Origin of the sequence: Variovorax palleresanus (assembly GCF_051144945.1) — a bacterium.
In the GTDB taxonomy this organism is placed as follows: domain Bacteria; phylum Pseudomonadota; class Gammaproteobacteria; order Burkholderiales; family Burkholderiaceae_C; genus Variovorax; species Variovorax paradoxus_S.
Genome location: NZ_JBJNVP010000002.1, coordinates 4864792 through 5076811, shown reverse-complemented (window position 1 = coordinate 5076811; position 212020 = coordinate 4864792). Strand labels below are relative to the sequence as shown.

Sequence of the window (212020 nt, the reverse complement as noted above, 5' to 3'; positions counted from 1 at the left end):
CGGCTCATCACCTCCAAGCCCATGAGCCGCCAATGAGTGCCTTGCCCAAGCTTCCAGATCCCGCCGTCAACCCGCAAAAGGCCCGCAAAGGCCTGGAGCGCGTGTGGCATGCCACGCTGATTTCCCTGCATGGGCTTCGCGCGGGCTGGAGCGAGCCGGCCTTCCGCCAGGAAGCCGTGATGGCGATCGTGATGATTCCGGCGTCGTTCTGGCTCGGCCGCAGCTGGGTCGAAGTGGCCCTGCTCGCCGGCAGCGCCATCCTGGTGATGATCGTCGAGCTGCTCAACACCGCGGTCGAAGCCGCCATCGACCGCATCGGGCCCGAATGGCACGATCTCTCCAAGCGCGCCAAGGACATGGGCAGCGCCGCCGTCTTGTTGTCGCTCACCCTGTGCGGCGGCATCTGGCTGGCGGCTCTGTGGCAGCACTTCGCGTCATGAAGACGCCCGCCGCACGAGGCATGATGGCGGCATGAATCCTGAATTTTCGATCTGTGTGTATTGCGGCTCGCGCCCCGGCGAGCGGGCCGAGTTTTCCAAGGCCGCGGAAGCGGTCGGCCAGTGGATCGGCGCGCACCGCGGCCAGCTGGTCTACGGCGGCGGACGCACCGGGCTGATGGGTACCGTGGCCGAGGCCACGCGCAATGCCGGCGGCCGCGTCGTCGGCATCATTCCCAAGGCCCTGGTCGACCGGGAGCTGGCCAACCCGCTGTGCGACGAACTCCACGTGGTCGACACCATGCATGAGCGCAAGGCCATGATGGGCGAACGCGCCGATGCTTTCATTGCTTTACCGGGCGGCATAGGCACCTTCGAGGAATTGTTCGAGATCTGGACCTGGCGCCAGCTCGGCTACCACGACAAGCCCACCGGCATCCTGAACACCGCCGGCTACTACGACGGTTTGCTGGGCTTCCTCGCGCACAGCGTGCGCGAAGGCTTCATGGGTGAATGGCAGATGGAGTTGGTCCGTACCGGCACCGACCCCACCGAACTGCTCAGTGCGCTGCGCGCCGAAGTGCCGCTCCATCCCCGCGGCAACAAACTGGCCGAAAACCTGTAGCCCGGCAGTCAGGCAGACCTGCCTCTTTCCGGAAACACCGCGGAACCGGCTTTGCCGGGCCGCTGATGTTGCCCCTGGTAGGGGGTTGGCGAAGCGACACGAAGTGCGCGAAGACTGGGGGCGAGCCGTCAGACGGCGTTTTCGTTCTCTTCGCCGGTGCGGATGCGCACGATGCGGTCCACGCTGGTGACGAAGATCTTTCCGTCGCCGATCTTGCCGGTGCGCGCGGAATTGACGATGGCCTCGATGCAGCGTTCCACGTCGTCCTCGTTGACGACCACTTCGACCTTCATCTTCGGCAGGAAGTCGACCACGTACTCGGCACCGCGATAGAGCTCCGTGTGGCCTTTCTGGCGGCCGAAACCTTTCACTTCGGTCACAGTGAGACCGGTAACGCCCACTTCGGCCAAGGCTTCGCGCACGTCCTCGAGCTTGAAGGGTTTGACGATGGCGGTGATCTGCTTCATGGTTTTTGCGCTCCGGCGGTTTCGTTGAATTTGCTGGTGATAGGGTAACGCCAATCCTTGCCGAAGCTCCGATGGGTGACCCGGATGCCCACTGGCGCATGGCGCCGTTTGTATTCATTGATCTTGATGAGCCGCGCAACCCGCTCGACCACCGCGCGTTTGTAGCCCGCGGCGATGATCTCGTCGATGCCCTCATCGTCCTGCATGTAGCGTGCCAGCACGCCGCCGGGGGTCTCGGCTTTCACGGCATCATCGGAGGCTCCGGTGAAGGTGCCGGCCGAGTCGCCCACCACAAAATCGAGTTGCGCCATGGCGAGCGTGAGCGTCATACGGAAGGAAGAAAAAGACTTGAACGATTATGTCATTCGGGTGATGGCGTCGCTGTCGGACCTGAGCCCGAAAGCATGGAACGCGCTGCTCTCGGCCGAAGCCGAGCCGTCGCCTTTCATGCGCTACGAATACCTCGCGGCAATGCAGGAGAGCGGCAGCGCCTCGCCCGAGAGCGGATGGACCCCGCAATTCATCACCCTGTGGCGCGGCGAAGAGCTGCAGGCCGCCTGTCCGGCGTACATCAAGACCCACTCCTATGGCGAATACGTCTTCGACTGGGCCTGGGCCAATGCTTACGAGCAGCATGGGCTTGCCTACTATCCCAAGGCGGTGGTGGCAGTGCCGTTCACGCCGGTGCCCGGCGCGCGATTGCTGGCACGCGACGCGCAGGCCCGCACACTGCTGGTGCAAGCATTGGTGGCCTGGTGCAAGCAGGAAGAACTTTCATCGCTGCACCTGCTGTTCGGTGCAGACGCCGACATCGCCGCCTGCACCGAAGCGGGCCTGATGCTGCGCAACACGGTGCAGTTTCACTGGATGAACGCGGTCCAGCAGGCGCCGGGCGGAACCACCGGTTACGCGGACTTCGAATCGTTCCTTGCCAGCCTGTCCCACGACAAGCGCAAGAAGATCCGCCAGGAGCGCCGCAAGGTGGCCGAGGCCGGCGTGACTTTTCGCTGGTCCCGCGGTGCCGACATCACGCCGACGGACTGGGATTTTTTCTACCGCTGCTATGCACGCACCTATCGCGAGCATGGCAATCCGCCCTATCTTTCGCGCGATTTCTTCCAGCGCATGGCCGACACCATGCCCGAAGCCTGGCTGCTGTTCGTCGCCGAACGCGCGGGCAAGCCCATTGCCACGAGCCTGATCGCGCTGTCCACGCACGCGGACGACGCGCTGGTCGCCTACGGCCGCTACTGGGGCGCCATTGAACGCGTCGACTGCCTGCATTTCGACGCGTGCTACTACCAGCCCCTTGCCTGGTGCATTGCGCACGGCGCCAAGCGATTCGAGGGTGGCGCGCAGGGCGAGCACAAGATGGCCCGCGCATTGATGCCGGTGAAGACCACCAGTGCCCATTGGCTCGCGCACCCCGCGTTCGCCGACGCGGTCGAGCGCTTTCTGGAGCGCGAAGGCGAAGGTATCGAAAACTACCTGGACCACCTGGGCGAACGCAGCCCCTTCAAGGCCGGTTGAGAGGCGGATCGCAGTCGGTTTGGCGCCATCAGGGGCTGCTATAAACGCGCCCAACATCCAACAACAGAAAGAAGTCGATGCCATTCGTCGGATTGGGGCTGCACATCCTCATTGCGCTGTTCTTCGCGGTACACGCGATGCGCCATGGCAAGCAGATGTACTGGCTCATCATTCTTTTCAGCTTCCCCCTGTTGGGCAGCATCGTGTATTTCGTGGTCGAGTACCTGCCCGCCTCGCGCATGCAGCGCACCGCGGGCAAGGTGGCGAGTGCAGCCATCGGCTTCATCGACCCCGAGCGCGAATACCGCGCGGCCACCGAAGCCTACGACCTCGCACCGACGGCCCAGAACAAGCTGCGCCTCGCCAAGGCCGCGCTCGACAAGGGCCAGGCCGCCGACGCGGCTGGGCACTACCGCGACGCCCTGAAGGGCCCGCTCGCGTCCGATCCTGAACTGCAGTTTGGCCTGGCCAGCGCACTGCTGGCGGCGGGTGGCCCGGCTTCTGGCCGCGAAGCGCTGCAAGCGCTCCAGGCCCTGCGCGCCACGCGCGGCGACTACCGCAGGGACGAGGTGGCCGTGCTCACCGCCCGAGCACTCGCCGCCGATGGGCGCCACGGGGAGGCGCGGGAGGCCTTCGAGGCGGCGCTAAGCCAGTACAACACGGTCGAGACCCGTGCCCGCTACATTGCCTGGCTCGCCCAGCAAGGCGACGCCGCCGGCGCACAGCGCCAGTGGAGCGAACTCCAGCAGGCCGCGCGCCACTGGAACTCGCACGCCCGCTCCGTCAACCGCGAGTGGATGCGGCTGGCGGGCGATGCGGTTCAGGGCTGAGGCACCGCTGCCCCTGGCCCATGTTTCGCACGGAACTGTTTTTTACTTCTTGTAGGCAGCGATGCCGTCGATGACTTCCTTCTTGGCCGCGTCGATGCCTTCCCAGCCCAGCACCTTGACCCACTTGCCCGCTTCCAGGTCCTTGTAGTGCTCGAAGAAGTGGCTGATGGCCTTCAGGCGCATCGGGTTCACGTCGTCGACCGACTTCCAGTGGCTGTAGATCGGCAGCACCTTGTCGGTGGGCACGGCCAGCACCTTGCCGTCCACGCCGGCTTCGTCTTCCATCATCAGGATGCCGAGCGGGCGGCACGGCACCACGACGCCGGGCAAGAGCGGATACGGCGCGATCACCAGCACGTCGACCGGGTCGCCGTCGCCAGACAGCGTCTGCGGCACATAGCCGTAGTTGGCCGGGTAGTACATCGCAGTCGTCATGAAGCGGTCCACGAAGATCGCGCCCGATTCCTTGTCGACTTCGTACTTGATCGGGTCGGCGTTCATCGGGATTTCGATCACGACATTGAAGGCGTCGGGGATGTTTTTACCGGGGGAGACTTTGTCGAAGGACATGACGTTTTCGAGTAGTTGAAAAGTATGAGGGGAGATGGGGACAAACCCGGAGTTTACTTTCCGTGTCATGGCGCGGTCGCACACGCCCGCGCTTTTGCCTGTAAATTGCAACCGTTGGCCAATCGGCTCCGCACTTCGGTGCAGCGAGCTTCGAGGAAGCAACGCGACGGAAAACCTGGGTCCCGTACGCGTTGCGCGCAGGATCCATGCTGTCCGTCTCCACAAGTCACAACGAACGAATGGAGAAGCAAAGCATGATCGGCAACACCCCCCTGATACTCGCCATCGTCTGCGGCCTCGTGGCCGTCGGCTACGGTTTCTGGGCACGAAGTTGGATTCTCGCCAAGGACCCCGGCAATCCGCGAATGCAGGAAATCGCGGCGGCCATCCAGGCCGGCGCCTCCGCCTACCTCGCCAAGCAATACACCACCATCGCGGTGGTCGGCCTGGTGCTGGCCATCCTCATTGCCATCTTTCTCGACGTGACCACGGCCGTCGGCTTCGTGGTGGGTGCGGTGCTCTCGGGCGCCTGCGGGTTCATCGGCATGAACGTGTCGGTGCGCGCCAACGTGCGCACCGCGCAGGCGGCCACGCAAGGCATCGGCCCGGCGCTCGACGTCGCGTTTCGCGGCGGCGCCATCACCGGCATGCTGGTGGTGGGCCTGGGGCTCCTGGGCGTTTCGGTCTTCTACTGGTTCCTGGCGGGCAACGGCAACCTCACGCCGGACCGCAGCCTTTCGAACATCCTCAACCCGCTGATCGGCTTTGCCTTCGGCTCCTCGCTGATCTCGATCTTCGCGCGGCTGGGCGGCGGTATCTTCACCAAGGGCGCCGACGTGGGCGCCGACCTGGTGGGCAAGGTCGAAGCGGGCATTCCCGAAGACGATCCGCGCAACCCCGCCGTGATCGCGGACAACGTGGGCGACAACGTCGGCGACTGCGCCGGCATGGCGGCCGACCTGTTCGAGACCTACGCGGTCACGCTCATCGCCACCATGGTGCTGGGTGCGCTGATGGTCACGGCGGCGCCAGTCAACGCGGTGCTCTACCCGCTGGCTCTGGGCGGCGTGTCGATCATCGCCTCGATCATCGGCTGCTTCTTCGTCAAGGCCTCGCCCGGCATGGTCAACGTGATGCCGGCGCTCTACAAGGGCCTGGCGGTGGCGGGCATCCTGTCGCTGATCGCGTTCTGGTTCGTCACGAGCTGGCTCATCCCCGACAACGCCATTGCCCCGAGCGGCAGCCAGCTCAAGCTGTTCGGCGCCTGCTTCGTGGGCCTTGCGCTCACGGCCGCCCTGGTGTGGATCACCGAGTACTACACCGGCACCCAGTACAAGCCGGTGCAGCACATTGCGCAGGCCTCGACCACGGGCCACGGCACCAACATCATCGCGGGCCTCGGCGTCTCGATGCGCTCTACAGCCTGGCCGGTGATCTTCGTCTGCATCGCCATCATGGCCTCGTACACGCTGGCGGGCCTGTTCGGCATTGCGGTGGCTGCGACGGCCATGCTCAGCATGGCGGGCATCGTGGTGGCGCTCGACGCCTACGGCCCCATCACCGACAACGCCGGCGGCATCGCCGAGATGAGCGAGATGCCCGCCAGCGTGCGCGACATCACCGACCCGCTCGACGCAGTCGGCAACACCACCAAGGCCGTGACCAAGGGCTACGCCATCGGCTCGGCCGGCCTCGCCTCGCTGGTGCTCTTTGCAGACTACACCCACAAGCTGGAGAGCTTCGGGTTGAACATCAGCTTCAACCTGAGCGACCCGATGGTGATCGTCGGCCTCTTCATCGGCGGGCTGATCCCCTACCTGTTCGGCGCCATGGCCATGGAAGCCGTGGGCCGCGCGGCCGGTGCCGTGGTCGAGGAAGTGCGCCGACAGTTCCGCGAGATCCCCGGCATCATGGAAGGCACCGGCAAGCCGGAGTACGGCAAGGCCGTGAGCATGCTGACAGGCGCGGCCATCAAGGAAATGATGATTCCGTCGCTGCTGCCGGTGGTGGTGCCGATCGTCGTCGGCCTCGTGCTCGGACCCAAGGCGCTGGGCGGCCTGCTGATGGGCACCATCGTCACCGGCCTGTTCGTCGCCATTTCGATGTGCACCGGCGGCGGCGCATGGGACAACGCCAAGAAGTTCATCGAGGACGGCCACCACGGCGGCAAGGGCTCCGAGGCGCACAAGGCCGCCGTCACCGGCGACACCGTGGGCGACCCCTACAAGGACACGGCCGGCCCGGCCGTGAACCCGCTCATCAAGATCATCAACATCGTGGCGCTGCTGATCGTGCCGCTGGTGGTCAAGTTCCACGCCGGCGACGCGGGCGCAGCCGTACCGCACAAGATCGAGACGCCCCCGGCCGCCACCGCACCGGCGGCCTCCGTCGCGCCGGCGCCGGCCCCGGTACAGGCCTCCACCCCGGTCCCACCCGCGGCATCGGTGGCTTCAGGCCCCGTGGCGGCGGCCGAAGGCGCGGCCGTGAAGGTCGAGAACGGCGTGGTGAAGTTCTATTTCGAGAGCGGCAAGGCCGAGGTCGCGCCCAATGCCAAAGAGGCGCTGGCCGACGTGATCAAGGCCGTGCAGAGCGGCAGCACGGTGCTCGTGAGCGGCTATCACGATGCCAGCGGCGATGCGGCGGCGAACGCCGAGCTGGCCAAGCAGCGCGCAGTCGCGGTCGGCGATGCGCTCAAGGCCGCCGGTGCACCCGCTGACAAGGTCGAGCTTGCCAAGCCCGAACAAACCCAGGCCGCAGGGCCGGCGAGCGAAGCCCGCCGGGTCGAAGTGAAGGTCAAGAGCTGATGCCTTCCGCGGAAAGACTCGAGGCCTTCATCGCCGCGGTGGAAAGCGGCGCGCATGCCAAGGCCATCGAGAACTACTACACCGAAGACGCGACCATGCGCGAAAACCAGGCCGAGCCCCGGCGCGGCCGCGGCACCCTGGTCGCCCACGAGCAGGCGGTGCTCGACCGCGTCGAATCTGTCGTCTCGACCTGCGTGCGCCCCGTGTTCGTGAACGGGGACCACGTGGTGATCCGCTGGGTTTTCGATTTCCGGTTCAAGGGCGGCAAGGCCATGCGCATGGAAGAGCTCGCGTGGCAGCGCTGGGCGGGAGACCGCATCGCCCAGGAAGAGTTCTTCTACGATCCCGCGCAAAGCAAACCGGCCTGATCGGAAGCGCGGGTTCGAAGACCGCCCTGCCCTGCGCCACCCGGCGCGCTACCCGAGGCTTTCGGCCGCCACCGCGCGCACCAGGCGCGTGGCCGGAGATACCAGCTGGCGCAGATCGCCCATGCGGTCCTGCTCGATGGCCTGGAGCACCAGTTCGTTGATGCCGCCCACGACCGTCAGGGCCATTTCGCTTGTCAGGTGCGCGGCGGGGCCCTGCGCACCGTTGTTGCTGCTGCTGTTGATGGCCACCTGGATGAAGCTGGCGATTTCGGCGTTCACCCGGCGCCGCGCCACAAGCCCGGGCATTCCGAGGCCCAGTATCTCGACGAAGAGCGTACGCAGGAGCACCGGATCCTGCGCCAGATAGTCGAGGTACGCCGTCATGGCCTGCTCCACTTGCCGGTGCCAGGGTTGCGCCGGATCGAAGGCCTCGGCAACAGCCCGCAGCGCCCGCTTGCTGGCAGCCTCGTAAAGCGAAACCAGGCATTCGGCCTTGGTCGTGAAATGCTCGTAGAAGGTGCGCCGCGAAACGGCCGCCTCGCGCACGATATCGGCGATGGTCGTGTCCGCGTAGCCCTTGGCCGCCACCGCGCGCGCCATGCCTTCCAGCAGTCGGGAATAGTGCTCGTGCGCCGGTGGTGCGGAAGAGCTGGCCACTGCCGGGTTTTCAGTTGCTGTGTTCATGGATGGCACATTTTCCTACGCATTGGTACTTGACGGTACCGAGTGTTGTGCGCACCATGCCGTCAATCGGTACGAATGTGTACCAACTCAGTTCCTCGAGGACTTCTTTCATGACCGACCTTGTCGTGCGCCGCCTTCTGATCGATCTGCAAACGCCGTTCGGCCGCAACTGGTGCGGCGGCGATTCATTCTCGACTGCCTTCTTCAATGCGCTGTCGATGAGCTTTCCGTTCGGCGAGCAGTTCTTCATCGACGCGGTGCGCGACGTCATGGCCACGCTGCCGCCGGAGGCGCAGGAAAAATACCGCGCCGACGTACGCGGCTTCATCGGCCAGGAAGCCACGCATCGCCGCATCCATTCGCTTTTCAACGGGCATCTCGAGAACCAGGGCTTGAAGGATGGCTGGTCGCCACGGGCGGCCAGGCGCATGCAACTCATGGAAGGCGCCGACCCTCGCCACGCACTGGCAGTGACCGCGGCCACGGAGCACTTCACGGCCATGTTCGCCGAATGGCTGCTGGCCCACCCCCAAGTGCTCGAAGGCGCCGAACCGCGGCTGCGGACCATGTGGCTTTGGCACAGCGCCGAGGAGCTGGAGCACAAGGCCGTCGCCTTCGACCTCTACAAGGCCGCAGGGGGCTCGGACCCATGGCGCAACCGATGGTTTCGCCGCGTGACGCTCATGTTCCTGGGCGATTTGATGCGGCAGACAGCCGCCAACCTGCGCCATGAAGGGCAGTTGTGGAAATGGGCGACCTGGAGGAGTGCCGCGCGCATTCTGCTCGGCCGGGGCGGCCTCTTTCAAGGCAACTGGAGCGCTTGGCGCAGCTATTTCCGCGCCGATTTCCATCCGGCGCAGCAGGACAGCAGCCTTTCGGCCCGCTGGCTCGAGGACAACCGTGCGCAGTACACGCCCGTGGGCTCGGCTACCGAGGCAGCCGCCGCGCTTCAGTAAAAGGTGGCTCGGTGCGTGGACGCGCCGGCGCCGGCGCGCTGCTCGGGCCGCAGCGTCAGTTCGTGCAGGGTGTCGAAGTCGGACGGCGCATCCGGCACGCGCATCACCACCTCCTCCTCGGTCAACGAGGCCACCCACAGGCCTGCAGGCGAATCGGCAGGCTCGTCGTTGGCGAAGGTGCCATCACGGATATAGAGGGTCTCGCCCTCCGGGCGCTCGGTATGAAGGTCGACGAGGCGCGAAATTGAGAAGTTGTAGGTCACGAGCTTTTCGCGCGTGTTGCGGTCTTTGCCGCCGCAATTGAAAGAGCCCTCAGAGGCAATGACGATACAGGAGCCTTCCACGCCATTGTCGACTTGGCTCCCGGTGCGCCAAATGGCGTTCGGAAGCCTCACACGCACCTTGTCGATCACCAGGTCGCGCTGTTTGTTGAGGCTGCCGAGAGGCGGAACCAGCGAGCGCAGTTGGCGCAGGCGCTCGGCAAAGTTGTCGTCCATGAGGAATTCGACGTGGTGCGTTGCGCTGCCAGAGGAGCGCTTGACCACCTGCATCACGACATGACGCGGCTTACTCATTGCAAGTCCTTCCGCAGATCGTCCGGCGCTGGACGTCATTGCCTGTGTACAAAATCATTTGTCGTCGACTACAAATTAGAACTATTTATCTATGCAATTAAATGCATCATATGTTTCTAACTGTATATCGATTTCAGGCGCTTTGGAAAGAAAATCTGCAATGCGCGCGCAGGGCATGTCGCAAAAGCGACGCGGGACCTGTCGAGGGACGAAGTTCGATTTATTCGAGCGATTCGTCGAGCGCCTTGCACGAAGGCGCGCACACCGTCTGCGACTTGCCAAGCACCTGGCGGGTACGCAGTTGCGAGCGCACCCGGTGTTTTCCGCACATGAAGCAGGACATGGTCGCGCCGCTGAACGACGCCGAAGCGCGGAACGGCGAACCGGGTGTTTTTGACTTGTAACGCAGGCCGTCGGCCACAACGGCGGTCTTGACCTCAGCTTTGGCCATCGGCTTTATCCTTTTTGGGTTCGGTATTGCGCATCGCGCGTTCAATGGCTTTCCTGGCGCTGACTTCGGCTGCAAGTGCCGCATCGAGCGCCGAGCGGCACAGGCCGGCATGCTGGTAATTGAGATTTTCGTACACCTCGGCCGCGGCCGGGTACGCATCGAGCAGGCGGCCCAGGTCGGCGCCCGGTTCGACGTCGCTGAATTCGTGCACCAGGTGCTCGACCACCGAGCGGTATTGCTCGGCGCTGACGGGAACGGCGCTGTGCTCGAGCCGTTCCAGCAGCTGAGCCAGCACGTGGGTCACTGCCAGATCGGTCTTGGGAGACGGATGGTCGGTCGTGTTCATGGTTTGCATCTGGGGGCAGCATACGCCTATGCAAGTGGCTGCTCCGGCCGTGGGGCCGTCTCCTGGGCAGTCCGCATGCGCTGAAGCAGGCTGTGGAGCATTTCTGTCGACAGCCCGTGAATCACCAGCCGGTGGCCGGCGCGCAGGGTCGACAGCGGTACCAGCGGATGCTTGTTGTTCACCAGGATCAGGTGCTCCGGGGCACCGAGCAGGGTGGCCGCGTAGATGCCGATGGTTTCATCCAGTTGCAGGGAATTGGCGGCGCGCCAGAAGTCGTTGTCCGTCAACATCAGCTGGTACAGCGGCGTGAACAATTCGATGGCGCTCTGCAGGTCCAGAAAGTTGAGCCGGCCGTGCGGCATGTCCGATAGCCGCAACCCAGGGTCCTTGATCATCGAAAAGTCGACAGCCGGCGCCTTGCCCAGCACCAGCCCCTTGTCGCGCAGCGCCTGGTTGAGGCGAATCACGAAGTTGAAGAGGTTCAGGTCGTGCTTCAGGAACATCTCGTCCTTGAGCGCATCGATGTCGGCCGGCTCCAGCGGCGAGGTGCCCACCGGCGCGGGCGAATTGCGACCGATGAAGCCCAGGACCTGCGACCCCAGGTGAAAGTGCCGCAGGATCAGCCAGTTGGCCTCTGGCGACACAAAGCGTTTCAGCCCCCAGGCCAGCAGCCGGTGCAGCAGCTTCGAATGCGACCAGTTGCGCGGCACGAACACCTTGACCACCTGGATCAGGACGATCGTCAGCCGCGCCACCGGCCGCAGGAACGGCAGCAGGTACTGGCGCGAACCCGAACTGGAATCGGCGAGCCATGCCGCCTTGACCTCGTCCGGCAGCGGCGTGCTCTGGTCGAGATAGAGCGCGAGCCAGGGACTGGGATCGCGCTCGTCGTGCCCCTGCGTGAGGAAATCAGGCATTCGGCTCATGTGGCATTCGCTCCGTGATGTGCTGAAACTGCATCAGGTACAGCGCCGCCGTATGGCGCGCTGTATCGATGATCTGGCGGGCCGCCCTGCCCCGTCCGGTGGCGTCTTGACCTTCTTTGCCTGCCTCCACCGCCATCACCATCTCGACCGCGGCGAGCCAGCGATTCAGGTGGTTCTCGTCGTTGTGGCCGTGGTACTCGAGAAAGCGGAATGCATCGGGCGGCAGCTTCAGGCCGGCCTTGATGAGTGGCAGCAGCGCGGGCACGATGCGCTGGCCCGTTCCTTCGATGATGTAGATGGCACCCAGCAGGCCGATGGGGTCGCGCGTGGCCGCCAGCCCGTGCAGGTAGGCATTGAGCGCCTCCCCGCCGGGGTTGCGGCGCAGGTCGTCGATCCGCGCCACGGTGCCGCCCGCTTTCCTGTAGTCGCTGAAGAGAATGTTGAAGTCGTCCTGCTCCTCGCCCGCATGCACGTCGATCAGTGCGGCGAGCGTCTTGTATGGACCGGTCAGCGAAGCGGCGCCTTCGCGCATCCAGCGGCTGCCTTCGCGCACCTGCGGAACCCATTGCTCCATCCAGTTCAGGTAGTCGGGCGCTGCAAAACGGCGCTCGCGGATCTGGCGGATCAGCGGCGTGCGCCAGACGTTCGAGCGGTAGTCGTGCCAGATGCCGGCCAGTTCGGTCAGCAGTGCGCCCAGGCCTTCAGGCGCGGCGGCCGGATCGTGCGGCGGCGCAATTGCTGTCTCGTCTTCGGGCGCTGCCTCGGCCGTCTTGTGAGATACGGCCACCGCCCGAGCAGGCGCATCGGATGCCTCGACCTCCAGCAGCATGTAGGCGGCCATGAAGCGCCCCGATTCCGGTACGTAGCAGAAGATCTGCTCTCCAGGCTTCAGCGTCTTGGAATGCAGAAATTCCGACAGCATGATCAGGATCGACGCCGCACCGGTATTGCCGCGCCAGGCCAGATTGCTCCACCACCGCTCGCGGGGAATTGCGAGATCGGCCTTGGTCATCAGGTCTTCGACCACCGGAATGAATTTTTCCGACGAGTAGTGGCACAGGAAATGGTCGACCCGCTTCGGATCGACCCATCCGTCTCGCACCAGCGTCGCGTATTCATGGATGCCGATGTCGAACAGATGCGGCAGCAGGCGAATGTCCTGCCGCAGCGACAGGGCGCCGGCCGCCTCCGCCTCGGCCCAGGAGCCGAAATCGAGATGGCCGCGGGCGCGGTCCTCGGTCAGCCCCAACTGCATGCACACGGGGTAGTCGCCCGAGAACGCGCGCTGGTGCACCCATTTCAGCCTCAGGCGCAGCCCCGGGTTGCCAGCCAGCGCGGGCCTGCCGTCGGACAGCAGCAGTGCGCCCGCGCCGTCGGAAAGCATCCAGCGAAGAAAGTGCGAATCGAAGTCGGTTTCGTAACCGCGCGCCGCAAAGCGCGAGCGCTTGAAAAGGCGCGACGGCATTTCGCTGGCCACCGCGAGCGCAGTGCGGTGCGCGCCCAGTTCGATGCCCTGCGCGGCCGACTGGATGGCCGACACGCCCGCGGCGCAGATGCCGTGCACCGACAGCGTTTCCATTGGCGGCGCCGCCAGCTCGCCCTGGATCATGTTGGCAAAGCCCGGCATCAGCGTATCGCCGCCCGAAGATCCGCTGGCCAGCAGCGACACGCGCGACAGCTCGGCTCCGCCGCGCTGCAGGCAATCGCGAATCGCGCCTGCGGCCAGTTGCGCATTGGTGTGGCGCGTCACGCCCTCTTCGTCGATCGCATAGTGCCGCGTGAGGATGCCGTTCTCGGCCAGGATGCGCCGCTTGATGCGCTCCGACATGCGGTTGAGCGGCGCGATGTAGGCGTCCATGCGCTCGTTGGGAATGGGCTCGCCAGGCATGAAATAGCCGGCGCTCTCGATGTAGACGCGTTGAAATGGAACAGGCATGGTTCAGTGGGTTGAAGACTCCGGCGACACGGACGGCACGGGTGACATCAGCGAGCGGCTGCGAAAACGCGGCCACAGGGCGCCCAGCACGAACACGCGAACCATGTAGGGCACCAGCCCTTGCTCGTTGAGCGCGGGATCGACCCGCGCGCGGTAGCGCGTGCGGTGCAATTGCGTGAGCTCGGACCAATGGACATGCGGGTTCTCGTGATGTGCGGTGTGCAGGCCGATGTTGAACAGCAACGGGTTCACCAGCCCCTCGAAATTACGTGCGTAGTTCAGGCGGGTACCTGCGGTATCGCGCGGCGCCTCCGCATCCGCCGCGGACCGGCGTCCGTCGGCGTGCGCGTGCTGCAGATAGTTGGTCGCCAGCAGCCAGTGCAACCCGTGCAACTGCGGCAAGATCACCAACAGCAGGGCCTTGCGCCAGTCGAGCATCAGCAGCGCGCTCCAGCTGCCGAGCCACAGCGCGTACTGCGCCATGCAGTAGCGCCACGGGCCCGGCCGGTGCCTGCGAAGCCGCCCGAGCCAACCGCAGAACACCGGCACCAGCACCCACACGGCCTGGAACGGATGCAGCAGGTAACCCCGCAAATGATTGGTGTCGCCACCAAAGCGGTAGGTGCGCGCCACGTCCCGCGGCCCGTGCCGGTGGCGATGGTGATTGGCCACGTGCGCAGGCCAGAAAACGAAGGTCGGGTGTCCCTGCAGCAGCGTGATCCAGAAGTCGGTGAGCCGGTTCATGCGCCGCCCCCGCCACATGCGCAGATGCACGTGGTTGTGGTGGATCACACCCACGCCAAGCGTGAGGAACAGCATCGGCCCATAAAGCAGCACGGAGAAGCCATGCATCCATTGCCATGCCGCCAATGCCGGGAGCGCCGCCAGATACGCAAGGCTCTGCCAGTCGCGCCCATGGCGCAGCCGTGCCAGCCGACGGGGCCCCTCAGGCCGGCGTGCCATGCTCTTGCTGGGGTTGCCGTTTTGAGCGAAATGCCTGGAACTGCGGCTCCGCCGCATCGGCGGCAATGCGCGTGCCGAACAGCCGGTCCATGAACGTGAACTGGAATCCGTAGTTGCCGCCGTGGCAGGCATGGTGCAAATGGTGGCGGCGGCTGGCAGCAAACCAATGGCTGTAAGAGACCCGGGGAAAGAAGTCGTAGTTCGAATGCCCGACGCTGTTGAAGAACAGGCTGAAAAGCGGCACCGAGGCAAGCGACCAGAAGCTGAAATCGTGCAGCAGCATCGGCAGCAGGATCACGTTGCCGAGCATCGCCGCCTCGATCGGATGAAAGCTGTACGTCGCCCAGGGCGTGGTCACGACCGAGCGGTGATGCGGCCCGTGAAAGCGCCGCAGCCAGCGCGTGTGCAGCAGGCGATGGTTGAGCCAGAAGTGAACGTCGTTCCAGATCGCGAGCACCAGGACTTCGGCCCCGATCTGGCGCCAACCCGCGTCGGCGTCGAGCCGCGCCCAGCCCAGTTGAAGCAGGCCCCAGGGGAACACCATGCCCAGCCCGAATACGAGCACCGACACCCCCGACTGCGCCAATTCGCGGCGCACCTGCCCCGGCTGCAGCGGCCGCGGGTCGAGCACGCGCCCGATGCCGAGCGCCGGCAGCACGCGATGGGTCAGCAGCCAATTGAGAGCGCCGAACCCCAGATAGATGCCGCCGAAAAAGACCAACCCCCACAACATCACCTGGAGGGCGGACAACGAAGTAAAGGTTTGCGCCATCCCCCGAGGCTACAGCAGCATTTCGGGAACCAGCGGCGCAATGAGCAGGTTGTGGAGACGTTGGAAGAAGCTCGATTCCGGCTCCGACGTCAGGATGACTTCTTTCTCGCCATCGTTCGTGAGCCACTGCAGCGTGCCGGTTTCCTTGGCGAGGCGCAGACGATACGAGTTCTGCAGCTTGCTGATGTTGATGACGCGCAGCATCTCCCGCGCCAGCTGCGGACTGTCGACCACCACGCCCATCTCGGTGTTCTGGCTCGCCGAGCGCGGATCGAGGTTCATCGAGCCGATGAAAATGCGCGTCTTGTCGATGGCAGCGGTCTTGGAGTGCAGCCGTCCCAGCGATTTGCCGAACATGCCGAAGCGCTCGCCCGCGGTGGTGCGCTGCGGGCTCAGCTCGTACAGGTCGGCCCCGCTCCTGAGCATCCGCTCGCGGTAGCGCGCATAGCCGGTATGCACCAACGGCTCGTCGTTGGCCGCCAGCGAATTGGTCAGCAGCGTGAGCTTGACCTTGCGCTTGGCCAGATCTTCGAACGCCGCCATGCCGCGCTCGCCCGGCACCAGGTAGGGAGAAGTCAGGTCGACTTCGAACTTGGCATCCATCAACAGCGTCCAGACCTTCATCGTCACGCTGGTGGCAATGGCCTCGTCCGCCGTCATGGTGGTCGGCTTGGTCGGCGGATCGGCGATGGCGTGGGCCTCGCCCCACAAAAGCCCCATGCGGCCACCGTCGAGTTCTTCCGCAATCGGGCCATAGCCCAGGACGTCGGAAGGCGGAAGCACGATCTTCGGCGGCGCTGCCGCCATGCCGATCGTGGCGTCGAAGTCGGCGGCCGTGGGCGTGCGGCCGCCCTCGCCGCGGACGATGTCGGCAACGGGCCAGACCTGCTCGCTGTTCCAGTAGGCATCGAAAATCGACTCGAGCTGCGGCAGCACCTTGCCAACCACCAGCGCGTCCATGTCGATGAAGTTCTGCGCCTCGCTCAGCACAAAATATTCGTCTGCAATGTTGCGCCCGCCGACCACCGCCATCACCCCATCGGCGATGAAGAGCTTGTTGTGCATCCGGTGGTTGAGCCGCCCGATCTCGTGCGGCGACGCCGCAAAGCGCGACAGGAAACCATTGCGCCCACAACAGAAGGGATTGAACAGCCGCACGTCCACGTTGGGCGTCTGCGAAAGCGCCAACAGCAGCTGCTGGCTCTTGGCGGTGTAGAGATCGTCCACCAGCAGCCGCACCTGCACCCCGCGCGCGCCAGCCTCGCGCAGCGTGCGCATCAAAAGGCGTCCGGTGGCGTCGTTTTCGAACTGGTAATACTGCACCACCAGCGAGCGCTGGGCGCGTTGCGCAAGCTGCACGCGCGCGTCCAGCGAATAGACGCCGAGCGGCATCAGCCGGAAGCCGGAGTGCTCGCCGGGCGGCGTCGAGGCCGCTGCGATCTTTGCGAGCGTGGTGGTCGGATCGACCGCGGTCGCATTCACCGCCGCCCGTTCGCGCGCTGGGGGTAGCGAGCCGCAGGCCGCCAGCGCCGCGAGCATGGCGCCGGCCAGGCAGATTCGCAGAAGTTGTGTCCAGGCATTCATGATGGATCGATCTCGCAGACCTGCTTGTTTTTGGGCTCCCTGCCATGGGTACGCGCGCCAGTACATGTCGGTTTCGGTTTCATCCGGACTGCAATCCAAAAAACTGGCTCACCGTCCTAGAATTCGTTCTACACCTGTCCGGAGTTACACCATGGCAAGACCGATCCTCTCACGCATCGCACCGATGCTGGTCACAGCCGGGCTGGCACTCCCCGCCTCGGCCGCCCTGGACATCGGCGATCCGGTGCCCAAGTTCACCGCCAATGCCGCGCTCGCCGGCAAGACCTTCCGCTATTCGCTGGCCGATGCGCTGGCCAAGGGCCCGGTGGTGTTGTACTTCTTTCCGGCAGCCGACTCCAACGACTGTTCGATCGAAGCCCATGCCTTCGCCGAAGCCATCGACCAGTTCGCCGCGCTGGGTGCCACCGTCATCGGCGTGTCGGCCGACGACATCGAAACCCTCGCGAAGTTTTCGGTCAAGTCCTGCCAAAGCCGGTTTCCCGTGGCGTCGGACGAATCGAAGGCGGTGATCAACGGTTTCGACGCCCTGATGCAAACCCGGCCGGACTTCGCCAACCGTCTCTCGTACGTGATTTCCCCGGACGGCAAGGTGGCGTACTACTACCAGAACCTGAATCCGGACAAGCATGTGGAGCGCATGCTGAATGCGGTGCGGGCGCTGCCGCGAACGCGTTCGCCCAGGTAGGAGCAGGAGCGCGCGCGGCGTGGCTGCCCCGCTTCGCGCAAAATCCGTTCCATGCAACTCAACTTCATTGCCAACGCCGACGTCCCGTCTTCCTCCGGCCGCACCCTGCAAGTGCTCGATCCGTCCGACGGCCAGCCTTTCGACGACATCCAGCGCAGCAATGCCGCCGACATCGATTCGGCCGTGCGCGCGGCGCGCGATTGCTTCGATGGCGTGTGGCACAAGGTGAGCGCGGCCGACCGCGGCCGCCTGCTTTACAGGCTGTCGCAGAAGATCGCCGAACACGTCGACGAGCTTGCACTGATCGAGCAGCGCGATTGCGGCAAGCCGGTGAAGCAGGCGCGCGCCGATGCGGTGGCGCTGGTGCGCTATTTCGAGTTCTATGCCGGCGCCTGCGACAAGCTGCACGGCGAGACCATTCCCTACCAGGACGGCTACAGCGTGTTCACCTGGCGCGAGCCGCACGGCGTCACGGGGCACATCATTCCCTGGAACTACCCGATGCAGATCTTCGGGCGCAGCGTGGGCGGCGCCCTGGCGGCCGGCAATGTGTGCGTGGTGAAGCCGGCCGAAGACGCCTGCCTGTCCCTGATCCGCGTGGCGCAGCTGGCGGCCGAAGTCGGCTTTCCGCCCGGCGCACTCAACATCGTGACGGGCTACGGCCATGAAGTGGGCGACGCGCTGGCGCGGCACCCCGGCATCGACCACATCAGCTTCACCGGCAGCCCCAAGATCGGCACGTTGATCCAGCAGGTGGCGGCCGAGCGGCATTGCCCGGTCACGCTCGAACTCGGCGGCAAGAGCCCGCAGATCATCTTTGCCGACGCCGACCTCGACGCGGCCATTCCGGTGATCATCAACGCCATCGTGCAGAACGCCGGCCAGACCTGCTCGGCCGGCTCGCGCGTGCTGATCCAGCGCGGCATCTACGAGCCGCTGCTCGAGCGCCTGGGCCACGCCTTCACGGCCCTGCGCGTCGGGCCGGCAGCCATGGACCTCGACGTCGGCCCGCTGATCCGCCAGACGCAGCAGCAGCGCGTGTGGGATTTCCTGAGCGACGCCCAGGTGGCCGGGATCCCGATGGTGGCCCACGGCGTCGTGGTCGACGAAGCGCCCGAAACCGGCTTCTACCAGGCCCCCACCCTGCTGCGCGACGTGCCCTTCAACCATCGTCTTGCGCAAGAAGAAGTGTTCGGGCCGGTGCTTGCAGCAATGCAGTTCGCCGACGAAGACGAAGCGGTGGCGCTCGCCAATGCCACGCAGTTCGGTCTCGTCGCCGGGGTGTGGACGGCCGACGGGGCGCGCCAGTTCCGCATGGCCAAGCGGGTGCGAAGCGGCCAGGTGTTCATCAACAACTACGGCGCGGGCGGCGGCGTGGAACTGCCGTTCGGTGGCGTCAAGTCGTCCGGCTACGGGCGCGAAAAGGGCTTCGAAGCGCTTTACGGTTTCACCACCCTCAAGACCGTCGCCATCAAGCACGGCTGAAGCCGTATCGGCGGCCGCTTCGGGGGCGTTCGGCGCCGGGCCCCGATACACTGCCCGCAGCCCCTTTTCAGGAGACAGACGTCGAAAGTGCGGTCCCGTCGAGTAGCCCTTTCCGGATCGGCCCTTGCTCCATGGAGTAAATTGGCCGTTGCCCCATGAAAAGCAAAAGCACCACCGTCATCCCGGTCTCCGAAATCGGCCGCGCGCGACCCACCGTGTCGGTGCCGGAGATCGCCGTGCCCGCCACGGGGCGCCTGCTCGACCGCCTGGGCCGCCCGCTGACCGACCTGCGCATCAGCGTGACGGACCGCTGCAACTTCCGCTGCAGCTACTGCATGCCGAAGGACGTGTTCGACAAGGACTACCAATACCTGCCGCACAGCGCGCTGCTGAGCTTCGAGGAAATGACGCGGCTCGCGCGCCTGTTCGCGGCCCATGGCGTGCGCAAGATCCGGCTCACAGGCGGCGAGCCATTGCTGCGCAAGAACATCGAGGGGCTGATCGAGCAGTTGTCCGAGCTCCGCACCCCGGCCGGCGAACCGCTGGCGCTCACGCTCACCACCAACGGCTCGCTGCTGCAGCGCAAGGCGGCGGCGCTGCGGGCCGCCGGCCTGCAGCGCGTGACCGTGAGCCTCGACAGCCTGGACGACGCGGTGTTCCGCCACATGAACGACGTCGATTTTCCGGTGGCCGACGTGCTCGCCGGGATCGACGCGGCCTTGGCCGCGGGCCTTGGGCCGCTCAAGGTGAACATGGTCGTCAAGCGCGGCACCAACGAGCAGGAAATCCTGCCGATGGCGCGCTACTTTCGCGACAACCATGGCGGCAAGGTGGTGCTGCGCTTCATCGAATACATGGACGTGGGCGCCACCAACGGCTGGCGCATGGACGAGGTATTGCCCTCGGCCGAGGTCATTGCGCGCATCGGCGCCGAGTATCCGCTCGTGCCGCTCGAGCCCAGCGCGCCGGGCGAAACCGCCCAAAGATGGGCCTATGCCGACGGCGGCGGCGAAATCGGCGTGATCAGCAGCGTCACGCAGGCCTTCTGCCACGACTGCAGCCGCGCTCGCCTGTCTACCGAGGGCAAGCTCTACCTCTGCCTTTTTGCCAGCGCGGGCCACGACCTGCGGCCCCTGCTGCGCGGCACCGCCACCGACGAAGACATTGCCTCGGCCATCGGCCACATCTGGCAAGGCCGCGCCGACCGTTATTCCGAACTGCGCGCGCTTCGCGGCCCCGACAGCGCCGAGCACGACGCCAACGACAACAACAAGGCGCCGCGCCGCGTCGAAATGAGCTATATCGGCGGATGACCTCCACACAAGAATCCATTTCCCCCAGCGAGATCACCGGGCTGCTGCTGGCCGGAGGACGAGGCTCGCGCATGGGCGGCATCGACAAGGGCCTGCAGAACTTCAACGGCTCGCCACTGGCCATGCATGCCGTGTTGCGCCTGGGTATGCAGGTGGGCGAGGTGATGATCAACGCCAACCGCAACCTGGCCGCCTACGAATCCTTCGGCGTGCCGGTCTGGCCCGACAGCCTGGCCGACTACGCGGGTCCGCTGGCAGGCTTTCTGACCGGCCTCGAACGCTGCGAAACACCCTATCTCCTCACCGTGCCCTGCGACACCCCGCTGTTTCCGCTCGATCTGGCCAGCCGTCTGGCCGAGGCCATGGTGGCCGACAACGCGGAGATCGCCATGGTCAGCGCGCCCGAGGCCGCTGACGAACCCGGCGCGGCGCCGGTGCTGCGGCCTCAGCCGGTGTTCTGCCTGCTGCGCACCGCGCTGCTCGAAAGCCTGGTGACCTTCACCCAGTCCGGCGGCCGCAAGATCGACGCCTGGACAGCGCAGCACCGCACGGTGCTCGTCCCCTTCGACCGGCCCGGCGATGCGCCCGACGCCTTTTTCAACGCCAACACGCTGGCCGAACTGCACGCCCTCGAAAACCGATGAGCCGCATCGCCGACATTGCCGCCGCCCTTGCGGGCTATGACCCCCAGGCCCTGAGCGTCGGCGGCGTCCAGGCTTTTCTGGCGCAGCTGGCGGCCCCGGCCATCGTTTCGGAACGCGAGGAAGTCGGGGTGCGCGAAGCACTGGGCCGCGTGCTGGCCGAAGACATCATCTCGCCCGTCAGCGTGCCGCCGCACGACAATTCCGCGATGGACGGCTTTGCCTTCGACGGCGCCATCCTGCGGAATGATGCGCGCACCGACGAGTCCATCGACCTCCGCGTGGTGGGCACGGCCCTGGCCGGGGCGGCGTGGCGCGGCACCCTGGCTGGCGGCGAAGCGGTTCGCATCATGACGGGCGCCGTCATGCCCGACGGGCTCGACACCGTGGTTCCGCAAGAGTTCTGCAAGGTCGACGGCGACCGGGTGAGCTTTCCCGCCAAGGTGCTTCGCCGCGGCGACAACCGCCGCTTTGCGGGCGAGGACCTGATGCAGGGGCAACCGGCCTTGCGGTGCGGCGAGCGCCTGTCGCCCGCCGCGCTCGGCATGGTCGCAAGCCTGGGGCTGCCCGCGGTGTCCGCGCTGCGGCGTCTGCGCGTGGCCTACTTTTCGACCGGCGACGAGATCCTGAGCCTCGGCGAGGCGCCGCGCGAAGGCGCCGTGTACGACAGCAACCGCTATACCGTGTTCGGCCTGCTCACGCGGCTGGGCTGCGAGGTCATCGACCTGGGCCTGGTGCGCGACGACCCGGCCACGCTCGCCGCCACGCTGCAGCGTGCCGCAAGCCAGGCTGACGCCATCATCACCAGCGGCGGCGTGAGCGTCGGCGCCGCGGACCACACACGCGCCGTGATGCAGCAACTCGGCGACATGGCCTTCTGGCGCATCGCCATGCGTCCGGGGCGGCCGATGGCGGTCGGGCTGGTTCCGCGCGATCCGGCTTCTTCGTCGCCGCCGGGCTCTGCGGTGCTCTTCGGCCTGCCGGGCAATCCGGTGGCCGTGATGGTGACTTTTCTGGCCTTCGTGCGACCGGCGCTGCTGCGCATGATGGGATGCCACGACATCGCCGCGGCGCCGCCGCCCTTGCTGCGCGCGCGCAGCGTGAGCGCCATCCGCAAGAAGGCCGGCCGTACCGAATACCAGCGCGGCTTCGTGCAGGCCGTGTCCGGCGCGCTGCCCGAGGTTCGCATTGCGGGCAACCAGGGATCGGGCGTGCTGAGTTCGATGGTCGAGGCCAACGGGCTCGTGGTGCTGCATCACGACCACGGCAACGTCGCTGCGGGCGACGAGGTCAATGTGATGATGTTCGAAGGGGTCATTTAGCTCGCCCCCAGTCTTCGCGCTCCTCAAGGGCTCAGATTCGGCCCAGCGCCTTGTCCACGCCTTTGTTCGCGAGCATGTCCGCGCGTTCGTTGCCGGGGTCGCCGGAGTGGCCCTTGACCCATCGCCATTCGATGACGTGGCCGCCCTCCGCCACCAGCTTGTCGAGTTTCTGCCAGAGTTCGACGTTCTTCACCGGCTGCTTGGTCGAGGTGCGCCAGCCCTTGGCTTTCCAGCCGCGGATCCACTCGGTGATGCCCATGCGCACGTACTGGCTGTCGAGGTAGAGAATGACCTTGCAGGGCCGCTTGAGAGCGGCCAGGCCCTCGATCACGGCCGTCAGTTCCATGCGGTTGTTGGTGGTGGCTAGCTCGCCACCGAACAGTTCCTTCTCAGTGGCACCCGACTTGAGCCAGGCGCCCCAGCCGCCAGGGCCGGGATTGCCTTTGCAGGCGCCATCGGTGTAGATCACGACTTCGTTCAAAACTATCTTTTCCTTCTCTCTCGATCCATCGATCATTCGTTCATTCAGTCGCTGCGGTCGGCCTTGTGCATCTTGCCCGCAATCGACACCGGAGCCGTCGCGCGCGCCGCGGCGCGGCGCCAGTCGGCGCTCAACAGGCGCATGCCACGCACCCGCTTGACCGCCACCACGAAATACACGGCGCCGAAAATCGGCCACCAGCGCTCGCCGGCGGTATCCATCCAGCGGCAGCGCTCCAGCCAGGCTTCGCTGCGCACCGCGGGCCGATAGACGCCAAAGCGCCCCGACTCCACCTCGAAGCTCAGGAGCCGCAGCCAGTCCCGCATGCGCCAGTAGCCGATGAACTCGCCGCCTTCGGGCAGAAAGAGATCGCCGAACCCGAGCTTGCGGTACAGGTGCGCGCGGCGCTGCCGCATGCCCCACAGGCTGGCCGGGTTGAGCCCGCAGATCACCACGCGGCCCTCGGGCACCAGAACCCGCTCCACTTCCCGCAGCGTGGCATGGGGGTCGTCGCTCAGTTCCAGCGCGTGCGGCAGCACCACCAGATCCAGGCTGTTGGCTGCAAACGGCAGCGCCGCAAAATCGGTGAAGAGCGCAGCCTTGCTGCCCTGCACAAGCTCAGGCAGCGCCAGCCAGCGGTGCGGCATGCGGTTGGTACGCAGCCCGTCGACCCCGGCGGCGCCCAGCTGCAAGGCGTGATAGCCGAAGATGTCCGCAACCGCCTGGTCGAACTGGGCTTGCTCCCACCCCAGGAGGTACCGTCCGGGAGGGGTCGCGAACCAATCCTGCAAACCTATAATTTGACCGCTCATGACCCTCGTTCCGCTGCCCGCCTTCGCTGACAACTACATCTGGATGCTGCAGGACGGCTCCAACGCGATCGTGGTGGACCCGGGCGACGCTCAACCGGTGTTCGACGCGTTGACGCGCGACAAGCTGCAGCTCGCCGCGATTCTAGTCACGCACCACCATCACGATCACACGGGCGGCGTCGCTGCGCTTCATGCGGCCACCGGTGCACCGGTCTTCGGCCCGGCGCGCGAGCGCATTCCCGAACCCTTCACCCCGCTCTCGCACGGCGACAGCGCCGAAGTGCTCGGCAAGCGCTTCGCGGTCATCGACGTGCCCGGCCACACGGCGGGCCACATCGCCTACTTTCTTCCTGCAGGCGAAGGCCAGGCGCCACTGCTCTTCTGTGGCGATACGCTGTTCTCCGGCGGCTGCGGCCGGCTGTTCGAAGGCACGCCCGCGCAAATGCTGGCCTCGCTCGACGCGCTCGCAGCGCTGCCGGGCGACACCCGCGTATGCTGTGCCCACGAATACACACTTGCTAACCTGCGTTTCGCCCACGCGGTGGAACCCGGCAATGCCGATCTGACTCACTACACCGCGCGCTGCGAAAGCCTGCGCGCACAGGGGCAGCCCACGCTGCCCTCGCAACTGGCAACCGAACGCCGAATCAACCCCTTTCTTCGCAGCCGCGAAGCCACTGTCCTTAGAGCGGTGCGCGAGCACGCCGAGCTTTCCGCCAATGCGGCCGAAGCCGACGTGTTTGCTGCGCTGCGCCAATGGAAAAACGACTTCCGATGAAACTTATCGCTGCTGTCTGCCTTGCTGGCTCACTGTTGCTCGCGGGCTGCGCGAGCACCACGAGCGGCCCCTCTTCGTCCTCTTCCTCCTCTTCGACTCCCGCCTCGCAGCAGCCTACCGCGGGAGGCACCGGCTCCAAGACTTCGAGCAGCGCCGCGCCGGTCTATCCAGGCGGCCCCCTCACCCCCATCACCAGCAGCGAGGCCCACTCGCAGAGCGTGGTCACGCTGGCGCCGCCCGCCGACATGTGGGACCGCATCCGCCGCGGCTTCAAGATGCCGAACCTCCAAAGCGACCTGGTGCGCGACCGCGAGCAGTGGTATGCCAGCCGGCCCGACTACATCCAGCGCATGACCGAGCGCTCGAACAAATACATCTTCCACATCGTCGAAGAGCTCGAGCGGCGCAACATGCCGACCGAACTCGCGCTGCTGCCGTACATCGAGAGCGCGTTCAACCCGCAGGCCATCTCCAGCGCGCGTGCCGCGGGCATGTGGCAGTTCATGCCGGCCACCGGCACCGACTTCGACCTGAAGCAGAACATCTTCCGCGACGACAGGCGCGACGTGGTGGCCTCGACCCGCGCCGCGCTCGACTACCTGCAAAAGCTCTACGGCATGTTCGGCGACTGGCAGCTTGCCCTGGCGGCCTACAACTGGGGTGAAGGCAGCGTGAGCCGCGCCATCGCCAAGAACCAGCGGCTCGGCCTGCCCACCACCTACAGCGATCTTTCCATGCCGGCCGAAACGCGGCTGTACGTGCCCAAGCTGCAGGCCGTGAAGAACATCGTCGCGAACCCGCAGGCGTTCAACACCGAGTTGCCGCTGATCGCCAATCACCCGTACTTCCAGACCGTCACGCTGACGCGCGACCTCGACGTCGAACTGGCGGCCAAGCTGGCCGACATCCGGCTCGAAGATTTCCGCGCCCTGAACCCTGCTGCGCACAAGCCCGTGCTGCTGGCCGCCGGCACGCCGCAAATCCTGCTGCCCTGGGACAACGCGGCCGTGTTCCAGCGCAACTTCGACGCCTACTCGCAAGGCCAGTACGCAAGCTGGACGGCATGGGTCGTTCCCAACACCATGACGGTGGCCGATGCGGCCCAACGCTCGGGCATGAGCGAAACCGATCTGCGCGCGCTCAACAGCATTCCGCCGCGCATGCTCATCAAGGCTGGCTCCACGCTCATCGTGCCGCGCGGCGCCCGCGTCAAGGAGGACGTGACGGCGCTCGTGGCCGACAGTGGCCACCTGAGCTTCCAACCCGAGATCGTCAACCGCCGCACCACCGTCAAGGCGGGGCGCAACGACAGCGTGGCCAGCATCGCGCGCCGCTACAAGCTCAAGCCGGACAGCGTGGCCGAGTGGAACGACGTCAATCTCAACCACTCGTTCAAGCGCGGCTACAGCGTGGTGGTGTACCTGCCTGTTCGTGCGGCACCCGCGGCTCGCGTAGGCTCGGGCGCGGCGCCGGCGCGCGGACACGCGGCTGTTGCCGGCAAGCGCGGAGGCGGCAGTACGGCAAAGGCCGTGGCCGCGCGCGGCACCAACATCGTGAAGTCGCCGGCCGGCAAGCAACAGCAGGTGGTACGCGAAAAGCGCGGCGGCACGCCGGTAAAGAAGAAGCGCTAAGAAGCGCTGAGCCGAGGAGCGCTAGAGCTTCTCGGTTTCTCCGCTGCGCGGCTGCCACTTCATCAGGCGTTTTTCGATCAGGCCGACGAGGCCGTCGAGCAGCAGCGCGAAGGCCGTCAGCACCACGATGCCGGCAAACACGGTATTGACGTCGAAGGTGCCTTCGGCCTGGAGGATCAGGTAGCCCACGCCGCGCGCCGAGCCCAGGTATTCACCGACCACCGCTCCGACGAAAGCCAGCCCCACCGAGGTGTGCAGGCTCGAGAACACCCAGCTGGTGGCGCTGGGCAGATACACGGTGCGCAGCAACTGCCGCTGGTTGGCGCCGAGCATCTTCGCGTTGGCCAGCACCACCGGGCTCACCTCGCGCACGCCCTGGTAGACGTTGAAGAACACGATGAAGAACACCAGCGTGACGGCCAGGGCCACCTTGCTCCAGATGCCCAGGCCGAACCACAGCGCGAAGATCGGCGCGAGGATCACACGCGGCATCGAATTGGCGGCCTTGATGTAGGGGTCGAGGATCAGGCTCGCCGTGGGCGCCAGCGCCAGCCAGAGCCCGCACGCCAGGCCGAGCACGGTGCCAATGCCGAAGGCCAGCACCGTTTCCAGCAGCGTGGTGCCCAGGTGACGATAGATGTCTGCATTGCCCTTGAGACCCTCGGGAAACAGCAGGTTCGGCGGCACCTCGAACGGCAGAAACCAGCTCCAGATGCGCCCTGCCACCTGGATCGGTTCGCCAAGAAAAAAAGCGATCTGCTGGTTGCGCGACGCCACATGCCAGCCCACCAGGATGACCGCCAGCAGCACCAGCTGCCAGAAGCGCGCATTGCGTTCGTTGAGGCTGGGCATCATGCGGCCTTCCGGAGTTGCTGCGCGTAGCCCTTGAGCACCTCGTCGCGCAGCACCTCCCAGATCTGCGTATGCAGCTCGACGAAGCGCGGCTGCGTGCGCACCTCGGCCACGTCGCGCGGGCGCGCGAGGTCGATGGCAAACTCGCCGATCGGATGCGTGGCCGGCCCCGCCGACAGCACCACCACGCGGTCGCTCATGGCAATGGCCTCGTCGAGGTCGTGCGTGATGAAGAGCACCGCCTTTTTCTTTGCGCTCCACAGCTCGAGCACTTCGTTTTCCATCAGCTGCCGCGTCTGGATGTCGAGTGCGCTGAAGGGCTCGTCCATGAGGATGATGTCGGGATCGAGCACCAGCGTCTGCGCCAATGCCACCCGCTTGCGCATGCCGCCCGAGAGCTGGTGCGGATAGCGGTCGCCGAAGCCCGAAAGACCCACGCGCGACAGCCAGGCCTCGGCCTGCTCGCGGGCTTCGGCGTCGGGCACGCCGCGGTATTGCAGCCCCACCATCACGTTGTGAATGGCGCTGCGCCACGGCATCAATGCCTCGGTCTGGAACATGTAGCCCGCGCGCGCATTGACTCCTTGCAGCGCCTGGCCGAAGACCTTGATGGTGCCCGACGACGGTTCGAGCAAACCGGCGCCGACGTTCAGCAAGGTGGACTTGCCGCATCCCGTGGGGCCCACAACCGATACGAACTCCCCGGCCCGCACGCGCAGCGTGGTGTCGGCCACCGCGGTGTAGCGCTGGCCCGGATCATCCTTCGAGTGAAAAGTACAGCTGATGGAGAGAAGTTCGAGTGCGTAGTCGGACATGTCTGGCAGGAATTCTGGCATCGGCCGCCACAAGAAAAAACCCGGCCGAGGCCGGGTCGCGGGGACGTTCGGAGTCAGGCTTTGAACCTGTCTTTCGCGCGCCTAGCAAAATCGTTGGTGTAGGTTTTCGTGAGGTCGATCTTGTCGGGCTTCACGGAGGTGTCGAAGCTGGCGATGGCCGCGAGCGCGGTCTTGGGGCCTTCGGCCGGCACGAGGCCGTCGGTGGCGATCGATTCGCGCACCTTGTCGAAAGACGCAAGGTACAGCGCACGGTCACCGAGCAGATAGGTCTCCGGCACCGTCTTGATGATGTCGCCGGGCCCCGCCGTCTGCAGCCACTTGAGGCCGTGGACGATGGCGTTGGCAAGTGCCTGGCAGGTGTTGGGGTTCTTCTGGATGAAGTCCGTCGGCGCATAGAGGCAGGCTGCGGGCATCGGCCCGCCGAACACCTGCTGCGTGCCCTTGAGCGTGCGCGTGTCGCTGATGATCTTCACGTCGCCCTTCTGCTCGAGCATGGTCATGACCGGGTCGGTGTTGCTGATGGCGTCGATCTGGCCCGAGCGCAGCGCCGTGAGCGCGCCCGCTGCCACGCCCACGCCGATGTAGCTCACGTCGCTGGCCTTGAGGCCTCCGCGCGACAGCACGAGGTTGGCCACCATGTTGGTCGAGGAGCCCGGCGCCGACACACCGATCTTCTTGCCCTTCAAATCCTGGATGCCGGTGTAGCCCGCCATGTTCTTGGTCGACACGCCCACCGCGATCTGCGGCGCACGCCCCTGCAGCACGAAAGCCTGGAAGAACTGGTTCTTGGCCTGCAGGTTGATGGTGTGTTCGTAAGCGCCCGAGCACACGTCCGCCGAACCGCCGACCACCGCCTGCAATGCGCGCGCACCGCCGGCAAAGTCGGAGATCTCGACATCGAGGCCCTCGGCCTTGAAATAGCCGAGCTGCTCGGAGATGGTGAGCGGCAGGTAGTAGAAGGCGGCCTTGCCACCGACCGCAATGGAAATTTTTGTCTTCTCGAGCTTGGCTTGCGCAAAAACCCGCGGCAGCGCGATCGATGCGGCAGCGACTGCGGAGGCTGTGATGAGGGTTCTGCGAGGGAGCATGGAACGGACCTGCGGGCTCATTGATTCTTTAGACCGAATCGAGCTTAGGGGTGCGCCCCTGTCGGCTGCATCGGGGTCATCCCGTGCGGGTTTTCACGTAAGCATGAAGGCCTCTTCGGCCTGTGCCAAACGGCTTATCGCGCGAGGAAAAGAATCGCGATGTTGACGAGAAATCCGAGCGCCCAGACCGCGCTGCGTACGCTGCCGATGCCCGTGATGTAGGCCGCGATGTAGATCAGGCGCAATACGACATAGGCCACCGCCAGCACGTCGAGCCGCGCCTGGTTGGCGCCGAGCTGGTGCGCAATGATCACCGCGCCAATGAAGAACGGCAGCCCCTCGAAGCTGTTGGACTGCGCGCTGTTGGCGCGCGCGCGCCAGCCGCTCTGCTTCGCGGCCCAGTCGCGCGGATGCGTGTTGTCGCGCGGACCGAAGCTGCCGGCTTTCGCGATCCATGCCGCGAGATACGGCAGCCCGCAGGCGATGAACACGCACCAGTAGGCAACGGTGAGCAGTGAAAGAGTCATTTGGGTTTGTTGTCTGCGTTCGCCAGCGGCTGCAACGGCCGCGGCACGTTATCGACGGTCCACCAAAGCATGCGCGATGGTGCCGAGATCCACGTATTCGAGTTCGCTGCCGGCCGGCACGCCGCGCGCAAGGCGCGTCACGCTGAGGCCGCGCTGCCTGAGCGCCTCGCCGATCACGTGCGCGGTGGCCTCCCCCTCCGCCGTGAAGTTGGTGGCCAGGATGACCTCGCTCACCGTGCCGTCGAGCGCACGGTCGAAGAGCTTCTGCAGCCCGATGTCCTTGGGGCCGATGCCGTCGAGCGGGCTGAGCTTGCCCATCAGCACGAAGTAGTAGCCGCGAAAGGCCCCCGTGCGCTCGAGCGCGGCCTGGTCGGCGGGCGTCTCGACCACGCAGAGCTTGGTCGCGTCGCGGCGCGCATCGAGGCACACGTTGCACACAGGCGCCTCAGTGAAGGTGTTGCAGCGCTCGCAATGCCGCACGTTGCCCGCCGCCTGCTGCAACGCGCGCGAAAGCAGCTGCGCGCCTTCGCGGTCGTGCTGCAGCAAATGAAACGCCATGCGCGAGGCCGACTTGACGCCGACCCCGGGCAGGCGGCGCAATGCATCGACCAGTGCGTCGAGCGAACTGGCGTCGGCCATCAATGGCTCAGAACGGCAGCTTCATGCCGGGCGGAAGGCCAGGCATGCCGGCCGTGAGCTTGCCCATCTTCTGCTCGCTGGTTTCCTCGGCCTTGCGCACCGCGGCGTTGAAGGCGGCAGCCACGAGGTCTTCGAGCATGTCCTTGTCGTCGGCCAGGAGGCTCGGGTCGATGGTGATGCGCTTCACGTCGTGCTTGCAGGTCATCACGACCTTGACGAGGCCGGCGCCCGATTCACCTTCGACCTCGATGGTGGCCAGCTCTTCCTGGGCCTTCTTGAGGTTGTCCTGCATTGCCTGCGCCTGCTTCATGAGGCCGGCCAGTTGTCCTTTGTTGAACATCGTTGGTCCTGATTGGTTGGAATGGGGGAAGGATAAGAGAGATGGCGGTCGAACCGGAATGCCGCAAGTGCCGGCACGAGTTTTCAGTAGCGTTCTGTCAGGCCGGCTTGAGGGTTCCGGGCACGATCTTCGCATCGAATTCACGCATCAGCATCTGCACTTCGGGATCGCTGCGAATGGCTTCCTCGGCCACGCGCTGGCGTTCGTCCGCGGCCTGCTTGTTGCGGCGCGCGGGGCTGTCGACCACGCCGCCGATCTCGATGGCAAGCTTCACGCCGTGGCCGAGCGCAGCGAGCGCGTCGGTGAGCTTCTCACGGGCCGAAGGCTGGTTGAGCAACTCGCGCTCCACCCGAAGTATCCACTGGTCGACGTCGCGCGCCACCAGCTGCGACTGCAGCGCGAGTTCGCGCGCCAGGGCATTGATGCTCTCGGCCGCGACCATCTGCGTGACCGTGGCGTGCCAGAAATCGCCGTCTTCGCTGGGCGGAATAGGTGGTGCCGGGCTGCGCTGCTCGTCGGGGCGCGGCACGTCGCGCTGGCTCGGAGGCGGCTGGACGCGCATCGGGACGGCAAGCACCTTGGCGCCCGTCTCCCACGGCGGAACCTCTGCCGTGGCGGGTGGCCTGGCCTCGCCCTGCCGAAGGGGCTCGCTGACCACGGCAAGGCGCTGTCCCGCTGGCGCCGCAGGGGCCTGCGGGGCCACCGGTGCGGCAGCCGCAACGGGCGCCGCGGCAACTTCTACCGCCCGGGCCGGCGCTACGGCCGCAGGGGCCGAAACCGCCTTCCGGGCTTCATTCAGAGTTTTTTTTTCCGTGGAGGCCGAGGAAGCAGCCGCGTTGGAAGGCTTGAAGGCCAACAGCCGCAACAGCACCATCGTGAGCGCCGCGTACTCGTCGGGCGCCAGGCCCAGTTCTCCGCGGCCGTGCAGGCACAGGCTGTAGAGCAATTGTGTTTCGTCGGCCGGCATCAGCGCCGCAAGCCGTGCCGTGTCGGCCGCATCGGGGTCGGTGGCCGAATCGGCCGACTCGGCCCGCGAAGGCACCGCCTGCAGCACGGCCATGGCCTGCAGCACCGCCGTCATTTCTTCCAGCGTGGAGGCGGCGGACATGCCGTCGCGCCGCAGCGCCTCGGAGGTGTCGACCACCGTCTTGCCGTCGCCCTCTGCCAGCGCCTCGATCAGCTTGAACACATGGCCGCGGTCCACGCTGCCGAGCATCTGGCGCACGCCGGTTTCCAGCAGTTCGCCGTTGCCGAAAGCGATGGCCTGGTCGGTGAGCGACAGCGCATCGCGCATCGAGCCACGTGCGGCACGGGCGAGCAGACGCAGCGCCTGCGGCTCGGCCGGCACCTGTTCGGTCTGCAGCACGCCGGTCAGATGCTCCAGCACCGTCTCGGGTGCCATCGGCCGCAGGTTGAACTGCAGGCAGCGCGACAGCACCGTGACCGGCACCTTCTGCGGATCGGTGGTGGCGAGCACGAACTTGAGGTATTCCGGCGGCTCCTCGAGCGTCTTCAGCATCGCGTTGAACGCGGTGTTGGTGAGCATGTGCACTTCGTCGATCATGAAGACCTTGAAGCGCCCCTGCACCGGCTTGTACACCGCCTGCTCGAGCAGCGACTGCACCTCGTCCACCCCGCGGTTCGATGCCGCGTCCAGCTCGGTGTAGTCGACGAAGCGGCCCGAATCGATGTCCTTGCAAGCCTGGCACACCCCGCAAGGCGTGGCCGTGATACCGCCCTGCCCGTCCGGGCCCTGGCAATTGAGCGACTTGGCCAGAATGCGCGAAACCGTGGTCTTGCCCACGCCCCGGGTGCCGGTGAAAAGATAGGCGTGATGCAGCCGCTGCGTGGTCAACGCGTTCTCGAGCGCCTGCACCACGTGCCCCTGGCCAACCATCTCACCAAAGGTTTTCGGACGGAACTTGCGAGCGAGCACTAGATAAGACATTGCGGGCATTCTAAAAGGCGCCGCGCCGGTCCTCGGCCCCGTCCCGCAAATCAAAAAAGACCCGTCTTCCCGAGGGACACCGGTGACCCGGCTTTGCCGGGCCACCGGGTTACAATGCGTGCTGACGGGCCTCCCTGCATGGTGAAGTGGCCAACCGGGTCAGGTGGGGAACCAAGCAGCCCTAACTGCGTAGTCAGTGCCAGGGGTAAGGCTCGTCAACCTAACATCAAAAAGCCGTGAGTTCTCAAGGACTTGCGCGCTGAAATGGGGGCGGCAAGCCCCCCACTCCCACCCTCACGTGCTTCCGCCGCCAACGAGCATCTCGCATGGCCCGACGAAGCCTTCGCTGCCTTCGAACTGTCGCAGCGCCTCTTCAATGGCATCCCAGGTGCTCGCACGCTCGGCCTCGTCGAGCCCGACCATCATCTGGTGCAGCGCTCCGAAGGACTCGCGTTCGAAGCGCACGCATTCGGCTGCGCTTGCCAGCCGCACCGGCGACGGCACCCGGCGTACCTCGATGTCGTGCAAACCGGCTTTGGCAAACGCGGCTTCGAGCGCGCCTTCGGCACCAAGCGAAAACGGCCCGGGCTGTCCCGGCAGCGGCGCGGGAAGCCGCGCGCGTTCGCGAATGATCTTCACGGGGATCGAGAAAAATGCATTGCGCTCGGGGGTCGAGTAGACGACCGCCGACACCCGCCCGCCCGGACGCAAGGCCCGCCGCATGCCGGCGAGCGCGCGCTGCTGGTCGGGAAAGTAGATCAGGCCCACGCGGCTGATCGCGGCGTCGAAGCTTCCGGCGGGCAGGGTGTCGAGCGCCTCGCCATCGAGTTCAAGGGTCTCGAGGTTCGACAGTCCCGCGGCCTTGGCATCCGCAGCCGCGCGCTCGAGCAAGGCCGGCGCGATGTCGGTAGCGAGCACGCGGCCACTGGGGCCTGCGCGCCGCGCCGCACCGATCGACTGCTCGCCCGCGCCGGCCGCGACGTCGAGCACCCGGCTGCCGGGCTCGATGCGGGCCAGATCGAACATCGTTTCCGTCGCGTCGCCCAGCCAGCGGCCGAGAAACGGCCCCCAGCGATGCCAGGCCTCGGCGGCAGCCTGCCATTGAGCGCGGGTGGTGGTCTTGAAGGCGGCGGCGTTGAATGCCGGCGGGGCTGTGACGGTGGTCATGATGGATCTCCATCGAGTGAGGGAGTCTCAAGGATGGCAGCGCGGCCGGAAGTTCTCCAGTCCAGAATCTGTACTGGCCTCGGATCGCCGCAGCGACTAAATTGGCGCCATGATCGACTACGGCCAGTTTTGTACCGTGGCGCGCGGCGCCGAGGTGCTGTGCGAGCGCTGGACGCCGCTGGTGGTGCGCGAGCTGCTGTGCGGCAGCACGCGCTTCAACGACATCCGGCGCGGTGTGCCGCGCATGTCGGGCTCGCTGTTGGCACAGCGCCTGCGCAAGCTGGAGGAAGTGGGTGTCGTCAAGCGGGTTCAGGGCGACGGCAGCACGGCCGAATATCACCTGACCGCAGCGGGCGAGGAGCTGCGCCCGATCGTGATGGCCCTGGGCCATTGGGGTGCGCGCTGGATCGGCAGCCGGCTCAAGCGCGACCAGCTGGACGCCGGCTTCCTGATGTGGGACGTCCGCCGCTTCGTGCGGATCGACGAGTGCCCGCGCGCGCGCTGCATCGTGATCCACTTCCGCTTCACCGACGCAGCCGAGGGCGAGCGGCGCTGGTGGCTGGTTGTCGACCAGGGCAGCGCCGACCTCTGCCGCGACAACCCCGGCGACGAACCGACGCTGATTGTCGAATCGACCGTGCGAACCCTGACCGAGATCTGGACCGGCGACCTCGACGCCGAGGCTGCGTTGCGCGAGCGGCGCCTGCGCGTCATCGGCACGGAATCCGATACCCGCAACCTCTGGCGCTGGCTCGGGCGCAGCGTTTTCGCCGACACCCGGGTCGCAGCGCGGCTCTGAGGCCTTCCCCGCCGCAGCCGCGCGAAGCCGTCAGAGGCCCAGCCGCTTGACAGCGCCACGCGCTGTGGCCGCAGCGCTGGCCATGGATGCCTTTAGCAGGTAGCCGCCGGTCGGTGCTTCCCAATCGAGCATCTCTCCCGCAACGAACACGCCCGGCTCGGGCAATTCAAAGCAGCATGAATGCCGCAGCCGCCACGGCCGTCGGCCCGAGCGCCCCAGCAACAGCCCACCGGCGCCGATGGTCTCGTCCGAGAACCCGCGCTTCAGAATAGCCACAGTCGCCCCCATCAACCAACGAAAGGAAATTGCATGACAACGATCAAGAAAAACCAGGCCGCCGGTCGAATGGCAGTGGCGGCAATACTCACCATGGGTGTGGTGGGCTGCGCTGCGGTGAACACCCCACCCGCATCCGTCGCCGCGCCGGGGCCTCAAGGCGCACCGGGCACGGCGGAGGGCTGCAAGGCCGACCGCCTCGGAGACAACGCGCTGATCGGCAAACCCGAGCGCGAAGCGGTGGACCTGCTGGCGGGCTGCCCATGGCGCATCGGGATGCGAGACGGAAAGCGGTTTCCCGGAACCATGGATTACCTTGAAAACCGCCGCACGTTGAGCATCGTCAATGGACGCGTGGTAGAGGTCAAGCGCGGATGACGTTCGGAACCTGTAGCGCAAGGAGCCGTCAATTCGGATTGGCGGGTGGCACTGGGGTTTGCGCATTCTTGCTGGTGTGTGCGTCGGCACAGATGCTGCGCACCGACCTTGACTGGCTTCGCGCGCCTTTGAGCTTTTATCTGATCGGCCCGCACGCCTTGTGGGTGCGCGGTGCGTACTTCGCTTTGGCTACCGCACTTCTGGCCTTGGGCGTTGGCTACTACCGCGCCCTGTCGCCCCGCGCCCGCAGCGCCGCCCCCCTGCTTATGTTCGCATGCGGGAGTCTCGGGCTTGTGGTCACGGCCTTGGCCGAAACGAACACGTATCTGTCGCCGCCGACTCTTGAAGGCTTCATTCACGGCGTTGCGGCCCAAACGGCGTTTCTTTGCACGACCACGGCGATGCTGTTGCAGTCCTGGCGGCTGCGCGAAGACCCGCTGTGGCGGCCTCGCTTCGTCGCCGCATTTGCCCTGGCGGCGTTCTGTTTCATTGCGCTCTGGGTGCAGACGCTATGGCGGGACGTACCGCGGGGCCTGACTCAGAAGTTGCTGATTCTTGCCATCCTCTACTGGCTCGGTTTTGCCGCATCCTGGTTGAGGAAATCCCCAGCCCCGCGCGCCGCGGCTGCGCCGCTGGCCATGGCAGGCGGCCCCTCACCGGCGCTGAATCCGCAGCCGCTGCATCCAACTAACCAAGCTGCCGTAGTCCGGCCATGACCTCTTCGGTCGGCGGCAACTCGCTGGTTCGCCAGACCAGCCGGGCGTGACGATCGAACAGATAAACCTGGCCGGTATGGCGGTCGCCCGCTGCCGCGCCTCCCGTGAACAGCGAGAGCATCGACTCAAGTGCCTCGGGGGCTGGCGCCGCCGCGCTCCACGTTGGCCTTGCGCCGAAGCGCCGCAACCAGGCGCTCAGTGCAACAGGGTCGTCGGACAGTGGGTCGATGCTCAGCGACAGCAGGCGCACCGCCGTGTAGCGCTCCGACAGCAATGCCGCCTGCAGCGTCGAGAACAAGGCCCCCTGAATCGGGCAGACCGTGCTGCATCCGGTAAACATCAATTGAACCGCGGTTGGGGCGCCTCGCAACTGCGCAGCGAGCATCGGTGTGGCGCCGTCGTGGCGCCGCAGCGGCAGGGCCGGAGCCGACACCGCCGGCAGCACCGGGCCGATGCTGGTGTTTGCGCGGGCCGGAGGCACACCCAGCCACGCCAGTGCACCGGCGGCAAGCAGGCGCCGGCGCCCGCGGGATGCAACCCGCGAGGGTATGAAGGAGCCCCGCGCGTTCATTGGGTTCATTGAGAAAGGGCTTGCGTCAGGTAGTCCCACAACGCCGCGCACTGGCCTTCGTCGGCATCGAAGCGCGGCATGGCTCGGGGCAGCGCGACATGGGCCGGGTCGATGCCGGTGCGCAGCGTGCGGCAGAAGGATGCGCGCTCGTACGCGACGGGCGGGCCGCCGCGGCGCGGGAGGACTTCGCGCAATTGGCGCCGGTCGAGCGGCGGCGCGAAACCGGAGACAGCGGCAGTGGACTTGCCGGGGCCCGCGTGGCACTGGATGCAGCGAGTCGCTGCGCCCGGCAGCGGCGCGCTGTGGCCGGACAGCGTGCCGGCGAGTGGCTCGGTGCCATCGAACAGGCGCGCGCCATGCGCCACCGAGGAAGGCATGGCGGCTTCAGGCGTTCCGGACCACGCCGGGCCAACGGCCAGTGCGGTTCCGAGCGCCAGCGCCAGCATCATCATCGAAAGCATCGGCTTCGCGAAGCGCGCCGGCCGCTACCGGATGTTGATGGTGCGCGCCACGCTCGGCACGCCGCTGCTGTCGAGTGCGAACAGCATGTAGTTGCCCGGCAGCACCGTCCCGCGATCGGTCGGAATGCCCAACTGGTAGTTGCCTGCCGTGCCCGTGAATGACAGCGGGATGCGGCGCTGATCGGTGTTGACCGAGTGAGTGGCCGATGCCATGCGCACCAGCGCAAAGCGGGCCGCCGCGCGGTCGGTTGTCACGGCGATCTGGCTCCCCCATGTGGCGCTGGCCGGCGCGGCCGTGATGGCCGGGCGGGACGCCGGCGAACCGTCGCTCGCCAGCAGGTACGGTGGCGTGTAGATCTCCGCATCCGGGTGGTCGCCCGCACAGTCGCACAGCCCGCCGCCGCCCGCCAGCACGCGTCCGTCCGGCAGCAGCAGGGCCACGCTGTGATAGTTGCGCGGTTTCTGCATCGGCGGCACCGTGATGAAGCTCTCCAGCGCCGGGCTCCACAGCTCGGCCGCCAGCACACTGTAGGAATCGGAAAACGGAACGGGCTGCGTCTGTCCGCCTATCACGAACACCTCGCCGTTAGGCAGCACCACGCTGTTGACAAAGGTTCGGCCATAGGCCATCGGCGAAAGCTTGCGCACCGTGGGCGCCGTCGGCGCGCCCGCGCTGATGTCGATGATGTAGGCGGTCTTGAAGGCGTTGCCGCTGTCGTGGTTGGGCGCGCCGCCAAGCTTGAGGATCTTGCCGATGTCGTACATCACGGCGCTGGCGGTCATGGCATAGGGGTCGTCGCTGCGTAGCCCGGCCTGCAGGATGGCGCCGCTGCCGCGCGTGTCGATCCAATGCATTGCGGCAGCAGGCCCGGCGTGGAATACCCAACCGTTGGCAGCGCCGAACAGCCACATGTGGTTGTCGCCCCGGTAGACCCCGGCCGCGTCAGGGCCGGCCAGCGGCGGGTTCGAGACATTGCTCGCATCGGGCATGTTGGCCGGTACGCCGGACAGCGTGCGCCAGGTCTTGGTGGCGGCCGACCACACCTCGCCGTACTTGCCGCCCTGCCCGCCGTTCCACGACCCGCCGACTGTGAACACGGAGCCGTCGGACATCGTCGTGCTCGACTGGTAGGCACGTGCAATGCCGAGTTGCGCACCCGTCACCCAGCCGCCCAGCGCCGGGTCGTAGATCGAGGTCTTCGTCGCATCGCTGCCGCCGCTGACCAGCACGCTCCCATCGTCCAGCATGCTCAGGCCAGGGCAGAACATCTGGTGGCCGGTGGCCGTGACAACCAGCGGGCTGGCTGTTCGCGTGACGGGGTCGAACACCGAGGTGTAGGTGTACGCCTCGCTGCTGCTCGTGCTGAAGCTGGTGGGCGAGCGGGCTGCCCACAGCAGCAGCTTGCCGTCGGGGAGGTTGGCGGCCGATGCGGGCACGAGTGGCAGCGCGATCAGATCGGACCAGGGCTTCACCGCGGCGGTCGATTGCGCCGCGGTGTATCCGGCTGCCGTGAACAGGTATTCGTTGGCCGGCAGCCACTTCCCCTTGAATCGGGAGCGCAGCCGGACCACGAGCCCCGCGCCGTCTATGGGAAGGTTTGTCACCGTCAGCGTTGTCGCATTTGTCGATGTGTCCACCACGGGTGTCGCCGAAGAGGCCGACAGGATCGTCAAGCCGTACTGGTTGGCACCCGTGTTGTTCCAGACGAAGGTCGCGCTGCGGCTGGCGAACTTGGTGCCGGGGGACGGACTGGTGAGGGACGCCGGCTGTCCGTCTGGTGGCGCCGGCCTGCTTGCCGATGCGGACGTGCCCGCCAGCGTCGGATTCGCGCCCTGCGCGCGGGCGCCACCTCCTGCGTCACCGCCGGACCAAACCAGGAACACCAGGGATGCATAAGCAAGCCCGCGCGCGGCGCGCGGCGATGGAACGCTGGTCATCGCTGCTCCTTTATTTTGTCTGATTGCAGCTTATTCCTTGTACGTGCAATAAACAATACAAAAGTATTCAGTTATACCCTCAAAGGCCCAGCTGCTTGATCGCTCCGCGCGCCGCGGCCGCCCCGCTGGCCATCGACGCCGTCAGCAGGTAGCCGCCGGTCGGCGCCTCCCAGTCGAGCATTTCTCCCGCCACGAAGACGCCCGGCACCGCGCTGGCCATGAGCCGTTCGTCGAGCGCCTCGAAGCGCACGCCGCCCGCCGTGCTGATGGCTTCGTCGATGGGCCGGGTTGCGACCAGCCGCAGCGGCACGGCCTTGATGGTTGCCGCCAACTGCTCAGGATCTTGCATTGCGTCGCGGCTCAGCACTTCGTGCAGCACACCGGCCTTGATGCCTTCCAGGCCGAGCCTGCTTTTGAGATGACTGCTGAGCGACCGTGCGCCGCGCGGATGCTTGACGGCAGCCAGCACCTGCTCGGCGCTGCGGTCGGGCAACAGATCGAGCAGCAGCGTCGCGCTGCCGTGCGCGGCGATTTCGTCGCGCAGCAGTGCCGACGCCGCGTAGATCAGGCTGCCCTCGATGCCTGTGGCCGTTGCAACGAACTCGCCCTTGCGCGCAAAGCGGCGCCCCTGGCTGTCGGTGAAAGAGATCGCGACCGACTTGAAGGGCTGGCCCGCAAAACGGCTGGAAAAATGCTCGCTCCACCCTGCCCCGTCGAATCCGCAATTGGCAGGCAGCAGCGGCGCGATATCGACACCACGCTCTTGCATCCATGGCGCCCATGCGCCATCGGAGCCCAGCCGCGCCCAGCTCGCACCGCCAAGTGCGAGCACCACCGCATCGGCCTTCACGGCGATCTCGCCGGCCGGAGTTGCGAACCGCAATGCAGCCGCGTCGAATGCCCCATCTCCAAGCCAGCGATGGCGCATGTGAAACTGCGCGCCCGCCGCGCGCAGGCGGTGCAGCCAGGCACGCAGCAAAGGCGCGGCCTTCATGTCGGTCGGAAACACACGGCCCGAGGTGCCCACGAAGGTCTCGATGCCAAGGCCGGCCACCCATTCGCGCACCTGCTGCGGCCCGAACTGCGCGAGCATGGGTTCGAGCTGCGCGCGGCGCTCGCCGAAGCGGCTCATGAACACATCGAAGGGCTCGGAATGCGTGAGGTTGAGCCCGCCGCGGCCGGCCAGCAGGAACTTGCGCCCCACTGAGGGCATGGCGTCGTAAACGTGCACCTGTGCGCCGGACGCGCTCAGGACTTCAGCCGCCATCAGGCCGGCGGGTCCGCCGCCGATCACGGCGACGGTATGGGAAAGAGTCATTCGAGATTTACCAGTTCGCCCTGCCCGGTCAGGAACGCGACGCGTACCGAGGTACCGGGATAGGCATGTTGCACTGCCGCGCGGTAGCGCTGCATCTGTGCGATCAACTCCGCGTCCCGTTCAGGGCGCGCGGCAGATTTGTAGTCGAGGATCCACCAGGCACCGCTGGCGCGCTCGCGCACCAGCCGGTCGATGCGCAGCGTTTCGCCTTCGTGGACCAGGGTCACTTCGTTGCCGTGCCAGTCGATCATGCGCTCGTCCCACGCCCATGCGCCAGCACCCGCGCGGATGCGCTCGGCCAGCACCGCGGCGCCGCGGGCCTGTTGCGCGTCGAGCATGAACTCGCGGGCGGCGGCACGCACGTGCGCGGGTGGCAGCGCCTCGCCCGGCACGGCCCATTCGAGCAGCCGGTGCATCGCTTGGCCGAACGCGGCAGCCCGGGCATCGACAGTGCCGCCAGCGGCTTTCTTGACGGCGGGCAGTTCGGCGGCGGGCGCGACGGGCATCTTCTTCATCGAAAAACTGCCAGCCGCTGTTCCCAGGGGCAGCGCGAGCAGCGGTTCGTCGGCTTGCGCCGGTTCGCACATCGACTCGAGCCGCGACCACCAACTGCCCTCGTTGGCGCGGGCCGGCTGCACCGACGACAGCACGAGACGCTCGCGCGCCCGCGTGGTCGCGACATAGAGCCCGTTGAGCTCTTCGCGATGGCGCGCCCGCTGCTCTTCTTCGAGTAGCGTGGCCGCGCAGCCCGGCGGCGTTTTCTCGCTGGCCAGGAACACGAAGCGCGTGGGCGCGCTGTCGCTGCCTTTCCATTCGACCAGCACGCCCATGGTCTGCGCGCGCGGCGGCGGAGCATCGCAATCGAGCATGAGCACGGTGTCGGCCTCGAGACCCTTGGCGCCATGCACGGTCAGGAGCTGCACCGCATCGGGTACGGCGACCGAGGGCGCCCGTACGCCCCCGGCGCGCAATGCGCGCACCAGCGCGTAGGGCGTGGCAAAGCGCGCACCCTCGATGTCGAGCGATGCCGCGACCAGCCCGCGCAGATTGGCCAGCGCGCTCTGCCGCATGGGGGCAGGCACGGCGGCGCCGAACCTGGCCAGCACATCGCCATCATGAAAAATCGCGTCCAGCGCGTCGTGCGGCGGCAGCGCGGAGAGCCACCGCTGCCATTGCTTGAGCTTGGCGCCGGCTTCGACCAACTGCGGCGGCAAGCCTTCTCCTTTCTGGATCAACCCGAACCAGCTCAGGGCGGGTTGCTCGCGCTGGCGCAGCGCCAGTTGCACCAGCGCATCGTCGCCAATGCCGAACAGCGGCGACTTGAGCGCGCGCGCCAGCGAAAGATCGTGCGCGGGCGACACCAGCGCATCGATCAGCGCCACCACGTCCTGCACCTCTGGTGCGTCGTGCAGTTCGTTCTTTTCGGGCTGCTGCACGGGAATATGGCGCTGGCGCAGCGCGTCCTGCATGGCGGCCAGCCGGTTGCGCCGGCGCGCCAGCACCATGATCTGCCGCGGCGGCGTGCCATCGGCAATGCGCTGCGCGACCCAGCGCGCGGCCTGCTCGCATTCCTTTTGCAGCAATTGTTCTTCGGGCAACACGCGCGGAGTAACAAGGCTGTCGCGCCAGTGCAGCATGCCGTCGTCGGCCGGCGCAGCCTCCGCTCCCGTATTGAGGGCGTCGCGGTCGATGGGCGGCAGCTTGAGCAATTCGCCATCGTCGTTGCGCTCGGTGGTGTGGGCGCGATAGCCGTCGAACTCGCCGGCTTCTTGCGCCGCCAGCATGGCGCTGTTGACCAGCCCGACCACCGCACGCGCATTGCGATGGGTATGGTCGCAGTTGAGCAGCTCGCCACCCAGGCCTTCGCGCACGAACTTCTTCGCGGCAATAAACACCTGCGGCTCGGCGCGGCGGAAGCGGTAGATGCTCTGCTTCGGGTCGCCCACGATGAAGACGCGCGGCGCGCTGCCGCCCGCGCCGGTGTAGGCGCTGAGCCAGCCGTAGAGCGCCTGCCACTGCAGCGGGTTGGTGTCCTGGAATTCGTCGATCAGCAGGTGCGCGATGCGCGCGTCGAGCCGCTCCTGCACCCATCCCGACAACGCCGACTGGCCGAGCAGCAGCTGCGCGGCCTGTTCGACGTCGTTCATGTCGACCCACCCATGCGCGCGCTTGACCTCGGCAAAGGCGGAGATGAGGATGCGCGTGAGCCGCGTCATGCGCTGCTGGTAGAGCCAGGCCGCGTGCTGTGCCTGCGCGGCGCACAAGGTTTGGAGTTCGGCCTCGGCCTCTTGCGCTGCAGGGTATTTCTGCAGGTTCTTGGTAAGCCTGTCTTCAGCGGCGACGAAGAAGTTCTTGCGCAGGTGCGCCAGTGCGGCCGAGCGCGACTCGCGCGGCGGCTCACCGGTGCCGAACACGTCGATGATCGCCTCGGCGGCCTTCTGCGGCGTCTTGTTGGCTTCGCGGCCGAGCGCGGCAGCACGGTCGAGCCAGCGGTGCCTGACCGCCTCTCCCCTCAAGGCATCGGTCGGATCGTCCATGCCTTCGAGCGCGGGATGCATGGCGCTGAAGTGCTGCACGGCGGAGGCCGGATCGGACAGAAAGAACTCGACGCGGCGCGTGAGCGCTTCGCCCAGCGCCTTGGCGGTCTGCGACCGGCCATAGGTGGCGACGACAGCGTAGTAGTCGGCCAGGGCCTCCTTGTCGGAGGTCACGGCTTCGAAGAAGGGCCGCCAGGTGCGTGCGCGCGCCTCGGCATCGTCCTCGAGCAGTTCGTAGTTCGCAGGCAGGCCGAGTTCGCGCAGCACTGCCAGCGGCGCGTTGCGCAGCAGGCCCGCAAACCAGGCATGGAAGGTGCGAAACTGCACCGGCCGGCCGCCTTCGAGCAAGCGCCGGTAGAGGCCTTGCAGGCGCGGTACGGCAGCAAGCGCGGTATCGGGCCTCACGCCGCGAATCACGAGTTCGCGCACCAGCTCTTCGGGGCTGCGCTCGGCGAATTGCTCGAGCCACTGGTCGAGCCGCTCGCGCATCTCGCCGGCGGCTTTCTTGGTGAAGGTGATGGCCAGGATCTCGTGCGGCTCGCAGGCGGATTCACCCTCTTCTAGCAAGGCGCGCAAGATGCGGGACACCAGCATCCAGGTCTTGCCCGCGCCTGCGCAGGCCTCGACGGCAACCGATCTCCGCGGATCGCAGGCGACGGTGTAGAAGGCCTCGCGCGTGACGTGCCGGCCGTTGTGTTCGTAGGCGGCGCCGTTCATTTGGCCAATCCTCCGGCCACCGGAGAAAGCGGAGGTTGTTCGACTTCCCAGAAATCCTTGCGGCAGAGGCCACGCGCCGCACAGTAGTCGCAAATGGCGCCTTCGCCCAACGGCGGCAGCGCCGCGCCTTGCGCAATGCGGGCAAAGTCGTCGAGGATGCCCGCCACCAACGCATCGCGCGCTTCCACCACCACGGGCTGTTCGACGGTCTGCGTGCCGGACGACTTCTCGCCGACGTTGACGTAGGCCGCGCGCAGCGTGTCGTCGGCCACCAGCGCGGCATAGAAGGCCAACTGCGTGTCCTCGGTCGGGTCCTTGACGCGCTCCTTGGTCACCGCGGCGGACTCGGTCTTGTAGTCGATCACGAAGGACTGGCCGTCGGGCATGCGGTCGATGCGGTCGAGCCGGCCGACCAGTTGCAGGCCGCCCAGCGGCTGCTCCTTCCAGGGCTCTGATTCCATGAAGACGGCGCCGCTGGCCTCGTGTCCGGCAAGCCACTGAAGGTAGCCGTCCCGCACGGCCGGCCACGCCGCGGCGAACGGCAGGAACTCGGCATCGGACAGCCCGAATTCGCGCGTGGCGTGCTCTGCCGCCGCGCCGATGAGCGACACGCGCTCGGCAACATCGTTGGTCGGCGTCTCTCTCAGCGCATCGTGGAAGTGGCCCAGCACGGCATGCAGCCAATTGCCGAAGTCGCGCTTGTCGACTTCGGCGTCGAGCTCATCGGCACTGCGCAGGCCGAGTTGCCGCAGCGCAAAGAAGCGGTACGGGCAGCGGCGCAGGTCTTCATAGACGCTGGTCGAGATGTTCCGCAGCGGCAGCAGCGCCCCGGAGGGCATGGGATACGGCGTCGGCTGCAACGCCACTTCGCGCGGCGTGCGCGGGTCTGCCGCCGGCTGCAGGGCGTGGTCGAGCTGCAGCGCCTGCACCAGCGGGCTCGGGCGAACGGGCTCGCCGCTGGCATCGGACTGCCGCCACAGAATTTCGCAGCAGGGGTTGCACAGGGCCGCGGCCCAGGCTGCGCGTTGCGCGGCCTCGAGGGTCTCGCGCGCGGGCAGGCCCAGCTCGGCGCGCTGGGCGGCGCTCCAGTTGCCTGGCGGCTCGGGAGAAGCCGGCAGGCGCCGGTCGTCGCAGCCGGGAATGACCACGGCGCCGAACGCGCGGCCCAACAACTGGTGCAGCGGCAGCACCACCACCTGGGGCGTGTCGCTGCCGGCGGGCGGTACAAAGCTGGCGTCTTCCAGCACGTCACGCACCCAGGCCGTGAATTCGGCCAGCGTGTGGCGTCCGCCGGGAAAGTCGTCGCCGCCGCCGTGCGCATCGGCATCGAGCCACAGCGCGCCGATCACCTTGGCGCCGGCCATGTCGGCGGCGAGCGACTCCCATTGGGCACCGGCCTCCAGCAGCTCGCGCAGCGCGCGCAGCCAATCGGCCAGGGGCCGCGACTTGGCCATGGCCATGCGGCGGCCTTCGATGGCTTCGGTGAACGGCAGCAGCGCGATGTCCTGCGGCTTCTCGCTGCGCGCCACCTGGCCGCACCAGGCGGACCACTCGCGCACGCCTTCGCGCCGCAGTCGGGACTCGAGCGCCTGGACGGCCATGGCATCGCCGTCGGCGCCGCTCTTGAGCCAATCGAGCACCTGGTCGCTGCCCGCGTCGTGCGCACAGGCGCGCAGCCCGCTCATCAGCGTGGCGGCGGCGCGTGTGGTGGAAAGCTTCCAGCCGGTTTCGTCGTGCGCCGCGATGCCCTCGGCCTGGAGCTGCGCACCGATGCGCCGGGTGAGCGCTCGGTCGGTGGTGATCAGCGCGACCGGCGCACGGCCTTCGGCCAGGTGCCGCAGCACGCAGGCGGCCGCGAGCTCCGCCTCGTCTTCGGGGTCGGCGGCCACATGCGCGCTGGCGGCCGCGGCTGGCCGAGCCGTGGGCACCAGCGAGAGATGAATCGCGCGGTCGCCCCACAAGGTGCAAAGTGTCTGCGTGAGCGGATCGGTCTGGAAGCCCTCGAGCACGATGAGCGCATCGACCTGCGCGCGCACGTTCTCGCGCAGCAGCACGTCGGTGGCGTAGCCCGAGTTGGCGACCCAGGCCACCGCGACGCGGATCAGCGCGCTTTCGATGCGAAACCATTCCGACTCGCTGCCCGCCTCGGCCACCTGGGCCGCCCGCTGCGCCCATTCGCTGCCCCGCTCTTCGGGCAGCGCTGCCGCTGCCAACGGGGCCAGCTGGTAGGCCAGCTCGACCACGCGCCCGGCCAGCGCAAAGCGCTCGGCGGCAAAACCGGCCTGCGAAAGCAGCGCCTGGGCCGTGACCAGGTCTTGCGCCATGTCGAATGCGATGTCGTAGCCCGAGGGCAGGAACCCACCCGCGCTGCGCGCCCAGTTGCGCGTGGTTTCGAAGCGCGGCACGAAGCCCGGGCTCCCGCAGCGCGCCCACATGCTGCGCGCCACGCCCATCAATTGCGCATACGGCACCAGCACCACGGTGCGCGCCGCGTGCAGCCCGCGCTGTGCAATGGCCCCGGCAATGCGCGCCACCACGCCGTCGGCGGGGTCGCACCACAGGGCCTGGACGGGGTGGCCTTCGTTCATGATCTATCGAGGGGTTTGGGAGCATGGAGGCGCGACGCGCAAAGGGCTTTTGCTATCGGTGTCATAGCGTTCCCGCATGGCACCCCACCCCTTGGTTTCTGTCACAATGACCAGCACTTTAGCTGCACCGAAACTCTCCGCGCACAAGGACACATCTCATGGCCAGCGACCTGATCAAACACATCTCCGATTCTTCCTTCGAAGCCGACGTGCTCAAGTCCAGCCAGCCCGTGCTGGTCGACTACTGGGCCGAATGGTGCGGTCCCTGCAAGATGATTGCGCCCATCCTCGATGAAGTGTCGACCGCCTACGAAGGCAAGCTGCAGATCGCCAAGCTCAATGTCGACGAGAACCGCGACATCCCGGCCAAATTCGGCATCCGCGGCATTCCCACGCTCATGCTGTTCAAGGACGGCCAGCTGGCCGCCACCAAGGTCGGCGCCATGAGCAAGGCGCAACTCACGGCCTTCATCGACCAGCAGCTCGCCTGAGACATTTCAACCGGCCAGCGCGCAATGCGTTGGCCGGACGGTTTTTTGCTGTCATAATCTCCCACAGATCACCGGTCCCTTCGAGGTAGCCGGTTCGAGTTCCCCGGTTTGTGAGGCAGCTCTCGCTTCACATCAAACCTCCCCCCGTTTTTCCGATCGATTGCCCCGCAAGGGGTCATTCCATGCACTTAAACGAACTCAAGGCACTCCACGTGTCTGAAGTCCTCAAGCAGGCTGAAGCGCTTGAGATCGAAAACGTCGGCCGCATGCGCAAGCAGGAGCTGATGTTCGCGATCATCAAGAAGCGCGCCAAGGCCGGCGAGCAGGTCTTTGCCGACGGCGTGCTCGAAATCCTGCCCGACGGCTTCGGCTTTCTGCGCAGCCCCGACACCAGCTTCACGGCCAGCACCGACGACATCTACATCTCGCCGAGCCAGGTGCGCCGCTTCAACCTGCACACCGGCGACATGATCGAAGGCGAAGTGCGCACGCCCAAGGACGGCGAGCGCTACTTCGCGCTGACCAAGCTCGACAAGGTCAACGACGGTCCGCCCGAGCAGAACAAGCACAAGGTGATGTTCGAGAACCTGACGCCGCTGTTCCCCAAGGAACAGATGAAGCTGGAACGCGACGGCATCAAGAGCGACGAGAACATCACGGGCCGGATCATCGACATCATCGCCCCCATCGGCAAGGGCCAGCGCGCCCTGCTGGTGGCGCCGCCCAAGAGCGGCAAGACGGTGATGATGCAGCACATCGCCCACGCCATCAGCGCCAACTACCCCGAAGTGCACATGATGGTGCTGCTGGTGGACGAGCGGCCTGAAGAAGTGACCGAAATGCAGCGCACCGTGAAGGGCGAGGTCATTGCCTCGACCTTCGACGAACCGGCGGCGCGCCACGTGCACGTGGCCGAAATGGTGATCGAGCGCGCCAAGCGCCTGGTCGAGCTCAAGAAGGACGTGGTGATCCTGCTGGACTCGATCACCCGCCTCGCCCGCGCCTACAACAACGTCGTGCCCTCGTCGGGCAAGGTGCTGACCGGCGGTGTCGACTCCAACGCGCTGCAGCGCCCCAAGCGCTTCCTGGGCGCGGCGCGCAACGTGGAAGAAGGCGGCTCACTGACCATCATCGGCACCGCGCTGATCGACACCGGCAGCCGCATGGACGAAGTGATCTTCGAAGAGTTCAAGGGCACCGGCAACTCCGAAATCCACCTGGACCGCCGCCTGTACGAAAAGCGCGTGTTCCCGTCGATCCAGCTCAACCGCAGTGGCACCCGCCGCGAAGAGCTGCTGCTCGCCCCCGAGATCCTGCAAAAGACCCGCATCCTGCGCCAGCTCATGTACAACATGGACGAGATCGAGTCGATGGAGCTGATGCTCAAGAACATGAAGGCGACGAAGACCAATGTCGAGTTCTTCGACATGATGCGCCGAGGCGGCTGAGCCCCCTCGCGATCGTCGCCCGAAAGCGCGTCGTCCCATTGGGGCGACGCGCTTTTTTCATGGCACCAAGGCCTGGCCCTCGCGTGCGCTGCGAGCGCCCAGGTCGAGCAGTTCCATGAGCGCCACCGCCTCCGACGGCGGCACTGGGTTGAGTCCGATGCCCAGGATCGCGTCGCGCACCGCGGCGTAGTAATCGACGTAGTTGCCGCGGCGGTTGGGCACCGTGCTCTCGCGTACCCAGTTCTCGACCGCCACCGTCTTCAGCTCACCCGGCAACGGGTCCATGCCCCAGTCGTCGCCGCCCGGGCGACCACCGGCGCGCAGCGCGTCTTCCTGCGGATCGACCCCATGCTTGACGTAACTGCCGCGTGTGCCGTGCAGGATGTAGCGCGGCGCGGCATGGGCGGCTAGCGTGGTGGCGTGCAGCACCACGCGCAGCGGCGCATGGGGACCGCTTTCGTAGCGCAGCACGGCATGAAAATAGTCCTCGACCTGCGCGCCCTCTCGCAGGACCGCGGTGTCGAGCTGCAGCGTGTCCGGCTTGCCGAACAACTGGACCGCCTGGTCGACCAGATGGGCCCCCAGGTCGACCCAAAGACCGGACCCGGGCACTTTCTGCTCACGCCAGCGGTCGCGCACCTCGGGGCGGAAGCGGTCGAAATGCGACTCCAGGTACACCGGCCGGCCCAGTTCGCCGCCCGCCAGCACGTCCTGGAGGGTGAGGTAGTCGGCGTCGAAACGGCGGTTCTGGTAAACCGAGAGCACGCGATTGTTGCGCTCGGCCAACAACTCGAGTTCGCGAGCTTCGGCGGCATCGAGCGTGAAAGGCTTGTCCACCACCACGTGCTTGCCGGCTTCCAGGGCCACCTTGGCAACGGGGCAATGCTGGGCATTGGGCGTGGCCACCACCACCAGGTCGATGTCTTCCCGGGCGACGAGCGCTGCCACGTCGGGCACCACCGCCACGCCGGGCCATTCGGCGTGGACCTTGTGCGGCTGCGAGCTTGCCACCGCCGCCAATTCGAGCCCTGGAACGGCCGAAAGCACCGGCGCGTGGAAAGTCTGGCCGGCAAAGCCGTAGCCGACGAGGCCGGCACGCAACGTTCTGGAGGTCATCTGAGAGGCCGCCTTTCGCTCAAAACGGCCAGTATGCGATAATCGCTGGCTCCGCGAAAAGTGCGGCTGGGCGTTTTGCCCGGCGATTCCCTCCCCGGAATGGCTTGCCCTCTGTAGGCACGCTTGTGGCTCTCGCATCGACCCCAAAGGAAATACCATGGCAAAAGAAGGCATCCACCCGAATTACCGCGAAATTCTGTTCGTCGACATGTCGAACGGCTTCAAGTTCGTGACCCGTTCGTGCGCGAACACCAAGGAAATGGGCAAGACCGACGACGGCCGCGAACTGCCGCTGTTCAAGCTCGACACCACGAGCGAATCGCACCCGTTCTACACCGGCACGCAAAAGTCTGTCGACAACATGGGCGGTCGCGTCGAGAAGTTCCGCAACCGCTTCGGCAAGACCACCGGCGCTGCTTCCAAGTAAAGCACGCGCTTTCGCATCGAGGGCAGCCCGGTTTACCGCGCTGCCCTTTTTCTTTCCCAAGACTGCCCGCCCGAACTTCCTCGTGAACCAGCCCACTCCAGCAATCGTTGCCCAGAGCGCCGTGCGCCGGTTGCCGCGCATCGCATTGCTGTTGTTGTGCGCCGCCTACCTTCTGCCGGGCCTCGTGGGGCGCGGCCCCTGGAAGAGCGCGGACATCACCTCCTTCGGCTACATGGCCGAGCTGGCGCGCAACACCGAAGGCATCGCTCGCTGGTTCGACCCCATGCTCCTGGGCCTCAGGCCCGAAACCCCGGCGCTCATTCCATACTGGATCGGTGCCTGGGCGATCAAGATCGCGCCCTCGTGGCTGCACCCCGACCTGGCAGTGCGCATCGTCTTTGCGCTGCTGCTCTGGGGCACGTTCACCGCCACCTGGTACGCCGTCTATTACCTCGCCCGCACCTCGCGGGCCCAGCCGGTGGCCTTCGCCTTCGGTGGCGAGGCCCGGCCGACCGACTATGCGCGCGCCATCGCCGACGGCGGGCTGCTGGCGCTGATCGCCTGCCTCGGACTCGCGCAACTCGGCCATGAAACCACGCCGGCCCTGGCGCAACTGTATTTCGCCTCGCATCTCTTCTACGGCGTGGCTGCGCTGCCGTACCGCCGGGTCGGGCCGGTCATCGCGCTCTTGGTCGGCACCGTCGGCATGACGCTGAGCGGCGGCCCCACGGTCGGGCTGGCGCTGGCAGTGGGCAGCGCGCTCTTCATGGCCTACGAACGGCGCACCGCCCGGGCCAACGCCAACGCCGACACCCACACCACGGCCGATGAGAGCCCGGGCTACAGCAAAGGCGCGCTGGCCACGATGATTGCGGCGGCGCTGGTGGCCGCGGCGCTGGCCGCAGGGCTGGGGCTGCTGCAGTGGAAGATCCAGCTGCCGGGCCATCATCCGAACAGCACCTCCGTGCTGGGCGACGTGCGCAGCCAGGCCAAGCTGCTGGTGTGGTTCACCTGGCCCGTCTGGCCCCTTGCCATCTGGACGCTCTGGCGCTGGCGCCGGCAGCTCACTGCGCGCCACGTGGCGCTGCCGTTCTGGTTCGCGCTGGTGCCGCTGGCCGCCACCTGGACCACCGACTATTCCGACCGTTCGCTGCTGCTGGCGCTGCCCGCCCTCGCCACGCTGGCGGCCTTCGCGCTGCCCACGTTCCGGCGCAGCGTGGCGGCGCTGATCGACTGGTTCAACGTGCTGTTCTTCAGCGGATTGGCCGTGCTGGGCTGGATCTACTGGGTCGCCATGCAGACCGGCGTTCCGCCCAAGCCGGCGGCCAGCGTGGCGCGGCTGGTGCCCGGCTTCGTGCCGGAGTTCTCGGCCATTGCGTTCGTCCTGGCGCTGGCCGCAAGCCTCGCCTGGTGCTGGCTGGTGCGCTGGCGCACCGGGCGCCACCGCGCGGCACTCTGGAAAACGCTGGTGCTTCCGGCCGGCGGCACGGCCCTGTGCTGGATGCTGCTGATGACCCTCTGGCTGCCCTCCATCGACTACGCGCGCAGCTATGTTCCGCAGGTGCGCGCGGTGGCCGAACGGGTCGGCCAGCCGAGCTGCATCGCCGAACTGGCGCTCAGCCGGGCGCACATTGCGGCCCTGCAGCATCACGGCCGTTTCAACCTGCAGCCGCTGCTGCTTGGCACCAACTGCCCCTGGCTGCTGGTCAGCCCGGAAACCATCGAGCGGCTGCACACCATCATTCCGCTGGATCGGTGGCGTTTCAGCGGCACGCTCCGCCGGCCGAGCAGCGCAACCGACGACCTGCTGCTCTACCAGAAGATCGTGCCGTAGCAAGTGATTGGCGAACGAGGCCTGATCGCACGGCACGCCGGCACGGTGCTGGTCGGCCAACTGGCCGTGATGGCGTTCGGCGTGACCGACACCATCGTGGCCGGGCGCTATGCCGAGAGCGCGCTGGCCGCGCTGTCGGTGGGCGCGGCCATCTTCATCAGCGTGTTCGTCTCGCTGATGGGCGTGCTGCAGGCGCTGCTGCCGGTGTGGGCCGAACTGCACGGCGCCGACCGCCGAAGCGAATTGGGCCGCTCCGTGCGGCAGTCGCTCTACCTGAGCGCCATCACCATCGCCATCGGCATGGTCGTGCTGCTGTTCCCCGGTGCCGTGCTGCGGTGGACCCAGGTGCCTCCTGAGATGCGCGCCGGCGTGGAGGCATACCTGGCGGTGCTCGCCTTCGCGCTCCCGCCCGCCCTGCTCTTCCGCTTGTTCAGCACACTGAACCAGAGCCTCGGCAAACCGCAGGTCGTGACCTGGCTGCAGCTGGGTTCGCTGTTCGTGAAACTGCCGCTGTCGATCTGGTTCACCTTCGGTGGCGCCGGCCTGCCGGCCATGGGACTGGTGGGCTGCGCCTGGGCCACGCTGTGCGTGAACTGGGCCATGCTGGCCTGCGCGGTCTGGCTCCTGCGCGGCAGTTCCTTCTACAAGGACTACCGGCTCTGGGAGCGCATCGAGGCTCCTGATTGGCGGCAGATCCGGCAGTTCGCAAACCTGGGCATTCCGGGCGGGCTGGCGGTGCTGGTGGAGGTGACCTCGTTCACGCTGATGGCGCTGTTCATCGCTCGCCTGGGCACGGCGGCGGCGGCCGCGCACCAGATTGCCTCGAACCTGCTGGCGGTGGCCTACATGGTGCCGCTCTCGCTCGGCATTGCCACCAGCGCGCGCGTGAGCTTCTGGCTCGGTGCCGGGCAAGCGGCAAGGGCCCGCCGCGCTTGCCGCCTGGGCTTCGAGCTCACCGCCCTCTGCGCACTGTTTTTTGCCGGCGCGATGGTGGCGCTGCGCTTCAAGCTGGCCCATGTGTATTCGGACAACCCGACCGTGATAGCGCTGGCCGCGGCGCTGCTGCTGGTGGTCGCGGTCTACCACTTCGCCGATGCGCTGCAGACGCTGTGCGTGTTCGTGCTGCGCTGCTACCGCGTCACGCTCGTGCCGCTGGTCATCTATTGCACCCTGCTCTGGGGCTTCGGGCTCGGCGGGAGCTACCTGCTGGCCTACCGGGGCCTCGGGCCCTGGCCCGCAATGCAGTCGCCCTTGGCGTTCTGGCTCATGAGCGCGGGCGCGCTCGCCGTCACGGCCCTGTTGTTCGGCGCGCTGCTGCGGTGGACGATGCGGCGTTCACTTCGCTAGCACCCGCGCTTCACGCACCCGGGTTGCCGGGAACACCAGCGCAAAGCGCGAGCCCTTGCTCACCGTACTCTGGATGCGCAGCTCGGCGCCATGCCGCTGCGCGATGTGCTTCACGATCGCCAGGCCCAGCCCCGTGCCGCCGGTCTCGCGCGAGCGGCTGCGATCGATGCGATAGAAGCGCTCGGTCAGCCGTGGAATGTGCTCGGCGGCAATGCCGGGGCCGGTATCGCGCACCGCGAATTCACCGCGCCCGTCGGGCAGCAGCCGCCAGCTCACCACCACCTCGCCGCCGCCTGGCGTGTAGCGGATGGCATTGCTCAGCAGGTTCGACATGGCGCTTTGCAGTTCGGTCGGCGCGCCCGAGATTTCGGACTCGGCCTCGACGCTGAAAGAAAGGCGATGGCCCTGCGGCGCCAGTCGGCCCGACAACCCGCGGGCCTCGTCCTCGCACTGCGCGAGCAATGCGCGGATGCGGATCCACTGGTTGCCCGTCGGCCCCGCACTGCCCTCGAGGCGCGAGAGCGTCAGCAGGTCGTTCACCAGCGTTTCCATGCGGTGCGACTGCTGGCCCATCAGCGAGAGATAACGGGCGCGCTCCTCCGCGTCGAGGGGCAGGTTCTGCAGAGTTTCGACAAAACCCGCCAGCACGGTGAGCGGCGTGCGAATTTCGTGCGAAACGTTGGCGACGAAGTCGCGCCGCATGGCCTCCGCCTGTTCCAGCGCCGTGATGTCGCGCGTCAGCAGCATGCGGCGGTTGCCCGCATACGGATGCACCTGCACCGACAGACGCACCGGGTGGCTGCGCTGCTGCGCCTGGCGCAGGCCGGAGGCGTCGATGACGACGTCGCGGCTGTAGTTCCACGACGCCAGATAGGCCACGAAAGCCGGGTCGCGCACGAGGTTCGCAAGATGCTGCAGAAGATCCCGCTCGGCGTCGATGCCGAACTGGCTTGCCGCCGTCTGGTTGCACCATTCGATGCGGCCCTGCTCGTCCAGCAGGATCACGCCGTTGGGAGACGCCTGGATGGCCGCCAGGAACTCCTGCAGCCGGTCTTCGGCCTGCCGCGTCTGTTGCTCGCGCTCGCGCAGCAGCTTGCGGATGCGCTCCGAGAGTTCGCCCCACACGCCGGCTCCACGCGTCGGCAGGCCGGCGGCGTTGTTGCGCAGCACCTGCAGCAGGCGCTCGGCCCGCCACGCATCGAGCACGAGCCAGAGCACCGCGCCCAACCAGGCGCCCAGCCATCCGAATCTCCAGCCAAAAATGGCTACAGCGCCCGCTCCCATTGCAAGGGACGCTATGAGAAAAGTAGCAATACGAAAAGGCATGGCGGGCGATTATCCGCGCCCGCGGCCGATGGACACGGCGCTGGTCAAACCGTGACTTGGGCGGTCAGGCGATAGCCGGCTCCGCGCACCGTCTCGACCATGGGCGACGCGGCACCCAGCGATTCGCGCAGGCGCTTGACGTGCACGTCGACCGTGCGCTCCTCGATGTAGACATGGTCGCCCCAGACCTTGTCGAGCAATTGCGCACGGCTGTGCACGCGCTCGGCGTGTTGCATCAGGTAGGCGAGCAGCTTGAATTCGGTCGGCCCCACCTTGAGCGCGTTGCCCTGCCAGGTGACACGGTGCGTGGCGGTGTCGAGCGCGAGCTCGCCGATTTCCACGCGTTCGGTGACCACCTCGGGCGCGCGCCGGCGCAGCACCGCGCGGATGCGCGCGAGCATTTCCTGCGTGGAGAACGGCTTGGTGATGTAGTCGTCGGCGCCCGCGTCGAGGCCGGCCACCTTGTCGGGCTCGTCACCGCGCGCGGTCAGCATCAGGATGGGAACGGCCTTGGTGCGCGCGTCCTTGCGCCACTGGCGCGCGAGCTGCAGGCCGCTTTGGCCCGGCAGCATCCAGTCGAGCAGGATCAGGTCCGGCAGGAAGGCGTCGATCTCGCGCTGCGCTGCGGCGCCATCTTCCGACCAGATCGGCTCGAAGCCGTTATGGCGCAGGTTGACGGCGATCAGCTCGGCGATCGACGACTCGTCTTCGACGATCAGGACTCGGGGTTTCTTCATGCTTTCCTGTGAGTCTTGCCGCGCGGGTTACTGCAGCGCGGACTCGATTTCCTGCATCGAAGTGTGCCGCACATCGGCACCCTTGACGATGTAGATGATGAATTCGGCGATGTTCTTGGCGTGGTCGCCGATGCGCTCGATGGCCTTGGCCAGGAACAGCAGGTCGAGGCTGGCCGAGATCGTGCGCGGGTCTTCCATCATGTAGGTGACCAGCTTGCGCACGAAGCCGTCGAACTCCTTGTCGATCAGGTCGTCGTCCTTCAGGATCGACAGCGCGGCGGCCGTGTCCAGGCGCGCGAACGCGTCGAGCGCCGTACGCAGCAGGCCCGAAGCCAGGTCGGCGGCAATGCGCAGTTCGTTCGAGGGCAATGCGCGGGCCGAGCCGCTCTCGATGATCGACTTGACCATGCGCGCGATCTTGTTGGCCTCGTCGCCCACGCGCTCCAGGTTGGCGGTGGTCTTGGAGATGGCGATCAGGAGGCGCAGGTCGCGCGCGGTCGGCTGGCGCCGCGCAATGATCGACGACAGCTCGCGGTCGATCTCGATCTCCATCGCGTTGACGCGCTGCTCGGTTTCCATCACGCGGTCGGCCGCGTCGGGGTCGAACTGCAGCAGCGCATACACCGCCTGGTGGATCTGCGCCTCGACCATGCCGCCGAGCTCCATCACGCGCGACGAAACCCCGTTGAGTTCGCTGTCGAACTGGCTGGAGAGATGTTTTTCAGTCATGTGTGCCTCCTTGGCATCAGCCGAAACGGCCGGTGATGTAGTCCTCGGTCTCCTTGCGCTGCGGCTTGAAGAACATCTGTTCCGTCGCGCCGAACTCGATCAGGTCGCCCAGGTACATGTAGGCGGTGTAGTCGCTGCAGCGTGCGGCCTGCTGCATGTTGTGCGTCACGATGACCACGGTGTACTCGTTTTTGAGCTCGGCGATCAACTCTTCGATTTTCGCGGTCGAGATCGGGTCGAGTGCGGAGCAAGGTTCGTCGAGCAGCAGCACTTCGGGCTTGATGGCAATGCCGCGGGCAATGCACAGGCGCTGCTGCTGGCCGCCGGAAAGGCCTGAGCCGCTTTGCTGCAGCTTGTCGCGCACTTCGGTCCAGAGAGCAGCCTTCTTGAGCGCCCACTCCACGCGGTCGTCCATTTCGCTCGCGCTCAGATTCTCGAACAGCTTCACGCCGAAGGCGATGTTGTCGTAGATCGACATCGGGAACGGCGTGGGCTTCTGGAACACCATGCCGACCTTGGCGCGGATCAGCGCCACGTCCTGCTTGGAGGTGAGCAGGTTCTCGCCGTCCAGCGCAATGGTGCCCTCGGCGCGCTGCTCGGGGTAGAGCTCGAACATGCGGTTGAAGGTGCGCAGCAGGGTCGACTTGCCGCAGCCCGACGGGCCGATGAAGGCCGTGACCTTGTTTTCGGGAATCTCGAGGTTGATGCCCTTGAGCGCGTGGAACTTGCCGTAATAGAAGTTCAGGTCCTTGACCGAGATCTTCGAGCGCGACGGTTGTGCGACGGTATTTGGCATGGTTGCTTTTCTTGAATCAGTGTTTGTTGCGCGTGAGGACCCGCGCCAGGATGTTGAGGGCGAGCACGGCCACGGTGATCAGGAACACACCGGCCCAGGCCAGCTGTTGCCAGTTCTCGTACGGGCTCATCGCGAACTTGAAGATCGTCACCGGCAGGCTGGCCATCGGCTGGCTCACGTCGGCGGTCCAGAACTGGTTGTTCAACGCGGTGAAGAGCAGCGGCGCGGTTTCGCCGGCGATGCGCGCCACGGCAAGCAGCACGCCTGTGACCACACCGGCACGTGCAGCGCGCAGCGTAATGCTCAGGATCACTTTCCACTTCGGCGCGCCGAGGGCGTAGGCCGCTTCGCGCAGGCCCGGCGGCACCAGCTGCAGCATGTTCTCGGTGGTGCGAATTACCACCGGAATCACGATCAGCGCCAGCGACAGTGCGCCCGCAAGACCCGAGAAGGTCTTGAAATAGGCCACCACCACGGCGTAGACGAACAGGCCGATCACGATCGACGGTGCCGACAACAGAATGTCGTTGACGAAGCGCGTGACCGAGGCGAGCCAGCCCTTGGTGTTGTATTCGGCCAGGTAGATGCCGGCCATGATGCCGATTGGCGTGCCCACGAAGGTGGCAAGCCCCACCATCACGAACGAGCCGAAGATCGCGTTGGCGATGCCGCCCGCCTCGTTCGGTGGCGGCGTCATCTCGGTGAACGTGGCAAGCGCCAGGCCGCCGAGGCCGAGGCGCAGTGTCTCCCACAGGATCCAGATCAGCCAGAACACGCCGAACACCATCGCCGCGAGCGACAGCGTGAGCGCGATCTTGTTGACGCGGTTGCGCGCGGCAAACTTGGCCTGGCGGGTTTCGGCGAGCGCCTTCGCGCTCAAGAGGCTTTCAGCAGTGCTCACGACTTCGTCCCTTCGCTCTTCTTCATCTGGGCCAGCAGCACCTTCGAGAGCGTCAGCACGACGAAGGTGATGAAGAACAGCACCAGGCCGAGATACATCAGCGCAGCCTGGTGCAGGCCCGCGCCGGCTTCGGCAAACTCGTTGGCAAGTGCCGAGGTGATGCTGTTGGCAGCCTCGAACACGGAAAGCGAATTGAGCTGGTTCATGTTGCCGATCACGAAAGTGACCGCCATCGTTTCACCCAGCGCCCGGCCGAGGCCGAGCATGATGCCGCCGATCACGCCGGCCTTGGTGTAGGGCAGCACCACTTTCGAGACCACTTCCCAGGTCGTGGAGCCCAGACCATAAGCCGACTCCTTGAGCAGCGGCGGCGTCACTTCGAACACGTCGCGCATCACCGAGGCGATGAACGGGATGATCATGATCGCGAGGATGATGCCGGCCGAAAGAATGCCGATGCCCACGGGCGGACCCGACACCAGCGCGCCGAGGTACGGCACGCCGGCAAGCAGCTTCTGCAGCGGCTGCTGCACCCAGGTCGACAGGATCGGGCCGAACACCAGGAGGCCCCACATGCCGTACACGATCGAAGGCACGGCGGCGAGCAATTCGATGGCCGTGCCCAGCGGGCGCTTGAGCCAGTTGGGCGACAGCTCGGTGAGGAACAGCGCAATGCCGAAGCTCACCGGCACCGCGATCACCAGCGCGATGATCGACGTGGCCAGCGTGCCGTAGATCATGACCAGGCCGCCGTACTCGTTCTGCACCGGGTCCCACACGCTGCTGGTGAGAAAGCCGAGGCCGTACTTCGAGATGGCGGGCCAGGCGCCGGCGATCAATGACAGCAGGATGCCGATCAGCATTGCGAGCGTGAGCAGCGCGGCGCCCTTGGCGGCCCAGCCGAACAGGCGATCGGCCATGGGGCCCGAGCGCGGCGCCTTGGCGGGCGGCGGGGCGGTGGCGCGGCCGCGTTCGGCCGCGAGGTCGAGCGAGGATGCGGAAGCAGGAAAAGTGGATGACACGGGTCGCTCCGGCAATGACGAATGCGGCGCATCCTGGAGCGAAGAGCTGCTCATGGATGCGCCGTTCTTGACTTGAAAGTTGATGGGCTTACTTGAAAGCGACCGGCTTGCCCGACGCGTCCTTCACTTCACCCCATGCCTTGGCGATGGTGGCCTTCACGGCATCGGGCATCGGCACGTAGTCGAGATCGTCGGCCGTCTTGTCGCCACCCTTGTAGGCCCAGTCGAAGAACTTGAGCACGGTGGTCGCGTTGGCGGGCTTGTCCTGCACCTTGTGCATCAGGATGAAGGTTGCGCCGGTGATGGGCCATGCGCCCTTGTCGGCCTGGTTGGTCAGCACCTGGTAGAAGCTCTTGTTCCAGTCGGCGGCGGCGGCGGCGGCCTTGAAGGCGCTGTCGTCGGGCGAGACGAAGTTGCCGGCTGCGTTCTGCAGCTGGGCATAGGTCATCTTGTTCTGCTTGACGTAGGCGTATTCGACATAGCCGATCGAATTGGGCAGGCGGTTCACGAAAGCGGCGACGCCTTCATTGCCCTTGCCGCCCGCACCGGTGGGCCAGTTCACGGCCGTGCCTTCGCCGACCTTGGTCTTCCACTCGGCGTTGACCTTGCTCAGGTAGTTGGTGAACAGGAAGCTGGTGCCCGAGCCGTCGGCGCGGCGAACCGGCGCGATGGCGGCGTCAGGCAGGGCCAGCGAGCCGTTCAGCGCCTTGATGGCGGGGTCGTTCCACTTGGTGATCTTGCCCAGGTAGATATCGCCCAGCACCTGGCCGTTGAGCTTCAGTTCACCCGGCTTGATGCCGGCGATGTTGACCACGGGGATCACGCCGCCGATGACGGTGGGGAACTGCATCAGGCCCTTGGCCTGGAGTTCGTCGTCCTTCAGTGGTGCATCGGAAGCGCCGAAATCGACCGTCTTGGCTTCGATCTGCTTCAAGCCCGCGCCCGAACCGACCGACTGGTAGTTGATCTTGACGCCGGTGGCCTTGTTGAAATCGGAGGCCCACTTGGCATACAGCGGCGCCGGAAAGCTGGCGCCGGCGCCGGTCACGTCTTGTGCGTATGCGGGAACATGGGCGAAGACCGAGGCCACGAGGCCGGCGGCTGCAAATTTGAGCGTCGTTTTCATAGAGCTTCCATTAGAAGTAAGAAGTAGTCCCTTTTCGGGCTTGGAACGGACTCTAGGAAGCTTGTGTGACATCGGTGTGACACCCCGCCATAGAGGGAAAATGGCGCCGTTTCCCCTGCGGCTTGTGTGACGCTGTCACACAATCGTCATTTCCCGCGCCTAGCCTCTGGACCCTCGCCGCCGACGATCCGGGAGTGGCGCGCCTGTCACGGCGCTACGATCAGAGACACCGCCCTCTTCACTACAACTACATGCAAAACGGCACCCGCCTCGCCGCAGTCGATCTCGGCTCCAACAGCTTCAGGCTCGAGATCGGACAGGTCGACCACGGCCAGATCCACCGCACCGAATACCTCAAGGAGACGGTGCGCCAGGGCAACGGCCTGGACAGCGCCCGAAACCTCACGCCGGAAGCCATGCAGCGCGGCTGGGACGCGCTTGCCCGTTTTGGCGAGCGGCTGGCCGGCTTCAAGCGCTCGCAGGTGCGCGCCGTGGCCACCCAGACCTTGCGCGAGGCCCGCAACCGCGAAGAATTCCTGTTGCGCGCGCGCACCATCCTGGGCTTTGGCATCGACGTGATTCCAGGCCGGGAAGAAGCCCGCCTCATCTACCAGGGCGTGGCGCACATGCTGCCGCACACCGACGCCTCCGACCGGGAACGCCGGCTGGTGGTGGACATCGGCGGTCGCTCCACCGAAATGATCATCGGCCGCGCGCTGGACGCCGAGCTGATGGAGTCCTACCGCGTCGGCAGCGTCGCCTGGTCGATGAAGCACTTCGCGGAAGGCCTCTTCACCCCGGCCGCATTCCGGGCCGCCGAGGTGGCCGCCAAGGCGGTGCTCGACGACGCCCTCTCAAGCTACACCCGCGACCAGTGGGACGTGGCCTATGGCGCATCCGGCACCATCGGCGCGGTGGGCGACGTGCTGGCAGCGGCCGGCGGCGAGCCGGGCCTGATCACGCGCGACGGCCTCAACTGGCTGGTCGACCGCCTGCTCAAGGCCGGCAGCACCGACAAGCTGCGCATCGACGGCATGCGCGAAGACCGCAAGCCGGTGATCGGCGGCGGCGTGAGCGTGCTGCGCGCGGTGTTCGAACTGCTCGACATCGACGAAATGAAGGTGGCCCAGGGCGCGCTGCGCCACGGCGTGCTCTACGAATTGCTGGAGCGCGACGAAAGCGTGGCCGACATGCGCACCGCCACCGTGGCGCGGCTGGCCACCCGGTTCTCGGTCGATACGGCCCAGGCCAGGCGGGTGGGCGAAACGGCCGCGGGATTGTTCGTGCAGCTCGCACCTGCCGCGCGTGGCGGCAGCGCCGGAAGCCGCGCCGGCCGCGCGCTGCGCAAGCTCGGCTGGGCGGCCCAGCTGCACGAGATCGGCACGCTGGTTTCCCACAGCGACTATCACAAGCACGGCGCCTACATCCTCGACAACACCGACGCGCCCGGCTTTGCCGTCAACGAGTTGCATGCGCTCGGCCAGCTGGTGCTGGGGCAGCGCGGAAAGCTGCGCAAGCTCGACGTCGCGCTGGAAGACGAGACCTTCGTGATGCAGCTGCTGTCGCTGCGCCTTGCGGTGATCCTGTGCCACGCGCGCCGCGATCCCGACCCGCAGGCGCTGCATCTCGCGGCGCTGGGTGCCAGGGCTTTCACGATCGCTTGCGCGCCCGACTGGGCCGACGCCTATCCGCAGTCCGCGCACCTGCTGCGGGAAGAGGTGCTGGCCTGGCAGAAGACCAGCAGCTGGCGCGTGGAACTCAGCGGCTGCTGAGGCGCTTCACTTCACTTCACTTCACGTTGCGCCGAGGCTGCGTCGAGGCCGGCCGTCCGCGTGGGCTCGGCAGCGCCGGCCAGGTGCGGCTCGTCTTCGCCGAACATGACGGAATAGGCGGGCCGCACAGCCTGGGCGAAGCCCTGCCTCAGCCCTTCCCGGGCCCCTTTGACGTCCTGGAGCAGGCCGTCATACATGAAGTAGGCAGGCTCCTCCAGGTCGGCGGTGTGGGTCGAGTGGTACACGACGGCCTGCTGCTCGTTTCTCAGCAATTGCTCGACCGCGACGAACGGCTTGAAACTCGACGTGGCATCGGGTGCGCCGTACGCCGCGGTGATCCGCATCGTCAACGTGCTGTAGCCGGGCGTGGGCCGATGTCCCAGTGCCTGCATCTCGGCGAGTGGCCCGTTGACGCGGAAGGCGGGCGTCAGCTTCACCTCGCGGCCGCTCTCCCGCAGGCGCGCTGCGAATTGTTCCGCGAACTGCCGGCTGAGGGTGGGAGACGTGGCCGCCGTGCCGTCGCTCTTGACTGCCGCCATGAACTCCTTGCTGCGCCGCTCCGTCCGGCCAGCCAGGGTCGCCCGGCTGCCGACTTCGAAACCGAGCGCCACCAGCGTGCCGACCGGCCCCAGAAGCCCGGCGAAGCCCACTATGGCGGAACCGCCGCCATCCACGACAGTGAACTGGTCTTCCTCGTTGTAGAAGAGTTCGATCTTGGCAAGCGACCGGGTGGTATCGGGGCGTGCGGCCTGCGGTGCATTCGTCGCACACCCCGCCAGGAGGGCCGCGGCAACGAACAGAGGAAGAAACGTTTTCATGGGTACTTGGAAGGCGCCTGCTGCGCAATCGCTGTGGGTTTGTAAGTTATATATGAAATTTGTGACCAAATGCATCACTCGCCGGCAAGTATGCCACTGGCACCGCACTGCGGCGCAGCTGAGACGGGTGGCATTCAGCGGGCGCGGGGCGCGTCAATTCGCACCGAGGGCAGCGGTCTGGGTGTTGGCCGAGCGGGCCGTGCGCGGCTCGTCATCCCCGAACATGCCTGCATAGGCCGGCTGCACGACCCGGTCGAGACCCTGCTTCAGCCCTTCATGGGCACCTGCGGTGTCCTTGAGCAGGCCCTCATACAGAAAATAGGTCGGCTCGGTCACGTCGGCGAAGCTGGATGTCTGGTGAACGACGGACTGCTGCTCGTTCCGGAGCAACTGCTCCACCAGAACGAACGGCTTGAAGCTCGATGTCGCATCGGAGGCCCCATACGCCGTGGTGATCCGCAGGATCAACGTGCTGTAGCCCGGAGTGGGCCGGAGTTCGGGCACCTGCATCTCGGCGAGCTGTCCGGTCGCGCGCATGAAAGGCGTCACCTTCACCTCGCGGCCGCTTTCCCGCAGGCGCGCCGCCAGCCGTTCAGCGAACTTCCTGTTGAGTGCCATGGCCGCTCCGCTGTTCCTTACGGCGGCCGTGAACTCCTTGCTGCGCCGGTCGGTCCGGTCGGCCATCGTCATTCGGCTGTTGGTATCGATGGTGAGGGCCAATATCGCGCCAATGGGCCCCAGGAGCCCCGCGAAGCCCGTCAGCCCGGACCCGCCGCCGTCCGTGACGATCAGCTGGTCCTCCACGTTGTAGATGAGCTCGACCTTCTCGATCGCCCGGGTGGCTTCGTGGCGGGCCTGCAGCGCAGGCTGGGCGGTGTTCGTCGCGCACCCCGACAGGAGGGCTGCGGCAACAAGCAGAGGAGTCAGCGTTTTCAATGACATGCTGGCGTCTTCGCGCAGCATGCTCATGAAGCTTCTTGATAGCGGGTGGAGCAGTTTCATGCGTGTTCCCCAGTGAGGTGGCCGACCGGCACCGCTTCTTTCCCGTCATCGGGTCAGGGCGTTTTTGCCGTGGAGTCACTGTAGAAATTGCACCGCATGCGCACATGAGCGGTGCGCACCTTTTCCCGGGAGACAAGCGCCCCGCCACCTCTGCCCCCCGCCATGACAAAGCGCCTGTCTTGGAGCGCCGGTATGGAAAACCGCCCTGAAGGCGGCTCCAGCAGCTAGAGAAGCTCGGGCGACTGCACCGTGACTACCACGGTCTGCACGTCGCCGTCGCGTTCGCGGGTTCGGATCCACCAGAGGGAACCCTTGCGAACCGGGCAGCTGTCCTGCTTCAAGCCAAGAAGCAGCGAAATGGCCTGCCCCACCGATGGCTGGTGACCGACCATCAGCACCACCGACTTGCCATTCGGCCAGCCGGCCGCGCCCAGCATGGCCTCTGGCGTGGTGTCTGGCGCGAGTTCGGAGCGCAGCTTGTATTTGCGGCCGAGCGCGAGCACGGTCTGCTCGCAGCGCCGCGCGGGGCTGCAGATGATGCGTGTGCCGTCGGGCAGTTGCCGGTCGAGCCAGCTGGCCATGCGCTTGGCCTGCTTTTCGCCACGCGCGGTCAGGGAACGCTGCAGGTCGTCGCAGCCCTCGGTCCAGTCCTCGGCTTCGGCATGGCGCCAGAAGATCAAGTCCATGCTCGTCGTCTTTCGATCGTCAGTTGCTGGATGCATCGGGGTGATGGCCTCGCGATGCATATCGGTTCATCAGTGCGGCTTGTGCGCCGTGCGCTTCGACGATGGGCGACTCTCCCGCCTCGCCGCGGTGGGTGTCGTGGTCGACGCGCGTGTAGATCCCGTCGCCTCCCAGGTCCCAGGCATCGCGGCCGTCGTGCAGGTAGGCCACCAGGCATTCGTCGATCAGCCGCTGGCGCAGGCCGGGGTCGGTCACCGGCCAGGCCAGTTCGATGCGCCGCATCATGTTGCGGTTCATCCAGTCGGCGCTCGAGAGGTAGAGCGACTCTTCCTCCCCGCTCCGAAAATAGAAGACCCGCGAGTGCTCGAGAAAACGTCCGATCACCGAACGCACGCGGATGTTGTCGGTCAACCCCGGCACCTGCGCCGGCAAGGTGCAGGCGCCGCGCACGATGAGGTCGATCTTCACGCCGCTCTGGCCCGCACGCATGAGCGCGGCGACCAGTTGCTCGTCGGTCAGCGCATTCATCTTGGCCACGATGCGCGTGGGCTCGCCGGTGGAAGCGGCCAGGCCCAGCGCATCGATCTGCGAGACGAGGTTCTTGTGCAGATCGAACGGCGCCAGCCACATGCGGTTGAGCTTGGGCAGCCGGCTCTGGCTGGCAAGGTGCACGAACACCGCTTCCATGTCGGCCGTCAGCAGCGGGTCGGCCGTCAGGTGGCTGATGTCCGTGTAGAGCCTGGCGGTGCGCGGGTTGTAGTTGCCGGTGGAGAGATGGCCGTAGCGGCGCATCTGCTTGCCTTCGCGGCGCGTCACCAGCAGCATCTTGGCGTGCGTCTTCAGGCCGACCACGCCATACACCACTTGCGCGCCGATCGACTCGAGCATTTCAGCCCAGTTGATGTTGGCCTCTTCGTCGAAGCGCGCCTTGAGCTCCACCACCACCGTCACTTCCTTGCCGCGGCGCACGGCTTCGCGCAGCAGGTCCATCAGCTCCGAGTCGGTGCCCGTGCGGTAGATGGTCTGCTTGATGGCCAGCACCTGCGGGTCTAGCACCGCTTCGCGCAAGAAAGCGAGCACGCCGTCGAAGCTCTCGAAGGGCTGGTGGATCAGCACGTCGCCGCGCTGCAGCCGCTCGAAGAACGACTGCACAGGAGACAGCGTGACGGGATACGAGGCGGAGTACGGCGGAAAGAGCAACTGCGGCTCCTCCAGCAGATCGATCAGTTGGGTCAGCCGGGCCAGGTTGACCGGGCCATGCACGCGGTAAAGCGCTTCTGCGGGCAGGTTGAACTGCGCCAGCAGAAAACTCGCGAGCGATTCGGCGCAGCTGGCAGACACCTCGAGCCGAACGGCCTGTCCGTAGTGCCGATGCTGCAGCCCCTGGCGCAGGGCCGTGCGCAGGTTCTTGACGTCTTCCTCGTCCACTGCAAGGTCGGAGTGCCGGGTGACGCGGAACTGAGAGAAGTCGCCCACTTCGCGGCCCGGGAACATGCTCGAGAGGTGCGCGCGCACCACGCTCGAAAGCGCCACGAACAGCGTCTTGCCGTCGGACACCTTGGCCGGCATGCGGATCACGCGCGGCAGCACACGCGGCACCTTGACGATCTGGATCGGGTTTTCGCGCCCGAAGGCGTCCTTACCACCGAGTCGCACAATGAAATTGAGCGACTTGTTGGCCACCTGCGGAAACGGGTGCGCCGGATCCAGGCCAACGGGAATCAGCAGCGGGCGCACTTCGCGCTCGAAATATTCGCTGACCCATTTGCGCTGGGCCGCATTCCGTTCGCCGTGCGAAATGATGTGGATGCCGTGCTTTGCAAAGGTCGGCATCAGCTCGTCGTTGTAGAGCGCGTACTGGCGCGCCACCAGCGTGTGGGCCGCCTCGGCCAGGCGCTCGAACGACTCGATCGTGTAGCTGCCCTTCTGGTCTCCGGCGCTGCTGGCAATCAGGTGCGGCGCCGCACGCACTTCGAAGAACTCGTCGAGATTGGAAGAAACGATGCACAGGTACCGAAGCCGCTCGATCAGCGGGACCTCGGGCCGATGGGCCCAGTCGAGCACGCGCTCATTGAAAGACAGGATGCTGTGATCGCGGTCGAGCAGCGGAAGCGCCGATGCCGCGACCGTGAGCGTCCGGTCAGCGGGAGCAGATTGCATGGGCACTGATTCTGGAGCAAGGGGCACGGGAGCACACGTAGGCTGAAATATGACAGTGTCGCCCTCGTTTGTGACGTTTCCGTGACGATCCTGTGACGCCGACTCCTCCGCGCCCGGCTCCCCCGCGCTGGGCGACGAGGCGGATGGCCTGGCAGCGGGCCGGGCAACCGCCGGTTTCATGCGCCCAGAAAGTGCTTGCGGTAGCGCGACGGCAGGTCGTCGATGCGCATCAGCATCGGCAGGTCCGCGGTGTTGAAGTCCGGGTCCCAGGCCGGCGCACCCAGCACCTTGGCGCCCAGGCGCAGGTAACCCTTGATGAGCGCGGGCGGCTCGACGTCGAGCGCGCCGTCGAGCCTTTCGACCGGCAGCGGCAGGCGCGGCTGCACCTGGTACTGGATCGGCGCCATGTGGCTGGCCGACAGCTGGCGCCAGATGCTGGCCGCCGCATCGCCGCTGGTCACGCCGTTGTGCGACATGGGGATGCTCGCGCAGCCGATCATGGTGTCGAGCTTGTTGCGATGCATGAACCCGGCCAGGGCACCCCACAGCGCGAGGATCACGCCGCCCTGGCGATGGTCCGGATGCACGCAGCTGCGGCCCAGCTCGACCATGCGCTCGCGCAGGTCTCGCAGGCGGGTCAGGTCGAACTCGGTGTCGCTGTAGGTGCTGCCCACGCGCCGGGCCTGGGCCGGCGTGAGCACGCGGTAGGTACCGATCACTTGCTGCGTCAGTTCTTCGCGCACCAGCAGGTGTTCGCAGAAGTCGTCGAACAGGTCGATGTCGTGGCCCGCCAGCGGCGTGCTCACGCGCGCCCCCATTTCGCCGACGAACACCTGGTAGCGCAGGCGCTGCGCGGCGCGCACCTCGTCCAGGTGGCGCGCCCAGCTCACGGTGATGCCTTGCCTGGCATCGACGACCGGCGGCACCAGCACGGCAGCTGGCGCCTCGGGCAGCGTTGGGCGCGCAGCTGCGGGGGCCGGCCACAGGGCGGCGCGCAGTCCGATCTGCGACAGCGGAAATGTCGGGTTGGGCAGTTCTTTCATGGGGAACCCTTTCTGCCGATGGAGTCTCAGCACCTGCGGTGAAACGGGCATGTCAGTGGCATTGCATTTGCATGACGGCGGTTACAGCGTGTTCGGGCCGCAGGAAGGGCCGCTTGGTTGTCTAATGCGATGGGTCCGCGACAAGGAGCTTCTGCAAATGGCCACAGCCGCAAACAGCAATTTGGACAACCGTCTCCACCAGACCTTTCCCGTTCTCAGCGACACCGAAATCGCGCGCATTGCGCACTTCGGAACGGTGCAGCGCTTTGCATGCGGAGAGCGCCTGTTTACCGCCGGGGAAACGAGCCCGGGCATGTTCGTTCTGCTCAAGGGCGTGGTGGCGGTCACGCAACGCGACGGCCTGGGGCACGTGGTGCCCATCGTGCGCCAGGGCCCGGGCGAATTTCTTGCCGAAGTGGGCCAGCTGAGCGGCCGCCCTGCCCTGGTCGACGGCCATGCCGAAGAAGAAGTCGAAGCGCTGATCGTGCCGCCCGCGCAGTTGCGCGCGCTTCTCGTGGCGGAGGCCGATCTGGGCGAGCGCATCACCCGGGCGCTGATCCTTCGGCGCGTGGCGCTGATCGAATCCGGCGCCAGCGGGCCGGTGCTGATCGGCCAGCCGCAGTCACCCGACATGGCCCGGCTGGAGAACTTTCTTCGTCGCAACGGGCACCCCTATCACCTGGTCGATGCGGCGGAAGACCCGGATGCCGCGGCACTGCTGCAACAGTACGGCACCTGCAAGCTGCTGGCCGTGTGTCCCGACGGCTCGGTGCTGGTCAACCCGGCCGAAGATGCGCTGGCGCGCTGCCTGGGCATGGTCGACACGGCGGAGCGCAACGAGCTGTTCGACGTGGCCGTGGTCGGCGCCGGCCCGGCCGGGCTGGCGACCGCGGTGTATGCGGCCTCCGAGGGCCTGCGCGTGATCGTGCTCGACTGCCGCGCCTTTGGCGGCCAGGCCGGCGCGAGCGCGCGCATCGAGAACTACCTGGGCTTTCCCACCGGTATCTCGGGGCAGGCGCTGGCCGGCCGGGCCTTCGTGCAGGCGCAGAAGTTCGGCGTGGAGATGCTGATCCCGGCCAAGGTCAAGTCGCTGGACTGCACGCGCAACAACCCCATCGGCAGCCTGCGCATCGCCCTTGCCGACGGCCGCACCATCAACGCACGCACGGTGGTGATTGCCAGCGGCGCACGCTACCGCCGGCCCGACGTGCCGAGGCTCGCCGAATTCGAGGGGCGCGGCATCTGGTACTGGGCGTCGGCCATCGAAGCCAAGCTCTGCTCGCAGCAAGAAGTTGCGCTGGTCGGCGGCGGCAACTCGGCGGGCCAGGCGGCGGTGTTCCTGTCGCACCATGCGGCCAAGGTCAACGTGCTGGTGCGCGGCCCCTCTCTCGCGGCCAGCATGTCGCGCTACCTGATCGATCGCATCGAGGCCACGCCCAACATCGAACTGCATCCACACACCCAGCTGGTGAAGCTGAACGGCGGTTCCGAGCAAGGCCTCATGGGTGCGACCTGGCGCTGCCAGGCCACGGGCAACGAGCACGACTGCGCGGCGCGCAACATCTTTCTTTTCGTCGGGGCCGAGCCCGAGACCAGCTGGCTCGAAGGCTGCGGTGTCTCGGTCGACAAGCACGGCTTCGTGCTGACGGGCGGCGCGGCGAGCAGCGGCTTTCCGGCACGCGCCGCCGCGGCGCTCGAATCCAGCGTGCAGGGTGTGTTTGCCGTGGGTGACGTGCGCTCGGGCTCGGTCAAGCGCGTGGGTGGAGCCATCGGCGAAGGCGCTGCCGTGGTGGCGCTGATCCACCAGCATCTTTCATCCAGCTCGGCCGTGGCCTGACGGGAGGCGCGCCGCTTGTTGCCTGAGCGGCGAATGCCCGGCGCTGCGCGCGTTTGAATGGCCGCGTATATGCTGCCTCCCTCGAATTCCCACCCCCACCACATTGGAGCCCCGCGACATGCCCGCATCGCCCATCGAGGTCTATTCATGGCCCACGCCCAACGGCCACAAGATTCACATCATGCTGGAGGAGTGCGGCCTGCCGTACAACGCCCGGCCGATCAACATCGGCAAGGGTGACCAGTTCGCTCCCGACTTCCTGCAGATCAGCCCCAACAACAAGATTCCGGCCATCACCGACCCCGACGGTCCGGACGGCAAGCCGATCTCGCTTTTCGAATCGGGCGCCATCCTGGTGTACCTGGCAGGCAAGACCGGCAAGCTGCTACCCAAGACCGATCGCGAGCGCTACGACGTCCTGCAGTGGCTCATGTTCCAGATGGGCGGCGTCGGCCCCATGCTCGGTCAAGCGCATCACTTTCGCATGTATGCCCCCGAGAAGATCGGCTACGCGATCGAGCGCTACAGCAACGAGGCCAGGCGCCTCTATGGCGTGATCGACAAGCAGCTGTCGAAGAACAAGTTCATCGCCGGCAAGACCTATTCGATTGCCGACATCGCCATCTTCCCATGGCTGCGCAGCTGGGAAAACCAGGGCATCACCCTCACCGACTATCTGCACCTGAAGGCCTGGTTCGACGCCATCGCCGCGCGCCCCGCCGTGCAGCGCGGCGTGAAAGTGCTGGCCGACCTGCGCCAGCCGATCACCGGCGACAAGGAGCGCGAGATCCTTTTCGGCAGGACTCAATACGAGAAACGCTGAGAGGCCCGATATCCGGGCTAGAATAGAAGGCTTGTCGGGGTGTAGCGCAGCCTGGTAGCGCATCTGGTTTGGGACCAGAGGGTCGAAGGTTCGAATCCTTTCGCCCCGACCAAAAAATCGTAATGCGGACAGTCACTTAGGTGGCTGTCCGCATTTTCGTTTCTGGGCCGCGTGTCTAACGGTGCGGCACTTGTCTAACGGGATGCGCTCACGCGGCGACGAGCGGCCCCGCTTCGAACAGCTCGACCGGTGGCACCTTCAGCATCGTTTTCGCCTCCTCGACAGTGCAGGTCAGCCAACGGTCGAAGTCGTGCGCCTCGAGTGGGATGAGGCTGCGCTTGTCCTGCTGGTCGGGGGGCAACTTCGGATCCGGCTTGTGCATGCGCCCCATCAGTGCGTGGCCGTCGGCGTTCAGCGTCAGCATCGTGTAGTTGTCCCAGACCGCGCCGGTTTCCTTGTCGGTCCAGGTGTTCCAGAGCCCGGCCAAGCCCCAAGGCGCACCGTCCCCGCGCCGGAAGCGCCACCACACGTTCTTGCCGGTCTCCCAGTTCGGCTCGTCGAAGCTGGCGGCCGGGATGATGCAGCGCTTGCCGCGGGCCCAGGCATCCTTGTACGTCGGCGATTTCTCCATGCCCTCGGTGCGCGCGTTGACCGTGCTCAAGCGCGTGCCCCGTGCGGTTGTCGGCACATGGGTCTTCGACCACGGCGGAATCATTCCCCACTGCCCGACTACGAGTTCGCGTGCGAATTCCACCTCGTCGACCCGCCGAATGAAGCTGGCCAGCGACAGCGGAAACACCGTGAGCAGGTTCTCCCAGTCCTTGCGCTGGTTGGACTTCCGGTCGATCTTCCAGAAAGCTTCCATCTCACGCTCTTCGGGGCTGATGTAGCGGGTGCACATCGGACGATTCTTGCCGTGAGGCCTCCGCTTGTCGAGCGTTTCGCAAAGGGCATGAATGCTCGGCAGTGGCCGACGCTTGAGCTTTTTTGGGTTGGTCTGCGCGGCGGTTCTGGATTGAGCGCCCCCTGAGAAAGCGGACGGCCAATTTTGTGCATTTGTTGTCACTCCCAAGGGAATATTTGACTCCCTATGCGAAATATCGTACTTAACACTACATTTTTTAGCCCAAAAGAGCCGGCATTTTTGGGCACAGCTAGCGCCGGCGACCGGAGGATCGAATGCCGCTCTTGTTCTTGATGAGGCTTCTGCGCACCCAACTACCGGTACAGGTCGTTGAACCAGAGGAAATAAGAGATGTGTCCGTGCTCATGGCCACGGGGTTGATCGAGGCCAAAATTTCAGCGCTTCAGCCGGCCGGGCTGTACGCCAAGGCTTCGATGGCGACGGTGGAGGGCATCACCGACGAGGGCCTCGCAGAGATTGCCAAGATGGGCGACGCGCCCAGGTTCGCGAAGACTTCGATGCGATTCGCCGGAGGGTTGCGATTGATGTGACCTTCGGATCACGCGGGGTGTGCCAGCCTTCGCTCTGCGGCTTGACCTGCTCTCGTGCTCCATTCCTCGATGAAGCGAACGGCACGGTACTTCATGCACTCCAATGCCGCTTCTCGGCTCGGCTGCTGGGTCACCACCAGCACGCAGCGCCAAGTGGATTCGAGTCGCAACTCGGCTCGTCCGGCGTAGACCCCGTCAACGGCGCGTTCGAGCTCAACCGAGCAGCTCCAGCCCTCCGGCAGATCAAAATCCATCGACACGTCGGCCATGGTCATGATTGCAAAAGCATACGCCCCGCCCCGTGGCAATGGAACTACCTCATGAGTACCCATCTCGGGCCCCACTGCGGTAGCCCAGTTCCTGCATCTGTGCACAAAGCACCAGGTCAATGAAATAGGGTTTCATTGAAAGGGCCCGCGCAAGGCCGACGGTCTACCCTCTGAACTGCACCGTATAGGGGCCAGAATAAGCCGATCTATCACGAGGAGAAGCACATGTTGGAAAACGATGCCTTGGTGCGAGGTCGTTTGTTGCAGATCGACGCGGGTGCTTGGAGGGGCGTCCCCGATGCGGAGCTGCGGGTGCTTCTGGAAAACGGTCTGATCGAAGCATTCGACGTTATCACCCATCAGATCGTCGTTGATCCCAAGCGGCGCTTCGACTACCGCCTGACGGCCGCAGGCAAGTTGATGGCCTGGCCGGAGAAGCGATAAAAAGCCCACTCAGGCAAACCTGCGCGGGCCGAATAGCTCTTCTGCCGATTGATACCGCTCCAGCGCTGGAGTAGCATTTCTCACATGTGGAAACCCGACAAGCCGATCACGGTCGCCGACATGACGTTGCCTCCTGCCGAAGCTTGGCGTCACGAGTTCATCAGCGAGTTGTGCGATCGTTGCAACGGCGCGGTCGATCGCGAATGGGTGGAGAAACTTTTTGCAGCGCTCTTCCCGCTGAGTGCCAACTGTGCGCCGCGGGAGGCGGCCCAGATTGCGTTCGCCACGCTCAAGTTTCAACTTTCGAGCGATGGCGAAAGCTAGGGCTTCTTCACCTTTCGCATTCGGTGCTGGAGCCGTCTTCTGATTTGTTGCATTTGTAGCAGCATTTTTTCTCGACCAGTGCGGCTCTAGGCTACCCCGCGACGCTGTTCGGGCTTCCAGAGTTGGACGAAGATCGGACCACCGTGTCCCAACAGGATCGGTAGGTTTTCTCGACTGCGACGCACGACAGCGCGGTGCTAGCCGACCATCCAAGCCCGCCGAGAAGACCCCTCAAAGCCTGCAGTGCCCAAAGCCTGAAGGCTTTGTTGTTTGTGACTCGGCCAGCTTCGAATTCGGGGCACACAGGCGGCAATCCGCCGGGTTGCGGGCACGTTTTCCATGCGCGCATGGTAGTACGAATGCTGTATATTTGTACAGTATGTTTTTCGCTGAAGTCACCCTGTTGAGGCGTCAAGGCCTGCGCCTTCGCAAAGGCGAGCGCGATGCGCCGCGCCGCCTCATGGTGACCGTTCTCGAATCCGACCGCGACCACAACAACGTAGGGCGCAACACGGTCGAGGCCAGTTTGTATGAAGCTTACGGAACCGCCAGGATGTCGGGTCGCGGGCGGATGATTGACCCCGTGATCGTGCCGTACAAAGGGCTGGGCGTGCTGTTTGCCGGCACTGAGATCGAAGCCGAGACCATAGACGGCCAGTTGCTGGTCAGGGAGTTCCGACAGGCTTGGCTATGCGTACCGGTAGAGCGCCGAGAGATGGAGTAGCGTGAGCGAGCCCGCTGGAATCTCGATGTCTTTCCGGCTGCCTGCCAGTTGTCGCTGACAGGTATTACCAATTGTGTGCAACTTTGCTCGATGCCGCCCCAGAATGGATCAATCACAGAGGGCGAGTTCTGCACCATTGCGGTGGATAAGACGGTGGATAAGCATGTGCGCATCGCCAGAGAGCGTTGTCCTGCCTGCGCCGCGACGTTGTGCCTGCAAAAGGGGCACCGCAGCGCCCTGGGGCACCGACGGGGTAACTATGTCGGGCCGCCCCACTCTTCGCGGGCAACTTCAGTCGGGTTTCGCGCGCCGTACCGGGCATAAAGCTCCGCGGCGGCTTCGGCCGTTTGAGCCGCATCGGCGCATCCTTCCGCCAGTCGCGCCCACTCCGCCACAAAGGCACATCGCCACTGTTCTTGCGGATATGGATGCGTGCCGAGCACATCGAAAGGAGATTTCTGCTGCTTCATCGTTCCTCCTCGCAGGCTGCTGGCCTAGAGGCCGTTTTGCAGATAACCGATAAGGCAATAGTAGAGGCAATCGCAGAAATGCGAACTTTTAACATACCGACACGTGGGGCATTCAGGGTGTCAAGCCTTCTTCGACGTGCGGCCAATTTGAGCGGAGCCTCGCCCGACAATCTCAGCATGAGCCAATCTGAATTTTTTATCGAGCCCGCCACCATCCTCCGCGTGCCGTCATGGCTGGGTAGCCAGGTGCACGAAGACCGCGAGCTGCCGCTGGCGCCCGGCGACTACAAGGTGACGCCCGGCGACCGCTGGACCATCACCTGCCTGAAGACCGACGCGACGATCTATAGCGGCATCGGCCCCGTCGAGATCCTGCGCGAGCGCGCCACCGCCTGAGTCGCGACGATGGCAACTCTGTATCTACCGATGACCGACGCGCTGATCAAGCACTGGCGCGCAAACGGCAACGCCTACCCTCAAAAGTTCATCCTCACGCCGGCCCAGCACAGGGAATACGTGGAGACCCGCCGCACGGGCATCGGCGGTCCCAACATCGACGGCAGCGTGCACATGGGCGTGCCGATCGAGATCGCCGAGAGCACGCCCGGCGTGATGGTCAATGCCGACGGCACCGAGGTCTCGCTGCAGTGAAGGCGCTCCACCCTCTTCTTCTGGCCGGTTTGCTCGCACTGCCGGTGCTGGCCCAGGCCGCCGAGCCCCGCACGTGCCTGGTGGTGGGTGTCAGCGACGGCGACACCCTCACCGCGCGCTGCGGCACCGCGGGTGACTACGAACAGATCAAGGTGCGCTTCAACGGCATCGATGCGCCCGAGAAGCGCCAGCCGTTCGGCCAGCGCGCTAAGGAGGCGCTGTCCGATCTGGTCTACATGAAAGAAGCCGCGCTCGACTGCCCGAAGGTCGACCGCTACGGCCGCAGCGTCTGCAAGGTGATGGTGGCGCCCGCCTCCGCGCCACGCGGGCCCAAGACGCTCGACGCGGGTCTGGCCATGGTCACGGTCGGCATGGCCTGGTGGTATCGCGCCTATGCGCGCGAGCAGAGTGCCGAAGAGCGCGGGCAGTACGAATTCGCCGAAGCCGAGGCCAAGGCCAAGCACGTCGGGCTGTGGCGCGATGAAGAGCCCGTGGCGCCATGGGACTGGCGCAAGGCGCAGCGCGAAGCTTCCCATTGAACCTGCAATCGAACCCTCTGATTTCTCAACATTTTTGTTTAGAAACACTTGCAAGTATTCAACAATTTTGTTTATAATCACCCATGTTCAAAACATGGAGGGTCGATGAAGCAAAGCGAGTTCAAGAGACAGCTCGCTGACCTAGGGGCCACCTTCGAGAATGGCAAGCGCCACTTGAAGGTCAGGCTCAACGGAAAGCAAACAGTGATGCCCCGGCATCCGAGCCACGAAATTGGCGAAGGTCTCCGGAAAGCGATTCTGAAACAGCTAGGTTTGTGAGAGAGGCCCCGAAAGGGGTCTCTCGCAGCTTCAAAGATTTTCCGCGGCTACCTAGAAAGGAGTCTCGTATGCGTTACTTGGTTGAAATTGAGAAAGATGGGGACGGCTTTATGGCCTCGTTCCCCGATATCCCGGAGGCGTTGACGGGCGGTGCAACGCGCGAGGAAGCGCTCGATATGGCGCGCGATGCACTGGTCACCGCGCTCGAGTTCTACTTCGAAGATAAGCGCGAGGTTCCAGCCCCGCGCAAGGTGCCGAAGGGCAAGGAAGCGATCGAGCTGCCGGCCAGCCTGTGCGCGAAGGTGCTGCTGCTCAACGAGATGATCCGGCAGAAGGTGCGTCCCGCAGAACTCGCGCGCAAGCTGAACACGACCGCCCAGGAAGTGAACCGGCTCACCGACCTTCACCACGTGACGAAGGTCGACACCGTGCAGCAAGCGCTGCACGCGCTTGGGAAGCGGCTGGAGTTTGCTGTCGCCTGAGCTGCATAGCAGCTGAACGGGGCCGGCGGGAGCGATCTCACCGGCCCTTTTTCCATTGGTCGGCTACATTTCGCGATGGCCGCGACCAAAGGAGCACTGTGGCAATTTCTAAGTACGAATGGGCCTGCATTCACGAGCGCCTGGAGGCGGCGAAAGCTGAAGCCGCGGAACTCGCTGGGGGAGCAATGGCGGTGGCCGTGTTGATGGCCGGCTTGCTCTTTGGCCAGATTCACTACAAGGACTCTGTGCTGCTTGTATGGCTGCTTTCGATAGCGGCGGCGTACTTCACCTTCCGCTCGGTCGTGAAGCCTTTCCGCAAGCGACATACTGCTTCATTGGAGACGCTCCACCTGACACCTCCCGACGAGGATTAGCGGCTGGCCTCGCGCCCTGATACATTCCGCACATGGCCAAGGACCCCAAGAACTTCACCGGCGAGGACTTCAGACTCCTGCTCAAGGCTGAGGAGCACCGACTCCGGTTCTGGGAAGACACCAAGATATCGGTGCAAGTAATTGCCGCTCTGCTCGGAGCGGCCGTGCTCATCCTTGGAGGCCTGGGCCTCTTCGTCTACAGCCTCTTTCGCTGATCCGTGGGCACGAGCCGATTGATCGGCTGCTTCAGGTCTCCGCTCTTCAGCCATTCGCGCAAGCGGGGCAGCGCCATCTCTTTCACCGGTCCGACCCGGAAACCCTGCGGGAAGTGTTTCGCATAGGCGGCCTTGGCCTCCTCGCGGCTCGCAAAACCCAGCAGCAGTTTGTGTTCGTCAAAGCGCCCTTTCGCATCCACCTGATCGACGATGAAGGCGCGCAGCGAGCGATGGTGCGGGCCGATGTAGACGTCGACGTGCTCGCCGTCTGCGCCTTCGGTGCGCAGCACATAGCCGTAGTGCGCGCTCATCTGGCGTTGCCACGGCCTACCGTCCTTGCTGACGCCCTTGCGCGTCGAGCCCTGGGGCCATTCGATGGTGACGTCGAGGCCCGCGATGGTCACGTGTCCCATCTGGAAGTTGCCCGCGGCGATCTGTGCATCGGTGGGAAGGGGCAGCGCGCTGAGCGGCGAGGTGGCGGCCTCGTGCGCACCGCTGTCGACATTGCTCATCGCGCGGCACCTCGCAGCACCACGAAGCCGCCGTTGGGCGCCGGCATGACGGTACCGCCCTGCTCTCGCGCGACGCGGCCAGCCTTGAGGCGGTTCTGGAAGGGCTTGCCGCCGTCCATGATCGCTCCCTTGCCGTTGTCCGTCGGTTGAGCAGTTCGCGAGGCAGCTGCGATGGTTGAGGCTGCGAGTCCTTGAGGAACTTCAGACTTGCCAGCTGCGAAGCGAACCACCTGCGGGCTTGTGGCCACCTTTGCCGCGAGTTTCGCGCCCACCGGCACGGCGATGGCACCAGCAATACCAGCGGCGTTTCCTGTGGCAATCGCGCTGCCCAGCGCGGCGACCCACCCGAACAGGCCCGCTTGGCGTGCGGTGCCACTCGGGTTCGCGAAAACCTGAGAGCCTTCGCGGCGAACCGAAGCCATGCGCCCCATTTGCGCAATGCGCTGCTCCAGCCCTGGGAAGCCCGACGTGTTGAACAGCGCCTTGCGCGCCGGCGCCGACAGGTTGGCCAGGTTGGTCAGGAAGGTCTCGCTGGAGAACGCATCGCCGATCTCGTTCTGCTGGCCCGGGCGTGCGCGGCCGAGGCGCTGCAGCACGGCTGCGGCGACCTCTCGGCGGTTCTCCACGGGCATGCTCTTCATCAGCCGGTTGATCTGGGTGCCGCCATCGGCGAGCCCGGTGGTCGCGGCTTTGAAGATCTTCTCGGGCGCGTCGCGGTTCACGATGGACGAGATCTGCTCCATGCGCTCGCTGGCCAGCCGCGTGAAGGTGTTCGCACGCGACCATGCTTGCTCGGCCTGCGGGCCGGCCGCCTTCGCCGTGGCGCCGAGGTCTTCGCTCAGCGCGGCATAGAGCTTGGACCACTTGTCGCGGTTGATCTCGGACGTGAAGTTCGCATCCGACATTTCGCGCCCGACCAGCGTGCGCATCTTCTTGATGCTCTCGTAGGGCAGCGCGGCGGTGTTGAGATTGGGGCCTTGCGCGTTCGTCAGCCCGCTGCGCGCGCCGGCCTGCGCCTGCGCAGCTGCGGCCTTCTCAAGGTCCGCCACCAGCGACTTTTCGAGGTCGTTGAGCCGCGCATTGCGAAACCACGCTGACAGGTTCTCGGCGCCGTCGATCCCCGCATTGAGTTCCTGCATGGCGGTGCGCGTGTTGCTCACCGTGATGGGCGCATCGGGCGCGATGTGCTTGTCGAGCGCGTTGTACAGGCGCTGCTGCGTGGCCCGCACGTTGTCGCGGAAGGTGTTCACGCCGCGCGAGATGGCCTCGCCGGCGTCCACGCCGCTGGCGTTGGGCGAGAGCGACTCGGTGATCTTCTGCACGCTGTCCTGCAAGGCCTTGGCCTGCTGCTCTCCCTTGCGGATCATGACGCCGGATCCGCCGATGACGTTGGACAGGCCGGTCTCGGCGCCCTGGGCCGCGCGGCTCTGCGTGGCCTGGCCGAGCGTAGGCGTGGTGCCCGCGGCTTCCTCAAAGGTGGCGATGTTGTCGACCATGCGCTGGCGAGTGGCTTCACCGCCTCGCAGCGCACCGCGCACGCCCGCCTGCGCTGCATAGGGCACGGCCGTCGGCGCCAGCGCGCCAGCAAGGCCGGCCACGGTCTGCGCCACCGCACCGCCGCCGCTTTCGCGCGTGACGCCCGCGGCACCGCCGCCCGTTGCGCCGCTGACGGCCTGTGCGGTCGGAGCGGCCGCCAGCGCATTGCCCACGGCTTTGGTGATTGGCCCCGCCGCCTTGGCGACGACCTGCCCTGCCCCCACGCCAGTCAGCGCGGTGGCGGCGCCCGTGGCTGCATCCTGCACGACGCGCTCGGTGGCGTTCTCCGGCTTGGCCACGCCCGTCTGGTCCATGATGTTGCCGAGCGCGCTGGAGAGCTTCTGGAAGCGGAAGCCGTTGCCCTCCCCTGCGACAGTGTCCAAGCCCGCATTGATCGGGCCCGTGATGGCATCGGAAACCACGCCTGGCAGCGCGGCTGCCCCCTGCACCGCCGCACGTGCCGTCAGACCCACCTGGTGGCCGATCTCGCCCAGCACCGACCGCTCGGGCTTGCCGGGCTCGGGCGCCGGCACGTTCGGCACCGCAGCGGCCGGCACAGGAGCAGGCGAAACGATCTCGTCCTTTGCCCAGAACGAATCCGCGGCAGCGGCCGGCGCCGACGTGGCAGCAGCAGCTGGTGCCGGCACGGCGACGCTGGCAGCGGCGGGCGCTGCCGGCGCTGCCGCGGGTGCCGGCGCGATGATTTCGTCGCTCTCCCAGAACTCGGCCATTACTGCTTCCTCCGCGTGCTGCCGTCCGGCGCGATGTAGGTGGCGCCTGCGGGCAGATTGGCGTGATCGGCTGGGCTCGCGACGGCGGCCGGCTGCGCAGTCCGCGTGCCGCTGGTGCGAGCGATCTGGTCTGCCATTGCGGAGCCGGTGGGCCCAGCTCTCAGGCGGGCGGTCTCGATGATCTTGTTGAGGCGCGCCTGTTTCTCCGCGACGGTGGTGTCGCCGTCGTTTGGCTGCGCGAAATACGAGCGGCTCAGCCCGTGCAACTGCTCCTTGGTGTAGGCCGCGCCCGTCGCCAGAGTGAGCGCTGCATCGAGCGCATCGAGCTGCGCGGCTTCGACGCGCTGGCGGTCTTCGGGGCGAAGCGCATTGGCGATGCCCTCCGGCAGCATGTTGATCGCTGCAGTGCCGACACCTGGCCGCGTGGCGCCCGGGTTGGTCTTCGCCACCTCGCTGATGGTCTTCAGCGCGTCCTCCATGCGGATCGCATAGCCAGCGGATTTCGCCTGATCTTCGGTCAGCGCCTTGTTCGCCTTAATCCCTGGATCTGCCGGGCCTCCCGGGATGGGTTCCGCGCGGGTTCCATCGGCAGACCAGCGATAGTTCGCCGGTGGCGCATTGCCGCTGACCTCGCGCCCTTGCAGCGCCGCCAGCTGTCCTGTCGCCATCTTCTGCTGCGCCGGCGTGCCATTGAGCACCAGGTCCTGCAGCTTGGCCGTGCGCGCTTTCTGCGCCTGCTCGACCTCGGCGGAAGCCGCGGCACGGTCATCGCGGTTCGCGTCCAGCGTGACCTTCTTGCTGTCGAGGGCCAGGCGCTGCTGATCAACGCCGAGGGCTTGCTGGGCGCGGGTGTCCGCCAGCCTGGCGCGCGCATCGGCGCCGCGCTCCTGAATGCTGGCGCGCTGGGTGTCGCCGGCCTCCTTCGCAGCGACCTGCGCCATGCGTGCACGGGCATCGATAGGCGCCATCGCGGCAGCCACCGCAGCCTCGTTCGCCTGGGTGCCGCGGCGCGGCGACCACGAGGTGCGCGCGAGTGCATTGCCGAGGTTCGCCTGCTCGTTGAACTGGGCCCGCCGATCGGCTTCGGTCGCAGCGCTGTCGATGATCGGGGAGCCACCTTGGGGCACCGCAGCGTTCGAGGCCTGCAGATTGGCCAGCTGCGCGTTCGTGTCGGCCAGGCTGCCCAGCGGATTAGCGCGCTCGGGCGCGGCAGCCGGCATGGCTGCCAGCTGCATCTGAGCTGGTGCGGGAGCCTGCACAGCGGCCGGTGCCGGCGCTGGGGTCAGTGGTGCTGCGGGAGCGGCCGCGGGTGCAGCAGCCGGTGCTGGGCCGGTCGTCGCAGGCTCCGGCCACGGCGCCGCCGATTCATAGCGGCCGCGCGGGATCTCCGCCACGTAGGACGCTGGGGCCGACGAAGCTGCGGCAGCCTTGGGCGAGAGGGATGCAAACTGAACCGCCGCGGCACGCTGCATATCGTCTCGTGCGTTGCCGGCCATGCCAGCGAGGGCCTGTGCCGCTGCATCGGGAGAAGCGAAGGTCGGCACCGGCTTGCGGGGGTCTTCGATCTCTCCGCCATCGGCATAGCCCACCACGGACTGAACCGGCTCGAGGGGCTTCACGGGTGCCGCAGCGGGTGCGGGAGGCGCTGCAGCGGGGGGAGCGGCTGCAGCCGGGCGCCGGGTGCCGAAGTTCTGCGAGGAAAGGGCTGTGCGCGCGTCGGCCGCGGCATTGAAGCCAGCGTTGCGATTCGCGTAGTCGAGCGGTGCCGGTGCCGCTGCAGTGGGTGCTGCTGCCGGCGTTGGAACGGCTGCAGCCGCTGGCACCGCAGTTGGAGCTGCAGGCTTCGCGAACACCGGCATTTGCGCGGCGGGCGCGCCGAGGACTGGTGGCTTCGCCGGCGGGGGCGGCGCGCGGAACGCATCGGCAACGCTCACGGTACCGCCCGGGGCCTGCCCGTTCACCGAGATCGGGCCGCTGACATTGCCGCCAGAGTACGCATTGCCCACGCGGATGACGGCTCCTGGATCGTCGATCACGCCGCCGTCGGCACGCGCCAGGCGGCCCATCTTCTCGGCGGACTTGTTCGTCGGCTTGTGCGTGGCTTCGACCAGCGCCTCGAGCTTTTCCTTGCCGATCGCTGCGGTGGTGTCGGCCGGCAGCATGAACTCGCCGGCGGAGCCCCAGAGCGGCACCGAGTCGGAGGTGGGACCGCCGGGCCCGCGGACCTCGCCGCCGTGCTCGATCGATTCGGCGCTGGCGTGCGAAGGCGGCATTTGCGCCATCTTCGCGGCCGCCCCACTCGGCTTGGCGAAGTGTCGAACGGTGGTGCACCGCACCGAGCCGCCGTCGGCGAAGTGCTGGATCTCGGTGCGCTTCGTGCGCGCCAGCATGGCGGCTGCGCTGCCTTGCGGGGTGTCGGTCATGGAGGCCTCTCAGAGTACTGAGACGGCATTCTTCGCGCGACGGCGGTGGTCGCGAAACCCCAGTGGGGGGCGCTCAAATGTTGTCCAATAGCAGAAAGAGGACGGAGCATTCATGGCGAAATATCGCGAAGACCCTATGAGCGCAGCCGATTTGCGCAAGTACTTGGAGAGCCAAGACGATTTCGGATTGGAGTTGGCCATCTACGCCAAAGCACGGGCGCTCGGATTGCCAGCGACCCACGGTGGCACCTACGAAGATTCGGTAACCAGCAAGTCGCGACAATACGACGTGAGGGCATTCGCCATACAAAACGAATGTCGCATTGATCTGGCAATCGAATGCAAGAGCCTAAAGAGCGCCTATCCACTTGTCCTATCTCAAATTCCCAGGATCGACGAGGAGAGCTACCACCAGGTCATTTGGTCATACACCCGTAGTGCTGATTTTCCCTTCAGAGAAATTGGGCCGCCTTCCAAAACATTGACGCTAAGGCAGACGGACGGCATGTACCCGATTGGAGCGATGGTCGGCAAGTCGACTTCTCAAGTAGGCATGACCGAAAAGGGCGACTTCACCGCTGGAGACTCCGAGGTCTACGAAAAATGGACGCAAGCGCTCGGCTCAGCAGCAAGCCTGGTTCAGGACGCTGCGTACTATGAGGAAGCGAGCGAGGGCACATTTAGCACGGTCGTCCTTCCCTTTCTTGTCGTCGCAGATGGCACCCTCTGGACAGCCGACTACTCCAGCGACGGACTATTGATGGGAGATCCGGTGCAATGCACGCACACGACGTTATTTGTCGGCCGCGATTATTGGCGTGCAGGAGGAATTTCTTACCAAATAAGCCATCTTCACGTCTGCACCCGAAAAGGCATGGAAGAGTTCCTGGATAGGGTGGCTCTCGATCAGGGTCTTTGGGATCTGCTGTTCCCAGCGGTAGAGATATTCGAGGCTGCCGCTGCCGGGTAGCTTCGAATACCTCACTTACTGTGCAATCAATTCTGCCCGGCACGACGCATACGCCGCGCTCATCGTCTCAACCTCGGTCAGGGCGTCTGCAAGGCGTCGAGCACCTTCTTTCGAAAGTACCCCACTGGCCGCGCCGGTGTCTTCTGCACCAGCTCCGGCGGCAGCGGCGGCTTCACCTGGGGCGCGTCCACCACCACTCCCGGCATCACGGGTGCAGTCGTGCACCCGGACGCGCACAGGAGCAGCACGCTGCTGCTTGTCGTCAGCGCCAATCTGAGCCACAGCTTTTTCATCGGTCTTCCCCTGCGCCGCGGCGCGTTCCTCCAGTTTCTTCTGCAGCGCATCGCGCTCGATGGTGCGCTTGGCGAGCAGCTGCTCAGCGACTTTGTTCTGCGCCTTGATGGCGTTGTTTTGGACGGCCAGCGCGAAATCGGTGGCGGCATACATGCGCTTGTACTGCCAGGTCGATAGGCCCAGCGCCACTACGAGCACCGACAGCGCCAGCAGCGCCCAGTTGCGGAGGTCAGGTAGCACCATGCTGCGCCTCCTGGGCGGCGGCCGCATCGCGTTGCGCTTGGAGCTCTTGCAGCTGCTCGACGAACAGCATCTTGAGCCCGATGCGCGCCAAGGCCACATGCGGCTCTTCGGTGCTGACGTCGCAGGCGGTCAGCAGCGCGGTGCACTCGGGCTCGGTGATGGCCCGGCCCACGCTGTTGCACAGCATCGCCATCAGCGCGGGATCTGCGAGCACAGCGGCGAACTGCTCCTCGATCATCCCGGTGCTGACGTAGTGGGTGAAGGGAATGTCGCCGGTTGCCGAGAGGCCGGTGGTGAACATGTTGGCAGCGGGGGCGCCTGCCAGCGTGACGACAAGCTCTCTGGCCAGGGGCGCCTGCGCGGCCGGCACGATCATGCAGCGATGGACGTAGCTCATAGCGCGATCCCCATTTTTTGGCCCACATAGCGCTCGGACACGAACAACTCGTCGGGGGTGAGCGCGCGACCGATGACCATCAGACTGTAGAGGCGGCCGTTGAAGCGCAGTGACGTGCCGGCGCGGCTGCCGACGTACAGCGGATAGCTGCCGAAGTTGCCTGCACCAGCCGTGCTGTTGCCCGCAGCGGCCAGGGTAGGCAGGGCGCCATTGATCCGCGGGAAGATTTCCGAGGTCCGGTTGGCGCCCGCGATGTCGCAATACATGCTCAGCACATTCGAGATAGGTGCGGTGAATGTAGTTGCCCGGTATCCGGTGCCGGGCGGTGCGTCTCCTGCCACGTCGAAGCGGTAGTTTGCGGTGGTCGTGTCTGCCGGAGCTTGAAGCAAGAACGTTCCTGCGTTCGACGCTTCAGACGCGCTGAGTTCGGCGATCACGCCGGCAACAGCATCACTCGCCTTGTGGACACCAGCGAACACGCTGACCTTGTCAGTTCCCGACAGATCGAAGTTGACCGTACCTCCTGCGCCGCCAGTAGCCATGCCGTCATCTGTGCCATCGGTGCGCAGATACAGCGGCCAGCCGAGCCAGTCGTAGTCCGTGGCCGTGTCGATGCGTTGATACGCACCGAGCACAGGGTCGGCCTCAAATTGAGCGCCCCACATCGACACGTCAGCACTATCAGCGGTAGCTTCATTGCCGCGAAGACGAACCCGGATCGGGCTAAGGGACGTACCGACGGCCACTTCCGTGCACGAGAACCTTTGCCATGTCGGTGTGACAGAAATCAAATGCAGTCCGCCTGCCACTCCAACCAACATGAATACCTTGGTAGTTCCATCGTTGGTCTTCATCCAAATCGAACTGGTGTAGGAGCCACCCACTACACCTGTGATACTGGCCGCAAACGAGAATTGCGACAAGTCATTCGAAGTGGTGCCACCGTTCAAAGCGAAGACGACGCGATCAGCAGTCGAGGTTCCATCAGGCGCAACCGCTGTGTCCGCAGTTACTACGGGTGCCGTAGCAGTCCCCGTCGCAGCTTTCGCCCACGCAGCGTCATCCAGCTTTTCACTTTTCGTAAACAGGTTCACACGCGCCGACAACACCGGACGTGCAGTGCTCGTGGCTTGCGTCAATGGGATGACTGTTGGCAATTCCTGCACATAGACAGAAGCGACCGTACCATTGAAGGCGTTGCTGTAGATGTAGAGACTGGTGGTCGTAGCTGTGAAGACGCGCCGATACGTGCTGACCGTGGAAACGATGATCGCGTTCGGCCCCACCCCGTCATAAGGCACATAGAAGGTTCCGGCAGTGCGGGCTGTGACACGAACGAATGCTTCGTAGGTTTTTCCGATAACCAACCTGTTGGTGTACCCAATCGTGCCGGTGTTACCTGCATTGGTGTAGCTGCCATCGGCGTTGTCAACCCAACTGCCATTGTTGACAGTGGGGGCACCTGTCCAAAGGTTCGCGCCGCTGATTGGCTTGATCGTGAGGTTGTCAACAGTGAACGTGGTCTGCGTGGTCGTGGAGCCGCAGAAAAACGCGATGCCGAGCGTCGTGCTTGAGACATAGATAACCCGGCGCGCGGTGCCCACAGTGGATGCGCTGATTGCGAGGTACTGCGAGCCGCCCGACAGGTCGGAGCCGAGCGCCAGCTGTGCATTCCCGGCGAGACCGCTGAAGGCGCTAATGTCGAACGTCACCTCGTACCAGCCGATTGGGACGGTCAGAGCCTGACGCAAGCGCGCCGTGCCACCGCTGCCGGCCGCGCCGCTGTCGAGCACGACGCGAGAGCCAACCAAGGTAGTCGTGCCGGGTGCCGCGTTGGGTGTCGTCCAGCTCGTGAGGCCAGAGTCGAAGCCGCCGTTGAGCACGACCTCAGCGCCACGAGGCGCACCGCCCTTCGACTTGTCCATCATGAACCCGACAGGCTGCTCCACCGCTGTCACGGCGGTCTGAGCAAAGTTGTCCTGGTACATCGTGGACAGGTCGCTCGGGTCGTACCAAGCGCTCGCAGGGGTCGAAGCAAAGATGCCCGCGATCACGTCCGCAAGCGCCGTAGGCGCGCGGTGGCCACCCATCCGGGTCGCGCGTGCCTGCATTACGCAAGCTCCGTCAGTTCCAGCGTGCAGTCCGACACGCCGCCGCGCATCACGGCGATATTCGGCGTGGCGGGCACGGCGACGTCCAGTCGCTCGCCCTGAGCGATGAAGTGGGCCGTGGCCGAGGCGGTCTGCGCGGTGCTTCCGATGGCATAGCGCCCGTCGCCGGCGCGAGCGTAGATGGAAATGCGGCGGCAGGTGGTGGTGAGCGGCGTGTTCACGCTGGCGGCACCAGCGGCCAGCTGGCGCGCCACGAGCGGCTGCTTGATGTTCTCCACCGGAACCGCGCCAGTGGACAGCGCAGGGATGCGCGCCAGCAGCGTGGTCCAGTTCTGCATCCCGCGCTTGATGAACGCGACGATGCTGAAGGAACCGATGTCGGAGGCTGCGGGCGCATCGTCCTTGTCGCCCTGCGTCGCATCGGCGCCATCAGCGACTGTGACCGCGCTGCTGCTACCACTACCCGCAGCAGTCGAGATCGTCACTTCGGCGCCCAGCGGGCTCGCATACACGCCAGGCGCACGCCGGGAGACGCGGAAGGTCACCGGCCCATGAACTTCCGCTTTCAGCTTGTTCGGGCCGCTCAGGATGACCAGATCGTTCCATGCGCTGGTGGAGCGCTGCAGCTGGATGAACAACGGGCTGTCATTCGGAATGCCCGAGCCGCTGTCGGACGTCAGGAAGACGGTCGCGGTCTGACCATCAGCAAGAACGGTTTCCGCAGAGATGGCCGCAGCAGTGCCGGGCGCGAGAAGTTCGGTTGGCATGGTCGTTGGTCCTGATTCGCTTCAATGGGAGGCATTGAATCGATGACCCTCTGCACGGCCAAACCCTACTGGGTGGCGCGTCTCAGGCGAGCCCCAGCGCCTTGCGTGCGCCGTTGTAGAGCTCGAGGCGCTCGGCCCATCCGTTGGAATCCCCCACCCCTGGGGTGGCGCGGCCGCGGTTGATGATGTCGCATACCTTGTCGAAGTCGCCGGCATCAGCCCAGGTGTTGAGCTTACGCATGTCCCAGTAGTCGCACGCCGACAGCGCGGCCCACTGCGGCTCCGCCAGTTTCTCCGGTTCGGCTTCGAAATCGGGAACATCGGGAAAGCGTTCGCGGAGCCGGTCGCGCGCGGCGGCGTGATTGGCCCGCCCGGTCGTCTGGATCAGGCCGTGGCCAGCGTACCGCTTGCCGTCGCCCGGTTGGGTGTTGCCGAGGTCGACGCGACCCTCGTAGCGCCGCTGCGCCGACGTCGGCCCCCAGAGCTCGGTCGTGTAGACCAACCGGCCGGACTCGTGCCCGATGTTGGGCAGGAACATCGCTTGCCGCAGCGGCGTGGTGATGTTGTAGAAGGCCATGCCGGCCGACAGCACATCCGCGAATCGCTGCGCTCGGGAAAGCTGGGCGCCAGTGCAGCGCGCCAGAAGCTGCGCGTCCACGGTCAGCCCTTTCCCACGTTGATCTGCACCTCCTCGGAGCCGGCGACCGTGCTGACCTGCCCCGTGCGCACCGCCTGTTCAAGCGCCGCGGCGCGCATCGCCTTCTGCTGCCATGCCTTCGCGATCGGCAGCAGCACCAGCAAGATGAACGCTTGCAGCACTGCCTTGCCATCGGGCGAGAGCTTCGGGATCAGCACGCTGGCCAGGTCCCAATGGTCGAGAGCCAGCTGCAGCCAATCGGGGATGTACGGCACGATGGTGGCCGACATGCCGACGTAGAGCGCGACACTGCGGTACCAGGCCGCCACGACGTGCGCGTTGTACCAATCGACGAGACGTTGCTTGAGCGTGGTCATGGGATCTTCCTCGGTGGGGGGTAGTTCGGGGCCACAGGCGCGCCTTGGCTCGACTTCATCGCTCGCATCTCGCCCTCGATGTTCTCCATGCGAAAGCGCAGGAGGGCCTGTTCGCCCGCCAGGGTGGTGACTTGGGTATTGCCGGCCTTCACGGTGATCTGCAGCTCGCCCACGTCGCGCACGAGCTGGTTCACGTTGAAGTACATGCTGACCAGCGTGAAGCCGACGGTGATCAGTCCAGTGAGCACCCATGGCAAGGGGATGCGCAGATCGATGATCCGCGTGGTGCGTTCGGTGTTCGGTTCGTCGCTCATCGATCGACGCCCATCTGAATGGTCATGGGAGGCTCCTTGAATTGCCGGCATCGTGCCGGCCCAAGGAGCCCGGGGCGAACCCTACAGGGGGGACGCCGCCCCCCGGTTCGATCAGGTGTTCGTGGTGTCCGACCCGCTGATCGAAGCGCTCGAATTGATCGCGTTGAGGCCTGCGGCTGCCTGCTGGCCGACGAGCTGCGCGCCGGCGATGGCCGCCCGCACCTTCGACTCCAGCGAGTTCATCTGCGCCTGCAGGTTCGCCTGCTCGCCGCGCATCTTCAGGTCCGCATCAGCGATGGCCAGCTGCACCCGCGGCTGAAGCGCCGCGGACTCCGCGCTGTACAGGGCGACCAGCGCGCGCGAGGCCTCCGAACGGATGTTCGCGAGACCCGTGGCCAGCGACATGGCGGTCTGCGGGCCGAGCATGATGGTCTTGATGTAGTCGCCCGTGGCGTCGAGCGCGACCTTGCGCTGGTCGAGCACCTGCTTCACGGCAAAGCGCACGTTCTCGATCTCGGTGTCGAAGGACTTGATCGAGATGTCGCGGCTCTGCTCGGCCAGCTTGCGGCCGGCGTCCAGGCGGATCTGGTTGATCTGGTTGGTCAGCGCGCCTGGCGGCACCGGCCAGCGGCGATTCGCCCAGGTCGCCGTCGCCTCGTCTTCCGCGCGCTGGCTGTCGGCCAGGATCCGGGCCCGGGCACGCTCCCACAGCTGCTGCTCGACCACAGGGCTCAGCCCGGAACCGCCCGAGGTGAACGCGGTATGGCACCAAGCCAGCGCATCGTTGTAGAAGCCCGGGTTCGGGAAGTAGGTGCTGATGAAGTCCGCCCACGAGTCGGTGATCAGGTTGATCATCTGGTCGCGCTGGGTGTTGTACATCGCCTCCGCGTCGTTCGGACTGTCCGGCGGCAGGTCGGGCTTCAGCGGCGGCAGGTAGGTCGTGTCCAGCGTTGGCGTGAGCACGTGCGGCGCCGGATCGGCGAAGCCGATGGCCTGGCCGATGCGCAGGTCCCCAGATTCGGACTTGCTCTGCGCGTTCGCCCACATCGCGTTGATGATCTGGGTCGTGGTGACCGGCGCGCCGGCGCCGCCGCTCGTCGGATCGGGGATGGTGACGATGCCACCGGGGGGAATAGTTGCCATCAGATCCTCCGTGAAAGGTCGGCGACGTGGAATTCGACGGTGTCGAGTTCGAAGTCCGCGCCGTCTTCGTTGAAGAGCTCGAGCTCCACATAGTTCGTGCGCAGGCCCTTGCCAAACGTCACGCGCTGCTGCCTCAGCTTGTCGCTGTAGCCGCGGGTCTTGTAGACGAACTCGCGGCCCTCGGCGATCAGCTTGACGAACAAGTGGCCAGTACCGGACATGCCGACATAGCACTCGCTGACCGTCTTGAGCATCGGATTGCCGAAGTCCAGCTCACCCAGGCTGATGCGGGAGCGGATCAGCGCGCCGTCGTCGGTGTCGCCGTCGAGTTCGAAGATGCCGGCGGCGCTGGCGCCGTAGTACTTGCTGCCGATGCGCGCGAAGCTGTTGAAGGCGTAGTTCGAGTAGCTGGTGTTGCCGCCGCTGTCGAGATTGATCACCCAGGTCTCGTTGTCGCTCTCGGGCACGCCCAGCACGGTGCCGCTGCTGGCCAGGCTCAACATCACAGCATCGACCACGGCATTTGCGGCGAAGGTCGAGCCGAGGGCGGCTTCGGAGAGCATCTCGGCAGAGACCGCGGTGTGCACCACGAGCGTCGAGGCCACGGTGCCCGTCGACAGCATCGACACCACGAGGAAGCTGGCCAGGGTCATCGACGCCCCGGCCACGGCCACCGAGCCGATCGAGGCATTGAAGTTGCCTTCGTAGGCCGACAGGTTCGCCGTCAGCGGCGGCAGCGTCGCGAACATCTCCGCATACGGATGGTCGGCGGCCAGCATGCGCAGGCCCAACAGCGTGCCCGCGAGCGTAGCGGTTTCGCCCGTCAGGCCATTCAGGCTCATCGCCAGCGGCGGCAGCTGCCAATCGCCTACTGCGTAGTTCGGCAGCACCACGCCCGATTCCATCTGTGCGGTCAGGGCCGGCAGCACGCCCGACAGTTCCGCAAAGGGACCCTGCGTGCCGAAGAAGGTCAGCGGCAGCAGCACGCCATCCAGGGTGGCAGTCTGCGCGGTCAGGTCAGGCGCGCTGACCTGCACCAGCGACGGGTTGAACACCTCGTCGTCGCCCGAATACAGCGACACCTCGAGCCAGGCCGGCGCGGTCGGCGCGCTCGTGGCGGTCGCCACCGACACGCCGGCCATGTAGTAGGTGATGGTCGTGCCGGTGCGGTCGATCTTAAAGACCGTCGCATCGGTGTAGGTGCCCAGGTAGGCGCCCTGCACTCCGTTCTGAATGACGCGCGCCACGCCGTGGGACAACAGGAAGGCGTAGTCGGTGGTGTTGCCGCTGTAGTGCGCGTCCACGCCGTCATAGACGTTGAGGCCGGCGATGATGCCCACGGCGCTGGCGCGCGCTTGGAACTGCACGTAGCCGTTGGCCGTGAACATGGCGATCGAGCGGCCGCCGGCGTTCCAGCCAAGGTTGTAGTTCGAGGAGACGGTGCCGCCCGACCCTGGCGAGCCCGGCACCGCGAGTTGCTCCGCAGTGGCGGGATAGGTGACAGGCACCAGCTGGTCCCAGCAGCCCCAGGTGCCGACCTGAATCGGCGTGCCAGGATCAGGCACCCAAATGGCCGTGATCGCGCCCGAGGCCTCGGTCACGTAGGTGTAGTGGCCCGAGCCGGTCTGCTGGAAGCCGCAGACGCGGCGTGTCTCGTACACCGTGCGCGCGGGCTGCGCCGGCACATACGGAATCGCGGGAATCTCCATCACCTCGACCGTGGTGTCGATGGTGGTGTTCTTGATGAGGGAGTTCGTCATGGTTCGGCGGCCCGGCAGTCGTACAGCCACGGCGTGGCGGGAGCGGCATTGGCTGGCAGATCGTCCTTGCGCAGCATGGTCACGAGGGAGAAGTTCCCCATCACCGGCAGCCCGGTGGCGGGCGGTACGCCGTTCTCCGTGATGGCGGCCCGCAACGTCCAGGTCGCGCCCCAGTCCTTCGACTGGTAGAGGTTGTAGGCACCGTCGAACATCGGGCAGATGAGGGTCTTGGTGTCGATGCCCGAGGGCACGCCGGTGCAGTACTCGGGCAGTGGCATGTAGCCGCGCTCGTCGAACCCTGTGCCGTTGTTCGTGAACCGGATCCGTGCCGGCGCGTTCCACTCGGCGCCGCCGGCATCGTCTCGCGTGAAGACCAGCACGCCCTCGGGGACGGCCAGCAGGTCGCGGCTCAGGAAGCGTGCGGCGCCGATCGGCAGGCCGTCATACAGGGTGGTGCTCGCCGACAGCGCGCAACCGGCGCCTGTGTTGATGAGGCCCATCTTCACCTTCACCTTCACCACGGGCGTGGTGCCGTCCATCTCGATGTAGGGCACGTGCCCGATGGCCACCGACAGCGTGCGCGACAGCGGCGCCGTGCGGAGGTTCGCTTCGGCGATCGCGTCGTTGAAATAGCCGGGGTGCCCAATGTCCAACCCGGTGATGGTCAGCAGCTCGGCCGCGAACATGCTGTCCGTGGCGCTGGCCCAGCCGAGGCCGCCATCGGTCGTGTAGTTGAAGCGCAGGCCAGGGCATGCAAGGGGATCGATGGTGGTCACCACGTCCGTCGGCCGCAGGTAGCGGTCCATCTTCAGAATCACGCCTGGTGCGAGCACGCTGGGGGTCGCGTACCAGCCGATCTGCCCGGGCAGGTATTCGGTCCCGCCGAGCGTGCGCGTGGTGCCGTCGTCATGCACGAAGGCCTGCAGGTACTGGCCGCCGCCGTCGAGCCCGGTGAAGGTCAAGCCGGTGTAGAAGGTCGGCGTGGTGCCGACGTAGCGGTAGCCGCCGCGCACGATGAACGACAGGGTGCCCGAGGCCTCCTGCGGCACCGCGGGGTTGTAGTCGTACAGATCCGCCAGCACCCGACCGTTGCGGGTGCGCGCAAGGGTGTTGGCAAAGACCGTGGCCGGATCGCCGTCGAAATCCGTGTAGACGGTGGACGGCCCATTCTTGAGGATCGACCCCCAGCCCTTGCCGTAGAAGCCGACCTCCGACAGCACGAAGCCGCCGTTGTCGGGTGCCAGGCCGCGATCCGAGAAGGTGCCGCGCGCCGTGGCCGAGCCGAGCACATGAGTGCCGGCGCCCACCAGGTCGCCGAGAACGTAGTAGCCGTCCAGCGCGAGATCTGGCTTCTGGAAGATGTTGGTGAATTCGCCCGCTTTCCGCACCAGCGCATTGCCGCGGCGGCGCGTCGTGAAGTCCGCGCTGTCGCCCTGCACCCAGTTGGCGGCCTGGCGCCCCTGTGAGGTCGGGCCGTTGCGGAACTTGCCGTAGGCCATCAGACAGCCTCGCGGGTACCGGTCAAGGAAGTCCAGAACGGTGGGATCGCGCTGATCACCTCGAAGGTGGCGAACTTGTTGCTGTTTCCAATGCAGGCGAACTTGCCCGGCGCATATTGGCAGGGCTTCCAATCCCAGAAGAAGCCGGAAGCGCCCGTGCCGCCGAGGTTCACGGGAATCGAGGTGAAGACCGTCGCGTCAGTACTGGTCGAGAAGGTCGAGGCCGTGTCCTGCGATACGAAGTCGCTGCCGCAAGTGCCGATGACGCCCCCGGAAGTTGTCGAGTTGCTCCAGGTGATGCCGTCCGGACTGAAAGCTGGGTTTGGGTAGCGGTTGATGACGAGGTAGAGCGCGCCGTTGTAGAACATCCGGTCTGCGCCATCGCCCGACGACACGTTCATCTTGCCGCGCTGGGTCCATGTCACCCCATCGGGGCTGGTCATGAAATAGTTATCGTAGGGCGTGGCGAATTGCTGCTCCACATCCATGCAGAACCGCGCACCGTCCCAGATGACGTCAGTACAGAGCCAGTTGACGCCCAGCACCGTGACCGCGTTCCAGTTCTCGCCATCCGTGCTCCACAGCTGCTGGTTGGTGTTGTACGCGGTCATGCCGAGCACCCAGCGCGTGCCGCTCCAGGCCAGCATCGAGTGCGAGGAGCCGCCCGCAATCGTGCCGTTCGTCCACGTGATGCCGTCCGTGCTCTTAGCCCAGCGTGTGTTGTAAACGACGAGGAAGTACGAGCCGTTCCACGCCACAGCATTGTGGTACCGCTGACCCGCAGGTAGGGGATGCGTGTAGGACGTCCAGGTCGCACCGCCGTCGCCCGAGCGATAGTAGGTGCTGCCGTTGTCCGGCATCACCACGAACACCGTTCCGTTGCCCGCGATGTGCGTGGAATAGCCGCCAGTTGCGCAGTTGCCGGGCAGCGTGCTCGTGACGATGTTCAGCGTGGGCATGGCTTAGAAGGTCGGCAACGTGATATTGGCGGCGTCGATGGTCTGCACGGCCGTGGCGGTCAGATTGACGCTCGACATGTTCAGGTCAGCACCGGCGGTGCCGCAGGTGCCCTGCAGACGCGATTGCGTGGTGCTGAGCACGCCGGTGTCGCCCGCGGCCACGAAGCGGAAGTAGGTCGCGGTGCCGGTGGCCGCGTTGACCCCGCTCCAGACCTCGACCGCCTTTGGCAGCGTGCCGTTGGCGGCCGTGCCCAGGCTGAGGCCCGTGGCCGTGCTGTTCAAGGTGATCGTGGTCAGCAGCGTGCCAGTCACGGCCGCGTCGGCATCGGCTGGCACGGCGCCGCCGTAGATCATGATTTTGCCCAGCGCGAGCGCCGTCTTCAGCGAGCTGCCGCTGAGAACTGCATTGCGCAGGCCGGTGGAGGCTTTGAGAGTCATGGTGGTTCCTTACGCAGAGACGAGAGAGTTGCCGGCGGTCACGCTGAGGACGTCGCCGGTCGTGAGTACCTTGGGCGAAGCGAAACGCACGGCGCTGATGAGCACGCCCGTGGTGGCCCCCTTCGGCGAGGCCGAGCCGATGAAGCCGCCGTAGATGGTCTTGTCGGCCGTGAAGGTGAATTCGGCCTTGCTGGCCGAGTTATCGACGGCGCCCGCGGCCACGGCACCTTCAACGAACTCGACACGCGCGCCCGGGGTGTACGCCGTGCACTCGGTGGCGGCCGCGGCGATGGTGGCCGCGCTGGTCGTCGGCACCGGCGTGTAGTTGCCCTCGAACAGTCCGATGAACCAGGTCGCGACCTGCGTGGCGCCCTTGAAGGTCACGCCCATCATGTGGTTGAGGCCTTCCGTGGGGATGAGGTTGTGCACGACCTCGCGCTGCGAGCGCCGGCCGTCGGGCGAGACGACCTCGACCACGTAGGTGAAGCCGCTCTCGGCTTTGGATGCGAGGCTGTTCATAGGATGGTGCCTTTCCGGACGATCTCAGCGTCCATGAAGCTGGTCGCGGCTGCGACGGAGGGCTCCACGCCGAAGCGGGTGGAAACGATGTGGTGCATGCCGTCGCGCTCGCGGTACAGCGAGGCGCCCGTGGCGGCATTCGAAAGCTCCAGCGCGTCTTCCTGCACGTTCTTGGCTGCGCCGGTCGCATCGCCGATGACGAGGCCGCCAGGTGCCTGCCAGAACACCTGCAGGTCGTTCGGCGAGCTCCCGCTGGTGCCGGGGATCGCGCCGTACGGGAGCACCGTCTGCAGCGACTCGTTGAACAGGTCGTCGATCCAGTAGGTCTTGTCGGCGCAGATGTACACGCCGCCCTCGGTGGGCTCGACGACGGTCACCGGTGCCGGGAACGGGAAATAGGACTTCGACGGGTCGGTGATGCCGTAGCTGTAGGGCTCCGAGACGCACAGGGTGTTGCCGCTGGCCACCAGCATGCGGCCGCGGTGGTGGCGCACGACCGTGCCCGCGGGCATCAGCGCCATGTTCAGCGTCTCGCAGCGGCGGCCGTCTTCGGCGTGGGTGACGATGGCGACGTTGCCTGCGGCACCGGTGGCCTGCCGCGTCAGGATGTCGCCGTTCGGGCCGGACATGTAGACCTCGACCGCCGTGGGCGCGGTGAAGGCGATGCCGCCGCCATCGGGCACCTCGAGCTGCGCGACCGGTGTGGCAGGCGATTCGCCGTCGACGGTGCGCACGGTGAGTGCGATCAGGTAGCGGCCTTCGCGCAGCGCACCGGCCGTCAGAGTGAAGGCAGGCACGGCGGCGAGCGGCTCCGTGGCGATGGGGCGGTCCACGCCCTCAGCCACGCGGCGGATGACCTGGCCGTTGGACCAATACACGTCACCGTCGGCGCCGCGCGAATAGGAGATCGGGAGCGCCGGCAGGCCTGCGCGCACCGCCGAGCTGGCCAGGGCCGCGCCGCTGGCGGCCAGCGCCGTGAGCGAGCCGTTGATCACCGCGAAGGCGCCCTGCTTGTCGCTCCAGATCGAATGGGACTGCCCGGCGATGGTGCTGGCGGTGCCGCGGCGGCGCTTGAGATAGCCCTTCTTGTTGATGTCGACGTTGTCGGCACCGTAGAGGAAGGTCGCCTTGCTGCGGTCGGGCAGGACCGTCTGCAGCTGCGTGGGCTCCAGCCGGTTGTTGATGCCGGGGGCGAGAGAGCCGACTTTGACGGTGCGCACCATGATCAGAACCGCATCCGCACCACAGGCGGCCGCTTGTCGCGGCGCTTGCGCTGCACGTTGGCATCGGGGCGCTGGCCGAAGCTGGCCGTGAAGGCGGCCTCGTGCTTGGCGGCGGCGTTCGCGTCGAAGGTCTCGGAGTCCTTCTTCAGGTAGGCACAGCGGTACATCCACTGCATCAGCCGGTCGTGATAGAACGTCTTGAGCTCCGGCACTTCGGTGAGGTCGTTCACGCTGTACGGTGCCAGCGGCGTGCGGTAGACGGTGAGCGCGAGGGTTGGCGCCACCGCGATGTCTTCGGCCCGCGGGATCCGGTAGAGCCGCAGGGTGTCGGAGCCCGAGTGCACGTAGCGGCACGGCCGCCCGGCCAGGGTCTCCCAGGCCACGTGCTCTTCGTCGAGTGCCTCGGTGCTGGTGACGTCGAGCGGCCGGCCGTTCCAGGTCAGGCGCTTGATGCGGAGCACGGACGGGTGCAGCGTGTATTCGCCGACGCCCGCCAGCAGGGTGATGGAGCAGACGGCCGGCGTGGTGTGATCCTCGATCAGCAGCGCACGCTCGGCCACCTCGTTCACCGCCTCCGTCAGGTAGCCGACGATCTCCTCGTCGGACCACAAGACGTCCTCGCTCCCGCCGCCGAAGCTGCCGGCCTTGTCGTCGAGGACGCTGCGGAACGTGGCGATGAACTGCTCGACGTCCATCAGTCGCCTGCGCCTTCCTGGCTGATCTCGGTGAAGATCGCGTCGGCTTCCTCGCGCTGAACGGCGAAGCCGACACGCTTCTGCAGCGCGTTGAGGTTCGGCGTGCCATCGTTTTTGAAGTCGCCTTCGTTGTCACCGTCGAGCATCAGGCGGATGGCGTCGCCGATGACCTTCTTGCGATCGAAGTTGGCTTCGTCGTCGGTCTCGACCACCTCGTCGGGCGACGTCAGGCAGCCGCGGGCAATGGCTTCGCGGCGGAACATCGGCGGGACTTCGGTACCGGCGCGCTCGATAACGAGCATGTGGCCGCTGGTGAGGCCGATCGAGACGGCCTCTTCGGTGGGTGCATAGAGCTTCATGGTCAGTTTTCCTTTGTGCAAAAAACCCGGCGGAGATCAAGCCGCCGGGGGTTAAAGAGCCCTCGCGGGCCCGTCCACTTCACCAGGAGAAAGCCGTGGCTCAGCCTTGGTTCGTCAGGCCGCGGCCGGCGACGATGTACTCGACCTCGAGTCGTGCGGCACCGGCCGTGGCAGCGGCACCGGTCTGGGCGATGAGGGCCTTGAGCCATTCGCCGACGGTGTGCTTGTAGCCAGTGAGGGTGAGCGCCGTGCGCGCTGCCGTCTTCAGGTCGACGGCGTTGGCGTAGCGCGTGGCCAGCGTGGCATCGCCGAGCGACAGGGTCGCGGTCGTGGCCGAGTTCCAGGCGGTCAGCACGGTGAGCGCACCGCCCACCACGATGGCATTGCCCGGCAGGCTGATCGCGTTCTCGGCCGTGCCGTACGCGGCGGGGTCGGCAAAGCCGATGTCGAGGATCGCCACCAGGCGCGGCTGGCGATCGGATTTGCGTTGGAGCGACATGATTCTGTCCTTTCAGTGACAGGGTGTGCGGAGGGTGTTCGGGGAGATGTGGAGGGCGGAGCCGAAGCCCCGCCCTCGCCTGCTTACTGCAGGTAGTGGTCGACGGTGACGATGCCGAAGTCTTCGACCGTCTTGGCGTAGATCGAATAGAACTTCGGCTTGAGCAGGCCGAACATCTTGTCGACGTTGATGCCCTGCTGGCTGCCGTACTGGAAGGACTTCTCGTCCCATTCCGGCACACCGATGTCGGCCATGCCCAGCGCTTGCGAACCGCACAGCAACGTGCGGGTGCCGTTCACCAGGCCGGCGGCGCCCCACTTCGAGCCCGAAGCCGCGCCCTTGGTGTTGTAGACCAGGCGGTGCTCGTGGATCACGGCGCCGTCGACGGTGATCGTCGCACCGGTGAACCACGGGCTGTCGAGGCCCGACTTCGTGGCCACGCCCACGACGGCGCGCTGGTAGTCCGGATCCTTCTTGAGCTGCGCCAGAGTGCCCGGCTGGACGAAGAGCACGTAGTACTCCTTGCCCTCCGACATCAGCGGCTTGACGTAGTTCTCCTTCGCGTAGGCGATGAGGTCCACGATCATCTTGTAGCTGACGGTGAAGGCGGTGGTGATCGAAGCCGTGTTCGACGTGGCCAGCGCCGTGCCGTCCCACATCAGGGCGCGCTTGGCGGTCGGGGCCGACACGTCGGCAGCGAATGAGAGCGTCGGGAAGGCTGAGCCCACGCGCGGCGCACCGTTGTTCATGAAGGCATACGAGATGCCCGACATGGTCAGCAGCGCCAGCTGGTCGACACGGTTGGCCAGCCAGTAGCTCAGGCGGCTCTTGCCCATCTCGCGGAAGTTGATGACCGTCTTCTGGTCGGCCAGCTTGCCCTTGTTCTTCACGCCGTGGTTGATCAGGTCGATGTTGAGCACCTGGCTGTAGCTCTTCATCTCTTCTTCGTTGCCTTCGCGCTCGTTGTCGCCGACACCGCCGTCTTCGACCAGGTCGGCCACCAGATGCATGAGCACCTGCTCGCCCTTCTCGGTCTTCGTCAGCTCGGTGATGCGCTGGATCACCGAGTTGTCACCGGTGCCCAGGAAGCGCTTGATGAACATCTGGTCGCGTGCGGCTTGCCACACGTCGCGGGACCAAACGATCTTTTGTTGCGGCGTGAGTGCCGCGAAATTGGTTGCAGCCATTTGGCATGCTCCTTTTGCTTTGGTTGGAACGTCGGTTGAGGCGTTGCGCTGCCAATGCGGGAACATGACGTTGGAGGCGGTCAAGGCGCCGGGCTGCTTTTCCGTCCTGCCGTGTGGACGAGGTCACCAGGTGGCGCCTGAGGGGCGGTGAACTCCCTCAGGCCCGGTCGCTGCGGAACTAGTCGCCGCGCAGCTTCTTCTTCTCGGCTTCCGGGAGAGCTTCGAACTGCGCCTCGGTCATGGTGGTGACGTCGATGCGGCCCTGGGTGGCCCGGTTGCCGATGCCGTTCACGATGGCGGGAGGCTGCAGGTTTGAATCTGCTGCACCTCGCTTCAGTGCGTCGGCGGTGCGAGTATCAATTGGCGGTGTAGCCGTGGGCAATTCCCTACTGGGGGGCACACCAGGTGCTGCAGCAGTCGCAGGAGCCGGTGCAAAGCGCGGGGCGACCTCCGAGGCGGCTTTCTTCAAGGCGAGGTGCGGCTTCATGCCGTCGGCGATGTAGGCGTCGCGCGTGGCCACGATGATGCGCAGCGCGGTGGCACCCTCCGCCGTATTCAGGTACGGGAAGTCGGCGATGGCCTGATCCGAGGCTTCCTCGAGCGCGGTGGCCTGCTGCGCCTGCGACAGCTCGCCGCGCACCCGCACGCTGGCGCGCTGCTCGGCCGTGGCCAGGATGTGGTCGTTGATCTCGCCGCGGATCTTGAGCGCCTTGTCGGTGTCGCCATCGAGCAGGGCTTCGGTGTACGCACGCTCCTGGGCGTTGATGTCGAACGACGGTACCGCCGGCGCGGCCGCAGGTGCAGGCGCAGGTGTCGGGGTTGCAGCTGCAGGAGCTGCAGCGGCTGCCTTGAGCCGCGCGTTCTCGGCCGCCAGCTCGTCGGCCCGCAGCTTCTCGGCCTTGCGACGCTCGTTCACCTCGTTGAAGCGCGACTTCGGGATCTGGCCGCCGTTCTGGCGTTCGATCTCGTCGCCGTCGAGGTCGTCGGCAGCTGCAGCAGGTGCCGCGACAGGCGCGGCCGTCGGAGCGGCTGCCGGCGCGGGCGCAGGGGTCGGAGCATCGGCCGCGTCGATGCTGTTGCCGTCGTTGTCGAGCAGCGGCTCGTCGTCAGTGGGGGTGAAGTTGTCGCCGCGGTCTTCAGCGGTCTTGGGATCAACGGTCACGGGGACGTTGGTGACGTTCACGAGTTCTTCGGTAGCCATGGTGGTTCTCTCTGGTGGTGGTGGATTGGGGGATCAGGCGGCGGCGTGCAGCTGCTGCTTCAGCGCGTAGCCCATGAGCGGCCAGATCTTCTGCACTGCGTTCTCACGGGCGATCTTTCGGCCGATCTCGGCGTCGAAGTTCTCCGGGCTGGCGCATGCGCTCTCGCCGGTTACGGTGAAGCCGTTGCGCAGCACCAGCACGCAGAAGGTGAGCAGCTTGAGTGCATCGGCATCGCACATCGACATGTCGCGGCCGGCGTCGGTCATGAAACCGTTGTAGGCCGTGAAGTACGTCTCTGCGCTGATGTTCGCGGCGATGTCCGCGGGCGTGACGCGCGGTGCGGTCTTGCCCTTGGCCTGAATCTCCTGCTCGATGGCGCCGTCGTCGGTTCGGGGCGAATGGATGTGGTTCATGGATGCTCCTTGGTGGTGGTTGCGGTGGTGGTGATCAAGCGGGCATCTGCGCCATCGGGTTCGGCCGCACGCCGTCGGCCTCCGGTGTCTCGATGCCTCGGTTCACGCCTAGCTCGGGGCTGGCCGGCGTGAGCGGGTTGGTGTTGTTCGGGATGAGGCCCTCCGGCGCCACGGCCATGCCGGGTGCGGCTTCGGGCACCAGCGGGCCGCCGTCCATGTCCTGGAAGCCCTGGGAGCCCAGCAGCGCATCGGCAAGCGCGCTGGTCTCAGGCGTGGCGGCGATGACCTGCGCCGTCTGGATGGCGCTGTACATCGTGCGGCCCTTGGACTCGACGGTCTCGGCGTCGGTCTTCGTGGCTTGGGCCAGAGCGAGCTTGGCTTTGGCCTCGGCCACCGGATCGACGGGCGGCGCCTTGGCAGCCGACATGCCTTCGATGATTTCCTGCTTGTCCTGCAGGTTGGAGTAGCGCACCGGGATCTGATCGGGGATGGCGATGCCCGCCTTCTTCATCTCCATCGCCTGCGTGAACTGGCTGTTGTTGAAGGTGATCTGCATCGGCTGCTCACTGACCACCACGTCGTATTCACCGATCGTGATGTCGTTGAAGTAGCTGCCGTCGGGCATCGGCTTGTTGATCTCCAGCACCTCCTCCTTTTCGTTGCCGAACTCGTCGGTCTCGGTGATGCGGAAGATGCGGTGGCTGTCGTAGTAGCGCTGGATCATCTTGGCCAGGCGGATGGCCAGCAGCGCGCGGGTGTAGCTGAGGTTGTCGAGAGGCACTGCGAGCTGCTGCTGGCTGGCGAACTGCTTGGACTGGATGGCCACGCCCGACACCTCGGCGCCCTGGGCACCGCGCATGGCCTCGGGCACGGTCACGTCCTTGAGCGCTTGGGTGGCGCGGTCGATCAGGCGATCGATGCCGGTCGGCACCTGGTTCGGCTCGATCTTCTTGGGGGGCGTGGAACCCTTCTTGAACTCGATATGGAGGCCCGTCTGGCCGCCGACCGTCTCGAGCTCGCCATCTTCCATATTGGTGATGGACTCCTCTTCGGTGATCCACCCGCTGTTGGCCGCCGTGTTCACGATGGCCACGAACTGGCTCACGCCCTTGTTTAGTGCCTCCTGCGGGCCGATGGCGTTGTCCACCATGCCCCGGGTCTTGCCGCGGCGGAAGTAGGCGAAGTACGGCACTACCGTGAAGTGCTGGTGCGGGCTGTACTGATCGAAGATCAGCGCGCAGTAGGTGCTGACCGTCCACTTGATGCGCCGGCGCATGCGGCTGGCCCTGATCGCGCCCTTCTCGGTGGCGGCCGCGACCTGTTCCGCGGTCATGTCGTCGATCGCTTCGATGTCGCCGGTGTCCGGGAACACCATGCACTTCGTGTTCATGTAGACCCACTTCTGCCGGTCGACGATGCGGTACCGGCGCAGGAGCTTGCCTTCCAGCGTGTTGTAGGCGTCGAAGGTGCCGCTGCTGCTGCGCAGGCGGTCGCCGAAGCGGTTGCGCCGCGTCTCGTCATCCATCTCGCCCCAGTCGGAGCCGTCGTCGCCGGAGGCCTCGGCCTTGGTGCGAGCGTCCTTTCCGTACAGCTGCTCGATCTCGTCGAGGGTGAGCCAGCGGGTGATGATGACGTCGCCCCACGAGTCGGGGTCGTAGGACTTCGCATCCGGATCCGGCACCACGTCGAGCGGATCGAGCGTCTCGACTTCGACCTCGCCCTTCATGTTGGTGTCGAAGTTCATCCGCAGGTTGAAGTAGCCGCGCTGCTGGATGACGCCATCGCCAAACACCTGCGTCTCCTTCCAGTGCAGCTGCGCCTGGTCGGCGATCTGCATGGCCACCTTGGACAGGATGCCGGCCGTCTGGAGGTCGCCCTTGTTGCCGCGCGGCTTGAAGGCAATGTCCATGCGGTTGTGGATCTGGTAGCCGATCGCACTGTTGATGCTCGGCATGATCTCGTTGAACTCGTAGAACGGCCGGCCCTCCTCTCGCAGGATCGCCTTGTCGTCTTCGCTCCACTGCTCGCCGCCGCCCAGGTACATGCCCTCGCACTTCTGCGCCTGCGCCATGTAGTCGAGGTGGCCCTGGTCGCGGCCGTACAGGTAGCGGTACCAGTTTTCGCGCGCGATGGCGTCGCCCTTGGGCTCGGGGGTGTTCTTCGAGGGGTAGACAGCAGAGGCCATGGTTTATGCGGCTTGCGCCGATCGGTTGCGGGCGGCGTGCGTCTTCAGCCGGTCGCGCCAGCTGGTTGGCTTCTTGCCACCCTTGTAGATTTCGCGGTAGCCCTGCGCGAACTGCCGGAAGGCGTCGGACGGGTTCGAGGCCCAGTCGTGGAGCGGCTCCTGCTTGAAGTCGCCGAGCTTCTCGTCCCACTCGCGGCGGTAGGCTTCCAGGCCGGCGATGCCGTCGGCCGTGCGGTCTTCGTCGAAGTAGCAGGACGGGATGACGGCGCGCGTCTGGTTGATCGCCGACACCAGGCTGTCGGTGCGCGGCACCACCTCGAACTTGTGGGCGGGCAGCAGGCCCTGCAGCAGCATGCGGACACTCTTGCCGCCGCTGGCCAGGGTCTTGTTGTCGGCGTCGTGCGGCAGGTAGTGGCGCGCGTAGGTGTAGCTGCGGCCCTGGATCTCGGCGGCGAAGAACTGCAGGTCCTTGCCGCTGGCCTCCATGTAGTCGATGAAGCGATGCTCCATGCCGACACGCTGGTGGAACCACACCGCGGTAGTGTCGTTCCAGCCCAGGTCCCAGAAGGTGTTCACGGGCACGTGCGGCAGGCGCGGGATCTTGCGGATGCGCCCCTCGAGGCGCGCGGCTTCCATCTGCTCGGCGTAGTAGGCGCCGCGGATGTTCGGCGTCTCCCAGCGGCCCATCAGCAGCGCACGCTGTTCCTCGGCCGAGAGCAGCAGCAGGGTCTGGCGGTAGCCACTGTCCGCCAGGTGGGGGTTGTCGCTCAGGCGCGCCGAGATGAAGCGGCGGCCGTGCTCGTGCACCTCGCCGGTCTCGGGGTCGGTGACTGAGACCTTGAAGCGGGTCGACAGGCCCTCGGTCTGGATCCTGAAGTACTCCTTCACCCAGCGGAAGCCGGGCCCGTCGGGGTTCGTGGTCGCCCGCACGTAGCAGATGATCGCCGGGTCCTTCGACCGCAGGCGCGAGAGCATGTACCGGTACGGGATGTCGGTCGGGAACAGCGTCAGCTCGTCCCAGCCGATGTACTGGAAGGCCCGGCCGCGGTATTTGAAGCGGTCCGAGTCGTACTGCATGTGCCCGAATTCGACGCGCGCGCCGCTCGGGAAGGTCCAGATGTGGTGGGTCTTGTCGTACTTGCCGCCGAACGCCGGGTAGAGGTCCTGCGAGCGGTCGATCAAGTCGCGCAGGTCAGGGAACGTGCGCCGGAACAGGATGGCCTGGTAGTTCCGGTTCTGGATCGCGTTCTGCTGCAGGCCCAGGGCGTCGATCAGCAGGCAGTCGGACTTGCCGGCGCCCGCGGCACCGCCGTACAGCACCTCGAGGTCGATGGCCGACAGCAGCATGGCCTGCTTGGGGGCGGGCTTCCAGAGGATGTCCTCGCCGACGTCGGGCAGCTTCACGCGATGTCCTTCGCCGGCACGATCACGGTCTTGGCGCCGCCGCGGTTGTCGCCACCTTCATCGGTGCTGATCCCGAAGGCCTCGCGCTCCATGCGCACCAGCTTCTCCAGCATCTCGACCAGGCGCTTGCCTGAGTCGATGCGGGTGGGCAGGGCCTGAATCTCGCTGAGCAGCTTGCGGTTGCGGGTCTGGCGCCGGCGGGCCGCGTCTTCGGTCTCGCCTTCCTCGGGACCGTTCAAGCTCTCTATCAGCTGGTCGACCAGGTGCTGCCCGTCAGGGGTGCCCACCGCCTCCAGCTCGCCGAGCAAGTTCTGGAACAGCACGCGCGAGCGCTTGATGTCCGCCCGGTGCTCCATGCGCACCGTGTACTGGATGGTCGCGGCAGCCTCGACGATGGCCTGTTCGGTCACCTTCTTGGCGCTGGCAACCTCCTTGGTAACCGCCGCCTTGGAAACCAGTGCATCGGCCTTGGCCTGGATCTTGGCTCCGAGGTCTCGGGACCACTCGTCACGCTTGGCCCGCTTGTTGATTGCGGCGTGGCTGATCCCCTGCTCTTCCCCAATGAGGCGCAGGGGTTTGATGCCGGCGCGGTACTCGGCCTCGATGACGGCCCAGTCGGGTTTCTTTGCGGGGGTGTCTTCACTCATGGGCCCGGATGGTTACCGGGGGCTTGGATACCGACAAACCCTACGGGGGGGGACGCCTGATGGCGGTCAGAATCGCTGCATGGCCACACCTCCAAACACCCCTTTTCCTGCTCAAATGGTTCCACGTCACTCAGAAATTGATGACGTTTTGAAAGGCGTCATGGAGCACGAGCACCGGAAGTCCAACCCGGTGATCCGCACAGCGGAGAACATCCGAAAGTACATAGAGGACTTCGAGGCGCAGCTCGATGCGGACCACGAGGTTGCGCTGCGGATTGCGTCATTCGGTGGGGTCATCCTCTTCCACGCAGAGACCATCGGCTTCGCCAAGCCCGATCTCGTGACCTTCATCGGCGTGACCGATGAGGGAGAACGCGTGCAGCTGGTCCAGCACTACACCCAGTTGAGCTTTCTTCTCAAGGCCGCCAAGAAGCTGCAGCCGGAAGCCCGGCGTATCGGCTTCATCTAAACGCCCCGCAACGACAAACGGACCCCGAAAGGTCCGTCTGAAGTGCAGCGCTTCCCTGCAGGGGCCGTTATTTCAGGCCGTGTGGGTCGATGGTGGCCGGTGCTGATCTCCGGCTTGCCTGACTGCTTATCGTTGCGCCAGGGCTTCCCGAGTCGAACGGGCTTCGGTTGTCGCGGGGACACCTTTGTCCAACGTGCGCGCATCAGCCTGCGCATTCACCATCACGGCTGCGGACTGCTCCGGTTTGGCTTGGCAACCGAGGTTGCTGCTTTCTCAAACCCTGCGTTCCGCATGCGTGATGGTCCTCGACGATGCGAGGCTGGTGGGCGCTGCTGGCCGCGCCCCAAGGGATCAATATCCCTGCCATTCCCCTTTCGCCAGACCGCAGGTTCACGGCCGAAATTCTCCGGCCCACTACACCCTGGGCCGCGCGCTGGCGCGCGAAATGGAAGGTCCGCTGGCGCTGCCTGTTCGGGCCATCAGTCCGACCTAGGCGTGGAGGAGCAACGCTGCGCTTGTCATAGATCTGCTGACGGTGCCGGTTGCCTCCGGCGCTGCTCTTGCGGCAGCGGCTTGCCCTTGGAGAGGGTTAATCAGGTCAGGTGGAGGGGCACATGCGCCAGCCGGGCGTCACGCGGGGGCGTTCGCGCTTGGCCAGAGTGAGCGCGTAGGCGCATGCCTGGAGCATCTCGACCGGGCGGGCAGCGAGGCGCAGCACTGGCTGCTCGAACTTCTCGACGGCGCTGGCTAGGAAGTCGGTGGCCACATGGAAAGCGTAGGTGCACGCGGCACTGACGCGATCGACCGTGAAGGTCACAGCGGTTGACGCGATCGCAAGCGCAGCGACGGCGAAGGCCAGGAAGCCGGAACGGGTGGATTTCATGCGGGTCCTCAGGGGATGGAGTGAAGGAGCCCGCATCTTCTGATCGCCCTGCTGGGCGTCCAATCCCTACTGGGGTGCCTAGCGCTTGCCGGAAGTGCTTTCGAGCATGTCGATTTCGCCAACGCGCAGGACGATGATGTCCCCTTTCCGCAATCGGGCGCGTGGCAAGCCGACACGCTTCGTCGTGTAGACGTGCTCACCGTCCGGCGTGAAGATCTCCACGCTGGTGGCGACGCCCTCGGCAATGATGGGGATTTCCGCTATGCCGACGAGCCGAACCCCTCCTGCTCGGAACTCCCAGGTGCATGGAACCACCGCCGATATGCGATTCCCGTGTTGATCTACGGCTGCGATCAAGGCGTTCATCGGTCGTCCTCAATGGTGTTGCCGAAGCGCGCGGCCACGATGGCCCGCGCGACGGCGATGCGCGGCGTGGCGCCTTCGATCCACCCACCGCGGCCTTCCGGCAACCGGCCGTTGGGCCGGCCGACGACGATGGCGCACCACGTGAAGTTCTTGCCGGCCATGGGCGCGACGTGGATTGCATCGCGCTCAAGCACCTGGTCGAAGTTTGGCCAGGCGCTGGTGTAGGCCGTCCCGGGCTGCTCTCCCAAGGCTTTCGCCACCCAGGCCTCAAGCTGCTTGCCCACCAGCTCCGACGCCTTCAATCAGGCACCTCATCACCGAACTTCGACGCCACGTGGGCACGCATCGCAGCGATCAATGCGGTGCGTCCAGACCAGATGCGGCTGTTGGGATTATCAGAGGCATCGTTCGCGCCAGAGATCCAATGATCCACGTTCCAGGAAATCATGATCTTCTTGCGTTCGATGATCGGGCCGCCGTGAGCCCAATCCGTCGACGGGTTCATGGGACGGCTGTCCGGCTGGTCGATCATGCAGACGCCCCACTCGATCCGCGGGCGCATGAAGCCCTCGGCCATCGCCACCCAGTAGTCCAGTTGCGCTCCAATGAGGTCGGAAGTCTTCACGTTTTCGGTCCTCGCAGGGTCGCCTTGACAGCGGCTCTGGCTTCCTTCGCACGCTGCCGCAACTCCGGCCACACCTCGATCTGCTGAGCAGTTGCCGGCGCCGTGGCGGCGAGCACGAACTCGACCTGTTCGAGAAGGGCGAGCAACTGCGACAACGGTGCAGCGGGAGGCTCTGCGGTCTTCATGCTGGTTGATTCTCCAGTATCCGAATGATCATTCTGCAACAAGAGACGCGCGGATGATGCGCGCCACCTGGGCGCGTCGGTCCGGCGGGTGCGGAAAGGTCTGGTCAGCCTGGATGCTGAGCCGCACCTGCAGGCAGGCCAGCACCCAACGCTGGTACGCCGGGTCCGCGTCGCGAGGGTCGGGCCCCGCTCCAACGACGAACGGCGACGGTTCATCGATGAGCAACGCCGGCGCGCCCACCGGGTTGATGCGCCTGAAGATCACAGGATGCGCGCCTTCATCATCGACTCGGCCTTGAGGTAGCGGATCCGGGCCTCGGCGTCACACCACCACTGGATGGCCTTGCCGGGATTCGCCGGCCAGTCCGGCGGGTCTTCACCCATCACCGCCGTGGCGCTGAGCGTCGAGATGTTGCCGGTCGAGTCGCGACCGATGGCTGCGGTGCTGGCGAAGTGATCGAGCAGCGCGGCGTCGCGCGTGGCCGCGTCAATGTGCGAGCCGATCCACTGAAAGGCTTGCTCCTGGGTGCAGTCGCCCTTGGCGAACATGGCGAGGATTTCTTCGATGGTTGGGATCATGGTGGTGGTGTGACGTGGATGGTGATGGTCTGGATCAGGCAGCCGGCCGCGCCAGGCGGCACTTCAGCTCGTATCCCATGAGCGGCCAGACCTTCTGCACCGCGTTCTCGTGGGCGATTTTTCGGCCGATCTCGGCGTCAAAGTTCTCCGGGCTGGCGCAAGCGCTCTCGCCGGTGACGGTGAAGCCGTTGCGCAGCACCAGCACGCAGAAGGTCAGCAGGCCGTAGGCCGGGCTGTGAGCGTCCGTCCCTTGGTACACGTCCCCGTGCCGCTTGTACGCACCGAGCACGCCGTCGGCTGCGGTGAAGTAGGTTTCGCCGACGATGTTCGCGGCGAGATCTGATGGCGTGACGCGCGGAGCGGTCTTGCCCTTGGTCTGGATTTCCTGTTCGATGGATGCGTTGGTGCTCATGGTTTTCCTTGGGAAATGGGCTCTCGCCCGGGTTGTGGCCTCGCGGCCGGTTATGCGAATGGCATTTCGTCTTGCTTGGGCTGGCGCTGCAGCCGGCGGATCACTTCGTCTTGCTGGTCGGCGCGGCGATGCGCCGCGGTCAACTGGCGCTTGAGCTCGGCCACGCCGTCGGCGAGTTCGCGCGCGCCCTGCAGGCCCGTCAGCTCTTCGCAACTGCCACGAAACAGGCTGCCGATCCGGCGGCAGTCGGCCGGGTTGAGGTCCAGGCACACATCGCCGACTTCCAGCTTGGCCATGCCGCTCGGCAGCACGGTGAGCGAGATCGCCTGCGCCGGCGGCATCTCCTCGACGGGTTCGAAGACACCGGGCGCGACGCGCCGCAGCCGGCCGTCTTCCAGCATCCGCTTCACGTGGTCATCGACGACGCTGTAGCTCTGGCCGGTCATCGCCACGACGACGGGCCGCGTGGCGATGCGGCCGGCGTTATGCAGGTCCTGGATCGTCTGGAAGACCAGGTCGCCGGCACCTCGGCGGACGGGTTGAGGCTGCGTAGGGGTCATTGGGCTCCTGTGTGACTGGGGGTGCCGATGCACACCTTGACGCTCGGGTGTGCACTGCGGATCCGATTGCTGGTGCGCACGATGGCGGCTTCGTAGACCGAGCGCGCGACGCTCGTGCGCTGGAGGTGGTGCCATTCCTGAAGGTGGCGCATGGCGTCCAGGCCGACACCGGTGGTGCCCATGCGGTTGGTGGCCAGGTAGCGCTCGTGCGCTTCGCCGAGCACGCTCTCGACCTTCAGCGCCGGCTCCAGCACCTCGGGACCGATACCCATGCCGCACATGGTCTGCGCGAGATTGCACAGATCGGCGACGGTGCGCCAGTCGTCGACGGTGGCGGCGCCCGTAGCGAAGGAATGGATAGCCGACAGTTCGCGCGTGCGCAGCTGGTCGAGCAAGCAGTCTTCGGTGATGCGTGCGCCGGCGATGGCCAGGGCCACCGGGTTGGTCAGCGCGTAGTGCTGGCGGCGGGTGCGCTTGCGCATTCCGAGCTCCTGGTGAAACGGTACCTGCCGACCGCATTGCGCTCGACGTAGCCCTTCCGCTCGAGCGCGGAGATGTACTCGGCGCCTGCGTTGGGGCTTCGGAAACCGAAGTGGCGGGCGATATCTGGCCCACCGGGTAGGTGGTCGTTCTCAGCGAAGAACCCGCGCATGAAGGCGAGCACTCCGGCCTGCTTGGCAGTGAGTTCAGCGGTCATGGTTGGCCCACGGGTGTTGCATTGAGGTGGTCGAGCGCCCACTGGGCCGCGGCGCGGTCCTTGGGCGGCTGGGCGGTGTCGGCGACCACGGCGCGCCAGTAGTCGACCTGCTCGAGGTGTGCACGCATGAAGGTCATCGCCTTCAGCACGCCATCGGCGGGGCCCTGGTCGAGCCAACGGTGGCAGGCGAAGCAGCCCGGGGCGTGGTACTCGTCGTTCGCTTTGCGCGCGCCAGCCTTGCCGTGAATCGACAGGTTCGAGTGGCAGGCCACGGTCGTCTCGGTGCCGCCGATGCACACGCCGGGCACGCGCAGCAGGCAGTAGCGGCCGCGCGCCATGCTGAGGAGGTACGGGTTGCGGTGCGCTTCCGATTTCGGCCGGGCCGCGGGCGCGGCGGAGACCCGCACGATGACGCCGGCGCGCTCTACGCGGCGCTGCGGTGCTACCGGCGGCGCGCTGTACGCGCGGCGGGCGAAGCCGGTGCCGCGGGACATGGGCGAGCGTTTCATCGCTGCATCTCCTCGTACTGGGCCCGCTGCGCGCGCGATGGCGTCCACTGCACGCTGTTCTCAGCGCCATACGCCAGCAGCCATTCGATGAAGCCGGCCGCAAGCGTCGTGTTGAAGCTGCGCGTCTGCTCGCCCACCATCACGAAGCCCGGATGGTTCAGCGCCGGTACCAGTTCGATGTCGCCGAACCTGGCCCAGTGGTCACGGAACTGCGGATCGTCCTTCGTCTCATGCTTGAAGGCATCGACCAGCACGCGCTTCCACGAGATAGGCGGCAGCTGCTTGCCGAACAGCCGGCACTGCCTGGCGATGTCGTTGAGCATCGCGTGGTACTTCTCCTCCTGCAGCCGGCTCTTCGTGTCTTTCCGGCGCTTCAGAGTGAGCTCGATGGAGTGGCCGGCCTGCAGGTCCTCGGACACGTCGGACGCATACCATGCGCGCACGACCGCCTTGTATTGCTCCGAACTGGTGATGGTCACGGTCTTCATGGTGCGGCCTCGGTGAAAAGGTCTGGCTGGCGGGCATCGACGCTGGGCGTGCGCCCGGCGCCGCGGCGCGGCTTCGAGCCCGAGATGGCGGTGGCGCACTTCGGGCCGTACGCCGAGCCGGCGAGATAAACCGGCTGGCGCAGCAGCGCGCGATGGCAGCGGGCACAGATGGTCATGCGTGCCTCCGATTTCGATTCGGGAAAGCTGCCCTCAGTCCGTTGATCGACCTGCAGAACAATCGGAGCTTTTCAACAAACGAGATGCCATCATGCAGACCGAGTACCGCGCAGTCGCCAGTTTTCAAGTGGAAGACGAGGCAACAGGCAACCGCCAAACCCTGACCCACCTGAAGAAGTTCGAAGTCCGTCATCCGCATCCCGGCATGGAGACTGCCGGCGAAATTGGTGGTCGACTTGAACTGGCCGACGGTGAAATCGCCGCCCGCATTGATGACAACCGTTTCCGTGCCGGCGAGCGAACTTTCCGGCGAGTGCTGGCGTAGATGACAGGTGTTCGCCCTCATGCTTTGTTCCTCAGGCCCCAGTGGGCGATAAGGACCGCTTCGGCGCGGTTGTGATGCTTCACCAGGCTTAGCGGTGCCGCGGGGTACAGGCCGCGCGCGGTGGCCAGCGCCTTTTTCTTGTCCGCGTCGAGCCCGTAGAACCGCTTCCACTTCTGCGGGCCCAGCATCGTGGGCTTGTAGCCCAGGCACTCCAGCACCGTTTCGATGGCACCGAGAGAGCGCATCAGCGAGCCCTGCGTCTGGACGGCGTTGTTCTTGCCGCCCATGGTGCTGACCTGCTCGAGGTAGGCCTCGGCGGTCTCGCCGATGGGCACGTTGGCGCGGATCACCTTGACCAGCGTGCGGCCGTCGATCTTCCGCGTGATGAGGCCATTGCCGGGCAGCGGCATGGTGGGAAGGTCTTCGACGACGCACGAGCGTTCGGTCACGAACGAGATTGCGCCGCTGAGGCCCGGGTCGATGCCGATGTAGATCACAGGTCACCGCCTTTCGCCGCGCGCGCGGTGCGCACCTGGCTGGTCGGGATCGGCGTCTCGGCTGGCCAGTTCTGAAACCGGGTGTTCTCCCCGACGTACATCAGGTCGACGAAGCCCGGCTCGCCGTCGCGCAGCTTGGCCACCGACAGCTTGGCGTAGTACTTCCACTCGTCGGACAGATCCGGCTTGGCCTTGTGCGGCCGGTGCACGAAGATCACGATGTCGGCGTCCTGCTCAACGGAGCCCGAGTCGCGCAGGTCGGAAAGCACGGGCATCTGGTCGATTCGCTCCTCGACCTTCCGGTTCAGCTGGCACAGCAGGAAGATCGGGCAGCCGAGCTCCTTGGCCAGGCTCTTCAGGCCCTTGGTGATCTCCTCGATCTGGTAGACCCGCGGCATCTTCGGATCGGTGCCAGCCATCAGACCGAGGTAGTCGACGATGAGGCATGCCAGCTTGCCGTGGCGCCGGCGCAGGCCACGCGCGGCGGCGCGCAGCTGGTTGATGTTCAGGCCGCTGCGGTCGTTCACCTGGAAGTTGACCTTGCGCAGCCGGTCCACGGCCGCGGTGATGGCCGGCCAGTCGTAGTCTTTGAGCCGTTCGCCGCGCTTGATGCGGCTCAGATGGATGCGCGACAGCAGCGACATGGCACGGCTCACGACCTGCGCCTTCGGCATCTCCATCGAGAACATGCCGACCGTCTTCCCGCTCTCCATCGCCATGTGCATGCCGGCCGACAGGGCCAGCGCGCTCTTGCCCATGCCGGGGCGCGCGCCGATCACGATCAGCTCGCCATCGCGGGGGCCGCCGTCGAGCCGAGCGTCCAGGTCGTACAGGCCCGTGGCGGTAAAGTCGTCGACCGCGGTGCCCTCGGCCTGGGCGTTGATGCGGTCCAGCAGCAGCACGACGCCATCGTCCATGCCCTGCCACTCGCCGCCCTTGCCGCCATCGAACAGGCCTGTCAGCAGCGACGTGGCCTGCTCGAGCGTCTCTTCGAAGCCGATGCCGCGCTGACAGGCCAGCTCGTGAATGTCGCTGCTGGCCGTCATCAGCTTCCGGCGCAGCGCGAAGTCGCGCACGATGACCGCGTACTGCCGCACGCTGGCTGCGCTGGGCACGTACTGCGTGAGGCTGTTCAGGTAGGTCAGCCCCACCAGGTCGGCCTTGCGGTCGCGCTGCAACTGGTCGAAGGCCGTGAACACGTCGACCGGCTGGCCGGCGTTCACCATGCTGCTGACGGCACCGAAGATCAGCTTGTGCTCGGTCTTGAAGAAATCAGCCTCGGCAACCATGTCGCCCACCCGGTCCCACAGGCCGTTGTCCAGCAGCAGCGCGCCGAGCAGCGAGGTTTCAGCCTCAGGGCTCCACAGCACCACGGGCGCCAGGAGGGATTCATCGACACGGTCGTTCATGCTGTGGCCTCAAGATTGGTTTTCTCCAGCACCTGCTTCAGCCCTTGCGACTTCATCAGGTACTCGATGTCGGGTTTCCAGTTCGCGTGCTCGCCATTGCGGGGCGTGCGCCCCATCAGGAAGTCGTTGCTGCGGGCTAGATCGAAATAGCGGCGGAACCACTCCAGCGCTTCGTCGCTCGTCGTCGCGCGACGCGAGCCATCCGGCTTCTCGGAGGTCAGCACCCATTGCCAGCGGTCACGGATGGCCTTCTCACGGGCCTTGTCCATGACTCGAACGCCCGGCAGTTCAGGCAATACCTCGTGGTAAATCGCCACGACCTGCTCGGGCCGGCAGGTCGGCAGCCTCGCTGTCGACGAGGAAGCGTCAGCTTCCGGAAATAACCCCGAAGGTGAAGATGAAGATGAAGAAGAAGGGGGGGGTTTCTCGAACCCCGGGAGGGGGGTTTCAGAACCCCCCTTGCCATGCTTCGGCCTACCCCCCTTGGAACCCGCCTCTGCACCCTTGATGCCATGCTCGGCACCCTCTTTTCCGCCCGCTGCCCGGCGGTTGCGGAGGTCTTCGTCGCGGACCATGCGGCGGCTGTAGATGGCGCCGTTGTCCGCTCGTGACAACACGCCGTTCTCCTCCAGCTCGGCAATCAGCTTGCGGCACAGGGAAGGCCCAATCTTGCAGAGGTTGCCCAGCTGCAGGGGTTCCATCGGCTTGCCGTTCGGCATGGTCAGATGACCGTAGGGCTCGCCCTGATGCATCAGGCAGTTCATCTCGTGCCAGAGGCCGCGGGCCGGCAGCGAACAGGTCTGCAGGGCCACGTCCTTGAACCAGTCGCCCCAGTAGTACTGGGACGCCGGCCGCTTTGTCTTTTCAGCTGAGTCGGTCACGCGCTCACCGCCCTCCGCGCTTCAGCCTGAATGCTGGCCACCGTGCCGGAGATGGCGAAGTAGCTCTCGCCCTCTTCCTCGGCTTGCTGGATTGCGGCATCGCGCGCCGCGATCTGCGCCTCCATCTCACGGCGGTGCCGGTGGGCGCCATCGCGGTCACCCAGTGCCATGCAGATCTCGATGCCCAAGCCCTCGGCGAGGATCAGATGCGCGCGCTGGCGGTGAACCAGCATCTGGACAGGCGTCATGCAGCCTCCGGTTCGGTTTGGAGCGCTTCGAAGTCGAACAGGCTCGGCATGCTGGCGTCGCGCTCGGCGGCCCGCAGGTAGTGCAACTGGTCAAGGAAATAGGCTGGGTTGAGTTCGGAGCCACCACCGCGGCGGCCGGCCTTGATCGCGCGTACAGGCACCGTGCCGAGCCCGCAGAACGGGTCATAGATCAGGTCGCCCTTGTTGCTGTAGCGCTCGATCAGGCGGTCGACGATGTCGAACTGCAGCGGGCAGACGTGCTTCTCGACCGCGCGGCTCGATTGCTCCCCATTCAGCGTCAGCATGCGCACCACGTCGTGCCAGACCTCGCTGTGATGGCTGCCCGGAGCCAAGCTCATGAAGGTGCTGGGCAGCGCCTGGCGCTCGAGCAGTTCCTCGCCGATGCGCACGTGGAAATCGAAGTCGTAGACGTTGCGCAGGCTGTGCTCGGTAAACAGCTTGGCCAGCTTGGCGGGCCCGTAGCTGGCCATTTCCTCGGCCGTCAGCAGGCGGTCGCCGCTGGAGCGCCAGAAGGCGTGCGCATCAACCTGCCAGCGCGCCAGGCTGTATTCGGCCTTCGACTTCACCACCGGTACATCGGCGTAGCCGCGCGAGCGGTCGGACTGCGGCTTGTGGAACAGCAGGACGTATTCCGGCGAGCCGACACCCATCTTCGTGCCGTCCTTGCACATTTCCGTGTAGCCGAGGCGGTAGGTTTGGTTGTTCTCCCGCACCACGTCGGTCACGACCGTGATCATCCCCAGGTAGTCGAAGCCGTGCTTCAGACCGTGGAACAGCGCTTCGGCATGGAATGGGCTGACCGTGGGCACGCCGGCGCCGGTGACGTTGCCGAAGTTGATCCGGTCCTTGACGTGGCAGCAGTAGATGCGGCCGGGCCGCAGGATCCGCAGCAGCTCGGGCGTCAGAAAGTCCATCTGCTCCCAGAAATGCTCGTTGTCCTGGGTGTGGCCGAAGTCGTTGTAGCTCGGTGTGTATTCGTAATGGTTCGCGAACGGGATGCTTGTGATGATCTGGTCGACCGAGTTCTCCGGCTGCAGCCTCGCCTCTTCGACGCAATCGTTTTGCGCCACCGTGAACAGGTCGCTGCGCACCTCGATGCGCTTCACGCCGATGGAGCGCGCGAGCGCGTCCTGCATGGCGAGCTGGCTCAGTCCGTACTTGCGAATGATGTCGGTCATCTTCTGACTCATTTCTTCGTGTTGTGCCCACTTCGCAAGCAGGGTGCGCAGCACCTCCCGCTCGGCCTCGGTGTGCACGATGTCGATGCGCACCCGGTGGGCCTGGCCGAAGCGCTGGACCCGATGGATGCTCTGGATGAAGTCGTTGAACTTGAAGCCGATGCCCGCGAAGACCTCGCGGTGGCAGTGGCGCTGAAAGTTGCAGCCGCTGCCGGCGATCACCGGCTTGGTGGACAGCACGCGGTACTTGCCCTTGCCGAAGGCGACGATGCGGTCTTCACGTTCGTCGAGGTCGAGGGAACCCCAGACACTGACGGCCGCGGGGATCGCCTGCTGGATGGCGTGGCGCTCGTCTTCGAGGTCGTGCCAGACCACAAAGTGATCAGCAGGATCCGCGCTGACGATTTCCTGCACCTTGGCCACGCGCGCGGCCATGCTGCCGCGCTTCTCGCTGGCCGCCGCCGAGAGGCCCATGGCCACGTCAGGGATCAGCAGGCCCTGGCCGTTCTTCTCGGTGCCGGCTGCGGCATAGTCGCTCGGCACCTCGTGGTACCGCACGTCCAGCTCGGGGAGCACGTAGCCTTCGTCGGAATGGCCGAGGTCGCTGGGGCGCTGGATGAACACCGCCCAGCTGGCCACCCAGAGCCAGAACTCCTCTTCCTTGTGCGGGTAGAGGGTCAGGTTGCCGGCCTTTTCGCTGTCACGCTGGAAGAAGCGTGTGAGCGCCTGGCCAGTGTCCATCACGCCGAGGTAGCCGGCGTAGTGGATCAGCTCCTTGAAGCGGTTCGGGCTCGGCGTGGCCGTGGCCACGAACTTGAACTCGACGGGTGCAAAGGCCGGCAGGAACTCCTGATAGGTCTTGCTGCCGTAGCTGCGCAGCACGCTGGCTTCATCCAGGCTGGTGGCGCCGAAGCGCGGCACCGTGATGTTGCCCTCGCGCACCGCCTCGTAGTTAGTCAGGTACAGCGTGGCCGGGTCATCGATCTCGCTGTCGCGGCGCACGAAGCGCATGTCGATCGCGTGCTCGCCTTGAAAGCGTGCTTCGATCTCGTCGCGGAACTCCTGCCGCACGCCGAGCGGCGCAACCTGCAGGCGGTACAGCTCGGGCCGGGCCCGGCCGATCTGCCGGAAGATTTCCAGCTGAGTGGCGGTCTTGTGCAGGCCGAAGCTCGCGAAGATGGCGCGCTGGCCGCCCTGCACTGCCCACTTCACGATGTCGCGGGTGTGCGGCTTCAGGTGGCGGTTGATCTGCTCGAGCGGAACGTCGAAGCCCTTGAACTGAGCCATCCGAATCTTCGCGCGCAGGAAGTCGGCGTACTCCATCACGCGGCACTCCACACGGTGGCCAGCGGCGGCCGCGCCTGGATGGCACGCTGCACCGTCGTCATGACCACCACCGGGAACGGTTCGAGTTCCGGCTCAGGTTCGGCGTCCATCAGGCCGTCTCCCGTCGCAGTGCGGCGGAAGTACGCGATCTCGCACTTCGGTGCGCCCTCGTTGATGCGCTCGACGTAGCCGCGGCGCTTGAGGTGCGCCACGTTGGTCATCAGCAGCTTGGCGTCGATGCCGGTGGCTGCTGCCATCTCGCTGTAGGTGGTGGACTGACCGATCGCGCCGAGCGTCCGCATCATCTTGCTGTCGGCATTCATGCGGTCGCCCTCCCGTGGAAGGTTTCCATCAGCACGCGGACCTTGAGCTCTGCTTCGGCCGCTCGCTTCTCGGCGGCCTCGGCCCGGCGCTCGGCCTCAGTCTTGAGTTCGACCAGCGTGCAGCCGAGCTGAAAAGCGCACCACTCGGGATAGATCCGGTTGTTCACCGCGTAGCAGAACTTGGCCAGCTGGTCGGCCTGCAGCGTCGCGATGCCCTTCTTGATCTTGGAGAAGGTGCCAGCGTCGATGCCGATGAAGCTGTAGATGCTCTGGTCGTGCAACCCGGAGGACGTGCACGCCAGGGTGAAAGCCGCGCCGGCGTTGGCCTGCTTGCGGACCAGCTCGAGAGGAACCTCGTTCGGCGCCGGCTGCCGGAAAAGGTCCAGTTCGCGCTGTGCTTCAGCCTGGCTCAATTCATTTGACTTCACTTGACTATCCCCTCCGGGCACATAAAAAAGACCATCGGTCCCATGTTTCAAAGCCTTCACGAACTAGCCGTTGAACTCGTCGAGCGCCTGCGCATCGAGCGCGCGCTCACCCTCCAGAACCAGCCAGAGAGCGATCGCGCCGGCGGCGATTGCGATGAGTGCGGCGGCCGGGCGGCCGACGAAGAAAGCGCCCAGGGCGAGCGCAGCGGTCACCAGGAACAAGGCGTAGGCGAGCACCAGAGCGAGGGTGTTGGCCAGAGGCTCGATTGCATCGGGTGTCTGCCCACCCGCGGGGTAGAGTCCGAGTTCCTCAACACGGACCCCGCGAGGGGCAGACAAAATGGACGCAGATATCGCAGCATCGAAGGCCGATACCTTGTTGGCGCTGCTAATCACGAATCACCCCGGCCTGTTTGGAGCGCACCCGATGCGCTCGGAGCGAGCATCCCAGGAGATCGCGAAGTACATTGCTGCAGCGCGACTTCAGCTTGTCGAGGAGTTGAAGAAGCAGGAGACCTGACGGGTTGTGAGGTCGAGGCAACTGCTTCGGCCCTCAGTGCGGCGGGAGGCGCACCGCAAGCGCGCTTCCTGGAGCTGTCTCGAGAGATCGCCCTTATGCGCTGCCATTCCGATGGCGTACTGCGCATATCAGGCGCCCTCCCCGGCCGGCTCCGACTTGCGCTCCGCTTCTCGCTGCGCCTTGAGAAAGAGCAGCTGGTTGTCGAGCTTCACCTGAGCAGGAATGCCGCGGGTCAGCCAGTTCTGAACACGTTGCACCCCACCGTTGGACTTGTCGTAACCCAACAGCTCGGCTACCTTGGTTGGCCCGCCGAGAGCCTTGATCAGTTCGATATCAGTCATGGGCGGGATTAAACATGGTGTTTATTAAAGTGTCAACACCACGTTTATCAACGCCCTGTTTAGTGCCTCAGAATTCCCGGATGCACCCCTCCGTGAGCCGCCTCCTCGACTACGCAAGAAAAAAGACAAAGGGTGCAGCGCATCAGGTCAGCGACTTCGCTGCTCTCCAGGTATTGCTGCAAGTCAGTTCGGCCACGCTGACGAACTGGAAAAGCCGCGGCATGTCCAAGGAAGGTGCGATCCGCGCTGAAAGAGAGCTGGGCTGCTCCGCGAACTGGCTACTTACCGGCGAGGGCGACGAAGATGCAGCAGCGAAGCACCGGCCACCAGCCGCGAAGTCGGGCGGCACCCCAGAAACTAGCGAGCTCTATCTCCCTGGCTTCGAGGCACTGAGCATTCCCGTGCTGGCGCAGCTTGCTTCGATGGGGCCAGGTGAGGATCAGTTGCACGATGAAGTGGTCGTCGGCCGCCTCACCGTGTCGCCCCAGTGGGTGAGCCGAACCATCAAGCCGCTCACGAAGATGGAGAACCTACGGTTCATCCACGGCTACGGCGATTCGATGGACCCCACCTTTGCCGATGGCGACGTCCTGCTGGTCGACATCGGCGTGACCGCACCCAAGATCGATGGCGTGTATGTCATGGAAGCCAACGACCGGATCTACATCAAGCGCGTGCGTCAGCGCATCGACGGCACGTTCGAGATCAGCAGTGACAACCCTACGGTGAAAACAGTCGACGTGCTCGACGGCTCCCGTCCGGTGGAAGTCCGCGGGCGAGTGGTCTGGGCGTGGAACGGAAAAAAACTGTGAGGGGACCGCAATATGAGCTGCTCAAAAGCGCTGGTTGCCACAACTTTGCTCGCAGCGTCCTTTGCCGCCTGCGCCCAGGTCCACCGCTGCACTGATGCTGCAGGCAAGGTGTCGTTCAGCGACACCGCATGCCCCACCACTGCAAAGCAGGCGGCTCGAGTACTCGGAGCTGATGCGACCGATAGACGCTGGGAGAACGAGGTCTACGGCAGGCAGCGCAACATGGAGAGCATTGAGAACGCCGCGCGACTCCTGAGGGAGCCCACAAGTGATGCCGTGGGTGACGCAGGTGGCGGGATCATTCAAAGCGATCCCAATGAACGAATCCGAGCCCAGGACGAACGCAACATGCAGCGTCGCATGGCGACGATGGATGCGGACCGCGCCAGGCGAGCCGAACGCGACGCGCGCGCCGACGAAGCTCGCCAAGCCGGCAGCGGCGCACCCACCACCATCACGAACTGCAACGCCAGTGGGTGCTGGGACAGCGCTGGCAATCGATACAACCGGACGGGCGACGGGCGAAACTTCTGGCGGGCGGACGGCAAGTTCTGCCGTGCCAACGGCAATACCTTCAGCTGCAACTGATTGGACGGCAGCTACAGCAACACCATGAGAAGGCCGCGCCCATGCGGTTCGTGGGTTGTACAGAGGAGAAGCCATGGCACAAAATGTGCAAATTCAGTGCATCAACAAGACACCGCGCCAAGATGCGCACGAGAGGATCGCTTTCGTTGGAGGTGTCAACGCGGATGGGACCCCATGGAAGCTGCCGCTGGAGGCGGCTATCGCGGGTATCGAGCAGGGCAAGTGGAATTTTTATGTGAGCGTCCGCGGGACATCCGTCTGGGTCGTAATTGCTATCAGCGCCAGAGGCAACAAGTACCTCAAGACCGAGAACGACGGGGAGCAGCCCAACAATCTGCTCAGTCTTCCAGAGTGCCCATAGGGGCAGCTTCTATCGATCCGATCTGCATGACCCGTCTCTGGTGAGGGTTCGGTCTAAAGACGGAATTCTCCCCATGGCAGGAATACCCCTCGCCCACGGCTTGCGCGTTGGCGACGATCCATAGCCAGCGTTGCAGTTCTTCGAGGCTTTCGGCGACGATGGCAAATCGCCTGTCGTAGGTGATGCGCCAATGGCCGGTTGCCGGGTCTTCGAGGACTTCAATGCGCGGCACTGCGTAGCCATTGATGGTTGCCTCCCGCCCCCCGGTCCGTTGCGGTAGAAGTTCCAGCATCGCGCTCTCCTTCAGCTTGAATGATTGCCTAGCCTACGCCCGCAAACACCAAACAAAAATCCCCACTGGGGGCACCACCACCAAGCCCGCCTCGCGCGGGCTTTTTTGCGCCCTTCGGCAACCGCTCCGAGAAATTTACACACCACGATTAAACATGGTGTTGACAATCAGATAAACACCACGTTTAATCGAGCCCATCAACACAGGAGATGGGCATGCAAACCAAAGCAAAGCAAGACTGGTCAGTCGGCGCCACCGTCAAGGTCGGCTTCCTGTCGCTGACGGTCGTGGCCAAGGTCCCGACGCACGGCGACTTCAAGCCGGACGCCTACGTGCTGGCCAGCGCCACGAAGGGCACCTTCTACGAATTCGTGCCGCACAACGGCCTGAACAAGATCGAAGCGCACGAAGCGCGCAAACTGGTTGCTGAAGGCCGCCGCGTTGCTGAGCAGGGGGCCGCCGCCGCGATCACGAAGGCCTCGGCCAGCGCCGCGCACGCCGCAGAAGTCACCAACCTGATGGCGGCCGCGTGATGAGCGCCCTCACCCGCTCCAACCTCGCCAGCCGACGCAGCGTGCGCCGCGAGCGCGTCGAAGCCAAGCACCACCCCGAAGCGGTGTTCGTGCCGACGGAAGACCAAGCGCTGGCTACCGATCTGGCTGTCAACGAAGCCAAGGGCACGCCGGCGTACTTCGCCCTCTCCGACCACTTCGCGCTCGAGCAGCAGAACGGACGGGCGTGGTGAGCAGGCACGACGTGAATCTCGACCTCGTGCCGATCCACAACAGCCGGTTCGAGCGGCGCCTGCCGCCGGTGACGCGCGAGGAGCTGGCTTCGATGGATCGCACCCGCTGCGCCGACCTCGTGCCGGCAGGCTGGGTGTTCTACAGCGCCGACTTCGCGCTGCAATCGGCCGACCCTACGCAGCTCGGCACCGTGATGCTCATGCGCGATGCGGCCGGCACGAAGGATTGGCTCGCCCTCAGCGAAGCAGACCGCGCTGCAAAGCAGCTCTTTCAATTCGGCAAGGGCATGACGGTCAACGCTGCCATCGCCGATGCCGCCGCCAAGATTCGCGGGAGCGCCTCGTGAACGGCCCGCACTTCCTCTTCGATGCGGAGCACGTGCTGCCCATATTCCCGAAGCAAGACCTCGACGTGCAGATCGTCGACGGCGAGCACGCAGCACGCCTTCTCGCGCAGCACTTCGCCCTGTGCGATCCGGAGTCGGCCTCGTGAGCGCGCTCTTCCACACCCCGCTCTCTGCGCCCGCCCTGTTCGTCGGCAAGGTCGATGCCACGCACGAGCGCACCACGCCCTGCCCTCGCACGCTGGAACAGGCCTTCGGCCCTGCCGCAGTCGGCGGCGTGATCGTGCCGCTTCCGGAGCCGGCCCACCCGCACCGCGCGGCAGATCTCACCCTTTACATCGTCGCCGTGATCGGCATCGCCGCGGCCCTCGTCTTCAACAACTTCCAGTGAGGCAGTCCATGAGCCGCGCACATCCCCATGGCTTTCCCGACGACACGCCGGAGCCCGTGGCAGAGCCCTACGGCGCCATCGACGAGCTGCTGCAGCTGATCGTGGTCTGGCTGCAGGTCGCGGCCGGGTGCTGCGTCGTGGCCGCTGCGATCGCCTTCCTGCGCCCCGACTTCCTTCTCACCTTCTTCCCCTGAAAGACCAACCGTGAACGCAACCACTGTCGAAGAGAGCCAAGTGCTCGAACTCGCCCCACGTGTAGAACACCCGACGCCTGCCGCGCGCGCTGGCGGCGGCCTCGTGGACAAGTCGCCCGTCGGCATCATGATGGCCGCCATCAATAGCGGCGCCACGCTCGAGCAGTTCGAGAAGATGATGGAGCTGCAGCAGCGCTGGGAAGCGAACGAAGCGCGCAAGGCCTTCGTGCAGGCCATGGCCGACTTCAAGGCCGAACCGCTGGAAATCTTCAAGCGCAAGCACGTCGGCTACACCACGAAGGACGGCGACTTCGTCGGCTACAAGCACGCCGAGCTCTCCCACATCGCCGATGTCGTGGTGCCCGCGATGGCGCGCCACGGCCTGTCGCATCGTTGGGACCTGCAGCAGACGGGCGGCCGTATCGTGGTCATTTGCACGATCACGCACCGCCTCGGGCACGCCGAATCCGTTTCGATGGACGGCTCACCCGACGCAAGCGGCAAGAAGAACAGCATCCAGCAGGTTGCCTCGACGATCACCTACCTGCAGCGCTACACGCTGCTGGCCGCGACTGGGCTGGCCACCAAGGACGATGCCGACGATGACGGGCGCGGCGGTGGTGGCAGCGATGGCGCCGACGAACAGAAGCGCGCCGGCGCGCCGCCACCTCCGGCCGCGCCAACCTGCTGGCCAGCCGACCTCTTCGCGCAGCGTCTCCCCGAGTGGCGTGCCGCCATCGCGGAGGGTCGCGCCAAGGCCGACCAGGTCATCAACAAAGCGCGCACCAAGTTCCCGCTGAGCGACGAACAGATCGCCGCCATCCGCTCTCCGGCTTCGGCCACGGGTCCGACCTACGCCCACGTCGCCGACCAGCTGAACAAGGCGGCGAACGACGACGCGCTGGCAGTTGCCGCCGACCTCATCAAGGACGTGGCCGACCCGGCCCACCGCACCGAACTCAACGCGCTCTTCGACAAGCGCCGCGCCGAACTCAACGCCTGAAGGACCACCACCATGAAGCAAACACACGACCTGGTGCAGGGCACCGACGCCTGGGACCAGTTCCGCCTCGAGCACTTCGGCGCCAGCGAGGCAGCCGCCATGCTGGGCCTGTCGAAGAAGACCACGCGCAACGAGCTGCTGCGCATGAAGAAGACGGGCATCGCGAAGACCTTCAGCGAATGGCTTCAGGTCAACGTGCTGGACCACGGCCACGAAGTGGAAGCGCTGGCGCGGCCGCACATCGAGAAGCTGATCGGCGAGGAGCTCTACGCAGTCACCTGCTCCGACGGAAAGGAGTCGGCATCTTGCGACGGTCTGTCGATGGATGACCGCATCGCCATGGAGCACAAGCAGTGGAACGAAGCGCTTGCCGCGATCGTGACCGCCGGCCAGGTGCCCGATGAGCACATGCCGCAGTGCCAGCAGGTCCTGAAGGTGACGGGCGCCGAGAAGCTGATCTTCGTTGTGTCCGACGGCACGCCCGAGAAGATGGTCTACGTGTGGGTGTTTCCTGACCCGGCATGGTTCGCGCGCCTCAGCGCAGGCTGGGCGCAGTTCGAGCAAGACCTCGAAACCTACGTTCCGACCGATCCGGTCGTCGAGGCGGTGGGTCGCACGCCCGAGTCGCTGCCCGCGCTGCGCATCGAGGTCACGGGCATGGTGACGGCCAGCAACCTCGCGCAGTACCGCGAGCACGCGCTGGCCGTGTTCGCCGGCATCAATCGCGACCTGAAGACCGACCAGGACTTCGCCAATGCCGACAAGACGGTGAAGTGGTGCGGCGAGGTCGAGAGCCGACTGGCCGCCGCCAAGCAGCACGCGCTCAGCCAGACCGAGAGCATCGACGTGCTGTTCAAGACCATCGACGACATCACGGCCGAGGCACGCTCCACGCGGCTCGAACTGGACAAGCTGGTCAAGGCACGGAAGGAAGCGCGCCGGGGCGAAATCGTCGCCGGTGGCGTCAAAGCGCTGGCCGATCACATGGCGGCGCTCAACGCCCGCTTCGGCAAGCCCTACATGCCCGCCATTCCCGCGGACTTCGGCGGTGCGATCAAGGGCCTGCGCACGTTCGACAGCATGCAAAACGCCGTCGACACCGCGCTGGCCAACGCCAAGATCGCGGCCAGCGCGGCGGCCGACCGCATCCAGATCAACCTGGGCACCTTGCGCGAACTCGCGGCCGGCCTGCAGCAGCTGTTCCCCGACACCGCGCAGATCGTGCTCAAGGCACCCGAAGACCTGACCTCGCTCGTGAAGACCCGCGTGGCCGAGCACCGCGCGGCCGAGGCGAAGAAGGAAGAAGAGCAGCGCGAGAAGATCCGCAAGGACCTTGCGTTATCCGAAATTCGGGGCATCCAGCAGCAGGTGATGATCGCCACGCTCGGCCGCGCCGGCGTGCGCACTGGCGGCACCATCGACTGCATCCGCGAAACGCTGGCTGAAACCGAGGCCTGGCCTATCGACGCCGAGCGCTTCGGCTCTCTCGCGGACATGGCGCAGCAGGCCAAGGAAACGGCCGTCACCGAGATCCGCGCGCTGCTCACCAAGGCCGAGATACGTACCGCCGCCGCGCCGGCGCCCGCGGCTTCCCCAACTACGACGCCTGCCGCTGTCGCGGCGCTAGCGGCAACGCCAAGTGGCGCCTCCGCCGCAGCACCAGCGCCCACCGTAATCCCCATGCCCGTGCGTGCGGCCGCCGCGTCGAGCGCACACCCGACGCTGAGCCTCGGCCAGATCAAGGAGCGGATCGCCCCGCTGCTGATCTCGGCCGAAGGCCTCGCCACGCTGGGCTTCGTCGGCCTCAAGGAGCGTGGCTCGGTGCTCTTTCACGAAGCCGACTTCCCTCACATCTGCGCCGCTCTCGTGGCGCACGTGCAAGCCATCCAGGCCAAGCAGGCCGCCTGATCCATCAACCACCAGAGGACCACCACCATGCCCAAGACCTTTGCCGAACCCCAAGCCTTCTCCGAAGCCGAGTACGTCGCCATTCCCATGACGCCGGTCGAGTCCAACCAGGTCGCGGCCGTCGGCTACGACGCTGCCCGCAAGACGCTGGCCGTCACCTTCGCCCGCGGCAATGGCTCGATCTACCACTACCCGAACGTCGACGCGAAGGTGCATGCCGAGTTCGTCGGCGCCGAGTCGATCGGCAAGTACTTCGGGCAGCACATCAAGCAGCTGCCCTTCGAGAAGTTCCGCGCTCCCGCTCCGGCTGCGGCCTGACCATTTTTCGGGCGCTGCTGGCCGGGCTGAACCCTCCTCCTCCCTCCCTCAATTCCCAGCCAGCGCCGTGAGAGCGGCCGCCCTCTTTCTTTCCTCACTCATCGGAGCACCGACCCCATGTCTTTCCAGCTCGAAAAGCCCACGCAGATCGCCATCACCAATGCCAACCCGCGCCGCGAGCTGCACGGCGAGGAGAAGGTGCGCGCGATCGACATTGCCTTCTCGCTCACCGGCGAAAACACCCTGCTCGACATGATCGAGCCCGGCCTGCGCGAGCACCACTACTGCAACAACGCGCTAAAGGCAGGCCAAGAGCTGCTGCCAGGCGTTGCGATTCCGCTGCCCAACCTGCGTCACTCCAAGCTGCCCACCAGCTACCACTACGCCAAGGGCGAGAAATGGCGCGGCTACCGCTTCATCTGGGACTGGGGCACCGACGACGCGCATGTCGACTTCACCGACGTGGTCCTGGCCAACCTGCACTACGAGGTCAGCGAAGGCGGCAGCGTCACCATCATGGGGACCATCCAGTACAACGGCGAAGAGCTGCAGGACAACGACGTCTACGGCGAGCTCTCCGGCCTGGCTTCCGAAGGCGAGATCTCGGTGACGCTGCTGGCGCCGGCCGAACTGATCCCGGTGAAGAAGGGCTACCGCGCGGGCAAGCCCGACACGCCGACTGCACCTGACGCTGACGGCAGCGCAGCACCTGGCCCCGACGCTGGCAACATCTTCGCCGCGCAGCACGGCGGCCCCGACGGCGACACCAATCCGGACAGCGCGCCCGACGCAGATGCGGACGGCGAAGGCAAGGACGCCTGACGCATGGACTTCACCGTCATCCCCATCGAGAAGGTGAAGGCCGCGTTCGCGCGCGCCCTTGCACTGAATCCCGACCGCGAGGCAGCCGCCCGCGCCGCAGCGCAGGCCCTCGGCATCACCGTCGAGGCGGTGCGCGAGGTCATGGTCATCAGCGACGACGCGCCTGCTGCCGATGCGCTCGCCGCCGTGGCACCGCAACCGCTCAAGCCAATCATCGATTGGCAGGTCGACGAGGTGCGGATGATGTACGAGTCGCCCCCGTGCGCCGGCTTCGCGCGCCCCCTCAGGGAACGCACGGAGATCGATGCATGAGGCGCGACGACTTCACGATCCCTATTGGCTTCGCCGATGAGCTGATCATCGACAACTTCGCCGGTGGTGGCGGCACCAGTGAAGGCCTCGAGCGGGCATTCGGCCGCCCAGTCGACATTGCGATCAACCACGACCCGGTGGCGCTGGCGATGCACGCCATCAATCACCCTCGCACCCTGCACCTGTGCGAGAGCGTGTGGGACGTGGACCCGATCAAGGTCACCCGCAATCAGCCGGTGGCCCTCGTGTGGCTGTCGCCCGACTGCAAGCACTTCTCCAAGGCCAAGGGCGGCACGCCGGTCAGCCAGTTCATTCGAGGCCTCGCTTGGGTCGCGCTGCGCTGGGTCGTGCGGTGCAAGCCGCGGGCAATGATGTTGGAGAACGTCGAGGAATTCCAGACCTGGGGCCCTCTGATGCTGAGCACCGACGGCAAGTGGTATCCGAATCCTGCGCGTCGCGGAGAAACCTTTCGTGCCTTCGTGCAGATGCTGCGTCAGGGCATCCCCTTGGAAGAGCGCGAAGGCAACGAAGCCATCGCCGAGATGCGCGCGGTTCTGTGCGCCGAGGGCGACCCGCTGGCGCTCACTGAAGCCGAGGTGGCACAGCTGCTCGACGGCATGAAGTACGACCTGGAATGGGACGAGTTGCGGGCCTGCGACTACAACACGCCCACCATTCGCAAGCGCTTCTTCATGGTGGGTCGCCGTGATGGCCTGCCCGTGGTGACCCGCCCTGACCCGACACACGGCGCGCCGATCAGCAAGGCTGTCAGCGGCGGCCAGGTGTTGCCATGGCGCACGGCTGCTGAGGTCATCGACTTCACGATCAAGGCGAACTCCATCTTCGGGCGGAAGAAGGACCTGGCGAAGAACACCCAGCGCCGCGTGGCGAAGGGCCTGTGGCGTCACGTCCTGAACACCGACAAGCGCTTCATCGTTGGCGCGGGCGGTCCTGCCTACTCCGGCAAACCGGCTTCCGCCGAGCAGCCCCTGGGAACCCTCACGACCGAAAACCACCGAGCCGTCGCGCAGCCGGTTCTGGCTCCCTTCGTCAGCGAGCACGCCAACGCCAGCAACCAACGCAATATGGCTGCCAACGAACCGTTGCGCACCCAATGCGCCCAGGTGAAGGGTGGTCATTTCTCGCTGGTCGCGCCCGCGCTCGCTCCGTTGCGCGGCACCAGTGAAGCCCACCTGAACGGCGACGCCGTCACCGAACCTGTTTCGACGATTTCCGCCAGCGGCACGCATCACGCGCTCGCGGCGGCTCACCTCATCACGATCGGTTATGGCGAGCGGCCCGGCCAGGATGCACGGACCCAAGACATCCAAGGTCCCGCTGGCACGGCGGTGGCAGGCGGCATTAAGCAGGCGCTGGTCGCCGCGCATCTGGTCGACATGGGCCACGGCGAGTCGAGTGCCAGCGGCGCGGTCCGCTGGAGCCATGGCAACCGCAGCATGGAGCAGCCCTTGCCCACGGCCACAGCGAGCGGCGTTGGGAGCGCCGTGGTCGCCTGCCACCTGACGCACCTCACGCATCACGGCGATCGACCTGGTCGGATTCCCGACGAGCCGCTGCCTGCCATCACTGGCGCGCATCGCGGCGAGCAGGTTCTGGTGGCAGCCTGCCTCGAGCAGGCCAACGGCGGTTTCTACGACGGCGAGGGCCGCAGTGCCGACGCGCCGGTGTCCACCATCACCGCCGCCGGCAGCAACCAGCGGCTCGTGATGGCCTATTGCGTCAAGTACTTCGGTGTCGGCGAAAACAGCCGGTCCATGCTGGATCCCGTATCCACCGTCACCAGCAAGGACCGCATCGCGCTGGTCGAGACGATGCAAGTTCCCACTGACTGCCTGGCGCTGGAACATCGCGAGAAGGCGCGTCTGTGCGCCGCGCTACTGCACGAGCACCTGCCCGAGCACTTCCCCGAGGAAAGCGACATGGTGCTGGTCTGGGAAGCCGGGCAGTGGTGGGTCCTGGTCGACATCACACTGCGCATGCTCAAGCCGCTGGAACTGTTCCGCGCTCAGGGCTTCCCTGCCACCTACATCATCCACGAGATTCCGGATCCGGCTCTGCTGTTCAAGGGTGGCGTGCAGGCAGAAGACCCGCTGTCAGTGCCGCGCATCCCGCTCTCAATCACGGCCCAGGTGCGCATGTGCGGGAACAGCGTGTGCCCGCCGCTCGCCGAGGCACTGGCCCGCGCGAACTTCGTGCACGAAGCGCAGATTTACGGGAGGGTCGCTTGATGTTTCCCATGCACGACGAAGCAGATGGGCTATTTGGGCGCAACCAAGTCAACGCGCTGACGCAAGTTCACGTAGTGAACCTCGCATGCGTCTGCGGCTTGCGCCAAGGCAATGAAAGCGTTCTCAAACATTTGCGCATCCAACACTCGATGCAACCGGAGGAGGTCGTCTACCAAGCCACTCATCTTTCGCGCGCTATGAAGAAGGGAAAGAACTTCATTGGCAACCGTCGGATCCTCAAGCTCATGCAACGGGATCGCAGACAACAGTGTTCCAAGTTCTGCGACGACCCGACGATCAAGGTACAGCCTTCCTTCGGCAGTGTCGTGCACCGTTTCCCTATCCATCAGCTGCTGTTGGACCCATCGCACGCTCGACTTGGTCGCTCGCGAGAGCTCGACTATGACTTCGAGCCTTCTTCGTCGCGCCTGAAGGTCTTCGATCCCTTTTCGCTCGACTTCGAGCTGGTGCTGCCATTGCACGTAGATGCCCGTCGCGATGATTGCGGCGACCGACCCAACCGCCTGCACCCAAGCTGCGAGCTCAGCATGCGTTTTAAGCCAGTCCGACAGCGGAGCCCAGCCAGCGATTACGGCGATGACGCATCCAGCCAGCGTCCACAGACTCAGCATCCTCAGTCCGCTCATTCCCACCTCCAATTGTTTGGGGTCGGAGTATCGCGCGCTTCAGTCCTCCAGGTCGAACTGCCCCTGCAGTTGGCGAATGATCCGCGCGATGTCGGCGCGGTGCGTGCCGCGGTCACTGACCACGCGGACGGTCCAGTTCGGGCCACCCTCCTCGGCCGGGATGCCAACCACACCGCCGCGGTGCACGTCGGTGACCTGGCCGCGCAGGTCCGAGATGGCTTCTATGCGCTCAAGCAGAAGTTGCTGCAGCTGCTCGGCGGTGCGGGTGGGCTTGGACATCCTCGCTCAGAGCGTTCCGTACCAAATCTTCTTTGCCGCCTCCACGGCCTTCGAAACCTCGTTGTAGGTGTTGTCGTCGTCGGAAAGAGGCGGCAGGCCGTGTCGCTCGATCGCGTGAATGGTGATGGCGTCCGCGGCGTACTGATACAGCACCGCCACTGCGCGGTGCACCCCCTTCTCCAGCTCGATTCGAAGCTCATTCGGTTCGGGTTTATCCATCTCTGCCTCCGGTTGTTAGGAGTCGCATTTTGAACCCAATCACCATCCAGCCCGTCGAGCTGTGTGCCTCCATCGGGAAGTGCATGGCCAGCCCTTCGAGCTACGCCAGTTACGTGGGCCGGTACCAGCAGGAGAATCCGCGCGCGGTGGCGGCGCATGCGCTGCGCGAGCTCGAATCGGCCCGTGCACGCGACATCTCCACGCACGAGAAGAACCTGCCCGCCATCGAGGCGAACAAGGCCGTGGCCGCGCGCATCGAAGCCCTCATGGCCGAGATCGGCATGCCGAAGTCGTACAGCGAGCGCGACACCAAGTCGCGCGCCCGGTACCCGAAGACCATCCGGCACGACGCCGGCTACCTGGGCGACCTGCGCCGGCACTGCCTGACAACCGATGGTTTCGAGGCCGCCACCCACACCTATGAGCGCCTGAAGAAGGACTACGACGCCTACGCCGCACGCGCCGAGGAAGAAGCCAAGCAGTCCGACGCCAAGAAGGAACGCGAAGCCGCGGCCCTGGTCGAAAAGCGCAAGGCCGACATGGAGCTGGCGGCCGTGCTGCTGCGCTACGAGCTACCGATCGACTCCAGCTGGTCGGATGTGCTCGAAGCGCTGCGCTCCAAGGATCAGCGGCTGGACCTCGCCATAGCGATGCAGCTCACGCGCGGCGACTGGAGCGAAGGCCCGTACCGCGTGCGCAATGCCCTCGATCGCTTCCAGATCGAAACGACCGAGGACAAGGACATCGCGAACGACGTGCTGTCGTGCCTCGAAGACTTCGAGGACGGCCGCGTTTTCCGCGACACCAGCTGGAACTACGGCCGACTGTTTGCCAGCGTGAAAGACGAGGTGCTCTGCGCCGACGCGCAGAAGGCCCTGCAGCACTCGGGAGACGAATGATGGAAGCCAGCCTCCTCGACACCTCCCCCGACCGCATCCGCGCCAAAGAGATCCAGGCGGTGCAGATGCACGCCCAGCAACTGGTCGACTACGCGCGCCAGCACGGCTTGGTGGTGACCATCGACCTCAAGCCCCAGCCTCCGCTGGCCATGGGCAACTACCTGCCCGTCATCGACATCAGGGAGGCACGCCATGGCAGCTGACACCAAGATCGAATGGACCGATTCCACCTTCAATCCCTGGATCGGCTGCACGCAGATCTCGCGCGGGTGCGATGGCTGCTACGCCGCGGTGAGTACGCCGGCCCGAACGATGAAGGTGGGCTGGGGCGCGCATGAGCCCCGGCACCGCACGAGCGCCGCAAACTGGGCTTTGCCGAAGCGCTGGAATGCTCAGGCTACGGCATTCTTCGCGCAGCACGGCCGCCGCCAACGCGTGTTCTGCGCGAGCCTCGCTGACTGGCTCGACAACGCCGTCGACATCGAATGGCTGATCGACCTGCTCGCGCTGGTGCGGCTCACGCCCGACATCGACTGGCTCATGCTGTCGAAGCGCATCGGCATCTGGCGCAGCCGGCTCGAAGCCGCCGCGGCGACACTCCGCGGCCGGCTCGAACGCGCATCCGAGGCAGCCGTCGCGCTGCTGCGCTGGATCGAACGCTGGCTGGCCGGCGATGTACCCGCCAACGTTTGGGTCGGCGCCACTGTGGTCGACCAGCCCGAAGCGGACCGCGACATCCCGAGGCTGCTGGCTGTTCCCGCTGCGAAGCGCTTTCTCAGCATGGAGCCGCTGCTGGGGCCGGTGAACCTGTGGCGCGTCATCGCTCCGCACTGCGAGCGCCATCCGGGCGAACTGGATGCCGATGGGAAGTGTCCTGTGTGCGAGGGGCGCGGCATCTGGGAGATCAGTGAACCTCTGTCGAAAGACGAGAAGGCGCTCATCCGCCCCGGGATCGATTGGGTCATCATTGGCGGTGAAAGTGGCCCCGGCGCGCGGCCGATGCATCCCGACTGGGCGCGAGATCTGCGCGACCAGTGCGAGGCACACCACGTGCCGTTTCTGTTCAAGCAGTGGGGAGAGTGGGCACCGTACGACCGAAGCCGCGCAGACGGAGCGGTGTTTGCGTCGCCGAAGTCGCTCGACGAACCGATTCAACGCTTCGGCAAGAAGCTCGCCGGCCGTCTGCTCGACGGCCGCGAATGGAACGAGGTGCCCCATGGCGCCGCCTGAAGTGGTCAGCACTACGCCGTTCCCTGTGCACCAGGTGCCGGACACGCATCACTCGGAACGCGTGCCGCACTGGTCCGAAGGGATCGAGTGGCGTCCCGGCCGTTGGGACCCGTTGGCCAATGCGCCGAGCCGCGGCTCCAAGATCCTGCACGTCCGCGGCCGCGACGAGAAGGGAAACGTCTTCGAGCCCATGCACTTCGCCGATGGCGGCGGAGAAGAGCAGCCTCCCTTCAAGGGCTGGTTCGTACCGTACTCCGGCGGCGGCTCGGGCTTCTACGAGGTGCGGCCGGTCGAATGGCAACCGTTGCGCGCCCAGCCCGCTGAGGACGCTCGCTGATGGGCTACATCAACCCTCTGCTGAGCCTGCCGGCCGGCCGCAAACTGCTTGAGCTGCCGGCCGAGCAACGCGCCCCCCTCGAGGCGGTGCTACGGGAACTGCGTGACCAGGCCAACACCGAGGCCGAAAAGTCTTGGCTGAAGCGCAAGGGTCCGATGGCCGCGTACTGGCGCGCCGTCAGCACCTATGCGCGGCATCTGGCGCACGCGCTGTCGACCGCGCCTGTCTGCGGCCGGAAGTCCAACGGCTTCGCTTGCACGCTGCCGAAGGGCAACCGCTGCCCGGACTGCTCAAGCGTCGCCATCGATGCTGGAGATCCGCCATGACCACCCCCGGCTTCGGCGCCTTCGCCAGCGCGGTGGCGCGCGCAATGGCCGAGGTGCGCAAGCAGCACTGCCAGCCCCCTCACTTTCGCCCTGCCGAGACGCAGCGCGGCTCCATCCGCTGTACGAAGTGCCGCGGGCTTCTCACCTTCGTGGTCTCGGCTGTCGATGGCCGGACCTCTGGCCGCTGCTCGAGCGCCGGCTGCATCAAATGGACGGACTGAACATGAACGACACCCCACGCGACCCCGCCGAACAAGCACAAGGCGAAATGTCCCCTAGCGCGAAGCAACAGCGGTTGCTTGACCTGGCCGACCGCATCGACCATGAGCAGCTGTGGCGCTGGGCGGGCATGGATCACCACAAGATGACCCCGGAGCAGCGCGACCGCATGAACGCTGGTGTTGCGCTGCGCCGATACGCGAACCTGTGGGCTCCGGGTCATTGGGTCGTGTTTCCGCCGGTTGGCCCCGTTCACTTCAGCGCCAGCACCCTCGACAAGGCGGTCGAGATGGCAAAACGTGACGACAGCCGGAGAAACGCCAGCAGCCAAGCGAGTATCCGAATGGATGACGGCCGTTGCGGCGTCTGCGGCGGCGACTGGTCAGTGTGTGGGTGCGATGGCATGTTGCGCCGCGCAGCTGCGTCGAAACCCGACGACGCGCCGCTCGAAACCGGTGAAGGAGACGCCAGGTGAGCGCCGAAGCCTATCCACTGCAATGGCCCGTCGGCCGGCCGCGCACCGAACGCTGGCGCCGAGAGCGCGCCAAGTTCGATGTGACCTTCGCTCGCGCTCGAGACAACATCGTTGCCGAGATCGGCCGCCTGGCCGGCCGCTACCCGGATCCGGCCATTGTCATCAGCACGAACACCGCGCTCCGGCGGGATGGGCTGCCGCTCGCCAACCAGCGCCAGCCGGACGATCCGGGCGTCTCGGTCTACTTCACCTACAAGAAGCGGCAGATGTCCTTCGCGTGCGACCGGTGGGAGAAGATCGAGCACAACATGCAGGCCATCGCCAAGACCATCGAGGCGCTGCGCGGCATCGCCCGCTGGGGTACCGGCGACATGCTGGAAGCTGCGTTCACCGGCTTCTCGGCGCTACCACCGCCCCAGCAGCAGACTGCGATGGGCCCGCGCTCATGGCGGGACGTGTTCGGCACCGGTGTGACGAACCGTGCGCAGCTGTCCGAGATCTATCGGCGCCTCGCCTCGGCCTACCACCCCGACCGCGGCGGCGACCTCGGCAAGATGTCCGAATTGAACCGAGCGCGCGACGACGCGCTGAAGGAGATTCAATGACCACGGCCGAAACTCCCCTGGCGTCGAGTGCCGAGGCGCAGCAGGCGAGCGCGATCCTGACCCGCGCCGAACTGAAGCAGCTCACAGGCTACAAGCGGTCAGCCGAGCAGATGGCCGAGCTGCTGCGCCAGGGCTTCTACCGGGCGCGCCGGTCGCGGGTTGACGGTAGTGTCATCCTCGAGCGGCCGCACTACGATGCGGTCAGCGCCGGCGCCAGCATGCCGGCGAACGAGCCCAGACTTCGACCGGTCACAAGGAAGAGAGCATGAAACGCGACCTCCCGCCGAGGGTCTACGAGAAACACGGAAGCTACTTTCACGTCGCTGCAGTTGGCGATGAGCGGAAGTGGACGAAGCTCTGCCGAATCAAGGAAGGCCTTTCGGCCATGTACCTGGCGCTGGCCAAGATCGAGACCGACAAGTCGCTCGACGACATGATGCCGAAGCTCTGCGCCGCGTGGATGAAGGAAATCGGGAGCAAGCACACCGAGAAGACCCAAGCCGACGACAGGACGCACAACAAGGCGATCTCGGAGGCGTTCGCCGAGTTCCGGGCCCGCGACATCACGCCGCCCATCGTGATCGACTTCCTGGAGACCTGGGACGCGCAGCCGCGCAGTTACAACGCCTACAGGGCCGCGCTGCGCGAGCGCCTTCGATTCGCCGAAGTGAAAGGGTTCCGACCGGCAGGAAGCAACCCCGTCGACCCGGTCAAGACGAAGAAGGTGAAGGCGCGCACGCGCTACATCACGGACAGCGAGTTGCGGCGCATCAAGGTGGCAGCCTGCTATGGGGACGATGGCAACCGCACGAGGTCGGGCCACACGATCTGCTGCCTGATCGACATGGCCTACCTGACGGGCCAGCGCATCAGCGACTTGTTGACGCTGGAGTGGGCGCAGATTCGGAAGGAAGGGATTCTCTTCGAACCGGCGAAGACCGCGGACTCGACGGCCGTGCGAATTCTCATCGAGTGGACGCCAAAGCTGAAGGCGGTCATCGAGCGGCTGAAGCACCCGCCGCCAGTGCCCGGCCAACAGGGCAAGGCCGGAAAGGCGAAGCCGGTCAGCATGCGCTACGTGTTCTCCACGCTAAAGGGCGAGCCCTACACCTACGACGGCGCCTCGACCGCCTGGACTCGCGCTCGAGAGCGGGCCAAGGTCAAGAACGCCCACTTCCACGACCTGCGCGCCAAGGCGCTCACGGACATCGACGGTGTGACCGACCGCGGCATCGGCCAAGCCCAGACCATGGGCGGCCACAGCACCCAGACCCAGACCGCCGATTACGTGCGCCACAAGCGGGCAAAAAAGACCAGCGCGACGCGCTGAAATCCGTCTAACGGCGTTTACTCGTCAGAGGGAAAAACAACTCCAAAGCGCCGAACTTGCGTTAGACAAAATGGCGCCAAGTCGTTGATTTTTATGGATTCTCGGTCTGTTTTGGGACCAGAGGGTCGAAGGTTCGAATCCTTTCGCCCCGACCAAAAAAAGTGAACGCCTGCAATAACGTAAGTTGTTGCAGGCGTTTTGCTTTTCAAATCCGTTGTGACAACTGCTCCAGAATGGCCGGATTCTCCAGCGTGGACGTGTCCTGCGTGATCGCCTCCCCCTTGGCAATGCTGCGCAGCAGGCGCCGCATGATCTTGCCGCTGCGCGTCTTGGGCAGGTTGTCCCCGAAGCGGATGTCCTTGGGCTTGGCAATCGGCCCGATCTCCTTGGCCACCCAGGCGCGCAGCTCGTTGGCGATCTGCTTGGCCTCCTCGCCGGTCGGGCGGCTGCGCTTGAGCACGACAAAGGCGCACACCGCCTCGCCCGTCACGTCGTCGGGCCGGCCCACCACGGCCGCCTCGGCCACCAGGTCGGTCTTGGACACCAGCGCCGATTCGATCTCCATCGTGCCCAGCCGGTGGCCCGAGACGTTCAGCACGTCGTCGATGCGCCCGGTGATGCGGAAGTAGCCGCGGTCGGCACTGCGTACGGCCCCATCGCCGGCCAGGTAGATGGTGCCGCCCATCTCCTCGGGGAAGTAGCTCTTCCTGAAGCGCTCGGGGTCGTTCCAGATGGTGCGGATCATCGAGGGCCAGGGCCGCTTGATGACCAGCATGCCGCCCGCGCCGTGGGGCAGGTCCTTGCCGGTCTCGTCCACGATGGCGGCCATGATGCCCGGCAGCGGCAGGGTGCAGGAGCCGGGCACCAGCGGCGTGGCCCCGGGCAGCGGCGTGATCACGTGGCCGCCGGTCTCGGTCTGCCAGAAGGTGTCCACGATCGGACATTGCTCGCGGCCGATATGGCGGTGGTACCACATCCAGGCCTCGGGGTTGATGGGCTCGCCCACCGAGCCGAGGATGCGCAGGCTCGAAAGGTCCCAGTTCTTCGGATGCACTTTCTCGTCGCCTTCGGCGGCCTTGATGAGCGAGCGGATGGCGGTGGGGGCGGTGTAGAAGACGCTGACCTTGTGCTTCTCGATCATCTGCCAGAAGCGCCCGGCGTGCGGGAAGGTGGGGATGCCTTCGAACACCACCTGGGTGGCGCCGGCGGCCAGCGGGCCGTAGGCCACGTAGGTGTGGCCGGTGATCCAGCCGATGTCGGCGGTGCACCAGAACACGTCTTCGGGCCGGATGTCGAAGGTCCAGTCCATGGTGAGCCGGGCCCACAGCAGGTAGCCGCCGGTGGCGTGCTGCACGCCCTTGGGCTTGCCGGTGGAGCCGGAGGTGTAGAGGATGAAGAGGGGGTGCTCGGCGTTCACGGGCACGGGCGGGCAGTCGGTGCTCTGGCCCTGGAGGGCCTCGGCGAAGCTCTGGTCGCGGCCTTCGACGCGATTCCAGGCGGTGGGGGTGCGCTCGTAGACGAACACGGCCCGGATCGACTCGCAGCCGCCCATGGCGATGCCGTCGTCCACGATGGCTTTGAGGGGCAGCTCCTTGCCGCCGCGCAGCTGGTAGTTGGCGGTGATGACGGCCACGGCGCCGGCGTCGATGATGCGCTCTTGCAGGGCCTTGGCCGAGAAGCCGCCGAACACGACGCTGTGGGTGGCGCCGATGCGCGCGCAGGCCTGCATGGCGACGACGCCTTCGACGGTCATGGGCATGTAGACGATGACGCGGTCGCCCTTTTGGATGCCGGCGGCCTTCAGGGCGTTGGCGAACTGGCTCACGCGGGCGAGCAGTTCCTTGTAGCTGACGCGGGTGACGGCGCCGTCGTCGGCCTCGAAGACGATGGCGGTCTTGTGTTCGACGGGGGTGCCGATGTGCCGGTCCAGGCAGTTGGCGCTGGCGTTGAGTTCGCCGTCGCCGAACCATTGGTAGAAGGGGGCGTTGGATTCGTCCAGGGTCTTGGTGAAGGGCTTGGTCCAGGTGAGGTTGTCCTGGGCCAGGCGGGTCCAGAAGCCTTCGAAGTCCTGCTCGGCTTCCCGGCACAGGGCCTCGTAGGCGGCCATGCCGGAGATGCGCGCACCAGAGCTGGCGCGGGCGTCGGGTGGGAATACGCGGTTCTCGACAAGGACGGATTCGATGGAATTGGGCATGTTCATGGGGTCTTCGGACGCGTGGTCCGTCGTTGGTGTTGCTCGTTGGTATCCGCTGGAATGCGCAGGATCGCTGCCATCGCTCGTCGACTCACGGCGCCTGCCAGTCGACGTTTCCCCCCTCGAACATCGTGCGCAGCCGCCCGCCTTGAACGAGGGCATTGACGCTGGCCTGCAGCGCCTGGGCCAGGTCGGTCGCGTCCTTCCTGACCGCCATGCCCACCGCCCAGCCGTTGCCCTGAATGCGTGGCGAAGGCAGCGGCGCAATAGCAAAGCGAGCGTCGCCGCGCAACACCGACTCGATCTCGGAGGCGAGCCCCGCGGCGGCGGCCACCTCGCCGCGCTGCAGGGCGCGGGCGGCCTCGGCACCGTCCTTCGGCTGGGTGTCGAGCTGGTCGCGGTAGGCGCCGTTGTCGGCGCCGATCATGAGCCAGCCCGCCAGTGTCTTGCCGGACACCGCCACCTTCGCATCGCCCAGCGCGGAGAGCGTGTCCAGTTGGGGCAAGCGGTCGAGCCGCCGCGCCAGCACCACGCGCTCGCGGTAGTACGGCGCGAAGATGAGCGCCTGCGGCGTTTCGTTCATCAGCGGGCGGTCCACTGGAACGTGCAGCATCACGTCGGCCGGGCCGAAGCCCAGGTAGTGGCCGCGCCACACCATGTTGCGCAGGTCGTCGCCCATGTTCTCGTCGGCCAGGAACGGCAGCAGCGAGAGCTTCACGTCCAGCGCGCCGGCCAACGCGCGCGCCAGTTCGATGTCGATGCCCTGGCCGGCCACGTGGAACGGGGGCATGTCTTGGTAGATCGCGACGCTCAGCGTGCCGCGTGCGCGGATCCTGTCGAGCGTGCCCGCGCGTGCCGTGCCAGAGAGCACGGCCACGCCGGCGGCCGCGGCCCATCGCAGGCATTCGCGGCGCGACAAGAAGGAAGGAAGTGTGTGCATCGCAGCCGCCTCACATCGGCTTGTCGCGCCGCGTCTCCAGGTAGGTCTTGATCGCCCAGATCGCCTCCTGGTTCATCGCTCCTTCGAACGGCGGCATGTAGACGGCACCGTTGCGCGTGCGGCCACGCCGCACGGTGGTGAGGAAGAAGTCGTCGATCTCCTTCACGCAGGCCGCCTTGCGCGCGGCGTCCTTGAGGGCGGCGCAATCGTTGTCGAGCTTGCGCAGGTCGGGTGCGATGCCGCCGGAGATGGCGTCGATGCCGTGGCAGCGCGCGCAGTTCTGGTTATAGGCGGAGGTGCCGATCTGCATGGCCCCGCTGTTGCCGCGAAACGGGTTCTCTGCGCGCCACTGATCGCCCAGCTTCGGCAGCGACGACGTGTCCACGGCCTGCGGCGTGACGTCGCCGTGGGCCCAGGCAGCGCCGGAAGCGGCCACGCTCAGCACCGCCGCAAGCACCGCTTTGCGCAGCCTCGGCGGACGGACCAGGGGCCGCAGGATTCTTGGATCGGGATTCATCATGTCGGGTCTCCGTTGTGGTGATTGGGAACCCCCACAAATTTGCAATCGCTGTGCCAACGGTCTGTTGCTGCAAGCGGGAACACAAATTGCCTTCCCTGTACCGTCCCGACACCGGGACAGTGCCCACAAGGGCCGGTTGCTGTGGCATCCTTGCCTCTGCAGCGTCGGCTCGGAACACCGCGCTCCCTGGGGGTGTTCCAGAATGAAGCAACCCAGTGAGAGCATTCCTCAAACTGGCCAGAGACAAGTTGCCCGCTCAAAGAAGCAGGACAGGAGACAGCAGATGGTTGACGCCTTTCATGCCCCAGCCAGCCCTCCACAGGGCTGGACCAAGCCATCGACGCTGGCCGTCACGCCACCCCGAGCAGGCCGCACCGAGCTGATCGAGCAGTGGCACCAGCGCTGCGCCGCGCTGGGCCTGTCGCGCATCGAGCGGCCGGACTTCGATCCGCTGCGGCGCAGCGACCTCGTGGTGGCGCGCGAGCGCAACCAGCGGCTGTTCACGCACGCGGCGCCGGTGATGGAGATGCTGCTCGAGCAGATCGTCGACACCGACAGCATGATCGTGCTGGCCGACACCACCGGCACCATCCTCCACTCCGTCGGCGACGACAAGTTCCTGCAGCGCGCCAACAAGGTGGCGCTCACGCCGGGGGTGAGCTGGGCCGAGCATTCCAAGGGCACGAACGCCATCGGCACCACGCTGGTCGAGGAAACGCCGACGGTCGTGCATGGCGGCGAGCACTTCATCCACGCCAACAACTTCCTCACCTGTTCGGCCGCGCCGATCTTCGATCCCCGCGGCGAGATGCTGGGCGTGCTCGACGTCACCGGCGACCAGCGCTCCTACCACCAGCACACCATGGGCCTGGTGCGCATGTCGGCACGCATGATCGAGAACCAGTGGTTGTCGGACGACTACGGCAACCGCCTGCGGCTGCACTTCCATGGCCGTGCGGAGTTCATCGGCACGCTGCTCGAGGGGATCATCGTCGTCGGCGTCGACGGCAAGATCCTGGGCGCCAACCGCGGCGCACTGGACCAGCTGGACATGAGCATCGCCGCGCTGCGCATGCAGAGCCTGACCAGCCTGTTCGGCATCACGGCCTCGGCCGTGTTCGACCATTTCCGCGCGCCGCTGCCCACGCCGATGATGCTGCATGCGGCCAATGGGCAGCAGTTCCATGTCAGCGCCCGATTCAACGGGCCGCAGCGTGGGGTGGTGCTGGACATGCCCGTGACCTCGGTGGAGCCGCGCATGCCCGGCGAGGCGAGTGCTCCTCGGGCGCACGCGGCGGGTGATGGCGCCGCCGCGGCGACACGGAACCCCTGCCCTTCCTCGCAGCCTCCTTTCTCCGGCCTGCACTACCTGGACACCGGCGACGCCCAGATCGCGGCCACGCTGCAGAAGGTGCGGCGCGTCATCAACCGCGACATTCCGCTGCTCGTCCTCGGCGAGACCGGCACGGGCAAGGAGCTGCTCGCGCGCGCCGTGCACCAGGATTCGAATCGCGCCCGGCAGCCCTTCGTGGCGGTGAATTGCGCCTCCATTCCCGAATCGTTGATCGAGGCCGAGCTGTTCGGCTACGAGGATGGCGCCTTCACCGGCGCGCGCCGCAAGGGCGCGGTGGGGCGCATCGTGCAGGCCAACGGCGGCACGCTGTTCCTGGACGAGATCGGCGACATGCCGCTGTCCCTGCAGGCGCGGCTGCTGCGGGTGCTGCAGGAGCGCAACGTCAGCCCTCTGGGCAGCCTCAAGTCGATCCCGGTGGACATTGCCGTCATCGGCGCCACGCACCGCAACCTGCGCGAGATGATCGACGCAGGCACCTTCCGGGAAGACCTGTACTACCGCCTCAACGGCCTGGTGGTGCGGCTGCCGGCGCTGCGCGAGCGCAGCGACCTCGACGTGGTGGCGCGGCGCATCCTGCTGGCCGAATGCCCGCAGGACACGCCCGAGATCGACGCCTCGGTGCTGGCGCTCTTCAAGGCCTATGCCTGGCCGGGCAACCTGCGCCAGCTCGCCAACGTGCTTCGCACCGCCGCCGTGATGGGCGCGGGCGAAAGGCACATCTGCGAACACCACTTGTCGGACGACTTCCTGGAGGATGTCCGGCGCGTGCGGCCCCAGGCCGCGCCCGCTGCAGCAGCACAGGCAGCGGCGCCGCTTCCCCCTGGAGCGCCCGCCCTGCCGGAGGCAGCGCCAGCTGCTGCCGTACCCGAGCACACGATGCTCCCCTCGCGCGACGCCGAGCCCTCGCCCGACGCTCCACCAGACGTTCCGCGCACCCTGGGGGAAGCCGGGATCGACATGATTCGCAGCGCCCTCGCGGCGGCCGACGGCAACATCTCCGTCGCCTCCAAGCGCCTGGGCATCAGCCGCAACACCATCTATCGCAAGCTGCGCTGGAACAAGGGCGATTGACGGGGCGCGTGCGAAGCCTCGGGTAAACCCCTGTGCCAGCGCCGCACGGCGCTGTACCAGCCTGGAGCATTTCGCGCGCGCTCCCAAGGGAAACCACCTGTATTTCGGCGCGCCTCGCGCATCGCGCCGCGTGGGCATGCGATTTGCGGAATTCCGCCGCCCGGCAATTCCGCCCGGACCGGCACAGCCCACACAAGGAGACTTCATGCAATGGTCGACCCCCGCGTTTTTTGAGGCCTCATGAAAATCCTTGTCCTCGGCTCCGGCGCGGGCGGCGGCTTTCCTCAATGGAACTGCAACTGCCCGCTGTGCGCAGGCCAGCGCCAGGGCGTGCTCGATGCCTGCGCGCGCACGCAAAGCTCGATCGCCGTCTCCGCGGACGGCGAATCGTGGGTGCTGCTCAATGCATCGCCCGACATCGGCCAGCAGATCCGCAGCCACGCCCAGCTGCATCCGCGCCACGGACTGCGCGACACGCCGATCAAGGCGGTGGTGCTGATGGATGCGCAGATCGACCACGTCGCCGGCTTGCTCGGCCTGCGTGAAGGGCCCTGCATCGACCTCTATGCCACGCCCTGCGTGTTCGAGGACCTGACCACTTCCTTTCCCGTGCTCAGCGTGCTGGAGCACTACTGCGGCACGCGCTGGCACATGCTGGCCGTGGCCGGCACCCAGACCCTCGTCGACTTCAGCGTCGCGGGCTTCCCCTCGCTGCGCTTCACCGCCGTGGCCATACCCGGCAAGGCTCCACCCTATTCGCCGCACCGCCGCGAACAGACGGTGGGCGACAACATCGCCCTCCTGATCGAGGACCTGCAGGGCGGCCGCCGCCTCTTCTACGCGCCGGGCCTTGCAGAGGTGGGCCCGGAGGAACTGCGCTGGATGCACGACGCCGACTGCCTGCTGCTCGACGGCACCTTCTGGGCCGAGGACGAAATGCGCCACGCAGGCCTCGGCACCAGGTCCGCCAGCGACATGGGGCATCTGCCGCAGACTGGCGCCGGCTCGCGCGGCGGCATGGTGGACGCGATGCTGGCCACGTCGGCGCGGCGCAAGGTGTTGATCCACATCAACAACAGCAACCCGATCCTCGATGCCGCCAGCGCGCAGCGCCAGGTGCTCGAAAGCCATGGCATCGAGGTGGCCTACGACGGCATGGAGATCTCGCTGTGAAGGCGGCCGACCCGTCGTTGCGCTGCGCCGGCAGGCAGGGCGCAATGCCCGCCTGCCACCGTGCGTCCCCGCGCTGAAGGGCACGGAGACGCGCTCCGCCGCTCACGCGGGCTTGGGCGCCCAGGCCATGCACCAGCCCTTGGCCGCGACCTGCTTGCGCCCGAACATCGCGCAGCCCGCCCACCCATCCGTGGGTGTGCCCTGCCACATCGCGCAGTTCACGCATTCCTGCGTGGCCGCATGGCGGGGGTACTTCTTCTTGTCGACGTTCTTCGTGTCGTGCTTGTAGCCGAGCTGCACCGACGTCTCGTCGTTCTCCTCGGCCCGCGGCGGCGCGGCCAGCACGCGCACCGGCACTGCCGCCAGCAGGCAGGCGCCGCCGACCGCGCGGCCGACGAAATCCCGGCGGGAGGCATCGCGGCTCCCTTCGCTGTTGCGATTCGTCATGGCGCCTCCTCAGTTGGATGCGGTGCGGACATCGCCCGCCCGTGCGGTGCGCGTGCTGCCGGTGGAGGGGATCTTGAAGACCCACACCATGCCGCCCTGCTCCAGCAGGTTGACCTTCTTGGCCACCTCGCCGCCCCACAGCGGCACCGCGCCACCCCAGCCGGAGACCACGGCCACGTACTGCTCGCCGCCCTGCTGCCAGGTGACCGGCGGCGCAACCACGCCCGAGCCGGTCTGGAACTCCCACAGCACCTTGCCGGTCTTGGCGTCGGCCGCCTTCAGGTAGCCCTCTGGCGTGCCCCAGAACACCAGGTTGCCGCCGGTGGTGAGCACCCCGCCCCACAGCGGCGCGCCGTTCTTGACCTCCCAGGCGATCTTGCCGGTCTTGGGATCGACCGCGCGCAGCGCGCCGATGTAGTCCTCGTTGAGCGGCTTGATGGTGAAGCCCGAGCCCAGGTAGGCCGCGCCCTTCTTGTAGGCCACCGGTTCGTTCCAGATGTCCATGCCCCATTCGTTGGCGGGCACGTAGAACATCTTCGTGTCGGGGCTGTAGGCCATCGGCATCTGGTTCTTGCCGCCCAGGAAGCCCGGGGCCGCGAAAACCGAACTGCCCTTCTTGCCACCGTCGCCGTCGACCGGGTTGCCCGGACGGTTCGCGGCCACGAAGTTCGGCCGGCCGGTCTTCAGGTCGATGCCGTCGGCCCAGGTCGTCTTCCTGACGAAGGGAAAGGCATTGAGGAGCTGGCCGGTGGTGGCATCGTTGACGTAGAAGTAGCCGTTGCGGTCGGCCTTGCCGCCCACGCGCCGGCCGTCCATGTCGAAGGTGACGAACTCGTTCACGCCGTCGAAGTCCCAGCTGTCGCTGGGCGTGTTCTGGTAGTGCCACTTGATCTGGCCCGTCTTCACGTCGATGGCCACGGTCGCGCATGAAAACAGGTTGTCGCCCTTGCGCAAGTGGCTGTTCCACGGCGCCGGGTTGCCGGTGCCGAAGTAGGCCAGGCCGGTCTTGGCATCGAAGGTGCCGCCCAGCCAGGTGGCGGCGCCTCCGGTCTTCCAGAGGTCGCCCGGCCAGCTGTTGTTGACGGTGCCCGAGATGCCCGCCTCCTGCTTGTTGCCGTCCTTGTCGTAGGTGTAGCCCATGTGGCCTTCCACCGTGGGGCGCGACCACACCATGCGGCCCGTCTTGGCGTCGCGCGCCTCGACGCGGCCGACGATGCCGAACTCGCCACCCGACACGCCGGTGAGGATCAGGCCGTTGGCGATGATCGGCGCGGCGGTGGCCGAGTAGCCGGCCGCGTAGTCGTCGATCTTCTCCTTCCAGGCCACGTCGCCGGTGTTCTGGTCGAGCGCCACCAGCTGGGCGTCGAGCGTGGCGAAGATCACCAGGTTGTCGTACAGCGCCGCGCCGCGGTTGACGACGTCGCAGCAAGGCATGATGCCCTCGGGCAGGCGGTGCTCGTACTTCCACAGCTTCTTGCCGGTGGTCGCGTCGAGAGCGTAGATGCGCGAGTAGGAAGCGGTGACGAACATCTTGCCCTTGTGGATCACGGGCTGCGCCTCCTGGCCGCGCTGCTTCTCCCCTCCGAAGGAAAAGGCCCATGCCGGCGCCAGCCGGGACACGGTGCCGGTGTTGACCTGCTTCAGCGGCGAGTAGCGCTGGCCCTGGGTGTTCACACCCCAGGTCAGGACGTTGCCGTTGGTGGTGGCTTCGGACTGGATCATCTTGTCCGTGACTTGCGCGCCGGCACTGCCGGCCGCGGCCAGGCCGATGGCCATGAGCGCGTTCAAGAGCTTCAATTGCATGGGGTGTCTCCTCGTGGGTGTGGATAGCGGCTCGGGCGTGCCTGCAGGCATGCCTTCACGAGGATTGGGGGCAATGTCTGTGCCACGCGCCAAGCCGCCTTTCAGGCGCCATCCAGGGCGTCGTCGGGGCTTTCGGTCGCGGGTTTTCCCGCTGCACTGCTACAAGGTCGAACGTTGCGGGAGCTGTGACCGTTGCATCTCGCCACAGTGGCCATCGATCGCTACAACGCCGCGGTGCCCATGACAAAACGACCAGGCAGAAATGGCTGAAGCGCCCATGCGCGGCCCGGCACCCAGGGCTACCGTGGTGCCATGTCTACTTCGACATGAACGCCAAGCCCAGGAGCCAGCCAATGAAGGATCGCATCAATCCCCATGCCGCCCCGACTGCCCACCTGATTCGCCGCGTTGCGCGCTCCACCGCCGTGTTGACCATCCTCCTGTCTTCAGCCTTAGCTGGGGCGCAAACAGGTGGAAGCCAGAAGGCGAACAAGGGCGAGATCCAGCGCGGCCGCTACCTGGTGATGATCGCGGGCTGCAACGATTGCCACACGCCCGGCTACGCGCCAAAGAACGGCGAGGTGGACGAGAAGCTGTGGTTGACCGGTGACGCCTTGGGCTGGTCCGGCCCGTGGGGCACCACATACGCGGTCAATCTGCGCTTGTTCATGGCTGACATGAGCCAGCAGCAGTGGGTGAAGCATGCGCGCGTCATGACGCCCCGCCCGCCCATGCCATGGTTCAACGTGCGCGCGATGACCGACGCAGACTTGAAGGCCATCTACACCTACACCCGCTCGCTCGGCCGCGGCGGCGATCCGGCGCCCGCGTATGTTCCGCCGGGTACCAAGCCTGGCGGCCCGGTGGTGCAGTTTCCGGGATGAACGACTTTCGCCGCAGGCAGGGCTGCGGCAGAGGTAAGGCTGGGTGAAGGTGCGAGATGGCCTGCCCGGAGGGGATCGAACCCCCGACAACCTGCTTAGAAGGCAGGTGCTCTATCCAACTGAGCTACGGGCAGATTCCGGGCCGGACAGAAGAAGAAAGAAGCTTGGCTGGCACACAAGGTCTTGAACCTTCGCACCCGCGGCCCCAAGCAGGGGCCACACCAGGCAAATCAGCGGCTTGGCCGCTTCTGCTTCCGCCGGGAAGGCCGAATTCTACCCACACATCCACGTACGGGCCTGCCGGTCCGCTGCCTGCTCGCAACCGTACGGTTGATGCCACTCGTCGCCTGAAGGCCTACACCGCTGCGCGCGAGCGGCTGTCGCGGCATGATGCTGCCATCTGCAATCTTCAGCACATGCACACCGCAGAACCGGACCCTCGACCGCTCTTCCCTTCGTGGTGGCGCCTGGGCGCGCTCGCCTATACGGCCGCGGGCGCGGTGTGCGTGGTTTCGTCCGCGGCTTTCCCCGAGAGCGAGACGGCCATGCTGGCGGCCATCGCGGGGGCGTTGCCGTGGTCGCTGGCGTTGGTGACGCTCGATCTGGCGCCGGGCGTCGCGCAAACCGCACTCATCGTTCTTGCGGGAGGATGGGCCGTCAATGCGGCGCTGCTGTGGTGGTTGGCGCTCAGGCGCACCCCGCGCCGAACACCATCGCGGGGCGACTGACGGCTTTCTCTTGCGCCGGCGCGGCAGACGCAAGGTGCCGTCAATCAGAATGAGAATGCCTTTCGGTGCGATCATTTCGCCGTTCGATTCCGCGTTCCTCGTCCTCTTCCCCAACGCAGACGCCCTTCCCGCATTTGAAAGTTGCTCATGCTTCCTGACACGCAAGTCAATACACCGCTGATCGGCATTGCCGGCGGGCGGCAGTCGCTCGATACGCCGGCGCTCCTGCTCGACCTTGGCGCCCTCGCGCGCAACATCGAGCGCATGGCCGCGTTTGCCAACGCGCGGGGCGTGGGGCTCCGGCCGCACGTCAAGACGCACAAGTCCGTGGAGATTGCGCGGCGCCAGGTGGCTGCGGGCGCCATCGGCGTGAGCTGCGTCACGCTGGGCGAGGCGGAGGTGATGGTCAAGGCTGGCATTCCGGGCGTGCTGATCACCTCGCCCGCCGTCACCCCGAGCAAGATCGCACGCGTGGTCAAGCTCGCCAGGCTCGCAGGCCCCGGCGGAATGATGGTGGTGGTGGACGACCCGCGCAACGCGGCCGACCTTGCCGAAGCCACGCTCGGGCTGACGCACCCGCTCGATGTGCTGGTCGACTACGGCGCCGGCTACAACCGCACCGGCGCCGCCACCGAGGCGCAGGTGCTCGAGCTCGCACGCCGCATTGCGGCCGAGCCGCGCCTGAAGCTGCGCGGCCTGCAGGCCTATGCCGGCAATCTGCAGCACATACCCGACCGGCAACAGCGCAGTGCCGCGGCAGCCAGTCTGCGCGAAACCATCGCGCACATCGTGGCCGAAGCCAAGCGCGGCGGCATTCATTTCGAGATCGTCACCGGCGCGGGTACCGGCACCCATGACCTCGACGCAGAGCGCGACGCGTTCACCGAACTGCAGGCCGGCTCCTATGTCTTCATGGACGCGGAATACACGCAGGTGCTCGCTGGCCCGGCGCAGCCTTCGCCCTTCGAGGTGTCACTGTTCGTGCAGACGGCGGTGGTGAGCACCCATGCGGCGGGCTGGGTCACCGTCGACGGCGGCACCAAGTGCTTTGCCACCGACTGCGGCGTTCCGGTGGTGGCGCGTGGCGCCGATCCGGCGAGCCGCTACGCCTTCTTCGGCGACGAACACGGCAAGTTGATGTTCGCGGCGGAGCGCCCCGCGCTGGGCGATCGCATCGAGTTCGTCACGCCCCACTGCGACCCGACCGTCAATCTGCACGACGCCTACCACGTGGTCGACGGCGATACCCTGGTTGCGATCTGGCCGGTGGACGCCCGCGGCAGGCACTAGGCGCGCGCGGCCGGGTGATGGGGCCTGCTTGCCCTCAGACGCGGGGCAATGCGGCAAGGAACGTGGACACGACGATGGCAGCCGCACGGTCCAGCTGAAGAATGTCTGCCACTTCGAAGGAGTGCGGCACGGTGCGCCCGCTCGTGCCAAGCGGCTTGCGGATTTCGACAAGAACTTCGGCCGCCAGCTCGCGATCGCTGCGCGGGCCGCCGCCGGGATGCATCACCCACTCATCGACCTGGTCGAACGGAATGCTGCGAAAGACCCCGACGACGGGGACGTACTTGTAGCGATCCTCGCCCACCAGGATGGGCACATTGAGGTTGCAGGAAAACGTGGTCGACATGCAGGAACGCCGTCGCAGACAAAAGAATTAATTGTTAAGGAATGTGACAGCAGCCACCACCCCTCCCCTACCCTTAATTCAAGGCAGACGTGACCTTCATCACATAAAGAACAACTCTTTTGTGGCGATGGTCAGACGCCTGAAATAAAGATACTTAATTCTTACATATTGCAGGAGATCGAGCCCGATTCCCGTGCTATTTGGCTGCAAGGCGCCAAAAAATGCCGAAAAACGCCCGCCGTGACGCCCCCTCCCGGGGCCACCCTCAGGCCGGCGGGTCGAAGCGCGGCGGACGCCGCTCGATGTTGGCCTGCACGGCCTCGACCTGGTTGCGGCTCCCGATCAGCGCCTGCTGCTCCACCGATTCGGCAATCAACAAAGCGCGCGCCTCCTGCGACAGCGACGCATTGAGAAGACGTTTGCCGGCGCGGATGGCGTCAGGGCTCTTGGCGGCGATGTCGTGTGCCATTTGCAGCGCTTCCGCCAGCGGGTCGGCTGCCAGCCGGGTGGCAAAGCCCAGCTGCAGCGCCTCCTCGCCAGAGAAGACGCGTCCCGTGAAGGTGAGTTCGCGCACCACATCGCTGCGGGCGAGCCCGCGCATCAGCACCATGCCGCCCATGTCCGGCACCAGGCCCCATTTGATTTCCATCACCGACAGCTTGGTGTCGGGCGCGACGATGCGGATGTCGGCGCCCAGCGCCACTTGAAGGCCGCCGCCGAAAGCCACGCCATGCACCGCCGCTATGACGGGCACCGGCACCTCGCGCCAAGCCATCGCCACGAACTGGGCCGCATTCGAAATGCCATGCGTGCGGGCGGACAGATCGGCACCATCCGCGGCCGCGCCCAACACCGCGCTGGCAGCGCCCTGCCCCATGCGCTCGAAGGAGGCCATGTCCAGGCCGGCGCAAAAAGCCTTGCCCTGGCCCGACATCACCACCGCGCGCACCGTGGCGTCGCCGCACAGGGCCCTGCCCGCGTCGATCAGCGCGTCGAACATCGCGGGATCGAGCGCGTTCATCTTGTCGGCGCGTGCGAGCTGCAGTTGCACCACGCCGTCGGGGTGGCGAGTCCATTCGATTCGGTCGAGCATGCGATGTCTCCTTGGGTTTCTTCGCGCCAGTATCGCCCCGCACGGGCACTCGGCGATGATGGCGGCTGTCGCCTACCCAACACCCTGGACTCAGGCCCCTGGGCCGTCGCAAGAAGAGAAGGAACCGCACATGAGCATCCGCATCGTTCGCCTCGGTACGCCGCGCGCCGGCGGCGAGGGCCTTCGCATCGGCACCGTGCGACGCCCGCCGCGCGGGGTCCCGAAAACCGAGTTCGCCTCGCAGAACTGGTATGACGTGTGGTACCCGAATCTCGCCCCGTCCGCGGAGACCATGAAGCTGGGCCAGGACGCGGCAACGCCCGCGCAATGGAACGCCTTCATGCGCAAGTACAAGGCCGAGATGGCCGAAGCCGACGCGAGCCGCAGCCTCGACCTGCTGGCCGCCCTTTCACACAGCGCGGCGCTTTCCGTGGGCTGCTATTGCGAAGAAGAATCGCGCTGCCATCGCTCGCTGCTGCGCAGCCTGCTGGCCGAGCGCGGGGCGGACATCGCGAACTGAATCACACCTGCGCAAGCGCCAGGAAGGCAGGCAGCTTTTCCGCATCCACGGCAAAGGCTGCAAGCGACGGGTAATCGGCCGGCGCAGTGACGTCGGGAATCACCAGTTGCGTGAAGCTCCATGCCACGGCGCTCGTCAGCGCGGCCTGCCCCATGGAGGCTTCATCGGCCACCGCGGGCAGTTTCCGTATCTCGGCCTCGAGCCCGGCATAGGCGGCGGCCAGCTGGTTGCGCACCCTGTCGACCCACGGGGCATGCTGCTTTTCGAGCGGGCGCAGTTTGCGCTCGTAGACGATCTGGACCGTCTTCTCGCACGCTGCGAGCGCGAGCCCCAGCACCCGCAGCGCATGCTGCCGGGCCGCGCTATCGGAAGGCATGAGGCTGCGGCCCGCGATCGTCTCCGCGTAGTCGATGATCAGCGAGGAATCCATCAGCAGCGTGCCGTCGTCGCACACCAGCGTCGGCGCCTTGACGACGGGATTGATCGCCTGGAACTGTTCGAAGGTGCTGAAGACCGAGACCGAGCGGTGTTCGAACGGAAGCCCCAAGAGGCGCAGCGAAATGGCCACGCGGCGCACGTAGGGCGAATCGAGCATGCCGACGAGTTGCATCTTCTTTTCTCCTGAAATTCTGTTGATGCGCAACGATACCCGCGTGGCCGATGCCCTGGCGGCGGACGGCGCCCGCTCGTCAGCGCTGCGCCTTGTCCTTCTGGTTCTGCGCCTCGATGCGCTCGCGCGCGGCCTGCCAGTCGTCGTCGCTCCATTGGCGCAACTCATAGAAGTTGCCGCCCGTGGCCAGCGCATTGCCGCCGTCCATCATGATGCTCTGGCCGGTGAGCCAGTCGCACTGCCCCGGCGCCATGAGAAAGGCCGCCAGGTTCTGCAGCTCGCTCATGCGGCCGGTGCGCGCCATCGGATTGGTCTTCTTGCTGCGCGCGCCGGGTTCCTCGCCGGGATTCAGCCGCTTGCTCATGCCCTCGGTCGGAATCTCGCCCGGCCCGACGGCGTTCAGGCGAATGCCATGGCGCGCCCACTCCACCGCCAGCGACTTGGTCATGACCTCGATGCCGGCCTTGCTCATGGCCGAAGGCACCACGTAGGGGCTGCCGTTGTCGACCCACGTGACGATGATGCTCATCACGCTGCGCAAGGCATCGCCCTCCTTCCATTTGCCGGCCTTGGCCTCGGCCACCCAGCGCTTGCCCACGGCCTGCGTGACGTAGAAACTGCCGTGAAAGACGATGTTCGCAACAGCATCGAAGGCACGCGGCGACAGGCTCTCGGTCGGCGCCACGAAGTTGCCTGCCGCGTTGTTGACGAGCCCCGTGAGCCCGCCGCTCTGGAACAGGCTTTCCACCATCTCGTCGACGTTCTGCGCAATGCGGATGTCGACGCCGAAGGTGTCGATGCGGCGCCCCGGAAACTGCTGGCGCCACTCGGCCGCGGTTTCTTCGCAGACCGATTGGCGCCGGCCGCAGATGGCCACGTCGGCACCCAGGCCCAGAAAACGCTCGGCCATGGCGCGGCCGAGGCCTGTGCCGCCGCCGGTCACGAGAATGCGCTGGCCGCTCATGAGGGACGCTTCAAACATGGTGGGTCTCCTTGATCGTTGCAACAGCGGCAGGAGGCGGTCTGCCGTGGCACATGCTACGCCGCAGCGGCTGCCATGGCTTGCGAAATCTGGCTCCCCGCCAAGGTGAAAATGGCTGTCGACCTGTTCTCTGGATCTACGCCCATGCCAAGTCCCGCTGCCTCCTCCTTCCAGCCGCTCACGGGCGTTCGCGTCCTGAGCCTCGCGCTCAACCTGCCCGGCCCTGCGGCCTTGTTGCGCTGCCGCGAAATGGGAGCCACCTGCGTGAAGCTCGAGCCGCCGGGCGGCGACCCCATGGGTCTCTACAACAAGCCCGCCTACGCCGCGCTGCACGAAGGCGTCGCCATCGAGACCGCCGACCTCAAGACCGAAGCGGGACAGCAGCAGTTGCACGCCGAACTCGCGAAGGCGGATGTGCTGCTCACTTCATTCCGCCCTTCGGCGCTGCGCAAGCTGGGCCTCGACTGGCCCGCGCTGCAGGCGCGCCATCCGTTGCTGTCGCAGGTGGCCATCGTCGGTGCGCCGGGCGAGCGCGCCGAGGAACCGGGCCACGACCTGACCTACCTCGCGGAAAGCGGCCTCGTGACCGGCACCGAGCTGCCGCCCACGCTCTATGCCGACATGGGCGGCGCCCTGCTCGCGAGCGAGGCGGTGCTGAAGGCCATGTTGCTGCGCGCCCGCGCTGGCGGCAAGGCCGAGGGCGTCTACCTCGAAGTGGCGCTGAACGCTTCGGCCGACTGGCTGGCGCTGCCGCGCACGTGGGGCCTGACGCAGCCGGCGGGCGCGGTCGGCGGCGCCCATGCGGGCTACCGCGTCTACCCTTGTGCCGATGGCCGCGTGGCGGTGGCGGCACTGGAGCCGCATTTCGCGGCCCGCCTCTGCGAAGCGGCGGGCGTGGCGCCGCCCGACATGATGGCGGCGGCCACGCACAAGGCCCTGGCCGCCTGGCTGGCGGCCCGCACGCGCGCCGAACTCGAGGCCATGGGCCGCGAGCGCGACGTGCCGCTGCTCACGCTGGCCGGCTGATCAAAGGCGCAGTTCGCTCAGCTTGCGATCGAGCTTGATGAGCCAGATGCGCGTCGGCCGCTCCAGGTCGCTGCCGCGCGTGATGCGCGCGCCCGTCACGCCGATCGGGCACTTGGCGATGATCGCGCCGGCCGCATCCACCGTGCAGTCCTCGATGCTGCCGGCCACGGTCTTGCCGTCGGCATCGAACAGGATCGTGCTGACGCCGAAGTCGTTGTCGTTCACCAGCGCCAGCGTCTGGTCGTCCACCACGGTCAGGCCCTCGGCCTTCTCGGCCAGCCAGCCCAGTGCGTTGAGATCGAGCAGTTCGGTCTTGCGCATCGTCACCACGGTGGAGTAGTCGGCGGCACCCGATGGCGCCTGCGTGATGCTGCTGATCTCCAGGTTGTGATCGAAGGCCGCGATGTCCGTCGCATCGGCCGGCAGCTCGACCAGCATCAGCTTGTTGAACACCTTGGCGTCGCTCTTGCGCGCACCCTGCTCGATGACGATGAAACGGCCGTTGCCCAGGCTCACCACGTCGCCGAGCTTGGCATTGCCGGTGCGGTTCTTGTCGTACTGGCTGCCATCGATCGGGTAGGCGTAGAGCTTCGATGTCTCGGTGGCGGGATCGAACGCGAGCCAGCGCGTGAACTTCGCGATGTGGCGCACGTCGGTCTTGCTGCCGCCCGGCGGCGTCGCCTGGATCGACTTGCCCGCACCGTCCTTCGGATCGATCGGGCTTTGCAGGAAGCCGTGCAGCTTGCCATTGGCAGCATCGAGCGTCAGGCCCTCCATGCCGCGGTTGGGGCGGCGCTGCGCGAGCACCAGCGGCAGGTCGGCGGCGCCGCTGCCGGGAGCGTATTTCTTCTCGATCACGCCGGTTGCGACGTTGATGCGTGCGATGAAGGGGCCGTACTCGTCGCTGGTCCAGAGGACGTTGCGCGCCTTGTCGAGCACCAGCGTCTCGGGGTCGAGGCCATTGGCGTCGTAGTTCGCCTTGGCGGCATCGAACACGTAGCGATCGGTCAGCGGCGTTTCGCCCGTCGATCCCACGCCGGACTGCGGCGGCAGGCCCGTGATCTTCTTGTTGGCATCGAGCTTGAGCGGCAGGCTCGATGCGAGCACCGCGCCGGTCTTGCCGATGCGCACGATGCCGAAGCTCGGCGCGAACGACGGCGCCGGAAACACCTTGCTGATGTTGGTGGCGCCGCCGCCGTTGGGCACAGGCGCGGTCGGGCCGTCGCCGTTCGGGCCGCGGTCGGTGATCGCGTAGAACTCGAGCGCGCCGTCGTCGGCCTTGCCCTTGAACGCCAGGCCCGAGCCGTAGGCCGGCAGGAAGCCGGTGAGGAAGTCGGCCCTGGTCTTCTCGTTGTCGCCCTCATAGGGCACGTTGAAGCTGGCATCGGCCTGCAGTTGGTAGCGGGTAACGCCGATGCCGATGGTGCCAAGGGCGTTGGTCTGCGCCGAGGCTTCGACCACCGGTGCGGCGAGACGCGAAGCCAGCGTGTTTTCGAAGTGTTCACGCGCCAGCATGCGGCGGCTCGAATCGACCATGCGCGCATTGTAGGGAGCGGGCAGCCCCGCGAGCACCGCATTGAGAGCGGTGTTGAAGTTGTCGGCCGCGGCGCTGAAATCGAGCGCACCGGCCGTGAGCGCAGCCTTCAGCGCCGAGGTCAGGCGAATGCCGTTCGAGGGATCGCGGTCCTCGTCGAAGCTCTGCAGTGCGAGCAGCCGATTGACGACCGCATCGGCCTTCACGTCGGTGCCGCCGGCCAGGTTCAATGGCGTGATCGCCGTCCCGCAGGCAGCGCTGCCCAGCACGAGCGCGCCGGCACTGAAGGCCACGGTCTCGCCGTCGGTGCAGGTGAATTCGCCGTTCGCATTGGTGCTGGCCTTGGCGCTGCCGCCCGCCGTGTAGTCGAGCCCCTCGACGGCCGCGTCGAGGAAAGTGCCGGTCTTGGACTGGGCCACCGGCGGCGGGTTCGTGCCGCCACCGCCACCACTGCCGACCACGGGAAATGCCCATCCCCCTCCACCGCCGCTGCCGCCACCGCAGGCAGTGACCAGAGCGCCGGCACCCACCAGCGCCAGCCACCCCATCCTCGATCTTCTTTTCATTGCTTGTCCTTGTCGTGCACCTGCACAACAGGTACAGGCCCGGCGATTAGCGCCGCGGCATGTGACAAGCCCGTGAATTCAGCGGCCGGCGCCGTCGCGCTGCCGGTCCTCGCGCTTGATCGCGAGATAGGTTTCCAGATCGATCTCGTGCAGCTGTCGCGGATATTGTTCGGCGGCTGCGTACCAGCGGCGCTCGCGCCGCTCGGCGGAGGCCCCGGTTCCTGAGGAAAGATAGGCATCCAGGGTGAGAAAGTAGCGCATTGCATTGCGCTCCACCAGCCCGCGCAGGCCGCGGATGTATTCGGGCTGGCCGTCCGCGCCTTTGCCCTCCACGGTGAAGCCCACCTTGTTGCGGCCGAAGGTGGCGAGGTAGGCCTGCGTGGCCATGCGAACCATCATGTTGTGGTCGTAGCTGTAGCTGAAATGAAGGAAGCTCCTTCGCTCGTCGAGCGCCACCGCTTCGAGCGTGACGCGGTAGTTGCTGGTGCCCAGCGGCCCGCTGGCCGCGTTCATCTCGACCGACAGGTACTCCGGCGTTGCACTGGCCACCCGATAAACGAAAGGCAACTCAAAGGCCTGCTCCACCGGCTTGTCGTAACGCCGCACGACGAACAGCGTCAGCATGTCTTGGCCTTGCGGCGTCGTGCCCGCGCGGCAGCGGCGGTTGTTGACGTGCAGCGTGAGCAGTTCGCACCACTGCGACGATTGCTTGAGTGCGGCACTGATCGCAGGCAGCGAATGGTCCACCACCGCATGGATGTCGCCCTGCAGCCCGCTCGGCGTTTCTTGCGAATCGAGCTGGATCGGCCGTCCGAAACTGCTGCGCCCGAGCTTGCCGCTCATGCGTTGATGCGTGGCGCGCAAGGCATCGGCGGCGGAAGCGGACCCGCCCCCGGAATCGGATGGCAACGCCGCCGCATGGGCCGAAACCGCGAACAGGGCAGCCCCCGCCAGGATGCGCACCCATGAAGCCGGCAGAAAGAACGGACTGCTCATGGGACCACACCATACAACGAGCGGCCCCCGGTCCGCTCAGGCGCCTGGTTTCGCGATTTCCGCGCGCCCCACCAGCAGCAGCATGGCCAGCGCAAGCAGCACCGCCCCGAACCACTGGCGTGGCGCCAGCGGCTCTGCGAGCACCAGCGCCGCGAGCAACGCAGCCACCAGCGGCTCGATCAGCGTGCCCACCACAGCGGCCGTGGGCGAAAGACGCCGTGCGCCCCACGCAAAGGCCAGGTACGCGACAGACGTCGTCACCACGCCGGTGTAGCTCACGCCCAGCCACTGCACCCTGCCCTCGGGCCACGTGATGCCGGCCGGCCATGCAATCGCGAGCATGCAGATCGTTGCCACGGTCATGCCCCAGGCAGAGGCGGTGACGGCGCTCAGGCGCACCGGCATGCGCGCATTGCCGAGCACCACTAGCGCATAGCAGAGCGCCGAGCCGAACGACCATGCGAGGCCCGCGGCATGTCCGACGGCGAGGCCGTTCCCGCTCCAACCGTCGGCCGGCATCACCAGCAGTGCCACGCCGGCCAGCGCCAGCACGAGGCCACCCAGCAGCCGCAGGCCGAAAGGTTCGTAGCCGCGCAGCACGGACACCAGTGCAACGAGCACCGGGGCGCAGCAGATCGAGATGACCGTGGGAAGCGCCGCGCCCAGGTGCGCAATACCGGCGAACCAGCAGCTCACGTTCGATGCCATGGCTGCGCCGGTGCCGACCACCTGCCACTGCTCCGGCCGAGACAGGTCGCTCCAGCGCGTCGCGGCTATCGCGGGTTGCGGCAACCGTCGTGCGCGCCAGTGCAGATACCAGAGAAGCGGGACCCCCAGCGCAAAGCGCGCCAGCGAGAGGCTTTGCGGCGCGATGCCGCCATCGATGAGGAATTGCGCCACCAGCGCGCCGGCGCCCCAGAGCGCGCCAGCCAGCAACACGCCGCCCCAGGCCAGGGCGGCAGACATTCTTGCGTTCATTGTTGAAAGTTCTCCATGACGCCCGCCGTCCTCTCTTGTAGAGGGCGGGCATGACCATCCGGCCGTCATCCAGCCTTGACGAAGAAGGCGGACGGCGGCGACCACTTGCAGGTCTGAGCGCGGCACGAGGCGCGCGTCAGCGGCAGGTCGACGGAGGGGGAGAGTGGTGCAGATGCATGAGCGGCCGATGATAGGAGCCGGGCCCGGCCGCGGCAAGGGAGAATCGCGGCCATGTGCCCTCTTCCAGCCCGTTCGCAACCATGAAACGCCAAGGCCGACTCGTACGCTGGGAGGCCGAGCGCGGCTTCGGGTTCATTCGCAGTCCGGACATGTCGGCCGATGTGTTCGTGCACCTGCGCGACTTCAGCGATCGGCAGCTGAAGCCGCAGGTCGGCATGGAACTGAGCTTCGAAGAGATCCACGTCGGGGGCAAGGGACCACGCGCCATGGCCGTGCAGGCAGCGCTGGCCGGTGCCTCGCGAACGCCACCGAATCGTGCGCCGGTCAGCAGCAACCGCCGTCCTCCTGCACCTCGCGCAACGCCGCGTCGCGCGAGTGCGTCCGAATCGCCTGCTTCGTGGGGCGTGCTTTTCATCCTGGCCTACGGTGTGTTGCTCGGCGCAGCCGTCTGGTCCGGCCGCCTGCCACCGCTAGCGCTCGGTGTCGTTCCGGCGTTGAGCCTGCTGACCTTCTGCGCCTATGCGCTCGACAAGAACGCGGCCCAGACGGGCCGCTGGCGCACGAAGGAGAGCACCTTGCACCTGTTCGCGCTGACGGGCGGCTGGCCAGGAGCCTGGGCCGCGCAAAGGGTACTGCGCCACAAGTCGAGCAAGCGGAGCTTCCTGACCGTGTATCGCGTCACGGTCGCCCTTCACTGCGCCGCAGTGCTGGCCTGGGTTTTCTGGCTGGCGGGCGCTTCGCCTGCGTTCTGGCGTTAGGCTCCGCCCCTGTTCACAAGGAACCTCCATGCCATTCGTTCGAATCGAACTGTCCGATGCTTCGCCGGAAACGCTCGGCCCCGCCATCGGCGACCTGATCTACCAGGCCATGACCGAGACCATCAATGTGCCGAAGGACGACAAGTTCCAAGTCATCACGCGGCATGCCGCGCAAGACCTGGTCCATCCGAAGAACTATCTCGGGATCGAGTATTCACCGGGCTTCGTGCTGATTCAGATCACGCTGAACCAGGGTCGCACGATCGAGATGAAAAAGGCCTTCTACAAGCGCGTGGCCGACGACCTGCACCAGAAGCTGGACATCCGGCGCGAGGACGTCTTCATCAACCTCGTCGAGGTGATGAAGGAGAACTGGTCGTTCGGGAACGGCGAGATGCAGTACGCGTAGCGCCTGCCCGCCGCGCGCTCGCTCAGCGCACCTTGCGCGAAGGCTTGCTGATCGGCTTGCTGCTGCCGTTGTCCCGCGGCGGCAGACCGGTGTGCTGCGTGAGGATGCGGCCCTTGGAGGGCTTCACCGGCGCCAGCCTGACCGGAGCCGATGCCTTGGCGGCAACCGGCGCAGTGGTCGAGTTCTTGCGCCGTGCGCTCGTGTAGGCGCCATCGGTCAGCGGCTGCCAGGTCGGAATGAGATGGTGCTTGCCGTTGCCGATCAGGTCGGCGCGGCCCATCGACTTGAGCGCCTCGCGCAGCAACGGCCAGTTGTTGGCGTCGTGGTAGCGCAGGAACGCCTTGTGCAGCCGGCGGCGCTTGTCGCCGCGCACGATGTCCACCGTCTCGCTGTCGCGCGTGATCTTGCGCAGCGGGTTCTTGTTGGTGTGGTACATCGTGGTGGCCGTGGCCATCGGGCTCGGATAGAAGGTCTGCACCTGGTCGGCGCGGAAGCCGTTCTTCTTGAGCCAGATCGCGAGGTTCATCATGTCCTCGTCGCTGGTGCCCGGATGCGCGGCAATGAAGTACGGAATGAGGTACTGCTTCTTGCCAGCCTCGGCCGAGAACTTCTCGAACATCTGCTTGAACTTGTCGTAGCTGCCGATGCCGGGCTTCATCATCTTGGTGAGCGGGCCCTGCTCGGTGTGCTCGGGCGCGATCTTCAGGTAGCCGCCGACGTGGTGCTGCACCAGTTCCTTCACGTACTCGGGCGACTGCACGGCCAGGTCGTAGCGCAGGCCCGAGCCGATCAGGATCTTCTTGATGCCCTTGAGCGCGCGTGCGCGGCGGTAGATCTTGATGAGCGGATCGTGGTTGGTGCCCAGGTTCTGGCAGATGCCCGGGTACACGCAGCTGGGCTTGCGGCAGGCAGCCTCGATCTCGGGGCTCTTGCAGCCGAGGCGGTACATGTTGGCCGTGGGGCCGCCCAGGTCGGAGATGGTGCCGGTGAAGCCGCTCACGCTGTCGCGGATGGCCTCGACCTCCTTGATGATCGATTCTTCCGAGCGGCTCTGGATGATGCGGCCCTCGTGCTCGGTGATGGAGCAGAAGGTGCAGCCGCCGAAGCAGCCGCGCATGATGTTCACGCTGAAGCGGATCATCTCCCAGGCGGGAATCTTGGTGGCGCCGTCGTGGCTGCCGTTCTCGTCGGCATAGCGCGGATGCGGGCTGCGCGCATACGGCAGGTCGAACACGTAGTCCATCTCGGCCGTGGTGAGCGGAATGGGCGGCGGGTTGATCCACACGTCGCGTGCCGTGGTGCCCTCGCCGTGCGCCTGCACCAGCGCGCGGGCGTTGCCGGGGTTGGTCTCGAGGTGCAGCACGCGGTTCGCGTGCGCGTACAGAACCGGATCGGCACGCACCTGCTCGTACGAAGGCAGGCGAATCACGCTGCGGTCGCGCGGCGGGACCTTGATCTTCGCGCGCTGCTGGAGCGCGGGGTTCGGCACGAAGGTCAGCGGCTTGATGGCCGGATTCACGAGGTTCACTGCGGCGCCGGCTTCGGCGGCCTTTGCCACGGCCTGGGCCTCGTCTTCCTTCGCGCAGGTGGCGCCGTTGGCCTTGGCCTGCTCCGACACCATCAGGTACGGGTTGACGTGGGCTTCGACACGGCCTGGCTCATCGACGCTGGTCGAGTTGATCTCGAACCACTCTTCTGGCGTTTCGCGGCACACGAATGCCGTGCCGCGCACGTCGGTGATCTCGTGCACCGGCTCGCGCGCCGCCAGCCGGTGCGCGATTTCGACGATGGCGCGCTCGGCGTTGCCGTACAGCAGCAGGTCGCACTTCGAATCGACCACGATCGAGCGGCGGACCTTGTCCTGCCAGTAGTCGTAGTGGGCAATGCGGCGCAGCGACCCTTCGATGCCGCCGAGGATGATCGGCACGTCGTTCCAGGCTTCCTTGCAGCGCTGCGAATAGACGATGGCCGCGCGGTCGGGCCGTGCACCACCCACGTCGCCGGGCGTGTAGGCGTCGTCGCTGCGGATCTTACGGTCCGCCGTGTAGCGGTTGATCATCGAATCCATGTTGCCGGCGGTCACGCCGAAGAACAGGTTCGGCTTGCCCAGCGCCTTGAAAGGCTCGGCGCTCTGCCAGTCGGGCTGGGCGATGATGCCCACGCGAAAGCCTTGCGCCTCGAGCATGCGGCCGATCACGGCCATGCCGAAGCTCGGATGGTCGACGTACGCGTCGCCGGTCACCACGATGATGTCGCAGCTGTCCCAGCCGAGCGCGTCCATTTCCTTGCGCGTGGTCGGCAGGAATCTGGCCGTGCCGAAACGGGCCGCCCAGTACTTGCGGTAGCTGGTCAGCGGCTTGGCGGCACGCGCAAAAAAGGAGACGTCGACGGGGGCGTTCATCAGTGGGAGTTTGGCGGCGCGGCTTGGCGGGCACGGCGCTGCAGTGGGCAACCCGCGATTTTAGGGTTTTCCATCAGTCTTGTCGCGTCGGCGCTTGTTGACGTGCCGACGGCAAGGCCTTTAAATGGTTGCCTTAGTCAATCATAAATATGACAGAAGCTACTATTTCCAGCGCTGCGCCCACTCCCGACGCCGCAGCCGTCAAGGCCATCCGCCAATTCAACCGCTTTTATACGAGCCGCATCGGCGTGCTCGACCCCTATCTCGGCAGCGAGATGTCGCTGACCGATGTTCGCGTGCTGTACGAGCTGGCCCACCGGAAAACGCCGGTGGCCAGCGAGATCGGCCGCGACCTGCGGCTCGACGCCGGCTACATGAGCCGCATCCTGCGCCGCTTCGAGGCCGCGGGCTGGCTCACGCGGGAGCCCCACGCCCGCGACGCGCGCCAGAGCGTGCTGCGGCTCACCGAAGCCGGCCACGCCGCGTTTGCGCCGTTGCAACAAAAGTCGCGTGACGAAGCGGCCGCCCTGCTCTCCCCGCTGCCGCCGCACGACCGCCAGCAGGTGGTCGATGCCATGGCGCGCATCGAACGGCTGCTCGACCCGGCCACCGCTCGCGCGGCACGCACCCGCACGGTGGTGCTGCGCGATCCGCTGCCGGGCGACATGGGCTGGGTGGTGCAGCAGCACGGCGAGCTGTATGCGCGCGAGTACGGCTGGAACAGCGAGTTCGAAGCGCTGGTGGCAGACATCGTGGCCCAGTTCGTGCGCAAGTTTCAGCCCGCGTGGGAGAAATGCTGGATCGCCGAGCTCGACGGAGAACGCGTGGGTGCGATCTTCGTGGTGCGCAAGTCGGCCACCACGGCCCAGTTGCGCCTGCTGCTGCTCTCGCCCGCCGCGCGCGGCCTCGGATTGGGCGCACGCCTGACCGACGAGTGCATTGCCTTCGCACGCGCCAAGGGCTATCGAAAGATGGCGCTCTGGACCAACAGCTGCCTGGAGGCCGCCCGCGCCATCTACGCCAAGCGCGGCTTCAAGCTCGACAAGGCCGAGCCCTACGAAGGCTTCGGCCAGCAGTTGGTGGGCGAAACCTGGTCACTCAAGCTGCGGTAGACGCGGGGCGCCGGCCCCTCCGCCACAGCTTCTTGACGAGGGGCGCAACCCACACCAGCAGCACCACGACAGCCAGGCCGGCGGCGATCGGCCGCGACACGAAGCCGGCCAGGTTGCCGTCCGACTTGATCATCGAGGTGATGAAGTTTTCCTCCAGCATGCCGCCGAGCACTACGCCAAGGATGGCCGGCGCAATCGGAAAATCGTTCTCCTCGAGCAGGTAGGCCACGATGCCGGCCACCAGCATCACGCCCACGTCGAACAGCGAGTTGTTGATGGCGAATGCACCCACCACGCAGAACAGCAGGATCAACGGCATCAGCACGTTGCGCGGCACCCGGAGGATGCGCTTGGACACCTTGATGCACAGGATGCCAAGCGGAATCATGATGATGTTGGCGATGATGAACAGCATGAACACCGCATAGATGTTCTGCGGGTTCGTGGTGAACAGCGTCGGCCCCGGGTTGAGGTTCTTCATGTAGAGCACGCCGATCACGATGGCGGTGATCGAATCGCCCGGAATGCCGAACACCAGCGCCGGTATCCACGCACCGGCCAGCGCGCTGTTGTTGGCCGAGCCCGATTCGACGATGCCCTCGACATGGCCCGTGCCGAACTTCTCGGGCTCCTTCGAGAATTTCTTGCTCATGGCGTACGACATCCACGCCGCGATGTCGGCGCCTGCCCCCGGCAGCGCCCCCACGGCCGTGCCCAGCACGCTGCCGCGCAAGATCTGCACCGGGTATTTCTTTGCCAGCGTCCATTGGCCCGCCAGCACGCGGCCCACTTTCTCGACCACGATCTCGCCCGGCGGCAGCGTGTCGACGGCGAAGCGGATCACCTCCGAGATGGCGAACATGCCGATCATCATCGGGATCATGCCGATGCCGCCGGTCATCTCGGCATTTCCGAAGGTGAAGCGCGGAAAGCCCGCCGGGTTGCCAAGCCCCACGCAGGCCACGAGCAGGCCGAGCAGCAGCGTGACGAGGCCCTTGAGCGGCCGGTCGGAGGTGATGAACACCGCGCAGGTCAGGCCCAGCAGCACGAGCCAGAAGTACTCGAAGGAACTGAAGTTGAGCGCAAAGTCGGCCAGCACCGGCGCCGCCACGATCAGCACCACGGTGCCGAAAAGCCCGCCGACCGCCGAGAACACCAGCCCCGCGCCCAGGGCAGTTTCGGCCATGCCCTTGCGCGTCATTGCGAAGGCTTCGTCGGTATAGGCGGCGGATGCGGGCGTGCCCGGAATGCGCAGCAGGCAGCCTGGAATGTCGCCCGAGAAAATGGCCATCGCGGTGGCCGTGACCATGGCCGCGATGGCGGGAATCGGCGGCATGAAGAAGGTGACCGGCACCAGCAGCGCCACCGCCATGGTGGCCGACAGCCCCGGGACCGCGCCGACGAACAGGCCATAGAACGAGGCCAGCACCATCACGAGGATGGTGTAGGGCTCGAAGACCATCGAGAAAGCCTGCAAGAGTGCTGCCGACATGAGTGGTGTTTCCGGTTACCAGGCGATGGGTGTCAGGAGGCCCCAGGGAAGCGGCACGCGCAACAGCTTGTAGAACGCGGCATGGATGACCAGCGTGGCAATCAACGCGATGAGCACCGCGCGGCCCGGCGGCACGCGCATGGAGAGCATCAGCGCCACCAGCGAGATGGCGGCGGTGGGCAGGAACCCGAGCCACTCGGATGCGAACACGTAGAACAGCACCGCGCCGATGACCAGCGCGGCCGCCAGCACGTGGCGCGGCGATGCCGCCCAGTCGCCGAGCCGGACCCAGGCCACCGTCTGCCGCTCGCGCCAGCCCTTGACCAGCAGCATGGCGCCGCCGATGCACAACCCCACGGCGATCAGCCCCGGGAACAGCGCCGGTCCCACCTGTTGGCCGGGCATGCCGGGATAGCCTCGCACCACGGCCAGCACGAGGCCGCCGAGCGCCAGCAGAACCAGTCCGAAGACTGCGTCGTTGAACTTCATCGCGCCGTGCCTCCCGCCCCGACGCGCAGGCCCCGCGCGGCCCTCACTTGACGATACCCACGGCCTTCATGGTTGCGCCGAGTTCGGCATCGGACTTCGCCATGTACGCCGCAAATTCGTCGGGACCCGCGTAGATCACGCCGAAGCCGCGCGACGCCATGAAGTCGGTGTAGTCCTTGCTTGCCACCACCTTCTTGATTGCGGCCGCGAGCTTGTCGCGTACGTCGGCGGGCAGGCCCTTGGGCGCCACGATGCCGCGCCAGGCCGCCAAAGACCAGTCGCTGCCGATGGCCGCCTTGAGCGTGGGCACATTGGGATAGAGAGCCGAAGGCTTGTCGCTCATGATCGCAAGGCTCTTGATCTTGCCCGCATCGATCAGCGAGCGCGCCTCGGGCAGCGAGACGGGCGCAATGTCGACACCGCCCGCCACCACGTCCTGCAGACCCGGTGCCGCGCCGTTGCTGGGCACCCACGGCACTGCCGCGGGGTCGATCTTCTGGTCGCGCAGCAGGCCCGCGAGCGCCAGGTGCCAGATGCCGCCCTGCCCCGTGCCGGACGCCTTCAACTTGCCCGGGCTGGCCTTGACGGCCGCCAGCAGCTCGGCGGCGGTCTTGTATGGCGCATCGGCGCGAACCTGGAGGGCCGCCGGATCGAGGTTGGTAAGGCCGATCGGGGTGTACGACGCGCCGGTCAGCGGTGTCAGGCCCTGCCAATGCATCATGCCGATCTCGACCGTGGCCATGCCGAGGGTGTAGCCATCCGGCGGTGCGGCGGCAATGGCCGCGTGGCCCACCACGCCGTTGCCGCCGGTGCGGTTCACCACCGTGACCGGCTGGCCGAGCTCTTTTTCGAGCAGGCTGCCGATGATGCGCGCCGTGGCATCGGTGCCACCGCCCGCACCCCAGGGAACGATCAGCGTGACAGGCCGGCTCGGATACGCCTGGGCTGCCGCGGGAGCCGCCGCCGCAAACATGGCGAGCCCTGCCGCGACACCTGCGGCATGGGCCACGAAAGAGCGTCGCGAAAAGAAGCGGGCTGAAGAAACACGCATGGTCTTTGTCTCCTGGCGAAAGTCATTGGTATGACGATTGAACGGCAAGAAAGGTTTTTCTCACAGTTCGCTCGCCAGAGACATTAGGGTGAACCATCGTGCGCCGCGCACGGCGGCGTCTTTTCGCTACTGCATGAACCAGCCGTGGCTCACGACCAGCGATTGGCCGGTCAGGGCATTGGTCGGAAAGGCCGCGAACAGCAGCGCCACGCGCGCCACGTCGTCGGTGGTGGTGAATTCGCCATCGACCGTCTCCTTGAGCATCACGTTCTTGATGACCTGCTCCTCGGTGATGCCGAGTGTCTTTGCCTGCTCCGGAATCTGCTTCTCGACCAGCGGCGTGCGCACGAAGCCCGGGCAGATCACGTTGGCGCGCACGCCATGCTTCGCGCCTTCCTTGGCAACCGTCTTGGCCAGGCCGATGAGGCCATGCTTGGCGGTGACGTAAGGCGCCTTCAGCAGCGAAGCCTCTTTCGAATGCACCGATCCCATGTAGATCACGCTGCCGCCGCGACCCTGGGCATACATGTGCTTGAGACAGGCCTTGGTGGTGAGAAAGGCGCCATCCAGGTGAATGGCCAGCATCTTCTTCCAGTCGGCAAAGCTGAACTCCTCGACCGGATGAACGATCTGCACGCCGGCATTGCTGATCAGGATGTCGATGCCGCCGAAGGCCTTGGCAGCCTCTTCGACCGAGGCGTTGACCTGGTCTTCGCTGGTCACGTCCACGGCCACCCCCATCGCCTGCGCACCCGTGGCCTGCAACTCGGCCGCAGTGGCATCGGCGGCTTGCTTGTTGAGGTCGGCGATGACGACCTTGGCACCCTCGCGCGCAAACAGAATGGCAATTTCCTTGCCGATGCCGCTGGCCGAACCGGTGATGAACGCGATCTTGTCCTTGAGTTGCATGGTGAATGTCCTTGGGGATGGGAAAGACGGGAGAACAAAAGAAAACGGGATTGCAAGAACCGGGCGAGCAAGGCTGCCGTTGCAGCCTGTACTCAGCGCAACAGCCCGGGACGCTTGACGCGCCCCAGCCCCGGCTCGCCAAGGTCGAAAGTGGTCACGCCGTTCACGGTGGCATCGCTGCGCAGGGTTTCGGGATGCGCCAGCGTCCGGCGCATGTCGCGCGCGCCGGCCTCCCAGTGCTCTTCGACCGCGGCGCGCGAGAACTCGTAGTCCTTCGATTCGAGCTCGTAGGGCTTGTCGCGGTAGATCAGGTGGAAGATGTCGATGGGATGGTGCGTGAGCTCGGCCTGCACCGCGAGCACCGAGGGATCGTTGCGCAGGTGCGCGGGCAGCTTGGAGATCAGGTCCGCGATCGCCTGCTGAAGGTTCAGGTTGGCGGCCAGCGCATCGGTGTTCATGCGGGTGCGGCTCGAGTAGGTGATGTCTTTCTGCCGCTCCATCACGCCCGCCAGCGTGCCCGGCATCTCGCCACGCGCATTGAAGAGGTCGACCTGCAGCACCACCAGCGGTTCGGAGCGCGGATGGATGTCGAGCACGTATTGCAGCGGCGTGTTCGAGACGATGCCGCCGTCCCAATAATCGTCGCCGTCGATGTGAACGGGCGCAAAGCCCGGCGGCAGCGCGCCGCTGGCCATGATGTGCTCCGGCCCGATGCGCTGCCTGGTGTTGTCGAAGTACACCGAGTTGCCGGTGCGCACGTCGACCGCGCCGACGCTGAAGCGTGCCTCGCACGCGTTGATGCGGTCGAAGTCGATCAGCCGCTCGAGCGTGAGCTTGAGCGGCGTGGTGTCGTAGTAGCTCAAGAGCGGCGCCGCGGCGCCCAGCAGCAGCGCAGGCGAGTAGCGCGGCTCGAAGAAGCCGGGAATGCCCACCAGCGAAGCCATGACGGCGCTCCACTGGTTCTGCGTGGCGCGATCGCCCAGCCAGCCAGGCAGGCGCTGCGCCGGCCCGGAGGACACCAGGTGCCAGAACTCGCGCAGCCGATCGACCCGCTGCTCGGGCGCATTGCCCGCGATCAGCGCCGCGTTGATCGCGCCGATCGAGACGCCGGCAATCCAGTGCGGCTGCAGTTCGGTTTCGCTGAGCGCGGCATACACGCCGGCCTGGTAGGCGCCAAGAGCGCCTCCTCCCTGCAGCACCAGGGCCTTGCGCGCGACGCGCATGTCGTCGCGGCGCGCTTCGAAATTGTTGGAGGTCTTCTTGCTTGCGGTGCGGGGCTTCTGGGGCTTCGTCGTCATAGGGTGTCATTTGACACCAGCCCCGCGGCCGCAAGCTGACCAGGGCGCCTACATCTTGGGCAGCATCTGTCCCCGGATTTCACCCGCGGGGTTGGCGGCGGTGTGGATGTTGGCGTACCACTTGCCGGACATCAGGTCGGCCGCCTGCGCCGGCGTGAGCGTGGCCTGGCCTTCGATCGGGCTGGCCGGATTGGCGAACGGCAGCACCACGCCGGCGTTGGCGCCTGCGGCGGCGGGACCGTGAAAATGCGCTCCCGTGGCGGGGCCGCTCAGGCCGGTGTAGGTGATCTTGTACTTCAGGACGTTGGTGTCCTTGTTGAGCCAGGCCTCCGCCATGCCGCTGCCGCGCGTCATGTTGGGCGGCACTTCGCTGGCGGCGTTCATTGCGCCGCTGAAGCTCGCGGTGTTCGACTTGGACATCATCCCGCAACCGGCGAGCGCGGCGGTGGCCAGGCCCGCAATGAGGGTTGCGCGCAAAAAGGTGCCATATCGGTTCATGAGCTTTATCTCCTGAGTTATGAAAACCGCTCCAGCATAGGGAGACTGGGCGCAGGGCGTTGTCGGCCACCACCGCGACTTTGCGGGCTGAAAGAGAATGCGGCGATGACTTCTCCCGACCTTCCCACCGCCCGCGACGTCGCCGGTTTCTGGCGCGACGCCGGACCCGAACGCTGGTTTGCCAAGAACGATGCTTTCGATGCCGAGTTCGGCACGCGTTTTCTCGCCGCGCACGAGGCGGCAGCCCGAGGCGAGCTCAGCCGCTGGGCGAAGGAGCCCGAAGGCGCGCTGGCCCTGCTGGTGCTGCTCGACCAGTTTCCGCGCAACACCTTTCGCGGCCAGGCGCGCGCATTCGCGACCGACCCGATGGCCCTGGCGGTTGCCCGTGAAGCGATCGAGGCCGGCCTCGACCTCCGGATCGACGAAGAGCTCCGGCGCTTCTTCTACCTGCCCTTCATGCATTCCGAATCGCTGGCGGACCAGGAGCGTTCCGTCGAGCTGAACGCGGCACTCGATGCCAACACCCAGCGCTTCGCGGTATTGCACCGCGACATCATTGCGCGCTTCGGCCGTTTTCCGCATCGCAACAAGCTGCTCGGGCGCACCAGCAGCGCGGAGGAACAGCGCTTCCTGGACGAAGGCGGCTTCGCGGGCTAGCCCTTCCGGGGCAGCGCAGCCTCGCGCGTCGGCGAGGGGTTGGCGGCTTCGCCCGTGTCCTTGGCATGCTTGAGCGAGCCGTAGGTCTTGGCATACACCCAGGTGAACTCGGCGCCCAAGAGAAATATCTGCGCCGAGTAGTACACCCACACCAGCACCACCACCAGCGAGCCCGCGGCCCCGTAGCCCGAGGCCACGCTGCTCTTGCCGATGTAGAGGCCGATGAGGTGCTTGCCGACCGTGAAGAGCAGCGCCGTGACCGCGGCGCCCACCCACACGTCGCGCCACTGCACCTTGGCACGCGGCATGATCTTGTAGATCATCGCGAAGATCACCGTCACCATGGCAAAGCTGAAGACGAAGTTCACCGCCTGCGCCAGGGTGGCCCAGGCGCCGAATACCGGCGACCACCATTTGCCGAGCGCCGCCAGTGCCGCGCTGGCCACCAGCGACACCATGAGCAGGAAGCCGATGCCCATGATCATGCCGAACGACAGCAGCCGCACGCGCAGCAGCGTGAACAGGCCCTTGTTCCTGGTACGCGCCGGCGCGCGCCAGATGCGGTCGAGCGCATCCTGCAACTCGCCGAAGACCGTGGTTGCGCCGACCACCAGCAGGCCGATGCCGACCACCGTGGCCACGATGCCCTCGGCCGGCTTGTTGACCGCCTGCAGCATGCCCTGCACCGCGGCCGCGCCCTGCTCGCCCATGAGGCCCGAAAGCTGCAGGAAGATCTCGCCTCGCGCCGCCTCCTGCCCGAACACCAGCCCGGCCACGGCGATCACGATCAGCAGCAGCGGCGCAATCGAGAACACCGTGTAGTAGGCCAGCGCGGCGCCCATGCTGGGGGCGTAGTCGTTCGACCACGAAGCGACGGCCTCCTTGCAGAGATCGAAGAGCGCGCGAATTTGCATGGCCATGGAGTTTTCCGTCGAGTGATGCAGGGGCATGTCAGCCCGATGCCCGGCACGTTGCAGGCATGGCTACGATAATCGCTCCCACATGCATCCGTCCCCTCCAGGCGCGGCAGCGCCGACCGTCCCTTTGCAACCGACGTCGCCACGCGACCTTTTTATTTCATTCACCTGGCTTGCGCTGCAAGGATTCGGTGGCGTGCTGGCCATCGTCCAGCGCGAGATGGTCGAGAAAAAGCGCTGGCTCACGCCCGAGCAGTTTCTCGAAGACTGGGCCGTAGCCCAGGTGATGCCGGGCCCGAACGTGATCAACCTGGCCTTGATGATCGGCGACCGCTACTTCGGCCTGCGCGGCGCCATTGCCGCGGTGGCCGGCATGCTCGCGATCCCGCTGGTCGTCATCCTGGTGCTGGCCGTGCTCTACGCCCACTACGCCGCCAATCCGCAGGTGGCGGCGGCGCTGCGCGGCATGGGCGCCGTGTCGGGCGGGCTGATCGCCGCCACCGGCATCAAGCTGATTCCGCAACTGCGCAGGCATCCGCTGGGCTTTGCCACCTGCCTCGCGTTCGTCGCGCTGGTGTTCTGCGCCATTGCCCTCTTCAAGATGCCGCTCGGCTGGGTGCTGCTGGCCGTGGGCGGCGTGGCCTGCGCGTGGACCTGGCGGAAGATAGGCGTATGAGCCACATCACGATCGCCATGCAGTGGCACGACTGGCTTGCGCTCTTCGGCCAATACACGCTGCTGTCGCTGCTGTCGATCAGCGGCGCCATCACCACCGTTCCCGACATGCACCGCTACCTGGTCGCGCAGCATGGCTGGCTCACCGACGCGCAGTTCAGTTCGTCGGTTGCCATCGCTCAGGCCGCGCCGGGCCCGAACGTGCTCTTCGTCGCGCTGATGGGCTGGAACGTCGGGCTCAACGCCGGCGGCGGCATCGGCGCCGGGCCGCGCGCATGGCTGCTCGGCCTCTTCGGACTCCTGGTCACCATGGTCGGCATCATGCTGCCGAGCACCACCCTCACCTACCTTGCCACGCGCTGGGGACACCGCAACCGCGAGCGGCGCGGCGTGCGCGCCTTCAAGCAGGGCATGGCGCCGGTGGTGGTCGGCCTGCTCATCGCCACCGGCTGGGTGCTGGCGGCGGGTAACCATGCCGGCGACGCGCCCGCATGGCATCTGTGGCTGCTGAGCGCGGTGGCCGCGCTTATCGTCTGGCGCACCCGTGTCCACCTGCTCTGGCTGCTGGGCGCGGGTGCGCTGCTCGGCGCCGTGGGCTTCGTCTGATCCTCGTCTCTTTCAGGAAGGAAACAAACTCATGTCGCAACTCCGCTCGCTCGGCCGCTCCGGCCTCCTGGTTTCTCCGCTCGCCTTCGGCGGCAACGTGTTCGGCTGGACGGTGGACGAAGCCACCTCGTTCCGCCTGCTCGACGCCTGGCTCGATGCCGGATTCAACTTCGTCGACACGGCCGACGTCTATTCGAGCTGGGTGCCCGGCCACACCGGCGGCGAGTCCGAGACCATCATCGGCAAGTGGCTCAAGCAGAGCGGCAAGCGCAACCGCGTAGTGCTGGCCACCAAGGTGGGCAAGCCGATGGGCGAAGGCAAGTCGGGCCTCTCGCCGGCCTACATCCGCGAAGCGGTGGAAGCTTCGCTCAAGCGCCTGCAGACCGACTTCATCGACCTGTACCAGTCGCACGACGACGATGCCGCCACGCCGCTCGAAGACTCGCTGGGCGCCTTCGACGACCTCGTCAAGGCCGGCAAGGTGCGCGCCATCGGCGCCTCGAACTACAGCGCGCCCCGGCTGGCCGAGGCGCTCGACGTGTCGGAACGGCTCGGCATTGCGCGCTACGAAAGCCTGCAGCCGCTCTACAACCTGTATGACCGCGCGGTGTTCGAAGATGCGCTGGAGCCGCTGTGCGTGAAGCGCGAAGTGGGCGTGATCAATTTCTATGCACTGGCCGCAGGCTTCCTCACCGGCAAGTACCGCACCGAAGCCGACGCCTCCAAGAGCGCACGCGGCGCCAACACCACCAAGAAGTACCTGAACCCACGGGGCCTGCGCATCCTCGAAGCGCTCGACAAGGTGGCGCAGCAGTACAACGCCAAGCCGGGCCAGGTGGCCATTGCATGGCAGATCGCGCGGCCCTCGATCACGGCGCCAATCGCCAGCGCCACCTCCATCGCGCAGTTGGAGGAGCTGGTGGTGGCCACCCAGCTGAAGCTCGATGCCGGCACCATCCAGATGCTGGACCGGGCCAGCGCCGAAGACCCGGCCTGAACCCGTCGCCTAACCGTCGACCGGATTCAGCGGCGTCGAGAGAATGCGCTGGTAGAAGGCCACGTCGAGCCAGCGTCCGAACTTGAATCCGGCCTGCCGCACGGTGCCGGCATGTTCGAAGCCCAGCCGCTCGTGAAGCCCGATGCTGCCGGCATTCGCGGCATCGATGGCGCCGACCATGACGTGCACGTCGCGCGCAACGGCCTCGGCAACGATCGCCTCCATGAGCGTGCGGCCCAGGCCCGCGCCGCGGTGGCCGGCCTCGACATACACCGAATGCTCGACCGTGTACTTGTAGGCGGGAAAGGCGCGGAACGTGCCGTAGCTCGCAAAGCCCAGCAGCTTGCCGTCGTCGTCTTCCGCGCCGATCACGGGAAATCCGTTGGCGCGCTTGGTGGCGAACCACGCGGCCATGCTCTCGGGCGTGCGGGGTTTGTAGTCGTACAGCGCGGTCGAGTTGGCGATGGCTTCATTGAGGATGGCGAGGATGGCGCCCGCGTGGGCTTCCTCGGTGCATGGGACCAGGTGCATGGGTGTTCCTTTCGACAAGCGACGGACTACGTTGTGAAGATCGTCCAATATAGGAGAAGTGTGGCGCGATCCCGAGGCCGGCTACCTGCGGCGCCAGGTCGCGGAGCGCGGTGCCACCGGCGGCGTCGAGATGGTCGAGATCGAGCTGCCGCGCTCGGCGCAGGTCGGCTATCCGCGGTGGAGCGGCAAGCCGTATCGGCAATGCCTGTGGCTGCTCGAAGGCGCGCTGCGGGTGGACTACGGCGACGAGCGGTTCGAGCTGGCGACTGGCGATTGCCTTGATTTCGGCGTCGATCGGCCGCTGGTCTTCAAGGCGCTCGGCCGCACCGGGTGCCGCTACCTGCTGGTCGCTTCCCCGGCATGAAGGCCCACGGGCAGTAGGCAAGTTCCCACAGCGACTGGAGACGAAGGCCTCTGCTGGCCACCGCATCGCCCGGGATACTGCAAGGCATCCAAAGCTTCCGGGGGAACAAGCATGTCCTTTGTGCTCTACATGATCGGTTTTCTGATTTTCCTGGCCGGCGTCGCCTGGGGCGCCTCGGTGGCCGGCGTGCCCACGCTCTACATCGGCATTGGCGCGCTGATCATTCTGGGCATCGGGATCTTCAGTGCAGTGTCGCGCACACGCACCAAGGACCCTTCCTGAAATTGCCGCGCTTCGAGTTCACACAGGCTTCACGCCGCCCGCACATGGCGTAGCTAACTTTCGCGTGCGCACCGCAAGTCGCGGTGCACAACGCCCAAGTCAGCTCGCCTATGTCCGCTTCAAGTTCCTTTTCTCGCTTCGACACCCCTCCCTTTTTCGCCGCCTGCCCTGCCCCGCCATCGTCCGGGAATCGCAGTTCGAACACCGTGGTCGACCTTCTCGTGGTCGGAGCGAGCTTCGCAGGGCTGGCCTGCGCCCGCGCCGCGGCATTGGCAGGGCTCCGCGTGATGGTGCTGGAGAAAAAGTCCAGCGCCGGCGCCAAGCTCCATACCACCGGGATCATCGTCAAGGACGCGGTCGACACGGTGCCCTGGCTCGCGGAAGTGCCGCCCGCCCTGGTGCGCCGCATCGACGGCGTGCGGCTCTATTCGCCCGACATGCGCCACGTGGACCTGCACGCGCCGGGCTATTGGTTCTGGGCCACCGACGCGCCCGCCCTGCTCGACTGGATGGTCGATTCAGCCCGTGCCAGCGGGGTTGACGTGCAGCTTGGCACGCTGTTCGAACAGGCACTGTGGATGAATGACCGCTGGGAGATTCCGCTGACCCACGGCCCTTGCCGCGGCACCTGCATTTCGGCCCGCTACATCGTGGGCGCAGACGGCCCGCATTCGCGCGTTGCCAAGGCCCTTGGGCTGTCGCGCAACACGCGCTTCCTCTACGGTGTCGAGCATGAATACCAGGGTGCACGCTTGGCACCCGACTTTCTGCATTGCTTCGTCGACCGCCAGCTGGCGCCGGGCTACATCGGATGGGCGCTCGACGGCGTCGGCGTGAGCCAGATCGGCCTTGCGCGCCGGATGGATACGCAGGCGGCGTCGGCGCTTCGGATCGACCCGCTGCTGCGCAAGATCGCCTCGGTCGTCTCGCCCGGCGATGCGCCGCCCGTGGCGATTCGCGCGGGAATGATTCCGTGCGGCGGCGTGCTGCCCGTGGTGGCACGCGAACGCGCGCTGCTGGTGGGCGATGCGGCCGGCATGGTGTCGCCGGTCACGGCCGGCGGCATTCATACGGCGCTCCAGCACGGCGAGCGCGCCGGCGAGGCGATTGCGCGGTTCGTCCGTGGCGAGGTGGAGGACCCGGCAAGCTGGTTCGTGCGCAGCTATCCGCGCTTCCGGCTCAAGCGCGCGTTGCGCTGGGCTTTCGATCATTTCCAGAGCGATTGGATGTTCAACCGCCTGCTGGGTACGCCGCAGATGCGGCGCATGGCGGAACTCGTGTACTTCCACCGCAAGGCCAGCCCCTTGTCCAAGGGCTAGCGGTGCGGCATCAGGCGCCGCGCTGCCGCATGGCCTCGTAGAGGCACACCCCGCTGGCCACGGAAACGTTCAGGCTCTCGACGGCTCCTGCCATCGGAATGCTCACGAGCTCGTCGCAGGTCTTGCGGGTGAGCTGCCGCATGCCCTCGCCTTCGGCGCCGAGCACCAGCGCCAGGGGCCGCTTGAAGTCGCTCTGGTAGAGGGTGCCGGGCGCATCGTCGCTCGTGCCGACGCACCAGATGCTGCGCTCCTTGAGCTCGTTCAGCGTGCGCGCCAGGTTGGTCACCATGAAGTACGGCACGGTCTCGGCGGCGCCGCTCGCCACCTTGGCCACCGTGGCGTTGATGCCGGCCGCATGATCCTTGGGGGCAATGACCGCATGCGCGCCCGCACCATCGGCCACGCGCAGGCAGGCGCCGAGGTTGTGCGGATCGGTCACGCCGTCGAGCACCAGCAGAAGGGGCACGGTGCCAGCCTCCTCGAGGCCTTCGAGCAATTCGTCGAGCGAGCGGACCTGCGCGATGGGTTCGACCCGCGCCACCACGCCCTGGTGGCCGTGGCTGCCGCTGAGCTTTGCAAGCCGGAGGCCGTCGGCCTCGACCAGCCGCACGCCGGCTTCCTGCGCGCGTGCGATGAACTGTTTCATGCGCGCATCGCGCCGGCTGGTGTCGAACATCACTTCGAGCACCGAGTTCGGCGCGGTCTTGATGCGCACGCCCACGGCATGAAAGCCGAAGATCACTTTGGGAGAAGACATCTGTCGATTATCGAGGGCTGCGCACCCTCTCCTTCATGCAATCGGCAATCCGCTGTGCGCCCGGGTCCGTTCGTCGTGCAGTTCCTGCACGGCCAGTGCGTTCGGATGCACGCGCGCGCTGTTGCCGGCGCTTTCCAGGTACTGGCAGGCGGCATGGCCCTCGGCGGCTTTTTCGTAGTGCGCAACCCAGGCATCGCGCACAGGGAGCTTCTCGGGCGACACGGGCCAGACACCGGGCCGAGGCCGGATGTGCTCGCCGATGCCGATGCGCCAGGGCTTGGCGCTCAGGCGGGCGCGAAAGCAGTTCTGGTTGCGGCACATGCGCGCATAGGTCTTGTCCACGCCCAGCGCATGAAAGCAGTCGGCCACCGCCATGTCGGCCGGGCTGAAGACGTCGTGCATCGCCAGCACCCGGAAGCCGGCTGGCGTGCGATACAGGCGCAGGTGCCAGTCGGGGTGCTGGTGGACGAAGCGCCCGATGCGGTCGGCCGCGCGCTTCTCGGGCGCGGGGTTGTCGCTGGCCTCGCCGCGCTTCTTGGCCAGGCCGATGCGGTAGGCGACGATGAAGACCACGACGGCGGCGATGAGCCCGCCCAGCCAGGTCTTGGCGGTCCAGCCGCCGACGATGCCCGCAATCAGCGCGGGCGCCAGCGCAAAGCCGAACACGCTGCCGCGCAGGGGTTCGTCGAAATCGATGTCGACGAACAGCACGTCGGGCGTGTTGAGACAGCGTGCGCCATAGCTGTTGCGCGTGATGACGGTGTCGCCCTGCCGCTCGACGATCTCCTCGCGGATCGGCACGCCTTCGGCCCCGTTGTAGGCCTGCTTGCGCTCGCGGCGGTTGAGCTTCTCGCCGCTGGCGATGCGCTCGAACGCCTCTCGCGTGCGCTGGTCGGCATGCGCCTGCGCGGCGATCGGGCTGTCGTCCGACCAGCCGTAGCGCCGCACGGTGATCTGCTTGCCCGCCACCTGCTCCTGGATGCGGCCTTCGGCCCAGAACCGGGGGACGATCATGCTTCGAGCGAAGCCACCAGCACGGGCTTCGACTCATTGAGCGCCATTTGCCCGGCCTCGATGGTGATCCGGCGCTCGCACTGGGCCGCGATGCCGCGGTCGTGGGTGACGAGCACGAGCGTGGTGCCGAGCTCGCGGTTGAGGTCGAACATCAGCCGCATGACCTGCTCGCCGGTCGCAAAGTCGAGGCTGCCGGTGGGCTCGTCGGCCAGCAGCAGCGCCGGCTGCACCACGAAGGCGCGGGCCAGCGCCACGCGCTGCTGTTCGCCGCCCGAAAGCACCTTGGGGTAGTGGCCCAGGCGCTGTCCGAGCCCGACGCGCCCGAGCATCTCGGTGGCGGCCTTGCGGGCGTCCTTGCGGTCGGCTAGCTCCAGCGGCAGCATCACGTTTTCGAGCGCGCTCAGGTTGCCCAGCAGCTGGAAGCTCTGGAACACGAAACCCACGCGCTGGGCACGCAGCGCGGCGCGCTCGTCCTCGTCGATGGCGAAGATGTCGTCCCCCGCCAGCCTGACCGTGCCGCGGGTGGGCGTGTCGAGACCCGCGATGATCGACAGCAAGGTGCTCTTGCCCGAGCCCGAGGCGCCGACAATGGCGGCGGTTTCCCGCGCGCCCAGGGTGAAATCGATGTTCTGCAGAATGTCGAGCGTACCGGTCGAATCGGTCACGGATTTGAACACGTGCTCGACAGCGACAATGGCATCAGACGAGGGTTGGGACATGAAAAGGCTTTTCGTTTTGAATCGACGTGACTTTATCTTGACCGCCGCCGCATTCGGCAGCGCAGGGACATCGGCAGTGGCGCACGCCCAGGCCGCACAGGCTGCGGCACCCCGCCAGCCGGTGATTCTGGTGCTTGGCGACTCGCTGAGCGCCGAATACGGCCTGAAGCGCGGCGAAGGCTGGGTGCCTTTGCTCGAAAAGCGCCTTGCGGCGCAAAAGATCCCGGCCACGGTGGTCAATGCCAGCATCAGCGGCGACACCACCTCGGGCGGGCGGGCCCGCTTTGCCTCGCTGCTGGCGCAGCACAAGCCCAGCCACGTGGTGGTCGAGCTTGGCGCCAACGACGCGCTGCGAGGCCTGCCGCTCCAGAACACCGAGGAAAACCTGCTGCAGATCACCAAGGCCGCGCAGGCCGCGGGCGCCAAGGTGCTGATCGTCGGCATCCAGGTGCCGCCCAACTACGGCGGCGACTACACGCGGCGCTTCGAGGCCGTGTTCGGCAAGGTGGCGGGTGCGACCAAGGCTGCGCTGGTTCCGTTCCTGCTCAAGGGCGTGGCCGATGCGCCCGATGCGCTCGCGCTGTTCCAGGCCGACCGCATCCATCCCACCGCCGCGGCCCAGCCGCAACTGCTCGACAACGTCTGGCCGGAACTGCGCAAGCTGCTGGCGGCCAAATAGGCCGGCCCCGAAAGCAAAAAAAGCCGCTGCAGGCCCGAAGGCTGGCAGCGGCTTTTTAGTCGAGAGCCCGGTTTCGAAAAATCAACCGTTCTTGGTGGGCAGATCAGGGATGGTGGGCGGATCGCGTTCCAGCGAAGCGACGTCGGTCTCCGGGTCGCCCGGCGCAAGGCCATCGCTGCTGGGAGAGAGCTTCCGATTGGCCTTCTCGCGGAGCTTTTCTTCCTTCTTCTTCTTCTTGGCCAGCTCTTTCTGGCGCTTCTCGTAGCCGTAATTTGGTGTTGCCACTGCTTCTCCTTGAGGCGAGACAGTCCCGGTGACTGTGCGTAGGCTACTGTAAGCGATAACGGTGCGGTCTCAAGGCGGCGGACCGGGGGTCGTTTCGAACTCGAACACACCTTGCAAACCCGGATAGCGCTGGAACATGAACCAGCCCATGGCCCCCGCGCCAGCCACCATGGCGAGGACCATTGCGGCCACCATCCAGCCGGCGTGCACACCCGGCGGCCAGAGAAAAATCACGGGCAGCACCGGCAGCAGCGCGCCAACGGAAGACAGCCACATCCAGCGCCTGGGAGCCAGCATCGGTTCCCAGGTTGCCGGATCGATGCCGGCGTCGATGAACACCTCGGCCGCAAAGCGCAGGCGCGGCTCTGGCCGGGTCGCGAGGCAGAGCAGAAGCGCGCGCAGCAGCACGGCGCGGTTGCGAAAGCGCAGGACGCGCCCGGCGTCCACGGTCAGCGCCAGGGGCAGCTTGACTTCGGTGATGCCGGAGCCACCTGCAACCTGCTGCTGGAAGACCAGGCGTTTGACGATGGCCTCGCCCGAGGCGAACTCGGTTTTCACGTCGCAGAAGCCGGCGGGCGCGCGCCGCAGCTCGCGCCAGGCGACGCCCCGCGGCGAGGCCGGGTCGCCCCAGTGCAGGCCCGTCGAGTCGATGCGGAACATCCCCTGGCCGACCCGCGAAAACTGGCGCACCAGGTGCCAGAGACCGCCGCCCAATCCGGCTGCCAGCGCCAATCCGACGAGCACGACGACCGCTTCGTTGCCCCGAATGTTGGACCCCTCGCCCTCCAGCATCACCGCCGCGCCGAGCGACAGCGCGACCAGCGCAAAAACAGCGATCAACCCGCCGACGAGGAGCCGGGTCGCCCTCAGGTCCGGCACGCCTTCCAGCGGCCCAGCTTGCGCGAGCGCCTCAAGCACGGGCACAGGAACGGCCAGCACGCGGGGAACGAACCGGCCTGGCGCTGGCGGCAATACCGCCCCGCGCGCGGCAGGCAACGCAGCGGCACGAAGCCGGCGGCGCTTTCTCCCCATGGCGCGCGCGAGCCTTACAGCCGCGCCAGCGCCTGTTGCAGGTCGGCCCGCAGGTCTTCCACGTCCTCCAGGCCCACCGAGAAGCGCACCAGCGTGCCCTTGTAGGGCCAGGGTGCCACGCTCGCGTCGCGCATCAGTCCGATGTCGTAAGGCACCACGAGGCTCACGGGGCCGCCCCACGAATAGCCGAGTCGAAAGAGGTTCAGGCTGTCGCAGAAGCGGTCGACCTGCTCGGTGCTGAACTGCTCGTCGAACACGATCGAGAAGAGCCCGGCGGCCAGGTCGGACGCGCCGCACAGCGCACGCCAGTTGACATGGCCGGGCGATTCCTCGAGCGCGGGATGGAGCACCTGGGCGATCTCTTCGCGGCCGCTGAGCCAGCGCGCCAGTTCGCGCGCCGACCGGTCGTGCGCGGCATAGCGCAGGCCGATGCTGGGCAGCGAGCGCAGCAGGGTTTCCACATCGCCAACGCCGACGCCGAAGCCCATGCGCATGTGGGTGAGCTTGAGCGCGCGATGCAGGCGATCGTCGCGGGTGACGACGCTGCCCATCAGCACGTCGCCGCCACCGCTCGGGTACTTGGTGAGCGCATGCACCGAGATGTCCACGCCCTGCCCGCTGCCGTTGAAATCGAAGGGCGCGAAGGCCAGACCCGCGCCCCAGGTGTTGTCCAGCGCGGTGACCACCCCGCGCGCGCGGCAGACGTTCACGAGCGCCGGCAGATCGGGAAACTCCATGGTCACCGAGCCCGCCGCCTCCACCCACACCAGCCGCGTGCGGTCCGAAAGCTTGGCGGCCAGGTCGGCCGGGTCCATTGCGTCGTACATGCGGTGCGTGATGCCGAAGTTGGCCAGCTCACCGGTGGCCAGCGCCTTGTTGGGGCCGTAGGCGTTGTCGGGAATCAGCACCTCGTCGCCGCTTTTCAGGAAGGCGAACGACACCAGCGAAATGGCCGCGAGCCCGCTCGGCACCAAGAGGCATTCGGTCCCGCCCTCGAGCGTGGCCAGGCGCTCCTCGAGCGTGAAGGTGGTCGGCGTGCCATGCAGGCCGTAGGTGTAGCCGGCCTTGGTCTTCCAGTCGCGCGCGCGCATGGCCGCCACGTCGGCGAAGAACACGGTCGACGCCTTGTAGATGCCGGGCTGCGGCGCCGCAAAGTTGGCAGGTGGGGTGTAGGGGTGGTGGATCAGGGTCGTGGAGGGCTTGCTCATGCACCGATGCTAGCGCGGCCATCGTCCGGACGAACAGAGCGGGGCTGTGGCATCCCTTGGCCAAGGGCTTGGGAAAGCGGCGCTGCAGCGCTCAGAATGGCGCCCTGCCCCTCTGCTTGTTCTTTTTTTCGGAAAGGCAACCCCCATGGCGATCCACGAGCTGTTCCCGTACCTTTGCGTCGACGATGCCGGCGCGGCCATCGACTTCTACTGCAAGGTCTTCGAGGTGAAGGAGATCTTCCGTCTTACCGAGCCCAGCGGGCGCATCGGCCATGCGGAACTCGATTTTCACAACGGCGCCATCCTGATGCTTTCGGACGAATTTGCCGAGTACAACATCCACAGCGCCAGGACGCTCGGCGGCACCGCGGTGACGCTGCACCTGCATGTGGACGATGCGGATGCGGTGGTGGCCCGCGCCGTCGCAGCCGGTGCCACGCTGGACATGCCGCCGCAAGACCAGTTCTATGGCGAGCGTTCCGGCGTGTTCCGCGACCCCTTCGGGCATCGCTGGAACGTGGGCCACAGCATCGAGAAGCTGACGCCGGAAGAAATGCAGCGGCGCTACACCGCGATGTTCGATTCGGCCGGTTGAGCGGGCAACCGGCGCACGCGGATCAGGTCAGACCGACCACTTCTCCAGCAGCTTCTCGGGGCCGAGCGCGTCGTAGCCTTCGAACGGCTGGTGGATCCACGGGTTGGTGGCCAGGTACTCGACCGAGTAGTCGGGCGTGAAGGTCGAGAGCGCCTTGGTCCAGAGCACCGCGCTGCGCAGCTCGCTGATGGGCTTGTAGTTGTTGCGCAGCATGTCCATGACCGCGTGCAGCGTGTGGCCCGAATCTGCCAGGTCGTCCACCAGCAGCACCCTGCCCGCGATCTCGCCCTTGGGCGTGGTGATGAAACGGGCGATGTCCAGGTGGCCCTGCACCGTGCCGGCGTCGGCGCGGTACGAGCTGGTCGACATGATCGCCAGCGGCTTGTCGAAGATGCGCGACAGCACGTCGCCGGGGCGCATGCCGCCGCGCGCCAGGCACAGAATGGTGTCGAACTGCCAGCCCGACTGGTGGATCTTGATCGCGAGCTTCTCGATCAGGTTGTGGTACTCGTCGTAGCTGACGTAGAGATGCTTGCCGTCTTCGGTCAACATGGTTGGGTTCGTTCCTGTTCAGTCGGCAAGATAAGGGTGGCGCATCATGATCGTGTGGTCGCGATCGGGGCTGGTCGACACCATGTGGATCGGCACGCCCGTGATCTGCTCGATGCGCTGCAGGTAGAGCCGCGCATTGACCGGCAGCTTGTCGTACTGCGTGACGCCGACCGTGCTTTCGGTCCAGCCTTCGAGGGTTTCGTAGATGGGTGTGCAGCGCTCGATTTCGTCGGCGCCCATCGGCAGGATGTCGGTGGTTTCGCCGTCGAGCTCGTAGCCGGTGCACAGCTCGAGCTTTTCGAGTCCGTCCAGCACGTCGAGCTTGGTGATGCACAGGCCCGACAGGCCGTTGACCTGCGCCGAGCGCTTGAGCAGCGCCGCGTCGAACCAGCCGCAACGGCGGCTGCGGCCGGTGGTCACGCCCTTTTCGGCGCCCACGGTGCTCATGTGGTAGCCCGGCGTGCCCGGCGTGGCCCAGTCGAGTTCCGTCGGGAACGGGCCGCCGCCCACGCGCGTGCAGTAGGCCTTGGTGATGCCGAGGATGTAGTGCAGCATGCCCGGGCCCACGCCCGAACCGGCGGCGGCGTTGCCGGCCACGCAGTTGCTGGAGGTGACGTACGGGTAGGTGCCGTGGTCCACGTCGAGCAGCGTACCCTGCGCGCCTTCGAACAGCAGGTTGGCGCCGGCCTTGTGCGCGTCGTTCAGTTCGCGCGACACGTCGGCCATCATCGGCTTGAGCAGCACGGCGTGGCGCATGGCCTCGTCGAAGACCGTGTCGAAGTCGATGGCGGGAGCGCCGAGCACCTGGGTCAGCACGTGGTTGTGCAGATCGAGCAGCACGCGCAGCTTGGTCGCAAAGCGGTCGGGGTGCTTCAGGTCCTGCACGCGCAGCGCGCGGCGGGCAATCTTGTCTTCGTAGGCCGGGCCGATGCCGCGGCCGGTGGTGCCGATCTTCTCGACGCCACCCTTTTCGCGGTAGGTCTCGCGCGCAATGTCGAGTGCGGCGTGGAACGGCAGGATCAGCGGGCAGGCCTCGCTGATGCGCAGGCGCGAGCGCACTTCGACGCCCGCCTTCTCCAGCCCTTCGATTTCCTCGAACAGCTTGGCGGCCGACAGCACGACGCCGTTGCCGATGTAGCACTTGACGCCCGGCCGCATGATGCCGCTGGGAATCAGGTGCAACGCGGTCTTCACGCCGTTGATGACCAGCGTGTGGCCCGCGTTGTGGCCGCCCTGGAAGCGGACCACGCCCTGGGCGCTCTCGGTCAGCCAGTCGACCAGCTTGCCTTTGCCCTCATCGCCCCACTGGGTGCCGACGACGACCACGTTTCTTCCGGTGGTTACGCTCATGCTCGTTCCATTACTTCAAAAATTCAGATGGCTCGGACTTGCCACTGCCCTGCTTGCTCGACGAGCTCGCGGTCGCAATGGAATTCATCGATTTCGCTGCCGTGGCCAGGCAGCACGCAGACCACGGTCTCGCCGGACTTGCGCAATGCGGCAATGGCCTGGCGCAGGCCGGCCGCGTCGCTCCAGGGCGCGCGGATGGCTGCGCGCAGCGGCCGTGCCGGCAGCACGCCGACCAGTTCGCGCACGTCGAGGCTGAAGCCCACCGCCGGACGGTTGCGGCCGAACACGGCGCCGACTTCGTCGTAGCGGCCGCCGCGCACCAGCGCATCGGCCGCACCCGGCACGTAGATACCGAAGCGCATGCCGCTGTAGTAGGCATAGCCGCGCAGGTCGGCCAGGTCGAAGCTGATCTGCCGTGCGGAATCGGCCTGCAGGCTGGTGGCAAGCTGCTTCAGGCCAGCCAGCGCAGCACTCACGGCGGGCGTGCCCTTGAGGGCCTTGGCCGCCTCGTCGAGGACCGACGCATCGCCGTACAGCTGGACCAGCGCGCGCAGCCCGTCGCGCGACGGTGCCGGGAAATCGCGCGTGAGCGCATGCAACTCGCTCGCGTCCTTGGCAACCAGCGCCGCATGCACGCGCGCCAGCACCGAGGCATCGACCGGCACGCCGGCGAACAGCGCCCGAACGATGCGCGCATCTGCCAGGTCGACGATCAGGCCCTCGCCGATCCCCGACGCATGAAGGCAATCGAGCGCCAGCAGCAGGACTTCGGTGTCGGCCTCGAGCCCGGCGTGGCCATAGATTTCGGCGCCGAACTGCAGCGGCTCGCGGGTGGCGTGCGGCCGGTCGGGGCGGGTATGCAGCACCGGCCCGCAGTAGCACAGGCGCGCCACGCCTTCGCGGTTCAGCAGGTGGGCGTCGATCCGCGCCACCTGGGGGGTGGTGTCGGCTCGCAGGCCCATGCTGCGGCCGGAGAGCTGGTCCACGAGCTTGAAGGTTTGGAGGTCGAGCGCCTCGCCGGTGCCCGACAGCAACGACTCCAGGTGCTCGAGCAGCGGCGGCATTACCAGCTCGTAGCCATAGCCACGGGCGGTATCGAGCAGCTGGCGTCGAAGTTCTTCGATGTGGCGCGCCTCGGAAGGCAGCACATCGGCAATGTGATCCGGGAGGACCCAGGCGGACATGGGGATCGGGGGCGTGGTTAAACCGGGATTCTACCGGGACCGCGTTACCCCAAAACCCAAAGGAGGAACAAACCCAGCAAGATGCTGCAAAGTCCGAAGAAACGCAGCTGGCCGTCGCGCAGCTGCATCAGCTGGCCGAAACCGCGCCGCCAGCCGCCCGGCGACACGAAAGGCAGGATGCCTTCGATCACCAGGACCAGCGCAAGCGCGCTCCAGAATATTTCGGCGCTCACGAAAGCCCGGCCTGCAGCCTTAGCGGCGTGCCGCGCTGCCCGCTGGCGTACCGGCGCCCTGCATGGCGCGGAAGAAGTCCGACGAAGGGTCGACCACCATCACGTCGCTCTTCTTGTTGAAGCTCTGCTTGTAAGCCTCGAGGCTGCGGTAGAACTGCGCAAACTGCGGATCGCGGCCAAAGGCTTCGCTGTAGGCGGAAGCGGCCTGGGCATCGCCCTCGCCCTTGATCTTCTGGGCGTCGCGGTAGGCGTTCGCCACGATCACTTCGCGCTGGCGGTCGGCGTCGGCGCGGATCTTTTCGCCTTCGGCATAGCCGGTCGAACGCAATTCGTTGGCAACGCGCTTGCGCTCGGCCTCCATGCGGCGATAGACGGATTCGGTGATGGCCTCCACATAGTCGACACGCGTGATGCGCACGTCGACCACGTCCACGCCCCATGGCTTGGAGCCCTTCACCACAGCCAGCACTTCGCGCTGCACGTCGGCCATGAGCGCCTCGCGGCGCACCGAGATCAGGTCGCGCACGGTGCGCTTGTTGATGTTTTCCTGGAAGGCGTTGCGCACCACGCGGTTGAGCTGCATGGCGCCGGCGTTCTCGTCGAGCCCGACGTTGCGGATGTAGGCCCGCGGATCGCTGATGCGCCAGCGCACATACCAGTCGATGACCACGCGCTGCTTCTCGGCCGTCAGCATGGGCTCGGTGTCGATGCTCGACAGCGTCAGCAGGCGCTTGTCGATGTACGACACGTTCTGGAACGGGGGCGGCAGCTTGAAGTTGAGCCCCGGCTCGATGATCACATCCTTGATCTGGCCAAGGGAATAGACCACGCCGAACTGGCGCTGGTCGACCACGAAGAGGGTCGAGCTCAGCAGCACCAGCAAGACAAGGATCGACGAGGCGATGAATCCGATTCTGTTCATGTTCTTCCTACCCTTGATCAGCGCACGTCACGGTCGCGCGAGCGGCCATCGCGGGCGCGGGTTTCGCCCGTGGCCGGCGCTACCGGAATCACCGACGACTGAGCCGGCGCGGTACCGGCCACGCTGGGGCTGGCGGCATCGACGGGCGTCGCCGGGGGATTGTTGCCGCTCAGCTGCATGAGCTTGTCGAGCGGCAGGTACAGCAGGTTGGAGCCTTGCTTGGTGTCGACCAATACCTTGGTGGTACTTGCATAGATCTGCTGCATGGCATCGGTGTACATGCGGTCGCGCGTGACCTGCGGCGCCTTCTGGTATTCGGCCAGCACTGCACTGAAGCGGCCGGCATCGCCTTGTGCCTGCGCAACGATGCGCGCCTTGTAGGCTTCGGACTCTTCCTTGAGGCGCGACGAGGTACCCGTCGCACGCGGCACCACGTCGTTGGCGTAGGCCTGCGCATCGTTCTTGGCGCGTTCGCGTTCCTGGCCGGCCTTGAGCACGTCGTCGAACGCGGCCTGCACCTGTTCGGGCGGACGCACGCCGCCCTGCTGCAGGTTGATGCCGACGACTTCGACGCCGATTTCGTAGCGATCGAGAATGGTCTGCATCAGTTGCCGCACACGCGGGGCGATCTGATCCCGCTCCTCGGCCAGTGCCGCATCCATCTTCATCTTGCCGACCACTTCGCGCACGGAGCTTTCGGCCACCTGGATGATGGTTTCGGCGGGCGACTTGCTCTGGTAGAGCCAAGCTCGCGCGTTGCTCAGGCGGTACTGCACCGCGAACTTGATTTCGACGATGTTCTCGTCCTCGGTCAACATGGCCGATTCGCGAAGGCCGGTGGATCGCACGATGGCATCGCGGCCCACATCCGTGGAGCGGATCTGCGAAGTCACCACAACTTCGTGGCGCTGGATGGGATATGGCAGCCGCCAGTTGAAGCCGGCGTTCACGGTCGCCTTGTAGTTGCCGAACTGGGTCACGACGGCTTGCTGCCCTTCGTTCACGATGAAGAAGCCGGTGCCGAGCCAGATGAGAACAGCCACCGCTGCAACCAGCCCGAGGCCGAAGCCCGCGTTCTTCATGTCGGGCCTGTAGCCGTTGCCACCACCACCGCCGTTGTTGCCGCCGCTGGGTCGGTTGCCACCGCCCTTGCCGCCGAAAAAGCCGCCGAGCTTGCGATTGAGGTCGCGCCAGAGTTCATCGAGATCCGGTGGCCCCTGGTTCGGGCCTTGACCGCGGGGGCGGTTGCCGTTGTTGTTGTTGCCCGAAGGCGGTGGCGCCGGTGCGCCCGGCGGATCTGCGTCGGGGGGGCGATTGCCGGTCGGGCGGTCGCCGTTGGATGCGGGCTCATCGCCGCGACCCCACCGGCCATCGTTCAGATTGAACATGCCCAGAAACCCTCTCCACGCTGGCTTTGCATTCATTCGCTTCGTTCTCTTGTCAGTGGCGGGATTGTGCCCAATCAATTGGCGGTATCGTGCAATTCAGTGTCGGCCTCTGGGGTCATCGTATCGCCCACGGAGCCCGACCGACGGGCCAGCTCGGCGCGCAGCAAGGGCACGCCCTCGCCGCTGCGGGCGCTGAGGAAGATACGCGGGACCCGCACGCCATCGATTTCCATATCGTCCTGCAGATGCAGCGGATGCTGCGCAGTTTCAAGAGCGTCGAGCTTGTTGAACACCAAAAGCTGCGGAACAGTATCGGCGCCGATGTCGCGAAGAACGGACTGCACCTCGGCCATCTGCTCGGGGAAATGTGGATTGGAGGCATCCACCACGTGCAGCAGCAAGTCGGCGTCGACGGCCTCTTGCAGCGTGGCCTTGAATGCATCGACCAGTCCGTGCGGCAGGTCGCGAATGAAGCCGACGGTGTCCGAGATGGAGACTTGCCGGCGCGCATCGCCCAGGTAGAGGTTGCGCGTGGTGGTGTCGAGCGTGGCAAAGAGCTGGTCGGCCGCATAGGCGCGCGCCTTGACCAGCGCATTGAACAGCGACGACTTGCCCGCGTTGGTGTAGCCGACGAGCGAGATGTTGAAGGTCTCGCGGCGCTCGCGCTGGCGGCGCTGCGTGCCGCGCTGCTTCTGCACCTTGGCCAGGCGCTCGCGCGTGCGCTTGATCGATTCGCTGATCATGCGGCGGTCGAGTTCGATCTGCTTTTCACCCGGGCCGCCGCGCACACCGGCGCCGCCTGTCTGGCGCTCCAGGTGGGACCAGCGGCGAACCAGGCGCGTGCTCAGGTACTGCAACCGGGCAAGCTCGACCTGCAGCTTGCCTTCGTGGGAACGTGCACGCTGCGCGAATATTTCGAGAATGAGGAACGTGCGGTCGTAGACCGCCACGTCGAGTTGGCGTTCGAGATTGCGCTGCTGCGCCGGACTCAGCGACTGGTCGAAGATGACTTCGCTGGCTTGGTGCAGCGCGGCCAGTTCCTTGATTTCGTCGGCCTTGCCGCTTCCAACGAAGAGCGCCGCATCGGGTGCCTTGCGTTTGCATATGAGGCGCGCAACAGGTTCCAGGCCCGCGGTCTGCGCAAGCAGGCCGAGTTCCTCGAGTTCGCTGTCGAAATGGGGCAGCCCGAAATCGACGCCGACGAGAACGGCGGCGCCTTCCTGGCGAGAGTTCAGTTCAGACAAGCGGGATCAATATGGAAAAAGCGCGGCGGGGTTGCCGCCGCGCTCCGCGCGATCAGGCTGCGGCGTCGTCGTTCTCGGCAGCCGAGAAGTTGACGGCACGACCCGGCACGATAGTGGAAATGGCGTGCTTGTAGACCATTTGCGTCACCGTATTGCGAAGCAATACGACGTACTGGTCGAAAGACTCGATCTGGCCCTGCAGCTTGATACCGTTCACCAAATAAATGGAGACCGGCACATGCTCGCGACGCAGGGTGTTCAGAAACGGGTCTTGTAGAAGTTGCCCTTTATTGCTCACGATATTCTCCGTGTTCAAGAGTAGTTGTTGGAGAGATGACCTTAACACAGGGTTTCTGCGTCGCAGCAATCGGGGTCAAAAGCCTTTGAAAAATAACGGTTCTCAAAAGACGGAACTTCCGGCCAAGCCATAGCTCATTGGCTGCCATCAGCCGCCAAGCCCGTTATTCGTCCTTGTCCGCAAACGGATTTTGCGAGCTTTTGAACTGGATGCGCAAGGGCGTGCCCACCAGATCGAATTCCTTGCGGAAGCGCCCCTCGAGAAAGCGCTTGTAGGCCTCGGTCACGTGCTCCAGCGAATTGCCGTGGATGATGATCACGGGCGGATTCATGCCGCCCTGGTGCGCGTAGCGCAGCTTGGGCCGGAACATCCCCGCGCGCTTGGGCGACTGGAACTGCACGGCTTCCAGCAGCAGCCGGGTCAGCACCGGCGTCGACATCTTCCGCGTGGCCGACTTGTGGGCCTGCGCAATGGCCTGCCACACGGGGCCGAGGCCCTGGCGCTTGATGGCCGAGATGAAGTGCAGCGACGCGAACTTGAGGAACGGCAGCCGGGTTTCGATCTGGCGCTGGATCTGCTCGCGCTGATAGCTGTCGACCGCGTCCCACTTGTTGATGGCAATCACCACCGCCCGTCCGCTTTCGAGGATGTAGCCGGCAATGTGCGCGTCCTGGTCGGTCACGCCCTGCGTGGCATCGAGCAGCAGCAGCACGACGTTGGCCGACTCGATGGCCTGCAGCGTCTTGACGACGGAGAACTTCTCGATCGCCTCGAACACCTTGCCCTTGCGGCGCAGGCCCGCCGTGTCGATGAGCTCGAAGCGCTGGCCGTTGCGCTCGAACGGCACCGAGATGGCGTCGCGCGTGGTGCCCGGCAGGTCGAAGGCCACCAGGCGTTCTTCGCCGAGCCAGGTGTTGATCAGGGTGGACTTGCCCACATTGGGCCGGCCAGCCACCGCCAGCTTGATCGGCTTGTTGACGTCGTCGTCTTCGTCCGTCTCGTCATCGGGATCGGGCAGGTTCAGCGGAGCGAGCGCCAATTCGACCAGGTCGCGCATGCCCTGCCCGTGCGCGGCGGACACGCCGTGCACGTCGCCGAAGCCGAGTTCGTAGAAGTCGACCAGCTTGGTGCCGTCGTGCATGCCTTCGGCCTTGTTGGCCGCCAGCACGCAGGGCTTGCCGAGCCGGCGCAGCTCGTTGGCAATGTCGTGGTCTTGCGCCGAAAGGCCCTCGCGGGCATCGACCACGAAGATCACCACGTCGGCCTCGGCCACGGCCTGGCGCGTCTGCTTGGCCATTTCCTTGTAGATGCCGCTGCCGGCGTCGGGCTCGAAGCCGCCGGTGTCGATCACGATGAATTCGTGCTTGCCCAGGCGGCCGTTGCCGTAATGGCGGTCGCGCGTGAGCCCGGCAAAGTCGGCGACGATGGCGTCGCGCGTCTGCGTCAGGCGGTTGAACAGGGTCGACTTGCCGACGTTCGGACGCCCGACCAGTGCCACGACCGGCTTCATGGCCGGCCTTTCAGGGGCGCGGTTTTCATGGTCGGGCCTTGCAAGAAAAAGTTATTCAGGGCGATAGCCAAACACACCGCCGTTCGCAGTCACAACGACAACCGTGTTGCCAGCCATCACCGGAGTGACGCCGATGGCAGAGCCGTCGGGCGTGACGCGGTTGAGCAGCGCGCCGTCTTCGCGCGAAACGAAGTGCAGCGTTCCAGTGCTTTCGCCGATGACCAGCGAACGCCCCACTGCCAGCGGCCCGGTCAGGACGCGGTTCTTGAAGCGGGTCGATTGCCAGGCGCGCTCGCCGTCGGCGCGGCGCCAGGCGACAACGCTGCCATCGCTTTCGGTGCCGTAGACAAAGCTTTCATCGCCGCTGACGCTCTCGGCGCCCACCGCGGGCTTGCTCCAGAGCAGTTGGCCGCGCGCGGTGTCGACGCAGCCGATATTGGCGTAGTAGGCCCGGGCGCAGACGGTGTCGCCGACACGGCTCACGCTGCCCGTCAGATCGACCAGGCGCTCCACGTCGTTGGTGCCGCGCGGTGCCGAAATCGGCGCTTCCCAGCGGGAGGTGCCGTTGGCAGGGTTGATGCCGACCAGGCGGCCGCCGATGCCCGACACCAGCGTATCGCCCACCGCAATCAGGACACCCGACTTCTTCAGCACCAGGTTCTCGGCGGTGCGCTGCTGCAGCCACAGGCGGCGGCCGCTCTGGCCGTCCCAGGCGCTGATGCTGCGGTCGGCGGTCTGCACGAAGACGCGCCGGCCGGCCACCAGCGGTGCGGTGAAGGCCTGGGCCGAGAGCCGCTGCTTCCACAAAACCTTGCCGCCCTCGATGGCGACCAGCTCGTTGTTGGTGGTGACAACCGCAGCCAGCGAGCCGTCGCTGCCGACGCCCGCCGCCAGCTTGGCGCCCGCGTTGGCGCGCCAGGTCTCGCGGCCGGCACGGGCGTCGATGGAGACCACGGTGCCGTCGGAACCGGCGACGGTGACGATGTCGCCGCTGACGTCGGTGGCGAGCGGGAAGCTCACAGCCGGAATGCGCACGCTCCATGCCTGGCGCACGCCAAACAACGCAGGGTTGGCGGGCAGTTCGGCCGGCTTGGGCTTGCTGGTGCCGGAACAGGCGGCCAGCATTGCTGCCAGCAGAATGGCCGAGCCCGCACGCAGGGCGGTCGATTCAGGCATGAGACGCTTGAAATTCATATTGCGATCAGGAAGTTTTGGGGGCTGCTGGCGTGACGGTGATCACGGGTGCCAGGCTCTTCGGGTCGACACCGGCCGCATTGAGCTTGAATTCCACCAGGCGGCGGTAATCGGACGTCGCGCCAAGGCCGGTCCAGGCCTTGCGGTATTCGGCCTGGGCTTCATCGCGCTTGCCCTGGGCCATCAGGATGTCGCCCTTGCGGTCGGCCACCAGCGGTTCGAATTCCTTGGGCACGTTGCCCGACAGCTGCTTGAGCGCTTCGTCGTGGGACTTGTTGTCCAGCAGCTCGGCCGCGAGCCGCAGCTTGGCAACCGCCTGGTAGCCGGGGTCGACAGCGCTTTGCGCCACCCAGCCGAGGGCCGCGCGCGAGGCTTCGAGATTGCCCTTTTCGTACAGCGTCTTGGCGGCCAGCAAACCGGCTTGCTGCGCATAGGCCGTGCCGGCAAAGCGCTCCTTCATGTCGCCCAGCACGCGCTGGATGCGTTCCACGTCGCCGGACTGCGTGCTGCGTTCGACCTCGTCATAGAGCGCCGCGGCCTGTGCCGCCTTGTTGCGCTGGAAATACTGCCAGCCGTTCCAGGCCACGAAGGCACCGGCCACGAGCAGCACCACCCAGGTGATCAGGGTGCCGTAGGTGTTCCAGAAATGCTTGAGCTGGTCGAGCTGTTCCTGTTCGTCGAGATCGAGATGGGTTGCCATGGTGTCAGGTGTTGGGAGCCGGCGATTGTAGGGTGGCGGCCCAGGTGGCCACTTCGGCGAGCGGCCGGGAGGTTTGCGCGCCGCTGCCGTCGCGCAGCGACTTGAGAGTCACTTCGCCGCGCGCAAGTTCATCGGCGCCGAAAATCAGTGCGTAGGTGGCGCCACTGGCGTCGGCCTTCTTGAACTGGGACTTGAAGCTTCCCATGCCGTCGACCGTGGCCGCATGCATCTGCACGCGGACCCCGGCATCGCGCAATTGCTGCAGCGTGCGCAGCACGACCGGCATGGCCGCCGCATCGGGCACCACGGCGTAGACGTCGGGCACTGGCGCTTCAATGGCGGCGCCCTGCTCTTTCATCAGGTCGAGCACGCGCTCGACGCCGATGGCCCAGCCCACGGCCGGCGCCGGCTTGCCGCCGATCTGCGCAATGAGGTCGTCGTAGCGGCCGCCGGCGCACACCGTGCCCTGCGAGCCGAGGCGATCGGTGACGAACTCGAACACGCTCAGGTTGTAGTAGTCGAGGCCGCGCACCAGCCGTGGGTTGATGGTGTAGGCCACGCCGTTGGCATCGAGGATGGCCTTGAGGCCGTCGAAGTGAGCCAGCGATTCTGCCCCCAGAAAGTCGATCAGCCGGGGGGCGGACTCGACCACATCCTTCATCGCCGGATTCTTGGTGTCGAGGATGCGCAGCGGATTGCTGTGCAGGCGGCGCTTGCCGTCCTCGTCGAGCTTGTCGGCGTGCTTCTCGAAGTGGGCAATGAGCTGGGCGCGGTGCAGCGCACGCTCGGCGGGCTGTCCCAGGCTGTTGAGCTCCAGGCGAACGTCGGTCAGCCCGATGGCCTTCCACAGGGCGTTGGCCAGCAGGATCAGCTCGGCATCGACGTCGGGTCCGGCAAAGCCGAGCGCCTCGGCGCCGATCTGGTGAAACTGGCGAAAACGCCCGCGCTGCGGCTTCTCGCGCCGGAACATCGGGCCGGTGTACCAGAGGCGCTTGCCGCCGTCGTACAGCATGTTGTGCTCGATCACCGCGCGCACGAGGCCGGCGGTGTTCTCGGGCCGCAGCGTCAGGTGGTCGTTGTCGCCGTATTTGTCGGAGCGGTCCTGGAAGGAGTACATCTCCTTCTCGACGATGTCGGTCACCTCGCCGATGCCGCGCACGAACAGCGCCGTGTGTTCCAGGATCGGCGTGCGCACGTTGCGGTATGCAAAGCGGCCCATCAGGTCGCGCACGGTGGCTTCGAGCCACTCCCAGCGCGCCGATTCGGGCGGCAATATGTCGTTCATGCCTTTGACGGCATTCAGTTTTTCAGCCATGAGTCTGCGGAGGTTCAGGCCAGGGCAGCGTGCTCGCCGCCAAAGCGCTTTTCGATGTAGTTTTCGACGAGCTGGTGAAACTCGTTGGCGATATTGTCGCCGCGCAGCGTAAGGGCCTTTTCGCCGTCGATGAAGACCGGTGCGGCGGGCGCCTCACCGGTGCCGGGCAGGCTGATGCCGATGTCGGCATGCTTGCTTTCGCCGGGGCCGTTGACGATGCAGCCCATGACGGCCACCTTCATCGTCTCGACGCCTGGATATTTCTTGCGCCAGACCGGCATCTGCATGCGCAGGTAGTCGTCGATCTGCTTGGCGAGTTCCTGGAACGTGGTGCTCGTGGTGCGGCCGCAGCCCGGGCAGGCCGTGACGCTCGGCACGAACACGCGCAGGCCCAGCGCCTGGAGAATCTCGTTGGCGATCAGCACCTCTTGCGTGCGCGACTCGCCCGGCTGCGGCGTGAGCGACACGCGAATCGTGTCGCCGATGCCCTCCTGCAGCAGGATGGAGAGCGCCGTGGCCGATGCCACCGTGCCCTTGGTGCCCATGCCGGCTTCGGTGAGGCCGAGGTGCAGCGGGTAGTCGCAGCGTTTGGCAAGCTCGCGGTAGACCGAGATCAGGTCTTGCACGCCGCTCACCTTGCACGACAGGATGACCTGGTTGCCGGCCATGCCCATCGACTCGGCCAGCTTGGCGGATTCGATGGCCGAGGTGATCAGCGCCTCGTACATCACCTGCTTGGCGTCCCAGGGTTCGGCACGCTGGCTGTTGATGTCCATCAGGCTGGCAAGCAGTTCCTGGTCGAGGCTGCCCCAGTTGACGCCGATGCGAACGGGCTTGTTCCAGCGCATGGCCGCATCGATCATCTGGCCGAACTGGCGGTCGCGCTTGTCGCCCTTGCCCACGTTGCCGGGATTGATGCGGTACTTGCTGAGCGCCTCGGCGCAGGCCGGATAGTCGGTGAGCAGCCGGTGGCCGTTGTAATGAAAGTCGCCGATCAGCGGCACGTCGATACCCATGCGGTCGAGCTGCTCGCGGATGTAGGGCACCTGGGCCGCGGCTTCGGGCGTGTTGACGGTGATGCGCACCATCTCGGAACCCGCAGTGGCGAGCTCCTTCACCTGGATGGCCGTGCCGATGGCATCGACCGTGTCGGTGTTGGTCATGGACTGCACCCGCACCGGTGCGTCGCCGCCGACCGTGACGGTGCGCGCGCCCCAGACCACCTGGGCCTGGCGCGAGCGGCGCGCCTTGGGCGCCGCCGATTCGATGGGTTGCGGAGTGCAGTCGGTCACGATGTCACCTCGAAACGCGCCACGCCGCCGCCGCGCGTGACAGGCTTCAGATCGTAGGGCTTTCCGCGCACTTGCACATCGACCGCCGAGGCCCGGCCCACCACCACCGACAGCGGCAGCGCGCCCGACAAACCGACGGTTTCGCCAGCCTTCAGGCTGCGGCGCAGCAGCTGCTTGCCGCCGGCTTCCGTGACCGTGATCCAGCATTCTTCGCGCGCGACGAAGACAAGCGGCTGGTTGCCGCCCGCAGTGGCGGCGGTGGCCGATGTGGGCGCTGCCGACGCGGCGGCGGCGCTCGTGCCGGCCACGGTCAAGGCTGCCGAGGGAGCAGTGCCAGCCGCCGGTGCGGCAGCTGTCGCGGACGTTGCAGGCGTGACAGGGGCCACCGGCGTGACCGGTGCGTTTTCGACGACAACGCCCGGCCCGCCTGGCGCCGGTGCAGCCGTGGGCGCCCCGGCCACCGAGCTTGCATCGCCCTCGCTGCGCGTGGTCCAGCGCGACACGGCGGCGCCGACCTGGTCGAAAACCGATTGCGGCAGCCAGAACAACACGGCCGCGCCGAGCAGAAGCAGCGCCACCACCATCAACAGCGGACGCGACGGAAGCCCGCTGGAGCGGCCGCCGTTCCAGCGCGGCGTGCCTGAAACGACGTTGCCCTTGAGCGTGCGGTCGGCCGTTGCGAGCGGCGCGCGCTGCGCCCCCGGCAGCTTTGCCAGCACGGGAGCGGGATCGATGCGCAAGGCGCGGCAGACGCTGCTTGCCAGGGCCCGGGCAAAGACCGGGTCGGGCAGCGAGCCGATGTCGTCGGCCTCGAGCGCCATGAGTTTTTGCGGCGGCACCTTCAGGGCCGCGGCCACCATTTCGATGTGCAGCCCGTGCGCCTCGCGTGCCTCGCGAAGTATCTCGCCGGCCGTCTTGTGCGTGATGTCGCCTTCCTCGAGCGGCAGTGCCGCGGAAGTGCCGAACTCCGAAACCCGTTCAGTCATTGAAATTCCCGCGCTCGTACGCTATTGCCTCCCGGGATTGCGGGAAGCGCCGTTGCAGTTGCCCTCCCAGCTGCGCCACAGCTTCGCGGTTGTTGAGCCGTCGTTCGATCTTGACGCCAAGCCAGAGCGTTTCGGCATTGGCCGAAGGACTGTTGTTGACGCGGCGGATGTAGAACTGCGCACGCTGCCATTCCTCGCGCTGCGCCAGCAACGAAGCCAGGTTGAGCCCGACCACCGGATTGCCGGCATCGATCTCGTAGGCCTGCATCAGGCTTCGCTCCGCCTCCGGACGCTGGCCCGCCCTGAGCTGGCAGACACCCTGCGTCATCAGCGTCTTGGCTCGATCCGTGTAGCTCGGCACCGCAAGGGCGGCGGTGAACTGCTGGGCGGCATCGCCAAAACGGTTCTGCTGGCACAGCAGCCAGCCATAGTTGTGCCGCACGTTGGGATCGCGCGGGCTGATGGCACTGGCGCGGCGGAAACTGTCTTCGGCCAAGCCGGCGTCCTCGAGCCGCATGTAGACGAGGCCGCGCAGGTTGTAGGCATCGGCGTTGTTGGGGTCGGCGGCCAGCGCCTGCTTGATCTCGTCGAGCGCCACGGTGTTCTGGCCGTGCTCGAAATAGCCCGACGCCAGTTCCATGCGCAGCCGGGCGCGGCGCTGCCGGCTGGACTCGTCGGACTCGGTGACGATCTCGGTGCCCTTGCCGGAACTGGTATCGGCCAGGCTGGTGGTGGTGGTGCGCGTATTGACGCAGCCTGCGAGCAGAAACGCCACGGCGACACCGGCAACGCTTGCGGCCAGCAGCCGCTGTGCACTCGCGGTTGCCATCGGAAAGGCCATGCTCATTGGGTCAATGCTCCTGGGGGACGGTCTTGCGAACCGGATGCAAAACAACAGGGCGCTCCGAAACGACACGGCGCTGGGCCATGCGTTCGGCCGCGCGGGTACGGTCCTTGACATCGCCGGCCAGCTGTCCGCAGGCGGCATCGATGTCGTCGCCGCGCGTCTTGCGCACGGTGGTCACCAGGCCCGCCTCGCTCAGCGTCCTGGCGAATGCCAGCACGCGTGGCTGCGGCGAACGCAGGAGGCCCGAGGCCGGAAACGGGTTGAATGGAATCAGGTTGAACTTGCACGAGATGCCATGGGCGCGGACGAGTTCCACCAGCTGCCGCGCATGCTCGGGCTGGTCGTTGACGCCGTCGAGCATGCAGTACTCGAAGGTGATGAAGTCGCGCGGCGCATGCGCCAGGTAGCGCTTGCAGGCCTCGATCAATTCGGCGATCGGATACTTGCGGTTGAGCGGCACGAGATCGTCGCGCAATGCATCGTTGGGCGCATGCAGCGACACTGCCAAGGCCACGGGGCAGTCGGTGCCCAGGCGGTCGATCATCGGCACCACGCCGGAGGTCGACACCGTGACGCGGCGGCGCGAAAGGCCGTAGGCGTTGTCGTCGAGCATGGTGCGCAGCGCGGGCACCAGCGCGGTGTAGTTCTGCAGCGGCTCGCCCATGCCCATCATCACCACGTTGGAGATGACGCGCTCATCGCGCTTCAGGTGCTTGCGCAGGAAGTGCTCGGCAAACCACAGCTGGGCGACGATTTCGCCCGTGCTCAGGTTGCGGCTGAAGCCCTGATGCCCCGTGGAGCAAAAACGGCAACCCACCGCGCAGCCGGCTTGAGACGACACGCACAGCGTGCCGCGGTCGTCTTCGGGAATGAATACGGCTTCGACGGCATTGCCGTCGCCGACGTCGAACAGCCACTTGATCGTGCCGTCCTTGGATTCGTGCTGCGTGAGGACAGGAAGAGCCTCGACGCGAGCGGTGGTCGCGAGCTTTTCGCGCAGCGACTTGGCCAGATCGGTCATCTGGGCGAAGTCGTTGGCGCCACGCTGGTGGATCCAGCGGAACAGCTGCGTGGCGCGGAAGCGCTTCTCGCCGAGCTTTTCGCAGAACGCAGCCAGCCCCTCGAGATCGAATTCGAGCAGGTTGGCCGTGGTCATGAAATCAGCCGGGGTGCGGCTTCAGCGCGCGTAGACGTTGAGGCCGGCGAAGAAGAAGGCCACTTCGTTCGCTGCGGTTTCAGCAGCGTCCGAGCCGTGCACGGCGTTGGCGTCGATGCTGTCGGCGAAGTCGGCGCGAATGGTGCCGGGGGCCGCCTTCTTGGGGTCGGTGGCGCCCATCAGGTCGCGGTTCTTGGCGATGGCGTTCTCGCCTTCGAGCACTTGCACGAACACGGGGCCGGAGATCATGAACTCGACCAGATCCTTGAAGAAAGGACGTTCCTTGTGGACCGAGTAGAACTGCTCGGCTTCGTTGCGCGACAGATGCACCAGCTTGGCGGCGACGATCTTGAGGCCGGCAGCTTCGAAGCGGGAAACGATCTTGCCGATGACGTTCTTGGCAACGGCGTCGGGCTTGATGATGGAGAGGGTACGTTCGATAGCCATTGAAGTGCTTCCTGAGCTTTGATTTTGAAGTGTTTTGTCACAACTGCGACGAATTTGTTGCGTCGTGCGTCGACAAAGCCTCTGATTTTAACCGGCGCAACCCCCGGGATTGGTGAAAACCCCGCGAAAGGCTGCGCTGTAGAGCTGGGTTTCAGCGTCCGCGGCGCCGATTTCCGCCTGGCCCGCCGCCACCGCCGCCGAAACCGCCGCCCGACGGACCGCCGCCACGGCGCCCCGGTCCCTGGCGCTGTTCCTTGCGCTGGCGCGAAAAGCTGTCGGCGCCGATGTAGCCAAGCGAGGTCTTCATCGGATCGGGCTGGTTCGCGCCGCTTGGCTGACGTTCATCGCCCTGGCGGTTGCCGCGGTTGCTGTTGTTGTTGCCGCGGCGCCCTTGCCCTTGCGGCGGCAGGCCTGCGTTGCCGCCACCGCCACCGCCTCGGTTGGCGCGCCCTCCGCGCTCGCCGCGCGGCGGCCGGCCGTCGCCGAGCGGGTTCGGAATGGGTGCGTCGCGGCTTTCATCGCGCGGCGGCTGGCCACCACCGGCATTGCGGTTGCCGCGCCGCTTCTTGTTGCGGCCGTTCCTGCCGCCGCCCGCGCCATCCTGTCCGCCGGGGCCGCGTTGCTGCTGCTGCGGGGGACGCGGTGCGCCGCCGCCCGACGCCTGGAACAGCGCGTTGATGTCGCGCTCGTCCAGTTCCATCCAGGCGCCGCGCTTGAGGCCGCGCGGCAGCACCATGGCACCGTAGCGGATGCGGATCAGGCGGCTGACCGCATGGCCCACCGATTCGAACAGGCGCCGCACTTCGCGGTTGCGGCCTTCGGAGATGGTGACGCGGTACCAGTGGTTGGAACCCTCGCCGCCGCCCTCTTCGATGGTGCCGAACTGGGCCATGCCGTCGTCGAGCCGAACGCCTTCGAGCAAGCGCTTTTTTTCCTCGGCATCGAGCGCGCCCAGCACGCGCACCGCGTATTCGCGCTCCAGGCCGAAGCGGGGGTGCATCAACTGGTTGGCCAGGTCGCCGGAGCTGCTGAACAGCAACAGGCCTTCGGTGTTCAGGTCGAGCCGGCCGACCGATTGCCACTTGCCCTGCTGCAGGCGCGGCAGCTTGCGGAACACAGTGGGCCGGTTCTGCGGGTCGTCATGCGTGACGACTTCGCCGACGGGCTTGTGGTACGCGATGACGCGCGGCGGAGGCGGCGCAATGCGGTAGCGGATCGGCTTGCCGTTGATCTTGACCTGGTCGCCGTACTGGATGCGCTGGCCGATGTGGGCCGGCTCGTTGTTGACCGAGATACGGCCCTGAAGAATCAGCTGTTCCATCTCGAGGCGCGAGCCCAGGCCCGCTTGCGCCAGCACTTTGTGCAGCTTGGGCGAGTCGGCTTCGGGCAGCAGCACCCGCTTGAGCGGCGGGACCTCGGGGCTCTCTTCGTCGGCATCGAACTGGCCGGAGATGACGTCTGCGAAACGGATCGGCTCAGGCGGCAGCGCATTGCGCTGCTCGCGCTCGGCGGCCCGGCGTGCGCGGTCGAGGTCGTCCTCTTCCTCGTCGGGCTCTTCTTCCTCTTCATCTTCGTCGTCATGGGCGCTGTCGCGCGCAGCCTCTTCCACGCGGCGCTCCTGGCGTTCTGCATCTGCGGCGGTGGCTGCAACCTCGACTGGAGCCTCGGAGACCGGAGCAGCAGCCGGGGCCGCATGCGTCACAGGCTCGGAAACCTCGGCAGTCTCGGGAGTCTCGGCAGCCGCGGGTGCTGCGGCCTCGCCCTCGACAGCCTGCTCCGCGGCCTTCTTCCGGCGCGGACGCCGTTTCTTGGGAGCTTCGCCCTCGCCGGCCGCCGTGGATGGGGCATCCGCGCCAGCGTCCGAAGACTGGCCGGACGCTTCCGTCGTCCCCGCCTCTTTTTTCTCGGCTTCGGGCGGGACCGGCACGATGGCCGCGTCGTCGATGTCGGAGGAGCTCATTGGTTTTTTCCGGGAGAAACAGCGTGGGGATCGGCCTCGTCGGACGACGGGACTTCGGATTCGAGTTCAGCGGGCAACTCGACTTCCGGGACGGCGGGGATTTCTGCGGGCTCTTCGTTGGAAGCCGCATCCTCGGCGAATTGCGCGGCGGCAGCCTCGACGGCTTCGACGGCTTCGACGGCTTCTTCAACGGCCTCAGCCGCTTCGGGGGCTTCAGCGGCAGGCGAGGCAAGTTCGGTGTCTGCTTCCAGGCCCTCTTGCGTCATGGCGGAAGCATCGGCATCGGAGTCACCGGAAACCTCCATCGGCAGGCCCGGCTGGTTGCCGGAGGCTTGGTCGAGCGCATCGACGAGCGCCGCCTTCTGCGCCGGCGTCTCGATCAGCGGCAGCTGGTCGAGGGATCCCAGGCCGAGATCGTCGAGAAACTGGCGCGTGGTGGCATAGAGCGCGGGCCGGCCGACGGTTTCGCGGTGGCCGATCACCTCGACCCAGCCGCGGTCTTCGAGCTGCTTCAGGATGAGGGAGTTGATGGTGACGCCGCGAATGTCTTCCATGTCTCCGCGCGTGACCGGCTGGCGGTAGGCAATGATGGCCAGCGTTTCGAGGGCAGCACGCGTATAGCGCGGCGGCTTCTCGGGATGCAGGCGATCGAGGTGGTCGCGCATCTCGGGCCGGCTCTGAAAACGCCAGCCGCTGGCGACGTTCACCAGCTCCAGGCCGCGTTGCGCCCAGTCTTCCTGCAGTTCAAGCAACAACACCTTGATGGTGTCCGCACCCAGCTCGTCGTCGAACAGCACGCGCATGTCGCGCACTGGCAGAGGCTGGCTCGAACAGATCAAGGCGGTTTCGAGAATGCGCTTGGCATCCGCCGTATTCATGGTTCGCGTTATCCGGGAAAAGGCGTCTCAGGGACGCTTGTTCAGAAGGATGGAAGAAGGCGCTGCCGGCACGCGGCGAGTGCAACGCAAGGCCGGCATCGGGGTGGCCGGCGCGGCCCTCGGGCCGTCAGGCGCGATTGTAATCCAGCCCCCAGGCCCGCAACGCATGAACGAGATCGGCGGGCGGAAGAGAGCGGAACTCCATCGGCGCCTGCGTGACGGGATGCACGAACGCAAGCCTGAAGGCATGCAGCGCCTGCCGCTCCAGACCCGCGGCCGGCGCGCCTCCGTAGAGGGCGTCGCCAACCAGCGGATGCCCGATCGACGCCATGTGCACGCGAATCTGGTGGGTTCGGCCGGTTTCCAGGGTGCACCGCACGGCACAGCCCCCTGCATTGCTGTCCAGCCGCTCGATGAGCGTGCGCGCCGTCTTGCCCGCGTGGCGCTCCAGATCGACCACGGCCATGCGCAAACGGTTGCGCGGATCGCGGCCGATGGGCGCGTCCACCTGGCGGGCCGCGGCTCCTGTCCAGGGTTTGTGGCCGATTGCGAGGTACTGGCGCTTGACCTCGCGCGCCGCAATCAGCGCCACCATGGCATCCATGGCCGCCCGGGTCCGCGCCACGACCATCAGCCCGCTGGTGTCGCGGTCGAGCCGGTGCACGATGCCTGCGCGCGGCAGCAGCGAAGCCTTGGGATCGAGCGCCAGCAGGCCGTTCAGCAGCGTGCCGCTCCAATGCCCCGGGGCCGGGTGCACCACCAGGCCGGCCGGCTTGTCGACGATGCGCAGGTGCTCGTCCTCGTGCACCGTGACGATGTCCATGGCCTCGGGCCGGAAGGCCTGGCTCTGGGGCGTCGGGCGCAGCTCGATGCGCCCGGCCTGACCGGCACGCACGGTGGCGGAAGCCTTCTGCACTGTGCGCCCTTGCAGCTCCACGGCGGCGGCTTCGATCAGCTGTTGCAGATAGTTGCGAGAAAATTCCGGCACCAGCGCGGCCAGCGCACGGTCCAGCCGCAGGCCGTGCTCGGCCTCGCCTATGACGAAGGGCCGCAGTTCGCTGGGCTCGACCGGGTCCGCGCCCTCATCGACCTCGGCCGTGTCAGGGGCAATGTCCAGGGGGTCGGTCGATATAATTGAGGGCAACTGTTTCACGAAAGCCGTATGTGATGTTTCGCGCCAAATTATCGGTCCCCGCCTGGATCGCGCTCAGCGCGGTAGCGCTGCTTGCAGCCGGCTGCTCCTCCACCAGCGTCGACAAGACCGCGAGCTGGAGCCCCAACCGCATCTACGCGGAAGCCAAGGACGAGGCCGGTTCGGGCGCCTACGACAAGGCCGTGCCGCTGTACGAGAAGCTCGAAGGCCGCGCCGCAGGCACGCCGCTCGCGCAGCAAGCCCAGCTCGAAAAGGCCTACGCCCAGTACAAGTCGGGCGAAAAGGCCAATGCCATTGCCACCATCGATCGCTTCCTGAAGCTGCATCCGGCCAGTCCGGCGCTCGATTACGCGCTCTACCTCAAGGGCGTGATCAACTTCAACGACGACCTGGGCATGTTCGCCTTCCTGACGCGCCAGGACCTGTCCGAACGCGACCAGAAGGCCGCCAAGGAATCGTTCGAATCGTTCAAGGAGCTGGTGACGCGCTTCCCCGAGTCGCGCTACACGCCCGACGCGCGCCAGCGCATGAACTACATCGTGAACTCGCTCGCCCAGTACGAAGTGCACGTGGCGCGCTACTACTACTCGCGCGGCGCCTACCTCGCAGCCATCAATCGAGCGCAGCTTGCCCTGTCCGACTACCGCGAAGTGCCCGCACTCGAAGAGGCCCTGTACATCATCGTCCGCTCCTACGATGCGCTCGGCATGAAGGACCTGCGGGACGACGCCCAGCGCGTGCTGACCACCAACTACCCGCAGAGCGAGTATCTGGCGCGCGGCTTCAAGGGCAAGGACGATCCGTGGTGGAAGGTCTGGTAACCCGGTAAAAAGAACAAAGCCCTTCGGGGCTTTTTCTTTTTCTTCGTCTCGATCGGGTCAGGCGCGCGTGCGGCGACCCCGCGGCCAGCCTTCTTCAGGCCGACAGCGAATTCTTCAGTTCGGCGATGGCTGCCTCGAAATCCGCATCGCTCTCCAGCCGCCGCATCGGCGGCAGCGCGGCCAGCAGCCGCCGGCCGTAGCCCATGGCAACCAGGCGGGTGTCGCAGATCGCAAGCACCCCGCAGTCCGTTTCGCGGCGAATCAGCCGCCCTGCCCCCTGCTTCAGCGCCACGGCCGCCTCGGGCAGCGAATAGTCGCTGAACGAACTGCGTCCCTGGGCTTCGAGGCGCTGCGAGCGCGCCTCCACCAGCGGGTCGTTGGGCGGAGGGAATGGCAGCTTGTCGATCACCACCAGCTGCAGCGCATCGCCCGGCGCATCGAAGCCTTCCCAGAACGATGCGGATGCGACCAGCACGCAGCCGGCACGCCCCGCGTCCGCGCCTTCGCGGAAGCGGTCCATGAGCACGCGCTTGGGCAGTTCGCCCTGAACCAGCACCTCGGGGCGCACGTCCGCTTCGAGCCGCTCGAACTGCTGCTTCATCTCGTCGCCGATCGCGCGCAGGGCACGCAGCGTGGTCGTCAGCACCAGCGTACGGCCACCCAGTTCGGCAGCGCCGCGCGCGGCCAGTTGTGCCACGCGCACGCTGTGCGCGGCATCGTTGGGTTTGGGAAACACGCGCGGCACGTAGAGCCCGGCCTGCGCCGCATAGTCGAACGGGCTCTGCACCCGCAACACCTCGGCATCGCCCAGGCCGCACGGCTCGGTGAACCAGCGCAGCGTGGGTTCGTCGCCCAGCGTGGCGGAGGTGAAGACCCAGGCGCGGCCGCTGTCTTCCGGCGCCGCACGGCCGTCTTCCTCTTCGCCGTAAGCATTCCGGTTGTCCCGATCGATCTTGAGCACGCGCGTGCGCATGGCCTCGGCGATGTCCAGTGGCGATTCGACCAGGCGCAGCTGCGTACCCACGTCGACCCAGCGCACGGACTCCACCTCGCAGGGCAGCGCGAAACGCGCCGCACGCTTGGCGAGCTGCTGCGCCCGCTCATGCAGGCGCACGAAATCCGGCGAGATCTCGCTGACCGTGTCGAGCCCTTCCGCCGCCATCTCGAACGCATGCTGCAGGGCGTCGAGCGCCCCCTGCCAGATATGCGGGTCGATGCCCTCGGGCGCAGGCCCCACCCAGCGCAGCTTGGTCCCGGGCCACTGCTTGCCGACCGCAAGGCGCAGCTCGCGCGCGGCGCGCTCGACGCCCGCCACCAGTTGCTGCCAGTCGACCAGCCCGCGCGCATGCTGCAAGCCCGCGCCGAGCAGATCGCGCGCGAAATCGAGCGCCTGCCCGCTGCCGAGCTGTGCACCCAAAAACTGCACGCCGGTTTCGTTCAGCTGATGGGCCTCGTCGAACACGACCACGCTCACCGTGGGCAGCAGCTCCGCCATGCCCGTTTCGCGCACCGCGAGATCCGCGAAGAACAAGTGGTGGTTGATGACCACCACGTCGGCCGCGAGCGCCTCGCGCCGCGCCAGGTTGACGTGGCAGGGCTTGAACTGCGGGCATTGCGCGCCCAGGCAGTTCTCGCGCGTGGACGTGATGAGGGGAATGAGCGGCGAGCGTTCGTCCAGCCCCGGCAGCTCGGCCAGGTCGCCGGTCCGGGTGGCCTTGGACCATTGCTCGATCTTGGCGAGCGTTCGCAGGCTGCCCCGCTCGGGCAGCGAGGCATCGTGGCGCGCCAGGTCGAGCCTGTGCAGGCACAGATAGCTCGCACGGCCCTTGAGCAGCGCCGTTCGCACCGGCAGTTCGAGCGCCTCGACCAGGCGCGGCAGGTCGCGGCCGAACAATTGGTCCTGCAGGGTCTTGGTGGCCGTGGACAACAGCACGCGCTCGCCGCTCAGCAAGGCCGGCACGAGGTACGAAAAGGTCTTGCCGACGCCGGTGCCGGCCTCGACCACCAGCACGCCGCCCTCTTCGATGGTGCGGGCGACGGCCAGCGCCATTTCGGTTTGCCCCGAACGTTCTCGGAACTGCTCGGCCGCGCGGGACAGGACGCCTCCCTGCGCGAAGGCGTCGCGCACCTTGTCCTCGAGTGTTTCGGTCACGCGGGTTCTCTTGGATCGAGCACGTTCTCGAGCCGCGCGATCTGGTCGCGCAGCGCAAGGCGGCGTTTTTTCAAGCGCCGCAGCAGCAGTTCGTCTTGCGGCGAAGCCTCGGCCAGGCGGTCGATGGTGGCGTCGAGGTCGGCATGCTCGATGCGCAGCTCGATCAATTGGCGGGAAAGGGAATGGAGATTGGAGTCCAACGGTGGCGATGCGACGTACGTATTCCGCCGCAGCTCGTGTTCACTCGATAATACGTCCTGGTTCGACCTCCCGAGAAGATAGAAAGCGCGCCGCTGGCGCATTTGCGCTCATGACCCAAGGCTTTCGACTTGCCGCCGCCACCGGACTCCACAAGGGAGATCGCCCCTATCAGCAGGACCAGGTCCTGATGATGAGCCATCCACGCGTGCCCGGCTGCATGCTCTGCGTCATTGCCGACGGCATGGGCGGGCGCAGCGGCGGGCGCAAGGCCTCCGACCAGGTACTGATGACGGCGCGCCAGCTGTTCTCCCGCTACAGCCCCGAGCGCGACAGTTCCACCGCAGTGCTGCAGCAGCTGCTGGAAGATGCGCACACGGTCATCAAGCTCACGGCCCTGTCGAGCGAGCAGGAACCGCACAGCACGCTGGCGGCCTTCCTGATGAACCCCAAGGGCGACTGTGCCTGGATTCATGCCGGCGACTCCCGGATCTATCACTTTCGCGATGGCCAGCTCGTCACGCGCACGCGCGACCACTCCTATGTGCAGGTGCTCATCGACCGCGGCGAAATCACCGAAGCCGAGGCCAATGTCCACCCCAAGGGCAACATCCTGCTCGGCTGCCTTGGCATGACCACGATGCCGCCCCCCGTCGAGCCCCACTACATTCCGATGATGCAGCCCGGCGACCTGCTGATGGCCTGCAGCGACGGGCTCTGGCACTACTTCACCCCCGAGGAGCTGGCCAGCGTCCTGTACGCGGAGCCGCCGCGCGACGCGGTGGAAATCCTGGTGGGAGAAGCGCGCCGCCGCGCCCGCGGCACGGGCGACAACATTTCCATTGCGGTAGTGAAGTTCGAGCCGCTGCCGGCAGAAGCCTGAACGGCGCGCCGGCGCCCCTCGGGCCAAGGGGCTCGGCGAGAGCTTCAGCGGGCGGGTGCCGATGCCGGCGGTGCCGGAGGCAAGGGTGCTCCGCGCGGCTTGGTGCGCTCGGCGTTCTGGCGCTCGCGGCTGGCGCGGTGCTCGGCCGCCTTTTGCTGCTTGCTCTCGAAGCGTTCGACGGCCGCAGGCGCTTCGGTGCGCTTCTGCGCGGCCTTGGCCTGGCTGTCGGCGTGCGCTTTCTGCTTTTCTTCCAGCTGGCGCCGGCGTTCGTCCGCCTCGGCCGCGGTGGCGGCACGGCTCGCCGCATGGTCGGCCGCGCGCTGCTCGCGATCTTTCTGGGCCTGGCGGGACTCGTCCTGCTTCTCGGGCGTATCCTGCGGGCGCCGCGTGGCGGCCTTCTGATCGAGCTTCTCGAGCTCGGCCGCGCCGCGCCGCTGGCGCTCGATGTCGTTGATGGCGGTTTCCTGCCGCTTGATGTGATCGGTCTCGGCGCGGCGGCGCCTGCGGCTGTCGCGCAGGCAATCTTCGACCGCGAACTTCTGGTAGCAGGCGGCGCGCTCCTTTTCGAAGCGCGCGTCGATGGCTGCGCGTTCGGCCGCCAGCCTGCTGCGTTCGGCGTCGAAGTTGGCATTGCCCGCGGCTGCGGTGGACTGCGCCCACGATGGCAGGCTGCCCAATGTCATCAGCACGGCGAGAACGATATTTTTCATGTCAGTCGAGTGTCGACGATCCGGCGTTCGAGCGAAAGAAACTCGCTCGATTGCATTTCTGTGAGCCTGGAAACCGTGCGCGGAAACTCGTGCGCAAGCGGCCCCTCGGTGTACAACGCCTCCGGCGGCACCTCGGCCGACATGATGAGCTTCACGCGCCGGTCGTACAAGACGTCGACCAGCCAGGTGAAACGGCGTGCTTCGGAGGCCATGCGCACCGGCATGTGCGGCACGTCGGACAACAGCACGGTGTGGAACTGGCTGGCGATCTCCAGATAGTCGTTTTGCGAGCGCGGCCCGCCGCAAAGCGTCTTGAAGTCGAACCAGACCACGCCGCCGGCCTTGCGCCGGGCGCGGATTTCGCGCGCCTCGATGTGCAGGATCGGGCTCTCGTCGGCCGTTTCGGCCAGCTTTTCGAAAGCCTTGCGCATTTCCCTTTCAGCGCCTGCATCGTTCGGCGTGAGATACATGCGCAACTGCTCGAGCGTGCGGCGGCGGTAGTCGGTGCCGTTGTCCACGCTGAGCACTTCCAGCTTCTCGTTGAGGAGCGCGATCGCGGGCAGGATGCGGTCTCGGTGCAGCCCGCCGGGATACAGGTCGTCGGGCTTGAAATTGGACGTGGTGACAAAGCCCACGCCGTTCTCGAACAGCGCCACCAGCAAGCGATGAAGAATCATCGCGTCGGTGATGTCCGCCACGTGGAACTCGTCGAAGCAGATCAGCTTGTAGCGCTTGGAAATACGCAATCCAAGCTCGTCGAGCGGATTGACCGTGCCCTGCAGTTCGCGCAGTTCGCGGTGCACCTCGCGCATGAACTCGTGAAAGTGCAGGCGCGTCTTGCGCCTGAGCGGCACTGCGTTGAAGAACAGGTCCATCAGGAAGCTCTTGCCCCGCCCGACGCCACCATGCATGTAGACGCCGCGCGGCAGCTCGGGCCGGTTGATGAACTTCTTCAGCGCGTTGGAGCGCTGGGCCTTGTAGTCGCCCCACTCCCGCGCGCAGCGATCCAGCGCCTCGACGGCACGCAGCTGCGCGGGATCGCTCTGGAACCCGCGCACAGCGAGTTCCGCCTCATAGGCCTCTTTAACGCTGGTCAAAGGATCAGAAGTTCAGCGTGCGCTTGTCCACGGCAAGTGCCGCTTCCTTGGTGGCTTCCGACAGCGACGGGTGTGCATGGCAGATGCGTGCGATGTCTTCGGCACTGGCCTTGAACTCCATCGCCACCACGGCTTCGGAGATCAGCTCGCTGGCCTGCGGGCCCACGATGTGCACGCCGAGGATTTCGTCCGTTGCCGCATCGGCCAGGAACTTGACCATGCCGGTCGTGTCGCCCAGCGCGCGTGCGCGGCCGTTCGCAAGGAACGGGAAGGTGCCGGCCTTGTAGGCGCGGCCCGCGGCCTTGAGCTGCTGCTCGGTCTGGCCGACCCATGCGATCTCGGGGCTGGTGTAGATCACCCACGGCACGGTGTTGAAGTTGACGTGGCCGTGCTGGCCCGCAATGCGCTCCGCCACCGCAACGCCCTCTTCCTCGGCCTTGTGCGCGAGCATCGGGCCGCGAACCACGTCGCCGATGGCCCAGACGTTGGGCAGGCTGGTCTTGCAGTCATCGTCCACGGCAATGGCACCGCGCTCGTCGAGCTTGAGGCCCACGGCTTCGGCGTTCAGGCCGATGGTGTTGGGCACGCGGCCGATCGAGACGATCAGCTTGTCGACCTCGAGGGTCTGCGCTTCGCCCTTGGCATTGGTCCAGGCGACACTCACGCCCTTCTTGGACGACTTGATCTCGCCGACCTTGACGCCGAGTTCGATCTTGAGCTTCTGCTTGTCGAAAGCCTTCTTGGCTTCCTTGGCGATCTGCTCGTCGACCGCGCCGAGGAAGGTCGGCAGCGCTTCGAGCACCGTGACCTCGGCGCCCAGGCGACGCCACACCGAGCCCATTTCAAGGCCGATGACGCCCGAGCCGATCAGGCCCAGCTTCTTCGGCACCGCGCCGATGCGCAGTGCGCCGTCGTTCGAGAGGATGTTTTCCTCGTCGAACGGCGTGCCGGGCAACGCGCGGGCATTGGAGCCCGTGGCCAGGATGATGTGCTTGCCGCTGATCGACTCTTCGGCGGCGCCCGCCACCTTGATCTCGTAGCCGGTTGCGTCGGTCTTCACGAACGAACCGCGGCCATGGAAGAAGGCGATCTTGTTCTTCTTGAACAGGTACAGGATGCCGTCGTTGTTCTGCTTCACGACCTGGTCCTTGCGGGCCAGCATCTTGTCGATGTCCAGCCCCAGGCCTTCGACCTTGATGCCGTGGTCGGCAAAGTGGTGGCCGGCCTGCTCGAAATGCTCCGACGATTGCAGCAGCGCCTTCGACGGAATGCAGCCGACGTTGGTGCAGGTGCCGCCCGGTGCCGGGCCGCCCTTGCCGTTCTTCCACTCGTCGATACAGGCCACGTTGAAGCCGAGTTGCGCGGCGCGGATGGCGGCGATGTAGCCGCCGGGGCCGCCCCCAATGACGATGACGTCGAATTGTTTGTTTGCCATCTGATTCTTTCGCCTCAGATGTCGAACAACAGACGCGACGGGTCTTCCAGCGCTTCCTTCATGGCCACCAGGCCGAGCACGGCTTCGCGGCCGTCGATGATGCGGTGGTCGTAGCTCATGGCAAGGTAGTTCATCGGGCGGACGACGATCTGGCCGTTCTCCACCACGGCGCGGTCCTTGGTGGCGTGCACGCCGAGGATCGCCGACTGGGGCGGGTTGATGATCGGGGTCGAGAGCATCGAGCCGAAGGTGCCTCCGTTCGAGATGGAGAACGTGCCGCCGGTCATCTCTTCGATGCCGAGCTTGCCGTCCTGGGCCTTCTTGCCGTACTCGGCGATCTTCTTCTCGATGTCGGCAAAGCTCATCTGGTCGGCGTTGCGCAGGATGGGCACCACCAGGCCGCGCGGCGAACCGACGGCAATACCGATGTCGAAGTAGCCGTGGTACAGGATGTCGTTGCCGTCCACCGAGGCATTGATCACCGGATACTTCTTGAGCGCGTGCACCGCGGCCTTCACGAAGAAGCTCATGAAGCCGAGCTTCACGCCGTGTTCCTTGGTGAAGCTGTCCTGGAAGCGCTTGCGCAGTTCCATCACGGGTGCCATGTTGACCTCGTTGAAGGTCGTCAGGATGGCGTTGGTCGACTGCGATTGCAGCAGGCGCTCGGCGATGCGGGCGCGCAGGCGGCTCATCGGCACGCGCTGCTCCGGACGCTCGCCCAGGTCGGGCGCGCGGGCGGGCGCGGCGACTTGCGGCAGCGCGGGCTTGGCAGCGGGTGCCGCAATGGTGGCCGCGGGCTTGGCGCCCGAAGCCACTGCGCCGAGCACGTCGCCCTTGGTCACGCGGCCGTCCTTGCCGGTGCCGGCCACGTCGCTGGTCTTGAGGTTGTTGTCGGCCAGCAGCTTGGCGGCTGCGGGCATGGCAACGTCCGACTTCGAACCGCCGGTGGCGGCGGCAGCGGCTGCCGGCGCTGCTGCGGCCGGTGCCGGTGCCGGTGCGGCGGCGGGTGCTGCCGCAGGGGCAGCGGCGGCGGCCTTGCCTTCGGTGTCGATCTTCGCGATCAGCTGATCGGCCACCACGGTGGCGCCATCGGGCTGAACGATTTCGGCCAGCACGCCAGCCGAGGGCGCAGGCACTTCCAGCACGACCTTGTCGGTCTCGATCTCGATCAGGATTTCATCGACGGCGACGGCTTCGCCGGCCTTCTTCTTCCAGGTGAGCATGGTGGCTTCGGCCACGGATTCGGAAAGCTGGGGGACTTTGACTTCTACGATAGACATTTGGAGTGAGCTCCGCTTTTTTCTTCAGGGTGTTCGTGTGAAAAGAGATTGTTTTACTTGGTCAGCACGAAGCCCTTGAGCTTGCCAAATGCGCCATCGACGAGCGCCTTCTGCTGTTCCTGATGCAGGTGGGAGTAGCCGACCGCAGGCGATGCCGAAGCGGCACGGCCGGAGTAGCCGAGCTTCTGGCCTTCCTGCATGTTTTCGTGGATGTAGTGCTGCACGAAGAACCAGGCGCCCTGGTTCTGCGGCTCGTCCTGGCACCACACCACGTCGCTGAGATTGGGGTACTTCTTGATCTCGGCGGCAAACGCCTTGTGCGGGAACGGATAGAGCTGCTCGACGCGGATGATGGCCACGTCGTCGTCGCCGCGTTCTTCGCGCTTCTTGGCCAGGTCGTAGTAGACCTTGCCCGAGCAGGCGACCAGGCGCTTGACCTTCTCCGCCTTGAGGCCCTTGCTGTCCGGAATGACCGTCTGGAAGCTGCCTTTGGTGAACTCGGACAGCGGCGAGGTCGCGTCCTTGTTACGCAGCAGCGACTTCGGCGTCATGATGATCAGCGGCTTGCGCAGGTTGCGCACCATCTGGCGGCGCAGCACGTGGAAGATCTGGCTGGCCGTGGTCGGCTGCACCACCTGCATGTTGGTGTCGGCGCTCAGCTGCATGAAGCGCTCCAGGCGTGCCGAGCTGTGCTCGGGGCCCTGGCCCTCGTAGCCGTGCGGCAGCATCATGGTCAGGCCGTTGACGCGGCCCCACTTCACTTCGCCCGAGGCGATGAACTGGTCGATCACCACTTGGGCGCCGTTCACGAAGTCGCCGAACTGGGCTTCCCAGATCACGAGCGTGTTGGGGTCGTTCGAGGCGTAGCCGTATTCGAATGCGAGCACGGCTTCTTCCGACAGGATCGAGTCGATGACGACGAACGGGGCCTGGTTTTCAGCCACGTTCTGCAGCGGCGTGTAGGTGCCTTCGTCGAACTTCTCGCGGTTCTGGTCGTGCAGCACGGCGTGGCGGTGCGTGAACGTGCCACGGCCGCTGTCCTCGCCCGACAGGCGCACCGGATAGCCGCTGGCCACCAGCGAGGCAAAGGCCATGTGCTCGCCCATGCCCCAGTCGACATTGACGTCGCCTCGGCCCATGGCGGCGCGGTCGTCCAGCACCTTCTTCACGAGCGGATGCACCGTGAAGCCGGTCGGCACCGTGGTGATCTTTTCGGCCAGGCGCTTCCATTCGGACGACGGGATGGCGGTGTCGCCGGCGTCGGTCCACTTCTTGTTGAGATACGGATTCCAGTCGACCGCGTACTTGCTCTTGAAGTTGGTGAGCACCGGGTCGACGGTGTTCCTGCCTTCGTCGAAGGCGGCGCGCTGCGCCTTGACCATGTCGTCGCCGAGCGACTCGCCCAAGCCCTGAGCGGCCAGCTTGTCGGCGTACAGCTTGCGCGTGCCGGGGTGCTTGGCAATCTTCTTGTACATGAGCGGCTGGGTGAGCGAGGGGGTGTCCTGCTCGTTGTGGCCCAGCTTGCGGAAACAGATGATGTCGACCACCACGTCCTTCTGGAACTCCATGCGGAATTCAAGGGCGAGTTGGGTGGCAAGCACCACGGCTTCAGGGTCGTCGCCGTTCACGTGCAGCACCGGCGCGTCGACCATCTTGACGATGTCGGTGCAGTACAGCGTCGAGCGGCTGTCCCGCGGGTCGCTGGTGGTGAAGCCGATCTGGTTGTTGATGACGATATGCACCGTGCCGCCGGTGGAGTAGCCGCGCGTTTCGGCAAGGGCCAGCGTTTCCATCACGACGCCCTGGCCTGCAAAGGCGGCGTCGCCGTGCACGATGACGGGCAGCACCTGCTTGCCCAGCGGGTCGGCGCGGCGATCCATGCGGGCGCGCACCGAGCCTTCGACCACGGGGTTCACGATCTCGAGGTGCGAGGGGTTGAACGCGAGGCTCAGGTGCACCGGGCCGCCGGGCGTGGTCACGTCCGAGCTGAAGCCCTGGTGGTACTTGACGTCGCCGCTCGGCAGGTCTTCGGGTGCGGTGTGGTCGAACTCGGCGAACAGATCGGCCGGCATCTTGCCGAGCGAGTTGACCAGCACGTTGAGGCGGCCGCGGTGGGCCATGCCGATCACGATTTCCTGCACGCCCTTGATGCCGGCCTGGTTGATGAGCTCGTCCATCGAGACGATGAAGCTTTCGCCGCCTTCGAGCGAGAAGCGCTTCTGGCCGACGTACTTGGTATGCAGGAAGCGCTCGAGGCCTTCGGCGGCCGTCAGGCGGTTGAGCACGTGCTTCTTCTGCTCGGTCGTCAGCTGCGGGTTGGTGCGCGCGCTTTCGAGCTTCTGCTGCCACCAGCGCTTGTGGTTCTGGTCGGTGGTGTACATGTACTCGGCGCCCATGGTGCCGCAGTACGTCTCACGCAAGGCATTGAGCAGGTCGCGCAGCGACATGGTCTCTTTGCCGAAGAAGGTGTTGCTGGTGTTGAACACCGTCTCGAGGTCGGCATCGGTGAAGCCGTAGAACGAGGGCTCGAGTTCCGGGATGGCCGGGCGCTCGGCGCGCTTGAGGGGGTCGAGATCGGCCCAGCGTGCGCCGACGTTGCGGTAGGCGGCAATCAGCTGCTGGACGGAGGTGCGCTTGCGCCCGAGTTCGGAATCGGCGCCGCTGGCCTGCACGACCTTGGTCGTACCTTGCTTGGCGCGTTCTGCGAAGGCGTTGATGACCGGCTGGTGCGGCACATCGCGGGTGTTGGTGCCGTCGACCGCGGGCACATTCTGCAGCGCGTCGAAATACGAACGCCAGTTGTCGGGCACGCTGCCGGGGTTGGCAAGGTAGTTTTCGTACATCTCCTCGACGTAGGGCGCATTGCCGCCGAAGAGGTAGGTGTTGCCTTGATAGGCGGTGTACGCCGATGGCGTAGAAGAATCGCTCATATTCCGCTGACCTTCGCTTCCCTGAAGGAAGCACTAGCTGGTTAAGAAACCTTCCGCGACACGGCTGAACCGATTGGCGGATGCGACTGTGGCTGGGGAAGGGCCTGAGTACCTTCGCATTGTGCCACGTCAGACATATGGCGTTCCGGCGCGCCTTCGCAAGGCGCGCTTTTGCTCATTCAGGCCGAAGAAACCAACTGTTTGATCTGCTGCAGCGTGGCGGGGTCGTCGATGGTGGTCAGGTCGCCGGGATCGCGCTGCTCGCAAACGGCCTGGATGGCACGCCGCAGCAGCTTGCCGCTGCGGGTCTTGGGCAGGCCGCCCACGAAGCGCACCCGTGCGGGGCGCGCCAGTGCGCCAAGCTGGTCGGCCACCACTTTCATGATCTCGCCCTCGAGCTTCAGGGCCTCGTCGGCGTCTGTCAGGGCGCGGCCATTCCGCGGCACGACGAAGGCCATGGCCACCTGGCCCTTGAGCGCGTCGGCCACGCCGACCACCGCCACCTCGGCCACGCTGGCGTGGCCCGAGATGCTTTCCTCGATCTCGCGCGTGCCGAGGCGGTGGCCCGCCACGTTGATCACGTCGTCGGTGCGGCCGAGGATGTAGAAGTAGCCGTCCTCGTCGCGAATGCCCCAGTCGAAGGTCGAATAGACCATCTTGCCGGGCACGCTCTTCCAGTAGGTGTTGACGAAGCGCTCGTCGTCCTTCCACACCGTCTGCATGAATCCGGGCGGGGTCGGCCCCTCGACCACGACCACGCCCTTCTCATTCGGGGCGGTCAATTCCTCGCCGGTCGATTCGTGCAGGATCTTGATGCGGTAGCCGTACATCGGGACGCCCGGGCTGCCGAACTTGCTCGGCTTGGCCTCGACGCCGTTGGCGATGGTGATCATCGGCCAGCCCGACTCGGTCTGCCAGTAGTTGTCGATGATCGGCACGCCCAACCCGTCGCTGATCCAGCGCGCAGTGGGCTCGTCGAGCGGTTCGCCCGCGAGGAACAGGGCACGCAGGCTGGACAGGTCGTACTTTTTCAGCAGCGCCGGGTCCTGCTTCTTGAGCACGCGCACCGCGGTGGGCGCGCTGAACATCACGGTCACCTTGTACTTCTCGACCAGGCGCCACCAGATGCCGCCATCGGGTTGCTTGTCGATGCCCTGCGTCGGCAGGCCCTCGTACATGAGGGTTGCCATGCCGGCGATCAGCGGGCCATAGACGATGTAGCTGTGGCCCACCACCCAGCCGATGTCGCTGGTCGAGAAATACGTTTCGCCGGCGCGGCCGTCGAAGATGTGCGCCATGCTGGCGGCCAGTGCCACGGCATAGCCGCCCACGTCGCGCTGCACGCCCTTGGGCTTGCCGGTGGTGCCGCTGGTGTAGATGGTGTAGCTGATGTCGGTGGCGGCCAGCCAGGTGCAGGGCACTTCGGCATCGTGGTGCTTCCGGGCCAGTTCGGCAGCCAGGTGGTCGCGCCCGGCCGTCAGGTCCATCGGCGCCAGGCCGCGGTCGGTCAGGAGCACCGCCGAGGGCTTGTGCTTCGAAAGCCGGATGGCCTCGTCGAGCAGCGGCTTGTATGCGATGACCTTGCCGCCGCGCGAACCGGCGTCGGCGCTCACCACCACCTTGGGCTCGGCATCCTCGATGCGCGTGGCCAGCGAGCCGCTTGCAAAACCGCCGAACACCACGCAATGGATGGCACCGATCCGGGCGCAGGCCAGCATCGCGAACGCGGCCTCGGGAATCATCGGCATATAGATGAGCACGCGGTCGCCCTTGCCCACACCCAGCTCGATCAGGCTGGCGGCGGTGCGCTGCACCTCGGCGTGCAGCTCGCGGAAGCTGTAGGTCCTTTCGGTGCCGGTTTCCGTCGAGACGAAGATCAATGCCGGCTGGTCGGCCCGCTCGGCCAGGTGCCGGTCGACCGCGTTGTGGCACAGATTGGTGGTGCCGCCCACGAACCAGCGCGCGAATGGCGGCCGGCTGGCATCCAGCACCTGGGCCGGAGGCGTCTGCCAGTCGATCAGCCTGGCCTGCTCGGCCCAGAAAGCCTCGGGGGCATCGACCGACTGGCGATAGAACTCTTCGTAGCGGCTCATCTGCGTTGTCTCCTTATATGAATCGTCCGGCGGCCACGCCAAAACTGAATTCATAATTATGGAGACCGATCTTGCAGCAAGCTGACGGCCCGAACAATCGGGTTCCGCCCGCGCCTGCCCCGGGGTGCGAGACGCCTATCGAGCCGGCTTCACGTCAGAGAACGAGCTTCAGCAACTCGGGAAATGCCGGATGTTCGGCCGTACGCAGCCATTCGAAGCCGACCATCTCGGTGGTCACCAGTTCGGCGCCCGCACCGGCCAGCCGGTCGAAGGCGGCATCGCGGTTGCGCTCGGTACGCGAACTGCACGCGTCGGTCACGACCCAGACCTCGAACTCGTCCTCCAGCAGGTCGAGCGCCGTCTGCAGCAGGCA

238 protein-coding genes, 2 tRNA genes, 1 other RNA gene and 3 pseudogenes (2 of these 244 running past the window's edge) are annotated in these 212020 nt (G+C 66.2%); 89 read left to right on the top strand and 155 right to left on the bottom strand.

Annotated features, from left to right (window positions below; translation table 11 throughout):
* The 3 genes in view from ACJ7Z0_RS27845 to ACJ7Z0_RS27835 are tightly spaced (at most 31 nt apart) and all read left to right on the top strand, a layout consistent with a single transcriptional unit that may run on beyond the window.
* On the top strand, window positions 1–36 hold the end of the coding sequence (locus ACJ7Z0_RS27845) for an RDD family protein (RefSeq protein ID WP_434792440.1). 531 nt of this gene lie to the left of the window's left edge; only the last 36 of its 567 coding nucleotides appear in the window; its start codon lies off the left edge, out of view; the stop codon is at window positions 34–36.
* Window positions 33–440, top strand: a complete 408-nt coding sequence (locus ACJ7Z0_RS27840; protein WP_434792439.1) for a diacylglycerol kinase — start codon at window positions 33–35, stop codon at window positions 438–440. The genes ACJ7Z0_RS27845 and ACJ7Z0_RS27840 overlap by 4 nt, the downstream gene beginning before the upstream one ends.
* Window positions 441–471: 31 nt before the next feature.
* Window positions 472–1062: an LOG family protein gene (locus ACJ7Z0_RS27835; RefSeq protein ID WP_434792438.1), complete on the top strand. Its 591-nt coding sequence runs from the start codon at window positions 472–474 to the stop codon at window positions 1060–1062.
* Window positions 1063–1190: 128 nt separating this feature from the next.
* On the opposite strand, the gene ACJ7Z0_RS27830 is transcribed toward ACJ7Z0_RS27835, so the two are convergent.
* Window positions 1191–1529 carry a P-II family nitrogen regulator gene (locus ACJ7Z0_RS27830; protein WP_055800053.1) on the bottom strand — a complete coding sequence of 113 codons (339 nt, stop codon included), beginning with the start codon at window positions 1527–1529 and terminating at the stop codon, window positions 1191–1193.
* Window positions 1526–1753, bottom strand: a pseudogene (locus ACJ7Z0_RS27825) (NAD+ synthase); the annotation flags it as partial. The pseudogene ACJ7Z0_RS27825 and the gene ACJ7Z0_RS27830, both read right to left, overlap by 4 nt.
* A 124-nt stretch (window positions 1754–1877) precedes the next feature.
* Here ACJ7Z0_RS27825 and ACJ7Z0_RS27820 point away from each other — a divergent pair.
* Window positions 1878–3059: a GNAT family N-acetyltransferase gene (locus ACJ7Z0_RS27820; protein WP_434792437.1), complete on the top strand. Its 1182-nt coding sequence runs from the start codon at window positions 1878–1880 to the stop codon at window positions 3057–3059.
* 77 nt (window positions 3060–3136) lie between these two features.
* On the top strand, window positions 3137–3889 hold the full coding sequence (locus ACJ7Z0_RS27815; RefSeq protein ID WP_434792436.1) for a hypothetical protein: 753 nt from the start codon (window positions 3137–3139) through the stop codon (window positions 3887–3889).
* Window positions 3890–3931: 42 nt separating this feature from the next.
* Here ACJ7Z0_RS27815 and ppa read toward each other — a convergent pair whose 3' ends face one another.
* A complete protein-coding gene (gene ppa / locus ACJ7Z0_RS27810) occupies window positions 3932–4459 on the bottom strand; it encodes an inorganic diphosphatase (RefSeq protein ID WP_093019105.1) in 528 nt (175 codons plus the stop codon).
* Between the two features lie 254 nt (window positions 4460–4713).
* On the opposite strand from ppa, the gene ACJ7Z0_RS27805 reads away from it, so the two are divergent.
* Together ACJ7Z0_RS27805 and ACJ7Z0_RS27800 are read left to right on the top strand one after the other, a co-directional pair.
* Window positions 4714–7263 (top strand): sodium-translocating pyrophosphatase, encoded by a 2550-nt coding sequence (locus ACJ7Z0_RS27805; protein ID WP_434792435.1) that lies wholly within the window; start codon window positions 4714–4716, stop codon window positions 7261–7263.
* Entirely contained in the window at window positions 7263–7631 is a 369-nt protein-coding gene (locus tag ACJ7Z0_RS27800) for a nuclear transport factor 2 family protein (RefSeq protein ID WP_434792434.1), read from the top strand. The genes ACJ7Z0_RS27805 and ACJ7Z0_RS27800 overlap by 1 nt, the downstream gene beginning before the upstream one ends.
* Before the next feature lie 48 nt (window positions 7632–7679).
* Here ACJ7Z0_RS27800 and ACJ7Z0_RS27795 read toward each other — a convergent pair whose 3' ends face one another.
* Window positions 7680–8315 (bottom strand): TetR/AcrR family transcriptional regulator, encoded by a 636-nt coding sequence (locus ACJ7Z0_RS27795; RefSeq protein WP_434792433.1) that lies wholly within the window; start codon window positions 8313–8315, stop codon window positions 7680–7682.
* A 110-nt stretch (window positions 8316–8425) separates the two neighbouring features.
* On the opposite strand from ACJ7Z0_RS27795, the gene ACJ7Z0_RS27790 reads away from it, so the two are divergent.
* Window positions 8426–9271 carry a metal-dependent hydrolase gene (locus ACJ7Z0_RS27790; RefSeq protein ID WP_434792432.1) on the top strand — a complete coding sequence of 282 codons (846 nt, stop codon included), beginning with the start codon at window positions 8426–8428 and terminating at the stop codon, window positions 9269–9271.
* Here ACJ7Z0_RS27790 and ACJ7Z0_RS27785 read toward each other — a convergent pair.
* The 8 genes from ACJ7Z0_RS27785 to ACJ7Z0_RS27750 form a co-directional block, all read right to left on the bottom strand.
* Window positions 9265–9885, bottom strand: coding sequence for a hypothetical protein (locus ACJ7Z0_RS27785; protein ID WP_434792431.1), 621 nt, complete (start codon window positions 9883–9885; stop codon window positions 9265–9267). The genes ACJ7Z0_RS27790 and ACJ7Z0_RS27785 overlap by 7 nt on opposite strands.
* A 181-nt stretch (window positions 9886–10066) precedes the next feature.
* Window positions 10067–10297 carry a hypothetical protein gene (locus ACJ7Z0_RS27780; RefSeq protein WP_055800144.1) on the bottom strand — a complete coding sequence of 77 codons (231 nt, stop codon included), beginning with the start codon at window positions 10295–10297 and terminating at the stop codon, window positions 10067–10069.
* Window positions 10284–10652 (bottom strand): hypothetical protein, encoded by a 369-nt coding sequence (locus tag ACJ7Z0_RS27775; protein ID WP_093019094.1) that lies wholly within the window; start codon window positions 10650–10652, stop codon window positions 10284–10286. The genes ACJ7Z0_RS27780 and ACJ7Z0_RS27775 overlap by 14 nt, the downstream gene beginning before the upstream one ends.
* A gap of 17 nt (window positions 10653–10669) precedes the next feature.
* On the bottom strand, window positions 10670–11569 hold the full coding sequence (locus tag ACJ7Z0_RS27770) for a DUF6999 family protein (RefSeq protein WP_434792430.1): 900 nt from the start codon (window positions 11567–11569) through the stop codon (window positions 10670–10672).
* Window positions 11553–13505, bottom strand: a complete 1953-nt coding sequence (locus tag ACJ7Z0_RS27765) for a 3-oxoacyl-[acyl-carrier-protein] synthase III C-terminal domain-containing protein (RefSeq protein WP_434792429.1) — start codon at window positions 13503–13505, stop codon at window positions 11553–11555. The genes ACJ7Z0_RS27770 and ACJ7Z0_RS27765 overlap by 17 nt, the downstream gene beginning before the upstream one ends.
* Window positions 13506–13508: 3 nt before the next feature.
* The gene (locus ACJ7Z0_RS27760) at window positions 13509–14468 is read right to left on the bottom strand and encodes a fatty acid desaturase (protein ID WP_434792428.1); all 960 of its coding nucleotides are present in this window, start codon (window positions 14466–14468) and stop codon (window positions 13509–13511) included.
* The gene (locus ACJ7Z0_RS27755) at window positions 14452–15240 is read right to left on the bottom strand and encodes a sterol desaturase family protein (RefSeq protein WP_434792427.1); all 789 of its coding nucleotides are present in this window, start codon (window positions 15238–15240) and stop codon (window positions 14452–14454) included. Before ACJ7Z0_RS27755 ends, ACJ7Z0_RS27760 begins: the two co-directional genes overlap by 17 nt.
* Window positions 15241–15249: 9 nt before the next feature.
* Window positions 15250–16824 (bottom strand): phospholipase D family protein, encoded by a 1575-nt coding sequence (locus ACJ7Z0_RS27750; RefSeq protein ID WP_434792426.1) that lies wholly within the window; start codon window positions 16822–16824, stop codon window positions 15250–15252.
* A gap of 151 nt (window positions 16825–16975) precedes the next feature.
* Between ACJ7Z0_RS27750 and ACJ7Z0_RS27745 the strand changes: the two genes are divergently transcribed.
* From ACJ7Z0_RS27745 to moeA, 5 genes are all read left to right on the top strand, one after another.
* Window positions 16976–17530, top strand: a complete 555-nt coding sequence (locus tag ACJ7Z0_RS27745) for a peroxiredoxin (RefSeq protein WP_434792425.1) — start codon at window positions 16976–16978, stop codon at window positions 17528–17530.
* A gap of 51 nt (window positions 17531–17581) precedes the next feature.
* The gene (locus ACJ7Z0_RS27740) at window positions 17582–19015 is read left to right on the top strand and encodes an aldehyde dehydrogenase family protein (RefSeq protein ID WP_434792424.1); all 1434 of its coding nucleotides are present in this window, start codon (window positions 17582–17584) and stop codon (window positions 19013–19015) included.
* Window positions 19016–19170: 155 nt separating this feature from the next.
* Window positions 19171–20328, top strand: coding sequence for a GTP 3',8-cyclase MoaA (gene moaA / locus ACJ7Z0_RS27735; RefSeq protein WP_434792423.1), 1158 nt, complete (start codon window positions 19171–19173; stop codon window positions 20326–20328).
* Window positions 20325–20972: a molybdenum cofactor guanylyltransferase MobA gene (gene mobA, locus ACJ7Z0_RS27730; RefSeq protein ID WP_434792422.1), complete on the top strand. Its 648-nt coding sequence runs from the start codon at window positions 20325–20327 to the stop codon at window positions 20970–20972. Before moaA ends, mobA begins: the two co-directional genes overlap by 4 nt.
* Window positions 20969–22291 (top strand): molybdopterin molybdotransferase MoeA, encoded by a 1323-nt coding sequence (gene moeA, locus ACJ7Z0_RS27725; protein WP_434792421.1) that lies wholly within the window; start codon window positions 20969–20971, stop codon window positions 22289–22291. Before mobA ends, moeA begins: the two co-directional genes overlap by 4 nt.
* 31 nt (window positions 22292–22322) lie before the next feature.
* On the opposite strand, the gene rnhA is transcribed toward moeA, so the two are convergent.
* Both rnhA and ACJ7Z0_RS27715 read right to left on the bottom strand, forming a co-directional pair.
* On the bottom strand, window positions 22323–22772 hold the full coding sequence (gene rnhA / locus ACJ7Z0_RS27720; protein WP_093019070.1) for a ribonuclease HI: 450 nt from the start codon (window positions 22770–22772) through the stop codon (window positions 22323–22325).
* 44 nt (window positions 22773–22816) lie between these two features.
* Window positions 22817–23584 carry a class I SAM-dependent methyltransferase gene (locus ACJ7Z0_RS27715; protein WP_434792420.1) on the bottom strand — a complete coding sequence of 256 codons (768 nt, stop codon included), beginning with the start codon at window positions 23582–23584 and terminating at the stop codon, window positions 22817–22819.
* Here ACJ7Z0_RS27715 and gloB point away from each other — a divergent pair.
* The gene (gene gloB, locus ACJ7Z0_RS27710) at window positions 23583–24362 is read left to right on the top strand and encodes a hydroxyacylglutathione hydrolase (RefSeq protein WP_434792419.1); all 780 of its coding nucleotides are present in this window, start codon (window positions 23583–23585) and stop codon (window positions 24360–24362) included. The two genes, ACJ7Z0_RS27715 and gloB, sit on opposite strands and share 2 nt — an antisense overlap.
* Window positions 24359–25993, top strand: coding sequence for a transglycosylase SLT domain-containing protein (locus ACJ7Z0_RS27705; RefSeq protein ID WP_434792418.1), 1635 nt, complete (start codon window positions 24359–24361; stop codon window positions 25991–25993). The genes gloB and ACJ7Z0_RS27705 overlap by 4 nt, the downstream gene beginning before the upstream one ends.
* A gap of 21 nt (window positions 25994–26014) precedes the next feature.
* On the opposite strand, the gene ACJ7Z0_RS27700 is transcribed toward ACJ7Z0_RS27705, so the two are convergent.
* The 7 genes from ACJ7Z0_RS27700 to dnaX all read right to left on the bottom strand — a co-directional run bounded on the left by ACJ7Z0_RS27700 (window position 26015) and on the right by dnaX (window position 32223).
* Window positions 26015–26848, bottom strand: a complete 834-nt coding sequence (locus ACJ7Z0_RS27700) for an ABC transporter permease (RefSeq protein ID WP_093019062.1) — start codon at window positions 26846–26848, stop codon at window positions 26015–26017.
* Entirely contained in the window at window positions 26845–27660 is an 816-nt protein-coding gene (locus tag ACJ7Z0_RS27695; protein WP_434792417.1) for an ABC transporter ATP-binding protein, read from the bottom strand. The genes ACJ7Z0_RS27700 and ACJ7Z0_RS27695 overlap by 4 nt, the downstream gene beginning before the upstream one ends.
* A 74-nt stretch (window positions 27661–27734) precedes the next feature.
* On the bottom strand, window positions 27735–28769 hold the full coding sequence (locus ACJ7Z0_RS27690) for an ABC transporter substrate-binding protein (protein WP_434792416.1): 1035 nt from the start codon (window positions 28767–28769) through the stop codon (window positions 27735–27737).
* 134 nt (window positions 28770–28903) lie between these two features.
* Window positions 28904–29296: an MAPEG family protein gene (locus ACJ7Z0_RS27685; protein WP_434792415.1), complete on the bottom strand. Its 393-nt coding sequence runs from the start codon at window positions 29294–29296 to the stop codon at window positions 28904–28906.
* A gap of 48 nt (window positions 29297–29344) precedes the next feature.
* A complete protein-coding gene (gene recR, locus ACJ7Z0_RS27680) occupies window positions 29345–29935 on the bottom strand; it encodes a recombination mediator RecR (protein WP_431130985.1) in 591 nt (196 codons plus the stop codon).
* 7 nt (window positions 29936–29942) lie between these two features.
* Window positions 29943–30275: a YbaB/EbfC family nucleoid-associated protein gene (locus ACJ7Z0_RS27675; protein WP_012747441.1), complete on the bottom strand. Its 333-nt coding sequence runs from the start codon at window positions 30273–30275 to the stop codon at window positions 29943–29945.
* Between the two features lie 97 nt (window positions 30276–30372).
* Window positions 30373–32223, bottom strand: a complete 1851-nt coding sequence (gene dnaX / locus ACJ7Z0_RS27670) for a DNA polymerase III subunit gamma/tau (protein ID WP_434792414.1) — start codon at window positions 32221–32223, stop codon at window positions 30373–30375.
* 123 nt (window positions 32224–32346) lie between these two features.
* Here dnaX and ffs point away from each other — a divergent pair.
* An RNA gene (gene ffs, locus ACJ7Z0_RS27665) (signal recognition particle sRNA small type) lies at window positions 32347–32443 on the top strand.
* A gap of 74 nt (window positions 32444–32517) precedes the next feature.
* Here ffs and ACJ7Z0_RS27660 read toward each other — a convergent pair.
* Window positions 32518–33390 (bottom strand): class I SAM-dependent methyltransferase, encoded by an 873-nt coding sequence (locus ACJ7Z0_RS27660; protein WP_434792413.1) that lies wholly within the window; start codon window positions 33388–33390, stop codon window positions 32518–32520.
* Window positions 33391–33499: 109 nt separating this feature from the next.
* Between ACJ7Z0_RS27660 and ACJ7Z0_RS27655 the strand changes: the two genes are divergently transcribed.
* On the top strand, window positions 33500–34189 hold the full coding sequence (locus ACJ7Z0_RS27655; protein WP_434792412.1) for a winged helix-turn-helix transcriptional regulator: 690 nt from the start codon (window positions 33500–33502) through the stop codon (window positions 34187–34189).
* Window positions 34190–34219: 30 nt separating this feature from the next.
* On the opposite strand, the pseudogene ACJ7Z0_RS27650 reads toward ACJ7Z0_RS27655, so the two are convergent.
* Window positions 34220–34345, bottom strand: a pseudogene (locus tag ACJ7Z0_RS27650) (aminoacetone oxidase family FAD-binding enzyme); the annotation flags it as partial.
* Window positions 34346–34498: 153 nt separating this feature from the next.
* Between ACJ7Z0_RS27650 and ACJ7Z0_RS27645 the strand changes: the two are divergent.
* On the top strand, window positions 34499–34843 hold the full coding sequence (locus ACJ7Z0_RS27645) for a hypothetical protein (RefSeq protein WP_434792411.1): 345 nt from the start codon (window positions 34499–34501) through the stop codon (window positions 34841–34843).
* The gene (locus ACJ7Z0_RS27640) at window positions 34840–35559 is read left to right on the top strand and encodes a DUF998 domain-containing protein (protein WP_434792410.1); all 720 of its coding nucleotides are present in this window, start codon (window positions 34840–34842) and stop codon (window positions 35557–35559) included. Before ACJ7Z0_RS27645 ends, ACJ7Z0_RS27640 begins: the two co-directional genes overlap by 4 nt.
* Here ACJ7Z0_RS27640 and ACJ7Z0_RS27635 read toward each other — a convergent pair.
* From ACJ7Z0_RS27635 to ACJ7Z0_RS27610, 6 genes are all read right to left on the bottom strand, one after another.
* The gene (locus ACJ7Z0_RS27635) at window positions 35531–36139 is read right to left on the bottom strand and encodes an SCO family protein (RefSeq protein ID WP_434792409.1); all 609 of its coding nucleotides are present in this window, start codon (window positions 36137–36139) and stop codon (window positions 35531–35533) included. The genes ACJ7Z0_RS27640 and ACJ7Z0_RS27635 overlap by 29 nt on opposite strands.
* Entirely contained in the window at window positions 36136–36591 is a 456-nt protein-coding gene (locus tag ACJ7Z0_RS27630) for a hypothetical protein (protein ID WP_434792408.1), read from the bottom strand. The genes ACJ7Z0_RS27635 and ACJ7Z0_RS27630 overlap by 4 nt, the downstream gene beginning before the upstream one ends.
* Window positions 36592–36615: 24 nt before the next feature.
* A complete protein-coding gene (locus ACJ7Z0_RS27625; RefSeq protein ID WP_434792407.1) occupies window positions 36616–38529 on the bottom strand; it encodes a galactose oxidase-like domain-containing protein in 1914 nt (637 codons plus the stop codon).
* Window positions 38530–38608: 79 nt separating this feature from the next.
* Window positions 38609–39847: a TIGR03862 family flavoprotein gene (locus ACJ7Z0_RS27620; protein WP_434792406.1), complete on the bottom strand. Its 1239-nt coding sequence runs from the start codon at window positions 39845–39847 to the stop codon at window positions 38609–38611.
* Window positions 39844–43101 carry a UvrD-helicase domain-containing protein gene (locus ACJ7Z0_RS27615; RefSeq protein WP_434792405.1) on the bottom strand — a complete coding sequence of 1086 codons (3258 nt, stop codon included), beginning with the start codon at window positions 43099–43101 and terminating at the stop codon, window positions 39844–39846. Before ACJ7Z0_RS27615 ends, ACJ7Z0_RS27620 begins: the two co-directional genes overlap by 4 nt.
* Window positions 43098–45689, bottom strand: coding sequence for a PD-(D/E)XK nuclease family protein (locus ACJ7Z0_RS27610; protein ID WP_434792404.1), 2592 nt, complete (start codon window positions 45687–45689; stop codon window positions 43098–43100). Before ACJ7Z0_RS27610 ends, ACJ7Z0_RS27615 begins: the two co-directional genes overlap by 4 nt.
* 158 nt (window positions 45690–45847) lie before the next feature.
* Between ACJ7Z0_RS27610 and trxA the strand changes: the two genes are divergently transcribed.
* Together trxA and rho are read left to right on the top strand one after the other, a co-directional pair.
* Window positions 45848–46180 (top strand): thioredoxin TrxA, encoded by a 333-nt coding sequence (gene trxA / locus ACJ7Z0_RS27605; RefSeq protein ID WP_012747433.1) that lies wholly within the window; start codon window positions 45848–45850, stop codon window positions 46178–46180.
* A 182-nt stretch (window positions 46181–46362) separates the two neighbouring features.
* On the top strand, window positions 46363–47628 hold the full coding sequence (gene rho / locus ACJ7Z0_RS27600; RefSeq protein WP_012747432.1) for a transcription termination factor Rho: 1266 nt from the start codon (window positions 46363–46365) through the stop codon (window positions 47626–47628).
* Window positions 47629–47685: 57 nt separating this feature from the next.
* Here rho and ACJ7Z0_RS27595 read toward each other — a convergent pair whose 3' ends face one another.
* Complete coding sequence (locus ACJ7Z0_RS27595; RefSeq protein ID WP_434792403.1) at window positions 47686–48744, bottom strand: oxidoreductase; 1059 nt, start codon at window positions 48742–48744, stop codon at window positions 47686–47688.
* Window positions 48745–48901: 157 nt separating this feature from the next.
* Between ACJ7Z0_RS27595 and ACJ7Z0_RS27590 the strand changes: the two genes are divergently transcribed.
* The 3 genes from ACJ7Z0_RS27590 to ACJ7Z0_RS27580 all read left to right on the top strand — a co-directional run bounded on the left by ACJ7Z0_RS27590 (window position 48902) and on the right by ACJ7Z0_RS27580 (window position 52352).
* A complete protein-coding gene (locus ACJ7Z0_RS27590) occupies window positions 48902–49171 on the top strand; it encodes a type B 50S ribosomal protein L31 (RefSeq protein WP_007836661.1) in 270 nt (89 codons plus the stop codon).
* Window positions 49172–49253: 82 nt separating this feature from the next.
* On the top strand, window positions 49254–51005 hold the full coding sequence (locus ACJ7Z0_RS27585) for a hypothetical protein (protein ID WP_434792402.1): 1752 nt from the start codon (window positions 49254–49256) through the stop codon (window positions 51003–51005).
* Between the two features lie 3 nt (window positions 51006–51008).
* Window positions 51009–52352, top strand: a complete 1344-nt coding sequence (locus ACJ7Z0_RS27580; RefSeq protein WP_434792401.1) for an MATE family efflux transporter — start codon at window positions 51009–51011, stop codon at window positions 52350–52352.
* Here ACJ7Z0_RS27580 and phoR read toward each other — a convergent pair.
* From phoR to pstS, 7 genes are read right to left on the bottom strand one after another with little or no spacing between them, the layout of a single operon-like run.
* Window positions 52341–53678 (bottom strand): phosphate regulon sensor histidine kinase PhoR, encoded by a 1338-nt coding sequence (phoR, locus tag ACJ7Z0_RS27575; protein WP_434792400.1) that lies wholly within the window; start codon window positions 53676–53678, stop codon window positions 52341–52343. The two genes, ACJ7Z0_RS27580 and phoR, sit on opposite strands and share 12 nt — an antisense overlap.
* 44 nt (window positions 53679–53722) lie before the next feature.
* On the bottom strand, window positions 53723–54415 hold the full coding sequence (gene phoB / locus ACJ7Z0_RS27570) for a phosphate regulon transcriptional regulator PhoB (protein ID WP_431130953.1): 693 nt from the start codon (window positions 54413–54415) through the stop codon (window positions 53723–53725).
* A 27-nt stretch (window positions 54416–54442) separates the two neighbouring features.
* The gene (phoU, locus tag ACJ7Z0_RS27565; protein ID WP_431130951.1) at window positions 54443–55144 is read right to left on the bottom strand and encodes a phosphate signaling complex protein PhoU; all 702 of its coding nucleotides are present in this window, start codon (window positions 55142–55144) and stop codon (window positions 54443–54445) included.
* A gap of 16 nt (window positions 55145–55160) precedes the next feature.
* Window positions 55161–55940, bottom strand: coding sequence for a phosphate ABC transporter ATP-binding protein PstB (gene pstB, locus ACJ7Z0_RS27560; protein WP_021007056.1), 780 nt, complete (start codon window positions 55938–55940; stop codon window positions 55161–55163).
* A 16-nt stretch (window positions 55941–55956) separates the two neighbouring features.
* On the bottom strand, window positions 55957–56841 hold the full coding sequence (gene pstA / locus ACJ7Z0_RS27555; RefSeq protein ID WP_434792399.1) for a phosphate ABC transporter permease PstA: 885 nt from the start codon (window positions 56839–56841) through the stop codon (window positions 55957–55959).
* Complete coding sequence (gene pstC / locus ACJ7Z0_RS27550; protein WP_431130947.1) at window positions 56838–57917, bottom strand: phosphate ABC transporter permease subunit PstC; 1080 nt, start codon at window positions 57915–57917, stop codon at window positions 56838–56840. The genes pstA and pstC overlap by 4 nt, the downstream gene beginning before the upstream one ends.
* 34 nt (window positions 57918–57951) lie before the next feature.
* Entirely contained in the window at window positions 57952–58989 is a 1038-nt protein-coding gene (pstS, locus tag ACJ7Z0_RS27545; protein WP_434792398.1) for a phosphate ABC transporter substrate-binding protein PstS, read from the bottom strand.
* Window positions 58990–59240: 251 nt separating this feature from the next.
* Here pstS and ACJ7Z0_RS27540 point away from each other — a divergent pair, with 251 nt between their 5' ends.
* A complete protein-coding gene (locus tag ACJ7Z0_RS27540; protein ID WP_431130943.1) occupies window positions 59241–60761 on the top strand; it encodes a Ppx/GppA phosphatase family protein in 1521 nt (506 codons plus the stop codon).
* 11 nt (window positions 60762–60772) lie between these two features.
* Here the strand turns inward: ACJ7Z0_RS27540 and ACJ7Z0_RS27535 are convergent, their stop codons facing one another.
* The 5 genes from ACJ7Z0_RS27535 to ACJ7Z0_RS27515 form a co-directional block, all read right to left on the bottom strand.
* Window positions 60773–61579: a putative periplasmic lipoprotein gene (locus ACJ7Z0_RS27535; RefSeq protein ID WP_434792397.1), complete on the bottom strand. Its 807-nt coding sequence runs from the start codon at window positions 61577–61579 to the stop codon at window positions 60773–60775.
* Between the two features lie 153 nt (window positions 61580–61732).
* Window positions 61733–62581: a hypothetical protein gene (locus tag ACJ7Z0_RS27530; RefSeq protein ID WP_434792396.1), complete on the bottom strand. Its 849-nt coding sequence runs from the start codon at window positions 62579–62581 to the stop codon at window positions 61733–61735.
* A 224-nt stretch (window positions 62582–62805) separates the two neighbouring features.
* Window positions 62806–63267, bottom strand: coding sequence for a SixA phosphatase family protein (locus ACJ7Z0_RS27525; RefSeq protein ID WP_093019016.1), 462 nt, complete (start codon window positions 63265–63267; stop codon window positions 62806–62808).
* 19 nt (window positions 63268–63286) lie between these two features.
* On the bottom strand, window positions 63287–65425 hold the full coding sequence (gene ppk1 / locus ACJ7Z0_RS27520) for a polyphosphate kinase 1 (RefSeq protein WP_434792395.1): 2139 nt from the start codon (window positions 65423–65425) through the stop codon (window positions 63287–63289).
* Between the two features lie 176 nt (window positions 65426–65601).
* Window positions 65602–66468, bottom strand: coding sequence for a GNAT family N-acetyltransferase (locus ACJ7Z0_RS27515; protein WP_431130935.1), 867 nt, complete (start codon window positions 66466–66468; stop codon window positions 65602–65604).
* 157 nt (window positions 66469–66625) lie between these two features.
* Between ACJ7Z0_RS27515 and ACJ7Z0_RS27510 the strand changes: the two genes are divergently transcribed.
* The 3 genes from ACJ7Z0_RS27510 to ACJ7Z0_RS27500 all read left to right on the top strand — a co-directional run bounded on the left by ACJ7Z0_RS27510 (window position 66626) and on the right by ACJ7Z0_RS27500 (window position 69240).
* Window positions 66626–68305 (top strand): FAD-dependent oxidoreductase, encoded by a 1680-nt coding sequence (locus ACJ7Z0_RS27510; protein ID WP_434792394.1) that lies wholly within the window; start codon window positions 66626–66628, stop codon window positions 68303–68305.
* A 118-nt stretch (window positions 68306–68423) separates the two neighbouring features.
* Window positions 68424–69128, top strand: a complete 705-nt coding sequence (locus tag ACJ7Z0_RS27505; protein WP_434792393.1) for a glutathione binding-like protein — start codon at window positions 68424–68426, stop codon at window positions 69126–69128.
* 35 nt (window positions 69129–69163) lie between these two features.
* Window positions 69164–69240: transfer RNA gene (locus ACJ7Z0_RS27500), tRNA-Pro, on the top strand.
* Window positions 69241–69336: 96 nt separating this feature from the next.
* On the opposite strand, the gene ACJ7Z0_RS27495 is transcribed toward ACJ7Z0_RS27500, so the two are convergent.
* Window positions 69337–70029: an SOS response-associated peptidase gene (locus ACJ7Z0_RS27495; protein ID WP_434792392.1), complete on the bottom strand. Its 693-nt coding sequence runs from the start codon at window positions 70027–70029 to the stop codon at window positions 69337–69339.
* A gap of 278 nt (window positions 70030–70307) precedes the next feature.
* Between ACJ7Z0_RS27495 and ACJ7Z0_RS27490 the strand changes: the two genes are divergently transcribed.
* On the top strand, window positions 70308–70583 hold the full coding sequence (locus tag ACJ7Z0_RS27490) for a hypothetical protein (RefSeq protein WP_434792391.1): 276 nt from the start codon (window positions 70308–70310) through the stop codon (window positions 70581–70583).
* Window positions 70584–70591: 8 nt separating this feature from the next.
* On the opposite strand, the gene ACJ7Z0_RS27485 is transcribed toward ACJ7Z0_RS27490, so the two are convergent.
* Window positions 70592–70858, bottom strand: coding sequence for a hypothetical protein (locus ACJ7Z0_RS27485; RefSeq protein WP_434792390.1), 267 nt, complete (start codon window positions 70856–70858; stop codon window positions 70592–70594).
* A gap of 219 nt (window positions 70859–71077) precedes the next feature.
* Here ACJ7Z0_RS27485 and ACJ7Z0_RS27480 point away from each other — a divergent pair, with 219 nt between their 5' ends.
* The 3 genes from ACJ7Z0_RS27480 (at window position 71078) to ACJ7Z0_RS27470 (ending at window position 72344) form a co-directional block, all read left to right on the top strand.
* On the top strand, window positions 71078–71296 hold the full coding sequence (locus ACJ7Z0_RS27480) for a hypothetical protein (protein WP_434792389.1): 219 nt from the start codon (window positions 71078–71080) through the stop codon (window positions 71294–71296).
* A gap of 84 nt (window positions 71297–71380) precedes the next feature.
* The gene (locus ACJ7Z0_RS27475; protein ID WP_434792388.1) at window positions 71381–71620 is read left to right on the top strand and encodes a hypothetical protein; all 240 of its coding nucleotides are present in this window, start codon (window positions 71381–71383) and stop codon (window positions 71618–71620) included.
* Window positions 71621–71999: 379 nt separating this feature from the next.
* Window positions 72000–72344, top strand: coding sequence for a hypothetical protein (locus tag ACJ7Z0_RS27470; RefSeq protein WP_434792387.1), 345 nt, complete (start codon window positions 72000–72002; stop codon window positions 72342–72344).
* Between the two features lie 257 nt (window positions 72345–72601).
* Here ACJ7Z0_RS27470 and ACJ7Z0_RS27465 read toward each other — a convergent pair whose 3' ends face one another.
* The gene (locus ACJ7Z0_RS27465) at window positions 72602–72814 is read right to left on the bottom strand and encodes a hypothetical protein (protein ID WP_434792386.1); all 213 of its coding nucleotides are present in this window, start codon (window positions 72812–72814) and stop codon (window positions 72602–72604) included.
* 177 nt (window positions 72815–72991) lie between these two features.
* On the opposite strand from ACJ7Z0_RS27465, the gene ACJ7Z0_RS27460 reads away from it, so the two are divergent.
* The 7 genes from ACJ7Z0_RS27460 to ACJ7Z0_RS27430 all read left to right on the top strand — a co-directional run bounded on the left by ACJ7Z0_RS27460 (window position 72992) and on the right by ACJ7Z0_RS27430 (window position 75354).
* Complete coding sequence (locus tag ACJ7Z0_RS27460; protein WP_434792385.1) at window positions 72992–73210, top strand: hypothetical protein; 219 nt, start codon at window positions 72992–72994, stop codon at window positions 73208–73210.
* Between the two features lie 30 nt (window positions 73211–73240).
* A complete protein-coding gene (locus tag ACJ7Z0_RS27455; RefSeq protein WP_434792384.1) occupies window positions 73241–73465 on the top strand; it encodes a hypothetical protein in 225 nt (74 codons plus the stop codon).
* Window positions 73462–74004 (top strand): thermonuclease family protein, encoded by a 543-nt coding sequence (locus tag ACJ7Z0_RS27450; RefSeq protein ID WP_434792383.1) that lies wholly within the window; start codon window positions 73462–73464, stop codon window positions 74002–74004. The genes ACJ7Z0_RS27455 and ACJ7Z0_RS27450 overlap by 4 nt, the downstream gene beginning before the upstream one ends.
* 105 nt (window positions 74005–74109) lie before the next feature.
* Window positions 74110–74283, top strand: coding sequence for a type II toxin-antitoxin system HicA family toxin (locus ACJ7Z0_RS27445; protein ID WP_434792382.1), 174 nt, complete (start codon window positions 74110–74112; stop codon window positions 74281–74283).
* Between the two features lie 68 nt (window positions 74284–74351).
* Window positions 74352–74765, top strand: coding sequence for a type II toxin-antitoxin system HicB family antitoxin (locus ACJ7Z0_RS27440; protein ID WP_434792381.1), 414 nt, complete (start codon window positions 74352–74354; stop codon window positions 74763–74765).
* 98 nt (window positions 74766–74863) lie between these two features.
* Window positions 74864–75139: a hypothetical protein gene (locus ACJ7Z0_RS27435; protein WP_434792380.1), complete on the top strand. Its 276-nt coding sequence runs from the start codon at window positions 74864–74866 to the stop codon at window positions 75137–75139.
* 32 nt (window positions 75140–75171) lie between these two features.
* A complete protein-coding gene (locus tag ACJ7Z0_RS27430) occupies window positions 75172–75354 on the top strand; it encodes a hypothetical protein (protein ID WP_434792379.1) in 183 nt (60 codons plus the stop codon).
* Here the strand turns inward: ACJ7Z0_RS27430 and ACJ7Z0_RS27425 are convergent.
* From ACJ7Z0_RS27425 to ACJ7Z0_RS27415, 3 genes are read right to left on the bottom strand one after another with little or no spacing between them, the layout of a single operon-like run.
* The gene (locus ACJ7Z0_RS27425) at window positions 75336–75866 is read right to left on the bottom strand and encodes a hypothetical protein (protein WP_434792378.1); all 531 of its coding nucleotides are present in this window, start codon (window positions 75864–75866) and stop codon (window positions 75336–75338) included. The genes ACJ7Z0_RS27430 and ACJ7Z0_RS27425 overlap by 19 nt on opposite strands.
* Complete coding sequence (locus tag ACJ7Z0_RS27420) at window positions 75863–78133, bottom strand: hypothetical protein (RefSeq protein ID WP_434792377.1); 2271 nt, start codon at window positions 78131–78133, stop codon at window positions 75863–75865. Before ACJ7Z0_RS27420 ends, ACJ7Z0_RS27425 begins: the two co-directional genes overlap by 4 nt.
* On the bottom strand, window positions 78133–80556 hold the full coding sequence (locus ACJ7Z0_RS27415; RefSeq protein ID WP_434792376.1) for a hypothetical protein: 2424 nt from the start codon (window positions 80554–80556) through the stop codon (window positions 78133–78135). The genes ACJ7Z0_RS27420 and ACJ7Z0_RS27415 overlap by 1 nt, the downstream gene beginning before the upstream one ends.
* Window positions 80557–80668: 112 nt before the next feature.
* On the opposite strand from ACJ7Z0_RS27415, the gene ACJ7Z0_RS27410 reads away from it, so the two are divergent.
* The gene (locus tag ACJ7Z0_RS27410) at window positions 80669–81526 is read left to right on the top strand and encodes a hypothetical protein (RefSeq protein WP_434792375.1); all 858 of its coding nucleotides are present in this window, start codon (window positions 80669–80671) and stop codon (window positions 81524–81526) included.
* A gap of 15 nt (window positions 81527–81541) precedes the next feature.
* Here ACJ7Z0_RS27410 and ACJ7Z0_RS27405 read toward each other — a convergent pair whose 3' ends face one another.
* From ACJ7Z0_RS27405 to ACJ7Z0_RS27295, 23 genes are all read right to left on the bottom strand, one after another.
* The gene (locus tag ACJ7Z0_RS27405; protein WP_434792374.1) at window positions 81542–82063 is read right to left on the bottom strand and encodes a hypothetical protein; all 522 of its coding nucleotides are present in this window, start codon (window positions 82061–82063) and stop codon (window positions 81542–81544) included.
* Complete coding sequence (locus ACJ7Z0_RS27400) at window positions 82050–82460, bottom strand: hypothetical protein (protein WP_434792373.1); 411 nt, start codon at window positions 82458–82460, stop codon at window positions 82050–82052. Before ACJ7Z0_RS27400 ends, ACJ7Z0_RS27405 begins: the two co-directional genes overlap by 14 nt.
* Complete coding sequence (locus tag ACJ7Z0_RS27395; RefSeq protein ID WP_434792372.1) at window positions 82457–84571, bottom strand: phage head spike fiber domain-containing protein; 2115 nt, start codon at window positions 84569–84571, stop codon at window positions 82457–82459. Before ACJ7Z0_RS27395 ends, ACJ7Z0_RS27400 begins: the two co-directional genes overlap by 4 nt.
* Window positions 84571–85338: a hypothetical protein gene (locus ACJ7Z0_RS27390; RefSeq protein WP_434792371.1), complete on the bottom strand. Its 768-nt coding sequence runs from the start codon at window positions 85336–85338 to the stop codon at window positions 84571–84573. Before ACJ7Z0_RS27390 ends, ACJ7Z0_RS27395 begins: the two co-directional genes overlap by 1 nt.
* Window positions 85339–85420: 82 nt before the next feature.
* Window positions 85421–85996, bottom strand: coding sequence for a glycoside hydrolase family 19 protein (locus ACJ7Z0_RS27385; protein ID WP_434792370.1), 576 nt, complete (start codon window positions 85994–85996; stop codon window positions 85421–85423).
* Between the two features lie 2 nt (window positions 85997–85998).
* Entirely contained in the window at window positions 85999–86352 is a 354-nt protein-coding gene (locus ACJ7Z0_RS27380; protein ID WP_434792369.1) for a hypothetical protein, read from the bottom strand.
* Window positions 86349–86666, bottom strand: coding sequence for a hypothetical protein (locus ACJ7Z0_RS27375; protein WP_434792368.1), 318 nt, complete (start codon window positions 86664–86666; stop codon window positions 86349–86351). The genes ACJ7Z0_RS27380 and ACJ7Z0_RS27375 overlap by 4 nt, the downstream gene beginning before the upstream one ends.
* Before the next feature lie 111 nt (window positions 86667–86777).
* Window positions 86778–87809 carry a hypothetical protein gene (locus ACJ7Z0_RS27370; protein WP_434792367.1) on the bottom strand — a complete coding sequence of 344 codons (1032 nt, stop codon included), beginning with the start codon at window positions 87807–87809 and terminating at the stop codon, window positions 86778–86780.
* Window positions 87809–89569: a hypothetical protein gene (locus ACJ7Z0_RS27365; protein ID WP_434792366.1), complete on the bottom strand. Its 1761-nt coding sequence runs from the start codon at window positions 89567–89569 to the stop codon at window positions 87809–87811. The genes ACJ7Z0_RS27370 and ACJ7Z0_RS27365 overlap by 1 nt, the downstream gene beginning before the upstream one ends.
* The gene (locus tag ACJ7Z0_RS27360; protein ID WP_434792365.1) at window positions 89566–91068 is read right to left on the bottom strand and encodes a hypothetical protein; all 1503 of its coding nucleotides are present in this window, start codon (window positions 91066–91068) and stop codon (window positions 89566–89568) included. Before ACJ7Z0_RS27360 ends, ACJ7Z0_RS27365 begins: the two co-directional genes overlap by 4 nt.
* Window positions 91068–92027 carry a hypothetical protein gene (locus ACJ7Z0_RS27355; protein ID WP_434792364.1) on the bottom strand — a complete coding sequence of 320 codons (960 nt, stop codon included), beginning with the start codon at window positions 92025–92027 and terminating at the stop codon, window positions 91068–91070. The genes ACJ7Z0_RS27360 and ACJ7Z0_RS27355 overlap by 1 nt, the downstream gene beginning before the upstream one ends.
* A gap of 3 nt (window positions 92028–92030) precedes the next feature.
* Window positions 92031–92465 (bottom strand): hypothetical protein, encoded by a 435-nt coding sequence (locus tag ACJ7Z0_RS27350; protein WP_434792363.1) that lies wholly within the window; start codon window positions 92463–92465, stop codon window positions 92031–92033.
* 9 nt (window positions 92466–92474) lie between these two features.
* On the bottom strand, window positions 92475–92984 hold the full coding sequence (locus ACJ7Z0_RS27345; protein WP_434792362.1) for a hypothetical protein: 510 nt from the start codon (window positions 92982–92984) through the stop codon (window positions 92475–92477).
* Complete coding sequence (locus ACJ7Z0_RS27340; protein ID WP_434792361.1) at window positions 92981–94207, bottom strand: hypothetical protein; 1227 nt, start codon at window positions 94205–94207, stop codon at window positions 92981–92983. Before ACJ7Z0_RS27340 ends, ACJ7Z0_RS27345 begins: the two co-directional genes overlap by 4 nt.
* Before the next feature lie 2 nt (window positions 94208–94209).
* The gene (locus tag ACJ7Z0_RS27335) at window positions 94210–94902 is read right to left on the bottom strand and encodes a phage adaptor protein (protein ID WP_434792360.1); all 693 of its coding nucleotides are present in this window, start codon (window positions 94900–94902) and stop codon (window positions 94210–94212) included.
* Window positions 94902–95261, bottom strand: a complete 360-nt coding sequence (locus ACJ7Z0_RS27330) for a hypothetical protein (RefSeq protein ID WP_434792359.1) — start codon at window positions 95259–95261, stop codon at window positions 94902–94904. Before ACJ7Z0_RS27330 ends, ACJ7Z0_RS27335 begins: the two co-directional genes overlap by 1 nt.
* A 100-nt stretch (window positions 95262–95361) precedes the next feature.
* Complete coding sequence (locus ACJ7Z0_RS27325) at window positions 95362–95760, bottom strand: hypothetical protein (RefSeq protein ID WP_434792358.1); 399 nt, start codon at window positions 95758–95760, stop codon at window positions 95362–95364.
* 83 nt (window positions 95761–95843) lie between these two features.
* Window positions 95844–96947, bottom strand: coding sequence for a N4-gp56 family major capsid protein (locus ACJ7Z0_RS27320; protein ID WP_434792357.1), 1104 nt, complete (start codon window positions 96945–96947; stop codon window positions 95844–95846).
* Between the two features lie 178 nt (window positions 96948–97125).
* Complete coding sequence (locus ACJ7Z0_RS27315; protein ID WP_434792356.1) at window positions 97126–98148, bottom strand: hypothetical protein; 1023 nt, start codon at window positions 98146–98148, stop codon at window positions 97126–97128.
* A gap of 33 nt (window positions 98149–98181) precedes the next feature.
* Entirely contained in the window at window positions 98182–98562 is a 381-nt protein-coding gene (locus tag ACJ7Z0_RS27310) for a Gp49 family protein (RefSeq protein ID WP_434792355.1), read from the bottom strand.
* Between the two features lie 34 nt (window positions 98563–98596).
* On the bottom strand, window positions 98597–100747 hold the full coding sequence (locus ACJ7Z0_RS27305) for a portal protein (RefSeq protein WP_434792354.1): 2151 nt from the start codon (window positions 100745–100747) through the stop codon (window positions 98597–98599).
* 3 nt (window positions 100748–100750) lie between these two features.
* The gene (locus tag ACJ7Z0_RS27300) at window positions 100751–102151 is read right to left on the bottom strand and encodes a terminase large subunit domain-containing protein (RefSeq protein ID WP_434792353.1); all 1401 of its coding nucleotides are present in this window, start codon (window positions 102149–102151) and stop codon (window positions 100751–100753) included.
* Window positions 102148–102798 (bottom strand): hypothetical protein, encoded by a 651-nt coding sequence (locus tag ACJ7Z0_RS27295; protein ID WP_434792352.1) that lies wholly within the window; start codon window positions 102796–102798, stop codon window positions 102148–102150. Before ACJ7Z0_RS27295 ends, ACJ7Z0_RS27300 begins: the two co-directional genes overlap by 4 nt.
* A gap of 79 nt (window positions 102799–102877) precedes the next feature.
* Between ACJ7Z0_RS27295 and ACJ7Z0_RS27290 the strand changes: the two genes are divergently transcribed.
* The gene (locus tag ACJ7Z0_RS27290) at window positions 102878–103267 is read left to right on the top strand and encodes a DUF6173 family protein (RefSeq protein ID WP_434792351.1); all 390 of its coding nucleotides are present in this window, start codon (window positions 102878–102880) and stop codon (window positions 103265–103267) included.
* Window positions 103268–103865: 598 nt separating this feature from the next.
* Here ACJ7Z0_RS27290 and ACJ7Z0_RS27285 read toward each other — a convergent pair.
* From ACJ7Z0_RS27285 to ACJ7Z0_RS27220, 14 genes are all read right to left on the bottom strand, one after another.
* A complete protein-coding gene (locus ACJ7Z0_RS27285; protein WP_434792350.1) occupies window positions 103866–104150 on the bottom strand; it encodes a hypothetical protein in 285 nt (94 codons plus the stop codon).
* A 78-nt stretch (window positions 104151–104228) separates the two neighbouring features.
* Window positions 104229–104516 carry a hypothetical protein gene (locus ACJ7Z0_RS27280; RefSeq protein WP_434792349.1) on the bottom strand — a complete coding sequence of 96 codons (288 nt, stop codon included), beginning with the start codon at window positions 104514–104516 and terminating at the stop codon, window positions 104229–104231.
* On the bottom strand, window positions 104513–104800 hold the full coding sequence (locus ACJ7Z0_RS27275) for a hypothetical protein (RefSeq protein WP_434792348.1): 288 nt from the start codon (window positions 104798–104800) through the stop codon (window positions 104513–104515). The genes ACJ7Z0_RS27280 and ACJ7Z0_RS27275 overlap by 4 nt, the downstream gene beginning before the upstream one ends.
* Before the next feature lie 14 nt (window positions 104801–104814).
* The gene (locus ACJ7Z0_RS27270) at window positions 104815–105141 is read right to left on the bottom strand and encodes a phage protein NinX family protein (protein ID WP_434792347.1); all 327 of its coding nucleotides are present in this window, start codon (window positions 105139–105141) and stop codon (window positions 104815–104817) included.
* Entirely contained in the window at window positions 105138–105326 is a 189-nt protein-coding gene (locus ACJ7Z0_RS27265) for a hypothetical protein (RefSeq protein ID WP_434792346.1), read from the bottom strand. Before ACJ7Z0_RS27265 ends, ACJ7Z0_RS27270 begins: the two co-directional genes overlap by 4 nt.
* A 28-nt stretch (window positions 105327–105354) precedes the next feature.
* On the bottom strand, window positions 105355–105591 hold the full coding sequence (locus ACJ7Z0_RS27260; RefSeq protein ID WP_434792345.1) for a hypothetical protein: 237 nt from the start codon (window positions 105589–105591) through the stop codon (window positions 105355–105357).
* Entirely contained in the window at window positions 105588–105905 is a 318-nt protein-coding gene (locus ACJ7Z0_RS27255) for a hypothetical protein (RefSeq protein ID WP_434792344.1), read from the bottom strand. Before ACJ7Z0_RS27255 ends, ACJ7Z0_RS27260 begins: the two co-directional genes overlap by 4 nt.
* Before the next feature lie 34 nt (window positions 105906–105939).
* Complete coding sequence (locus ACJ7Z0_RS27250; protein WP_434792343.1) at window positions 105940–106317, bottom strand: Gp49 family protein; 378 nt, start codon at window positions 106315–106317, stop codon at window positions 105940–105942.
* A 50-nt stretch (window positions 106318–106367) separates the two neighbouring features.
* The gene (locus ACJ7Z0_RS27245; RefSeq protein WP_434792342.1) at window positions 106368–106877 is read right to left on the bottom strand and encodes a hypothetical protein; all 510 of its coding nucleotides are present in this window, start codon (window positions 106875–106877) and stop codon (window positions 106368–106370) included.
* A complete protein-coding gene (locus ACJ7Z0_RS27240; RefSeq protein ID WP_434792341.1) occupies window positions 106874–107359 on the bottom strand; it encodes a hypothetical protein in 486 nt (161 codons plus the stop codon). Before ACJ7Z0_RS27240 ends, ACJ7Z0_RS27245 begins: the two co-directional genes overlap by 4 nt.
* Window positions 107323–107574: a LexA family protein gene (locus tag ACJ7Z0_RS27235; protein WP_434792340.1), complete on the bottom strand. Its 252-nt coding sequence runs from the start codon at window positions 107572–107574 to the stop codon at window positions 107323–107325. The genes ACJ7Z0_RS27240 and ACJ7Z0_RS27235 overlap by 37 nt, the downstream gene beginning before the upstream one ends.
* Window positions 107571–108083: a nuclease domain-containing protein gene (locus ACJ7Z0_RS27230; RefSeq protein ID WP_434792339.1), complete on the bottom strand. Its 513-nt coding sequence runs from the start codon at window positions 108081–108083 to the stop codon at window positions 107571–107573. The genes ACJ7Z0_RS27235 and ACJ7Z0_RS27230 overlap by 4 nt, the downstream gene beginning before the upstream one ends.
* Complete coding sequence (locus tag ACJ7Z0_RS27225; protein ID WP_434792338.1) at window positions 108080–108571, bottom strand: recombination protein NinB; 492 nt, start codon at window positions 108569–108571, stop codon at window positions 108080–108082. Before ACJ7Z0_RS27225 ends, ACJ7Z0_RS27230 begins: the two co-directional genes overlap by 4 nt.
* Complete coding sequence (locus ACJ7Z0_RS27220; RefSeq protein ID WP_434792337.1) at window positions 108568–108747, bottom strand: hypothetical protein; 180 nt, start codon at window positions 108745–108747, stop codon at window positions 108568–108570. Before ACJ7Z0_RS27220 ends, ACJ7Z0_RS27225 begins: the two co-directional genes overlap by 4 nt.
* Window positions 108748–108839: 92 nt before the next feature.
* Here ACJ7Z0_RS27220 and ACJ7Z0_RS27215 point away from each other — a divergent pair, with 92 nt between their 5' ends.
* Entirely contained in the window at window positions 108840–109073 is a 234-nt protein-coding gene (locus ACJ7Z0_RS27215) for a hypothetical protein (RefSeq protein WP_434792336.1), read from the top strand.
* Window positions 109074–109090: 17 nt separating this feature from the next.
* On the opposite strand, the gene ACJ7Z0_RS27210 is transcribed toward ACJ7Z0_RS27215, so the two are convergent.
* The 8 genes from ACJ7Z0_RS27210 to ACJ7Z0_RS27175 form a co-directional block, all read right to left on the bottom strand.
* On the bottom strand, window positions 109091–109570 hold the full coding sequence (locus ACJ7Z0_RS27210; RefSeq protein ID WP_434792335.1) for a RuvC family protein: 480 nt from the start codon (window positions 109568–109570) through the stop codon (window positions 109091–109093).
* A complete protein-coding gene (locus tag ACJ7Z0_RS27205; protein WP_434792334.1) occupies window positions 109567–110979 on the bottom strand; it encodes a replicative DNA helicase in 1413 nt (470 codons plus the stop codon). Before ACJ7Z0_RS27205 ends, ACJ7Z0_RS27210 begins: the two co-directional genes overlap by 4 nt.
* Window positions 110976–111860 carry a hypothetical protein gene (locus ACJ7Z0_RS27200; protein WP_434792333.1) on the bottom strand — a complete coding sequence of 295 codons (885 nt, stop codon included), beginning with the start codon at window positions 111858–111860 and terminating at the stop codon, window positions 110976–110978. The genes ACJ7Z0_RS27205 and ACJ7Z0_RS27200 overlap by 4 nt, the downstream gene beginning before the upstream one ends.
* The gene (locus tag ACJ7Z0_RS27195) at window positions 111857–112108 is read right to left on the bottom strand and encodes a hypothetical protein (RefSeq protein WP_434792332.1); all 252 of its coding nucleotides are present in this window, start codon (window positions 112106–112108) and stop codon (window positions 111857–111859) included. The genes ACJ7Z0_RS27200 and ACJ7Z0_RS27195 overlap by 4 nt, the downstream gene beginning before the upstream one ends.
* Window positions 112105–114630: a DNA methyltransferase gene (locus ACJ7Z0_RS27190; RefSeq protein WP_434792331.1), complete on the bottom strand. Its 2526-nt coding sequence runs from the start codon at window positions 114628–114630 to the stop codon at window positions 112105–112107. Before ACJ7Z0_RS27190 ends, ACJ7Z0_RS27195 begins: the two co-directional genes overlap by 4 nt.
* Entirely contained in the window at window positions 114630–114956 is a 327-nt protein-coding gene (locus tag ACJ7Z0_RS27185; protein ID WP_434792330.1) for a hypothetical protein, read from the bottom strand. Before ACJ7Z0_RS27185 ends, ACJ7Z0_RS27190 begins: the two co-directional genes overlap by 1 nt.
* Window positions 114953–115369: a transcriptional regulator gene (locus tag ACJ7Z0_RS27180; RefSeq protein WP_434792329.1), complete on the bottom strand. Its 417-nt coding sequence runs from the start codon at window positions 115367–115369 to the stop codon at window positions 114953–114955. The genes ACJ7Z0_RS27185 and ACJ7Z0_RS27180 overlap by 4 nt, the downstream gene beginning before the upstream one ends.
* 78 nt (window positions 115370–115447) lie before the next feature.
* Window positions 115448–115621: a hypothetical protein gene (locus ACJ7Z0_RS27175; RefSeq protein ID WP_434792328.1), complete on the bottom strand. Its 174-nt coding sequence runs from the start codon at window positions 115619–115621 to the stop codon at window positions 115448–115450.
* Window positions 115622–115724: 103 nt separating this feature from the next.
* Between ACJ7Z0_RS27175 and ACJ7Z0_RS27170 the strand changes: the two genes are divergently transcribed.
* Window positions 115725–115904 carry a hypothetical protein gene (locus ACJ7Z0_RS27170; protein ID WP_434792327.1) on the top strand — a complete coding sequence of 60 codons (180 nt, stop codon included), beginning with the start codon at window positions 115725–115727 and terminating at the stop codon, window positions 115902–115904.
* Between the two features lie 128 nt (window positions 115905–116032).
* On the opposite strand, the gene ACJ7Z0_RS27165 is transcribed toward ACJ7Z0_RS27170, so the two are convergent.
* The gene (locus ACJ7Z0_RS27165) at window positions 116033–116245 is read right to left on the bottom strand and encodes a hypothetical protein (protein ID WP_434792326.1); all 213 of its coding nucleotides are present in this window, start codon (window positions 116243–116245) and stop codon (window positions 116033–116035) included.
* Window positions 116246–116337: 92 nt separating this feature from the next.
* On the opposite strand from ACJ7Z0_RS27165, the gene ACJ7Z0_RS27160 reads away from it, so the two are divergent.
* The 3 genes from ACJ7Z0_RS27160 (at window position 116338) to ACJ7Z0_RS27150 (ending at window position 118006) form a co-directional block, all read left to right on the top strand.
* Complete coding sequence (locus ACJ7Z0_RS27160) at window positions 116338–117057, top strand: LexA family transcriptional regulator (protein WP_434792325.1); 720 nt, start codon at window positions 116338–116340, stop codon at window positions 117055–117057.
* A 12-nt stretch (window positions 117058–117069) separates the two neighbouring features.
* Complete coding sequence (locus ACJ7Z0_RS27155) at window positions 117070–117645, top strand: DUF4124 domain-containing protein (protein ID WP_434792324.1); 576 nt, start codon at window positions 117070–117072, stop codon at window positions 117643–117645.
* 73 nt (window positions 117646–117718) lie between these two features.
* Entirely contained in the window at window positions 117719–118006 is a 288-nt protein-coding gene (locus ACJ7Z0_RS27150; protein WP_434792323.1) for a DUF3892 domain-containing protein, read from the top strand.
* Here ACJ7Z0_RS27150 and ACJ7Z0_RS27145 read toward each other — a convergent pair.
* The gene (locus ACJ7Z0_RS27145) at window positions 117984–118298 is read right to left on the bottom strand and encodes a hypothetical protein (protein WP_434792322.1); all 315 of its coding nucleotides are present in this window, start codon (window positions 118296–118298) and stop codon (window positions 117984–117986) included. The genes ACJ7Z0_RS27150 and ACJ7Z0_RS27145 overlap by 23 nt on opposite strands.
* Window positions 118299–118513: 215 nt before the next feature.
* On the opposite strand from ACJ7Z0_RS27145, the gene ACJ7Z0_RS27140 reads away from it, so the two are divergent.
* The 12 genes from ACJ7Z0_RS27140 (at window position 118514) to ACJ7Z0_RS27085 (ending at window position 126584) form a co-directional block, all read left to right on the top strand.
* On the top strand, window positions 118514–118831 hold the full coding sequence (locus ACJ7Z0_RS27140) for a hypothetical protein (RefSeq protein ID WP_434792321.1): 318 nt from the start codon (window positions 118514–118516) through the stop codon (window positions 118829–118831).
* Window positions 118831–119043: a hypothetical protein gene (locus ACJ7Z0_RS27135; RefSeq protein ID WP_434792320.1), complete on the top strand. Its 213-nt coding sequence runs from the start codon at window positions 118831–118833 to the stop codon at window positions 119041–119043. Before ACJ7Z0_RS27140 ends, ACJ7Z0_RS27135 begins: the two co-directional genes overlap by 1 nt.
* Window positions 119040–119390 (top strand): hypothetical protein, encoded by a 351-nt coding sequence (locus tag ACJ7Z0_RS27130; protein WP_434792319.1) that lies wholly within the window; start codon window positions 119040–119042, stop codon window positions 119388–119390. Before ACJ7Z0_RS27135 ends, ACJ7Z0_RS27130 begins: the two co-directional genes overlap by 4 nt.
* On the top strand, window positions 119387–119536 hold the full coding sequence (locus ACJ7Z0_RS27125; protein WP_434792318.1) for a hypothetical protein: 150 nt from the start codon (window positions 119387–119389) through the stop codon (window positions 119534–119536). The genes ACJ7Z0_RS27130 and ACJ7Z0_RS27125 overlap by 4 nt, the downstream gene beginning before the upstream one ends.
* Window positions 119533–119778, top strand: a complete 246-nt coding sequence (locus tag ACJ7Z0_RS27120; RefSeq protein ID WP_434792317.1) for a hypothetical protein — start codon at window positions 119533–119535, stop codon at window positions 119776–119778. Before ACJ7Z0_RS27125 ends, ACJ7Z0_RS27120 begins: the two co-directional genes overlap by 4 nt.
* Window positions 119779–119786: 8 nt before the next feature.
* On the top strand, window positions 119787–119972 hold the full coding sequence (locus tag ACJ7Z0_RS27115; RefSeq protein ID WP_434792316.1) for a hypothetical protein: 186 nt from the start codon (window positions 119787–119789) through the stop codon (window positions 119970–119972).
* 10 nt (window positions 119973–119982) lie between these two features.
* On the top strand, window positions 119983–120975 hold the full coding sequence (locus ACJ7Z0_RS27110; RefSeq protein ID WP_434792315.1) for an ERF family protein: 993 nt from the start codon (window positions 119983–119985) through the stop codon (window positions 120973–120975).
* A 12-nt stretch (window positions 120976–120987) separates the two neighbouring features.
* Complete coding sequence (locus tag ACJ7Z0_RS27105) at window positions 120988–122883, top strand: YqaJ viral recombinase family protein (protein ID WP_434792314.1); 1896 nt, start codon at window positions 120988–120990, stop codon at window positions 122881–122883.
* Between the two features lie 27 nt (window positions 122884–122910).
* Window positions 122911–123201, top strand: a complete 291-nt coding sequence (locus tag ACJ7Z0_RS27100; protein WP_434792313.1) for a KTSC domain-containing protein — start codon at window positions 122911–122913, stop codon at window positions 123199–123201.
* A gap of 117 nt (window positions 123202–123318) precedes the next feature.
* Window positions 123319–124023 (top strand): hypothetical protein, encoded by a 705-nt coding sequence (locus ACJ7Z0_RS27095; RefSeq protein WP_434792312.1) that lies wholly within the window; start codon window positions 123319–123321, stop codon window positions 124021–124023.
* A 3-nt stretch (window positions 124024–124026) separates the two neighbouring features.
* Window positions 124027–124335: a hypothetical protein gene (locus ACJ7Z0_RS27090; RefSeq protein ID WP_434792311.1), complete on the top strand. Its 309-nt coding sequence runs from the start codon at window positions 124027–124029 to the stop codon at window positions 124333–124335.
* Window positions 124332–126584 (top strand): DNA cytosine methyltransferase, encoded by a 2253-nt coding sequence (locus ACJ7Z0_RS27085; protein WP_434792310.1) that lies wholly within the window; start codon window positions 124332–124334, stop codon window positions 126582–126584. The genes ACJ7Z0_RS27090 and ACJ7Z0_RS27085 overlap by 4 nt, the downstream gene beginning before the upstream one ends.
* 29 nt (window positions 126585–126613) lie before the next feature.
* Here ACJ7Z0_RS27085 and ACJ7Z0_RS27080 read toward each other — a convergent pair whose 3' ends face one another.
* Genes ACJ7Z0_RS27080 through ACJ7Z0_RS27070 form a run of 3 tightly spaced genes read right to left on the bottom strand, consistent with a single transcriptional unit; the run spans window position 126614 to window position 127729 of the window.
* Window positions 126614–127231, bottom strand: coding sequence for a hypothetical protein (locus ACJ7Z0_RS27080; protein ID WP_434792309.1), 618 nt, complete (start codon window positions 127229–127231; stop codon window positions 126614–126616).
* Between the two features lie 39 nt (window positions 127232–127270).
* On the bottom strand, window positions 127271–127510 hold the full coding sequence (locus tag ACJ7Z0_RS27075) for a hypothetical protein (RefSeq protein WP_434792308.1): 240 nt from the start codon (window positions 127508–127510) through the stop codon (window positions 127271–127273).
* Between the two features lie 6 nt (window positions 127511–127516).
* Window positions 127517–127729 carry a hypothetical protein gene (locus tag ACJ7Z0_RS27070; protein WP_434792307.1) on the bottom strand — a complete coding sequence of 71 codons (213 nt, stop codon included), beginning with the start codon at window positions 127727–127729 and terminating at the stop codon, window positions 127517–127519.
* 29 nt (window positions 127730–127758) lie between these two features.
* Here ACJ7Z0_RS27070 and ACJ7Z0_RS27065 point away from each other — a divergent pair, with 29 nt between their 5' ends.
* From ACJ7Z0_RS27065 to ACJ7Z0_RS27020, 10 genes are read left to right on the top strand one after another with little or no spacing between them, the layout of a single operon-like run.
* The gene (locus ACJ7Z0_RS27065) at window positions 127759–128628 is read left to right on the top strand and encodes a hypothetical protein (RefSeq protein WP_434792306.1); all 870 of its coding nucleotides are present in this window, start codon (window positions 127759–127761) and stop codon (window positions 128626–128628) included.
* Complete coding sequence (locus tag ACJ7Z0_RS27060) at window positions 128628–128831, top strand: hypothetical protein (protein ID WP_434792305.1); 204 nt, start codon at window positions 128628–128630, stop codon at window positions 128829–128831. Before ACJ7Z0_RS27065 ends, ACJ7Z0_RS27060 begins: the two co-directional genes overlap by 1 nt.
* A complete protein-coding gene (locus tag ACJ7Z0_RS27055; protein ID WP_434792304.1) occupies window positions 128821–129858 on the top strand; it encodes a phage Gp37/Gp68 family protein in 1038 nt (345 codons plus the stop codon). The genes ACJ7Z0_RS27060 and ACJ7Z0_RS27055 overlap by 11 nt, the downstream gene beginning before the upstream one ends.
* On the top strand, window positions 129845–130195 hold the full coding sequence (locus ACJ7Z0_RS27050; RefSeq protein WP_434792303.1) for a hypothetical protein: 351 nt from the start codon (window positions 129845–129847) through the stop codon (window positions 130193–130195). The genes ACJ7Z0_RS27055 and ACJ7Z0_RS27050 overlap by 14 nt, the downstream gene beginning before the upstream one ends.
* Window positions 130195–130521 carry an NUDIX hydrolase gene (locus tag ACJ7Z0_RS27045; RefSeq protein ID WP_434792302.1) on the top strand — a complete coding sequence of 109 codons (327 nt, stop codon included), beginning with the start codon at window positions 130195–130197 and terminating at the stop codon, window positions 130519–130521. The genes ACJ7Z0_RS27050 and ACJ7Z0_RS27045 overlap by 1 nt, the downstream gene beginning before the upstream one ends.
* Window positions 130518–130742, top strand: a complete 225-nt coding sequence (locus ACJ7Z0_RS27040; RefSeq protein WP_434792301.1) for a hypothetical protein — start codon at window positions 130518–130520, stop codon at window positions 130740–130742. Before ACJ7Z0_RS27045 ends, ACJ7Z0_RS27040 begins: the two co-directional genes overlap by 4 nt.
* A 2-nt stretch (window positions 130743–130744) precedes the next feature.
* The gene (locus ACJ7Z0_RS27035; protein ID WP_434792300.1) at window positions 130745–131215 is read left to right on the top strand and encodes a hypothetical protein; all 471 of its coding nucleotides are present in this window, start codon (window positions 130745–130747) and stop codon (window positions 131213–131215) included.
* Window positions 131212–131820 carry a hypothetical protein gene (locus ACJ7Z0_RS27030; protein ID WP_434792299.1) on the top strand — a complete coding sequence of 203 codons (609 nt, stop codon included), beginning with the start codon at window positions 131212–131214 and terminating at the stop codon, window positions 131818–131820. Before ACJ7Z0_RS27035 ends, ACJ7Z0_RS27030 begins: the two co-directional genes overlap by 4 nt.
* On the top strand, window positions 131817–132089 hold the full coding sequence (locus ACJ7Z0_RS27025) for a DUF4224 domain-containing protein (RefSeq protein ID WP_434792298.1): 273 nt from the start codon (window positions 131817–131819) through the stop codon (window positions 132087–132089). Before ACJ7Z0_RS27030 ends, ACJ7Z0_RS27025 begins: the two co-directional genes overlap by 4 nt.
* A complete protein-coding gene (locus ACJ7Z0_RS27020) occupies window positions 132086–133150 on the top strand; it encodes a tyrosine-type recombinase/integrase (protein ID WP_434792297.1) in 1065 nt (354 codons plus the stop codon). The genes ACJ7Z0_RS27025 and ACJ7Z0_RS27020 overlap by 4 nt, the downstream gene beginning before the upstream one ends.
* A 205-nt stretch (window positions 133151–133355) precedes the next feature.
* Here ACJ7Z0_RS27020 and acs read toward each other — a convergent pair whose 3' ends face one another.
* The 3 genes from acs to pedF form a co-directional block, all read right to left on the bottom strand.
* Window positions 133356–135350 (bottom strand): acetate--CoA ligase, encoded by a 1995-nt coding sequence (acs, locus tag ACJ7Z0_RS27015; protein WP_434792296.1) that lies wholly within the window; start codon window positions 135348–135350, stop codon window positions 133356–133358.
* 85 nt (window positions 135351–135435) lie between these two features.
* Window positions 135436–136284 (bottom strand): substrate-binding periplasmic protein, encoded by an 849-nt coding sequence (locus tag ACJ7Z0_RS27010; protein ID WP_434792295.1) that lies wholly within the window; start codon window positions 136282–136284, stop codon window positions 135436–135438.
* A gap of 10 nt (window positions 136285–136294) precedes the next feature.
* The gene (pedF, locus tag ACJ7Z0_RS27005) at window positions 136295–136804 is read right to left on the bottom strand and encodes a cytochrome c-550 PedF (protein WP_434792294.1); all 510 of its coding nucleotides are present in this window, start codon (window positions 136802–136804) and stop codon (window positions 136295–136297) included.
* 283 nt (window positions 136805–137087) lie between these two features.
* On the opposite strand from pedF, the gene ACJ7Z0_RS27000 reads away from it, so the two are divergent.
* Window positions 137088–139229, top strand: a complete 2142-nt coding sequence (locus ACJ7Z0_RS27000; protein WP_434792293.1) for a sigma-54-dependent Fis family transcriptional regulator — start codon at window positions 137088–137090, stop codon at window positions 139227–139229.
* A gap of 240 nt (window positions 139230–139469) precedes the next feature.
* The gene (gene pqqB / locus ACJ7Z0_RS26995) at window positions 139470–140402 is read left to right on the top strand and encodes a pyrroloquinoline quinone biosynthesis protein PqqB (RefSeq protein WP_434792292.1); all 933 of its coding nucleotides are present in this window, start codon (window positions 139470–139472) and stop codon (window positions 140400–140402) included.
* Window positions 140403–140504: 102 nt separating this feature from the next.
* Here pqqB and ACJ7Z0_RS26990 read toward each other — a convergent pair whose 3' ends face one another.
* Complete coding sequence (locus ACJ7Z0_RS26990) at window positions 140505–140849, bottom strand: high-potential iron-sulfur protein (RefSeq protein WP_434792291.1); 345 nt, start codon at window positions 140847–140849, stop codon at window positions 140505–140507.
* 9 nt (window positions 140850–140858) lie between these two features.
* A complete protein-coding gene (locus tag ACJ7Z0_RS26985; RefSeq protein WP_434792290.1) occupies window positions 140859–142652 on the bottom strand; it encodes a PQQ-dependent methanol/ethanol family dehydrogenase in 1794 nt (597 codons plus the stop codon).
* Window positions 142653–143005: 353 nt separating this feature from the next.
* Here ACJ7Z0_RS26985 and ACJ7Z0_RS26980 point away from each other — a divergent pair, with 353 nt between their 5' ends.
* Window positions 143006–143536, top strand: a complete 531-nt coding sequence (locus ACJ7Z0_RS26980) for a c-type cytochrome (protein ID WP_434792289.1) — start codon at window positions 143006–143008, stop codon at window positions 143534–143536.
* 57 nt (window positions 143537–143593) lie between these two features.
* Here the strand turns inward: ACJ7Z0_RS26980 and ACJ7Z0_RS26975 are convergent.
* Window positions 143594–143670 (bottom strand) — tRNA-Arg (locus ACJ7Z0_RS26975).
* A gap of 282 nt (window positions 143671–143952) precedes the next feature.
* Here ACJ7Z0_RS26975 and ACJ7Z0_RS26970 point away from each other — a divergent pair.
* Together ACJ7Z0_RS26970 and ACJ7Z0_RS26965 are read left to right on the top strand one after the other, a co-directional pair.
* Window positions 143953–144264, top strand: a complete 312-nt coding sequence (locus tag ACJ7Z0_RS26970) for a hypothetical protein (RefSeq protein ID WP_434792288.1) — start codon at window positions 143953–143955, stop codon at window positions 144262–144264.
* Between the two features lie 147 nt (window positions 144265–144411).
* Window positions 144412–145554, top strand: coding sequence for a DSD1 family PLP-dependent enzyme (locus tag ACJ7Z0_RS26965; RefSeq protein WP_434792287.1), 1143 nt, complete (start codon window positions 144412–144414; stop codon window positions 145552–145554).
* Window positions 145555–145588: 34 nt separating this feature from the next.
* On the opposite strand, the gene ACJ7Z0_RS26960 is transcribed toward ACJ7Z0_RS26965, so the two are convergent.
* Both ACJ7Z0_RS26960 and ACJ7Z0_RS26955 read right to left on the bottom strand, forming a co-directional pair.
* The gene (locus ACJ7Z0_RS26960; RefSeq protein WP_431131910.1) at window positions 145589–145900 is read right to left on the bottom strand and encodes a hypothetical protein; all 312 of its coding nucleotides are present in this window, start codon (window positions 145898–145900) and stop codon (window positions 145589–145591) included.
* A gap of 265 nt (window positions 145901–146165) precedes the next feature.
* A complete protein-coding gene (locus ACJ7Z0_RS26955) occupies window positions 146166–146993 on the bottom strand; it encodes a crotonase/enoyl-CoA hydratase family protein (protein WP_434792286.1) in 828 nt (275 codons plus the stop codon).
* 130 nt (window positions 146994–147123) lie between these two features.
* Here ACJ7Z0_RS26955 and ACJ7Z0_RS26950 point away from each other — a divergent pair, with 130 nt between their 5' ends.
* Window positions 147124–147513 carry a DUF488 domain-containing protein gene (locus ACJ7Z0_RS26950; RefSeq protein ID WP_434792285.1) on the top strand — a complete coding sequence of 130 codons (390 nt, stop codon included), beginning with the start codon at window positions 147124–147126 and terminating at the stop codon, window positions 147511–147513.
* A gap of 1 nt (window position 147514) precedes the next feature.
* Here ACJ7Z0_RS26950 and ACJ7Z0_RS26945 read toward each other — a convergent pair whose 3' ends face one another.
* Together ACJ7Z0_RS26945 and ACJ7Z0_RS26940 are read right to left on the bottom strand one after the other, a co-directional pair.
* The gene (locus ACJ7Z0_RS26945; protein WP_434792284.1) at window positions 147515–148123 is read right to left on the bottom strand and encodes a glutathione S-transferase family protein; all 609 of its coding nucleotides are present in this window, start codon (window positions 148121–148123) and stop codon (window positions 147515–147517) included.
* A 79-nt stretch (window positions 148124–148202) separates the two neighbouring features.
* Window positions 148203–149105, bottom strand: coding sequence for an SDR family oxidoreductase (locus tag ACJ7Z0_RS26940; RefSeq protein ID WP_434792283.1), 903 nt, complete (start codon window positions 149103–149105; stop codon window positions 148203–148205).
* A 144-nt stretch (window positions 149106–149249) separates the two neighbouring features.
* On the opposite strand from ACJ7Z0_RS26940, the gene ACJ7Z0_RS26935 reads away from it, so the two are divergent.
* Window positions 149250–150131 (top strand): CoA transferase, encoded by an 882-nt coding sequence (locus ACJ7Z0_RS26935; RefSeq protein ID WP_434792282.1) that lies wholly within the window; start codon window positions 149250–149252, stop codon window positions 150129–150131.
* On the opposite strand, the gene ACJ7Z0_RS26930 is transcribed toward ACJ7Z0_RS26935, so the two are convergent.
* The 3 genes from ACJ7Z0_RS26930 to ACJ7Z0_RS26920 form a co-directional block, all read right to left on the bottom strand.
* Window positions 150132–152231 (bottom strand): esterase-like activity of phytase family protein, encoded by a 2100-nt coding sequence (locus ACJ7Z0_RS26930; protein ID WP_434792281.1) that lies wholly within the window; start codon window positions 152229–152231, stop codon window positions 150132–150134.
* Window positions 152232–152309: 78 nt separating this feature from the next.
* The gene (locus ACJ7Z0_RS26925) at window positions 152310–153227 is read right to left on the bottom strand and encodes a hypothetical protein (RefSeq protein ID WP_434792280.1); all 918 of its coding nucleotides are present in this window, start codon (window positions 153225–153227) and stop codon (window positions 152310–152312) included.
* A gap of 36 nt (window positions 153228–153263) precedes the next feature.
* A complete protein-coding gene (locus tag ACJ7Z0_RS26920; RefSeq protein ID WP_434792279.1) occupies window positions 153264–154193 on the bottom strand; it encodes a DMT family transporter in 930 nt (309 codons plus the stop codon).
* Window positions 154194–154465: 272 nt separating this feature from the next.
* Between ACJ7Z0_RS26920 and ACJ7Z0_RS26915 the strand changes: the two genes are divergently transcribed.
* Both ACJ7Z0_RS26915 and ACJ7Z0_RS26910 read left to right on the top strand, forming a co-directional pair.
* Window positions 154466–155143, top strand: coding sequence for a DUF1294 domain-containing protein (locus ACJ7Z0_RS26915; protein ID WP_434792278.1), 678 nt, complete (start codon window positions 154466–154468; stop codon window positions 155141–155143).
* 28 nt (window positions 155144–155171) lie between these two features.
* The gene (locus ACJ7Z0_RS26910; protein WP_434792277.1) at window positions 155172–155552 is read left to right on the top strand and encodes a tautomerase family protein; all 381 of its coding nucleotides are present in this window, start codon (window positions 155172–155174) and stop codon (window positions 155550–155552) included.
* 22 nt (window positions 155553–155574) lie between these two features.
* On the opposite strand, the gene ACJ7Z0_RS26905 is transcribed toward ACJ7Z0_RS26910, so the two are convergent.
* Window positions 155575–157953 carry a YgiQ family radical SAM protein gene (locus ACJ7Z0_RS26905; protein WP_434792276.1) on the bottom strand — a complete coding sequence of 793 codons (2379 nt, stop codon included), beginning with the start codon at window positions 157951–157953 and terminating at the stop codon, window positions 155575–155577.
* A gap of 149 nt (window positions 157954–158102) precedes the next feature.
* Between ACJ7Z0_RS26905 and ACJ7Z0_RS26900 the strand changes: the two genes are divergently transcribed.
* Window positions 158103–159065, top strand: coding sequence for a bifunctional helix-turn-helix transcriptional regulator/GNAT family N-acetyltransferase (locus ACJ7Z0_RS26900; RefSeq protein WP_434792275.1), 963 nt, complete (start codon window positions 158103–158105; stop codon window positions 159063–159065).
* On the opposite strand, the gene ACJ7Z0_RS26895 is transcribed toward ACJ7Z0_RS26900, so the two are convergent.
* The 6 genes from ACJ7Z0_RS26895 to ACJ7Z0_RS26870 form a co-directional block, all read right to left on the bottom strand.
* On the bottom strand, window positions 159052–160557 hold the full coding sequence (locus ACJ7Z0_RS26895; RefSeq protein ID WP_434792274.1) for a tripartite tricarboxylate transporter permease: 1506 nt from the start codon (window positions 160555–160557) through the stop codon (window positions 159052–159054). The genes ACJ7Z0_RS26900 and ACJ7Z0_RS26895 overlap by 14 nt on opposite strands.
* 15 nt (window positions 160558–160572) lie before the next feature.
* Window positions 160573–161046: a tripartite tricarboxylate transporter TctB family protein gene (locus tag ACJ7Z0_RS26890; RefSeq protein WP_434792273.1), complete on the bottom strand. Its 474-nt coding sequence runs from the start codon at window positions 161044–161046 to the stop codon at window positions 160573–160575.
* 43 nt (window positions 161047–161089) lie between these two features.
* Complete coding sequence (locus tag ACJ7Z0_RS26885) at window positions 161090–162097, bottom strand: tripartite tricarboxylate transporter substrate binding protein (protein ID WP_434792272.1); 1008 nt, start codon at window positions 162095–162097, stop codon at window positions 161090–161092.
* A gap of 126 nt (window positions 162098–162223) precedes the next feature.
* The gene (locus tag ACJ7Z0_RS26880; RefSeq protein WP_434792271.1) at window positions 162224–163006 is read right to left on the bottom strand and encodes a 3-hydroxybutyrate dehydrogenase; all 783 of its coding nucleotides are present in this window, start codon (window positions 163004–163006) and stop codon (window positions 162224–162226) included.
* A gap of 92 nt (window positions 163007–163098) precedes the next feature.
* Window positions 163099–164304 (bottom strand): patatin-like phospholipase family protein, encoded by a 1206-nt coding sequence (locus ACJ7Z0_RS26875; protein WP_434792270.1) that lies wholly within the window; start codon window positions 164302–164304, stop codon window positions 163099–163101.
* Window positions 164305–164352: 48 nt separating this feature from the next.
* Window positions 164353–164802: a CHRD domain-containing protein gene (locus tag ACJ7Z0_RS26870; RefSeq protein WP_431131943.1), complete on the bottom strand. Its 450-nt coding sequence runs from the start codon at window positions 164800–164802 to the stop codon at window positions 164353–164355.
* 105 nt (window positions 164803–164907) lie between these two features.
* Here ACJ7Z0_RS26870 and ACJ7Z0_RS26865 point away from each other — a divergent pair, with 105 nt between their 5' ends.
* Entirely contained in the window at window positions 164908–165459 is a 552-nt protein-coding gene (locus tag ACJ7Z0_RS26865) for a DUF924 family protein (protein ID WP_434792269.1), read from the top strand.
* On the opposite strand, the gene ACJ7Z0_RS26860 is transcribed toward ACJ7Z0_RS26865, so the two are convergent.
* Entirely contained in the window at window positions 165456–166379 is a 924-nt protein-coding gene (locus ACJ7Z0_RS26860; protein ID WP_434792268.1) for a YihY/virulence factor BrkB family protein, read from the bottom strand. The genes ACJ7Z0_RS26865 and ACJ7Z0_RS26860 overlap by 4 nt on opposite strands.
* An 82-nt stretch (window positions 166380–166461) precedes the next feature.
* On the opposite strand from ACJ7Z0_RS26860, the gene ACJ7Z0_RS26855 reads away from it, so the two are divergent.
* Genes ACJ7Z0_RS26855 through ACJ7Z0_RS26845 form a run of 3 tightly spaced genes read left to right on the top strand, consistent with a single transcriptional unit; the run spans window position 166462 to window position 168654 of the window.
* A complete protein-coding gene (locus ACJ7Z0_RS26855; protein WP_434792267.1) occupies window positions 166462–167052 on the top strand; it encodes a chromate transporter in 591 nt (196 codons plus the stop codon).
* Window positions 167049–167657 carry a chromate transporter gene (locus ACJ7Z0_RS26850; RefSeq protein WP_434792266.1) on the top strand — a complete coding sequence of 203 codons (609 nt, stop codon included), beginning with the start codon at window positions 167049–167051 and terminating at the stop codon, window positions 167655–167657. The genes ACJ7Z0_RS26855 and ACJ7Z0_RS26850 overlap by 4 nt, the downstream gene beginning before the upstream one ends.
* A 31-nt stretch (window positions 167658–167688) precedes the next feature.
* Window positions 167689–168654, top strand: a complete 966-nt coding sequence (locus ACJ7Z0_RS26845) for an aldo/keto reductase (RefSeq protein ID WP_434792265.1) — start codon at window positions 167689–167691, stop codon at window positions 168652–168654.
* A gap of 9 nt (window positions 168655–168663) precedes the next feature.
* Here the strand turns inward: ACJ7Z0_RS26845 and ACJ7Z0_RS26840 are convergent, their stop codons facing one another.
* Window positions 168664–169185, bottom strand: a complete 522-nt coding sequence (locus ACJ7Z0_RS26840) for a GNAT family N-acetyltransferase (RefSeq protein ID WP_434792264.1) — start codon at window positions 169183–169185, stop codon at window positions 168664–168666.
* Between the two features lie 55 nt (window positions 169186–169240).
* Here ACJ7Z0_RS26840 and ACJ7Z0_RS26835 point away from each other — a divergent pair.
* The 3 genes and pseudogenes from ACJ7Z0_RS26835 to ACJ7Z0_RS26825 form a co-directional block, all read left to right on the top strand.
* Window positions 169241–169549, top strand: a pseudogene (locus tag ACJ7Z0_RS26835) (cupin domain-containing protein); the annotation flags it as partial.
* A gap of 111 nt (window positions 169550–169660) precedes the next feature.
* Entirely contained in the window at window positions 169661–169831 is a 171-nt protein-coding gene (locus ACJ7Z0_RS26830; protein WP_431131958.1) for a hypothetical protein, read from the top strand.
* Between the two features lie 206 nt (window positions 169832–170037).
* Window positions 170038–171150, top strand: a complete 1113-nt coding sequence (locus tag ACJ7Z0_RS26825) for an NAD(P)/FAD-dependent oxidoreductase (protein ID WP_434792263.1) — start codon at window positions 170038–170040, stop codon at window positions 171148–171150.
* A gap of 10 nt (window positions 171151–171160) precedes the next feature.
* On the opposite strand, the gene rlmB is transcribed toward ACJ7Z0_RS26825, so the two are convergent.
* The 3 genes from rlmB to ACJ7Z0_RS26810 are packed head-to-tail and all read right to left on the bottom strand — an operon-like array spanning window position 171161 to window position 173640.
* Window positions 171161–171907: a 23S rRNA (guanosine(2251)-2'-O)-methyltransferase RlmB gene (rlmB, locus tag ACJ7Z0_RS26820; protein WP_434792262.1), complete on the bottom strand. Its 747-nt coding sequence runs from the start codon at window positions 171905–171907 to the stop codon at window positions 171161–171163.
* Window positions 171908–171940: 33 nt separating this feature from the next.
* Window positions 171941–172921: a hypothetical protein gene (locus tag ACJ7Z0_RS26815; RefSeq protein ID WP_434792261.1), complete on the bottom strand. Its 981-nt coding sequence runs from the start codon at window positions 172919–172921 to the stop codon at window positions 171941–171943.
* A complete protein-coding gene (locus ACJ7Z0_RS26810; RefSeq protein WP_431131966.1) occupies window positions 172918–173640 on the bottom strand; it encodes an ABC transporter ATP-binding protein in 723 nt (240 codons plus the stop codon). The genes ACJ7Z0_RS26815 and ACJ7Z0_RS26810 overlap by 4 nt, the downstream gene beginning before the upstream one ends.
* Here ACJ7Z0_RS26810 and ACJ7Z0_RS26805 point away from each other — a divergent pair.
* Complete coding sequence (locus ACJ7Z0_RS26805) at window positions 173639–174319, top strand: arylesterase (RefSeq protein ID WP_434792260.1); 681 nt, start codon at window positions 173639–173641, stop codon at window positions 174317–174319. The genes ACJ7Z0_RS26810 and ACJ7Z0_RS26805 overlap by 2 nt on opposite strands.
* Before the next feature lie 81 nt (window positions 174320–174400).
* On the opposite strand, the gene ACJ7Z0_RS26800 is transcribed toward ACJ7Z0_RS26805, so the two are convergent.
* The 3 genes from ACJ7Z0_RS26800 to ACJ7Z0_RS26790 all read right to left on the bottom strand — a co-directional run bounded on the left by ACJ7Z0_RS26800 (window position 174401) and on the right by ACJ7Z0_RS26790 (window position 176844).
* Window positions 174401–174604, bottom strand: a complete 204-nt coding sequence (locus ACJ7Z0_RS26800) for a hypothetical protein (RefSeq protein ID WP_307574064.1) — start codon at window positions 174602–174604, stop codon at window positions 174401–174403.
* 69 nt (window positions 174605–174673) lie between these two features.
* On the bottom strand, window positions 174674–175543 hold the full coding sequence (locus ACJ7Z0_RS26795) for a hypothetical protein (RefSeq protein ID WP_434792259.1): 870 nt from the start codon (window positions 175541–175543) through the stop codon (window positions 174674–174676).
* Between the two features lie 107 nt (window positions 175544–175650).
* Window positions 175651–176844 carry a PLP-dependent transferase gene (locus tag ACJ7Z0_RS26790; RefSeq protein ID WP_434792258.1) on the bottom strand — a complete coding sequence of 398 codons (1194 nt, stop codon included), beginning with the start codon at window positions 176842–176844 and terminating at the stop codon, window positions 175651–175653.
* A gap of 145 nt (window positions 176845–176989) precedes the next feature.
* Here ACJ7Z0_RS26790 and ACJ7Z0_RS26785 point away from each other — a divergent pair, with 145 nt between their 5' ends.
* Window positions 176990–177439 (top strand): VOC family protein, encoded by a 450-nt coding sequence (locus ACJ7Z0_RS26785; protein ID WP_434792257.1) that lies wholly within the window; start codon window positions 176990–176992, stop codon window positions 177437–177439.
* 27 nt (window positions 177440–177466) lie between these two features.
* On the opposite strand, the gene ACJ7Z0_RS26780 is transcribed toward ACJ7Z0_RS26785, so the two are convergent.
* The 20 genes from ACJ7Z0_RS26780 to ACJ7Z0_RS26685 all read right to left on the bottom strand — a co-directional run bounded on the left by ACJ7Z0_RS26780 (window position 177467) and on the right by ACJ7Z0_RS26685 (window position 198048).
* A complete protein-coding gene (locus ACJ7Z0_RS26780) occupies window positions 177467–177991 on the bottom strand; it encodes a phosphoribosyltransferase (RefSeq protein WP_055796376.1) in 525 nt (174 codons plus the stop codon).
* A gap of 18 nt (window positions 177992–178009) precedes the next feature.
* Window positions 178010–179341 carry an adenylosuccinate synthase gene (locus ACJ7Z0_RS26775; RefSeq protein WP_055796373.1) on the bottom strand — a complete coding sequence of 444 codons (1332 nt, stop codon included), beginning with the start codon at window positions 179339–179341 and terminating at the stop codon, window positions 178010–178012.
* Between the two features lie 23 nt (window positions 179342–179364).
* Complete coding sequence (locus ACJ7Z0_RS26770; RefSeq protein WP_434792256.1) at window positions 179365–180525, bottom strand: ATP phosphoribosyltransferase regulatory subunit; 1161 nt, start codon at window positions 180523–180525, stop codon at window positions 179365–179367.
* A 44-nt stretch (window positions 180526–180569) separates the two neighbouring features.
* Window positions 180570–180758: a DUF2065 domain-containing protein gene (locus ACJ7Z0_RS26765; protein ID WP_354399111.1), complete on the bottom strand. Its 189-nt coding sequence runs from the start codon at window positions 180756–180758 to the stop codon at window positions 180570–180572.
* A 19-nt stretch (window positions 180759–180777) separates the two neighbouring features.
* On the bottom strand, window positions 180778–181680 hold the full coding sequence (gene hflC, locus ACJ7Z0_RS26760) for a protease modulator HflC (protein WP_431131977.1): 903 nt from the start codon (window positions 181678–181680) through the stop codon (window positions 180778–180780).
* 17 nt (window positions 181681–181697) lie between these two features.
* Entirely contained in the window at window positions 181698–183068 is a 1371-nt protein-coding gene (gene hflK / locus ACJ7Z0_RS26755) for an FtsH protease activity modulator HflK (RefSeq protein ID WP_434792255.1), read from the bottom strand.
* A 74-nt stretch (window positions 183069–183142) separates the two neighbouring features.
* A complete protein-coding gene (gene hflX / locus ACJ7Z0_RS26750) occupies window positions 183143–184312 on the bottom strand; it encodes a GTPase HflX (RefSeq protein ID WP_431131981.1) in 1170 nt (389 codons plus the stop codon).
* A 52-nt stretch (window positions 184313–184364) separates the two neighbouring features.
* On the bottom strand, window positions 184365–184610 hold the full coding sequence (hfq, locus tag ACJ7Z0_RS26745; protein WP_012747311.1) for an RNA chaperone Hfq: 246 nt from the start codon (window positions 184608–184610) through the stop codon (window positions 184365–184367).
* Between the two features lie 163 nt (window positions 184611–184773).
* Window positions 184774–186120, bottom strand: coding sequence for a ribosome biogenesis GTPase Der (gene der, locus ACJ7Z0_RS26740; RefSeq protein ID WP_431131983.1), 1347 nt, complete (start codon window positions 186118–186120; stop codon window positions 184774–184776).
* Window positions 186121–186171: 51 nt separating this feature from the next.
* The gene (bamB, locus tag ACJ7Z0_RS26735) at window positions 186172–187314 is read right to left on the bottom strand and encodes an outer membrane protein assembly factor BamB (RefSeq protein WP_434792254.1); all 1143 of its coding nucleotides are present in this window, start codon (window positions 187312–187314) and stop codon (window positions 186172–186174) included.
* A gap of 7 nt (window positions 187315–187321) precedes the next feature.
* Complete coding sequence (locus ACJ7Z0_RS26730; RefSeq protein WP_434792253.1) at window positions 187322–188014, bottom strand: YfgM family protein; 693 nt, start codon at window positions 188012–188014, stop codon at window positions 187322–187324.
* A 4-nt stretch (window positions 188015–188018) separates the two neighbouring features.
* Window positions 188019–189329: a histidine--tRNA ligase gene (gene hisS, locus ACJ7Z0_RS26725; RefSeq protein WP_434792252.1), complete on the bottom strand. Its 1311-nt coding sequence runs from the start codon at window positions 189327–189329 to the stop codon at window positions 188019–188021.
* 14 nt (window positions 189330–189343) lie between these two features.
* Window positions 189344–190621 (bottom strand): flavodoxin-dependent (E)-4-hydroxy-3-methylbut-2-enyl-diphosphate synthase, encoded by a 1278-nt coding sequence (gene ispG, locus ACJ7Z0_RS26720; RefSeq protein ID WP_434792251.1) that lies wholly within the window; start codon window positions 190619–190621, stop codon window positions 189344–189346.
* Window positions 190618–191607: a helix-turn-helix domain-containing protein gene (locus tag ACJ7Z0_RS26715; protein WP_434792250.1), complete on the bottom strand. Its 990-nt coding sequence runs from the start codon at window positions 191605–191607 to the stop codon at window positions 190618–190620. Before ACJ7Z0_RS26715 ends, ispG begins: the two co-directional genes overlap by 4 nt.
* Complete coding sequence (gene pilW, locus ACJ7Z0_RS26710) at window positions 191600–192454, bottom strand: type IV pilus biogenesis/stability protein PilW (protein WP_431131993.1); 855 nt, start codon at window positions 192452–192454, stop codon at window positions 191600–191602. The genes ACJ7Z0_RS26715 and pilW overlap by 8 nt, the downstream gene beginning before the upstream one ends.
* Window positions 192455–192458: 4 nt before the next feature.
* Complete coding sequence (rlmN, locus tag ACJ7Z0_RS26705) at window positions 192459–193610, bottom strand: dual-specificity RNA methyltransferase RlmN (protein WP_434792249.1); 1152 nt, start codon at window positions 193608–193610, stop codon at window positions 192459–192461.
* Between the two features lie 21 nt (window positions 193611–193631).
* A complete protein-coding gene (ndk, locus tag ACJ7Z0_RS26700) occupies window positions 193632–194057 on the bottom strand; it encodes a nucleoside-diphosphate kinase (RefSeq protein WP_093011005.1) in 426 nt (141 codons plus the stop codon).
* Between the two features lie 151 nt (window positions 194058–194208).
* Window positions 194209–196017 carry a pseudouridine synthase gene (locus ACJ7Z0_RS26695; RefSeq protein WP_434792248.1) on the bottom strand — a complete coding sequence of 603 codons (1809 nt, stop codon included), beginning with the start codon at window positions 196015–196017 and terminating at the stop codon, window positions 194209–194211.
* Window positions 196014–196895 (bottom strand): SMC-Scp complex subunit ScpB, encoded by an 882-nt coding sequence (gene scpB, locus ACJ7Z0_RS26690; protein WP_434792247.1) that lies wholly within the window; start codon window positions 196893–196895, stop codon window positions 196014–196016. The genes ACJ7Z0_RS26695 and scpB overlap by 4 nt, the downstream gene beginning before the upstream one ends.
* 127 nt (window positions 196896–197022) lie before the next feature.
* On the bottom strand, window positions 197023–198048 hold the full coding sequence (locus tag ACJ7Z0_RS26685) for an RluA family pseudouridine synthase (RefSeq protein ID WP_434792246.1): 1026 nt from the start codon (window positions 198046–198048) through the stop codon (window positions 197023–197025).
* A gap of 14 nt (window positions 198049–198062) precedes the next feature.
* Between ACJ7Z0_RS26685 and ACJ7Z0_RS26680 the strand changes: the two genes are divergently transcribed.
* On the top strand, window positions 198063–198869 hold the full coding sequence (locus tag ACJ7Z0_RS26680; RefSeq protein WP_431132002.1) for an outer membrane protein assembly factor BamD: 807 nt from the start codon (window positions 198063–198065) through the stop codon (window positions 198867–198869).
* Window positions 198870–198963: 94 nt separating this feature from the next.
* Here the strand turns inward: ACJ7Z0_RS26680 and yoaA are convergent, their stop codons facing one another.
* Complete coding sequence (gene yoaA / locus ACJ7Z0_RS26675) at window positions 198964–201021, bottom strand: DNA repair helicase YoaA (protein WP_434792245.1); 2058 nt, start codon at window positions 201019–201021, stop codon at window positions 198964–198966.
* Entirely contained in the window at window positions 201018–201221 is a 204-nt protein-coding gene (locus ACJ7Z0_RS26670; RefSeq protein ID WP_093011020.1) for a YdcH family protein, read from the bottom strand. The genes yoaA and ACJ7Z0_RS26670 overlap by 4 nt, the downstream gene beginning before the upstream one ends.
* 110 nt (window positions 201222–201331) lie before the next feature.
* Here ACJ7Z0_RS26670 and ACJ7Z0_RS26665 point away from each other — a divergent pair, with 110 nt between their 5' ends.
* Window positions 201332–202102, top strand: coding sequence for a PP2C family protein-serine/threonine phosphatase (locus tag ACJ7Z0_RS26665; RefSeq protein ID WP_434792244.1), 771 nt, complete (start codon window positions 201332–201334; stop codon window positions 202100–202102).
* Window positions 202103–202146: 44 nt separating this feature from the next.
* On the opposite strand, the gene ACJ7Z0_RS26660 is transcribed toward ACJ7Z0_RS26665, so the two are convergent.
* The 7 genes from ACJ7Z0_RS26660 to ACJ7Z0_RS26630 all read right to left on the bottom strand — a co-directional run.
* A complete protein-coding gene (locus tag ACJ7Z0_RS26660) occupies window positions 202147–202812 on the bottom strand; it encodes a hypothetical protein (RefSeq protein ID WP_434792243.1) in 666 nt (221 codons plus the stop codon).
* Window positions 202809–203909 carry a cell division protein ZapE gene (zapE, locus tag ACJ7Z0_RS26655; protein ID WP_307574102.1) on the bottom strand — a complete coding sequence of 367 codons (1101 nt, stop codon included), beginning with the start codon at window positions 203907–203909 and terminating at the stop codon, window positions 202809–202811. Before zapE ends, ACJ7Z0_RS26660 begins: the two co-directional genes overlap by 4 nt.
* A gap of 4 nt (window positions 203910–203913) precedes the next feature.
* Window positions 203914–205344: a dihydrolipoyl dehydrogenase gene (gene lpdA / locus ACJ7Z0_RS26650; protein ID WP_431132012.1), complete on the bottom strand. Its 1431-nt coding sequence runs from the start codon at window positions 205342–205344 to the stop codon at window positions 203914–203916.
* A 14-nt stretch (window positions 205345–205358) separates the two neighbouring features.
* A complete protein-coding gene (gene odhB, locus ACJ7Z0_RS26645; protein ID WP_434792242.1) occupies window positions 205359–206624 on the bottom strand; it encodes a 2-oxoglutarate dehydrogenase complex dihydrolipoyllysine-residue succinyltransferase in 1266 nt (421 codons plus the stop codon).
* Between the two features lie 53 nt (window positions 206625–206677).
* Window positions 206678–209554 carry a 2-oxoglutarate dehydrogenase E1 component gene (locus ACJ7Z0_RS26640; protein ID WP_434792241.1) on the bottom strand — a complete coding sequence of 959 codons (2877 nt, stop codon included), beginning with the start codon at window positions 209552–209554 and terminating at the stop codon, window positions 206678–206680.
* 179 nt (window positions 209555–209733) lie between these two features.
* Window positions 209734–211701, bottom strand: a complete 1968-nt coding sequence (locus ACJ7Z0_RS26635; RefSeq protein WP_434792240.1) for a propionate--CoA ligase — start codon at window positions 211699–211701, stop codon at window positions 209734–209736.
* Window positions 211702–211801: 100 nt separating this feature from the next.
* Window positions 211802–212020: the 3' portion of an isochorismatase family protein gene (locus ACJ7Z0_RS26630; protein WP_434792239.1), read on the bottom strand. It continues 384 nt past the right edge of the window; the window shows 219 of its 603 coding nt (coding positions 385–603); the start codon falls outside the window, past its right edge; it ends in the stop codon at window positions 211802–211804.

Excerpts from the sequence above, each read along its gene's own strand:
- ACJ7Z0_RS27840 (WP_434792439.1), top strand. The coding sequence starts at position 33 with ATGAGTGCCTTGCCCAAGCTTCCAGATCCCGCCGTCAACCCGCAAAAG.
- ACJ7Z0_RS27835 (WP_434792438.1), top strand. The coding sequence starts at position 472 with ATGAATCCTGAATTTTCGATCTGTGTGTATTGCGGCTCGCGCCCCGGC.
- ACJ7Z0_RS27830 (WP_055800053.1), bottom strand. The coding sequence starts at position 1,529 with ATGAAGCAGATCACCGCCATCGTCAAACCCTTCAAGCTCGAGGACGTG.
- ACJ7Z0_RS27815 (WP_434792436.1), top strand. The coding sequence starts at position 3,137 with ATGCCATTCGTCGGATTGGGGCTGCACATCCTCATTGCGCTGTTCTTC.
- ppa (WP_093019105.1), bottom strand. The coding sequence starts at position 4,459 with ATGTCCTTCGACAAAGTCTCCCCCGGTAAAAACATCCCCGACGCCTTC.
- ACJ7Z0_RS27805 (WP_434792435.1), top strand. The coding sequence starts at position 4,714 with ATGATCGGCAACACCCCCCTGATACTCGCCATCGTCTGCGGCCTCGTG.
- ACJ7Z0_RS27800 (WP_434792434.1), top strand. The coding sequence starts at position 7,263 with ATGCCTTCCGCGGAAAGACTCGAGGCCTTCATCGCCGCGGTGGAAAGC.
- ACJ7Z0_RS27795 (WP_434792433.1), bottom strand. The coding sequence starts at position 8,315 with ATGAACACAGCAACTGAAAACCCGGCAGTGGCCAGCTCTTCCGCACCA.
- ACJ7Z0_RS27790 (WP_434792432.1), top strand. The coding sequence starts at position 8,426 with ATGACCGACCTTGTCGTGCGCCGCCTTCTGATCGATCTGCAAACGCCG.
- ACJ7Z0_RS27785 (WP_434792431.1), bottom strand. The coding sequence starts at position 9,885 with ATGACGTCCAGCGCCGGACGATCTGCGGAAGGACTTGCAATGAGTAAG.
- ACJ7Z0_RS27780 (WP_055800144.1), bottom strand. The coding sequence starts at position 10,297 with ATGGCCAAAGCTGAGGTCAAGACCGCCGTTGTGGCCGACGGCCTGCGT.
- ACJ7Z0_RS27775 (WP_093019094.1), bottom strand. The coding sequence starts at position 10,652 with ATGCAAACCATGAACACGACCGACCATCCGTCTCCCAAGACCGATCTG.
- ACJ7Z0_RS27770 (WP_434792430.1), bottom strand. The coding sequence starts at position 11,569 with ATGAGCCGAATGCCTGATTTCCTCACGCAGGGGCACGACGAGCGCGAT.
- ACJ7Z0_RS27765 (WP_434792429.1), bottom strand. The coding sequence starts at position 13,505 with ATGCCTGTTCCATTTCAACGCGTCTACATCGAGAGCGCCGGCTATTTC.
- ACJ7Z0_RS27760 (WP_434792428.1), bottom strand. The coding sequence starts at position 14,468 with ATGGCACGCCGGCCTGAGGGGCCCCGTCGGCTGGCACGGCTGCGCCAT.
- ACJ7Z0_RS27755 (WP_434792427.1), bottom strand. The coding sequence starts at position 15,240 with ATGGCGCAAACCTTTACTTCGTTGTCCGCCCTCCAGGTGATGTTGTGG.
- ACJ7Z0_RS27750 (WP_434792426.1), bottom strand. The coding sequence starts at position 16,824 with ATGAATGCCTGGACACAACTTCTGCGAATCTGCCTGGCCGGCGCCATG.
- ACJ7Z0_RS27745 (WP_434792425.1), top strand. The coding sequence starts at position 16,976 with ATGGCAAGACCGATCCTCTCACGCATCGCACCGATGCTGGTCACAGCC.
- ACJ7Z0_RS27740 (WP_434792424.1), top strand. The coding sequence starts at position 17,582 with ATGCAACTCAACTTCATTGCCAACGCCGACGTCCCGTCTTCCTCCGGC.
- moaA (WP_434792423.1), top strand. The coding sequence starts at position 19,171 with ATGAAAAGCAAAAGCACCACCGTCATCCCGGTCTCCGAAATCGGCCGC.
- mobA (WP_434792422.1), top strand. The coding sequence starts at position 20,325 with ATGACCTCCACACAAGAATCCATTTCCCCCAGCGAGATCACCGGGCTG.
- moeA (WP_434792421.1), top strand. The coding sequence starts at position 20,969 with ATGAGCCGCATCGCCGACATTGCCGCCGCCCTTGCGGGCTATGACCCC.
- gloB (WP_434792419.1), top strand. The coding sequence starts at position 23,583 with ATGACCCTCGTTCCGCTGCCCGCCTTCGCTGACAACTACATCTGGATG.
- ACJ7Z0_RS27715 (WP_434792420.1), bottom strand. The coding sequence starts at position 23,584 with ATGAGCGGTCAAATTATAGGTTTGCAGGATTGGTTCGCGACCCCTCCC.
- ACJ7Z0_RS27705 (WP_434792418.1), top strand. The coding sequence starts at position 24,359 with ATGAAACTTATCGCTGCTGTCTGCCTTGCTGGCTCACTGTTGCTCGCG.
- ACJ7Z0_RS27700 (WP_093019062.1), bottom strand. The coding sequence starts at position 26,848 with ATGATGCCCAGCCTCAACGAACGCAATGCGCGCTTCTGGCAGCTGGTG.
- ACJ7Z0_RS27695 (WP_434792417.1), bottom strand. The coding sequence starts at position 27,660 with ATGTCCGACTACGCACTCGAACTTCTCTCCATCAGCTGTACTTTTCAC.
- ACJ7Z0_RS27690 (WP_434792416.1), bottom strand. The coding sequence starts at position 28,769 with ATGCTCCCTCGCAGAACCCTCATCACAGCCTCCGCAGTCGCTGCCGCA.
- ACJ7Z0_RS27685 (WP_434792415.1), bottom strand. The coding sequence starts at position 29,296 with ATGACTCTTTCACTGCTCACCGTTGCCTACTGGTGCGTGTTCATCGCC.
- recR (WP_431130985.1), bottom strand. The coding sequence starts at position 29,935 with ATGGCCGACGCCAGTTCGCTCGACGCACTGGTCGATGCATTGCGCCGC.
- ACJ7Z0_RS27675 (WP_012747441.1), bottom strand. The coding sequence starts at position 30,275 with ATGTTCAACAAAGGACAACTGGCCGGCCTCATGAAGCAGGCGCAGGCA.
- dnaX (WP_434792414.1), bottom strand. The coding sequence starts at position 32,223 with ATGTCTTATCTAGTGCTCGCTCGCAAGTTCCGTCCGAAAACCTTTGGT.
- ACJ7Z0_RS27660 (WP_434792413.1), bottom strand. The coding sequence starts at position 33,390 with ATGACCACCGTCACAGCCCCGCCGGCATTCAACGCCGCCGCCTTCAAG.
- ACJ7Z0_RS27655 (WP_434792412.1), top strand. The coding sequence starts at position 33,500 with ATGATCGACTACGGCCAGTTTTGTACCGTGGCGCGCGGCGCCGAGGTG.
- ACJ7Z0_RS27645 (WP_434792411.1), top strand. The coding sequence starts at position 34,499 with ATGACAACGATCAAGAAAAACCAGGCCGCCGGTCGAATGGCAGTGGCG.
- ACJ7Z0_RS27640 (WP_434792410.1), top strand. The coding sequence starts at position 34,840 with ATGACGTTCGGAACCTGTAGCGCAAGGAGCCGTCAATTCGGATTGGCG.
- ACJ7Z0_RS27635 (WP_434792409.1), bottom strand. The coding sequence starts at position 36,139 with ATGAACCCAATGAACGCGCGGGGCTCCTTCATACCCTCGCGGGTTGCA.
- ACJ7Z0_RS27630 (WP_434792408.1), bottom strand. The coding sequence starts at position 36,591 with ATGCTTTCGATGATGATGCTGGCGCTGGCGCTCGGAACCGCACTGGCC.
- ACJ7Z0_RS27625 (WP_434792407.1), bottom strand. The coding sequence starts at position 38,529 with ATGACCAGCGTTCCATCGCCGCGCGCCGCGCGCGGGCTTGCTTATGCA.
- ACJ7Z0_RS27620 (WP_434792406.1), bottom strand. The coding sequence starts at position 39,847 with ATGACTCTTTCCCATACCGTCGCCGTGATCGGCGGCGGACCCGCCGGC.
- ACJ7Z0_RS27615 (WP_434792405.1), bottom strand. The coding sequence starts at position 43,101 with ATGAACGGCGCCGCCTACGAACACAACGGCCGGCACGTCACGCGCGAG.
- ACJ7Z0_RS27610 (WP_434792404.1), bottom strand. The coding sequence starts at position 45,689 with ATGAACGAAGGCCACCCCGTCCAGGCCCTGTGGTGCGACCCCGCCGAC.
- trxA (WP_012747433.1), top strand. The coding sequence starts at position 45,848 with ATGGCCAGCGACCTGATCAAACACATCTCCGATTCTTCCTTCGAAGCC.
- rho (WP_012747432.1), top strand. The coding sequence starts at position 46,363 with ATGCACTTAAACGAACTCAAGGCACTCCACGTGTCTGAAGTCCTCAAG.
- ACJ7Z0_RS27595 (WP_434792403.1), bottom strand. The coding sequence starts at position 48,744 with ATGACCTCCAGAACGTTGCGTGCCGGCCTCGTCGGCTACGGCTTTGCC.
- ACJ7Z0_RS27590 (WP_007836661.1), top strand. The coding sequence starts at position 48,902 with ATGGCAAAAGAAGGCATCCACCCGAATTACCGCGAAATTCTGTTCGTC.
- phoR (WP_434792400.1), bottom strand. The coding sequence starts at position 53,678 with ATGCCTTTTCGTATTGCTACTTTTCTCATAGCGTCCCTTGCAATGGGA.
- phoB (WP_431130953.1), bottom strand. The coding sequence starts at position 54,415 with ATGAAGAAACCCCGAGTCCTGATCGTCGAAGACGAGTCGTCGATCGCC.
- phoU (WP_431130951.1), bottom strand. The coding sequence starts at position 55,144 with ATGACTGAAAAACATCTCTCCAGCCAGTTCGACAGCGAACTCAACGGG.
- pstB (WP_021007056.1), bottom strand. The coding sequence starts at position 55,940 with ATGCCAAATACCGTCGCACAACCGTCGCGCTCGAAGATCTCGGTCAAG.
- pstC (WP_431130947.1), bottom strand. The coding sequence starts at position 57,917 with ATGAGCAGCTCTTCGCTCCAGGATGCGCCGCATTCGTCATTGCCGGAG.
- pstS (WP_434792398.1), bottom strand. The coding sequence starts at position 58,989 with ATGAAAACGACGCTCAAATTTGCAGCCGCCGGCCTCGTGGCCTCGGTC.
- ACJ7Z0_RS27540 (WP_431130943.1), top strand. The coding sequence starts at position 59,241 with ATGCAAAACGGCACCCGCCTCGCCGCAGTCGATCTCGGCTCCAACAGC.
- ACJ7Z0_RS27535 (WP_434792397.1), bottom strand. The coding sequence starts at position 61,579 with ATGAAAACGTTTCTTCCTCTGTTCGTTGCCGCGGCCCTCCTGGCGGGG.
- ACJ7Z0_RS27530 (WP_434792396.1), bottom strand. The coding sequence starts at position 62,581 with ATGAAACTGCTCCACCCGCTATCAAGAAGCTTCATGAGCATGCTGCGC.
- ACJ7Z0_RS27525 (WP_093019016.1), bottom strand. The coding sequence starts at position 63,267 with ATGGACTTGATCTTCTGGCGCCATGCCGAAGCCGAGGACTGGACCGAG.
- ppk1 (WP_434792395.1), bottom strand. The coding sequence starts at position 65,425 with ATGCAATCTGCTCCCGCTGACCGGACGCTCACGGTCGCGGCATCGGCG.
- ACJ7Z0_RS27515 (WP_431130935.1), bottom strand. The coding sequence starts at position 66,468 with ATGAAAGAACTGCCCAACCCGACATTTCCGCTGTCGCAGATCGGACTG.
- ACJ7Z0_RS27510 (WP_434792394.1), top strand. The coding sequence starts at position 66,626 with ATGGCCACAGCCGCAAACAGCAATTTGGACAACCGTCTCCACCAGACC.
- ACJ7Z0_RS27505 (WP_434792393.1), top strand. The coding sequence starts at position 68,424 with ATGCCCGCATCGCCCATCGAGGTCTATTCATGGCCCACGCCCAACGGC.
- ACJ7Z0_RS27495 (WP_434792392.1), bottom strand. The coding sequence starts at position 70,029 with ATGTGCACCCGCTACATCAGCCCCGAAGAGCGTGAGATGGAAGCTTTC.
- ACJ7Z0_RS27490 (WP_434792391.1), top strand. The coding sequence starts at position 70,308 with ATGCCGCTCTTGTTCTTGATGAGGCTTCTGCGCACCCAACTACCGGTA.
- ACJ7Z0_RS27485 (WP_434792390.1), bottom strand. The coding sequence starts at position 70,858 with ATGACCATGGCCGACGTGTCGATGGATTTTGATCTGCCGGAGGGCTGG.
- ACJ7Z0_RS27480 (WP_434792389.1), top strand. The coding sequence starts at position 71,078 with ATGTTGGAAAACGATGCCTTGGTGCGAGGTCGTTTGTTGCAGATCGAC.
- ACJ7Z0_RS27475 (WP_434792388.1), top strand. The coding sequence starts at position 71,381 with ATGTGGAAACCCGACAAGCCGATCACGGTCGCCGACATGACGTTGCCT.
- ACJ7Z0_RS27470 (WP_434792387.1), top strand. The coding sequence starts at position 72,000 with ATGTTTTTCGCTGAAGTCACCCTGTTGAGGCGTCAAGGCCTGCGCCTT.
- ACJ7Z0_RS27465 (WP_434792386.1), bottom strand. The coding sequence starts at position 72,814 with ATGAAGCAGCAGAAATCTCCTTTCGATGTGCTCGGCACGCATCCATAT.
- ACJ7Z0_RS27460 (WP_434792385.1), top strand. The coding sequence starts at position 72,992 with ATGAGCCAATCTGAATTTTTTATCGAGCCCGCCACCATCCTCCGCGTG.
- ACJ7Z0_RS27455 (WP_434792384.1), top strand. The coding sequence starts at position 73,241 with ATGACCGACGCGCTGATCAAGCACTGGCGCGCAAACGGCAACGCCTAC.
- ACJ7Z0_RS27445 (WP_434792382.1), top strand. The coding sequence starts at position 74,110 with ATGAAGCAAAGCGAGTTCAAGAGACAGCTCGCTGACCTAGGGGCCACC.
- ACJ7Z0_RS27440 (WP_434792381.1), top strand. The coding sequence starts at position 74,352 with ATGCGTTACTTGGTTGAAATTGAGAAAGATGGGGACGGCTTTATGGCC.
- ACJ7Z0_RS27430 (WP_434792379.1), top strand. The coding sequence starts at position 75,172 with ATGGCCAAGGACCCCAAGAACTTCACCGGCGAGGACTTCAGACTCCTG.
- ACJ7Z0_RS27425 (WP_434792378.1), bottom strand. The coding sequence starts at position 75,866 with ATGAGCAATGTCGACAGCGGTGCGCACGAGGCCGCCACCTCGCCGCTC.
- ACJ7Z0_RS27420 (WP_434792377.1), bottom strand. The coding sequence starts at position 78,133 with ATGGCCGAGTTCTGGGAGAGCGACGAAATCATCGCGCCGGCACCCGCG.
- ACJ7Z0_RS27415 (WP_434792376.1), bottom strand. The coding sequence starts at position 80,556 with ATGACCGACACCCCGCAAGGCAGCGCAGCCGCCATGCTGGCGCGCACG.
- ACJ7Z0_RS27410 (WP_434792375.1), top strand. The coding sequence starts at position 80,669 with ATGGCGAAATATCGCGAAGACCCTATGAGCGCAGCCGATTTGCGCAAG.
- ACJ7Z0_RS27405 (WP_434792374.1), bottom strand. The coding sequence starts at position 82,063 with ATGGTGCTACCTGACCTCCGCAACTGGGCGCTGCTGGCGCTGTCGGTG.
- ACJ7Z0_RS27400 (WP_434792373.1), bottom strand. The coding sequence starts at position 82,460 with ATGAGCTACGTCCATCGCTGCATGATCGTGCCGGCCGCGCAGGCGCCC.
- ACJ7Z0_RS27395 (WP_434792372.1), bottom strand. The coding sequence starts at position 84,571 with ATGCAGGCACGCGCGACCCGGATGGGTGGCCACCGCGCGCCTACGGCG.
- ACJ7Z0_RS27390 (WP_434792371.1), bottom strand. The coding sequence starts at position 85,338 with ATGCCAACCGAACTTCTCGCGCCCGGCACTGCTGCGGCCATCTCTGCG.
- ACJ7Z0_RS27380 (WP_434792369.1), bottom strand. The coding sequence starts at position 86,352 with ATGACCACGCTCAAGCAACGTCTCGTCGATTGGTACAACGCGCACGTC.
- ACJ7Z0_RS27375 (WP_434792368.1), bottom strand. The coding sequence starts at position 86,666 with ATGAGCGACGAACCGAACACCGAACGCACCACGCGGATCATCGATCTG.
- ACJ7Z0_RS27370 (WP_434792367.1), bottom strand. The coding sequence starts at position 87,809 with ATGGCAACTATTCCCCCCGGTGGCATCGTCACCATCCCCGATCCGACG.
- ACJ7Z0_RS27365 (WP_434792366.1), bottom strand. The coding sequence starts at position 89,569 with ATGACGAACTCCCTCATCAAGAACACCACCATCGACACCACGGTCGAG.
- ACJ7Z0_RS27360 (WP_434792365.1), bottom strand. The coding sequence starts at position 91,068 with ATGGCCTACGGCAAGTTCCGCAACGGCCCGACCTCACAGGGGCGCCAG.
- ACJ7Z0_RS27355 (WP_434792364.1), bottom strand. The coding sequence starts at position 92,027 with ATGCCCACGCTGAACATCGTCACGAGCACGCTGCCCGGCAACTGCGCA.
- ACJ7Z0_RS27350 (WP_434792363.1), bottom strand. The coding sequence starts at position 92,465 with ATGACTCTCAAAGCCTCCACCGGCCTGCGCAATGCAGTTCTCAGCGGC.
- ACJ7Z0_RS27345 (WP_434792362.1), bottom strand. The coding sequence starts at position 92,984 with ATGAACAGCCTCGCATCCAAAGCCGAGAGCGGCTTCACCTACGTGGTC.
- ACJ7Z0_RS27340 (WP_434792361.1), bottom strand. The coding sequence starts at position 94,207 with ATGGTGCGCACCGTCAAAGTCGGCTCTCTCGCCCCCGGCATCAACAAC.
- ACJ7Z0_RS27335 (WP_434792360.1), bottom strand. The coding sequence starts at position 94,902 with ATGGACGTCGAGCAGTTCATCGCCACGTTCCGCAGCGTCCTCGACGAC.
- ACJ7Z0_RS27330 (WP_434792359.1), bottom strand. The coding sequence starts at position 95,261 with ATGAAGCTCTATGCACCCACCGAAGAGGCCGTCTCGATCGGCCTCACC.
- ACJ7Z0_RS27325 (WP_434792358.1), bottom strand. The coding sequence starts at position 95,760 with ATGTCGCTCCAACGCAAATCCGATCGCCAGCCGCGCCTGGTGGCGATC.
- ACJ7Z0_RS27320 (WP_434792357.1), bottom strand. The coding sequence starts at position 96,947 with ATGGCTGCAACCAATTTCGCGGCACTCACGCCGCAACAAAAGATCGTT.
- ACJ7Z0_RS27315 (WP_434792356.1), bottom strand. The coding sequence starts at position 98,148 with ATGGCTACCGAAGAACTCGTGAACGTCACCAACGTCCCCGTGACCGTT.
- ACJ7Z0_RS27310 (WP_434792355.1), bottom strand. The coding sequence starts at position 98,562 with ATGAACCACATCCATTCGCCCCGAACCGACGACGGCGCCATCGAGCAG.
- ACJ7Z0_RS27305 (WP_434792354.1), bottom strand. The coding sequence starts at position 100,747 with ATGGCCTCTGCTGTCTACCCCTCGAAGAACACCCCCGAGCCCAAGGGC.
- ACJ7Z0_RS27295 (WP_434792352.1), bottom strand. The coding sequence starts at position 102,798 with ATGAGTGAAGACACCCCCGCAAAGAAACCCGACTGGGCCGTCATCGAG.
- ACJ7Z0_RS27290 (WP_434792351.1), top strand. The coding sequence starts at position 102,878 with ATGGCCACACCTCCAAACACCCCTTTTCCTGCTCAAATGGTTCCACGT.
- ACJ7Z0_RS27285 (WP_434792350.1), bottom strand. The coding sequence starts at position 104,150 with ATGAAATCCACCCGTTCCGGCTTCCTGGCCTTCGCCGTCGCTGCGCTT.
- ACJ7Z0_RS27280 (WP_434792349.1), bottom strand. The coding sequence starts at position 104,516 with ATGAACGCCTTGATCGCAGCCGTAGATCAACACGGGAATCGCATATCG.
- ACJ7Z0_RS27265 (WP_434792346.1), bottom strand. The coding sequence starts at position 105,326 with ATGAAGACCGCAGAGCCTCCCGCTGCACCGTTGTCGCAGTTGCTCGCC.
- ACJ7Z0_RS27255 (WP_434792344.1), bottom strand. The coding sequence starts at position 105,905 with ATGATCCCAACCATCGAAGAAATCCTCGCCATGTTCGCCAAGGGCGAC.
- ACJ7Z0_RS27250 (WP_434792343.1), bottom strand. The coding sequence starts at position 106,317 with ATGAGCACCAACGCATCCATCGAACAGGAAATCCAGACCAAGGGCAAG.
- ACJ7Z0_RS27245 (WP_434792342.1), bottom strand. The coding sequence starts at position 106,877 with ATGACCCCTACGCAGCCTCAACCCGTCCGCCGAGGTGCCGGCGACCTG.
- ACJ7Z0_RS27240 (WP_434792341.1), bottom strand. The coding sequence starts at position 107,359 with ATGCGCAAGCGCACCCGCCGCCAGCACTACGCGCTGACCAACCCGGTG.
- ACJ7Z0_RS27235 (WP_434792340.1), bottom strand. The coding sequence starts at position 107,574 with ATGACCGCTGAACTCACTGCCAAGCAGGCCGGAGTGCTCGCCTTCATG.
- ACJ7Z0_RS27230 (WP_434792339.1), bottom strand. The coding sequence starts at position 108,083 with ATGAAACGCTCGCCCATGTCCCGCGGCACCGGCTTCGCCCGCCGCGCG.
- ACJ7Z0_RS27225 (WP_434792338.1), bottom strand. The coding sequence starts at position 108,571 with ATGAAGACCGTGACCATCACCAGTTCGGAGCAATACAAGGCGGTCGTG.
- ACJ7Z0_RS27220 (WP_434792337.1), bottom strand. The coding sequence starts at position 108,747 with ATGACCATCTGTGCCCGCTGCCATCGCGCGCTGCTGCGCCAGCCGGTT.
- ACJ7Z0_RS27215 (WP_434792336.1), top strand. The coding sequence starts at position 108,840 with ATGCAGACCGAGTACCGCGCAGTCGCCAGTTTTCAAGTGGAAGACGAG.
- ACJ7Z0_RS27205 (WP_434792334.1), bottom strand. The coding sequence starts at position 110,979 with ATGAACGACCGTGTCGATGAATCCCTCCTGGCGCCCGTGGTGCTGTGG.
- ACJ7Z0_RS27195 (WP_434792332.1), bottom strand. The coding sequence starts at position 112,108 with ATGACGCCTGTCCAGATGCTGGTTCACCGCCAGCGCGCGCATCTGATC.
- ACJ7Z0_RS27190 (WP_434792331.1), bottom strand. The coding sequence starts at position 114,630 with ATGGAGTACGCCGACTTCCTGCGCGCGAAGATTCGGATGGCTCAGTTC.
- ACJ7Z0_RS27185 (WP_434792330.1), bottom strand. The coding sequence starts at position 114,956 with ATGAATGCCGACAGCAAGATGATGCGGACGCTCGGCGCGATCGGTCAG.
- ACJ7Z0_RS27170 (WP_434792327.1), top strand. The coding sequence starts at position 115,725 with ATGGACGCAGATATCGCAGCATCGAAGGCCGATACCTTGTTGGCGCTG.
- ACJ7Z0_RS27165 (WP_434792326.1), bottom strand. The coding sequence starts at position 116,245 with ATGACTGATATCGAACTGATCAAGGCTCTCGGCGGGCCAACCAAGGTA.
- ACJ7Z0_RS27155 (WP_434792324.1), top strand. The coding sequence starts at position 117,070 with ATGAGCTGCTCAAAAGCGCTGGTTGCCACAACTTTGCTCGCAGCGTCC.
- ACJ7Z0_RS27150 (WP_434792323.1), top strand. The coding sequence starts at position 117,719 with ATGGCACAAAATGTGCAAATTCAGTGCATCAACAAGACACCGCGCCAA.
- ACJ7Z0_RS27145 (WP_434792322.1), bottom strand. The coding sequence starts at position 118,298 with ATGCTGGAACTTCTACCGCAACGGACCGGGGGGCGGGAGGCAACCATC.
- ACJ7Z0_RS27140 (WP_434792321.1), top strand. The coding sequence starts at position 118,514 with ATGCAAACCAAAGCAAAGCAAGACTGGTCAGTCGGCGCCACCGTCAAG.
- ACJ7Z0_RS27135 (WP_434792320.1), top strand. The coding sequence starts at position 118,831 with ATGAGCGCCCTCACCCGCTCCAACCTCGCCAGCCGACGCAGCGTGCGC.
- ACJ7Z0_RS27115 (WP_434792316.1), top strand. The coding sequence starts at position 119,787 with ATGAGCCGCGCACATCCCCATGGCTTTCCCGACGACACGCCGGAGCCC.
- ACJ7Z0_RS27105 (WP_434792314.1), top strand. The coding sequence starts at position 120,988 with ATGAAGCAAACACACGACCTGGTGCAGGGCACCGACGCCTGGGACCAG.
- ACJ7Z0_RS27100 (WP_434792313.1), top strand. The coding sequence starts at position 122,911 with ATGCCCAAGACCTTTGCCGAACCCCAAGCCTTCTCCGAAGCCGAGTAC.
- ACJ7Z0_RS27095 (WP_434792312.1), top strand. The coding sequence starts at position 123,319 with ATGTCTTTCCAGCTCGAAAAGCCCACGCAGATCGCCATCACCAATGCC.
- ACJ7Z0_RS27090 (WP_434792311.1), top strand. The coding sequence starts at position 124,027 with ATGGACTTCACCGTCATCCCCATCGAGAAGGTGAAGGCCGCGTTCGCG.
- ACJ7Z0_RS27085 (WP_434792310.1), top strand. The coding sequence starts at position 124,332 with ATGAGGCGCGACGACTTCACGATCCCTATTGGCTTCGCCGATGAGCTG.
- ACJ7Z0_RS27080 (WP_434792309.1), bottom strand. The coding sequence starts at position 127,231 with ATGAGCGGACTGAGGATGCTGAGTCTGTGGACGCTGGCTGGATGCGTC.
- ACJ7Z0_RS27075 (WP_434792308.1), bottom strand. The coding sequence starts at position 127,510 with ATGTCCAAGCCCACCCGCACCGCCGAGCAGCTGCAGCAACTTCTGCTT.
- ACJ7Z0_RS27070 (WP_434792307.1), bottom strand. The coding sequence starts at position 127,729 with ATGGATAAACCCGAACCGAATGAGCTTCGAATCGAGCTGGAGAAGGGG.
- ACJ7Z0_RS27060 (WP_434792305.1), top strand. The coding sequence starts at position 128,628 with ATGGAAGCCAGCCTCCTCGACACCTCCCCCGACCGCATCCGCGCCAAA.
- ACJ7Z0_RS27055 (WP_434792304.1), top strand. The coding sequence starts at position 128,821 with ATGGCAGCTGACACCAAGATCGAATGGACCGATTCCACCTTCAATCCC.
- ACJ7Z0_RS27050 (WP_434792303.1), top strand. The coding sequence starts at position 129,845 with ATGGCGCCGCCTGAAGTGGTCAGCACTACGCCGTTCCCTGTGCACCAG.
- ACJ7Z0_RS27045 (WP_434792302.1), top strand. The coding sequence starts at position 130,195 with ATGGGCTACATCAACCCTCTGCTGAGCCTGCCGGCCGGCCGCAAACTG.
- ACJ7Z0_RS27040 (WP_434792301.1), top strand. The coding sequence starts at position 130,518 with ATGACCACCCCCGGCTTCGGCGCCTTCGCCAGCGCGGTGGCGCGCGCA.
- ACJ7Z0_RS27035 (WP_434792300.1), top strand. The coding sequence starts at position 130,745 with ATGAACGACACCCCACGCGACCCCGCCGAACAAGCACAAGGCGAAATG.
- ACJ7Z0_RS27025 (WP_434792298.1), top strand. The coding sequence starts at position 131,817 with ATGACCACGGCCGAAACTCCCCTGGCGTCGAGTGCCGAGGCGCAGCAG.
- ACJ7Z0_RS27020 (WP_434792297.1), top strand. The coding sequence starts at position 132,086 with ATGAAACGCGACCTCCCGCCGAGGGTCTACGAGAAACACGGAAGCTAC.
- acs (WP_434792296.1), bottom strand. The coding sequence starts at position 135,350 with ATGAACATGCCCAATTCCATCGAATCCGTCCTTGTCGAGAACCGCGTA.
- ACJ7Z0_RS27010 (WP_434792295.1), bottom strand. The coding sequence starts at position 136,284 with ATGCACACACTTCCTTCCTTCTTGTCGCGCCGCGAATGCCTGCGATGG.
- pedF (WP_434792294.1), bottom strand. The coding sequence starts at position 136,804 with ATGATGAATCCCGATCCAAGAATCCTGCGGCCCCTGGTCCGTCCGCCG.
- ACJ7Z0_RS27000 (WP_434792293.1), top strand. The coding sequence starts at position 137,088 with ATGGTTGACGCCTTTCATGCCCCAGCCAGCCCTCCACAGGGCTGGACC.
- pqqB (WP_434792292.1), top strand. The coding sequence starts at position 139,470 with ATGAAAATCCTTGTCCTCGGCTCCGGCGCGGGCGGCGGCTTTCCTCAA.
- ACJ7Z0_RS26990 (WP_434792291.1), bottom strand. The coding sequence starts at position 140,849 with ATGACGAATCGCAACAGCGAAGGGAGCCGCGATGCCTCCCGCCGGGAT.
- ACJ7Z0_RS26985 (WP_434792290.1), bottom strand. The coding sequence starts at position 142,652 with ATGCAATTGAAGCTCTTGAACGCGCTCATGGCCATCGGCCTGGCCGCG.
- ACJ7Z0_RS26980 (WP_434792289.1), top strand. The coding sequence starts at position 143,006 with ATGAAGGATCGCATCAATCCCCATGCCGCCCCGACTGCCCACCTGATT.
- ACJ7Z0_RS26970 (WP_434792288.1), top strand. The coding sequence starts at position 143,953 with ATGCACACCGCAGAACCGGACCCTCGACCGCTCTTCCCTTCGTGGTGG.
- ACJ7Z0_RS26965 (WP_434792287.1), top strand. The coding sequence starts at position 144,412 with ATGCTTCCTGACACGCAAGTCAATACACCGCTGATCGGCATTGCCGGC.
- ACJ7Z0_RS26960 (WP_431131910.1), bottom strand. The coding sequence starts at position 145,900 with ATGTCGACCACGTTTTCCTGCAACCTCAATGTGCCCATCCTGGTGGGC.
- ACJ7Z0_RS26955 (WP_434792286.1), bottom strand. The coding sequence starts at position 146,993 with ATGCTCGACCGAATCGAATGGACTCGCCACCCCGACGGCGTGGTGCAA.
- ACJ7Z0_RS26950 (WP_434792285.1), top strand. The coding sequence starts at position 147,124 with ATGAGCATCCGCATCGTTCGCCTCGGTACGCCGCGCGCCGGCGGCGAG.
- ACJ7Z0_RS26945 (WP_434792284.1), bottom strand. The coding sequence starts at position 148,123 with ATGCAACTCGTCGGCATGCTCGATTCGCCCTACGTGCGCCGCGTGGCC.
- ACJ7Z0_RS26940 (WP_434792283.1), bottom strand. The coding sequence starts at position 149,105 with ATGTTTGAAGCGTCCCTCATGAGCGGCCAGCGCATTCTCGTGACCGGC.
- ACJ7Z0_RS26935 (WP_434792282.1), top strand. The coding sequence starts at position 149,250 with ATGCCAAGTCCCGCTGCCTCCTCCTTCCAGCCGCTCACGGGCGTTCGC.
- ACJ7Z0_RS26930 (WP_434792281.1), bottom strand. The coding sequence starts at position 152,231 with ATGAAAAGAAGATCGAGGATGGGGTGGCTGGCGCTGGTGGGTGCCGGC.
- ACJ7Z0_RS26925 (WP_434792280.1), bottom strand. The coding sequence starts at position 153,227 with ATGAGCAGTCCGTTCTTTCTGCCGGCTTCATGGGTGCGCATCCTGGCG.
- ACJ7Z0_RS26920 (WP_434792279.1), bottom strand. The coding sequence starts at position 154,193 with ATGTCTGCCGCCCTGGCCTGGGGCGGCGTGTTGCTGGCTGGCGCGCTC.
- ACJ7Z0_RS26915 (WP_434792278.1), top strand. The coding sequence starts at position 154,466 with ATGAAACGCCAAGGCCGACTCGTACGCTGGGAGGCCGAGCGCGGCTTC.
- ACJ7Z0_RS26910 (WP_434792277.1), top strand. The coding sequence starts at position 155,172 with ATGCCATTCGTTCGAATCGAACTGTCCGATGCTTCGCCGGAAACGCTC.
- ACJ7Z0_RS26905 (WP_434792276.1), bottom strand. The coding sequence starts at position 157,953 with ATGAACGCCCCCGTCGACGTCTCCTTTTTTGCGCGTGCCGCCAAGCCG.
- ACJ7Z0_RS26900 (WP_434792275.1), top strand. The coding sequence starts at position 158,103 with ATGACAGAAGCTACTATTTCCAGCGCTGCGCCCACTCCCGACGCCGCA.
- ACJ7Z0_RS26895 (WP_434792274.1), bottom strand. The coding sequence starts at position 160,557 with ATGTCGGCAGCACTCTTGCAGGCTTTCTCGATGGTCTTCGAGCCCTAC.
- ACJ7Z0_RS26890 (WP_434792273.1), bottom strand. The coding sequence starts at position 161,046 with ATGAAGTTCAACGACGCAGTCTTCGGACTGGTTCTGCTGGCGCTCGGC.
- ACJ7Z0_RS26885 (WP_434792272.1), bottom strand. The coding sequence starts at position 162,097 with ATGCGTGTTTCTTCAGCCCGCTTCTTTTCGCGACGCTCTTTCGTGGCC.
- ACJ7Z0_RS26880 (WP_434792271.1), bottom strand. The coding sequence starts at position 163,006 with ATGCAACTCAAGGACAAGATCGCGTTCATCACCGGTTCGGCCAGCGGC.
- ACJ7Z0_RS26875 (WP_434792270.1), bottom strand. The coding sequence starts at position 164,304 with ATGACGACGAAGCCCCAGAAGCCCCGCACCGCAAGCAAGAAGACCTCC.
- ACJ7Z0_RS26870 (WP_431131943.1), bottom strand. The coding sequence starts at position 164,802 with ATGAACCGATATGGCACCTTTTTGCGCGCAACCCTCATTGCGGGCCTG.
- ACJ7Z0_RS26865 (WP_434792269.1), top strand. The coding sequence starts at position 164,908 with ATGACTTCTCCCGACCTTCCCACCGCCCGCGACGTCGCCGGTTTCTGG.
- ACJ7Z0_RS26860 (WP_434792268.1), bottom strand. The coding sequence starts at position 166,379 with ATGGCCATGCAAATTCGCGCGCTCTTCGATCTCTGCAAGGAGGCCGTC.
- ACJ7Z0_RS26855 (WP_434792267.1), top strand. The coding sequence starts at position 166,462 with ATGCATCCGTCCCCTCCAGGCGCGGCAGCGCCGACCGTCCCTTTGCAA.
- ACJ7Z0_RS26850 (WP_434792266.1), top strand. The coding sequence starts at position 167,049 with ATGAGCCACATCACGATCGCCATGCAGTGGCACGACTGGCTTGCGCTC.
- ACJ7Z0_RS26845 (WP_434792265.1), top strand. The coding sequence starts at position 167,689 with ATGTCGCAACTCCGCTCGCTCGGCCGCTCCGGCCTCCTGGTTTCTCCG.
- ACJ7Z0_RS26840 (WP_434792264.1), bottom strand. The coding sequence starts at position 169,185 with ATGCACCTGGTCCCATGCACCGAGGAAGCCCACGCGGGCGCCATCCTC.
- ACJ7Z0_RS26830 (WP_431131958.1), top strand. The coding sequence starts at position 169,661 with ATGTCCTTTGTGCTCTACATGATCGGTTTTCTGATTTTCCTGGCCGGC.
- rlmB (WP_434792262.1), bottom strand. The coding sequence starts at position 171,907 with ATGTCTTCTCCCAAAGTGATCTTCGGCTTTCATGCCGTGGGCGTGCGC.
- ACJ7Z0_RS26815 (WP_434792261.1), bottom strand. The coding sequence starts at position 172,921 with ATGATCGTCCCCCGGTTCTGGGCCGAAGGCCGCATCCAGGAGCAGGTG.
- ACJ7Z0_RS26805 (WP_434792260.1), top strand. The coding sequence starts at position 173,639 with ATGAAAAGGCTTTTCGTTTTGAATCGACGTGACTTTATCTTGACCGCC.
- ACJ7Z0_RS26810 (WP_431131966.1), bottom strand. The coding sequence starts at position 173,640 with ATGTCCCAACCCTCGTCTGATGCCATTGTCGCTGTCGAGCACGTGTTC.
- ACJ7Z0_RS26790 (WP_434792258.1), bottom strand. The coding sequence starts at position 176,844 with ATGAGCAAGCCCTCCACGACCCTGATCCACCACCCCTACACCCCACCT.
- ACJ7Z0_RS26785 (WP_434792257.1), top strand. The coding sequence starts at position 176,990 with ATGGCGATCCACGAGCTGTTCCCGTACCTTTGCGTCGACGATGCCGGC.
- ACJ7Z0_RS26780 (WP_055796376.1), bottom strand. The coding sequence starts at position 177,991 with ATGTTGACCGAAGACGGCAAGCATCTCTACGTCAGCTACGACGAGTAC.
- ACJ7Z0_RS26775 (WP_055796373.1), bottom strand. The coding sequence starts at position 179,341 with ATGAGCGTAACCACCGGAAGAAACGTGGTCGTCGTCGGCACCCAGTGG.
- ACJ7Z0_RS26770 (WP_434792256.1), bottom strand. The coding sequence starts at position 180,525 with ATGTCCGCCTGGGTCCTCCCGGATCACATTGCCGATGTGCTGCCTTCC.
- hflC (WP_431131977.1), bottom strand. The coding sequence starts at position 181,680 with ATGAACAGAATCGGATTCATCGCCTCGTCGATCCTTGTCTTGCTGGTG.
- hflK (WP_434792255.1), bottom strand. The coding sequence starts at position 183,068 with ATGTTCAATCTGAACGATGGCCGGTGGGGTCGCGGCGATGAGCCCGCA.
- der (WP_431131983.1), bottom strand. The coding sequence starts at position 186,120 with ATGAAGCCGGTCGTGGCACTGGTCGGGCGTCCGAACGTCGGCAAGTCG.
- bamB (WP_434792254.1), bottom strand. The coding sequence starts at position 187,314 with ATGAATTTCAAGCGTCTCATGCCTGAATCGACCGCCCTGCGTGCGGGC.
- ACJ7Z0_RS26730 (WP_434792253.1), bottom strand. The coding sequence starts at position 188,014 with ATGGCAACCCATCTCGATCTCGACGAACAGGAACAGCTCGACCAGCTC.
- hisS (WP_434792252.1), bottom strand. The coding sequence starts at position 189,329 with ATGGCTGAAAAACTGAATGCCGTCAAAGGCATGAACGACATATTGCCG.
- ACJ7Z0_RS26715 (WP_434792250.1), bottom strand. The coding sequence starts at position 191,607 with ATGACTGAACGGGTTTCGGAGTTCGGCACTTCCGCGGCACTGCCGCTC.
- pilW (WP_431131993.1), bottom strand. The coding sequence starts at position 192,454 with ATGAGCATGGCCTTTCCGATGGCAACCGCGAGTGCACAGCGGCTGCTG.
- rlmN (WP_434792249.1), bottom strand. The coding sequence starts at position 193,610 with ATGACCACGGCCAACCTGCTCGAATTCGATCTCGAGGGGCTGGCTGCG.
- ndk (WP_093011005.1), bottom strand. The coding sequence starts at position 194,057 with ATGGCTATCGAACGTACCCTCTCCATCATCAAGCCCGACGCCGTTGCC.
- ACJ7Z0_RS26695 (WP_434792248.1), bottom strand. The coding sequence starts at position 196,017 with ATGAGCTCCTCCGACATCGACGACGCGGCCATCGTGCCGGTCCCGCCC.
- scpB (WP_434792247.1), bottom strand. The coding sequence starts at position 196,895 with ATGAATACGGCGGATGCCAAGCGCATTCTCGAAACCGCCTTGATCTGT.
- ACJ7Z0_RS26680 (WP_431132002.1), top strand. The coding sequence starts at position 198,063 with ATGTTTCGCGCCAAATTATCGGTCCCCGCCTGGATCGCGCTCAGCGCG.
- ACJ7Z0_RS26665 (WP_434792244.1), top strand. The coding sequence starts at position 201,332 with ATGACCCAAGGCTTTCGACTTGCCGCCGCCACCGGACTCCACAAGGGA.
- ACJ7Z0_RS26660 (WP_434792243.1), bottom strand. The coding sequence starts at position 202,812 with ATGAAAAATATCGTTCTCGCCGTGCTGATGACATTGGGCAGCCTGCCA.
- lpdA (WP_431132012.1), bottom strand. The coding sequence starts at position 205,344 with ATGGCAAACAAACAATTCGACGTCATCGTCATTGGGGGCGGCCCCGGC.
- odhB (WP_434792242.1), bottom strand. The coding sequence starts at position 206,624 with ATGTCTATCGTAGAAGTCAAAGTCCCCCAGCTTTCCGAATCCGTGGCC.
- ACJ7Z0_RS26640 (WP_434792241.1), bottom strand. The coding sequence starts at position 209,554 with ATGAGCGATTCTTCTACGCCATCGGCGTACACCGCCTATCAAGGCAAC.
- ACJ7Z0_RS26635 (WP_434792240.1), bottom strand. The coding sequence starts at position 211,701 with ATGAATTCAGTTTTGGCGTGGCCGCCGGACGATTCATATAAGGAGACA.